206 protein-coding genes, 3 tRNA genes, 4 pseudogenes and 1 riboswitch (1 of these 214 cut by a window edge) are annotated in these 218,331 nt (G+C 50.0%); of the genes and pseudogenes, 143 read left to right on the top strand and 70 right to left on the bottom strand.

The genetic code is table 11. The features are described from left to right. The 10 genes and pseudogenes from DES37_RS15190 to DES37_RS15145 all read left to right on the top strand — a co-directional run. A pseudogene (locus tag DES37_RS15190) lies at positions 1-628 on the top strand (phage tail tape measure protein); the annotation flags it as partial. Between the two features lie 68 nt (positions 629-696). Further along, positions 697-1,149, top strand: a complete 453-nt coding sequence (locus DES37_RS15185) for a hypothetical protein (RefSeq protein WP_110026518.1) — start codon at positions 697-699, stop codon at positions 1,147-1,149. A 54-nt stretch (positions 1,150-1,203) separates the two neighbouring features. Then, a complete protein-coding gene (locus DES37_RS15180) occupies positions 1,204-2,523 on the top strand; it encodes a DNA circularization protein (RefSeq protein ID WP_110026517.1) in 1,320 nt (439 codons plus the stop codon). After that, complete coding sequence (locus tag DES37_RS15175; RefSeq protein WP_110026515.1) at positions 2,520-3,590, top strand: phage baseplate assembly protein; 1,071 nt, start codon at positions 2,520-2,522, stop codon at positions 3,588-3,590. Before DES37_RS15180 ends, DES37_RS15175 begins: the two co-directional genes overlap by 4 nt. Further along, a complete protein-coding gene (locus DES37_RS15170) occupies positions 3,590-4,147 on the top strand; it encodes a phage baseplate assembly protein V (protein WP_110026514.1) in 558 nt (185 codons plus the stop codon). Before DES37_RS15175 ends, DES37_RS15170 begins: the two co-directional genes overlap by 1 nt. Then, positions 4,144-4,557 carry a phage GP46 family protein gene (locus DES37_RS15165; RefSeq protein WP_110026512.1) on the top strand — a complete coding sequence of 138 codons (414 nt, stop codon included), beginning with the start codon at positions 4,144-4,146 and terminating at the stop codon, positions 4,555-4,557. The genes DES37_RS15170 and DES37_RS15165 overlap by 4 nt, the downstream gene beginning before the upstream one ends. Continuing rightward, positions 4,550-5,617 (top strand): baseplate J/gp47 family protein, encoded by a 1,068-nt coding sequence (locus DES37_RS15160; protein WP_110026511.1) that lies wholly within the window; start codon positions 4,550-4,552, stop codon positions 5,615-5,617. Before DES37_RS15165 ends, DES37_RS15160 begins: the two co-directional genes overlap by 8 nt. After that, positions 5,608-6,189: a YmfQ family protein gene (locus tag DES37_RS15155; RefSeq protein ID WP_110026509.1), complete on the top strand. Its 582-nt coding sequence runs from the start codon at positions 5,608-5,610 to the stop codon at positions 6,187-6,189. Before DES37_RS15160 ends, DES37_RS15155 begins: the two co-directional genes overlap by 10 nt. 2 nt (positions 6,190-6,191) lie before the next feature. Continuing rightward, positions 6,192-6,842 (top strand): gp53-like domain-containing protein, encoded by a 651-nt coding sequence (locus tag DES37_RS25750; protein ID WP_211320561.1) that lies wholly within the window; start codon positions 6,192-6,194, stop codon positions 6,840-6,842. Continuing rightward, a complete protein-coding gene (locus DES37_RS15145) occupies positions 6,842-7,291 on the top strand; it encodes a tail fiber assembly protein (protein ID WP_110026508.1) in 450 nt (149 codons plus the stop codon). Before DES37_RS25750 ends, DES37_RS15145 begins: the two co-directional genes overlap by 1 nt. Here DES37_RS15145 and DES37_RS26060 read toward each other — a convergent pair. Together DES37_RS26060 and DES37_RS15135 are read right to left on the bottom strand one after the other, a co-directional pair. After that, a complete protein-coding gene (locus DES37_RS26060; RefSeq protein WP_281271487.1) occupies positions 7,288-7,416 on the bottom strand; it encodes a tail fiber assembly protein in 129 nt (42 codons plus the stop codon). The two genes, DES37_RS15145 and DES37_RS26060, sit on opposite strands and share 4 nt — an antisense overlap. Before the next feature lie 29 nt (positions 7,417-7,445). After that, positions 7,446-8,525 (bottom strand): acyltransferase family protein, encoded by a 1,080-nt coding sequence (locus tag DES37_RS15135; protein WP_281271486.1) that lies wholly within the window; start codon positions 8,523-8,525, stop codon positions 7,446-7,448. Between the two features lie 101 nt (positions 8,526-8,626). On the opposite strand from DES37_RS15135, the pseudogene DES37_RS15130 reads away from it, so the two are divergent. After that, positions 8,627-8,893, top strand: a pseudogene (locus DES37_RS15130) (helix-turn-helix domain-containing protein); the annotation flags it as partial. Between the two features lie 1,001 nt (positions 8,894-9,894). On the opposite strand, the gene DES37_RS15125 reads toward DES37_RS15130, so the two are convergent. Further along, complete coding sequence (locus tag DES37_RS15125) at positions 9,895-10,509, bottom strand: lipopolysaccharide core heptose(II) kinase RfaY (RefSeq protein WP_110026504.1); 615 nt, start codon at positions 10,507-10,509, stop codon at positions 9,895-9,897. 864 nt (positions 10,510-11,373) lie between these two features. Between DES37_RS15125 and DES37_RS15120 the strand changes: the two genes are divergently transcribed. Beyond that, on the top strand, positions 11,374-11,649 hold the full coding sequence (locus tag DES37_RS15120) for a glycine zipper family protein (protein ID WP_110026503.1): 276 nt from the start codon (positions 11,374-11,376) through the stop codon (positions 11,647-11,649). Positions 11,650-11,896: 247 nt separating this feature from the next. Here DES37_RS15120 and ompC read toward each other — a convergent pair whose 3' ends face one another. Both ompC and DES37_RS15110 read right to left on the bottom strand, forming a co-directional pair. Beyond that, complete coding sequence (gene ompC / locus DES37_RS15115) at positions 11,897-12,985, bottom strand: porin OmpC (RefSeq protein ID WP_110026501.1); 1,089 nt, start codon at positions 12,983-12,985, stop codon at positions 11,897-11,899. A 460-nt stretch (positions 12,986-13,445) separates the two neighbouring features. After that, a complete protein-coding gene (locus DES37_RS15110) occupies positions 13,446-14,543 on the bottom strand; it encodes a GGDEF domain-containing protein (RefSeq protein ID WP_110026499.1) in 1,098 nt (365 codons plus the stop codon). 561 nt (positions 14,544-15,104) lie between these two features. Here DES37_RS15110 and DES37_RS15105 point away from each other — a divergent pair. From DES37_RS15105 to DES37_RS15050, 13 genes are all read left to right on the top strand, one after another. Continuing rightward, the gene (locus tag DES37_RS15105) at positions 15,105-15,539 is read left to right on the top strand and encodes a hypothetical protein (RefSeq protein ID WP_110026498.1); all 435 of its coding nucleotides are present in this window, start codon (positions 15,105-15,107) and stop codon (positions 15,537-15,539) included. 192 nt (positions 15,540-15,731) lie between these two features. Further along, a complete protein-coding gene (locus tag DES37_RS15100) occupies positions 15,732-16,178 on the top strand; it encodes a hypothetical protein (protein ID WP_051691431.1) in 447 nt (148 codons plus the stop codon). A gap of 730 nt (positions 16,179-16,908) precedes the next feature. Further along, positions 16,909-25,224 (top strand): Ig-like domain-containing protein, encoded by an 8,316-nt coding sequence (locus DES37_RS15095; RefSeq protein ID WP_170123777.1) that lies wholly within the window; start codon positions 16,909-16,911, stop codon positions 25,222-25,224. Positions 25,225-25,601: 377 nt separating this feature from the next. Continuing rightward, positions 25,602-26,042, top strand: coding sequence for a hypothetical protein (locus DES37_RS15090; RefSeq protein ID WP_110026494.1), 441 nt, complete (start codon positions 25,602-25,604; stop codon positions 26,040-26,042). Positions 26,043-26,533: 491 nt separating this feature from the next. Next, the gene (locus DES37_RS15085; protein WP_342768397.1) at positions 26,534-27,115 is read left to right on the top strand and encodes a YfaZ family outer membrane protein; all 582 of its coding nucleotides are present in this window, start codon (positions 26,534-26,536) and stop codon (positions 27,113-27,115) included. Positions 27,116-27,195: 80 nt separating this feature from the next. Next, the gene (locus DES37_RS15080) at positions 27,196-27,978 is read left to right on the top strand and encodes a helix-turn-helix transcriptional regulator (RefSeq protein WP_170123776.1); all 783 of its coding nucleotides are present in this window, start codon (positions 27,196-27,198) and stop codon (positions 27,976-27,978) included. Between the two features lie 34 nt (positions 27,979-28,012). Beyond that, positions 28,013-28,291, top strand: a complete 279-nt coding sequence (locus DES37_RS15075) for an ANR family transcriptional regulator (protein WP_110026491.1) — start codon at positions 28,013-28,015, stop codon at positions 28,289-28,291. 15 nt (positions 28,292-28,306) lie between these two features. Continuing rightward, positions 28,307-28,435, top strand: a complete 129-nt coding sequence (locus DES37_RS26055) for a hypothetical protein (RefSeq protein ID WP_281271485.1) — start codon at positions 28,307-28,309, stop codon at positions 28,433-28,435. 17 nt (positions 28,436-28,452) lie between these two features. Further along, a complete protein-coding gene (locus tag DES37_RS15070) occupies positions 28,453-28,782 on the top strand; it encodes an RcnB family protein (RefSeq protein ID WP_146211521.1) in 330 nt (109 codons plus the stop codon). Between the two features lie 123 nt (positions 28,783-28,905). Beyond that, entirely contained in the window at positions 28,906-29,208 is a 303-nt protein-coding gene (locus tag DES37_RS15065; RefSeq protein ID WP_146211520.1) for a hypothetical protein, read from the top strand. Between the two features lie 115 nt (positions 29,209-29,323). Further along, a complete protein-coding gene (locus DES37_RS15060) occupies positions 29,324-30,172 on the top strand; it encodes an EAL domain-containing protein (RefSeq protein WP_110026485.1) in 849 nt (282 codons plus the stop codon). A gap of 145 nt (positions 30,173-30,317) precedes the next feature. Further along, on the top strand, positions 30,318-30,908 hold the full coding sequence (locus DES37_RS15055; RefSeq protein ID WP_051691226.1) for a bactofilin family protein: 591 nt from the start codon (positions 30,318-30,320) through the stop codon (positions 30,906-30,908). A gap of 102 nt (positions 30,909-31,010) precedes the next feature. After that, complete coding sequence (locus tag DES37_RS15050; protein ID WP_110026483.1) at positions 31,011-31,595, top strand: lipid-binding SYLF domain-containing protein; 585 nt, start codon at positions 31,011-31,013, stop codon at positions 31,593-31,595. A gap of 12 nt (positions 31,596-31,607) precedes the next feature. Here the strand turns inward: DES37_RS15050 and DES37_RS15045 are convergent, their stop codons facing one another. Next, entirely contained in the window at positions 31,608-31,808 is a 201-nt protein-coding gene (locus tag DES37_RS15045) for a hypothetical protein (protein WP_146211518.1), read from the bottom strand. A 276-nt stretch (positions 31,809-32,084) separates the two neighbouring features. Between DES37_RS15045 and DES37_RS15040 the strand changes: the two genes are divergently transcribed. Genes DES37_RS15040 through DES37_RS15030 form a run of 3 tightly spaced genes read left to right on the top strand, consistent with a single transcriptional unit; the run spans position 32,085 to position 35,280 of the window. After that, positions 32,085-33,047 carry a hypothetical protein gene (locus tag DES37_RS15040; RefSeq protein WP_245930089.1) on the top strand — a complete coding sequence of 321 codons (963 nt, stop codon included), beginning with the start codon at positions 32,085-32,087 and terminating at the stop codon, positions 33,045-33,047. Positions 33,048-33,070: 23 nt separating this feature from the next. After that, positions 33,071-34,168 (top strand): BamA/TamA family outer membrane protein, encoded by a 1,098-nt coding sequence (locus tag DES37_RS15035; RefSeq protein WP_342768396.1) that lies wholly within the window; start codon positions 33,071-33,073, stop codon positions 34,166-34,168. Then, positions 34,168-35,280: a DUF4056 domain-containing protein gene (locus DES37_RS15030; RefSeq protein WP_110026478.1), complete on the top strand. Its 1,113-nt coding sequence runs from the start codon at positions 34,168-34,170 to the stop codon at positions 35,278-35,280. The genes DES37_RS15035 and DES37_RS15030 overlap by 1 nt, the downstream gene beginning before the upstream one ends. Positions 35,281-35,530: 250 nt before the next feature. On the opposite strand, the gene DES37_RS15025 is transcribed toward DES37_RS15030, so the two are convergent. Next, complete coding sequence (locus DES37_RS15025) at positions 35,531-35,803, bottom strand: hypothetical protein (protein ID WP_146211517.1); 273 nt, start codon at positions 35,801-35,803, stop codon at positions 35,531-35,533. 112 nt (positions 35,804-35,915) lie between these two features. After that, on the bottom strand, positions 35,916-36,374 hold the full coding sequence (locus DES37_RS15020; RefSeq protein WP_211320560.1) for an SgcJ/EcaC family oxidoreductase: 459 nt from the start codon (positions 36,372-36,374) through the stop codon (positions 35,916-35,918). Positions 36,375-37,054: 680 nt separating this feature from the next. Here DES37_RS15020 and drpB point away from each other — a divergent pair. From drpB to fdoI, 5 genes are all read left to right on the top strand, one after another. Further along, on the top strand, positions 37,055-37,309 hold the full coding sequence (drpB, locus tag DES37_RS15010) for a cell division protein DrpB (protein WP_110026535.1): 255 nt from the start codon (positions 37,055-37,057) through the stop codon (positions 37,307-37,309). A gap of 64 nt (positions 37,310-37,373) precedes the next feature. Beyond that, positions 37,374-38,063 (top strand): phosphohydrolase, encoded by a 690-nt coding sequence (locus tag DES37_RS15005; protein WP_110026473.1) that lies wholly within the window; start codon positions 37,374-37,376, stop codon positions 38,061-38,063. 231 nt (positions 38,064-38,294) lie between these two features. Further along, positions 38,295-41,345: a formate dehydrogenase-N subunit alpha gene (gene fdnG, locus DES37_RS15000; protein ID WP_110026471.1), complete on the top strand. Its 3,051-nt coding sequence runs from the start codon at positions 38,295-38,297 to the stop codon at positions 41,343-41,345. Between the two features lie 15 nt (positions 41,346-41,360). Then, positions 41,361-42,290, top strand: coding sequence for a formate dehydrogenase subunit beta (fdxH, locus tag DES37_RS14995; protein ID WP_036102201.1), 930 nt, complete (start codon positions 41,361-41,363; stop codon positions 42,288-42,290). After that, positions 42,290-42,922, top strand: a complete 633-nt coding sequence (gene fdoI / locus DES37_RS14990; protein ID WP_036102202.1) for a formate dehydrogenase cytochrome b556 subunit — start codon at positions 42,290-42,292, stop codon at positions 42,920-42,922. The genes fdxH and fdoI overlap by 1 nt, the downstream gene beginning before the upstream one ends. Positions 42,923-42,999: 77 nt before the next feature. On the opposite strand, the gene dcm is transcribed toward fdoI, so the two are convergent. Next, complete coding sequence (gene dcm, locus DES37_RS14985) at positions 43,000-44,382, bottom strand: DNA (cytosine-5-)-methyltransferase (protein WP_051691227.1); 1,383 nt, start codon at positions 44,380-44,382, stop codon at positions 43,000-43,002. Positions 44,383-44,483: 101 nt separating this feature from the next. Here dcm and DES37_RS14980 point away from each other — a divergent pair, with 101 nt between their 5' ends. Then, positions 44,484-44,969, top strand: coding sequence for a very short patch repair endonuclease (locus tag DES37_RS14980; RefSeq protein WP_110026469.1), 486 nt, complete (start codon positions 44,484-44,486; stop codon positions 44,967-44,969). A gap of 10 nt (positions 44,970-44,979) precedes the next feature. Here the strand turns inward: DES37_RS14980 and yedA are convergent, their stop codons facing one another. Continuing rightward, a complete protein-coding gene (gene yedA / locus DES37_RS14975) occupies positions 44,980-45,891 on the bottom strand; it encodes a drug/metabolite exporter YedA (protein ID WP_036102204.1) in 912 nt (303 codons plus the stop codon). 239 nt (positions 45,892-46,130) lie between these two features. On the opposite strand from yedA, the gene DES37_RS14970 reads away from it, so the two are divergent. The 3 genes from DES37_RS14970 (at position 46,131) to dgcQ (ending at position 49,364) form a co-directional block, all read left to right on the top strand. Beyond that, the gene (locus DES37_RS14970) at positions 46,131-47,036 is read left to right on the top strand and encodes a DUF808 family protein (RefSeq protein WP_110026468.1); all 906 of its coding nucleotides are present in this window, start codon (positions 46,131-46,133) and stop codon (positions 47,034-47,036) included. Positions 47,037-47,128: 92 nt separating this feature from the next. Continuing rightward, positions 47,129-47,293, top strand: a complete 165-nt coding sequence (locus DES37_RS14965) for a YodC family protein (protein WP_064594376.1) — start codon at positions 47,129-47,131, stop codon at positions 47,291-47,293. Positions 47,294-47,705: 412 nt separating this feature from the next. Then, on the top strand, positions 47,706-49,364 hold the full coding sequence (gene dgcQ, locus DES37_RS14960; RefSeq protein WP_110026466.1) for a cellulose biosynthesis regulator diguanylate cyclase DgcQ: 1,659 nt from the start codon (positions 47,706-47,708) through the stop codon (positions 49,362-49,364). Positions 49,365-49,371: 7 nt separating this feature from the next. On the opposite strand, the gene DES37_RS14955 is transcribed toward dgcQ, so the two are convergent. From DES37_RS14955 to DES37_RS14945, 3 genes are all read right to left on the bottom strand, one after another. Next, positions 49,372-50,592 carry a glycosyltransferase family protein gene (locus DES37_RS14955; RefSeq protein WP_110026464.1) on the bottom strand — a complete coding sequence of 407 codons (1,221 nt, stop codon included), beginning with the start codon at positions 50,590-50,592 and terminating at the stop codon, positions 49,372-49,374. A 10-nt stretch (positions 50,593-50,602) separates the two neighbouring features. After that, positions 50,603-51,415, bottom strand: a complete 813-nt coding sequence (locus DES37_RS14950; RefSeq protein WP_110026462.1) for a mannosyl-3-phosphoglycerate phosphatase-related protein — start codon at positions 51,413-51,415, stop codon at positions 50,603-50,605. Positions 51,416-51,760: 345 nt separating this feature from the next. Beyond that, the gene (locus DES37_RS14945) at positions 51,761-51,976 is read right to left on the bottom strand and encodes a YodD family protein (RefSeq protein ID WP_036102219.1); all 216 of its coding nucleotides are present in this window, start codon (positions 51,974-51,976) and stop codon (positions 51,761-51,763) included. Between the two features lie 114 nt (positions 51,977-52,090). Here DES37_RS14945 and dsrB point away from each other — a divergent pair, with 114 nt between their 5' ends. Beyond that, positions 52,091-52,279: a protein DsrB gene (gene dsrB, locus DES37_RS14940; RefSeq protein WP_036102221.1), complete on the top strand. Its 189-nt coding sequence runs from the start codon at positions 52,091-52,093 to the stop codon at positions 52,277-52,279. A gap of 254 nt (positions 52,280-52,533) precedes the next feature. Here the strand turns inward: dsrB and rcsA are convergent, their stop codons facing one another. From rcsA to fliF, 14 genes are all read right to left on the bottom strand, one after another. Continuing rightward, positions 52,534-53,160 (bottom strand): transcriptional regulator RcsA, encoded by a 627-nt coding sequence (rcsA, locus tag DES37_RS14935; protein WP_036102225.1) that lies wholly within the window; start codon positions 53,158-53,160, stop codon positions 52,534-52,536. A 525-nt stretch (positions 53,161-53,685) separates the two neighbouring features. Next, positions 53,686-54,483, bottom strand: a complete 798-nt coding sequence (fliR, locus tag DES37_RS14930) for a flagellar biosynthetic protein FliR (RefSeq protein ID WP_036102232.1) — start codon at positions 54,481-54,483, stop codon at positions 53,686-53,688. Between the two features lie 9 nt (positions 54,484-54,492). Next, entirely contained in the window at positions 54,493-54,762 is a 270-nt protein-coding gene (gene fliQ / locus DES37_RS14925) for a flagellar biosynthesis protein FliQ (RefSeq protein ID WP_036102234.1), read from the bottom strand. Positions 54,763-54,777: 15 nt separating this feature from the next. Next, on the bottom strand, positions 54,778-55,515 hold the full coding sequence (gene fliP / locus DES37_RS14920) for a flagellar type III secretion system pore protein FliP (protein ID WP_036102236.1): 738 nt from the start codon (positions 55,513-55,515) through the stop codon (positions 54,778-54,780). Then, complete coding sequence (gene fliO, locus DES37_RS14915) at positions 55,515-55,916, bottom strand: flagellar biosynthetic protein FliO (protein ID WP_036102238.1); 402 nt, start codon at positions 55,914-55,916, stop codon at positions 55,515-55,517. Before fliO ends, fliP begins: the two co-directional genes overlap by 1 nt. After that, positions 55,916-56,386 (bottom strand): flagellar motor switch protein FliN, encoded by a 471-nt coding sequence (gene fliN, locus DES37_RS14910; RefSeq protein ID WP_036102240.1) that lies wholly within the window; start codon positions 56,384-56,386, stop codon positions 55,916-55,918. The genes fliO and fliN overlap by 1 nt, the downstream gene beginning before the upstream one ends. Beyond that, entirely contained in the window at positions 56,383-57,384 is a 1,002-nt protein-coding gene (fliM, locus tag DES37_RS14905; RefSeq protein ID WP_110026460.1) for a flagellar motor switch protein FliM, read from the bottom strand. Before fliM ends, fliN begins: the two co-directional genes overlap by 4 nt. A 4-nt stretch (positions 57,385-57,388) precedes the next feature. Next, a complete protein-coding gene (gene fliL / locus DES37_RS14900; RefSeq protein WP_110026458.1) occupies positions 57,389-57,868 on the bottom strand; it encodes a flagellar basal body-associated protein FliL in 480 nt (159 codons plus the stop codon). A 102-nt stretch (positions 57,869-57,970) separates the two neighbouring features. Next, on the bottom strand, positions 57,971-59,248 hold the full coding sequence (locus DES37_RS14895; RefSeq protein WP_110026457.1) for a flagellar hook-length control protein FliK: 1,278 nt from the start codon (positions 59,246-59,248) through the stop codon (positions 57,971-57,973). After that, positions 59,245-59,688 carry a flagellar export protein FliJ gene (gene fliJ / locus DES37_RS14890; protein WP_036102249.1) on the bottom strand — a complete coding sequence of 148 codons (444 nt, stop codon included), beginning with the start codon at positions 59,686-59,688 and terminating at the stop codon, positions 59,245-59,247. The genes DES37_RS14895 and fliJ overlap by 4 nt, the downstream gene beginning before the upstream one ends. A gap of 20 nt (positions 59,689-59,708) precedes the next feature. After that, a complete protein-coding gene (fliI, locus tag DES37_RS14885) occupies positions 59,709-61,079 on the bottom strand; it encodes a flagellar protein export ATPase FliI (RefSeq protein WP_036102252.1) in 1,371 nt (456 codons plus the stop codon). Then, entirely contained in the window at positions 61,079-61,807 is a 729-nt protein-coding gene (fliH, locus tag DES37_RS14880) for a flagellar assembly protein FliH (protein ID WP_110026455.1), read from the bottom strand. Before fliH ends, fliI begins: the two co-directional genes overlap by 1 nt. Continuing rightward, entirely contained in the window at positions 61,800-62,795 is a 996-nt protein-coding gene (gene fliG, locus DES37_RS14875) for a flagellar motor switch protein FliG (RefSeq protein WP_036102265.1), read from the bottom strand. The genes fliH and fliG overlap by 8 nt, the downstream gene beginning before the upstream one ends. After that, complete coding sequence (gene fliF, locus DES37_RS14870) at positions 62,792-64,501, bottom strand: flagellar basal-body MS-ring/collar protein FliF (RefSeq protein WP_110026453.1); 1,710 nt, start codon at positions 64,499-64,501, stop codon at positions 62,792-62,794. The genes fliG and fliF overlap by 4 nt, the downstream gene beginning before the upstream one ends. A gap of 229 nt (positions 64,502-64,730) precedes the next feature. On the opposite strand from fliF, the gene fliE reads away from it, so the two are divergent. From fliE to DES37_RS14800, 14 genes are all read left to right on the top strand, one after another. Then, on the top strand, positions 64,731-65,051 hold the full coding sequence (gene fliE, locus DES37_RS14865; protein WP_036102270.1) for a flagellar hook-basal body complex protein FliE: 321 nt from the start codon (positions 64,731-64,733) through the stop codon (positions 65,049-65,051). A gap of 395 nt (positions 65,052-65,446) precedes the next feature. Continuing rightward, a complete protein-coding gene (locus tag DES37_RS14860) occupies positions 65,447-66,637 on the top strand; it encodes an OmpP1/FadL family transporter (protein WP_110026451.1) in 1,191 nt (396 codons plus the stop codon). 103 nt (positions 66,638-66,740) lie between these two features. After that, on the top strand, positions 66,741-68,321 hold the full coding sequence (locus DES37_RS14855) for an arylsulfatase (protein WP_110026450.1): 1,581 nt from the start codon (positions 66,741-66,743) through the stop codon (positions 68,319-68,321). Positions 68,322-68,371: 50 nt separating this feature from the next. Continuing rightward, on the top strand, positions 68,372-69,667 hold the full coding sequence (locus DES37_RS14850) for an anaerobic sulfatase maturase (protein WP_110026448.1): 1,296 nt from the start codon (positions 68,372-68,374) through the stop codon (positions 69,665-69,667). Continuing rightward, positions 69,664-70,656: an AAA family ATPase gene (locus tag DES37_RS14845; RefSeq protein ID WP_110026446.1), complete on the top strand. Its 993-nt coding sequence runs from the start codon at positions 69,664-69,666 to the stop codon at positions 70,654-70,656. The genes DES37_RS14850 and DES37_RS14845 overlap by 4 nt, the downstream gene beginning before the upstream one ends. Then, the gene (locus DES37_RS14840; protein WP_110026445.1) at positions 70,656-71,561 is read left to right on the top strand and encodes a DUF58 domain-containing protein; all 906 of its coding nucleotides are present in this window, start codon (positions 70,656-70,658) and stop codon (positions 71,559-71,561) included. Before DES37_RS14845 ends, DES37_RS14840 begins: the two co-directional genes overlap by 1 nt. Then, positions 71,562-72,002, top strand: a complete 441-nt coding sequence (locus DES37_RS14835; protein WP_110026443.1) for a DUF4381 family protein — start codon at positions 71,562-71,564, stop codon at positions 72,000-72,002. After that, positions 71,995-72,975, top strand: coding sequence for a VWA domain-containing protein (locus DES37_RS14830; protein ID WP_110026441.1), 981 nt, complete (start codon positions 71,995-71,997; stop codon positions 72,973-72,975). The genes DES37_RS14835 and DES37_RS14830 overlap by 8 nt, the downstream gene beginning before the upstream one ends. Next, complete coding sequence (locus DES37_RS14825) at positions 72,972-74,510, top strand: vWA domain-containing protein (protein ID WP_110026440.1); 1,539 nt, start codon at positions 72,972-72,974, stop codon at positions 74,508-74,510. The genes DES37_RS14830 and DES37_RS14825 overlap by 4 nt, the downstream gene beginning before the upstream one ends. Next, positions 74,507-75,529 (top strand): BatD family protein, encoded by a 1,023-nt coding sequence (locus DES37_RS14820; RefSeq protein ID WP_110026438.1) that lies wholly within the window; start codon positions 74,507-74,509, stop codon positions 75,527-75,529. The genes DES37_RS14825 and DES37_RS14820 overlap by 4 nt, the downstream gene beginning before the upstream one ends. Continuing rightward, on the top strand, positions 75,526-76,536 hold the full coding sequence (locus DES37_RS14815; protein WP_110026436.1) for an HAD family hydrolase: 1,011 nt from the start codon (positions 75,526-75,528) through the stop codon (positions 76,534-76,536). Before DES37_RS14820 ends, DES37_RS14815 begins: the two co-directional genes overlap by 4 nt. 96 nt (positions 76,537-76,632) lie before the next feature. Further along, on the top strand, positions 76,633-77,205 hold the full coding sequence (locus tag DES37_RS14810) for a cytochrome b/b6 domain-containing protein (protein WP_110026434.1): 573 nt from the start codon (positions 76,633-76,635) through the stop codon (positions 77,203-77,205). A 93-nt stretch (positions 77,206-77,298) separates the two neighbouring features. Further along, positions 77,299-77,754: a lipoprotein YedD gene (gene yedD, locus DES37_RS14805; RefSeq protein ID WP_110026432.1), complete on the top strand. Its 456-nt coding sequence runs from the start codon at positions 77,299-77,301 to the stop codon at positions 77,752-77,754. A 131-nt stretch (positions 77,755-77,885) separates the two neighbouring features. Then, complete coding sequence (locus DES37_RS14800; protein ID WP_110026430.1) at positions 77,886-79,292, top strand: hypothetical protein; 1,407 nt, start codon at positions 77,886-77,888, stop codon at positions 79,290-79,292. Positions 79,293-79,486: 194 nt separating this feature from the next. Here DES37_RS14800 and fliT read toward each other — a convergent pair whose 3' ends face one another. From fliT to fliD, 3 genes are read right to left on the bottom strand one after another with little or no spacing between them, the layout of a single operon-like run. After that, complete coding sequence (fliT, locus tag DES37_RS14795; protein ID WP_110026428.1) at positions 79,487-79,849, bottom strand: flagella biosynthesis regulatory protein FliT; 363 nt, start codon at positions 79,847-79,849, stop codon at positions 79,487-79,489. After that, positions 79,849-80,259 (bottom strand): flagellar export chaperone FliS, encoded by a 411-nt coding sequence (gene fliS / locus DES37_RS14790; RefSeq protein WP_110026426.1) that lies wholly within the window; start codon positions 80,257-80,259, stop codon positions 79,849-79,851. The genes fliT and fliS overlap by 1 nt, the downstream gene beginning before the upstream one ends. 34 nt (positions 80,260-80,293) lie before the next feature. Further along, positions 80,294-81,733 carry a flagellar filament capping protein FliD gene (gene fliD, locus DES37_RS14785; RefSeq protein ID WP_110026425.1) on the bottom strand — a complete coding sequence of 480 codons (1,440 nt, stop codon included), beginning with the start codon at positions 81,731-81,733 and terminating at the stop codon, positions 80,294-80,296. Between the two features lie 411 nt (positions 81,734-82,144). Between fliD and DES37_RS14780 the strand changes: the two genes are divergently transcribed. From DES37_RS14780 to sdiA, 19 genes are all read left to right on the top strand, one after another. After that, positions 82,145-83,044 carry a flagellin N-terminal helical domain-containing protein gene (locus DES37_RS14780; protein WP_036111940.1) on the top strand — a complete coding sequence of 300 codons (900 nt, stop codon included), beginning with the start codon at positions 82,145-82,147 and terminating at the stop codon, positions 83,042-83,044. Between the two features lie 161 nt (positions 83,045-83,205). Then, positions 83,206-86,634, top strand: coding sequence for a bifunctional class I SAM-dependent methyltransferase/glycosyltransferase (locus DES37_RS14775; protein WP_170123775.1), 3,429 nt, complete (start codon positions 83,206-83,208; stop codon positions 86,632-86,634). A 17-nt stretch (positions 86,635-86,651) separates the two neighbouring features. Then, on the top strand, positions 86,652-87,812 hold the full coding sequence (locus tag DES37_RS14770) for a DegT/DnrJ/EryC1/StrS family aminotransferase (RefSeq protein ID WP_110026421.1): 1,161 nt from the start codon (positions 86,652-86,654) through the stop codon (positions 87,810-87,812). Continuing rightward, on the top strand, positions 87,809-88,462 hold the full coding sequence (locus DES37_RS14765; RefSeq protein WP_110026419.1) for a NeuD/PglB/VioB family sugar acetyltransferase: 654 nt from the start codon (positions 87,809-87,811) through the stop codon (positions 88,460-88,462). The genes DES37_RS14770 and DES37_RS14765 overlap by 4 nt, the downstream gene beginning before the upstream one ends. Before the next feature lie 21 nt (positions 88,463-88,483). Further along, the gene (locus DES37_RS14760; protein WP_110026418.1) at positions 88,484-88,723 is read left to right on the top strand and encodes an acyl carrier protein; all 240 of its coding nucleotides are present in this window, start codon (positions 88,484-88,486) and stop codon (positions 88,721-88,723) included. Positions 88,724-88,741: 18 nt separating this feature from the next. Then, the gene (locus DES37_RS14755; protein WP_110026416.1) at positions 88,742-89,485 is read left to right on the top strand and encodes an SDR family NAD(P)-dependent oxidoreductase; all 744 of its coding nucleotides are present in this window, start codon (positions 88,742-88,744) and stop codon (positions 89,483-89,485) included. A 16-nt stretch (positions 89,486-89,501) separates the two neighbouring features. Further along, a complete protein-coding gene (locus DES37_RS14750) occupies positions 89,502-90,245 on the top strand; it encodes an SDR family NAD(P)-dependent oxidoreductase (protein ID WP_110026533.1) in 744 nt (247 codons plus the stop codon). Further along, the gene (locus tag DES37_RS14745; RefSeq protein ID WP_110026415.1) at positions 90,242-91,063 is read left to right on the top strand and encodes a transketolase; all 822 of its coding nucleotides are present in this window, start codon (positions 90,242-90,244) and stop codon (positions 91,061-91,063) included. Before DES37_RS14750 ends, DES37_RS14745 begins: the two co-directional genes overlap by 4 nt. Further along, entirely contained in the window at positions 91,060-92,031 is a 972-nt protein-coding gene (locus DES37_RS14740) for a transketolase family protein (RefSeq protein ID WP_110026413.1), read from the top strand. Before DES37_RS14745 ends, DES37_RS14740 begins: the two co-directional genes overlap by 4 nt. Further along, positions 92,024-93,433, top strand: a complete 1,410-nt coding sequence (locus DES37_RS14735) for an AMP-binding protein (RefSeq protein ID WP_110026412.1) — start codon at positions 92,024-92,026, stop codon at positions 93,431-93,433. The genes DES37_RS14740 and DES37_RS14735 overlap by 8 nt, the downstream gene beginning before the upstream one ends. Continuing rightward, entirely contained in the window at positions 93,430-94,512 is a 1,083-nt protein-coding gene (locus DES37_RS14730; RefSeq protein WP_110026410.1) for a LuxE/PaaK family acyltransferase, read from the top strand. Before DES37_RS14735 ends, DES37_RS14730 begins: the two co-directional genes overlap by 4 nt. Further along, positions 94,496-95,695: an acyl-CoA reductase gene (locus tag DES37_RS14725; RefSeq protein WP_110026408.1), complete on the top strand. Its 1,200-nt coding sequence runs from the start codon at positions 94,496-94,498 to the stop codon at positions 95,693-95,695. Before DES37_RS14730 ends, DES37_RS14725 begins: the two co-directional genes overlap by 17 nt. 133 nt (positions 95,696-95,828) lie before the next feature. Further along, positions 95,829-96,548, top strand: coding sequence for an RNA polymerase sigma factor FliA (locus DES37_RS14720; RefSeq protein WP_036111910.1), 720 nt, complete (start codon positions 95,829-95,831; stop codon positions 96,546-96,548). Between the two features lie 65 nt (positions 96,549-96,613). Continuing rightward, a complete protein-coding gene (gene fliZ, locus DES37_RS14715) occupies positions 96,614-97,165 on the top strand; it encodes a flagella biosynthesis regulatory protein FliZ (RefSeq protein WP_036111907.1) in 552 nt (183 codons plus the stop codon). Between the two features lie 89 nt (positions 97,166-97,254). Further along, positions 97,255-98,055 carry a cystine ABC transporter substrate-binding protein gene (gene tcyJ / locus DES37_RS14710; RefSeq protein WP_036111904.1) on the top strand — a complete coding sequence of 267 codons (801 nt, stop codon included), beginning with the start codon at positions 97,255-97,257 and terminating at the stop codon, positions 98,053-98,055. Positions 98,056-98,210: 155 nt separating this feature from the next. Beyond that, positions 98,211-99,197, top strand: coding sequence for a D-cysteine desulfhydrase (gene dcyD, locus DES37_RS14705; RefSeq protein WP_110026531.1), 987 nt, complete (start codon positions 98,211-98,213; stop codon positions 99,195-99,197). Positions 99,198-99,221: 24 nt separating this feature from the next. Continuing rightward, complete coding sequence (gene tcyL / locus DES37_RS14700) at positions 99,222-99,890, top strand: cystine ABC transporter permease (protein ID WP_036111902.1); 669 nt, start codon at positions 99,222-99,224, stop codon at positions 99,888-99,890. Next, on the top strand, positions 99,887-100,639 hold the full coding sequence (gene tcyN / locus DES37_RS14695) for an L-cystine ABC transporter ATP-binding protein TcyN (protein ID WP_110026406.1): 753 nt from the start codon (positions 99,887-99,889) through the stop codon (positions 100,637-100,639). The genes tcyL and tcyN overlap by 4 nt, the downstream gene beginning before the upstream one ends. 399 nt (positions 100,640-101,038) lie before the next feature. Further along, a complete protein-coding gene (sdiA, locus tag DES37_RS14690) occupies positions 101,039-101,761 on the top strand; it encodes a quorum-sensing transcriptional regulator SdiA (RefSeq protein ID WP_036111895.1) in 723 nt (240 codons plus the stop codon). A gap of 88 nt (positions 101,762-101,849) precedes the next feature. Here sdiA and DES37_RS14685 read toward each other — a convergent pair whose 3' ends face one another. After that, positions 101,850-102,074, bottom strand: a complete 225-nt coding sequence (locus DES37_RS14685) for a DUF2594 family protein (protein ID WP_036111892.1) — start codon at positions 102,072-102,074, stop codon at positions 101,850-101,852. A gap of 538 nt (positions 102,075-102,612) precedes the next feature. Between DES37_RS14685 and uvrY the strand changes: the two genes are divergently transcribed. From uvrY to DES37_RS14655, 6 genes are all read left to right on the top strand, one after another. Continuing rightward, complete coding sequence (gene uvrY / locus DES37_RS14680; RefSeq protein ID WP_110026404.1) at positions 102,613-103,269, top strand: UvrY/SirA/GacA family response regulator transcription factor; 657 nt, start codon at positions 102,613-102,615, stop codon at positions 103,267-103,269. Next, on the top strand, positions 103,266-105,098 hold the full coding sequence (uvrC, locus tag DES37_RS14675) for an excinuclease ABC subunit UvrC (protein WP_110026402.1): 1,833 nt from the start codon (positions 103,266-103,268) through the stop codon (positions 105,096-105,098). The genes uvrY and uvrC overlap by 4 nt, the downstream gene beginning before the upstream one ends. A gap of 56 nt (positions 105,099-105,154) precedes the next feature. Beyond that, the gene (gene pgsA / locus DES37_RS14670; protein WP_036111882.1) at positions 105,155-105,703 is read left to right on the top strand and encodes a CDP-diacylglycerol--glycerol-3-phosphate 3-phosphatidyltransferase; all 549 of its coding nucleotides are present in this window, start codon (positions 105,155-105,157) and stop codon (positions 105,701-105,703) included. 146 nt (positions 105,704-105,849) lie between these two features. Continuing rightward, positions 105,850-105,925 (top strand) — tRNA-Gly (locus DES37_RS14665). 48 nt (positions 105,926-105,973) lie between these two features. Next, a tRNA-Cys gene (locus DES37_RS14660) sits at positions 105,974-106,047 on the top strand. 8 nt (positions 106,048-106,055) lie between these two features. Beyond that, positions 106,056-106,142 (top strand) — tRNA-Leu (locus DES37_RS14655). 190 nt (positions 106,143-106,332) lie between these two features. On the opposite strand, the gene DES37_RS14650 is transcribed toward DES37_RS14655, so the two are convergent. After that, positions 106,333-107,490: an iron-containing alcohol dehydrogenase gene (locus tag DES37_RS14650; protein WP_110026400.1), complete on the bottom strand. Its 1,158-nt coding sequence runs from the start codon at positions 107,488-107,490 to the stop codon at positions 106,333-106,335. 384 nt (positions 107,491-107,874) lie between these two features. Here DES37_RS14650 and yqfB point away from each other — a divergent pair, with 384 nt between their 5' ends. From yqfB to DES37_RS14635, 3 genes are all read left to right on the top strand, one after another. Next, the gene (gene yqfB / locus DES37_RS14645; protein ID WP_110026398.1) at positions 107,875-108,192 is read left to right on the top strand and encodes a N(4)-acetylcytidine aminohydrolase; all 318 of its coding nucleotides are present in this window, start codon (positions 107,875-107,877) and stop codon (positions 108,190-108,192) included. A 19-nt stretch (positions 108,193-108,211) separates the two neighbouring features. Next, on the top strand, positions 108,212-109,087 hold the full coding sequence (locus tag DES37_RS14640) for a dihydrodipicolinate synthase family protein (protein WP_110026396.1): 876 nt from the start codon (positions 108,212-108,214) through the stop codon (positions 109,085-109,087). A gap of 575 nt (positions 109,088-109,662) precedes the next feature. Then, complete coding sequence (locus DES37_RS14635; RefSeq protein ID WP_036111870.1) at positions 109,663-109,902, top strand: YecH family metal-binding protein; 240 nt, start codon at positions 109,663-109,665, stop codon at positions 109,900-109,902. Positions 109,903-109,999: 97 nt separating this feature from the next. Here DES37_RS14635 and ftnA read toward each other — a convergent pair whose 3' ends face one another. After that, positions 110,000-110,497 carry a non-heme ferritin gene (gene ftnA / locus DES37_RS14630; RefSeq protein ID WP_036111866.1) on the bottom strand — a complete coding sequence of 166 codons (498 nt, stop codon included), beginning with the start codon at positions 110,495-110,497 and terminating at the stop codon, positions 110,000-110,002. A gap of 291 nt (positions 110,498-110,788) precedes the next feature. Here ftnA and DES37_RS14625 point away from each other — a divergent pair, with 291 nt between their 5' ends. Together DES37_RS14625 and DES37_RS14620 are read left to right on the top strand one after the other, a co-directional pair. Further along, positions 110,789-111,505 carry a response regulator transcription factor gene (locus tag DES37_RS14625; RefSeq protein ID WP_110026394.1) on the top strand — a complete coding sequence of 239 codons (717 nt, stop codon included), beginning with the start codon at positions 110,789-110,791 and terminating at the stop codon, positions 111,503-111,505. 2 nt (positions 111,506-111,507) lie between these two features. Continuing rightward, the gene (locus DES37_RS14620; protein WP_110026393.1) at positions 111,508-112,989 is read left to right on the top strand and encodes a sensor histidine kinase; all 1,482 of its coding nucleotides are present in this window, start codon (positions 111,508-111,510) and stop codon (positions 112,987-112,989) included. On the opposite strand, the gene DES37_RS14615 is transcribed toward DES37_RS14620, so the two are convergent. The 3 genes from DES37_RS14615 to yecR form a co-directional block, all read right to left on the bottom strand. After that, complete coding sequence (locus DES37_RS14615) at positions 112,986-114,446, bottom strand: TrkH family potassium uptake protein (protein WP_110026391.1); 1,461 nt, start codon at positions 114,444-114,446, stop codon at positions 112,986-112,988. The genes DES37_RS14620 and DES37_RS14615 overlap by 4 nt on opposite strands. Positions 114,447-114,586: 140 nt before the next feature. Then, a complete protein-coding gene (locus DES37_RS14610; RefSeq protein ID WP_110026389.1) occupies positions 114,587-116,575 on the bottom strand; it encodes a putative bifunctional diguanylate cyclase/phosphodiesterase in 1,989 nt (662 codons plus the stop codon). Between the two features lie 218 nt (positions 116,576-116,793). Beyond that, a complete protein-coding gene (gene yecR / locus DES37_RS14605; protein WP_036111853.1) occupies positions 116,794-117,126 on the bottom strand; it encodes a YecR family lipoprotein in 333 nt (110 codons plus the stop codon). A gap of 380 nt (positions 117,127-117,506) precedes the next feature. On the opposite strand from yecR, the gene DES37_RS14600 reads away from it, so the two are divergent. Together DES37_RS14600 and azuC are read left to right on the top strand one after the other, a co-directional pair. Then, positions 117,507-118,142, top strand: coding sequence for an RpiB/LacA/LacB family sugar-phosphate isomerase (locus DES37_RS14600; RefSeq protein ID WP_036111851.1), 636 nt, complete (start codon positions 117,507-117,509; stop codon positions 118,140-118,142). Positions 118,143-118,710: 568 nt separating this feature from the next. Further along, positions 118,711-118,794, top strand: coding sequence for a stress response protein AzuC (gene azuC / locus DES37_RS14595; RefSeq protein WP_110026387.1), 84 nt, complete (start codon positions 118,711-118,713; stop codon positions 118,792-118,794). Between the two features lie 61 nt (positions 118,795-118,855). Here azuC and DES37_RS14590 read toward each other — a convergent pair whose 3' ends face one another. Next, a complete protein-coding gene (locus DES37_RS14590) occupies positions 118,856-120,448 on the bottom strand; it encodes an MFS transporter (RefSeq protein ID WP_484173239.1) in 1,593 nt (530 codons plus the stop codon). Positions 120,449-120,778: 330 nt separating this feature from the next. Here DES37_RS14590 and DES37_RS14585 point away from each other — a divergent pair, with 330 nt between their 5' ends. Continuing rightward, complete coding sequence (locus DES37_RS14585; RefSeq protein WP_036111849.1) at positions 120,779-121,027, top strand: DUF2766 family protein; 249 nt, start codon at positions 120,779-120,781, stop codon at positions 121,025-121,027. 127 nt (positions 121,028-121,154) lie between these two features. Here the strand turns inward: DES37_RS14585 and DES37_RS14580 are convergent, their stop codons facing one another. Then, the gene (locus tag DES37_RS14580; protein ID WP_110026386.1) at positions 121,155-121,652 is read right to left on the bottom strand and encodes a non-heme ferritin-like protein; all 498 of its coding nucleotides are present in this window, start codon (positions 121,650-121,652) and stop codon (positions 121,155-121,157) included. A 1,037-nt stretch (positions 121,653-122,689) separates the two neighbouring features. Between DES37_RS14580 and DES37_RS14575 the strand changes: the two genes are divergently transcribed. From DES37_RS14575 to cheW, 12 genes are all read left to right on the top strand, one after another. Beyond that, on the top strand, positions 122,690-123,679 hold the full coding sequence (locus DES37_RS14575) for an arabinose ABC transporter substrate-binding protein (protein WP_036111842.1): 990 nt from the start codon (positions 122,690-122,692) through the stop codon (positions 123,677-123,679). A gap of 62 nt (positions 123,680-123,741) precedes the next feature. Continuing rightward, complete coding sequence (gene araG / locus DES37_RS14570; RefSeq protein ID WP_110026384.1) at positions 123,742-125,256, top strand: L-arabinose ABC transporter ATP-binding protein AraG; 1,515 nt, start codon at positions 123,742-123,744, stop codon at positions 125,254-125,256. Between the two features lie 15 nt (positions 125,257-125,271). Next, on the top strand, positions 125,272-126,252 hold the full coding sequence (araH, locus tag DES37_RS14565) for an L-arabinose ABC transporter permease AraH (protein ID WP_110026383.1): 981 nt from the start codon (positions 125,272-125,274) through the stop codon (positions 126,250-126,252). Positions 126,253-126,432: 180 nt separating this feature from the next. After that, the gene (locus DES37_RS14560) at positions 126,433-127,698 is read left to right on the top strand and encodes an aromatic amino acid transport family protein (RefSeq protein ID WP_110026381.1); all 1,266 of its coding nucleotides are present in this window, start codon (positions 126,433-126,435) and stop codon (positions 127,696-127,698) included. Between the two features lie 209 nt (positions 127,699-127,907). Continuing rightward, positions 127,908-128,711: a trehalose-phosphatase gene (gene otsB, locus DES37_RS14555; protein WP_110026379.1), complete on the top strand. Its 804-nt coding sequence runs from the start codon at positions 127,908-127,910 to the stop codon at positions 128,709-128,711. Next, positions 128,686-130,110: an alpha,alpha-trehalose-phosphate synthase gene (gene otsA / locus DES37_RS14550; RefSeq protein WP_110026377.1), complete on the top strand. Its 1,425-nt coding sequence runs from the start codon at positions 128,686-128,688 to the stop codon at positions 130,108-130,110. The genes otsB and otsA overlap by 26 nt, the downstream gene beginning before the upstream one ends. A 983-nt stretch (positions 130,111-131,093) precedes the next feature. Further along, on the top strand, positions 131,094-131,441 hold the full coding sequence (gene flhD, locus DES37_RS14545) for a flagellar transcriptional regulator FlhD (RefSeq protein WP_211320559.1): 348 nt from the start codon (positions 131,094-131,096) through the stop codon (positions 131,439-131,441). A gap of 2 nt (positions 131,442-131,443) precedes the next feature. After that, complete coding sequence (flhC, locus tag DES37_RS14540; RefSeq protein WP_036111824.1) at positions 131,444-132,022, top strand: flagellar transcriptional regulator FlhC; 579 nt, start codon at positions 131,444-131,446, stop codon at positions 132,020-132,022. A 116-nt stretch (positions 132,023-132,138) separates the two neighbouring features. Beyond that, positions 132,139-133,026, top strand: a complete 888-nt coding sequence (gene motA, locus DES37_RS14535; protein ID WP_110026372.1) for a flagellar motor stator protein MotA — start codon at positions 132,139-132,141, stop codon at positions 133,024-133,026. Next, on the top strand, positions 133,023-134,147 hold the full coding sequence (gene motB / locus DES37_RS14530) for a flagellar motor protein MotB (RefSeq protein WP_110026371.1): 1,125 nt from the start codon (positions 133,023-133,025) through the stop codon (positions 134,145-134,147). The genes motA and motB overlap by 4 nt, the downstream gene beginning before the upstream one ends. Before the next feature lie 10 nt (positions 134,148-134,157). Continuing rightward, complete coding sequence (cheA, locus tag DES37_RS14525) at positions 134,158-136,182, top strand: chemotaxis protein CheA (protein ID WP_110026369.1); 2,025 nt, start codon at positions 134,158-134,160, stop codon at positions 136,180-136,182. A 29-nt stretch (positions 136,183-136,211) separates the two neighbouring features. Next, a complete protein-coding gene (gene cheW, locus DES37_RS14520; protein ID WP_036111816.1) occupies positions 136,212-136,715 on the top strand; it encodes a chemotaxis protein CheW in 504 nt (167 codons plus the stop codon). Positions 136,716-136,949: 234 nt separating this feature from the next. Here cheW and DES37_RS14515 read toward each other — a convergent pair whose 3' ends face one another. Continuing rightward, complete coding sequence (locus DES37_RS14515; RefSeq protein ID WP_036112002.1) at positions 136,950-138,227, bottom strand: dicarboxylate/amino acid:cation symporter; 1,278 nt, start codon at positions 138,225-138,227, stop codon at positions 136,950-136,952. 324 nt (positions 138,228-138,551) lie between these two features. Between DES37_RS14515 and DES37_RS14510 the strand changes: the two genes are divergently transcribed. The 10 genes from DES37_RS14510 to bglB all read left to right on the top strand — a co-directional run bounded on the left by DES37_RS14510 (position 138,552) and on the right by bglB (position 150,110). Beyond that, positions 138,552-140,234, top strand: a complete 1,683-nt coding sequence (locus DES37_RS14510) for a methyl-accepting chemotaxis protein (RefSeq protein ID WP_110026367.1) — start codon at positions 138,552-138,554, stop codon at positions 140,232-140,234. A gap of 52 nt (positions 140,235-140,286) precedes the next feature. After that, positions 140,287-141,888 (top strand): methyl-accepting chemotaxis protein, encoded by a 1,602-nt coding sequence (locus DES37_RS14505; RefSeq protein ID WP_110026365.1) that lies wholly within the window; start codon positions 140,287-140,289, stop codon positions 141,886-141,888. A gap of 20 nt (positions 141,889-141,908) precedes the next feature. Beyond that, positions 141,909-142,775, top strand: coding sequence for a protein-glutamate O-methyltransferase CheR (cheR, locus tag DES37_RS14500; protein ID WP_036111805.1), 867 nt, complete (start codon positions 141,909-141,911; stop codon positions 142,773-142,775). Then, positions 142,772-143,824 carry a protein-glutamate methylesterase/protein-glutamine glutaminase gene (locus DES37_RS14495; protein ID WP_036111802.1) on the top strand — a complete coding sequence of 351 codons (1,053 nt, stop codon included), beginning with the start codon at positions 142,772-142,774 and terminating at the stop codon, positions 143,822-143,824. The genes cheR and DES37_RS14495 overlap by 4 nt, the downstream gene beginning before the upstream one ends. An 18-nt stretch (positions 143,825-143,842) precedes the next feature. Then, on the top strand, positions 143,843-144,232 hold the full coding sequence (gene cheY, locus DES37_RS14490; protein ID WP_036111798.1) for a chemotaxis response regulator CheY: 390 nt from the start codon (positions 143,843-143,845) through the stop codon (positions 144,230-144,232). A 7-nt stretch (positions 144,233-144,239) separates the two neighbouring features. After that, positions 144,240-144,872: a protein phosphatase CheZ gene (gene cheZ / locus DES37_RS14485; protein ID WP_369792632.1), complete on the top strand. Its 633-nt coding sequence runs from the start codon at positions 144,240-144,242 to the stop codon at positions 144,870-144,872. Positions 144,873-145,092: 220 nt separating this feature from the next. Then, positions 145,093-146,244 carry a flagellar biosynthesis protein FlhB gene (flhB, locus tag DES37_RS14480; protein WP_036111793.1) on the top strand — a complete coding sequence of 384 codons (1,152 nt, stop codon included), beginning with the start codon at positions 145,093-145,095 and terminating at the stop codon, positions 146,242-146,244. After that, on the top strand, positions 146,237-148,315 hold the full coding sequence (gene flhA / locus DES37_RS14475; protein ID WP_036111790.1) for a flagellar biosynthesis protein FlhA: 2,079 nt from the start codon (positions 146,237-146,239) through the stop codon (positions 148,313-148,315). The genes flhB and flhA overlap by 8 nt, the downstream gene beginning before the upstream one ends. Beyond that, complete coding sequence (gene flhE / locus DES37_RS14470) at positions 148,312-148,716, top strand: flagellar protein FlhE (protein ID WP_281271484.1); 405 nt, start codon at positions 148,312-148,314, stop codon at positions 148,714-148,716. The genes flhA and flhE overlap by 4 nt, the downstream gene beginning before the upstream one ends. A gap of 254 nt (positions 148,717-148,970) precedes the next feature. Then, positions 148,971-150,110, top strand: a complete 1,140-nt coding sequence (bglB, locus tag DES37_RS14465) for a beta-galactosidase BglB (RefSeq protein ID WP_110026363.1) — start codon at positions 148,971-148,973, stop codon at positions 150,108-150,110. A 72-nt stretch (positions 150,111-150,182) separates the two neighbouring features. On the opposite strand, the gene argS is transcribed toward bglB, so the two are convergent. After that, positions 150,183-151,913: an arginine--tRNA ligase gene (gene argS / locus DES37_RS14460; protein ID WP_110026527.1), complete on the bottom strand. Its 1,731-nt coding sequence runs from the start codon at positions 151,911-151,913 to the stop codon at positions 150,183-150,185. Positions 151,914-152,133: 220 nt separating this feature from the next. Between argS and DES37_RS14455 the strand changes: the two genes are divergently transcribed. Then, on the top strand, positions 152,134-152,709 hold the full coding sequence (locus DES37_RS14455; protein ID WP_110026362.1) for a VOC family protein: 576 nt from the start codon (positions 152,134-152,136) through the stop codon (positions 152,707-152,709). 12 nt (positions 152,710-152,721) lie between these two features. On the opposite strand, the gene DES37_RS14450 is transcribed toward DES37_RS14455, so the two are convergent. Beyond that, positions 152,722-153,861, bottom strand: a complete 1,140-nt coding sequence (locus DES37_RS14450) for a MalY/PatB family protein (protein ID WP_110026360.1) — start codon at positions 153,859-153,861, stop codon at positions 152,722-152,724. 80 nt (positions 153,862-153,941) lie between these two features. On the opposite strand from DES37_RS14450, the gene cutC reads away from it, so the two are divergent. Both cutC and mqo read left to right on the top strand, forming a co-directional pair. Continuing rightward, a complete protein-coding gene (cutC, locus tag DES37_RS14445; RefSeq protein ID WP_110026358.1) occupies positions 153,942-154,688 on the top strand; it encodes a copper homeostasis protein CutC in 747 nt (248 codons plus the stop codon). Positions 154,689-155,324: 636 nt separating this feature from the next. After that, positions 155,325-156,962, top strand: a complete 1,638-nt coding sequence (gene mqo, locus DES37_RS14440; RefSeq protein WP_110026357.1) for a malate dehydrogenase (quinone) — start codon at positions 155,325-155,327, stop codon at positions 156,960-156,962. 87 nt (positions 156,963-157,049) lie between these two features. On the opposite strand, the gene cmoB is transcribed toward mqo, so the two are convergent. The 4 genes from cmoB to DES37_RS14420 all read right to left on the bottom strand — a co-directional run bounded on the left by cmoB (position 157,050) and on the right by DES37_RS14420 (position 160,093). Next, the gene (gene cmoB, locus DES37_RS14435; RefSeq protein ID WP_036111767.1) at positions 157,050-158,021 is read right to left on the bottom strand and encodes a tRNA 5-methoxyuridine(34)/uridine 5-oxyacetic acid(34) synthase CmoB; all 972 of its coding nucleotides are present in this window, start codon (positions 158,019-158,021) and stop codon (positions 157,050-157,052) included. Then, positions 158,018-158,761 (bottom strand): carboxy-S-adenosyl-L-methionine synthase CmoA, encoded by a 744-nt coding sequence (gene cmoA, locus DES37_RS14430; protein WP_036111764.1) that lies wholly within the window; start codon positions 158,759-158,761, stop codon positions 158,018-158,020. Before cmoA ends, cmoB begins: the two co-directional genes overlap by 4 nt. Before the next feature lie 39 nt (positions 158,762-158,800). After that, on the bottom strand, positions 158,801-159,196 hold the full coding sequence (locus DES37_RS14425; protein ID WP_110026355.1) for an MAPEG family protein: 396 nt from the start codon (positions 159,194-159,196) through the stop codon (positions 158,801-158,803). A gap of 78 nt (positions 159,197-159,274) precedes the next feature. Then, positions 159,275-160,093: a DUF72 domain-containing protein gene (locus DES37_RS14420; RefSeq protein WP_110026353.1), complete on the bottom strand. Its 819-nt coding sequence runs from the start codon at positions 160,091-160,093 to the stop codon at positions 159,275-159,277. Positions 160,094-160,155: 62 nt separating this feature from the next. Here DES37_RS14420 and DES37_RS14415 point away from each other — a divergent pair, with 62 nt between their 5' ends. The 7 genes from DES37_RS14415 to ruvB all read left to right on the top strand — a co-directional run bounded on the left by DES37_RS14415 (position 160,156) and on the right by ruvB (position 165,666). Further along, positions 160,156-160,374: a hypothetical protein gene (locus tag DES37_RS14415; RefSeq protein ID WP_036111757.1), complete on the top strand. Its 219-nt coding sequence runs from the start codon at positions 160,156-160,158 to the stop codon at positions 160,372-160,374. A gap of 37 nt (positions 160,375-160,411) precedes the next feature. Next, on the top strand, positions 160,412-162,190 hold the full coding sequence (gene aspS, locus DES37_RS14410) for an aspartate--tRNA ligase (RefSeq protein ID WP_110026351.1): 1,779 nt from the start codon (positions 160,412-160,414) through the stop codon (positions 162,188-162,190). A gap of 1 nt (position 162,191) precedes the next feature. Further along, positions 162,192-162,635, top strand: coding sequence for a dihydroneopterin triphosphate diphosphatase (nudB, locus tag DES37_RS14405; RefSeq protein ID WP_110026350.1), 444 nt, complete (start codon positions 162,192-162,194; stop codon positions 162,633-162,635). Positions 162,636-162,658: 23 nt separating this feature from the next. After that, a complete protein-coding gene (locus tag DES37_RS14400) occupies positions 162,659-163,399 on the top strand; it encodes a YebC/PmpR family DNA-binding transcriptional regulator (RefSeq protein ID WP_036111749.1) in 741 nt (246 codons plus the stop codon). A gap of 36 nt (positions 163,400-163,435) precedes the next feature. Further along, a complete protein-coding gene (gene ruvC / locus DES37_RS14395; protein WP_110026348.1) occupies positions 163,436-163,957 on the top strand; it encodes a crossover junction endodeoxyribonuclease RuvC in 522 nt (173 codons plus the stop codon). Positions 163,958-164,035: 78 nt separating this feature from the next. Next, entirely contained in the window at positions 164,036-164,647 is a 612-nt protein-coding gene (ruvA, locus tag DES37_RS14390; protein WP_064594186.1) for a Holliday junction branch migration protein RuvA, read from the top strand. An 8-nt stretch (positions 164,648-164,655) separates the two neighbouring features. Continuing rightward, positions 164,656-165,666 (top strand): Holliday junction branch migration DNA helicase RuvB, encoded by a 1,011-nt coding sequence (ruvB, locus tag DES37_RS14385; protein WP_110026346.1) that lies wholly within the window; start codon positions 164,656-164,658, stop codon positions 165,664-165,666. A gap of 103 nt (positions 165,667-165,769) precedes the next feature. Here the strand turns inward: ruvB and znuB are convergent, their stop codons facing one another. Beyond that, on the bottom strand, positions 165,770-166,555 hold the full coding sequence (znuB, locus tag DES37_RS14380; protein ID WP_036111739.1) for a zinc ABC transporter permease subunit ZnuB: 786 nt from the start codon (positions 166,553-166,555) through the stop codon (positions 165,770-165,772). Then, a complete protein-coding gene (gene znuC, locus DES37_RS14375; protein WP_036111736.1) occupies positions 166,552-167,307 on the bottom strand; it encodes a zinc ABC transporter ATP-binding protein ZnuC in 756 nt (251 codons plus the stop codon). Before znuC ends, znuB begins: the two co-directional genes overlap by 4 nt. 76 nt (positions 167,308-167,383) lie before the next feature. Between znuC and znuA the strand changes: the two genes are divergently transcribed. The 3 genes from znuA (at position 167,384) to lpxM (ending at position 170,787) form a co-directional block, all read left to right on the top strand. Continuing rightward, entirely contained in the window at positions 167,384-168,340 is a 957-nt protein-coding gene (znuA, locus tag DES37_RS14370; protein WP_036111734.1) for a zinc ABC transporter substrate-binding protein ZnuA, read from the top strand. Between the two features lie 15 nt (positions 168,341-168,355). Next, positions 168,356-169,699 carry a murein DD-endopeptidase MepM gene (gene mepM, locus DES37_RS14365; protein ID WP_036111732.1) on the top strand — a complete coding sequence of 448 codons (1,344 nt, stop codon included), beginning with the start codon at positions 168,356-168,358 and terminating at the stop codon, positions 169,697-169,699. 110 nt (positions 169,700-169,809) lie between these two features. Then, positions 169,810-170,787, top strand: a complete 978-nt coding sequence (lpxM, locus tag DES37_RS14360) for a lauroyl-Kdo(2)-lipid IV(A) myristoyltransferase (RefSeq protein WP_110026344.1) — start codon at positions 169,810-169,812, stop codon at positions 170,785-170,787. Between the two features lie 110 nt (positions 170,788-170,897). On the opposite strand, the gene pyk is transcribed toward lpxM, so the two are convergent. Continuing rightward, the gene (pyk, locus tag DES37_RS14355) at positions 170,898-172,340 is read right to left on the bottom strand and encodes a pyruvate kinase (RefSeq protein WP_036111729.1); all 1,443 of its coding nucleotides are present in this window, start codon (positions 172,338-172,340) and stop codon (positions 170,898-170,900) included. Positions 172,341-172,464: 124 nt separating this feature from the next. After that, a complete protein-coding gene (locus tag DES37_RS14350; protein ID WP_036111727.1) occupies positions 172,465-173,334 on the bottom strand; it encodes a MurR/RpiR family transcriptional regulator in 870 nt (289 codons plus the stop codon). Positions 173,335-173,702: 368 nt separating this feature from the next. Here DES37_RS14350 and zwf point away from each other — a divergent pair, with 368 nt between their 5' ends. From zwf to DES37_RS14335, 3 genes are all read left to right on the top strand, one after another. Then, entirely contained in the window at positions 173,703-175,178 is a 1,476-nt protein-coding gene (gene zwf, locus DES37_RS14345; protein ID WP_036111725.1) for a glucose-6-phosphate dehydrogenase, read from the top strand. 237 nt (positions 175,179-175,415) lie between these two features. Beyond that, complete coding sequence (gene edd / locus DES37_RS14340) at positions 175,416-177,227, top strand: phosphogluconate dehydratase (RefSeq protein ID WP_036111722.1); 1,812 nt, start codon at positions 175,416-175,418, stop codon at positions 177,225-177,227. A gap of 56 nt (positions 177,228-177,283) precedes the next feature. After that, positions 177,284-177,922, top strand: a complete 639-nt coding sequence (locus tag DES37_RS14335) for a bifunctional 4-hydroxy-2-oxoglutarate aldolase/2-dehydro-3-deoxy-phosphogluconate aldolase (protein WP_036111720.1) — start codon at positions 177,284-177,286, stop codon at positions 177,920-177,922. An 81-nt stretch (positions 177,923-178,003) separates the two neighbouring features. On the opposite strand, the gene purT is transcribed toward DES37_RS14335, so the two are convergent. Next, positions 178,004-179,182, bottom strand: a complete 1,179-nt coding sequence (gene purT / locus DES37_RS14330; RefSeq protein WP_110026343.1) for a formate-dependent phosphoribosylglycinamide formyltransferase — start codon at positions 179,180-179,182, stop codon at positions 178,004-178,006. A gap of 127 nt (positions 179,183-179,309) precedes the next feature. Between purT and DES37_RS14325 the strand changes: the two genes are divergently transcribed. The 3 genes from DES37_RS14325 to DES37_RS14315 all read left to right on the top strand — a co-directional run bounded on the left by DES37_RS14325 (position 179,310) and on the right by DES37_RS14315 (position 182,251). Further along, positions 179,310-179,597: a YebG family protein gene (locus DES37_RS14325; protein WP_036111997.1), complete on the top strand. Its 288-nt coding sequence runs from the start codon at positions 179,310-179,312 to the stop codon at positions 179,595-179,597. 67 nt (positions 179,598-179,664) lie between these two features. After that, positions 179,665-180,018 (top strand): protein YebF, encoded by a 354-nt coding sequence (gene yebF / locus DES37_RS14320; protein ID WP_072006983.1) that lies wholly within the window; start codon positions 179,665-179,667, stop codon positions 180,016-180,018. A gap of 169 nt (positions 180,019-180,187) precedes the next feature. Beyond that, a complete protein-coding gene (locus DES37_RS14315; RefSeq protein ID WP_110026341.1) occupies positions 180,188-182,251 on the top strand; it encodes a S9 family peptidase in 2,064 nt (687 codons plus the stop codon). Between the two features lie 11 nt (positions 182,252-182,262). Here the strand turns inward: DES37_RS14315 and DES37_RS14310 are convergent, their stop codons facing one another. Beyond that, positions 182,263-182,967: a nitrilase-related carbon-nitrogen hydrolase gene (locus tag DES37_RS14310; protein ID WP_110026340.1), complete on the bottom strand. Its 705-nt coding sequence runs from the start codon at positions 182,965-182,967 to the stop codon at positions 182,263-182,265. Positions 182,968-183,086: 119 nt separating this feature from the next. Further along, positions 183,087-183,317: a DNA polymerase III subunit theta gene (locus DES37_RS14305; protein WP_036111705.1), complete on the bottom strand. Its 231-nt coding sequence runs from the start codon at positions 183,315-183,317 to the stop codon at positions 183,087-183,089. Between the two features lie 220 nt (positions 183,318-183,537). On the opposite strand from DES37_RS14305, the gene DES37_RS14300 reads away from it, so the two are divergent. Further along, the gene (locus DES37_RS14300; protein WP_036111699.1) at positions 183,538-183,879 is read left to right on the top strand and encodes a YebY family protein; all 342 of its coding nucleotides are present in this window, start codon (positions 183,538-183,540) and stop codon (positions 183,877-183,879) included. 341 nt (positions 183,880-184,220) lie between these two features. On the opposite strand, the pseudogene DES37_RS14295 reads toward DES37_RS14300, so the two are convergent. The 3 genes and pseudogenes from DES37_RS14295 to DES37_RS14285 all read right to left on the bottom strand — a co-directional run. Continuing rightward, positions 184,221-184,460 (bottom strand): annotated as a pseudogene (locus DES37_RS14295) (tyrosine-type recombinase/integrase); the annotation flags it as partial. After that, positions 184,456-184,575 (bottom strand): annotated as a pseudogene (locus tag DES37_RS14290) (transposase); the annotation flags it as partial. The pseudogenes DES37_RS14290 and DES37_RS14295, both read right to left, overlap by 5 nt. A gap of 140 nt (positions 184,576-184,715) precedes the next feature. Further along, the gene (locus DES37_RS14285; protein ID WP_281271483.1) at positions 184,716-187,337 is read right to left on the bottom strand and encodes a bifunctional diguanylate cyclase/phosphodiesterase; all 2,622 of its coding nucleotides are present in this window, start codon (positions 187,335-187,337) and stop codon (positions 184,716-184,718) included. A 306-nt stretch (positions 187,338-187,643) separates the two neighbouring features. On the opposite strand from DES37_RS14285, the gene DES37_RS14280 reads away from it, so the two are divergent. Next, the gene (locus tag DES37_RS14280) at positions 187,644-187,904 is read left to right on the top strand and encodes a DUF2534 family protein (protein WP_110026335.1); all 261 of its coding nucleotides are present in this window, start codon (positions 187,644-187,646) and stop codon (positions 187,902-187,904) included. A gap of 72 nt (positions 187,905-187,976) precedes the next feature. Here the strand turns inward: DES37_RS14280 and DES37_RS14275 are convergent, their stop codons facing one another. Together DES37_RS14275 and DES37_RS14270 are read right to left on the bottom strand one after the other, a co-directional pair. Continuing rightward, complete coding sequence (locus tag DES37_RS14275; RefSeq protein ID WP_036107226.1) at positions 187,977-188,165, bottom strand: YjfB family protein; 189 nt, start codon at positions 188,163-188,165, stop codon at positions 187,977-187,979. A gap of 212 nt (positions 188,166-188,377) precedes the next feature. Next, positions 188,378-188,887, bottom strand: coding sequence for a hypothetical protein (locus DES37_RS14270; RefSeq protein WP_110026334.1), 510 nt, complete (start codon positions 188,885-188,887; stop codon positions 188,378-188,380). Between the two features lie 462 nt (positions 188,888-189,349). Here DES37_RS14270 and DES37_RS14260 point away from each other — a divergent pair, with 462 nt between their 5' ends. Further along, the gene (locus tag DES37_RS14260) at positions 189,350-191,278 is read left to right on the top strand and encodes a methyl-accepting chemotaxis protein (protein WP_110026330.1); all 1,929 of its coding nucleotides are present in this window, start codon (positions 189,350-189,352) and stop codon (positions 191,276-191,278) included. A 47-nt stretch (positions 191,279-191,325) separates the two neighbouring features. Next, entirely contained in the window at positions 191,326-191,985 is a 660-nt protein-coding gene (locus DES37_RS14255; protein ID WP_110026328.1) for a metallophosphoesterase, read from the top strand. Here the strand turns inward: DES37_RS14255 and DES37_RS14250 are convergent. The 5 genes from DES37_RS14250 to yebS form a co-directional block, all read right to left on the bottom strand. After that, positions 191,968-192,180, bottom strand: a complete 213-nt coding sequence (locus DES37_RS14250; protein WP_110026326.1) for a DUF1482 family protein — start codon at positions 192,178-192,180, stop codon at positions 191,968-191,970. The two genes, DES37_RS14255 and DES37_RS14250, sit on opposite strands and share 18 nt — an antisense overlap. Before the next feature lie 287 nt (positions 192,181-192,467). Next, positions 192,468-192,704, bottom strand: a complete 237-nt coding sequence (locus DES37_RS14245; protein ID WP_036107246.1) for a DUF1480 family protein — start codon at positions 192,702-192,704, stop codon at positions 192,468-192,470. A gap of 118 nt (positions 192,705-192,822) precedes the next feature. Beyond that, positions 192,823-194,268, bottom strand: coding sequence for a 16S rRNA (cytosine(1407)-C(5))-methyltransferase RsmF (rsmF, locus tag DES37_RS14240; RefSeq protein ID WP_281271482.1), 1,446 nt, complete (start codon positions 194,266-194,268; stop codon positions 192,823-192,825). A 92-nt stretch (positions 194,269-194,360) separates the two neighbouring features. Beyond that, positions 194,361-196,985: a PqiB family protein gene (locus tag DES37_RS14235; RefSeq protein ID WP_110026322.1), complete on the bottom strand. Its 2,625-nt coding sequence runs from the start codon at positions 196,983-196,985 to the stop codon at positions 194,361-194,363. Further along, the gene (yebS, locus tag DES37_RS14230; RefSeq protein WP_110026320.1) at positions 196,957-198,237 is read right to left on the bottom strand and encodes a membrane integrity lipid transport subunit YebS; all 1,281 of its coding nucleotides are present in this window, start codon (positions 198,235-198,237) and stop codon (positions 196,957-196,959) included. Before yebS ends, DES37_RS14235 begins: the two co-directional genes overlap by 29 nt. Before the next feature lie 127 nt (positions 198,238-198,364). Here yebS and DES37_RS14225 point away from each other — a divergent pair, with 127 nt between their 5' ends. The 4 genes from DES37_RS14225 (at position 198,365) to htpX (ending at position 202,909) form a co-directional block, all read left to right on the top strand. Beyond that, a complete protein-coding gene (locus DES37_RS14225; RefSeq protein ID WP_110026525.1) occupies positions 198,365-198,859 on the top strand; it encodes a GAF domain-containing protein in 495 nt (164 codons plus the stop codon). Between the two features lie 99 nt (positions 198,860-198,958). Continuing rightward, on the top strand, positions 198,959-199,645 hold the full coding sequence (proQ, locus tag DES37_RS14220; RefSeq protein WP_036107256.1) for an RNA chaperone ProQ: 687 nt from the start codon (positions 198,959-198,961) through the stop codon (positions 199,643-199,645). 19 nt (positions 199,646-199,664) lie between these two features. Beyond that, entirely contained in the window at positions 199,665-201,704 is a 2,040-nt protein-coding gene (prc, locus tag DES37_RS14215; RefSeq protein WP_036107258.1) for a carboxy terminal-processing peptidase, read from the top strand. Between the two features lie 323 nt (positions 201,705-202,027). After that, positions 202,028-202,909: a protease HtpX gene (gene htpX / locus DES37_RS14210; RefSeq protein WP_036107260.1), complete on the top strand. Its 882-nt coding sequence runs from the start codon at positions 202,028-202,030 to the stop codon at positions 202,907-202,909. A gap of 105 nt (positions 202,910-203,014) precedes the next feature. On the opposite strand, the gene DES37_RS14205 is transcribed toward htpX, so the two are convergent. Next, positions 203,015-204,388 (bottom strand): MFS transporter, encoded by a 1,374-nt coding sequence (locus tag DES37_RS14205; protein WP_110026319.1) that lies wholly within the window; start codon positions 204,386-204,388, stop codon positions 203,015-203,017. A 177-nt stretch (positions 204,389-204,565) separates the two neighbouring features. Here DES37_RS14205 and kdgR point away from each other — a divergent pair, with 177 nt between their 5' ends. Beyond that, positions 204,566-205,357 carry a DNA-binding transcriptional regulator KdgR gene (gene kdgR, locus DES37_RS14200; protein WP_036107265.1) on the top strand — a complete coding sequence of 264 codons (792 nt, stop codon included), beginning with the start codon at positions 204,566-204,568 and terminating at the stop codon, positions 205,355-205,357. Between the two features lie 48 nt (positions 205,358-205,405). On the opposite strand, the gene DES37_RS14195 is transcribed toward kdgR, so the two are convergent. After that, positions 205,406-205,648, bottom strand: coding sequence for a YobH family protein (locus tag DES37_RS14195; RefSeq protein WP_036107267.1), 243 nt, complete (start codon positions 205,646-205,648; stop codon positions 205,406-205,408). Between the two features lie 156 nt (positions 205,649-205,804). Between DES37_RS14195 and mgrB the strand changes: the two genes are divergently transcribed. The 7 genes from mgrB (at position 205,805) to rlmA (ending at position 211,066) form a co-directional block, all read left to right on the top strand. Further along, on the top strand, positions 205,805-205,948 hold the full coding sequence (gene mgrB, locus DES37_RS14190; protein WP_036107482.1) for a PhoP/PhoQ regulatory lipoprotein MgrB: 144 nt from the start codon (positions 205,805-205,807) through the stop codon (positions 205,946-205,948). A gap of 65 nt (positions 205,949-206,013) precedes the next feature. Continuing rightward, complete coding sequence (locus DES37_RS14185; RefSeq protein ID WP_110026317.1) at positions 206,014-206,319, top strand: YebO family protein; 306 nt, start codon at positions 206,014-206,016, stop codon at positions 206,317-206,319. Positions 206,320-206,353: 34 nt separating this feature from the next. Then, positions 206,354-207,358, top strand: a complete 1,005-nt coding sequence (locus DES37_RS14180; protein WP_110026315.1) for an MBL fold metallo-hydrolase — start codon at positions 206,354-206,356, stop codon at positions 207,356-207,358. A gap of 488 nt (positions 207,359-207,846) precedes the next feature. After that, positions 207,847-207,978 (top strand): DUF2627 domain-containing protein, encoded by a 132-nt coding sequence (locus DES37_RS14175; protein ID WP_072006922.1) that lies wholly within the window; start codon positions 207,847-207,849, stop codon positions 207,976-207,978. A gap of 23 nt (positions 207,979-208,001) precedes the next feature. After that, positions 208,002-208,211, top strand: coding sequence for a transcription antiterminator/RNA stability regulator CspE (cspE, locus tag DES37_RS14170; RefSeq protein ID WP_036107273.1), 210 nt, complete (start codon positions 208,002-208,004; stop codon positions 208,209-208,211). Between the two features lie 225 nt (positions 208,212-208,436). Further along, on the top strand, positions 208,437-210,182 hold the full coding sequence (ftsI, locus tag DES37_RS14165) for a peptidoglycan glycosyltransferase FtsI (RefSeq protein WP_425451717.1): 1,746 nt from the start codon (positions 208,437-208,439) through the stop codon (positions 210,180-210,182). 62 nt (positions 210,183-210,244) lie between these two features. After that, complete coding sequence (gene rlmA / locus DES37_RS14160; protein ID WP_110026312.1) at positions 210,245-211,066, top strand: 23S rRNA (guanine(745)-N(1))-methyltransferase; 822 nt, start codon at positions 210,245-210,247, stop codon at positions 211,064-211,066. Here the strand turns inward: rlmA and mntP are convergent. The 5 genes from mntP to manX form a co-directional block, all read right to left on the bottom strand. Next, positions 211,063-211,629 (bottom strand): manganese efflux pump MntP, encoded by a 567-nt coding sequence (mntP, locus tag DES37_RS14155; protein ID WP_110026310.1) that lies wholly within the window; start codon positions 211,627-211,629, stop codon positions 211,063-211,065. The two genes, rlmA and mntP, sit on opposite strands and share 4 nt — an antisense overlap. Positions 211,630-211,634: 5 nt before the next feature. Beyond that, positions 211,635-211,813, bottom strand: a riboswitch (yybP-ykoY riboswitch). Positions 211,814-211,999: 186 nt separating this feature from the next. Beyond that, positions 212,000-212,458: a DUF986 family protein gene (locus DES37_RS14150; protein ID WP_036107281.1), complete on the bottom strand. Its 459-nt coding sequence runs from the start codon at positions 212,456-212,458 to the stop codon at positions 212,000-212,002. A gap of 55 nt (positions 212,459-212,513) precedes the next feature. Next, positions 212,514-213,365, bottom strand: coding sequence for a PTS mannose transporter subunit IID (locus DES37_RS14145; protein WP_036107486.1), 852 nt, complete (start codon positions 213,363-213,365; stop codon positions 212,514-212,516). 12 nt (positions 213,366-213,377) lie between these two features. After that, positions 213,378-214,178 carry a PTS mannose/fructose/sorbose transporter subunit IIC gene (locus DES37_RS14140; RefSeq protein WP_110026306.1) on the bottom strand — a complete coding sequence of 267 codons (801 nt, stop codon included), beginning with the start codon at positions 214,176-214,178 and terminating at the stop codon, positions 213,378-213,380. Positions 214,179-214,250: 72 nt separating this feature from the next. After that, a complete protein-coding gene (gene manX, locus DES37_RS14135; protein WP_110026305.1) occupies positions 214,251-215,207 on the bottom strand; it encodes a PTS mannose transporter subunit IIAB in 957 nt (318 codons plus the stop codon). A gap of 437 nt (positions 215,208-215,644) precedes the next feature. Between manX and DES37_RS14130 the strand changes: the two genes are divergently transcribed. Beyond that, positions 215,645-217,198, top strand: coding sequence for a TerC family protein (locus tag DES37_RS14130; RefSeq protein WP_110026303.1), 1,554 nt, complete (start codon positions 215,645-215,647; stop codon positions 217,196-217,198). A 4-nt stretch (positions 217,199-217,202) separates the two neighbouring features. Here the strand turns inward: DES37_RS14130 and DES37_RS14125 are convergent, their stop codons facing one another. Further along, positions 217,203-218,331 carry the 3' portion of an EAL domain-containing protein gene (locus DES37_RS14125; protein WP_110026301.1) on the bottom strand. 443 nt of this gene lie beyond the right edge of the window, so 1,129 of the gene's 1,572 nt are visible here — the last part of the coding sequence; the start codon falls outside the window, past its right edge — the gene reads right to left on this strand; its stop codon occupies positions 217,203-217,205.

The raw sequence follows: 218,331 nt of genomic DNA, 5'->3' as shown, positions 1-218,331 counted from the left end.
GAAGATGTCCACCATGGGTAAAATGGTGTCCCTGCTGGTGATTGGTGCCGGGCTGATTGTCAGTAACTGGGATAAAGTCGGGCCGGTGGTGAAAGAGGTCTGGAATAACATCAATGACGTGGTTCAACTCCTTGGTGGGTGGGAGCCGGTACTGATGGGGATCTCCACCCTTGTTGCGGGTGCCTGGCTGACATCGATGCTGAAAGGGCTATCCGGTGCCAATAGTGCCGCAGGGGGGCTGGCTAAAAACCTGCGCGGCATAGCCAGCATGGGTACCATTACGGTGACCATCAGTGTTCTGTTTGAACTGATGAAAAAGCTGGATTCCATGCACCAGGAAGCGGCGAAAAATAATATGGATATTGGCACGTATATGGCCGAACAGGTGCAGAAATCCGAGAGTGACCGGGGGTATAAAGGCTTTATTCCCCGGCTGAAAGAGTTGCTGAATGTTGACGGCAGCCAGAATTCATCAGTACCGCTGGCAAGCCCGAGGCCACAGCAGAGTGAACTGAAAGTGTCTTTTGATAATGCGCCACCGGGCATGCGTGTAACGCCTGCCACTGGTGCGGCTAACCCATGGAATGTCAGCTACGATGTGGGGTACAGTCGATTTAGTGGACGATAGTACTTTTTATCGCATTGATCGCATGTAGACTAATACTGTCAATAACTAACAACTTTTGGTGATGGAACATGAAAAGAATTGCAGTATCACTGGCTTTACTTCTTACATCAGCATCTTTATTTGCTGCAGATAATCCGGTCACATCTGAATTTGTTGATGCCGTTAAAATTGCTGCCGATGGTAATAGTACTTTAAGTGAGTCTATAAAAATTAAATGCCCGGCACCTTCAGCAAGTGGTGTTTTCATAATATCTAAAGCATCTTATGATCCAAATGAAAGTACAGGTGTATATGTGTTTGATGATGGCGGGGCAAATGCAAACCTTTCATTATTTGGTGCTGAATTTCCGGATGATAATTTGATGGCTGATAAAATTACTGGAATGCAGTTTATATTCAGTATGCCAGGTGGACAGTTTTTCCTTACACTTATGAAGAATGGAGACGTAAAAGCGGGTGTTAATGCAAATGGCACCTCAGGTATTAAGGAAATTCATTGTAAGGCTGTCAAACCGGAATAATCTACATAACAAAAATGACCCGCTTCGGCGGGTTTTTTTATACCCGGAGAAACCATGAGCTGGACAGATAATCTCCAGGATGCCTCACTACGTGGTGTTCCGTTCAAAGTGGACGAGGATGAAGCCACCTTTGGGCGACGGACACAGACACATGAATACCCTGGCCGGGATAAGCCCTGGGTGGAGGATTTAGGCCGGGCTACACGCCGTTTCAGTGTCCAGGCTTATCTGGTTGGTGACAATTACTTTGAGCAGCGTAACCGCCTGATTGAAGCCATCGAGAAACCGGGCTCCTGCACACTGGTCCACCCGTATTATGGTGAAATGACAGTGACTGTCTCTGATGAGGCTCGTGTCAGCCATGCACGGGATGAAGGGCGTATGTGCCGCGTCAGTTTCAGCTTTATCGAAACGGGGGAATTGTCATTTCCTTCAGCGGGTATTGCGACCGGAACCAAACTGGCCGACTCCTGCTCCTTACTGGATGACTGTATTTCTTCGGCATTCTCATCATTTGGCCTGGACGGGCTGTCTGATTTTCTTCAGAGCGGCGTTCTGGACGATGCTTCTGCCATGATGGACACCGTCACCGATGCGTTTAAGTACGTGGATTCCGGTATCAGTGCGGCATCCCGTTTGTTGCAGGGTGACCTGTCGGTGTTGCTGATGCCGCCTTCCAGTGGCATGAACTTTGTTAACCAGCTGCAGACGCTGTGGCGGGCCGGTACCCGTCTCAGTGGAAACACGTCGGATCTTATCGCCATGGTTAAAGGCCTTTCAGGTGTCACGCTGGACAGCGGCCTGGCGCCCCGGGGTGTCTGGAAAACGGACAGCACCACAACGCAGACCCGTACCACCCGGAGCAATATGGTGGCGCAGGCCATACGCACCACGGCACTGAGTGAAGCGGCTTATACCGTTGTCAGTCTGCCAAAAAGCACCACCACCGTGACAACCGGGCAGACGGCTCAGGTCAGCCACCCGGCGGTAACGGATATTTTGCCTGATACCGACGCCGGTAGTGTGGGCGTCACCACTTCTGTCAGCACCGACGAAACCCCGTCATGGGATGATTTAACCGCCGTCCGGGAGGTGCTGAATACCGCAATTGACCAGGAACTGACACGGGTAACGGATGACACACTGTTTCTTGCCCTGCGCCAGATCCGCACGGATGTGAATAACGACATCAGCGCCAGGCTGGAACAGTCGACCCGCCTGGCGGAACGCACACCGGTGCAGGTCCTTCCTGCGCTGGTTCTGGCTGCCGACTGGTATGACGATGCCGGGCGGGAAGGCGACATTACTGCCCGTAACGGCGTCATTCACCCCGGCTTTGTGCCGGTGAAAACCCTGAGGGTCCCGTCAGTATGAACAATACAGTTATTCTGCGGGTAAACGGGCGGGAGTGGGGCGGCTGGGAGTCGGTCAGAATATCAGCCGGCATCGAACGTATTGCCCGTGATTTTAATGTTCAGATAACCCGGCAGTGGCCTGGTGATGAAGAGCAGTCAAAGAAACGGGCGAGGATCCGCAACGGTGACAGGGTCGAAGTGTTGATTGGTGACGACCTGGTGATTACCGGCTGGGTGGAGGCCACGCCTGTTCGTTATGACGCGCGCAGCATCACCATGGGTATTGTCGGTCGCAGTAAAACGGCTGATCTCATTGACTGTTCTGCCACCCCCTCGCAATACAGTGGCCGCTCAATGGTTCAGATAGCCAGTGCTCTGGCGAAGCCATTTGGTATCAGTGTGGTGGATGCCGGGGGAGTCACCGGCGCACTGCAGGGTATTCAGGCAGACCAGGGCGATACGGTGATGGATGTCCTGAACAAGATGCTGGGGTTGCAGCAGGCACTGGCCTATGACAATGCCAGCGGTAACCTGGTGATTGGCAGCCCGGGTGCGGTTAAAGCCACCACCGCCCTGGTCTTTGGCGAAAACATTCTGAGCTGTGACACCGAGCAGAGTATTAAGGATCGTTTTTCTGTCTACGAGGTGGCGGGTAAACGCGCCGGTAACGACAGCGATTTTGGCGAAGCGACCACAACGGCAATCCGCGGGCAAACCGTGGATAACGGCATAGCCCGTTACCGCCCGCTGATTATCCGCCAGACCGGCAATGCCACATCCGCCAGTTGCGGTTCACGCAGTGAGTTTGAAATGCGCCAGCGTGCTGCCAGAACGGATGAGGTGACCTACACGGTACAGGGCTGGCGCCAGGGGGATGGCACCCTGTGGCAGCCTAATATGCAGGTAATTGTCTTCGACCCGGTAGTGGGGTTTGACAACCGGGAAATGGTGATCGCAGAAGTCACCTGGCAGGTGGATGAGGGCGGCACGGTCAGTGAAATTCGTGTCGGCCCGGCTGATGCTTATCTGCCAGAACCCCCGAAGCCCCGCAAGAAGAAGGCCAGCAGTACACAGGAGTACTTCTGATGGCAAATCTGTTTCATTCCCTGCACCAGGCAATCAGTAATCTGCTCGAGCGAGCCGTGATCCGCACCACGACCACCACGGCAAAGTGCCAGGTTCTGCAGATATCCATGCCGGGCGGTGAGGGGAAAAGTGATATTGAACACCTGGAGCCCTACGGCTTTACCTCGGCACCCAAAGCAGGGGCAGAAGCCGTGGCGGCGTATTTTGACGGCGACCGCTCACATGGTGTGGTGCTGGTGGCCAGTGACCGCCGGTACCGCATAAAAGGCCTGACTGCCGGAGAAGTGGCGATTTATGACGACCTTGGGCAGTCAGTCACACTGACCCGTTCAGGGATAGTGATTAACGGTGCGGGGAAGCCTGTAACGGTCACCAATGCCCCGAAAGCCCGGTTTGAGATGGATATTGAAGCCACCGGGAATATTACGGATATGTGTGACAGCACGGGCAGAACAATGGCCGACATGCGACAGGTATTCGACTTACACACGCATAAAGAAAACGGCGATGGCGGCGGAACAACGGATGAACCGAACCAGAAAATGGAGGGCGCATGATCCTGGTTGTGAACGGGGCAGAGCAGAAAGTCTCTGATCCAATGGATGCGTTAACCCGGGCGGTGGTGATCTCCCTGTTCACCTGGCGGCATGCCGAAACCGATGACAGCCCGAAAGAGCCGAATGGCTGGTGGGGCGACACCTACCCAACACAGCAGAATGACCGTATCGGCTCCCGCCTGTATCTCCTTAAGCGCCAGAAACTCACCAATAAAACACCACTCAAAGCCCGGGAGTATGTAACCCAGGCACTGGCGTGGCTGACATTCGATGGTGTGGCGGCACGGGTGGATGTTACCGCCGAACGTACCGGCCTCAGTACGCTTTACCTGGCTGTCATGATTTACCGGAATGACGGCACCACACAGGAAATCCGGTTTAATGACCTATGGAGTGAACTGAATGGCTGACAGCGGTTTTACCCGCCCGACACTCCCCCAGTTAATTACCGCCATCCGCAGCGATATTCTTACCCGGCTTTCCGCCGACACCACACTTGCCGCACTTCGCCGCACTGACGCCGAGGTGTATGCGCGGGTGCAGGCCGCGGCGGTACATACGGTGTATGGCTATATCGATTATCTTGCCCGGAATTTATTACCGGACCGGGCGGATGAGGACTGGCTGTTACGTCACGGGAATATGAAACGGTGCCCCCGCAAAGATGCCACTGCGGCAGCCGGTTATGTGCGCTGGGAGGGTGCTGCATCGGGTATCACGATTGATTCCGGGGTCACCATACAGCGCGATGATCTGGTGTCGTTCACCACCACAGCTGCGGCCACCACGTCAGAAGGCGTTTTACGGGTGCCGGTGACCTGTGATGATACCGGAACAACAGGCAATACCGATGATGGTATCGCCATGCGGCTGACGTCTCCGGTTGAAGGGCTCACCTCTGCCGGTGTGGCTGATACGGTGGAAGGGGGGACCGATACGGAAGACCTGGAAACCTGGCGCGGGCGGATCATTGAGCGCTGGTATTACACACCCCAAAGTGGTGCGGATCAGGATTACATCACCTGGGCTAAAGAGGTTTCCGGTATTACCCGGGCATGGACTTACCGCCACTGGAGTGGCGTGGGAACAGTCGGTGTGATGGTGGCGAACAGCGACCTGATTAACCCGATACCGGATGATGCTGTGGTCGAGGCAGCGCAGACTTATATCGAACCTCTGGCCCCGGTTGCCGGTTCTGATGTGTATGTATTTGCCCCGGCGGCACATACCGTCGATTTTCACATCCGCCTGAATCCGGACACTGAAGAAGTGCGCTATGCCGTGATGGCAGAGGTCAGGGCCATGATGCTGCGTGATGGTGTGCCGGAAGGCGTACTGAAACCGTCACGTATCAGCGAGGCCATTTCCATCGCTACCGGGGAATACAGTCATGAACTGGTCAGCCCGACAGAAGATACCAGTATCGCCAAAGGTGAAATTGGGGTGGTGGGGGACTTTACATGGACCTGACAGCGCAGTACCGGCAGATGCTGGGCGTCCTGCTCCCGCGTGGCCCGGCATGGGATCCGGATGATTTATTACTGACCGGCCTGGCACCGTCACTGTCCCGGGTACACACCCGGGGTAATGACCTGATGGATGAAATCGACCCGCGTACAGTGACGGAACTCATCGACCGCTACGAGACGATTTCTGGCCTGCCGGACAGCTGCACTCCTGATGGTACCCAGACACTTTCAGAACGGCGCCAGCGACTGGATGCAAAACTGAACCTGGCCGGAGGTATTAACGAGGCCTTTTACCAGGCACAGCTTGAAGCGCTGGGTTATCCGGATGCCACGATAACCCGGTATCAGAAAAGCCAGTTCACCTGTAACTCACTCTGCACTGATTCCCTTTTTTCTAACGAGTGGCGCTACTACTGGCAGGTCAATATCCCGGAGTCAGCGCAAATCACGGCAATGACCTGTGTGGATACCTGCACGTCTTCCTTACGCGCCTGGGGCGATACGGTAGCTGAATGTGTTATCAGCAAACTGGCACCGTCTCACACGTATGTCATTTTCCGCTACACGGAGTAACCATGCATCGTATTGATAGCTCAACAGCCCAGGCCGACAAGTTCGGCGAGGGCAAGAACGGCTTTACCGGCGGCAACCCGCAAACGGGTGAACTGCCTACGGCGCTGGACGCAGACTATTTTGATTCCGTCCAGGAAGAAATTTGCGGCGTTATCGAGGCGGCGGGTATTGCCCTTGATAAAACACAACGCAACCAGTTACTGACAGCGCTGCCATTGCTGTTTTTAAGCCGGGCGAATCCGTTTGCTGACATTGCCGCTGATGGTGCTGCAGCGATTGCCACCTCTCTCGCAAACCTTGGTTTGGGAGATATCGTCCTGGCGGGGGTGTGCTCTGGCGTTTTTGGGAATCCCGGGCGCATATTGATCCCGGCAATTATTGGTGGCGCAAAACAAACACTCATTTTTCAGTGGGGAAACATTGGTAATGGGGGATCAGGCTCTGCCGGAACCGCAACATTAGGAACAACCTTTCCTAACGGAGCTTTGGGGGGAGTATTAACGTCATATGATACGACATCAGGTGGTAATTGTGTGACACGCACATCACTATCAAACTCATCAATATCTGCTTTATTCAAGGACCTGACTATTAACTACCCATTTACTCCAGTCCGGTTGTTAACAGCAAATTACTTCGTGTGGGGATACTAATGACAACTTATTTTTCTGCAACGACATGTGGCTTTTATGACGACTACCTTAAAGACAACTATCTGAAAGCAGGGTCATGGCCTTCTGATGCCAGGGAGGTTACAGCAGAGGAACTGGCAATCTACACCACTCCACCGGAAACTGGGAAAAAGCTTGGTTCTGATTCTTCTGGCTCGCCAGCATGGGTTGACGTTCCGCCACCAACAGCAGAAGAGCTAATAGAAAAAGCGAAAGAAAAACAGGCAGTTTTGATGGCTGAAGCAAAAGACACCATATCCATTTGGCAGTCTGAATTGTTGCTGGGGACTATCAGTGATGATGACAAGGCATCACTCACAGCCTGGATAAGCTATATCAACGAACTACAGGCTCTGGATTTCAGCTCAATAACAGATGAGGCCAGCTATGATGCCTTTGTCTGGCCTGATGCTCCTGAGTCTTCAAGTTAACTGGATGAGCCTAGCTCTGTCGGCCTAGTTATATCTGGTACAGTTGAAGTGTCTACGGCATTCAGTGCATCAAGGTAATCCAGCCATTCATTAAAAGTGCTTTGGAGATTGTGCGGTTTTTGAATAATGCGGGCGGGATTATCCCCGCCTCATCTTATTTGGTGTATTTTACCCTGAGTTCTAGGAATGGTTTTTCGATAAATCTGTATGTTATCGATGATATGATGATTGTTAAAGGTATGATGAATAATAATGTGTTTGTTAAGGCACCAACCTTAGTTTGATGAGGTGATAATACTGTCATGTACAGCGCCTTTGCTACAGCAAGGTGGAACAGATACATTGAGAAGCTAAGGCCACCAAGGTATGATAAAATAGTGTCAACTCTTTGATTGATATCAATCTTAAATGTTACATATCCATATATAAGTAAAGACCAGAAAACAGCTTCAGATGTAAACGAAAACGGCATGAACCATTTAAGCATTTGAGAATTAAGATGCATAAATATAGAGATACCAATGATTGATGCCACAATCATCACAAGCGGTATTAAACGTGTGTTTTTGAAGTATCCGTTTATGTAAAAATATCCAGCAATCATCCCTATAAGAAGCTGATCTAATCTACCAATGATTGAATGATAAAGTCTGTAATAAATACCAGTTCCGTTGAAGATGACCAATGATGTTTTAATTAAAATAAAAGCTAAAATTATTCCTGCAATAGCCTTTATTCCGTTCTTTCCCATAAATGCGGCAAGAAAAGGAAAGATTAGGTAGAATTGAAATTCAACAGCGATAGTCCAAATAGGTCCCATAGGATATAACTTGTAACCCCAACCTGTACCAGGTGACCCCGTATTAAGTTGCAACGTAAGGAGCCTAAAAACGTCCATGGGAGTAGATTCATTCTGATTAACGCATATCGCTATGAAAACAAATAACGTAGCAAGCGGAGCTATCCTAAGAATCCTGTTTTTGATGAACTTTCCATACTGTAGATCTTTCCTTCCGGCGTCTGCAATCACACAAAACAGGAATCCAGATAAGACAAGAAATAAGCTAACTCCGGACGACCCCCACCTAATCCATAAGGATGCTAGATCAGATAGACTAGTTATTGAACCACTGTAGTTAATAGAACCCCTGCAATGATGGATTATGACCATGACGGCAGCAAAAAAACGCAGATGGTCAAGTCTTGATAAATAGCTGTGATTTAGAGTTTTCATCCCTAACCTATGATTTGAGCAAAATTCAAGTAAAAAATGAAAAATTAAGCGTTGATCATACCACCATAATCCCATGATAGCTGGAATAAAATTGACGGCATGATACCAGTCCACCTATGGGGCGATTTTTCTTTCATGTCATGGGCGCCCATGCGGAAATGGAACGTGAGCTTATTATCGAACGTACCCGGGCCGGCTTAGCTGCTGCAAGAGAAGAAGGGCGGATCGGTGGCCGCCGCCCAAAGTTGTCACCAGAGCAATGAGCGCAAGCCGGTAGATTGATTGCTGCTGGTGAGTCAAGAAAAAAGGTCGCCCTGATTTTTGATGTTGGCATATCAACGTTGTACAAGAAGTTTCCTGCTTCATGACGTTTGATATTTTGCATTGGATTTATAAGCGCTGTAGGCAGGTTTGGTTGGTGATTTTAATGAGAAAACAAATGAATTGTATAGGCTAACTTATTGAATTTTCACTGTGTGAAAATCAAACATTTTTCTCATTTTTCTAACTAACTGAATGAAAATTAAAGAAATGAGACCGGTCTCGAAAACCGTTGAGGGGGTAACCCCTCCGAGGGTTCAAATCCCTCTCTCTCCGCCAGTATTCAAACACTTACCCTGCTTTTTTTCAGTGACAAATGTCCCGCTAAGACAACCCGTCAGGAAACCGTCATACCGTAATTTACCGGTGTATAAATAAAGTTCACCTTTATCATTCAGTACCCGCCAGACTGGATTTACGTTCACATTCTCTGTTCTTGCCCATTACGGTCGTGTTGCTGTTTTCTTGCCTGATTCCACTGGCGCAGCCCTGAGCCCCGGGTCGTTATCCCCTGATTTGTGGCAAATATCAATCGCTGTGTAGGGGCGATTGTCCGGCCTTTGATCTACTTCACACCTGGTAACTGTATTCACGCGGTTGCTGATGTGTGCTTTGCCAGGCTGGTGATAACACCGGAGCAATGGGTATCACCCGGCTGGTGCTACGCACCTGAGTAACAGATGATAAACCGTTTTCATTGCTTTGCTGGAAGATTCAGGTAACAAATATTTACCGGGAGAATAAAAAAATCCCCCCGGGGATAGTGGGGGGAAGACAGGAATTTCAGAATTGAACAAAAATGATGATTCGCAGTGATATGCAGAACCTGAATAGCGTCTCTGCATGTATGAAGAGTATCCCGCATATAAAATAGTAGCAATGTACCCTTTATCATGACTAAATGTATTGAAAGTAATGTGGTGAAGGAAAATGCTTCTTATTAAACCGGGTGGCAAGGGCTTTATACTTAATTATTAATAAACATTTACTGAGGGGCTTTGAGCAGTTTAACAACTGTTTTATGAACAAAATGTACCTGAGGTGAATTTCACTCATGCAAGCCATAAATTTTCTTCATCAGGGTGAAGTCTTTGGCAATATTTTTAGCATTACAGGCTTTCCCGGACAGATCAATAGCCCTGATGTCACCCTTAGCTGTAATAATAAAATTTCCTTTGTGTGGGTCGCCAGAAATAATTCCTTGTGAATGCATTGTAGTAACCGCAGAAATGATTTTTTGACTGAGCGTTGTGGGCATGTTGTTTGGCTGGCTCGCATTATCGCCTGGAATAAACTCCAGTAACATAATGGAAAGATAGGGGAAGCTTAAGATTTTCTTTTCAGCCAGCAAAAAGAAGTCGTTAGGGATCATGCATCCATTGTCGTGTGCGCTGTCTATTTTCCTGATAAGGTTTTCATTGTAACTGCCCCTGAAGAGCGATTTGATAAATTTTTCCACGCGTTTTCTTTGGGGAGAATAAATTTTGATCACATACAGTTTTTTGTCGATTTCAATGAGTGAAACCCGGGTGTGCCTTGAACATTTATAAGTTTCCACCAGCCTGGCATTGAGTGATAACATACTTTTGAAAATACCACAGTAATCATTTCGTCCTGCTTTGAAATGGAGTTGGTAGCCTTTGTATACCCCTGTTTGTATCATCTTCAGTGTTCATCCGGTCAGGTGTATTTAACAGCGCAGTGAATTAAAACCCGGCAGCGTGAAGGGCAGTAGCATGAACTTAGTTGTCCGGTCACTCTGGTTACTGGAATAAAATGTTCACTAAAAGACCCCTGCCAGCCTGGCAGGGGAAACGGATAATTCTTTATTGTAATACTCAAGACAGCAGACTTGCTTCACACAAACAGTAGAACAAATCGCGCCTGAAATGTTTAATGAAAAATATTCAGAATGAAGTTTATTATTGTTAATAACGTTTTTTGTGAAAAAAATCCCCCATGGATGGGGGAGGTGGTAAGAAATACAATTGAGAAAAATAAATAATGATGATTGCAGGGTGACTATGAGTTCCCCTGCGCATAATAATATGCGTGTTATTGATTATAAGGGAAATTATGATTTATCATGCTTAATCTGATATAAATTCATAACTAATATAGTTATGCACTCGCCAGGAAATGGCGTGTTTACTCTACTCACTCGGATGGTGTGTTTGCGTGAGCGAGATAGCAATATGAATAAAATGAAAGGTTAATATTAAAATTGGTCCATGGAGTATTTATTATCCTCTGGTTATAGTAATAATACTGTGTAGATCGTGTTTAACTTATTTTTTCAATGATTGTATATATTTCCAACCCCGGTTCTCCCGGGTTTTTTTTATGCTATTTTATTAATATGATTTCGCTGCCTCCCATCTGTTTGCCGTAAGTGAATTTAAATAATTATTGCTATGAATAATCATCTGTTGTCGCGGAAGCAATATTCATTAGATTAGCGCGGATTGCCACGCAGGCTTGTTATACCCGAGGCTGGTAAATAAATTTCAAAGGCAGGAATACAATAATGCGAAAAAGCATACTACGCGGTTTAGCTGTTTTGGCCGGTACATTAATAGCAGTAAATGCCGCAGCAATGGATAAAACAACTGGCGGCGCCGTTGCTGGTGCGGCTGTAGGCGCAATGACTGAACATGGTAAAAAAGGGAAAGCAGCACGCACCGGTGGGGCTGTGGGTGCTGCGGTTGGCGCTGGTGCAGCTGTGGCAACTGGCCACGGCGTGCTGCAGGGTGCTGCTGTTGGTGCTGGCGCCGGCGGTATGATAGGGCGCGCAGCACAATAATCCTGGCACTGTTGTTACTCTTTTGCGGTGAATCCCCCTGAGCGGAGGGGCGTTACAGTTTCAATGCAAAGTGTCGTATGCGTATTGCGCGCGAGCCAGGTGGCTGTACTGGCTCACCGGGAGGCACCCGGCACCGCAAATCCTCTTCAGCAACGTTAATTGCGAAAAATATTGTGATAAAAAAGGGAGCCGGTTGGGCTCCCTTTTTTACTAACGTTTATATGCTGCGTGTAGTTGTCAACAATAATTAAAACTCGTAAACCACGCCCAAAGCGACAATGTTATCTGTGGATATATCGCTGTCACGATAGAAATCCCCATCGTCCAGCAGGTTTATTTTGTAGTCTACATAAGTTGAAAAGTTTTTATTCAGGTAATAGGTGGCACCCAGGTCAATATATTTCACCAGATCCTGGTCACCATAGTAACCTAAGTCATCCCCACGTGAAGACAGGTAAGATACTGACGGGCGCAGCCCGAAATCAAACTGGTACTGTGCAGTAATTTCGAAGTTTTTCGTCTTATTTGCCACATTATACTCACTGCTTCCGTAAGGTGTCATATTGCGGGTTTGTGAATACATTGCTGCCAGGTAAAGATTATTGGCATCGTATTTGGCGCCAATAGTCCAGGCTTCGGCTTTATCCCCTTCGGCAGTGGTAGAATGAACCTGATCATTAGTGCGGTCAGAGGCACTGTAGGCTGCCCCCACACTGAACCCCATACCGACATCATAGGTGGATGAAATACCGAAACCATCGCCATTACCATTGGCCATTGAATGCCCCGTGTGTTCACCATCCTGATCTTCATTTTTACCCTGGTACTGCAAAGCAAAGTTCAGGCCGCTTACCAGGCCAAAAAAATCAGTATTACGGTAGGTCAGTACACCGTTTGCACGCTGGGTCATAAAGTTATCTGAGTGAGTGTAGCTATCGCCACCGAACTCAGGCAGAACATCTGTCCAGGCCTCAACGTCATACAGCACGCCATAGTTACGCCCGTAATCGATAGAGCCGAATTCACCCAGTCTCACCCCGGCAAAACCAACACGGGTCCAGAAATCATTATCGCCTTCAGCCTGGTTGGCCTGCACCTGGTATTCCCATTGCCCGTAACCCACTAACTGGTCGGTGATTTGTGTTTCCCCTTTGAAACCAAAACGGATATAAGACTGGTCGCCATCATCCCCTGAATTATCAGAAAAATAGTGCAGGCCATCTACTTTGCCGTACAAGTCCAGCTTGCTGCCATCTTTATTATAAACTTCAGCGGATTGTGCCGCACCAGCTACCAGTAAGGCCGGAACGACAAGTGCCAGTACTTTTCTTTTCATTCTGTATATCCTTTTAACTTTGTATGGATAATCAATTTTTTTTGAAAATATATGCCGTGTTTATATGAAAATAAGAGAACGGCAGTGTGGAGGCTACAAAATTAATTCTATACATTAAAAAATATATGTTAAAAATATTAAATTTAATATTCATTATTAATGTTGTGCATAATAACATCAGCCTGGGTGGCTGATGTTATTATTACATAGGGGTTATGAATGTATGTTGTTTTTAACGGTGAAACGTGGCTGGTATTATAATTACGTTATTACCTAACTGTTTTATGATTGTATTTATCGCACATCCCTGTTTGTGATGGCCCGGCTTCGGCCGGGTTTTTTATTGTGTGTGAAAAGGATAAATGATTAAGTACAGACCAGGTTCCGGGTGATAAGGCGCTATGCGCGGTGGTCACACTTCTTCAAGGTGTCTCTATCCAAAGCATATAACTTATTGATATTAAGGTTTATTACTGGTGATGATTTCAGCTCTGTTTCTGCCGCCTTCCTTGGCCTGATAAAGCGCGATATCTGCTTGCTGAATTAATGTATCAAAACTGAGTTGATCATGCCCTTTGGCACCACCAATGCTTACAGTGACATAGTCGGACACGGCTGAAGAAGGGTGTGGTAATGCCATCAGTTTCAGTGTGGACTGGATACGGCCTGCCAGTTCATAAGGGTCAAAATCTGCATTACCTGTGGCCAGGATTACAAACTCTTCACCACCAAAGCGGAACACGTTATCGGTGTCTTTTCGTACTGCATTCTTGATGCACGAAGCAACCTTTACCAGGCATTTATCACCGGCAATGTGGCCCAGAGTGTCATTGTATTGTTTGAAAAAATCAATATCGATAACAAATGCATAAATGAAGATGTCGGCAGGAATTCTGTTCTTGATGCTTTCAAAGCAACTATGCATGCTGCGCCTGTTCTTCAGGCCGGTAAGGCTGTCGTAATCGGAGGTTTTTTTTAACGTCTTAATCAGTGTTTGATTCTCTCGTTCACTCTTAGTGGCACGCTCGTACCATTCAGCAAGAATGTAGTATGCAGTAGTAACCACAAACAAAATAATCACGCCCCCCGTTAACTGCAAACCGGTGAAAAAATCACGCAAGAAAAACTCAGAAAAAATAAGAATAAAAAAAATCGGAGCCGAAAAAAGGATCAGTGCAATGGGCATGGTATAAAAGGCAATGGTTGCGGGTAACAACGTTATAATGCTTAAATTTAGCGATATAATAGTGTCATTGAAATAATTGAGTAGTATATAGATAATGACTGCCCAAAGCAGACCCATCAAGAAAATCACAGTATGGAATGAATAAAATAACGCAGGGTGCTCTTTTTTATGAGCCAGATAAAATATTGCCAAAATAGAAAAAGACAGCGTGATAATAGTTATATACAACACAGTTAGTCGCTGATAAACGTAGTTGTCGGTTAAATCATAGGAACCACGGATAATAAGCCACACGCAGAAAATAACATTTAGTAGTGAAAACCAGATACTTCCTTTTGATATATCTGTATTTATTGTGTTGCTGGTTTTCATCACCTGACTCCAGCGGATGGCAGTTAATATCAATAATGCAAGTACGGTTATGGAAATGTGTCAAAATTTGCCTTGTAGCTTACATGTTATTAACCAATTGACTTTAATGTATTTTTTAAGGATTTCACTTATGGGTAATGGTGGGCAGAGGTCTTGCTATACTGGCGCTTGTGCCTGTTGTACCTCATAGCCGCTGTTTTAGCCGTCACAGCGGTAAGTGGATTATCAGGATGGTTTTTGCTGGCATGGTGGGGTGAGTATCCAGGGCTATGGCACGTTGCCTGAAGTGAGGGGATGACGGCATTGTTATGGGTATCCATGGAGAAGGAAAGTATATTATTTACCCGTGACCTGGAGAATTAACCCATTTTTTAATAATTATTTATAATGACTTTGCTTATGATTAGAAATCATAATTCGCTTGATTGCTCGTTTCACCCAATGTTTGTGGTGAATTGTGCTGCAACGGGTGTTGCCATTAAGTCATTGATATATTACTTTCTCCCGGCATTCAAATAAGGGTTTAATTGTTATTAACCAATTTATAGGGATCTGTCGGCAATGAGGTTTATTTCACAGCAAAAAATTACTATCCTGGCTTCTGCATTATTTATCTCTGCATGTGCGCCTGGTTCTCAAACCGGGCAAGTTAGTTCAGGAACTAATGCTCAAAAAACAAACTCTGAAAAATATGCTGCAAGGAGAGAATCACTGCTGCAAGGAGTAACTATTGCATCCACGGGAAATGTTTGTGTTGATCACTTTAACTTTATTAAAGATGAGCATGAAAGGAATTATATCAGCTATTCGAAAGTGTACAGTAAAATTGGTGATGGCTACCGTTTCTTGAATACAAATAAAAATATCATGGATAAAGATGCTCGTGATATTTATACCATGACACTGGATATGAAGTTAAACACACTTTGTTCCAAGGTTCGCTACTCAGGATATTCATTGATTAGAGAAAAAATTAAAGATCTGGATATGATTTAATTTCCAGATGGTGATTTACTCATCCCATGGTTTTTTAATAAAGTCATGGGATGTGTTGGTTGTTAAATGAACAATGTTTTACGGTGGCAGTTTTCCGTGGGATGCATCGTACCGCCTGTATGTTTACAGGTGACAGTAGTGCCAGGTTGTTACACACAAGCTCAGTAAAAAATGTTGATAAGGATGCATAAAATGTTTAGCCAGGTATTGAAGCGAATTATTTTTCTGGCAATGTTTTCTTTTCTCAATGCCTGTTCAAACCATGAGCAGAGCAATGTGCAGGCGGTTGATGCAAACGCGTTACAAAATGCGGCAATAGCCGATGCAAATTCAATCCCCCCCGCGGGCAATACCGCACTAACGGATGGTAAGACAACCAACTCTTCAAATAGTTTATGTATTGACTACCTTAATCTAATCAAAAAAAATCATGATAAAGATTACGACCAGTATGCTGATGAATACACCATAATTGGCGACGGATATGATTTTTTCAACCGCAACAAAAATATTATGGATAAAGATGCCCGGGAAATGTATCGCAGAGCACTTGAAATGAAGCTGCATACGCTATGCTCACGGGTTCAGTATTCAGCCTATAAATTGATCCGGAATAAAATTAGCGAACTACCTCAATAGGCAGTGTGCTCCCTGTTTTGGGGGGGGTATCACCATGGAATCGGCAGAACAGTTCTGGTTCTGTATTCAATGGCTACCGGGTTATGGTAATAGCAATACTTGCTGGTATTAATTCCGGCAGGTGCTCATAGGCCTGATATCTATTTGCTGTGACATTTCCTTTGCGAGTGAGGGAAGAGCTTATTGCTGGTTATCTCTGTTGAGCTATTTAGTAAAAGCTAATGGCAAGGTAATGCGAAATATGATTTTATTTAATTTTCCATTTCTGCATAGATCATAATTCGCAACGCCTTGAATATATTTGCTGTGTCACTTCATATGTGGACAGGACATTTTTTTATTTGAAGTGTTGTGTTTACCTGAACTGCTTTTTAAGTAATTGTGCGCAAAGTTTGCAGATAACGTGTTAACAAGAATGTGGGTTAATTTAACCATGCCTTACTTGCGGCAGCACTTCAGGTAAGCCTGGTTTTTTATTAAGGGTACGGGATGAACCATATCGATGGCGTTGGTAAAAATGGCAAAGTAGCAAGTGAGTATTTTATTTGGGTGCAGAATGAAGGGGCGTATCTGCGGCGCCTTTTAATTTGAATTTGCAGGGCTACTGAATATTCAATGAGGAGAATTAATCTGCTGTTGAATGTTACCTGATTTTTTCTCATATCTTTCCTTTTCCTCGCACAGATTTGCCTTGCGCAAGCTGGTGACGGGTTTTCTATGGTTATTTTCTATGAAAAATTATATTCCTCCTAAAGGAATGAGAATAACGGCCTGGGGATTGTTAATATTCCAAATCGTAATGCCGTTGCTATTCACAACGGTATCAGTTGCCCGGGCTGCTGAGTACGAGGCAAATGATGCCTGGATGGATAATACGATTCAGGGGCTTGATTCACTGATAGATGGCCGGGGCAGTCCACAACAACCGCCTACTGAAGCCGAATTATCTGTCCCGGATAATGAAGGTGCCCGTTCCCCCGCAACCCCTGCGGGCAGTGAAACAAATCATGAAGCAGCATCTTTTTGGTCTGCGCCCACCGCTGGTGAAAGTTTCTCTTCACCTCCATCTTTATCTTCTTCTCCTACGGCCTTACCCGCATTAGGCAGTGATACTCAAAATAGCACTGCCGCGCCCGAAAGCGACGCAACTCATTCTGAGCAAACTGAAAACCAGCAGTCGGGTGACGCGCAAAGCAATTTCTGGGCTTCTACCGCCGTACAGGCCGGTGAGATGTTGTCAACTGAAGATGCATCTCAGGCATCCCTTGATTATGCCCGCAGTATGGGGGAGGGGATGATTAACCAGCAGATTAACGACTGGTTAAATCAATGGGGAACCGCGAAGATTTCGCTGGGTTTTGACCAGAAGATCTCTGGCGATTTTCTGTTACCGGTATATGAAGACCAGAACAATTTATTCTTCACCCAGATTGGATTGCACGATAACGATGACCGCCACACATATAATGTGGGGATGGGGTATCGGTGGTATGTCAACGACTGGATGTACGGCGTTAACACATTTTATGATTATGACAACACCGGCCATAACGCCAGGCTTGGGGTTGGTGGTGAAGCCTGGACTGATTACCTGAAATTAGGCATGAACGGTTATTTCAGGCTGACCAACTGGCATCAGTCCGTACTGGACAGCATGCAGGATTATGATGAACGACCGGCAAATGGTTTTGATATCCGTGCGGAAGGCTACTTGCCCGCTTACCCACAACTGGGCGCCAGTATCAAATATGAAAAATATTATGGTGACGGGATAGATTTAGGTACCGGTACCACTCCGGATGACCTGAAAGATGACCCTTCAGCAGTCACATTTGGGGTGAGTTATACCCCGGTACCTTTGCTGACTATCAAAGGTGAACGTGCAACTGGCGATGAACAGGACACCCGCCTCTCTATGGATGTGACCTATCGCCTGGGTACGCCATGGCGCCAGCAAATTGACCCGGCTTATGTTGATATGCAACGGAGTCTGATGGGCAGCCGCTATGACATTGTTGACCGTAATTACGACATCGTTATGCAATACCGCAAGCAGGATTTAATCCGTATTGCGCTGCCAGTGGAGGTGTCCGCAGAAGCAGCAGAAACAGTGCCGCTTTCCCTGACTGTCTCGCGGGCAAAATATGGTGTGAAAGATGTGGAATGGACAGCGTCATCTGACTTTATCGCCAATGGCGGTTCATTCCGCGAAGTGTCGATGACAGATATCGAAGTGACCATGCCTGCTTACGTCTACAACAACCGTAGCGCAGCACCGCAAAGTTACACTATCTCCGCAGTGGCGATTGATAACAACGACAACCGTTCCAATACCGCCAAATCGACCCTTAAGGTAACACCTTCACAAAATATTATTACTTCACTGGATATCTCTCCGTCAGCAAAACAACCGGCGAATAACGCGGATTACTTCACCATTGTTGCGAATGTGCGGAATGAACAGAATGCCCCTCTGGTTGCTCAACCGGTAACGTTTGAGGTGGATGGCCTGGTTATGCTGGATGGCCAGCCTGGCGGTACCTTGTTTACGTCTGGTGGTCAAAGCAATGATCATGCCCTGACCGTGAACACCAACAGTTTGGGGCAGGCTTCAGTACGCCTGCGCAGTAAAGCCGCTAATGATGGCACCGTAACGGCAACACTGGTTAACGGTAACTACAAGTCTGGCAGTGTGTCATTCGAAGCTGACAGCACAACAGCTACCCTGGCCGATGGCGGGCTCGAAGTGGTTCACAATAATGCCATTGCTGATGGCAGTGAGCAGAATATTGTTGCCGCAACGGTAGTTGATACCTTTGAAAACCCGGTACCTGGTGTTGCAGTTACGTTTACAGCAAACCACGGAGCCGTTGTCACCAGCGCTACAGCAGTAACCGATGATACAGGTACGGCAGAAACCGGGCTGACTAACAATGAGTCCGGTGTGGCAACGGTAACAGCGGCAGTGAATGGCAGCAGCGACAGTGCCGACACCACCTTCAAGCCTGATCTTGGTACAGCAGAGATCCTCCCCGGAGCCCTGGTGGTGACGAAGGATAACGCGAAGGCCAATGGTGCCGATACCAATGCGGTGAAAGCCACCGTGACCGATGCCTCCGGTAACCTGGTGCCCGGCGTTACGGTAAATTTCAGTGCCGATAACGGCGCAACCATCGCAGCTACAGCAACCACTAACAATAGTGGTGAAGCCAGCACAACGCTCACCAATACAAAAGCAGGTGCAACATCGGTGAGCGCAAGTATCAATGGCAGCAGCCAGACAGTAAGCACCACTTTCGTACCTGATGAAACCACGGCAGAAATTGCCGATGGTGCGCTGGTTATCACCCGGGACAATGCCGTCGCTGATGGTACGGCAAGTAATGAAGTAAAAGCGACGGTAACGGATGCTTCAGGAAACCCGGTTTCAGGTGTAACGGTGAGTTTCAGCGCCGACCACGGAGCCAGTATTCCGGCAACTGCCGACACTAATGCCAGTGGCGAGGCCTCTGTGACCCTGACTAACACGGCATCTGGTGCCACAGTGGTCACTGCATCTATAAACAGCAGCAGCCAGAATGTCACCACCACTTTTAAAGCGGATGACACTACCGCAGAAATTATCGATGGTGCGCTGGTTGTTACCCGGGATAACGCCGTAGCGAATGGCACCGCCACTAATGAAGTAAAAGCGACGGTAACCGATGCTTCCGGCAACCCGGTGCCGAATGTAACCGTGAATTTTGGTGCGGATAACGGCGCCACAATTCCTGCCAGTGCGGATACCGATGCCAGTGGTGTGGCCACAGTAACGCTGACTAACACGACAGCCGGAGCCACGGTGGTTACCGCAGCGATTAACGGCAGCAGCCAGAATGTCACCACTACCTTTGTACCGGATGACACCACCGCAGAAATCATCGACGGGGCGCTGTCTGTTGCCCGCGATAACGCAAAAGCGGATGGTTCGGCAACCAACGAGGTACAGGCGACGGTAACGGATGCTTCAGGCAACCCGGTTCCGGGTATGACGGTCACCTTCAGTGCCAGTAACGGCGCCACTATCCCGCCCAGTGCGGATACCGATGCCAGCGGTGTTGCCACAGTCACGCTGTCCAACACGCTGTCTGGTGCCACGGTAGTGACTGCCTCTATAAACAGCAGCAGCCAGGATGTCACCACCACCTTTGTGCCCGATGACACCACGGCAGTCATTGTCAGCGGCGCATTAGTCGTGACAAAAGATGGCGCCAAAGCAGACGGTACAGACACCAATGAAGTGAAAGCGACAGTCACTGATGCCTCTGGTAACCTGGTACCCGGTGTTACAGTGAATTTCAGTGCCAATAACGGCGCGGCCATCCCGCCCAGTGCGGATACCGATGCCAGTGGTGTTGCTACAGTGACGCTGACCAATACGGCCGCCGGAACCACAGTGGTTACTGCGACGATTAACGGCAGCAGCCAGAATGTCACCACCACCTTTGTGCCGGATGACACCACTGCAGAAATCATCGATGGTGCACTGGTTGTCACCCGCGATAATGCAGTTGCGAACGGCACAGCCACTAACCAGGTGAAAGCCACAGTAACCGATGCATCAGGTAACCCGGTACCGGGTCTGACGGTTACCTTTGGTGCGGATAACAGTGGCAGTATTCAACCCAGTGCAGACACCGACGCCAGCGGTGTTGCCACGGTCACCCTGACCAACACCAAATCTGGTGCCACGGTAGTGACTGCATCGATAAACAGCAGCAGCCAGAATGTCACCACCACCTTTAAGGCGGATGACACCACGGCCGAAATTATCGACGGTGCACTGGTTGTCACTGACGATAACGCTGTAGCGGATGGTTCTGCCACCAATGCGGTGAAAGCGACGGTAACCGATGCCTCAGGCAACCCGGTGCCGGGTATGACGGTCACCTTCAGTGCCGGTAACGGTGCCACCATTCCGCCCAGTGCGGATACCGACGCCAGCGGTGTTGCCACAGTGACCCTGACCAACACCACCTCCGGTGCCACGGTAGTGACGGCATCGATAAACAGCAGCAGCCAGGATGTCACCACCACCTTTGTGCCCGATGACACCACGGCAACAATTACTGATACCGACTTCACCGTGGCCAGTGGCGCACTGGCGAATAACGCCGACTCCAACGCCCTGAATGCCATAGTGAAAGATGCCAATGGCAACGTTGTGCCTGGTGTTGATGTCACCTTTAGCGTGACGAGCGGCGCAGCGACGCCTGCGACACAAACATTCCCAACCAATAGTTCGGGTGTGGTAAGTGGCGCGTTAGTCAGTACAGTTGCTGGCGATAACCAGGTTACTGCCAGTGTGAACGGTAATACGACAGCCGCCAAAACCTCGTCCTTTGTGCCTGATGGCGGCACGGCTGCCATCGCCGACAGCGATTTCACCGTGACCAGTGGTGCGAAAGCTAACGGGAGCGAGGCGAATACCGCGAGTGCTACCGTAAAAGACGCTTCCGGTAACCCGGTGCCTGGCGCAACGGTCACCTTTACGGTAACTGATGGTGCGGCTGGCCCTACACCACAATCTCAGGACACTAACGCTTCTGGTGTGGCAAGTGTGTCGTTCACCAGTACCGTTGCTGGTGATAACCATGTGACTGCCCGGGTGAACGGGAGTACCACTTCGGCGAAAGTGTCCACCTTTGTACCGGATGACACCACGGCAGAAATTATCAGCGGTGCCCTGGTCGTGACCGACAACGGTGCGAAAGCCGATGGCGTGGACACCAACGCAGTGAAAGCGACGGTAACCGATGCCTCGGGTAACCTGGTACCGAATGTCACAGTCACCTTCAGTGCCGGTAACGGTGCCACCATCCCACCCAGTGCGGACACAGACGCCAGCGGTGTGGCCACTGTCACCCTGACCAACACCAAATCCGGTGCAACGGTAGTGACGGCGACGATCAACGGCAGCAGCCAGGACGTCACCACCACTTTTGTGCCGGATGACACCACGGCCGAAATTATCGACGGCGCACTGGTTGTGACCGACAACGATGCCAAAGCCGATGGCGTGGACACCAATGCGGTGAAAGCGACGGTAACCGATGCCTCCGGCAACCCGGTACCGGGTGTGGCGGTCACCTTCAGCGCCAGTAACGGTGCCACCATCCCGCCCAGTGCGGACACCGATGCCAGCGGTGTGGCCACAGTGACGCTGACCAACACCAAAGCCGGTGCCACGGTAGTGACGGCGGCGATTAACGGCAGCAGCCAGAACGTCACCACCACTTTTGTGCCGGATGACACCACCGCCGAAATTATCGACGGCGCCCTGGTCGTGACCGACAACGATGCGAAAGCCGATGGTGTGGACACCAATGCGGTGAAAGCGACGGTAACCGATGCCTCCGGCAACCCGGTTCCGGGTGTGGCGGTTACCTTCAGTGCCAGTAACGGTGCCACCATCCCGCCCAGTGCGGATACTAATGCCAGTGGTGTGGCCACAGTGACACTGACGAATACCGCAGCCGGATCCACAGTAGTGACGGCGACGATCAACGGCAGCAGCCAGGACGTCACCACCACCTTTGTGCCGGATGACACCACCGCCGAAATTATCGACGGCGCACTGGTCGTGACCGACAACGATGCCAAAGCCGATGGCGTGGACACCAATGCGGTGAAAGCGACGGTAACCGATGCCTCCGGCAACCCGGTACCCGGTGTGGCGGTCACCTTCAGCGCCGGTAACGGTGCCACCATCCCGCCCAGTGCGGACACCGACGCCAGCGGTGTTGCCACTGTCACCCTGACCAACACCAAAGCCGGTGGCACGGTAGTGACGGCGACGATCAACGGCAGCAGCCAGGACGTCACCACCACCTTTGTGCCGGATGACACCACCGCCGAAATTATCGACGGCGCCCTGGTCGTGACCGACAACGATGCCAAAGCCGATGGTGTGGACACCAATGCGGTGAAAGCGACGGTAACCGATGCTTCCGGCAACCCGGTTCCCGGTGTGGCGGTTACTTTCAGTGCCGGTAACGGTGCCACCATCCCGCCCAGTGCGGACACCGACGCCAGCGGTGTTGCCACGGTCACCCTGACCAACACCACCTCCGGTGCCACGGTAGTGACGGCGACGATCAACGGCAGCAGCCAGGATGTCACCACCACTTTTGTGCCGGATGACACCACCGCCGAAATTATCGACGGCGCCCTGGTCGTGACCGACAACGATGCCAAAGCAGACGGTGTGGACACCAATGCGGTGAAAGCGACGGTAACCGATGCCTCTGGCAACCCGGTTCCCGGTGTGGCGGTTACCTTCAGTGCCGGTAACGGTGCCACCATTCCGCCCAGCGCGGACACAGACGCCAGCGGTGTTGCCACTGTCACTCTGACCAACACCACCTCCGGTGCCACGGTAGTGACGGCGACGATCAACGGCAGCAGCCAGGACGTCACCACCACCTTTGTGCCGGATGACACCACTGCTGAAATTATTGATGGTGCACTGGTGGTCACGAAGGATAACGCGAAGGCAAATGGCACTGATCACAACAGAGTGAAAGCCACGGTAACCGATGCCTCCGGCAACCCGGTGCCGGGTGTGACAGTCACCTTCAGCGCGGATAACGGAGCCACTATCCCGCCCAGTGCAGACACCAACGTTCTGGGTGTTGCCGCAGTGACCCTGACCAACACCGCCGCCGGAGCCACGGTGGTTACCGCAACCATTAACGGTAGCAGCCAGGATGTCACCACCACCTTTGTGCCGGATGACACCACCGCCGAAATTATCGACGGCGCACTGGTCGTGACCGATAACGATGCCAAAGCCGATGGCGAGGACACCAACGCGGTGAAAGCGACGGTCACCGATGCCTCTGGCAACCCGGTACCGGGCGTGACGGTAAACTTCAGTGCAGATAACGGCGCTACCATCCCACCAACTGCAGATACCAACGCCAGCGGGGAAGCCTCTGTGACGCTGACCAACACCACCTCCGGCGCCACAGTGGTTACTGCGGCAATTAACGGCAGCAGCCAGAATGCCAGCACCAATTTTATGGCGTTCACACCGGATGATACGAAGTCATCAATCACGGCAACGCCAGAAAGCATTCCGGCAGATAACACAACCACTGCACTGGTGCAGCTAACGCTGAAGGATGAACTGGATAACGCAATAACGGGCAGGGCAGCAGATATTACCTTTGATGTTACAGGGGTAACCGGCACTACCGTTGGGACTGTCGCAGAAAGTGCATCTGAACCAGGTGTTTATGAAGCGACGTTGAAAGGCAGTGAAACCGGTATGGCAACAGTGACACCAAAAGTTGACGGAACCGCACTGTCAATCAGCACTCAGGTGGAACTGGTGGTTAACTGGACATCACTGACTGTCACACCGACCAGTGAATACGTGATACCAGGCGATAACCTGCAATTCACCGCAACAGCCGTGATAGAAGGCACTGATGTTGATGTTTCAGATGAAGTGACATGGAGCAGCAGCAGCGATGCGGTAGCAACAGTCAGCAGTTCTGGTCTGGCGACTGGCGTTAGTGCAGGTTCGGCAAACATTATTGCCACCAACGGAGCCATGTCTTCTCAGGGCAGCCTGACTGTGGTTGACCCGGACTGGTCAGAAGTCTTCGGTGAACGCCGGGCCGGAGATAACTCCAAACTGTATCAGGTTAGTTCAGATAATATGCTGGCATTCCGCTGTGGGTCTATTGTGGATGCCATGGGGACCCCAAGCCAGGGGGTAACAGGCGGAACCGGTGGTACTGCGAGACAAACCAGTACGGAAAATGTGACATCAGTGGATGTGGAATGGGGGAATTTCTCCTATGAACCAGGGGGCGTGACTATCTCCAAACTGACTATCCACTACAGCGATGCTGCTGACTTCGTTTGTGGTAGCTCGGGTTCTACTTCGAGTATCCAGAGAGGGAGCTGGACAGTTCCTGCCGGGATGAGGTTTACCGGGTTTTATGTCTACTCAAAAGCGTATTCTCATGAAATGCAATTTACCGCCACGCCATAAGTAATTCTGGCTGGTCGTAAGATATAACCACTGGCACACTGTCAATTACTTTGGCAGTGTGCTTTTTTTGTGAGTTAAAGTCAGTGAGACTGAAAGTTGCAATTATGCAACATATATGGCGCGAATTCTTAAAACAGGCTGTAAATAATCACGGTGTTTATTCTGTTGATATATATCAATTGCTGCCTGATGCCGTTTGTTTATTTTATTGCCAGTGCAAAATATCTGTATGAGCGGGTATTGCCAGTCAAATTTCAGCAACAAAATATTAGTGGTGATTATTCCATTTGCTAAAGTGGTATGGCGCCATATAGTCTTGCCGGGAGGAAACGAATATTAACTGGAAAAATATAGGCAGCATAGGGGTTATCGCTGCCATGGTAATGGTGCTAAAAGTAACCGCCAATGACAGGCCGGTGCTCAGTGCCGCTGAATTTGGTAACGGCCATCAAAGACTGCACTATGTACAGCATATTCAACGCATGAAAGACCAGGCTATGAGTTTATCTTCCCGTACCAGGGGAGCCCTCGTGGGTAAGCATCTCCAGTTTGAGCGGGTCTATATTGATGAAGGCGCAAAAAGTGTGGTGTATGAATTTATTGCACCAGCACTAACAGGGGAAAATGTTCAGTCAATTTCAGGTGCTGAGTTAAGCCAGCTTGAAAAAGAAGGCGCTGACTATTCTCACCAGAGTGTCAGGAATAGTGATGACATCTGGTTTTTAATTAGTCTGGGGTGGCGAGTTGAAAGCTGTTTGCTCACCCAGGAGGGCATAATTCTGGTAGATGATATCTTTAATAAGCAGGACATTTTGTAACCGGTGCTGTTGAAGCGGATTACTGTTGACCTCCATGCCGGGAAACCTCCACCCGGGCACAGTAAAATATGGTGCGGATTTTATTATTATTGATTTTAATATGCAATGGTACAAAAAATACTAATTCAGAATTCTCGCCGGGCAGCATGAGATTTTATTTTTATTGCTGGTTTTATGTGCGCCTTTTAATTTGAAATGGTAAGCGGTTATTATGGATAATCACCTGGCCCGTATGGTTATCCGGATATTTCCCTGCCTGTGCGGTAGCTGTGGCCTGTTTATGATAAATATTGGGCGGTTTTCCAGGTAAGCCAGTTACCACCAATATAATTGGCTCTGGGAGATTTTAACTGAGTTGGCTACGTATTTATTAGCTTTTACATAATTATATTTTCCTGGCTGGCGTGTGGAACGCCGGGCGTACTGATGCACTGAGATGCACTGAAAGGAAAATCGAAAATTACTGTTAACACCAGGATGGCAACGCAACAATGAAAACACGTTTTACACCCCGCAACCGCGCTCTGATGCATTCTTGTACGCTTGGTTTACTACTGCCCGCGCTACTGGGTATTTCCTTTGCAGCCAGCGCGATAAGCCTTGGCCTGCAGGCTGGGGAACATTACACCGATGTGCGGGTGGATATGGGCAAGGAAACGCCAGGGTTTTATTCCCAACTGACCTGGGCGCATAACGACAATGACGGTGACCGGGGCGGAATGGAACTAGGGTTCGGCCTGCCACTGGGCAGCTTTATGATTTCTGCTGGCGGGAAATTACTTTACCTGCATCCGCGTGGTGAAGACGACGGTTATGCACTGGCAATAGGCAGCCGGCTCGCCTGGAACATCACCCAAAAATTTACCATTTTCGGCGAGGGGTACTATTCACCAGACTCATTATCCAGTGAGGTTGACCACTACCGGGAAATGGATGCAGGTTTACGCTGGGCGATTGTTCGGCCAGTCACGCTGTCTGTTGGTTACCGGTACATTGATCTGGCCGGTAAAGACGGGCGTCGCAGCCGTAAACTTGCCGATGGTATGTATCTGGGAGGGGAAGTGGGGTTCTGAACCCGTTCACGCGGTGAATGACTATTGGGCGAGCCACCGGCCGCCCACCAATTCTGTTGTACAACCTGAGGCTCATTTTTGTGCGACCCACTTTTATTCATGATAACTCACTGGCTGCTGTTGGCTTTACTGAGTTATTGAGCAGCCAGCTTCAGGCGCAGTGGCGCGGGAATTCTTTCGTTCATGTTGTTTCCCGCAGCATGCCATGCAGCAAGCTTCAGTATGACCACATGGTCTCCACTCCGGGTTATTCAGCTGGCGCGTGCGTGGTACTGGAGTCTATGCCAAAAAATTCTTGCCGGGCAAAATTACGAGTAAAAGAAGGGCGAATATTTATTATTAACGCCCGCCTTTCGTTACCGGAAATGCGACTGATTGCCAGATATATCATCAGCTACCTGAGCGATTTTTCAGGCACTCAGCGTAAAAATAACTGGCAGGTTATGTGGGAAATCGTACCTCTGCATGTTTTACGCAGCCGTGCTCCCTCCTGGCTCACTCGCAATGAGCAGCGCACGTTGCGTTACTTACTGGCCGGCTACCCCATGAAAACCATAGCCGCCATTAGCGGGCTGAATGTAAAAACTATCAGCCGTTACAAACATGGGTTGATGCATAAACTGAATGTGTTTTCCCGCGCAGAGCTGCATTTTCGGATATGCATGGAAAAACATATTTTGCAGCCAGAGGTGGGGAAGATCTGCAAAGTAAATGTACCAGTGAAAAAGTTGAGTGAGTGCACTGAAACACACCCCATAAACCTGAAACCGTATTTAACAATACAGGCTGCCTGCATGTTGGAAGCACCCGAAATTCAGGATGGGTGCTGCCTCAACCGGCCAGTCTGCCATCTTTTAACCTGAAATGTAATTTGAAATGAAACAGAGTGGAATCACTATGGGTAATGCCTTAGCGGTATCGGATGCAGCGCCGCAAAACGATAAAGTGACCTATAACCGTATGGCGGATAAAGCGCGGGGGCAGGAGCAGTCTTGTAAATTTAACGCGGCAGCTGAGCTGTGGCTGGAAGCGAAGGTGCTGGCGCGTTTGGATGTTAACCGCAACTGGGCTGAAGGGCGTTATTTGCATTGTGCTCATATGTGCCATTTGCTTGAAATAGCTGATGAATACGGGCGCAGTAGTTTGCCGCAGTGTTGCCGCCAGGACATTTTGTAACTATGAAGCCTGTTTGTGTCTCAAAAGCAGGCCATGGTGATCACATTGCTGTCTGGTTTTTCTTCCCGGGTGCTGGCAATTTATTTGAAGTTGTCGTTACCAGTATTTGACTATAGCCAAAAAGAAGATAACGAACGTCCATAAATACCAGGGAGGTTATTTTGAAATACAGTCACTTTCTGTTGCTGTTGTTAACTATATTACCGGGTAGTGTTTACGCACTGAGCGAAAGAAGCAATAGCCAGAATAGCGAGAAGTACAGAGTTAATGAATTTATGGCTGATTTTACCCGTTACCACCCGGGAGACATGGCGCCTGCGCTTTACCTTACTAAACCCTATATCATCACTGCATGGAAAGTTCGGAATTTACCTGTGCCGGGCGCTGAAAATCACTGGACGTATATGGGGGAAACCTATGTGCTACTGGACAATAAAACAGGGCGCATCATCAAAGCTTATCAACATGATATTTTTTATCCTCAGAGTTAATTGTGGTGAATAACTGCCTGAAAAGATATTGCTCAACCAGGCGTGTAGGGAGGCTTGCCAGATAACCCGTCTTCAACATAACGCCTCTGAGGAAACAGAATGATTATACCCAGGGCCATATTTTTGAATCAGACATATCAGAAGTCATGTATTGAGCACCGCCACCAGGTGATGAAAGAAATACGCCAGTTTAAAAGCGAAATTGTCAGGATGTTGCGGGCAACGGAAAATCATAAGTTGGGGAATATTCGGATTGAAATGCCATGTGCTGATTATCCCGTACTGACCAGTACTGGTGGCCGGGAACATCTGGCAACAATACGTAATGAAATTACCATGGCAGGTTATGATGTTTTTTTTACCTACACAGAAAGCGGCGATGTATCGTTTTCTGTCGACTGGCGAATGGTTGTGAATAACCAATAACAGGAATCAGGGTATAGCACCGTGTATTCCTGCTGTAGTGGTATCCCGGTAGTGTTGCTACTTAACCTGCATCTCAGCTTTATTTATAACCGAGATAAAAGAGAGAGAAGAAGTTATGCGGCCAGAGTATATATTCCCTTTTGTTGGAATGTTCCCCCGGGTGGCAGATGGTCACATGCAGGCGCTGGCTAATGCGTTAAATAGCCAGAGAGAATTGTGTATGCACTGGCAGCCAATCATAAACTTGCAGACTGGTAAAATAACCAGTATGGAGGCGCTGGTGCGTTGGCACCACCCGGTAAAAGGCTGGATAAAGCCAGCAGAATTTGTTCAACAGGCTGAAAAACAGGGGTTGAGCCGTTTGCTGACCCGGCGTGTTATTACTCTGGTCTTAGCACAGCTCACCCAGTGGAAGGGCAAAGGGCTGGTATTGCTACCAGTTTCGGTAAATGTTTTCGCAACCGACCTGTCTTCCCCGGGGTTTGCAGAATACATTATTGGTTGCCTTACTAAGGCGGGTATAGCCGGGAACTTACTGATTATTGAGTGTATTGAAACTGCAAGCCTGCTGCAAAATGAGGCAGTAGTAACATGCCTTAACGTGCTACGCAGTGCTGGTGTACGGATTGCTTTGGATGACTTTGGCGCGGGTTACAGCAATATTGGCTGCCTGGGGGCACTGCCTTTAGATATCATTAAACTGGATCGTTCACTCATAAAAAATATTCGCCATGACGCTGTGGATGTAAAAATATTGCAGCATACGGTACGGTTACTTAGTGCGTTGAACTATGGCATTGTTGCCGAAGGCATTGAGCATCAAGAAGAAATGAATATATTACAACTAACTGGTTGCAATAGTGCTCAAGGGTTTTATTTCTCCCCACCGGTTGCGGGTGAACAGGCTGAGCAATTTATACGCCAGGCCGGTAAGTCTTTTGCTATTGTTAGTAGTGACGGTTGATATTTACCTTAAATGTGCCGGGCGTGGTTACTGAAAATAGTAGCTAAATTTTTTAATACCGGCCTGCATGTGTATTTCATAACGCAGCACTTCTTGTAACTGACTGCCAGGTCACCTGGTCAGGTTTTGTGGGCAGTTAACTGTGATGGATTTCATTTTCATTGATTTGGGGTTGTTGTGCTGGATCAGCGCCCTGACCAGTTGGGTATTCTACCAAATACACACAACCGTACTGTTGGCAGTGTTGTCAGGTACGGCATTTATTCTTCACTATTTGAAAAAGGTAACACCAGGGATGTTTGGTAAAAAGAAATCGCAGCAAGAGGTACATCTTCCGGTATTAGAAAAAAACAGTGGCAGCCCGCATGGTACTGTTATTGCACAGGGCGTATGTTTTGACGGAAACATCACAGCGTCAGGGCAGGTCTATATTTACGGTACTGTAACCGGAAATATTTATGCCCGGGAAGGAAAAATTAGTGTGATGCACAATGGTTCAGTGACAGGGAATGTTGAATCACAGTCACTTATTGTTGATGGCTCAGTACATGGCGAGAGTTGTGCTGAACATGTTGAAATTTGTGAAAATGGGCGTGTAGAAGGGCGGCTACGTTACAGCACACTGTCTATTGTTCAGGGGGGCGTGCTGGCAGGGGACATGGCACACAATTCAGATTGCCCAACAGCAAATATTGTGGATTTTTCGTCTGAGCAAGACATTGCAAAAGAAGTTTAGGTCTGGTGCAGGCAATTGCCCGCAACCCGGGTGGTAATGTTATTCAACAACCATATTACGACAACTATTTTACGACAACCGTGTTACAGGAACCCATGTATTATGAAATGCAAATTACTGCTATTAGTGTCAATACTGGCTATCGCCGGGTGTAGTGCCGAAGGCGATACCGCCAGCCAGCAACGTGCATCAATACAAAAAATGCGTACGGAGACGCTAACGAAGTTATATACACTCCACCCTGAAGCGCGTAGCGAGATAAAACGCGCTCAAGGTTACGCTGTTTTTACCGCGAACAGCAGTAAAATATTCCTTGTTGGTTTTGGTAGTGGTTATGGTGTTGTCAGAGATATGCGTAGCGGAAGAGATACCTACATGAAAATGGCACAAGGCGGCGCAGGTGTAGGGATTGGTGTTAAGCAATTAAGCTCCGTTATGGTTTTTCATGACAGAGATTCTCTGGATAAGTTTATTAGCAATGGTTATGTAGTCGGGGCCGATGCTAATGCTGCGGCACAGTATAAAGACAAAGGGAGTTCCACCGGAGCAACGGCAAAAGGTGTCGCTCCTGATTCCGCTGCATTACCAGCCAAAGTGAGTGTTTACGAAATCACGGAGAAGGGCCTGGCGGTTCAGGCTATGCTGAATGGTTATAAATACTGGCCGGACAGTGATTTGAATAAATAACCGGGTTGTAGTTTAACGTTGCTTGTTTACTTTTTCTGGGTTATTGGCCCTGTATTGTGATACCGAAACATCTTTGTTTTTATCACCTGTTGCGTGGTTACGTTTGTGATACTTGTTTTCCACCCAATTGTAGATAACACAGATGGCTAATAACCCAATAATTGTCCATGTCTGCCACATAGTTTTCTCTTTCCAGTAAATAATATGGGCCACCAGCATACTCCGCTCTATCGGGGTGGGTAATTATTTTTATTCATAATTATAATTATCCATAATGAATTGAACCAAAGTGATAACCTCATTTAGAATCAGTTCCTCAGTCATTTGGTTGGCATATTGGTTTGGCTGGTTGCTTGTGCGGTTCGTGAAAACAAAATGCTATTCTCCGTGTGATAATCCCCCCCATTTATGAAAACAACTGTATATATCAGATATGAATTTTTCTCTGAATAGCTGTATTTGTGCCTGTATGTTAGTAGGTAACTAATAATGAGAACATCCTTTTGGGCTTTGCTCATACTACAATTGCTGGCAGGCAAATTGTGTTATGCAGAAAGTGACAAAACACCGCAGTCCTCGGATACCTCTTTCTTCCCGGTCTGGGGCGAAGAAGCAACAGCTCGTGGCTATGAGTTACCGGAACCTGTTGGCATTAATGTCAGCCATATGAATATCCGCCAGAACGTGGATGTTGATAGCATTACATTTTCCGGGTTAAGTCTGGGCTCTCACCCTATACCCGTGGATATGTTCGCGATTGATGTCGGCAATACTCGTGAGCACAGTACGACAGACAATATCCGCCTTGATCTATGGGTTTTCCCCTTTCTGAATGTATATGGCCTTCTCGGCAATACACAAGGGGCATCCATTTCAACAGTTTCCGTTGATGCAAATCCTGCAAACTTTAGTGGCATTGACCACCTCATTGCTCAGTCTGTCCACCGGATGCACCAGAGTGGTGAATTACAGAATATTGATTTCAAACTTAAGTTTAAAGGTATGACCTGGGGCGGAGGGGTGACGCTTGCTGGTGGCTATAACGACTGGTTTGCTCTGGTTGACACCAATTATACCCGTACAGATTTTGACATTCTGGATGGCAAAATTTCAGCGCTGACTGTGTCGCCACGCGTGGGTTATCGCTTTCATTTTACCGGCATTGCCGGGCCTTCCCATTTAAGCCTGTGGGTTGGCAGCATGTATCAGGATGTGCAGCAGGAGTTTAAAGGCAGCCTGGCTGATTTATCTATGCCAGTCGTTTTGGTGCCTTTAATTAACAGTGTCAACCAAAACGGCCAGGGGCGTTTTGCTGTAAACCAGCACCTGACTTCCCCATGGAATCTTCTGGTGGGGATGCAATATGAAATCACGCAAAATTTCAATATCCTGGCTGAGGTCGGGTTTGATGAGCGAAACAGCTTCTTTATAGCCGGTGAATATCGGTTCTGATGGGCAGGGGGACGCAACTCATTGTGAGCCTGCTAAGCCTTGGGTGTGGCCTCTCACACAGTGCAACGCTCAACCGGGAGTCTGTCGATACGCTGTTGAACCAACTGGGAGCCGACAGAGCGCCTCTGGCGGGTGATAACGTCGCCTGGAGTGTGTTGCCCGGGCCTTTTTATACGCCGGAACTACGCCTTGGCATGGGCGCTGCCATTGCAGGGGTATACCGCGTCACCCCGTCAGATGACACTACAACACAAAATTCCGCCATTTCTTTCACCGGGTTTGTCAGCACCAGTGGTGCTTCGGGGGTAGGTGTTCATAACTACACCTTTTTTGCTGGTGACCGCTGGCGGCTTTTTGTGGACGGTAACATTGCCAATATACCGACAAAATTTTGGGGAGTGGGTTATGACGCCGCACAAGGTACTGCCCAAAATTACTATGATACGTCGTTGCGGATACACCCACAGTTATTACGCCAGCTTGCAGACCACTTCTATCTGGGTATCGGCTGGGACTACTCGGCACAACATGCTCGTTTTGACCATCCGGAAAACGGCAAATCAACTCTACCAAATTCATCCGTCAGTTCTGGCATAACGTTCAGTCTGAATTACGACTCTCGGGACGTGATAACCCGCCCTCAGCAGGGGCAGTTTTTCAATATGGAGTTGCGTTTCTTTGACCCAAAAATGGGGGCGGACACGCGATTTTCCGTCACTGAATTACAGTACGACGTTTTTTTTCCTCTTGATGCCAGGCGGGTGCTGGCACTGGATACGTGGGGGCAATTTGCCCATGGCGATATCCCGTGGAACAGATTGCCTCAGGCCGGAGATGACCACCGGCTGCGAGGTTATTACCCGGGTCGCTACCGGGATAATGATGTAGTGAGCGTCCAGATAGAATACCGGCAAAAAATGTCCTGGCGGCATGGTATTGTTCTGTGGGCCGGTATGGGGGCGATTGGGGATAAAACACAGAATTTATTTCACCATCCTTTACTCCCCACAGTGGGGGCAGGTTACCGGTTCGAAGTGAAACCGGATATGAATGTTCGCCTGGATTTGGGTGTTGGCAGAGATAGCGCCGGGTTTTATTTCCAGGTAGCGGAGGCATTTTGATGTACACCAGGTTAGTGATACTGATTTTTATCCTGTGGTGTAACACAGTGAGTGGGGAACCGGTAATTAACAATGCCCCGGTTGTAACTGCAGAACACCTGGCTGCGCCATCGGCATTACGCCCATGCTGCGCATTTGGCAATGGCCTGAAGGTTAAGATAGGCAGTCTGCCGGTACCGTTTTACCGTGTCGATAATATATTCTCAGCGGATAATCCCGGGCATCACCAATATAATGATTCACATTTTGCGGCGCTGGCGGCTCTCTCAGGGCTTGGCTGTGAACGCAATGGGATTATTTATACGCACCACGGTGGGTTTATTGATATCGCACATGTCAGGGACACTGCTGACAATACGTTCTATTTGTTCACGCAAATTTACCCCAGGTTAGGCCTGGAGTGGCGGCTCTTTCTGAGTGAGGAGTTGGGGGTGCGCCGGATTCAGCTTTATAGTTTCACTCCCCCGGCAATGCGTGCAGAGCGGTACCGTGTTTCGGCCTGGCTTGCCGGGCAACTGGCATTTCAGTTGGCGCAATGGCACGAGATAGCCCAATGGTATGGTTATCAGTCCGTTTCAGGTTTTCCTGAAGCTATATCGGCATTTTCGCCGGAAGATCTTTATTCAAATTTATTGGGAGCCCGCCTTGCAATAGCGGTTATTTTACGCGGAGAGGCGGGTTCCGTAACGCAGTACAACAATTCGATGGATGCCCGCTTGTCGCAGGCGTTATTACGGTTGGGGGCGGTGAGCCGTAAGGAAACGGAGGAAAGGTTCAGTTCTGTGGATGGTGTCTGGTGGAACAGTACGCGCAGGGTGCCGGATAAATACCTTGTGTTGCGGCGTAACTATGATCTCAGGGCGCAGCGCCAGCCTTTAACTGTACCGGGAGAAGACCGGAAACCATACTTACTTCAGCTCCCCGGGCGGGTTAACGGGGCCGTTCTCAGTCAGCTTGGCGAATTGGAAATCTACCCGGGGGAGTCAATGAAGGCATTGCCTTCCCCAGCGGCATTTTATGCGCCAGCTGATTTTGTTCAATTAGCTGAAATAGCAAAAAGAGCAGACAGTCTTGAGCATAAACAAACTGGCAGTAGACAGGTAACCAGGTAACAATGGTTTAAACAGATTAGTTATTATGTGATATAAATTAACACGCATTATGAATCAAAATAATATATTTTGATTGTTAAAGATTATTTTTTGTCTGTGATGTGAACTGGAATTTGAAAACTCTCAATTCAATTCCGTTTTATTATGTTCAACGCTTATTTATGCCAGGATGGCCGCACGTTGTAGATAGTTTCTAAGGAATAAGCTGTGAGTAAAATAGCGATGTTACCCGCTCTGCTGGTGTTTGTGTTCACACCAGTCGTTTATGGAGCACATAACCCGCCACCGCCGCCACATCATAACGAACACCATGATAAGAACCACCATGATAATAATGGCCACCATAATGACAAACACCATCATGATAATGGTCATCACTATGGAAATGAGTCACATCATGATAACGGGCCACATCACGATAACGGACCACATCACGATAACGACTCACATCATGATAACGACTCGCATCATGATAACGGGCCGCACGAAGGAAATCATGATGGCGGCCATACGACTCCGCCACCTCCACCGCCTCACCATTAACTGTGGCGGGGTAATAGCAACGGGCACGACAGTGTGCCCGTCATGTTTTCATCTGGTGGAACGCCGGGCTATGCCAGGCCAGGCCGCATTACTCAGGACTGCCCTTCAGGCATAGCGGATGAGTGGTGAGAGGAAATCAGCCACTGGTTATCAACGTAGTCGTAAGTGAATGTATACCGTGCCTGAATGGTTGTGTTATCGCTAAAGGTAAAAGTATAAATACCGCTGTCAATTGCCGTATTGCAACCGAGGCGCACAGTGCGCTGGTTAATTTCCCCAACCGGCTTTTTTTCTAAAAAATGTTCAAAATAATCTACTCGCTGATCATTGGTGAGGCGAACCTGGTTTGAAACCGTTGGCAGTAAGACGGCATCGCGGGTATATAACGCAGCAACTTGCTGAGCATCACCAGTTTGTAATGCATTATTCCAGACAGTAAACCGTGCTTCTATTTCCGGGATGTCGCTACCCGTACACGTAATTTTTTCTGCTGCAATACTATTCATAGAGGCAATTAAACTAAACAGGGCAATTCCAGTGCGTAAAATCATTTATTCTTCTCTCCACATATAGGCAGGAAAGAGATTAAAGAATAACGTGTGGGGAATATACTGCCTTTACACATGTTTAAATGTGCGTGGTTGTATTTTTTATTGTCAGTTTTTTCGTGGGCTGTTTGCTGCAGGTAAATGTTTTTGCGTAACATTAAAAGAAAATATGCTGAAAAATAAATAATCGGCCTGCCAGTATATGCGCAGGCCCGCCAGTTGGCGTAATCACAATCACCTGACGGTTCAACTTGTCCGGGCAATACTAACCCGAGTAGCTATAAGCCACCTGATGAGCCAGTAAACCTGAAAACGAGTTGAATCGTCAGGAATATACAGTGGAATAAAAAGGCAATAACGAATTGATTATTCCATGAAAAAGCCTGCGTGAATAGCATCTGGATAGCACAAAATGCAAAAATAATCTTTATTCCGTTTAAGAAATCGCATGCAGCATGAAATCACGCACTGAGGGTAACTGGCGAATAAAAATTAAACATTTACCAGTCTTCCCGCTATTTTATGGTGTTGGACAGGGAGGGCAGTGCGCCAGAAACACAGAAAAATCCGGTTTCGTTGCCAGCGAAGAGGAAACTGGCCTCATTGAATATTAAATGTGATATAAATCACATTAGCCTGCAATGGGCAATTAACTGATGATTTTGCATGAGAAACAGACTGTTATGGATAATAAACCGCGCCGCGACCTGGGCGGCAAACTGGCGTTATGTGCTTTCTGGATTTTTTGCCTTTATGCCCTGTGGGCTATTTTGCGTTATTTCTGGGTAGTCAGTGCTGTTCAGCCTGTTCCTGGTAACGTTCATGGTACATTTTCCGGCAAATTGCTGGATGCCCTGGCCGGGGGAATGGTATTGGGTGCCATTGCTCTGGTTTTGGGGGGTGTTGTCTGGTTTACCCGGCCAGCCAGTCACCGCTAGAATGTCACTTTAGTGTCATCATTGGCTGGCAACGTATAGCCACATGTGCAGCTCGGGAGTGAAAATGTTATTACAAGACTGGCAGTTACAGTTTGAACAATGGTTGTCGCAGCACGGGCCTCAGGATGATGCTGCCCATGACTTATCACATTTTCGCCGGGTCTGGTGTACAGCGCAAAAGATGTTGCGCCACCACGAAGGGAACGCACTGGTCGTGTTAACCGCATGTTATTTTCATGATGTGGTTAATTTGCCTAAAAACCACCCGGAACGCCATCTGGCATCCAGAATGGCCGCTGATAAAACCCGGCACATTCTGGCAACTTATTTTCCGGCTTTCCCGGCGGAGAGCTATGATGCCGTCGCTCATGCAATAGCCGCGCACAGTTTCAGTGCCGGGATAGTGCCTGAAACAACAGAAGCCAAAATTGTGCAGGATGCAGACCGGCTGGAGTCCCTGGGGGCAATAGGGCTTGCCCGTGTCTTCTATGTATCTGGTGCGCTGGGCAGGCCGTTATTCGATGCAGAAGACCCGATGGCTGAAGCCCGCGAGCTGGATGATACCCGCTTTGCATTAGACCATTTTCGCAAAAAACTTCTCGCACTCCCGGCTAAAATGCAAACTGAGACCGGGCGCAGCCTGGCGCGCCACAATGCCAATTTCCTGGTGGATTATATGGCAAAGTTATGTGCCGAACTGAATGGGGAATTGCTTGGCTTTGATGAGCACATTCGCCAGCAATTTACCTGTTAACCTCCTGCCCATATCTCGTCCAGGCAGCTCACGGCATAGCAGTGGGCTGCCTTTATTTTGCTGCGCCTTTTGCGTGATTTTTGTTACGGACATAAAATATTGGTTAATCTTCCACCAATGTTGGTAACAGCAGGAATTTTTTTTGCGTAAATTGATTACAATCAATTTACATTTTCTGCTGCCTGATACCGTATACCCACTTTAATCAATAAAAATAATGTGGGCAAAAGGATGCAAGTCAATCGCAGAGGATTTTTTAAAGTCTGTGCAGGGGGAATGGCTGGCACCACCCTTGCCGCACTGGGGTTTACACCCGTTACTGCACATGCCAGCACTCGCGAATATAAACTGATTCGGGCCAAAGAAACCCGCAACAACTGCACTTACTGCTCAGTAGGTTGCGGCATGCTGATTTACAGCCTGGGTGATGGCGCAAAAAATGCCACCTCTTCAATATTCCATGTTGAGGGTGATCCAGACCACCCGGTCAGCCGCGGGTCTTTGTGCCCGAAAGGTGCCGGGGTGGTGGATTATATTCACAGCGACCAACGGCTCAAATACCCAGAATACCGCGCGCCAGGTAGTGACACCTGGCAACGTATTAGCTGGGAAGATGCAATCGATCGCATTGCACGCCTGATGAAAGCAGACCGCGATGCGAATTTCCAGGTAACGAACAGTTCAGGCGTAACAGTCAACCGCTGGCTGACCACCTCAATGTTTTGTTCTTCCGCTGCCAGCAATGAAACCGGGGTCCTGGACCAGAAGTTCTCACGGGCACTGGGAATGCTGGCTGTGGAAAACCAGGCGCGTTTGTGCCACGGGCCTACTGTATCAGCATTGGCGCCCAGCTTTGGTCGTGGGGCTATGACCAATAACTGGAACGATATCAAAAACGCCAATGTGGTATTGGTGATGGGCGGCAACCCGGCAGAAGCGCACCCGGTCGGTTTCAAATGGGTTGTGGAGGCCAAAAATCATAATAAGGCCACGGTGCTGGTGGTTGACCCGCGCTTCAACCGTACCGCGTCGGTTGCCGACCGCTACGCCCCCATACGCGCAGGCTCGGATGCGGCGTTCTTGCTCGGGGTGATTAATTATCTGCTCGGCCATGACGCAATTCACCATGACTATGTGAAAGCCTTTACCAATGCGGCATTGCTGGTGCGCGACGATTACGCCTTCAACGATGGTCTGTTCAGCGGTTTCGACGAAAAACACCACAAATACGACAAAACCAGTTGGGCTTACGCGCTGGATAATGAAGGGATGGCGCAACGTGACGATTCGCTGCAAAACCCGCGGTGTGTGATTAACCTGCTTAAACAACATGTCGCGCGTTATACGCCAGAAATGGTCGAAAACCTGTGTGGTACCTCACAAGCAGATTTCCTGCATGTTTGTGAACAACTGGCTACCACCGCTGTACCAAACAGAACCGCAACTATTCTTTATGCCCTGGGCTGGACTCACCACACCAATGGCGCACAGATCATCCGTGCTTCGGCAATGATTCAGTTATTGCTGGGGAATATCGGTATGCCTGGTGGCGGCATCAACGCATTACGAGGACATTCCAACGTACAGGGTTTTACTGATCTTGGTTTGCTCTCACAAAGCCTGCCGGGTTACCTGAAATTGCCATCAGAAAAACAGAGCACGCTGGAGCAGTACCTTGGGGAAAATACACCTCATGCGCTGTTGCCAGGCCAGGTCAATTATTGGGGCAATACACCGAAATTTTTCGTCAGCTTTATGAAAGCCATGTTTGGCGACGCGGCACAGGCCAGCAACCAGTGGGGATACGACTGGCTGCCGAAGTGGGATAAAAGCTACGACTGCCTCACCCAGGCCGAAATGATGGCGGAAGGGAAATTCACTGGCTGCCTGGTGCAGGGCTTTAACCCACTGGCGGCATTCCCGGATAAAAATAAAGCGCTGCGGGCCTTTTCAAAACTGAAATACATGGTTGTGATTGACCCATTAAGCACTGAAACCGCCAGCTTCTGGCAAAACCAGGGCGAAATGAATGCGGTTGATTCTGCTGCTATTCAGACAGAGGTGTTCCGCCTGCCTTCTTCCTGCTTTGCTGAAGAGAATGGCTCTGTTGCTAACTCATCTCGCTGGCTGCAGTGGCACTGGGCCGCAGCACAACCACCAGGTGAAGCCTGGAACGACGGTAAAATTCTTGGCCATTTATTTATGCGCCTGCGTGAGTTGTACCGGCAGGAAGGCGGCGTTGCGCCAGAACCTGTATTGAACACACGTTGGGAGTACAACGACCCGCATGACCCAATGCCTGAGGAAGTCGCGCAGGAAGCCAGTGGTTATGCAGTGCAGGATGTTCAGGATGCAGCTACACAAACCAGCCTGAAAAAAGGCGAGCAGTTAGCCAGTTTTGCTCAACTGCGAGACGATGGCTCAACAGCCAGTTTCTGCTGGATCTACTGTGGTAGCTGGACTCAGGAAGGTAACCAGATGGCACGGCGCGATAATGCCGACCCAAGCGGCCTTGGCGCTATATCCGGGTGGGCATGGGCCTGGCCGGTCAACCGGCGCATTCTGTATAACCGTGCATCGGCAGATGCACAGGGTAAAGCATGGGACCCGAAACGCGCTCTGATTGAGTGGAATGGCTCGAAGTGGGCAGGGCTGGATGTGCCGGATTACCCGGTGACGGCTGCGCCGGAGAAAAATGTCGGGCCATTTATCATGATGCAGGATGGCATGGGGCATTTATTCGGGCTGGATAAACTCGCCGACGGGCCATTCCCGGAACATTATGAACCAACTGAATCGCCAATTGGCACGAACCCGCTTCATCCGGCAGTAACCTGGAACCCGGTAGCGCGCCTTTACGCCAGCGATAAAGCCATGATGGGCACGGCCAGCGATTTCCCGTATGTCGCCACCAGTTATTCCATTACCGAGCTGTTCCGCCACTGGACCAAGCATGCGTTGCTCAATGCGATTGTTCAGCCAGAGCAGTTTGTGGAAATAGGCAGTGAACTGGCAAAAGAGAAGGGCATTGTTGCGGGCGATGAAGTGAAAGTGAGCTCGAAACGCGGCTATATCAAAGCTAAAGCGGTGGTGACTCAACGTATTCCGCGCCTGAAAATTGATGGCAAAACAGTTGATACCATTGGTGTGCCTTGCCACTGGGGCTTTGAAGGCACTACCCGTAAAGGTTTTCTGGCAAATACCCTGACACCCAGCATTGGGGATGCCAATTCACAAACGCCGGAATATAAGGCGTTTCTCGTGAATGTGGAAAAGGTGTAAGGGAGATAATAAACGATGTCATATCAATCTCAGGATATTTTACGCCGCTCGGCAACCAATGGTTTGACGCCCGCGCCACAGGCCCGGGATCACAAACAGGAAGTGGCGAAGCTAATTGATGTCACCAGTTGCATTGGCTGTAAGGCCTGCCAGGTGGCGTGTTCGGAATGGAACGACATTCGCGACGAAGTGGGGCACAACCATGGGGTGTACGACAACCCGATGGATCTCAGTGCCAAATCATGGACTGTGATGCGTTTTTCCGAAGTGGTGGAAGATGGCCGCCTGCAGTGGCTGATTCGCAAAGATGGCTGCATGCACTGTAGTGACCCGGGCTGCCTGAAAGCCTGCCCGTCAGAAGGGGCCATTATTCAGTATGTGAACGGCATTGTGGATTTTCAGTCTGAGCACTGTATCGGCTGCGGTTACTGCATTGCCGGGTGCCCGTTCAATGTGCCGCGTATCAACAAAGAAGATAACCGCGCGTATAAATGCACACTCTGTGTGGATCGCGTCACGGTGGGCCAGGAGCCGGCATGTGTAAAAACCTGCCCAACCGGGGCTATTCACTTTGGCAGTAAAGAAGAGATGCAGGTGCTGGCGCAAGAGCGTGTGGAAGAACTGAATACCCGTGGTTTCAAAAATGCCGGGCTGTATGACCCGCAGGGCGTGGGTGGTACGCATGTTATGTACGTGCTGCATCATGCCGACCGCCCGGGGCTCTACCATGGTTTGCCAGAAAACCCCGCTATCAGCGAGACGGTTAAATTCTGGAAAGGCATTTGGAAACCACTGGCAGCCATCGGCTTTGCCGCCACTTTCGCCGCCAGCATATTCCATTATGTGGGGGTTGGGCCGAACAGGGCTGAACCGGAAGATGAAGGCGAAGGTGAAACCCAGGGGAAAGAGCACAAAGGACAAAAAGAGAAGGAAGGGGCTGAATAATGAAGAAAGAAGAGAAGATTATTCGCTACACTGCGCCGGAACGTATTAACCACTGGGTAACCGCGTTCTGCTTTTTGTTTGTCGCCATTAGTGGCCTGGGGTTCTTTTTCCCGTCGTTTAACTGGCTGATGAATATTTTTGGTACACCGCAACTGGCACGCATTCTTCACCCCTTTGCCGGGGTGCTGATGTTCTGTTCGTTTATCCTGATGTTCTTCCGCTACTGGCACCATAACCTGGTCACCCGCGACGATATTTTATGGGCAAAAAACATCCATAAAATTGCTCAAAACCAGGAAGTGGGCGACACCGGGCGGTATAACTTTGGGCAGAAATGCGTCTTTTGGGGCGCAATCTTACTGCTGCTTTTGTTACTGGTCAGTGGTGTGGTTATCTGGCGCCCATGGTTTGCGCCATATTTCCCCATCCCGGTGATTCGCCTGGCGCTGTTGGTACACTCTTTCGCTGCGGTGGCGTTGATTGTGGTTATCATGGTGCATATTTACGCGGCACTATGGGTGAAGGGCACAATTACCGCGATGGTAGAAGGCTGGGTGACCGGTACCTGGGCGAAAAAACACCACCCGCGCTGGTACCGTGAGTTGCAGCAGAAACGTTCACAGAACGAATAACGCGTTTATTTTGCAAAGATTGTTTTGTGAAGATAATTTTGTGCATGATAAGAAAAACCCGGGTAACCCGGGTTTTTTTATGGCTTGCGTGTCAGTTCGACGGCTTTATCAATACGTGATGCCAGTAATTTGGCCACCGCAGCAAATACCGGAACCACCACCGAATTACCAAACTGGCGCCAGGCCTGGGTATCAGATACCGGGATACGGAACCGGGCTTCACCTGGTTGTTCAAAGCCCATCAGGCGTGCGCATTCACGGGGTGTCAGCTTACGGGGGCGGTTAGCCTGGTTGCCTTTATCGCCAAAATCCTGTTCGCCTAATGCGCTGTTCCAGCCGCGGTCTACCAGAATCTCGGAGCCATCTTTGTAATAACGCGCCGAGAGCGTGCGTGCCACCGCGTGCGGGTTGTGCGGGTCAACCAGACCGAAGCCAAAGCCATTCCCTTTTTCCCGGTGTTTACGGGCATAGTTATACAGGTACTTCCACAGAATTTCGCTGAGGATGTATTTCGGGTTGACCTCGTTATCCAGCAGGTTGCTGAATGTTGGCCGTTGTTCCGGGTAAAACTGTGCAATATCACGCAAGGTGAAGTTATCAGCCAGGGCTAAATCGCGGCGAAAACCAACCAGAACAATCCGCTCGCGGTGCTGAGGAAGAAAATGTTTCCCGTCGATAATTTTCGGGTCTGAGGCACTGTTATCGCTGCTGTCTGCTACATCGTAACCCAGCTCATCCAGAGTGTTCTGGATAACCCGAAATGTGTTGCCTTTATCATGGCTTTTCAGGTTCTTAACGTTCTCCAGCACAAAAATGGCCGGGCGTTTAACGGCAATAATGCGGGCAACATCGAAAAACAGTGTACCCTGGGTTTCACACTCAAAACCGTGTGCGCGCCCGAGTGCATTTTTCTTACTGACCCCCGCTAAACTGAATGGCTGGCAGGGAAAACCGGCCAGCAATACATGGTGGTCGGGAATGTTATTGTCGATATTCTGCCAGGCAGCCTGCTGGCTGATTTCGGGCTGGTTACTCAGGGTGATATCGCGAATGTCATGGTTAAATTTGTGCGCAGGGCTGCAGTACCAGTTCGCTTTGTAGGTTTTTACCGCATGTTTGTTCCATTCACTGGTAAAAACACACTCGCCACCAATTGCTTCAAACCCACTGCGAATGCCGCCAATACCGGCAAACAGGTCAATAAAGCGAAAACGGTTTTTTGGTGTTGCCGGGGGCGAAGGGAGCATGGCGGCTAACCGGATTATTTCTGCCTCGGTTAATGCCTGCCCGTTGTGCTGGCGGGCCTGTTGTAATTTGGGGCGGTTCCAGCGGCCGGGGCTGACTTCATTCAGCGCCGCAAGAATGGTTTTGGTATCATAAACAGCCAGCACATGCTGCAGGCAGTCGGCATCTGTGCCAGTAAATGCTGTTGGCGTAATCAGTGATTCAGTCGCGTCCATGGTGCAATCTTATCCGCAGAAAGTGCGCGCAGATTACCACACATGGCACGCTTCGCCTATTGGCAGCATGTTGCACATATTTTTACGGGCAGGGAAAAACGATGGCAGATGTTCACAGTAAAGCGGTACGGCGCAAAAATATGCAGGCCATTCACACCCGTGATACAGCAATAGAACAGCGCCTGGCCGGGCTGCTCGACAGCCTGGGGTTTGACTACCGAGTGCAGGATAAAACATTGCCTGGCTGCCCGGATTTTGTTGTTGATGCGCAACAGAGTGTGGTGTTTACCCATGGTTGCTTCTGGCATCGCCATGATTGCCATTTGTTTAAAGTCCCGGCAACGCGTACCGAATTCTGGCTCGAAAAGCTGGGTAACAATGCGCAGCGGGATGTGCGTGACACCCAGCAACTAATTGCCAGTGGCTGGCGGGTATTGTGGGTGTGGGAGTGTGCGTTACGTGGTAAAGAAAAACTGACTGACGAACAACTCTCCACCCGGCTGGAGGAGTGGCTTTTCAGTGGAGGAATACTGGCGGAAATTGACTCGCAGGGTATTCATGACCGGTCAGACAGGGGGCCTGCCTGACCGTCTGGCGTTATTTTTCTGCCGGGCAAGGCTCAGCAGCGGTTTTTACCGGAAACAGTGTCTTTCCAAGCGTTACCAGCACTACGGCGAAAATAATAATCCCCAGTGCCAGCCACTCTTTGCCTGAGAGTGATTCACCGGCAAACCCAGTTCCGAGTAATACAGCCACCACCGGGTTAACATAGGCATAACTGGTCGCAATGGCCGGGGAGACATTACGTATCAGGAACATATAAGCATTAATGGCGATAATTGACCCAAATAAAGCCAGGTAGGCCACGGCAAAGAAGCCGGACGCAGAGGGCAGGGCTGTGAGGCGTTCGCCAGTGAGTGCTGAGGCAAACAGTAAAATAACCCCCGCGGCCAGCATTTCAATAGCGCCCGCCATCATCCCTTGCGGCAGGGTAATACGTGAACCATACACGGAACCAAATGCCCAGCTTAATGACCCAATCAGGATCATCAGCGCGCCCCAGGGGTTACCACTCAGGTTGCCGCCACTGTTCAGCAGCACAATGCCCGCAAGGCCGAACGCGATCCCCATCCATTCTATTTTGCGTGTTTTGATACCGAACAACCGGCTAAAACACAGAGTGAACAGCGGAACTGTCGCCACCATCACCGCCGCAATACCTGACGGGACATTTTGGTGTTCAGCAACAGTAACCAAACCATTACCCACCGCTAATAACAGAAAGCCCAGCAGCACCGCATTAAAAATTTGGCGCACTGGCGGCAGGCGATGGCCGCGTATTAGTAAAAACAGTAATAACAACACTCCCGCACTGAGAAAACGAGTCCCTGCCATCATTAGCGGCGGCCAGCTTTCAACGCCAATACGAATAGCAAAATAGGTTGAACCCCAGATGATATACAGCGCAAACAGCGCACCGACTAACGGCAACAAATTGCCAACACGCATAATCCCTCGCAAAATCTGACAAATAATAAGTACCCTGATAGTTAACCGGAAAAGTATCAGGCTGGCGAGTGATTTACTTGTGTCATTGGTGTTATTTTTGTGTTGACATATGCGTAGTTTCAGCAAGGTAAACCGGCTGAAAATGAGTGAGATAAAGCGACCTGCGTTTGGGGCTGACATATTCCGTCATCTGGCTACCAGACGAGGTGCAAACACAATAATGATGAGGACTGATACCTGTGGCAGGAAGTAGTTTATTAACCTTACTGGATGATATTGCAACATTACTGGATGATATTTCTGTTATGGGGAAACTTGCCGCGAAGAAAACGGCAGGTGTCCTGGGCGATGACTTGTCGCTCAATGCTCAACAAGTTACTGGTGTCAGGGCCAACCGGGAATTGCCCGTGGTGTGGCAGGTAGCAAAAGGGTCTCTGGTCAACAAGGTAATTTTGGTACCTATGGCCTTACTTATCAGTGCTTTTATTCCCTGGGCTATTACACCGCTATTAATGCTGGGTGGTGCGTTTTTGTGTTTTGAAGGCATGGAGAAAGTGCTGCACAGCCTGGCATCACGCCATGAAAATTCAGATGAACAGCGTGAAGCCCGGCTCAGCCAACTGGCAAACCAGGATCCTGTGCAGTACGAACGTGCGAAAGTGAAAGGTGCCATCCGCACCGATTTTATCCTCTCGGCAGAAATTGTCGCGCTGACGTTGGGGATTGTCTCCAGTGCGCCGTTAATCAACCAGATAGTGATACTGGCAGGGATTGCGCTGCTGGTCACCGTTGGGGTGTACGGTATTGTCGGGGTTATCGTCAAGCTTGACGATATGGGCTGGTGGCTGGAAAAACGCCCTTCAGTGTTGGCCCAAACTCTGGGTAAAGGGTTGCTGATACTTGCTCCCTGGCTGATGAAAACATTGTCAGTGGTGGGTACGCTTGCCATGTTTTTAGTAGGCGGTGGTATCCTGGTTCATGGCATACCCTGGCTGCACCATCACATTGAAGCGCTTTCAGCATTGTCTGAAAATTTACCGGGCTGGTTGATAACCCCGGTAGCTACGCTGGTGGTGGGAATGCTGCTCGGTGCCGTGGTTGTTTGCGCTGTGGCTCTGGTGAACCGTATTAGAGCAGGCAAATAAGCGAAAAATAATTGCGCATTTTTTGTGCGCAAACTGCAAAAACTCTTGCTATACATTATCTGTTGGTATTCACCCTGATAATGGAGGCAAAGATGGTCTTTTTCGTCAGTGATGAAGTGCGGCGTAAATCAGGCGGACCCCGGATGATAGTCACGGGTTATGCCAGTGGCATGGTGGAGTGCCGTTGGTACGATGGTTTTTGCGTACAACGTGAAGCCTTCCATGAGGATGAATTAATTGCCGGTGGAATGGATTAGCGGCAGTATTCCGCGTTATCCAGTGCAAAGAAATAAACAGGGTAACCGGCAGTTCGGTATGGGCTGCCGGTTACCCAGGATTAGTCTATGGCGTATTTACCGATAAGTGAGCGGGCTATATTATGTCGCGCAAATCTTCTCCGGTTTTACGCCATTTTCATTTCTGTGGGCGCTAACACCGGTGATTCTTTCCATACCCAACATTTTCAATTGTTATGCATGTCAGTCTGCTATGCAGTAACCGCTTTGCTATATTGCAGAAAATATTGCAGAAAATGGATACTGCCGGAAATCGGAGTAGTTGCCGTTATTGCCGCAATTTGATGCATGAAGGGAATTCCGCAGCATCTGAGTACGCCAGTTGCACCGTATTTTTGCCCGTACGCAGAGCGGATGGAGCCAGTGAGGCCGCATGTTCGCTAAGTTAACTAATATCAAAAACCCCCGAAAACTTGTTACGCTCTGTTTTACCCTTGTGTTTTTTGGGGCTTCGTTACTGGTGTGGCGAGAAGGCGTGATGCTGGAGCAGGCCTATATCAGTGACCAGCGTAATACGCTGGATAACATAGCTTCTTCTCTGGACAAACAACTGCAGCACAGTGTTGATATTTTGTTTTTTTACCAGCAGGCAATGGAGTTTTCGCTGGATACGCCTTTTATTACCAATAGCACGCATCCAAGCCTGAAAGCATTTAACCGCGAGCGCCATAAACCCTGGTGGTCGATTAGTTATGACCAGCGGCGTACCATTCCTGTTTTTGGGGTATCTGAAGAGTTTGTCGAACAGCACAGCGATTTAATGCGTAACAACCATGCACTCGACCGAGAATTGAGTGCCGCACTGGAACTGAGTTACTTGCTGCCGTTATCGCGCTATGCCAGTACGCTACAGTTCCGCACCTGGTATATTTCCCGTGCCGGGATGTTTGTTACCAGTAATGGGCATAAGCTGGATAAGTCAGTTCAGACCACCTTCCGGCGCATGTTGTCCCGGCCATTTTTTGCCCAGCAATCCCCGGCCAATAACCCGGACCGTACAGTGTGCTGGAGTTATTATCAGGATAAAACCAACCCGGAATATCAGGTGGTAACCGCCAGTGTTCCGCTGGATTACGAAGGTTACTGGTATGGCGTAATCGGGATGGATTTTACGCTGGATGTGTTGCATGGCTACCTTAAAGGGATTGCTGAGCAACACTCAACGGATAATGGCTCAGTGTACCTGCTGGACAGCAAACTCACCGCACTGACTTCAAGCCAGGGTCGCCATGGTGAACATTTGGTGATGAGCCCTGTTGACCAGGCTCGCCTGGCGCAGGACATGAGCAGCAATACTGTGGGCGCCCTGCGGATGCAAAACCGTTTCATTACCTGGGCGAAGCTCGACAGTTTTGATGGTGTATTGATTCGGGAACATAATCTCTATCAGGGGCTTGGCGGGGAATTTGGGCATATTATTCTGCTGCTGGTTTTTGTCTGGGTAATGTTCACCGTATTGCTGATTGGAACCTGGTATTTTATCCGCCGCCTGGTGACCAGCATGTCCGTGATGCAAAACACGCTGTCGTGGCGCGCCAATTATGACACGATGACGCGCCTGTTTAACCGTGGCGCGTTTATAGACCAGGCACAACAGTTGTCTGCCCGTTGTCGCCCAAATAGCCAGCCTTTTTCGGTGATTCAGTTAGATCTTGATCATTTCAAAAGCATCAATGACACCTGGGGGCATCAGGCCGGGGATAAAGTGCTGAAACATGCTGCTGCTGTTATCAGTAATACGGTGCGAGGCCAGGATATTGCCGGGCGGGTAGGGGGCGAGGAGTTTTGTATTGTGATGCCCGGGGCCAGTATTACCGATGCAGCTCAGGTAGCTGAGCGTATTCGTGAGAAACTTGCCAGCAAACCTGTGGTGTACAGCGCAGAGGTGGTAATTGCTATCAGCGCGTCTTTTGGTGTCAGCAGCTCAACAGAGAAAGGCGATTATGATTTTGAGCATCTGCAATCCGTTGCAGACAACCGGCTGTACGCCGCCAAAGAAGGCGGGCGAAACCGGGTTTGTGCTGAAGACTAATCAATGTCTACACTTCGCCTTTGTTGTCCAGCTCTACGGCGTCATACAGCCGTGGCAGCAGGTCAGGAAAGGCGGACTGAACCCGGCTCCAACTGGGAATGAAAGGTTTGTCGTTAGGGCGTTCCACAAAGGCCTGTCCCGCCTCAAGAATTACCTGAGTAAACATCTCAACGGCGGCTTCTTCGCTGTGCAAATCGAACGACAGGCCATTCATTACTGCATCATGGCGGTACATTTCAATGACATCCAGCGCATTACGGTAGTAGGTTGCTTTCAGCACCCGGAAGGAATCCCCGGTCACCTGTGCTCCCTGGGTGGCCAGTTTGCGCAGCAATGACTGGACAATGTCATTACACATACGCCGCAAACCCCCACTACCGTCTTCACCAGTCAGGTTCTGGTGCTTATGGTCGTAGTTATCAGCAATTTCGACCTGGCAAGTCTGCCGGGTTGCGTAATTGCGGTAGATTTCAGATAACACGCCAATTTCCAGTCCCCAGTCTCCCGGGATTTTAATGCCTTTTAAAACTTGCGTGCGCATGGCGAACTCACCAGACAACGGGTAACGGAAACTGCTCAGGTATTCCAGGTAGTCACTGTTGCCATAGACCATTCGCAGCGAACGTAGTAACGGGCCGACCAGCAAGCGACCCACGCGGCCATTCAGTTTGTTATTGGCAACCCGGGCGTAAAACCCCTTACTGAAGACATAATCAAACGACGGGTTGGCAACCGGGTAAAATAGCCGTGCCAGCATGCCTTTATCCCAGGTGAGAATGTCACAGTCGTGCAGGGCTACACACTGGGTTTTATCCGAGGCCAGTGTATAGCCGGTGCAAAACCAGACATTGCGCCCTTTACCCATAGCTCCGGGTGCGAGACCTTCTTTTTCCAGTTCGGCATCCAGCGCCTTCAGGCGTGGCCCGTCGTTCCACAAAATCCGGTGGTGCTGGGGGAGTTGAGCAAAAAACTCGCGTGCATAAAGGAATTGTTCGCGAGTGGCATTATCAAGGCCAATCACAATCTCTTCCAGCCAGTCGACAGTGGCCAGTTGGGTAACAATATTCTGCAGTGCCGGGCCTTCCAGCTCAGAAAAAAGGGAAGGGAGTATCAGCCCCATTTTATGTTTACGTGAGAAACCGCGCAGAGCGGTCTCCAGCGATTCTGTTGGCCGCTTAACCAGGTTATGAAAGTTTGTGATGACACCATTTTGATGAAAGTCGGTCATTATTCCCTCCTCAATCGGAAACTGAAATAAAGTGATCCAGGCCTTCTCGCCAGCCCTCCGGGCCGTAGTGCGTGGTACGCAAAATGCGGTCAGGTTGTTGTTGTTCTTGTTGCGGGCAGAGTTTACCCGTGCCGTGGCTGTTAATGACCACGGCGTAATCCATCTCATTCAGCAGGCTGGCGTCATTAGGCGCGTCACCTAACCCTAACGTCAGGCGGCGGATACCATCATGTTGCTGGTAAAAAGTAATGATGGCCTGCGCTCCCCGGCCTTTCCCTGCATCAATATCAGCAACATGCCAAAAGCGCCCACCCTGAGTCAGGCCAAGACCCGCACGGCGTAACGCTGCACGGAACTCGCCGAGGCGTTCAGGTGTGTCCTCCCATATCAAGGGTTCCGATGCCGTGCGTTGCATGGCAAGGGCGGCCTGTTCAGGGTTTAACCCGGTCCAGTTGCAAACCTGGCTGACATCCACATTGAGAAAACCCGTAAACCGGAAATCTCGCCGCAGTGAATGGAGCAACTCACCAATGTTTGCCCGGGTAATGCCATTGTGGGTCAGTGGCTCTGGTTTACTGTCCGGGCCGGGGTACTGAATAGCCGCGCCATTTTCTGCGATAAAAGGGTGGCCGGTTAAGCCCAGTATTTTTTGCCACCGGGTGATTTCGACAGGCGTTTTGCTGCTGCACAGAATCACGGGCACGTCATGTTGCTTAAGGCGCGCCAGCCAGCTGGCGGCAGGTTGCCAGTCATAAGTATGGTGGTCGAGGAGAGTGCCATCGAGGTCACTAAAAATCAGCAATGGCTGACGAAGATGCGGCATGTTGTCCTCCTTTCCTTATCGCCCACTACAGCACAGAAATCATGCTGTATTACGGTTACAGAATTGGGACAGCGTATGTCGCCAGGTTATTCCTAAGAATACGCTGATTCCAGGCCGCTCAAGCAGTCGTTTTTCTTATGGATAAAACAGCCGCAATACACAGTCAGTGGCGTGTTTCACTTTTGCCAGCCTGGAATAATAGAATATATGCTTGTTTTAAGAGGAATCTGTAGTTATGTTTTCCATCGGCACCGGTTTTTCTGGTGTAACGAATTTTTGATGCTACTTGCGCAGGCAAGAGTTCGCCCCGGCCACGGGATAAACCTGTAGCCGGGGCGCTTTATCTTAGCGGTTAATTTCGGCCACGCTGAAATCGCGAATATCCAGTTCGAACGCATCAGCAAGCTCAGGCCAGGTATGAAAGTTGCGCCCGTCAACACTCACACGTTGCGGATGTTCCGCGTTGTCAGCCCGACGCACTTCACTTTCGCTAATTTCATTAATGGCTGCCAGTAAAGCATCCACATCGACAGCGTTACTGCCAGTATTACGGGAAGTCATTTCTGTTACCCCTCTGAACGCCAATTAGCCAGTTAAAGTATAGCTGTATTTTTTGTGGTTACCTGGCCTGGCAAATTCATCTAAACTAAACCCAACAATGATTCGGAGGGTGGTATGAATATTAACGATCATGTGACAGTGAAAACTGATGGTGGCCCGCGACGCCCAGGTGTCGTGCTGGCAGTAGAGCAATTTAGTGAAGGCACCATGTATTTGGTTTCACTGGAAGATTACCCGTTGGGTATTTGGTTCTTTAATGAGAAAGACCACCCGGATGGTATTTTTGTTGAAAAAACCGCCTGATTCACTGCAGGGTACGACTACCGGGCTGAGTATTACACTGCCCGGTTTTTTTTGCCTCTAACGCATGAGTTGACGGCTTTTTGAGGAGATTCCGGGAATGTGACTGGTGTTTTAACTTATTGTTTTTAATTGTTATGTACATTGTAGTGGCTGCTGGTGTACGGCTTGACGGCGATGTGATTAACAAGTCAAACACATGCCGTTGCTGTGCAGATTACATTATTATTTTCATGTAGGGTAAAGAGTTGTGATGGTCAGGACCGCATATTAACAAAAATGCCATTTGTGACGTTATCAGCCAGACGGACAACATGATAAATCACTTGCTTATTGTGCGTTTTAATCTTCTTCTTAATATTCCCTTTGTGGGATGAAACCGTCTTAGCCTTGATATTCATCTGGTCAGAAATCTGGATGGTATCCTGCCCGGACATCCACATTTTTAACATGTGAGATTCAGTACGGCTTAACGATAAAGTAGGAACGGATATCTGTGTAATACACTGATTTTCGGTTGCTAAATAATCACCAACAATGCTGTCAAGTGCTTCAGGCTTAATTGATTTAGAACTAATCAATAAATTTTTCCGAACGCGCAAATATTCGTCGAAATGAATATTCGCAATAGCCATAAACACAATAAATAGTGTGGATGGATATTGGTTGATGATCTGCTTTATCCGCTGACTACTTTCTGCATCATGAATAAAACAGTCTTCGTTTATAAATACCACATTAGGCTGGGCAGACTGGCAAGAGACGGCAAGTTCACCGACATTTTCAACATTCAAAATATGTCGCTTCTTTACCCCCCGACTGGCCAGGTAACCGGTGAGCCCTAGCCGGGTATAGCTACATAAGTCCATGATAATCGTCGACATAGCAAACCCTCACTAAACGTGTTATCCGTAAAAGCACAACGTATGTTAACCATTCGCGTCGTGACGCTAAACAAAAATCCATACCGGATTAGCGTGCCTGAAAGACAAACACGGCTGTTTGCTTGTGCTATTTATGGTTGAGATAAATTCCTGTTAATCCGGTTATCTTATCTCACGCGCACCCATAAATACTGGAACCTCGCCACATCACAATACATTATTTTGCTGAACTGACCCGGTGCCTGAATAGCTGGCCGGATACAGTGCATTCAAATCTGTTTCCTGACGGGCGTGCAGTGCAACATAAATAAACATTCAGCAGACAAGCCATTCACCAGAAGTATCTCTGTATTTCAGGTAAAGTCACTATCCCGTAAAGTTCTGTATAATTTGCCAGGAATCTTCTCAAAGTAAAGAGAATGTTTTGTTATGGGAAAGGGGGGAAATCTTTTAAAGCAGGCCTGCTTTATGCTTAGGGCTGATTGGTGGTTTTGATTTTAAGATTTTCCTTAGGTGGTGAATGTATCAGGAGGGTGTCGTTACTCCAATATTGCTAATGATTTCAGAAAGCAGATTAAACAGATCCGCGAACAGGCGTTCAGCGAAGGGCGCGATAAGCGGCATCAGAACCGCGATGATAATCATGCCTGTAGTCAGCGTAATTGGGAAACCGATCACAAAAACAGATAATTGCGGCGTCATGCGGTTTAGCAGGCCTAATGCCAGGTTAACGGTGAGCAACAGCGTAATCAATGGTAAGGCCAGCATGATACCATTGATAAAGATAAGGCCACCTGCACGGGCAAGTGACATAAAGACATCCGGGTTAATCAGTGACGGGCCAATGGGCAGTGTGTGGAAAGAATCCACCAGCAGGGAAATCATCCATAAATGCCCGTTCCATGTCAGAAACAGTAACAGTGCCAGCATCTCCATAAACCGTGCCAGCACCGGCATGCTCATGTTGCTCGACGGGTCGAGAAACGTTGCGAACGACAACCCCATCTGCAAGCCCACAATTTCACCGGCAGCACGAATAGCAGCAAACGCGATTTGCATGGTAAAGCCCATGGCAATGCCAATCATGGTTTGCTGAAGCGCAGTCCAGATGCCTTCTGGCGAGAAAATGGGGATTACCGGGAAAGGGGGTAATAATGGGGCGACTACTGCAGTAATAATCAGGCCCAGGCCCAGTTTTACCTGGCGGGGAATCGCCCGTTCACTCAAAATGGGAGCAGTCGCAATCAGGGCCATGATGCGCAGCAAAGGCCAGAAATAGAGGTTCAGCCACTCGGCCCACTGTAAACTGGTAACCTCAACCATAAATAATTCTTAACCAATAATATAAGGTAAGTTGGTGAACAGTGTGCGCATATAATCAAGCAGCAGGTTCAGCATCCATGGCCCGGCGAGGATAATCGTCACGAATACGGCCAGAATTTTGGGTATAAAGGCCAGGGTCATTTCGTTTATCTGGGTTGCTGCCTGGAGCATACTGATCAATAAGCCACTGACCAGTGCCACTAACAGCAGCGGGGCTGCCAGCATAATGGCGATACGCATTGCTTCCGTGCCCATCATCATGACCGATTCTGGTGTCATCGCAGGGTCTCCAGGTTAACTGTAAAAACTTTGCGCCAGCGAACTGACCAGCAACTGCCAGCCATCCACCAGAACAAACAGCATAAGTTTAAAAGGCAGTGAGATGGTTGCCGGTGGAACCATCATCATACCCAGCGCCATCAAGACACTGGCAACCACCAGGTCAATAATCAGGAACGGGATAAAAATGGTGAAGCCGATTTGAAACGCCGTCTTTAACTCGCTGGTGACATAAGCAGGCAACAGAATGCGCATGGGAACGGCTTCCGGGCCTTCAATCGGTGGCGATTTGGACAGGCGGGCAAACAGTGCCAGGTCTGCTTCACGAGTCTGGCGCAACATAAACTGCCGCAAAGGTTGCGCACCTTTTTCAATTGCCTGCTCCATAGAGATCTGGTTCTGGCTGAATGGCTGGTAGGCATCGGTATAAATTTTGTCGAACACCGGAGCCATAATAAAAAAGGTCAGAAACAGCGCCAAACCCAGTAACACCTGGTTTGGTGGTGATGAAGCGGTACCCAAAGCATTTCGCAACAGGCCAAACACGATAATGATACGGGTAAAACTGGTCATCATCAGCAGTACAGCTGGCAGGAAGGTCAGCGAGGTGATGAAAACCAGCGTTTGAATGGGTAGTGACCAGCTTTGCCCACCGCCGGACAGCGGCTGGCTGATAATACCGGGTAACTGAGCAAAAGCGGCGGGCATGACAAACCACAAACCCGCTAAAGCGAAAGGCAGCAAACGACGCATCACTGCTTCCCCTGACGTTTAAGAATTGTTTTTAGTGCATCCTGGAAACTCGGCGGCTGGCGTGGTGCTGATGCACCATCCGCAGGCGTTTCTTCTTCATTTGGCACTGCCGGGGGCAGGGTGTGTAAATGGGTTATTTGTGTGGCAGTTACGCCCAAAACCAGCCGGGCATCTTCCACATCAACAATAACCACTTTTTCACGTTGCCCAACAGTAACACTGGCAGTGACTTTCAGCCCCCGGGCACTACCATGCCTGGGGGTAAAACCAAAGCGTTTAGCAAACCAGGCAATGCCCAGAATCAGAATAATGATGACGCATAACGCGGCGCTCACCTGAATAAGAGACGTGGCCGGTGAACTGACATCCTGCGCGACTACCGCGCTGGTCTGGTTTGCCATCAGCGGCTCAGGCGACGCATACGTTCAGAAGGCGTGATAATATCGGTAATACGTACCCCATATTTATCTGCCACTACCACTACTTCACCCTGGGCAATCAGGTAGCCGTTTATCAGAATATCCAGCGGTTCCCCGGCCAGACCTTCCAGCGACACAATAGAGCCTTGTGTCAGTTTTAACAGCTCTTTGATTGTCATGCGGGTACGGCCCAGTTCAACGGTCAGCTTGACCGGGATATCCATAATTAAATCGATATCCTGTAAAGAACCCGTCACGTCTTTATCTTCAAGAGAACGGAAAATACCGTCGCTACTGGCAGCAGGCTTACTTTCCGCTTCTTTTTGTTCGTTCAGTGCTTCTGCCCAGGGATCATCGGCCGATTCTGTACTTTTTTGTTCGTTCAGCGCGTCAGCCCACAGATCGTCCACTGAGCCTTCTTTTCCATCGGACGGTTGGTTGGTATCACTCATTTGGGCTGTTCCTCATTCATCGAATTCAAAATCGGGTTAATCAAATGTTCAACGCGCAGCGCGTACTGGCCATTGAGGGTGCCGTACTGGCTGGTCAGTACCGGTACACCATCCACATGAGCGATAATGCGATCCGGTTTATCAATTGGCAGCACATCGCCAGGCTTTAATTTCAGTACTTCTGATAAGCGTAGCGAAACATCGGCGAAGTTGGCTGTCAGTTCCAGCTCTGAATGCTGAACCTGGCGAACCAGAGTTTCGCGCCACGACTGGTCTTCCTGACGGGAGTTTTCCAGTGGCGGGTTAACCAGTGTTTCACGTAACGGCTCAATCATGCTGAAGGGCAGGCAAATATTGAACTCCCCGGTCAGCGTACCAATTTCCACATGGAAGGGCGTGTTAACCACGATATCGTTCGGCGAAGTGGTGATGTTGGTGAATTTCACCTGCATCTCCGAACGAACATATTCGATATCTAATGGATAAATCGCTTTCCAGGCGTCACTGTAGGCTTCCAGTGCCAGTTTAAGCATACGGTTTATAACGCGCTGCTCGGTATGGGTAAACTCACGGCCTTCTACTTTAGTAGGAAAACGGCCATCGCCACCAAACAGGTTGTCCACCGCAATAAACACCAGGCTTGGTGAAAACACAAACAACCCGGTGCCGCGTAACGGCTTTAAATGAATCAGGTTGAGGTTAGTCGGAACCGGTAAGTTACGTGCAAATTCCAGATATGGCTGGATGCGAATACCACCCACCGTAATGTCCGGGCTGCGACGCAGCAGGTTAAATAACCCCATACGGAACTGGCGCGCAAAACGTTCGTTGATTATCTCCAGTGCCTGGAGACGTTCACGCACCATTCTGCGCTGTGTATTGGGGTCATAGGGGCGAACATCGCCCTCTGCCCCGGATGTTTTTGGCTCATCGCTACTGTCATTGCCACCATTGAGCAATGCATCGATTTCCGCCTGAGAAAGAATACTGTCACCCATCACATCACCGCAAAATAAAGGCAGTGTACAACACGTCAGTGACAACCTGTTGGGGTTGCCCCGGCACCAGAGGAGGAGCAAGCGTTTGTTTGATAGCTTCCATCAATTTTTGCTTGCCTTCATCGGTTGCGAGCACAGTTGCATCCTGGCGTGAAAGCAGCAGCAACAAACGGCTGCGTACTTCCGGCAGATAATCGTTAATACGCTGGCGCGTTTCTTCATCTTTGAGGCGCAGTGTAATGCCGATATACAGCACACGATCCGCATCACCCAGATTAACTGTAAATGTATCCAATGGAAAAAAAACAGGTGCAGGAGGCGGTGGTGGTGGTTCTGCATGAGCAGTTTCACCTGCCGCGGGTGCCTGTTGCATACGCCAGTAGCTGTAACCGGCTACGGCGCAGGCAGCCAGAGTAATCAGGACCAGTAAAGGTATCCAGATTTTACGTTTGCTTCCTTTACCTTTAGTAACTGTATCAGTCATTTGGCGAATTATTCCTGTGTCAGTACTGCGTCATTTTATTATCGCGTCTTCACCGGGGAACAATAGCGGGAAAAGACGCGATTATTCGCGCTACTTTAACGTTTAAGCAAAGATATCAATGGCATTGTTGCCAGAGCCTGTTGCCGTGAGAGTGGCCGGGGCGATAATTGCCTGGTCGTCACTGTTATCGGCCATAAACCCAGTTTGATTACTGTTGCCACCGCTATTTTGTTGACTGAACTGTTGCTGCCCGGCAAAGTTATCGCTGCTAATACTGCTCTGGCCCAGTTGGATGCCACTTTCTGCCAGTTGTGTACGCAGGGTTGGCAATGCGGCTTCCAGTGCGGCACGCACATGGCTGTGGGCTGCGACCATGTGTACCTGAGCCTGGTTATCTTCCAGCTTCAGGCTGATTTGTACGGCACCCAGTTCTTCAGGGTGCAGGCGTAATTCTGCGTTTTGTTGGCCGTTACGGGTGAACAGCGTTATTTGCTGACCAATATTTTGTTGCCATTCAGACGTGCCTAACTGCGCATTGATTTGCGCTGTCGCCGGAGCCACTATCTGAGCGGTAGATTGCGGCTGAAGGACATTGGTGCTGCTGAATACAGACGCGGTGGCAGAATGCTGGCTGGTGGCCTGGCTTATTGCAGAAGCCAGTTTATCGGTTTTACTATCCGCGTTATCCAGAGCGGCCTGTGCGGATGTGTTTACATCGGTCTGTGCAGCCATTGGGTTAAACGCGTTTTGCTGAGCACTGGCCGCAGCTGTGGTATCTGTTACGTGCTTGTCCGCGCTGCCAGCGGTGGTGTGCGCTTTGGTTGCCGTGTTCTGGCCTGTGGTCAGAATACTGGCTAAAGATGTGGAGAGTTTTCCTTCACCCGCGGTTTTATCTGTTGCCACATCGTCGGTGGTTTTTGCCTGCAGAGCTGTTGCCGGCGTTTGCTGGGGCAGCATTGCAAACAATGCACTCAGCGCAGAAACCTGCTGGTCAGAAAGTGCAGTGCCGTCTTCGGCTGTAGTCGCCGTGGTATCAGTAGTTGTTACACCTTCACGAGTGGTTAATGTCGCGGTTTTCGCGCCCAATAATGCCAGCAAACTCTGTGCATCGCCGTCTGTTGCGTTATCCAGCTGTTCCAGCAACGCGCCAAGTGAAGTCGGCGTGTCTGCATCACTGGTTCCGGTATTTTTACCCGCAGCATTTTGCGTCAGTTGTGCCAGAGAGACAGTTTTGCCATTGGCAAGCGTGAGTTGTTGGCCCAGAGTTTCACCCAGCAAGGCGAGAAAATCCGTGCTGAGACCTTTGCCCTTGCTGAAAGCCGAGGTCGCCTGGCCGGAATCTGTGGTTGCTGTAACGGCAATTTTGGGTAACGTCATCATTCGCTTTTCCTCAGTGAGGCCCGTTGGGCAAACTCATCCATTTTTTTCTGATCCTGGCGGTTTTCTGCTTGCAGGGCTGCAGTCGCTTTACGTTCCTGCAGGGTCTCCCAGGCCTGGAGCCGCTGTTTCTTTTCTTTCCAGAAGTTCAGAGCCTGATCCACCTTGTGGTTCCACTGCTCCAACTGCTTGCGGTGCTGTTCTATGGCAATTTCCAGTGTGGCAATAAATTGCTGGTAATTACGCCAGCGCTCGCTTGCGATTCCCTGGCACATATCATTATTCAGATTATTGCGATATTCATTCTGGTAATTAAGCAGCATTTCTAGCTGTTCTTTGGCCTGTTGACAGCCACGGCGCATATCACCAAGGCGGATGGCGGCGTCGTCAACCTCTTTTGCAGCCAGGTCGTGTAATGTGTCTAACGCACTGTGTTGACTCATTTTCACTCCCCCTTATTCACTCAAACTGTCGGGAAAATCAGGTCAAGAGACTGACATGACTCTTCCCACCCTGCGCGTTCGTAAATACCTTGCTGTAAAAACGCCTCCAGATGTGGCCAGAGGGTTATTGCTTTATCCAGCAACGGGTCACTGCCTTTTGCATACGCCCCAACGCTCACCAGATCACGGTTACGCTGGAAGCTGGAAAGCAATTGCTTGAAATGGCGCACTTGCGCGTAGTGCGTCTCAGAAATCAGTGAGGTCATGGCACGGCTGATTGAGGCTTCAATATCAATCGCCGGATAGTGCCCTGATTCAGCCAGCCTGCGGGATAACACAATATGCCCGTCAAGAATGGCGCGGGCTGAGTCCGCAATTGGGTCCTGCTGGTCATCGCCTTCAGTCAGTACAGTATAGAAAGCGGTAATAGATCCCCCGCCATCAATACCGTTGCCCGCGCGTTCAACCAGCGCCGGTAATTTGGCGAACACAGAGGGCGGGTAACCCTTGGTTGCCGGAGGTTCACCAATGGCGAGGGCAATTTCACGCTGCGCCATGGCATAACGGGTCAGTGAGTCCATGATGAGCAATACATGCTGACCACGGTCACGAAAATCTTCTGCAATACGAGTGGCATAGGCAGCACCCTGCATACGCAACAACGGGGAAACATCTGCGGGGGCGGCAATGACCACGGATCTGGCCCGGCCTTCGGCTCCAAGAATGTTTTCAATAAAGTCTTTAACTTCGCGGCCACGTTCGCCAATCAGCCCTACCACAATGACATCGGCCTGGGTGTAACGCGCCATCATACCGAGCAGAACGCTTTTCCCCACCCCGGAACCGGCAAATAAGCCCATGCGCTGCCCACGGCCTACAGTCAGTAATGCATTGATTGCCCGAACGCCAACATCGAGCACATGGTCGATAGCAGTACGTTGTAGTGGGTTAAACGGTTGGGTTATCAGTGCGCCGGTAAAACCGGTTTCCGGCGAGGGCAGGCCATCAAGTGGCCGCCCACTGCCATCCAGCACACGGCCAAGCAGGGCAGGGCCAAGGGGGAGTTGTTTACCGCTGTGTAATCCGTCACCTGTCAGTGTGCGGGCATAGACGCGTGCGCCAGGCAAAATACCTTCCACTTCTTCAAGTGGCATTAAAAATAGCTTGTGGCCGTTAAAACCGACGACCTCGCTCTCTACTTCGGTGGTGCCCAGGTTATCCTGACGCTCAATGATACACGTGGCCCCCAGCGGGAGTTGCAGCCCGGTTGCTTCCAGCACCAGCCCCGTCGCACGGGTTAGCCTGCCGTAGCGGCGTACTTTGGGTAATTGCGCAATCCGTGCTTCCACGTTATCCAGGGTGTTAAGCCAGCGTGTCAGTCGGGCCGTCATTACAATACTCCGGGTGCCGCAAGGCGGCACAATTCTTGCCAGCGAGTCGCGACGCTGGCATCTAAATCGCCTTCGTCCGCAGAGACTTTACAGCCACCCGGGTGAAGACTTGGGTCAGCGCGTAAACGCCAGCCATGCAGATTAAGTGTAGCACCTGCCATCTCTTCAATACGTTGCAGGTCGTCCGGGTGCACCCGCAAAATGGGTTTGCCACTGAACATGGGTTCTTGCTGCAACAAGGCCTGGATTTGCTTAATCAGCGCGCTGTTATCCACCACCGGCATTTGCCCGATAACCTGGCGTGCCGCTTCCAGCGCCAGTTGCATCAGCCGGGATGGAATGACGCTGTCGAGCGCATCCAGCGTGTTTTGAAATTCACTGACCAGTTGCTGCATTTGAGCATGGATCGGTGCCTGTTGTTGCTGTGCCTGCGCCAGGCCTGCTTGTTGCCCCTGGACAAGCCCTTCCTGGCGACCTTGCTCAAAACCCTGTTGCTTGCCTTCAGCATAACCGGCATTGAAACCCTGCTCGCGCGCAGCATCGCGCATCATTGCCATTATCTCTTCAGGAGTGGGCTCCTGAGGTTGAACAGGCTCGCTTACAGGCTCAGTTTCAGCAACCTGCTTCGGCTTGCGTTTCTTTTCCGCCAGCAGGCTTTCAAATACGGCAGCCGGAGGGTTCAGGTCATCCGGCATCCATAATTGCCAACTCGGTTGCGGCTTAGACATAGGCATCGTCTCCGCTGCCTATTACCATCTCGCCAGATTCGGCCAGGCGGCGAACAATAAGCAGGATAGCTTTCTGTTCGTTTTCCACCTGAGAAAGGCGCACCGGGCCACGGTTTGCCAGGTCGTCGCGCAGGATGTCGGCAGCACGCTGCGACATGTTGCGCAGGAATTTTTCCCGCAGTGGCTGCTCGGAGCCTTTCAGTGCAATAAGCAGCGATTCGGATTCCACTTCCTGCAGCAGACGTTGGATACTGCGGTCGTCCACTTCCACCAGGTTTTCGAACAGGAACATTTCGTCGATAATTTTCTGCGCCAGTTCGCCATCGAATTCGCGAACTGCCCCAATGACCGCCTCTTCGTGCTGGGTTTTCATCAGGTTGATAATTTCTGCCGCCGTTCTCACGCCGCCCATTTTGCTGCGTTTGAGGTTCTGGCCATCGAGCAGGCTGTTCAGTACTTCAGTCAGTTCTGCCAGTGCGGCAGGCTGTACACCACCGAAGGTGGCGATACGCAACATGACATCGTGGCGCATACGCTCGTCGAACAGAGCAAGAATGTCGGCTGCCTGGCCGCGTTTGAGGTGTACCAGGATGGTGGCGATAATCTGCGGATGTTCGTCGCGAATCAGGTCGGCTGCACTCTGTGGTTCCATAAAGTTCAGCGTTTCGATGCCAGATGCGGTATCGCGGGTTTCCAGAATATCTTCCAGCAGGCTGCTTGCCCGCTCTTCGCCCAGCGCTTTAACCAGCACTGAACGCAGGTAGTCGTTGGTGTTAATACTCAATGCAGCGAATTGTTCGGCATTGGCTTCAAACTCTTTTAACACTTCAGTTAACTGTGAGTTTGATACCTGATGCATATTTGCCATCGCGGCACTTAAGTGTTGTACCTCCCGCGCGGAGAGGTGTTTGAACACCTCAGCCGCACGGTCTTCACCAATGGTCATCAGCAGGATGGCGCTTTTTTCAGTACCGGTCATATCACTCATAGTTCATTCCCCATCCACTGACGGATAACCAGGGCCACTACACGTGGATCGTTATCGGACATTTCACGAATACGTTGACTCATTACTTCCGCACTCAGGCGCTGGTTATTGCGACGTTGCGATTGTTGCTCATCTTTACTGAGGGTAACCTCAACGGCTTTATCCTCTTCTTGCAACTGACGGGCGCGCTCTTCTGCCGCTTTAACTGCTTCCTGGCGACGCACGAGATGTGGGCGCACCATTTTGCGCCACAGAATCCATGCAACCAGCGCAATCAGCAGCCAACGACCAGCTTCCAGGCATTGGTTGATAAATGCCGGTGTTTTCCAGAACGGAATGTTGTCCGCACTGTTGTCTGGTGCGGTAAATGGCGAGTTCACGACGTTAACGGTATCGCCGCGTTTGTCGGAGAAGCCCATTGCTTCGCGGGTCAGGTCTTCAATTTGCTTCAGTTGCTCGGCAGTGAGTGGCAGTGTTTTGCCATCAGCAGCCGTTTTATAATTCACCACAACAGCGACAGATAACCGTTCAATATCACCAATATTCATTTTGGTGTGCAGAATGGTGCGATCCACTTCGTAGTTAGTGGTTTCATCATGAGTAGTATTACTTGGCACTACCTTATTGGTTGATGCCGTCTGGCCATTTTGCTGATTAGCCCCTTGCTGGCCATTCTGCTGCGCGTTTTGCTGAGTATTTTGCGCGTTGTTTTGGGTTGTTATCGGCGCACTGTTGGCCGGAGCCGGTTGGTTAGACAATGCTCCTGGTACACCGCCAACAGAAGAACCGCCCAACTGTTCACTGTTATTCAACTGGCGAGAACGAATGGCCTGCTGTGCCGGATCTGTGTTCGGGCCATATTGTTCCTGCGTTTGCTCTTTGGCATTGAAATCGATTTGCGCAGAAACCTGAGCATGCACATTACCCGTACCAACAATGGGGCCAAGTATTGCTTCAATACGTTGTTGGATACGGCTTTCAACTTCGCTGGCATATTTCAACTGGGCATCATTCAAACCACGGCCAGAGGTATCTGAACGGGTCAACAAGTGCCCGGCCTGGTCAACGATGGTGACATTACCCGGTGGCATCCCCGCAACGGCGCTGGAAACCATATGGACGATGGCGTCAATTTGACCATCATCCAGCGCACGGCCGGGTTCGAGGTTTAATGTGACAGATGCAGAAGGGGATTTTTGTTCGCGAACAAATAAAGAAGGTTTTGGCATGGCAAGGTGGATACGCGCGCTTTTCACCGGGCCAAGTGTTTCGATAGTACGCGCCAGTTCGCCTTCCAGAGCGCGTTGGTAGTTAATTTGTTCGCTGAACTGGCTGATGCCGAATTTTTCGTTGTCCAGCAATTCAAACCCGACGGCACCGCCTTTGGGTAAGCCTTGTTGAGCCAGACGTAACCGCAAGTCGTAGACTTTGTCGTCTGGTACCAGAATTGCGCTACCGTTATCTGCGAAACGGTATGGGACGTTCATCTGGGTTAACTGGGTAACGATGGCACCGCCGTCCTGACTGGAGACGTTGCTGAACAAGACGCTGTAGTTCGGGGTTTTAGCCCATAAGACCAGGGCAACAACAATCGCGATAGCGGTACTCGCCGCAACAATCAAGGGGATCCTTGGATTGGCACGCAGGCGGTTAAGCCATTCCAGAGGTTTGGCTTGCGGCGATTGAGTGGAGGTTGTGGCATTCATTGCTCGCCTCTCTTCTCAGCGGTGTCAAAGTTATTCGAGTAATAAAACAAAGCAGACTCCCGGGTCGGCAACACGACAAAAGTTCCACAATAATGGCTATGTTATTATTTGCGTTTGTGGGGAATTCGATGCCTCAATAAGCTGAACTTTTTGACGTTATTTAGCGCTTTTATCTTCAGGCGCTCATGCTAGTCTTGCCAACACTCATAAAGGTAATCAGGAGTCAGTCATGGCAATTCAGGGCATCGAAAGCGTACTGCAGCAGCTTCAGGCCACTGCCATCGCCGCAGGAAACAAAGACGTGGACACCACGGCGCAAAATGGCGGTGTCAGTTTTGCTGGTGAATTAAAGTCTGCACTGGACCGTATCAGTGACACACAGAATGCCGCACGCGCTCAGTATCAAAAATTTGAATTGGGTACGCCTGGCGTGGCACTGAATGACGTGATGGTGGATGCGCAAAAAGCCAATATTTCTTTGCAAATGGGCGTTCAGGTGCGTAATAAGCTGGTGGCAGCCTACCAGGATATTATGTCCATGCAGGTGTAGTATTCCGCAATAACGCATAGCATATCGGGCAGGTGTGGCGCACCAATTCAGCGGTTACCTGCCTGCTATTTTTATAAGATTTATCCTAATGCAATTCCTTCACGGCTAACCTGCTCTGCCAGCAATAAAACTTTCTCGCCTCACTGTTCAATTCCACCGAATTACACTTGCGAAAGCTGCGGGTTTATCTACATTTATTACTTATTACCAAATCTTAATTTTATTTAATAAATCTTTTTTGCCGTAAGGTGACGTAACTGTGTGGCAATACTTGCAACACCGCCTTTCTGCGCCCGGGAATAAGGGCGATGGCGGGTTTGTACCTGAAATCAGGCTGTTCCGTACAGGCTGTAACGGCCTGTAATTAACCAATATATGTGATAAACGGGCAATATATGGTCAGACAGGGTGCTGTGCTTCTTGGCCTGATGTTTACTGGTGTGTCTTATGCCAGTGGCCTTTATCTGTATGAGATGGCAACGGAAGATTTGGGGCTGGCTGGCGCCGGGCAGGCGGCCCGCGCAGGCGACGCTTCCACGCTGGTGACCAACCCCGCCGGGCTGACCCGCTTATCTGGCAATATGCTGACCGGTGGTATCCAGGCCTTATATGGTGACACCAACTACCAGCTGGATAATGACGCGGTTTTACAAGGGAAAAGCCCGGGGAATACTATTGGCTGGTTTCCTGCCTCCAGTGTATTTTGGCGCCAGCAAATTAATGACCGGGTTTCTGCGGGTTTAGGCCTGTATGGCAATTACGGACTGGGGCTGGATTTCGGTAACTGGGCAGGGGATGCAGTACTGAAAAAAAGCACCCTGCTGGCAATGACGTTGAGCCCTGCTGTGGGCTGGAAACTGAGCGACAGGGTTTCTGTGGGTGCCGGCATCGGAATTAATTATGGTTTTCTCTCGCTAACACGGGATGTTTCAGGTGAAGATAAAAAACAAACCGACCATGACTGGGCGCTGAATTACCGGCTCGGAATATTGTTCGACCTGACACCACAAACCCGTGTCGGGCTTACTTACACCAGCAAAACTGACTACCACTTCAATATCAATAACCAGGTGCGTATCGCACAACTCAATAATACGCCTTATATCTTGCCCATTGCTGCTGATGTGAGCACGCCCGCGCAACTCATGCTGAGCGCTGTTTACGACATCAACCCTCGCTGGTCAGTGATGGGGGATTTGGGCTGGCAGGACTGGAGCGCCTACAGTAACAGCCAAATCTATGTCGCCGGCAATGAAGTTGAAGGTAACTCGCGCCTGCGGGATACCTGGCATACTGCGCTCGGGCTTCAGTTTCGCCCAACCCCGGACTGGCACCTGAATACAGGGGTTGCTTATGACAGCAGCTTCTACCGTTCCCAGAGCGATGCGTCGATGACTATGCCTACAGGTAACGCGTGGCGTTATGGGGTGGGTGCGCAATACCAATTGTCGGGTACGCAACAAATTGGCGCGGCATTCGAATATGTCGATCTCCAGTCCTCCTCGGTTTCTTCGCCGCTAGTGAAAGGGAGTTACCACAACCCGGCACTCTATTTTTTTAGTATGAATTTCACCCAGACATTCTAAGAAGATAGGACATTCCAGGAAGAGGAACTGAAGGTGGTGTAACTAAATGTTATGGTGAAAAAAATCCAGAACCTGATGTGACCACAATAATCGGAGCACAGAAATGACAAAAGTCCCGTTTTGTAAATCGCTGTTAGCTGCCACGTTATCTGTCGTATGTTGTGCCAGCACGGTGTATGCCGCCCCGGCAAGCACTTCACCAACCGCGCCTGAGCAAAATCCGGCTAAGCCAAACATCGTTGTTATCTTTGGTGATGACGTTGGCTACTGGAACCTTAGTACCTATAACCAGGGGATGATGGGCTATAAAACCCCAAACATTGACAGCATCGCCGCCGAGGGGGCGAAGTTTACCTCTTATTATGCGGAGCAAAGTTCCACTGCCGGGCGCTCGGCTTTTATCACCGGCCAGATGCCGTTTCGTACCGGGCTGAGTAAAGTCGGGATGCCGGGCGCGCCGCAGGGGATCCAAAAAGAGGACCCGACCATTGCCAATGTCCTCAAACAACTGGGCTACGCCACCGGCCAGTTCGGTAAAAACCACCTGGGTGATCGGGATGAGTTCCTGCCCACCGCTCACGGTTTTGATGAATTTGTCGGCAACCTCTATCACCTTAATGCCGAAGAAGAGCCGGAAAACCCGGACTACCCGAAAGACCCTGAATTCCGCAAAATGTTTGGCCCGCGTGGCGTGCTGAAAAGTACGGCAGACGGCAAGGTGGAAGATACCGGCCCGCTGACCGTGAAACGTATGGAAACTGTGGACCAGGAGTTCCTTGCCGCCAACAACGACTTTATGTCGCGTCAGGTGAAAGCCGGGAAGCCGTTCTTTGCCTGGTTCAACACGACCAGGATGCATAACCACACCCACCTGAAACCGGACAGCCAGGGTGTCACCGGCCTGGGCACCTATGCCGACGGGATGGTCGAGCATGACAAAATGATTGGTGAAGTGCTGCAGAAAATTAAAGATCTCGGCATTGAGGATAACACCATTGTTATCTATACCACCGATAACGGGCCCATGATTGCCACCTGGCCGGATGCCGGGATGACACCGTTCCGTGGTGAAAAAAATACCGGCTGGGAAGGCGGCTTCCGGGTGCCTGCCATGATCAAATGGCCGGGGCATATTAAACCAGGCACAGTCATCAACGATATTTTCGCCAGCAACGACTGGTTCCCTACGCTGGTAGCGGCGGCAGGTGACCCGGATATCAAACAGCAACTACTCAAAGGCTATAAAACGCCGACTATCACCTACAAGGTGCACCTTGATGGCTATAACCAGCTCGATTTCCTGACTGGGAAAGGGCCAGACCAGCGTAAAGAGTTCTTCTACTGGAGTGATGACGGTGACTTGCTGGCCATGCGTTATGGCCGCTGGAAAGCGCACTTCATGATTCAGGAACACTCCGGCATTGATGTGTGGCGTTACCCGTTCACCCGCCTGCGCACGCCGATGCTGTTCGACCTGGAAGTGGACCCGCTGGAGCGTGGCGATTCCGGTATGGATTACAACGCCTGGTTCTATAACCGGGCCTTCCTGCTGGGCGGCGCACAGAAATATGTCGCGAATATGCTGGCAAGCTTCAAAGAGTTCCCACCCCGCCAGAAACCGGGCTCTTTCACCGTGGGCGATGTCCAGGCATTGCTGGATGAAGGGATGTCAGTCAGGAACTGATTGGGTTACCCACAACCGGGCAGGGGAGCTGCCCGGTTAACGGAGGTTTTATGAAGCACAGCACCACGCTGCCCGTTACCGCTTTACCCTCAGCTGAAAAATATCAGGGCAAAGGCCCGGCGTACCAGCGGCGCTTCCACGTGATGGCAAAACCCACCGGCTCACGCTGCAATATCGACTGCACCTACTGTTTTTACCTGCACAAAGAACACCTGTTGCACCAGAACCGGCGCGAAGATATGTCCGACGAGGTTCTGGAAAATTTTATCCGCCAGTATATCGACAGCCAGGATGGCGACCAGGTGGTGTTTTCCTGGCAGGGGGGCGAACCCACCCTGATGGGGCTTGCCTGGTTCGACAAAGTGGTGGCATTCCAGAAAAAATACCAGAAACCCGGCCAGCGTATTGAGAATGACCTGCAAACCAACGGCCTGCTGATCAATGATGAATGGGCTGCCTGGCTGAAAGCGCACCATTTTCTGGTGGGGTTATCGATAGACGGCCCGGAACAGTTGCATGACCACCACCGGGTCACCCGGAGCGGCAAGCCCACCTTTGCCCGCGTGATGGAAGGTGTGGCAGCCCTGAAACGCCACCAGGTGCCTTTTAATGCCCTGGTCACTGTCAATAACACCAATGCCCGGTTCCCGCTGGAGGTATACCGTTTTCTCACTCGGGAGTTGGGTGTCACTTATATCCAGTTCAACCCCTGCGTGGAAGCCCGGGAATTTCAGCAAACGGCACCGCAGTTTTGGCAGGATGATTCCATTCCGGTGACTGGTACCCGGCGGGCAAAACCTGGCGATCTGGATTCCATCGTCACCGACTGGTCAGTAGACCCAGAAGAGTGGGGGCGTTTTCTGATTACGGTCTTCGAAGAGTGGGTGAATAACGACCTTGGGCGGGTGCAGGTTAACCTGTTTGAAACGGCTGTGGCCCAGACCATGGGCATGCCGGCGCAAATCTGTGTGACAGCAGAGTTCTGCGGGAAGGGGCTGGCTATTGAAAAAAATGGCGATATTTTTTCCTGTGACCACTATGTATACCCGGAATACCGGCTGGGCAACCTGGCTGATGCACGCCTTGCCCATATGGCAATTTCAGAGCGCCAGAAAGCCTTCGGGTTTGGCAAGCGCGATACCCTGCCGGGCGACTGTAAACGCTGCCCACACCTGAAACTGTGCTGGGGGGAATGCCCCAAAAACCGCCTGGTACGCACCAAAGACGGTGAGGCCGGGCTGAATTATCTCTGCCCGGGCATCAAAGCCTTTTTTGACTATTCGGCCCCCATTCTGGCCGGGATTGCCGTGCTGCTGAAACACCCGGACCAGGAGAAGGTGCTATGACGCCACGTGAAAAAATGCTGGCGCTGGAAGCCGCCATGAACCGGCAGGTGCTGGGGCAGGAAAACCTGGTGCGGATGCTGGTTATTGCCCTGCTGTGCGACGGGCATGTGTTGCTCGAAGGGCTGCCGGGGCTGGCAAAAACCCGTGCAGTGCGGGCGCTGGCAGAACATGTCGAAGGCGAATTCCGCCGCATTCAGTTCACCCCGGATTTACTGCCTTCAGATATTACCGGCAGTGAAATTTACCAGCAGCAGGCCACCAGAGAGGAAGACCAGTTCCGCTTCCGGCCTGGCCCCGTGTTCGGCAACATCATTCTGGCAGATGAAATCAACCGGGCTTCGGCCCGGGTGCAGTCGGCCCTACTGGAGGCCATGGAAGAGCGCCATGTGACGGTGGCCGGGAAAACCTGGCCGCTGCCCGGCGTGTTTATGGTTATGGCAACTCAAAACCCCATCGACCAGGAAGGGACCTGGCCATTGCCGGAAGCCCAACTGGACAGGTTTTTGATGAAAGTGCAGGTGGGTTACCCCAGTAAAGAGCATGAACAGCGGGTGATGCAACTGGTGCGCCAGGAGCAGCAGGCGCGCTACCAGGGTGAAAAGCCACAGACCAGTAACGAACCTGACGTAGTGCTGAGCCAGGCGGATATCAGCACGTGCTGGCGGGACATCGCCAGCCTGTATGTGGCACCTGCCATGGAGGAGTACATAGTCAATTTGGTGGCTATGACCCGCACGCCATCGGTGGTGAGTGAGGTATTCGCCAGTTACCTGGCGCTGGGCGTCAGCCCGCGTGGCACCCTGGCACTGGACCGTTGTGCCAGGGCTCATGCCTGGTTATCTGGCCGCGACGCCGTGTTACCGGAAGATATTCATACCGTGGCACCAGCGGTACTGCGCCACCGGCTGCTGCTCAGTTACCAGGCCAGTGCCGACAACATTACGGCTGATGATGCGGTACAGATGCTGCTGGATGCGGTGGTGGCCTGATGCCTGGTGAAATGACTGTCACCCGTGAACAGCTAATGTTGCTGGCGACCGCGGCACGGCAACTGCGTAACCCCCCGGCGCAGTTACCTCCCGGGGCGCAGGCCGGGGAGAGAGTGGCCCGGCAGACCGGGCGCGGGCTTAACTTCGACAGCCTGCGCCGTTACCAGCCCGGTGATGATGTGCGCCTGATAGACTGGCAGGCCACAGCCCGCCTGCGTACACCCTGGGTGCGGCTGTACAATGAAGAGCGCGAACGCCCGGTACTGGTGTGTACCGACCAGCGGCTGGATATGTTTTTTGCCACCCGCGGGCAAATGAAATCCGTTGCGGCGGCGCAGACCGCCGCTCTGCTGGCCTGGCGGGCCTGGCACGATGGCGACCGGCTGGGCAGCCTGGTATTTGGTGATGACCGGTTACAACCTGTTCCCTGCCGCAGCCCGGCCGCCAGCCTGCCCCCACTGCTGGCTTCACTGGAAAGCTTTAATGCTGCACTACCGGCGCGTTACCAGTCCGGAACTACCGGGCCGGTGACGCTGTTATCTGTTCTTATTCGGCTGGATAAAATGATGCCGCCGGGCGCCTGGCTGGCGTTTATCAGTGATTTTCATGACCTGGACCCTGCCTGTGAAACCCTGCTGGCAAGGTTATGCCGCCGTGGCAGTATCAGTGCCTTTATTATGCTGGATGATTTACACCTGCGGCTGCCCGCCAGTGGCGAACTGGGCGCGTATTACCAGCAGGTGCGCACTACCGTTTCGCTGACACCCTCATTACAACAACGCATTCGCGAACAGACCTGCGCGCGCCTGGCGACCCTGGAAAACCGCCTGGCGCGCACGGGGTGCCGGGTTAACCAGTTGGTGGTGAGCGAGCCGTTATTGCCCCAACTCAGGCCGGGGGTGTAAATGCTGGATAAAGGCTTTACCGTACCAGACCTGGCGTTGCCTCCATTGCCACAACCTGTTTCCTGGCTACCGTTGCCGGATGGCTGGTACTGGCTGGCTGCGGGCCTGGCGCTGGTAGCCGGTGTCTGGGGGCTGTTGCGCGTTGGCCGCTGGCGGCGCAACCGCTGGCGCCGTGAAGCATCAGCCCTGGCCCGCAACCTGCATAATGCAGATGAATGGCTGGTGGTGGTCCGGCGTATTTTGCTGGTGCACCATCCGCGTGCGGAAGTCAGCCGCCTGCAGGGCGTGGAGGAGGTGCTGGCGCAGGTGCCCCTTGATGCGGACCTGGTAACAGCGCTGGCGGAAAAATACTGCCAGCCAGACAATCGGTTACCAGAACCTGTCAATGCACGTATCCGCGGGCAGATAGCGCAATGGCTGGAGGAGATACCGGATGTCTGAACTCCTTTCCCGCCTGAGCTTTGCCTGGCCCTGGGTCTGGTTGTTGTTACCTCTGCCATTTCTTACCGGGCTGTTTACCAGAAAAACGCCGGATGCCGGAGCACAGGTGCGTGTTCCTTTTTTGCCCCAACTGGTGGCAGAGCTGCAATTGTCTGACCCGCCACGAGCCCCCCGGCGCTGGCAGGCTGCCGGGTTCTGGCTTGCCTGGCTGCTGGCAGTTTGTGCGCTTGCCCGCCCGGAATACCTGTTGCCTCCCCAACAAATCATTAAACCGTTGCGTAATGTTGTCCTGGTGCTGGATGTCTCGGGATCAATGGACACCCGTGACGCCACGGGCGGGCAAACCCGCTTGCAGGCAGTACAGCATACCGTGCGGGAATTTATTAACCGGCGTAAAACCGACCGCATGGGGCTGGTTATATTTGCCAACCAGGCATGGCCCTTTGCGCCGCTCAGTGAAGATAAGCAGGCGTTGCTGGAGCGGGTGACCCAGTTGTCTGCGGGAATGGCCGGGCAACAGACTGCCGTGGGCGATGCCCTGGCGGTGGCCGTGAAATTACTGGACACCGGTGTGGATGCCAGAGCCAGCCGGATGGCGATTTTATTAACCGACGGTAACGACACAGCTTCCCGCCTGGCACCGGATATGGCGGTACAACTGGCGGTATCTCTCCATGTGGAAGTGCACACCATTGCCTTTGGCGATGCGCAGGCAACCGGCCCGGATAAAGTGGATACGGCGCTGTTACAGATCATTGCGCAGCAAACCGGGGGGCAGTTCTGGCAGGCAGGCAGCTCGGCTTCACGCCTGGCTCAGGTGTGGCAGGCCATTGATGCCATGACCCCGGCACGGGTGGAAACCCTGGGTTATGCCTGGCGCCAGGCGCTGTTCCCCTGGCCACTGGGTGGTGCGCTGGTTGTGTTGCTGCTGTTCAGCCTGGCCGGATTCGCCATGGCGGGGAGGCGGTTATGACTGGCGCGTTCCACTTTCTGTCGCCCTGGTGGCTGGCCGGGTTACTGCTATGCCCGCTGTTGCTGTGGGCAGGGCGGGCGGGCAGCAGTGCCTGGTACCGTATTATGTCGCCAGCGTTTGCCCGTGTGCTGATCACCGGCGAGCGGTCACGGCGCAATGGCTGGCTTGCAGTAGCCTGGGCGTTGGGTATGGTGGCGCTGGCCGGGCCATCATGGCAGAAAGCGCAGCCATCCGGCCTGAGCCTGCAGTCAAATGTGATGGTTATTCTGCAACAGGACAGCGCTATGCTGGCACAGGATATTCCGCCCAGCCGCCACCAGCAGATGCAGCGCAAACTGCAGCAACTGGTTCAGGCACTGCCTGGCAGCCGCACCGGGCTGGTGGTGTACCGCTCCCGCGCCTTTCTGACTGTCCCGCTTACCGATGACCCGGTTTTCTTTAATTTATTCCTGAATGCCCAGTCGCCCGAACAGTTACCAGAGGGCGACGGCAGCGGGTTACAGGCCGCTGTTCAGCTGGCAAACAACAGCTTTCCACGCAACAGCACAGTGCCACACAGCCTGATACTGGTGGCGGATAACCTCACTGCACAGGATGCCCGGTGGCTGAGTGAGCAGGCGGGATCGTTGCCGCTACAGGTCTGGGTACCCGGTACGGCAGCAGGCGGCCGGTTACCGGAAAAATTCGCGGCTGACACGGGCACTACCCGCCTTAATGTGGCGCGTTTCACCCAACTGAAATCTACCGGGATACCGGTAACGCTTATCAGCCACGACAATGACGATGTGAATGCCGTGGTGCGCCAGGTACAACACAGCGTGACACAGCAGCAGAACAACCGCAGCGATATGCACTGGCTGAACAGCGGTTACTGGCTGGTTATCCCACTTCTGCTGGTGTTACTTGCCGGCAGGCGGCAGTGGTTTCTCGCCGTGCTGCTGTCAGTTTCTTTCAGTGGGTTCAGCCCTCAGGCATCGGCCAGTGGCTGGCTGGATGCCTGGGTAAGCCCGGATATGCAGGGCCAGATGGCGTTTAAGCGCGGTGATTATGCCGGTGCCGCTCAGCACTACCAGGACCCACTGCGCCGTGGCGTTGCGCTCTACATGGCCCAGGACTACAACGCGGCGTTGTCTGCATTTCGTGAAGCGCCTCCCGGCCCGGATATGCTGGTGTGGCAGGGCAACACCTGCGCACAACTGAAACAGTGGCAGCAGGCGCTTAATCGCTATGACGAAGCACTGAGCCTGCGCCCCGGCTGGCACCTGGCGCTGGCTAACCGGGCGAAAATTGCTGCGATTGTGCTGCAGTTACGTAAACAGGAACGCGACCGCCAGGCGGAACAGGATGGCGACCAGGACTTCGACCCGGATGCCATTAAGCATGACCTGGAAAAAGAGCAGGGGGTGGAGCAGCAACTGAATAAACCCACAACCGTTGCGGCACCGCAGCTCAGCCAGTGGTACGACCGGCTGGATATTTCCCCGGCAGGCCTGCTGGAAAATCTTTATCACGCGGCACCAGAGGAGGGGCAATGAAAAAAATACTGCTCTGGTTACTGCTGTGCCTGGCCGGTTGTGCTCAGGCAGCCACTGAAATTACCCGTGAACTGGTGGCTCCAGACCAACTGGTTCCCGGGCAACCGGCCCGGGTGGTAGTGACCTGGTGGACTGACGGCTGGTTTAACCCGCCGCCACAATGGCCCGCGCCGATGCCAGTGGAAAACGGCATGCTGTTGACTGAAACGGAGCCTAACCAGTTGTTGAGCCGCCGCCGGGGGAACACCACCTGGAGCGGTGTGCGCATGTCCCGCCAGGTGGTGGCCTTTGACGGTGGCAACCTGGTGCTGCCTGCCATCAGTATTACTCAGCCTTCACTACAGGAAGGCCCGACGACAGCCGCCCTGCCTGCACTGACACAACCCGTTCACTGGCCCGCCGGTGTAGAACAACCGGACCGCTTCCTGCCCGCATCCCAACTGGCTTTGCAGCAACACTGGCAACTTTACCGGGCAACCGAAGACGGTGAACTGCATGTGGGTGATGTGGTTGAGCGCCAGGTCACACTGCGCGCACAGGGGATTATTCCGGCACAGGTACCGCCGCTGCTATTTGCGGTAGCCGGTACAGACACGCAACGGCTGGCCCCACAAAGCCGGGTACTTACTCAGGGGCGTGGCGACGTAACCGGCATTGAATATGTTGAACGGCTGCGCTACCAGCCGCAACAGTCGGGGAGCCTGACGGCACCCGATGTGGTGCTGCGCTGGTGGGATACCGCCACGCAGCGCTGGCAGGAAGCCCGTTTGCCCGGGAAAACATGGGATTTCTCCCCCGCCCGCGCAGCCGGAGCTGAAACAGCACTCCGGGCGGGTGTGCCACTCCCCTGGGGAATGCTGGCCGCATGGCTGGCGGTGATTCTGGCCGGGGCGTTGGCCGCCTGGAAAGGGCGATTGCTACTTATTCGTTTGGGTAAAGCATTGGGTTACCGCTGGCAGGCATTCTGGGGAGAGGTGCCCCTGCCGGGGAAAATACCCTCACACAGGAGAATAAAATGAAGACACGTTTATTACCGCTGGCTGTGGTGTTGCTCCCGTTTATGGCATGGAGCGCTGAAAACGGGCCGTTATCTGCATGGAACGCATCGCCTGCGAAATCACAAATCCTTAACTGGGTGGCACAAAGTACGCAGCAGGATGGACCGGACTTTATCCCGCCGGACCAGCGTTATGTGGTGTTCGACAATGACGGTACACTGTGGCCGGAAGCGCCCCTGACATTCCAGTTACAGTTCGCGGTGGATGAAGTTAACCGCCTGGCGCCATCTCACCCTGAATGGCAGGATAACCCGGTGGTCATTGCCGCGCAGAAACACGATATGGCAGCCCTTGAAAAAGCTGGGCAGCAGGGGCTGATGACGTTGCTCACCCTGACTCACAGCAATATGCCGGTGGAAGAGTTTGACCAGCGGGTTGACGCCTGGCTGGCTTCTCACCGCCACCCACGGTTTGGCTGCCCGTACAACAAGCTGGGGTATTTACCCATGCGCCAGTTGCTGGATTACCTGCGTGATAAAGGCTTTAAAACCTGGATTATATCCGGTGGCGGGATTGATTTTATGCGCCGGGTGGCGGGGGAGATGTACGGTATTCCCCCTGAGCAGGTGGTGGGGTCATTCTCGTTAACCGAGTTTCGCCTGACCGATGACGGCACACAGTTAGAGAAAACCATGAAAGGCGCGTTTTATAACGACGAAGCCCAAAAACCGGTCTCCATCCACCTGTTTATGGGGCACCGCCCGGTGGCCGCCTTTGGTAACAGCGATGGTGATGTGCCCATGCTGCAGTACACTTCGGCGAATAAACAGGTAAAACCACTGGGTGTGCTGATTCACCATACAGATGCACAACGGGAATATGCCTATGACGCGCACCCGAGCGCCAGCGGCAAATTAATAAACGGGCTGAGCCTGGCACCCCATTATGGCTGGGTGGTGGTGAATATGAAGAGTGACTGGAATCAGGTATTTGACCCGGCGCAGTGCAGTTACCACCCGGCGAAATAAACCTGTGGTGGCGGGTTATTTTCATTGAGTGCTAAGTTTTTTTTAAGTTTATTGCGCCACTCTGAACGCACAATTAAAGCGTTATGAGGCACGACAATGTTACGGACATTCTGGCATTACCTTGGTGAAACGCAGCCCCGCTTATTGCGGGTGGTACATATCCTGATAGCCGCGCTGGTCATTGGGCAAATTATTAACAGTAACGCGACACAGGTAGAAGCGATTACCGACATCAGTGCCGGGGTACTGGTGTTTTTATGTACCTGGCTGCATATCATTGCCGGGTCTGTACTGGTGATTCTGGGTTTCGCATTACTGTTCTATGTCCTGGTTCTGCGTGGTTTTCGCTATTACTTTGCCTGGCTGATGGGGGATTTTTCGGCAATTTTTGCGGATTTACGCACTCTGGCTCGCTTTCGCCTGCCTGAGGCTTCTGCGGGAGGGATCGCCGCTACCGTTCAGGGATTAGGTGTGGGAGCACTATTGTTAGTGGCTTTGTCCGGTGCTATTGGCGTTGCTTTATATTTGATGGGATATGCTGTTGGCTTCAATGTTATTCACTGGCATAAATTTCTGACCGGCCTGATTGAGGTTTATATCTTTGCCCATAGCGCTATGGGGCTACTGCATTTTGCCCTGCGCCAGTTTTTACCAGTGAAGCGTGAATAGCCTGTGGTGGTAACGGTGCTGTATGGCAGGAGGCTGGCATCCGTAGCGGGTTAGTGCCAGAATACACGCACTCTCTTTTTTGTGGGAAATATGATGAAAAAAATCACACTGTTACCCGCTATCGCTGCACTTATGCTGGCCGGTTGCGTTCAGGTTGATGATTACACCCAGGTGGTTAAAGTACCAGCTCCGCAATGGCTGGTGGGCTACTGGCAGTCTGCGGGGCCGCAATCTAAGCTGGTAAGCCCGGAAGCGATAGCGAGCCTGGTGGTCACCAAAGCGGGTGATACCCTGGATTGCCGCCAGTGGCAGCGCGTGATTGCTGAACCCGGTAAGCTGATGCAGCGTGGTGATGCGCTGTATAACGTCACACAGAAACGGGATATTTATACAGTTGAACTGGATGGCGAAACGCTGGACTACGCGGGAATGACGCTTAAACGTGTAGAAAAACCTACAGTCGAATGCCAGGCGGAGATGGGTAAACTGCCGCAGTTTGCATCTGCTGCTGTTGCCGGGGAAATACCCTCTGCGCCTTCTGCACAATAACCCCTGTTAACCCCGTCTATTCTTCCCGTTAATCCTGTTACCCTGTGCTAGCGTAGGCTGGCACAGTCTCTTGTTCATATTTCTGGGAGAACAAAGAGATATCAGGTAACCAGGTTACGAAGGTGAAGCAGATGGACTATTTTCGCGCCAAAAAGATGCACCAGTTCTATCGCGATGTTTTTACACGGGAAATTACTATTACTGAGACTGGCAAACTGCCAGTACTTGAGCTTGAAAAATATACGGTACAGGGGCAACTGGACTTTTTCGGGTTGTGCCGTTCAGTGCTAAGCGCTGATTCCGGGTTGCCAGAAACTCACGATAAAGGGTTAAAGTCATTACTGCTGGCCGTGGTTATGGCGAATCTGTCTTTGGATAAATCCTGGCAAGGTAAACAAGTCATTTTACCTGAAGGGCTGAAAAGCAGCCTCAATCAGGCCCTGACAGATGCGATTACCCGCCATCCTTGTATTGAATACCTGGAAGCTGTGATTCAGTTGCTCTTCCGGGTTGGCGATATTGAAAGTGTTGTTAGTTTGGTTGGTCAGAATAGTGAATATCTCAAATCATCAGCCAAAATCGTTAAAATAATGCTGATGTTGGCGGTGATCGAAGAAAATTTTGACCTGGCTTTGTCATTAGTTAAAACGCTAACCGCAGATTCGCAACTGATGGGCGAGGATGCGATGGCGTTACTGTTGACAGTAACGACTATCTACAAATGCGGTGGGACGCCAGAGTCATTTATTGATTTCAGAAGCCTGCGGCAAAAGATGTCCTTTCCGGCTGACGCTTACAATATAGAGTTTGCCCCGGCATGCAATAATGACCGTACTACTGTGGTGGTTTGTTGTGATCCGGTTTATTACGCAAAACATGCAGTGCCACTGGTGTATTCAATATTTGATACTAACAATGGGTTACTGAACGTTCATCTGCATGTTTACAACATAACTGATGCAGTGCGTACAGATGTCGCACGGCTCAGGCAACAATTCCCTGAACTTAACATTTCCTGTACTTCGGAAATTGTTTCCGTTGCAGAAAATATTGTTACGCACTATGCGTCCAGGCGCTTTATTTTTGCTGAATATGCTCTGAAAGCACTCAAAACCCCGGTCCTGATCGTTGATGCTGATTGCCTGTTCCGTAAATCATGGCAGGATATTATGCCGCGTATCGAAGACATGGATCTGTTGCTTAACAAGCCCGAAATTGCACCTTTCTGGGAAAGCGTATGTGGTGGGTTTGTCTGGCTGGGCGGGGGAAACACGTCGAAAAGTTATATTGGTAAAGTACGTAAGTTCCTGCTTAATAATTTACACCAGAATAATGCGGTATGGTTCCTTGACCAGATGGCTCTGAGTGCTGTTGCCAGTGAGCTGGCTGCGATGCCGGGTGTGGCAACAATCCCGGGGAGTTATGCCATTGATATTGAGCATACAGACCACAGTTTCACCTGGGTGGTGACCACAATTAAACATGCACAAGGGCGCTACAATGATTATAAAACAGCGTTGTGTGCGGAATTTGATTGACTACTTACCCACATGTAAATTATCCCAGCCTGCTACATTAGCAGGCTTTTTTTCAAGCCGGACCAGGCCTTGCAAAGATGGCTGCAGGGTACATCTCAGGTGTGATAAGTAAAAAATAAAGGTGCCCAGGGGGCACCTTTATTTATCTAATTTATTTTATCTAAACCGTGAGAGGGTTCTGTACATATCCAGTGTCACTGGTTGTAATCCAGTGGCATCAATATGTTGTGCGAAAATTTGCCATACGTGGTTGCCAGGGTTTTTTGCTTACCCGTCTGGCCAATGAGTTTGCGTAAATCATCCATTCTGCTTTGCAACAAACCTTTCAATGTCGCTTCATTGGCAAGAATTTCACGTAATAAGTCCCGGGCTTCTTCAACTAAACGTACCTGTTCAGGGGAGACCGGATTTTTGGCAATACTTTCAACTAATTGAACATATTTGACTTCATGTTCAATCAACTCATCCCACTTTCCTTCATGGGCGAGATTGAGCATGGTTTTGCTCAAGGCATGCAGGGCATGCCAGAGAGTAAGGGATGAGTTGACGGTGTTCATTAGCTGGCACCCTGAAGTGGTTGATAGGTTGGTTTTACTTGCTTCCATGCATCGGCAATATTGGTGAGCAAACGCTCAACTTCTTCAACCGCGGCAATATCATTGCGTAAGTTTGCGTGCAGTAATCGGCGAATCATATACTCGTAAAGAGAGATGAGATTGCTGGTCAGCTCATCTTCTTCACTGGTATCCAGGGCCGTTTTGAGCCCTGAATCAATAATGTTAATGGCATGAGAGAGGGCTTTGCCTTTGTCAGCAACAGCTCCTTGCTCCATAAAGAGTTTTGCCCGAACAAGGGCGCTTAATGCGCCATCGAAGAGCATCACAATAAGCTGGTGTGGGCTGGCACTCATCACCGCGCTTTCAAGGCTCACCTTTTGGTAGGCCTTAACACCAGTTCGATTGTACATAACGCATCCTCACGGCCAAACAAATGTATCAGTATTAGCTTGAGCTGGATGACGATGACGATGATGAGCTTGAGAACTGCGATGTCAGGTAGTTAGACGTCGCGGTAAGCTGGCTCATCAGGGTATCCAGCGCAGTAAATTGAGCCTTGTAACGGGCCATAGTGGCATCGATACGGCTCTGCATTGCATCATAACGGTCACTCAATGTGCTGAGGATATTGTTGATGCTGTCTTCAGCATTCTGAATAATGCCAGTGCTGCCAGAGGTAGTGCTTAACATGCTGGTCAGCGTGTTGTTCATTTGGGTGGCGAAACCAGTAGTTGAGCCATCACCCACAAAATAATTGGTTACAGCATCAGGGTCACTGCTTAACGCTGCGGTCAGTTTGTCATCATCAACAACCAACTGGCCGGTTTTGGGATCCTGGGTTATTCCTAACTGCGCCATAATGGCGTAGGTACCACCACTTTGTGCTGTACTCAGTTGGCTACGCAACTGCGACTGGATAGAACGCACGTTGGCATCACCGACCAGGGCCCCATTACTGGTTGACTGGCTGTCAGAGCCCGCATCAACGGCAACATATTTAGTCACGGTTGACAGGGTAGACTGCAGTGAGTTGTAGGCATTTACCCAATTCGTTATCGCAGTTTTGTTACTGTCTGTGGCACGGGCAACAGTCAGTGTCTCGTCTGATGAACTCACTGAGTTCAGTGTCAATGTAACACCTGGCAGTGCATCACTGATGGTGTTGGAATCACGTTGTACGCTGACGCCGTTTACCGTGACGATGGCATCCTGTGCTGCAGTTTGCACAGATAACGCACCGCTGCTGGTGCTTGAATCATAACCAATAACCGATTGCAGTGTATCATCGCCGGTTACTGTCACTGTCATGGCAGAATCTGCCCCAGTTGTTTTTGAAGTCAGCATCAACCGGTAGTCAGTATCGCTGGCTTTTACAATCGTGGCAGTAACGTTGCCGTTGGCGCCATTAATGGCATCAGCAATCCCCTGTAGCGTGGTATCAGAGTCTGATAACGTCACGGTCAGTGGGGTGTCCGTATCTGCCTGCGCAATTGTCAGGGTACGGGTGGTGCCAGTGGTGGCGCCCAACTGCGTGCTGTTGCTGGTAATCGCGCCGCTCATCAGTACCTGGCCTTTAGCCAGTTGCTGAACATTCATGGTGTAACTGCCGACCGTTGCATCACTGGTGCTGGTTGCACTGAATGATGTGGTAGAGCTGGTTACAGAAGTTGAGTTCCAGGTGCTTGACTTCGCCAGTGCCGCAGAGGCGGTCTGTAAGGTGGTCAGTGCACTTTGAATCTTTCCATAAGCACTTAGCTGAGATTGATACTTAGTCTGCTGATCAGTAATTGTGGTCAGCCTGGCCTCTTCCGCCGTTTGCAAATTGTCATACAGGGTTGCGAGGTCTAAGCCTGAGCCAACCCCCAGGTTACTGATAGTGGTCATTGGTCTTTCCCTTTATATCAATGGTCGTCCTGACTCATATCGGCACCGAATGAGAAAAGTTTACAGTACGAAAAAGAAAAATAATGCGCAGAAAAGAAGGCAGGGAAGGTGGCTTATAGAGTGATTGTCAGACCAGTTACTAAATCATAAATCTGTATGAACCTATATTAAAGAAAAAAATAATTTCCCTTATGTTATTTATCAGTCAATTTTCCAGGATTATTCCTAGCAGGAAAATAGTAATGGTTCGGTGATTTAAATTAAATAAATACTTATAAATCAATGTTATGAATTTTTTTGATCTAAATTTCTAAAGTTGCCAGCCAGTGCGCCGATACCCTTGATGACGGTGAGAGACGCCGCAAGTGTTAGGCACCGAACCTAGACCCAATTTCATGAAGGAAAATAATTATGGCAGTCATCAATACTAACCTGATGTCATTGACTACTCAGAACAACCTGAACAAATCACAGGCTGCACTGAGCACCGCTATCGAGCGTCTGTCCTCTGGTCTGCGCATTAACAGCGCTAAAGACGATGCGGCTGGCGAAGCGATTGCAAACCGCTTTACCTCCAACATCAACGGTCTGACCCAGGCCGCTCGTAACGCAAACGACGGTATCTCTATCGCTCAGACAGCTGAAGGCTCTCTGGATGAGATAAACAACAACTTACAACGTATTCGTGAGCTGGCAGTTCAGGCTGCAAACGGCACGAACTCTGCTTCTGACATCGATTCAATTCAGTCTGAAGTTAACCAACGTTTGACTGAAATCAACCGTGTTGCTCAGCAGACTCAGTTCAACGGCATCAAAGTGCTGTCTGGCAACACTACTGACACTGACATCAGTATCCAGGTTGGTGCAAACGACGGTGAAACCATCTCCATCACCATCAATGCTAACTCTAGCTGGAACAAACTGGGTGCAGAAACTGCTGGTTCTGAAACCACTACTGCTGCAACTGGTACTACTGCGACTATCTCTACTGGCGACCGTTCTGTAGCTGTGTACAGCACTGGTTTCGACGTACTGTCTTCAACTGTTCTGGCTGATATCGATAAAGCGATTAAAGCAGTTGATAACCAACGTTCTGACCTCGGTGCTATCCAGAACCGTTTCGACTCTACCATCAGCAACCTGAACGACACTGTGACCAACCTGTCTGCTGCACAGTCCCGTATCCAGGATGCCGACTACGCGACAGAAGTGTCTAACATGAGCCGTGCGCAGATTCTGCAACAGGCTGGTACCAACGTGCTGTCCAAAGCCAACCAGGTACCGCAGACTGCACTGTCACTGCTGCAGTAAGCATCAAAGTACATCAAAAGCCAACCTTCGGGTTGGCTTTTTTTTTGCCTCAGCTAAATGAAATTCCGCGAATTAAAGGAAAATTGCCCGCTTTCTCCCGCCATTAATTTTGCCCTCGCCCTGTATCGTGAACAAAAGATCAATAAATGAAGGAAAACGCTGTGCACAACGCCGTAAACAAGGGGTCAGGCACCTCTCTGCTGGAGTTATCCTGCGCACCCGATTATATCGGCTCTGTAGCATGGCTGTATGGTTTTGATGCCGTAGCTCCGGTGAATGCCCGTGTGCTGGAACTGGGGTGTGGTGACGGCGCCTGGCTTGCAAGCCAGGCAGCGCGCTGGCCTGAGTCATCATGGGTTGGGGTGGAACTGTCTTGTGAGAATCTCAATACATCACAGACGCAGATCCTTACTCGCATGGGTGGGCCTGCAAATTTGTCCATTTGCAGCGCTTCCCTTGAAGAGTTGCTTTCCACATATATTGGCCAGTTTGATTACATCATTATTCATGGCACTTTCAGCCTGCTCAGCAACCAGCGTATTGACCAGGTGCTGGCGTATTGCCAGACGCATCTTGCCAGCCAGGGGTTGATTACTCATGCATGGTCGTGCAACCCGGGGGCGAAAAACCAGGAAGTCATCCGGGATGCGGTACAAATGCATGCCGCGATGGCGACCAATGCCAGCCAGCAACAGGATTGTATGCATGCCATGCTGGCCTGGTTTTCCATGACCAGCAGTTCAACAACGCTTGGGCAGGCTGTTGAGGATGCCTTACAGGCAGCGAAGCATCACTCAGATAAAATGCTGGTTGATCACTACCTGCTCGGGCAGAACGAAGGGCAATATTTTCTGGAATATCATGGGCGCGTAACCCAAATGGGGTTGGGGTATGTGGGCGACCTGGCACCATGGACTGAGTTACCTGAACATTATGGTTCCCAGACAGCGCAAATGCTGTCTGCGATTTGCCCTCAGCCCCATAAGATCCTCAGCCAGCAGTACCTGGATTTTGCCTGCCAGCGCAGTAAGCGGTACAGCGTTCTGGGCCACAGCTCCCAGACTGAAGGCATGGCAGTTTTCCCGGATAAAGCGCGGCTGATGGAGATGCGTTGGGCGGGCAGCTTCCGCCGCATAATGGAAGGTTACGACGTTTGTACTGCGGTTCGTATCCATGATGATACCCCCATTACAATTAATGATGAAAATACGTTGTCTGTACTGGATATCATGGGGGAAGCCTGGCCGCTGAGTATCACCCTTGAGCAAGTATGGCAACAAATTCGCCTGCCAGATGTGCCGGAAGATAATCCGCTCTATATCCATCGTGAAGACCTGGGCCGCTCACTGAATGCTTTATTCGAAAAAGGTGTTCCGGGCCTGCATTTCCGCCGTCCCGGTTTTGAGCCAAAACCACTGACAAAAACGGCTCAACTGGCTGTTGTGCCTGGCTGGCAAAATCCGTTGCCAATAAACATGTGGAATGAACCGGTATCGCTCACGGAAGATGAACGTAGCTGGTTGGCAGAAGGCGATTTGTCGGTAACGGCGCAATCAGCAAGCCTGCACGATGCTTTGCGCTATAAAGGCATATTCAGTGCCCAGCCTTTTGCCTGGCAGCGTTATTTACAGTCACTGCTTGCCGTTTCTGATGACATGCATCGTATCCGTATGGTCAGTGCCATTATTCTGTTCTCCGCAGCACCAGAACAAGGTGGATTTCTGGATGAGGCGCAACAAAAGCTCAGCAGAGAAAATCCGCGCGCGGTACAGCCAGACCTGCAACCTGTCGCACCGGCAACTGAGAAAAAAGCCAAAGCGTTAGTTGACGCCGGGCAGTATGTACAGGCAGAACAACTTTATCTTTCACTGGTTGAAGACAATCCCAATAAAGTTCACGCCTTGTATTTATTGGAAGATTTTTACTTACGCACCTTCAATAAAGAACCGGGTTTTAATGCAGTTTACCGGGCGATTGCTATGCAACCCGCCAGTTGGAAGTTGTATGCAGACTTGGGCATATTTTTGGTCCGCCGTAAAAATTATTGGCTGTGTGGGCGAATCATGCGTGCGGTGCTGCGCAACAACAAGCGCAGCATTTCGGCCTGGGATTTGCTGGGTAAACTCCATTCGCTGGTGAACCGTTCAGACCTTGCCAACTATTGCTATGAACAAGCACTGGCGCTGGATGATAAAAATGAAACTATCTATGTGAATAAAGCTTCTGTGAGTACCTCTGTACTGAAAACAGAAGAAGCGATAGCGTTATTACGCAAAGCGCTGGAGTTGAACAAGTATAATTTCGATACCTGGACGTCATTACTGTTTGAACTGGCACACCGTGCAGAAGTGTCGCCTGGTGAACTCTATAAAACGCACCTGTCCTATGGGCAACACGTCTATGACTGGATGCGTAAGCAAAATATTAAGCCAGAGAGCCACAGTACACATCCGCAGCATGAGCGCTTGCGTGTTGGTTTCGTTTCCGGTGATTTCCGTAAGCACCCAGTGGCATATTTCCTGCTGCCATTCTGGGAAAGCCTGGATCGCAGTAAATTTGATGTTTATGCCTACAACACTTCGCCTCATCAAGATGAGATGACGGATCGCCTGGCAACAGGTACCGTAGCGTTTCGTTCAGTAATCAAAAACAGCCACCGCGAGCTGGCTGAGATAATTAAAAACGATGAAATTGATATCCTGATTGATTTGTCTGGCCATACAGCATTTAACCGCCTGCCTGTGTTCGCCATGCGCCCGGCACCGGTGCAGATGACCTGGATAGGCTACCCGGGCACCAGTGGGCTTAAGGAAATTGATTATCGAATCATCAGCCCGGGTATTGCTCCCGCAGGTTTCCTTGACAGCCAGTTCACTGAAAAATTGCTGTATGTTCCTTTCCCAACACAGTTTACCCCAGAGCTTGACAGCCCTGCGGTGAGTGAACCGCCTTTTGCCAGAAACGGGTTCTTTACCTTTGCCAGTTTTAACCGGCCGATGAAACTCAGCCAGCCGGTTATTGCCTGCTGGGCGGGTATTCTTAAAGCGGCACCGGACAGCAAGATGCTAATTGCGTTTATGTCTGGCCAGTCAATGATTGATGACTTCACTCAGCGTTTTATGCGCGAAGGTGTGAACCCATCGCAGTTAGTTTTCCGCGAAAAAGTGCCAATGAAAGAATTTCTGGCAATGCACAGTGAAGTGGATTTGTTGTTGGATGCGTTCCCTTATACCGGTGGTACAACAACCAACCATGCGGCCTGGATGGGTGTACCGACATTAACACTTGCGGGTGAAACCATGGCTGCTCGCCAGGGTGTGGATATCATGCAAGGCTATAATCTACAGTCTTTTATTGCTGATTCTGTTGATGATTACCAGAAAAAAGCCCTTGAGTGGAAAGGGCGAACAAATGAGCTTGCCAGGCTTCGCCGCGAATTACGTGAGCGTGTATGGGCACTGAGCCAGCAACGCCATGAAACTGGTGTGATGCTGGGCGAGGTGTTGAACCAGGTGTGGCAGTTGTATCGCCAGGGCGTTCCTGCTCATTCTTTTACGTTCAGTGAACTAATAGCGGCCCCGACGTTGTAAGGCTGAGGTAGAACATCATGAATAAGAATATTTTTGTTACCAGCCCGCTGTTACCTCCTTTGGAGGAGTTTACGCCTTACCTGGAAAAAATCTGGGAAAACCGCTACCTCACCAATGGTGGTACTTTTCATCAGCAACTGGAATCGGCACTGGCAGAGTATCTGGGTGTATCGCACCTGTGCCTGTTTTCTAACGGAACGTTAGCTTTGCTGACGGCGCTCCAGGCATTGCGTATCAGTGGTGAGGTTATCACAACGCCTTATTCTTTTGTGGCGACCTCCCATACGTTGCTGTGGAATGGCCTGACCCCGGTCTTTGCAGATATAGACCCCATCACCTGCAATATTGACCCGGCAAAAATTGAAGCATTAATCACACCGCAAACGACTGCCATCTTACCGGTTCATTGCTACGGTATCCCCTGTAATGTGGACAAAATCCAGTCAATTGCTGACGCCTGGGGGCTGAAAGTGATTTACGACGCAGCCCACGCCTTTGGGGTGAAAAAAGATGGCGAAAGTATCCTGCGTTGTGGCGACTTGTCTATTCTCAGCTTTCACGCCACCAAAGTGTTTAACACCTTTGAAGGCGGTGCAATCATCTGCCCTGATGCACGGATGAAAGCACGGATTGATTATTTGAAAAACTTCGGCTTTGCAGATGAGACCACAGTCGTTGCACCTGGCATCAACGCTAAAATGAATGAGGTGCAGGCCGCTTTTGGGTTAGTTCAACTGAACCATATTGACGCCGCGCTAGCGCAGCGTGCAGCCATTCATCAGCGTTATTGTGATGCGCTCGAAACTATTCCCGGCCTGAGTGTTTTTAATGCACCGGCTAACGTTGAATGGAATCATGCTTACTTCCCTGTACTGGTTGCTCCTGATTTCCCTGTAAGCCGCGACGCGCTTTACGATGCGCTCAAGGCGGAAAATATCTATAGTCGTCGCTATTTCTACCCACTGATAAGCTCTTTTTCGATGTACCGGCATTTGCCTTCTGCTCAACCGGGCCGTATGCCAGTTGCGGAAGATATCGCTGCCCGCATTTTGTGCCTGCCCATCTACCCGGATCTCACCCACGAAGATCAGTACCGGGTGGTCGCTGTATTACGTCAGGCTGCTCATATTAGTTGTGCCAGTGACCCGGCAGTGCATTCAACAGGGCACACGTTATGAATCTGGGTATCTATGGCGCCGGTGGTTTGGGGCGAGAAGTGCGGGAACTTGCGTTACAAATCAATGCGCGCACAGGCCGTTGGTCTTCCGTGTTCTTTATTGATGATGTGACCGCAGAGCAACAGGTCAATGGCAGCAAGGTCTTGCGTTTTGGCGATATCCCCACAGAGACAGAAATTATTATCGCGCTGGGTGAGCCGTCTTTGCGTCATCAGTTAGCAGACAAACTCAGTGCTGATTTTCAACTGGCTACATTGATCCACCCGGATGTGTTTGTCCCTCAGACTACGGTGATTGAGGCAGGGTGCATTGTGTGCACCGGCGCTTTTATTTCCTGCAATGTCGTTCTGGGGCGAAATTCATTAGTTCAGCCAAGAGCCTGTGTTGGGCATGACACAAAAATAGGGCAGCACTGTGTGGTATCAAGCCAGGTGATGCTGGCTGGTGGCTGCATTACCGGGGACCGTGTGTTTATTGGCATGAACAGCGCCATCAAAGAGAAAACCGCGATAGGGCATGACGCGATTATCGGAATGGGGTCGGCAGTTTTTAACCCGGTGAGTGAGTCCACGATTGTGCTGGGAAACCCGGCACGCGCCATGCGCAACAATGATCAGGGCAAAGTTTTTAAATCTTCACCACAGCGGTGAGTCATTTTTCAGGAGTTAACCATGAGCAATCTGGCGAAGTACAACAGCATCTTTATTGAAACTTTTGAAGTCACAGAGGAAATGCTACCAGGCTACAAATACCAGGATACGCCAGCCTGGGATTCAGTGGGGCATATGACCATGATTGCCGCGCTGGAAGATGCTTTCGACATCATGATGGATACCGATGACATCATCGATTTCTCCTCCTGGGAGAAAGGGAAAGAAATTCTGCAGAAATACGATGTCGAAATTGCCTGATAAACGGGAGCGTGTCACATGCTACTGGCTGGTAAACATGCAGTAATTACCGGTGCCTTACAAGGTATTGGTAGAGCAACCGTTGAAGCTTTTGCAAAGCAGGGGGCGAATGTATTCGCCTGTTGTCAGCACGAGGATACACAATTTTTTGCAGATATGGCTGCGCTCGCTGAAGTCTGTCACGTCACTATCACACCAGTTATTTTCGATTTACTGGATGATACGGCAATCAAGCAGGCGGCAGGCGTCATTCAGAAAAGTAAAGTTCCCGTAGATATATTGGTTAACATCGCGGGGGCTAATTTTGATGCGTTATTCCCCATGATGACACAGGCGCAGTTACAAAAGACATTTGCGATTAACTTCTTTGGGCAAATTGCTTTTACGCAGTATATGACCCGCCTGATGCTACGGAATAAGCGTGGCAGCATTATCAATATCTCCAGCATTTCGGCGCTGGATGGCAACAGTGGGCAACTGGCCTATGCTGCCTCCAAAGCTGCGTGGCTTGCTGCGACCAAAACACTGTCTATGGAACTCGGCCCGCAGGGGATCCGGGTTAATGCGGTTGCGCCCGGTGTAATCAAAACCGCCATGACTGAAGACTTACCTGAAGAGGCGATGTCCCGGCAGTTAAGCCGTTGTGAACTGAAGCGGTTAGGGTTGCCGGAAGAGGTTGCCAATGTGCTGGTGTGGCTGGCGAGCGATGCCGCCAGTTATGTTACCGGGCAGACAATTCGTATTGATGGCGGCATGGCATAACCCGGAGGATTTATTCATGTTTTTGCAAGGGAAGACGGTAATTATTACAGGCACCCGGCGCGGCATGGGCCGGGCAATGGTTGATGTATTCGCCGCCAATGGCGCCACCATTTATGCCCACGCGCGTGAAGAAGACAGTGAGCATATCGCGTCACTGGCACTGACGGCAGAACGTTACGGTGTGCAAATCATCCCACTGTTCTTTGATATGACCGACACCAGCGCGATGAAACTGGCGGTTAAACAAATTATGGCTGACAAGCGGCCGATTGACGCTCTGGTAAATAATGCGGGTATCACGCTCAACAGCCTGTTTCAGATGACCAGTGAGACACAGTTGCGCCAGCAGTTTGAGGTGAACTTCTTTTCTGTTTACTTATTCAGCCAGTACATCAGCAAACTGATGGTAAGAAATAAGCGCGGCAGTATTGTGAATATTGCTTCAACGGCAGGCGAGGATGGTAACCCCGGGAAGTCAGCCTATGGTGCGTCTAAAGCTGCACTGATAGTGATGACTAAATCGATAGCGGCTGAACTGGGTGAATCAGGTATTCGGGCTAACTGCATCGCGCCTGGCATCACGGATACCGATATGTTGTCTACCATGCCAGAACACATTATTGAGCAGGCGAAAAATGCGGCGGATCTGCGCCGTGCCGGGTTACCTTCAGAAATTGCAGAAACCGCTGTGTTTCTGGCATCAGACCTTGCCAGTTACATCACCGGGCAGGTTATCAGAGTGGATGGTGGTCTACGATGAAAAAAACAGCAGATGTGTTGCAAGCTGCGGCACAACAAATCCGCCAGTCGATTATTCATACCGCCTGGCAGGCTCCCGTTGATGGCGTTCATCTGGGGCCTGCGTTATCCATGGTGGAAATCGCCACGGCACTGTATGGGCAAGTGATGCGTTATCAGGTGTCTGACATGGGTTCGCCGGAGCGTGACCGTCTGCTGTTAAGTAAAGGCCACGCCGCACTGGCGTTGTATTGCACCTTACACCACTACGGTGTTTTGTCTGATGAACAACTTGCCACATTCGACCACAGTGGTTCGTTGTTACCCGCACTGACGCCAATGAATCCGGCATTAGGTATTGATTTTGCAGGCGGTTCGTTAGGCCATGGCATCGGTTACGCCTGTGGGATTGCTCTGGTACAGCGCCAGCGCCAGCAACCCTGGCATAACTATGTGGTACTGGGCGATGGTGAGTGCAATGAAGGCTCTATTTGGGAAAGTGCGCTTTTTGCAGCACACCAAAAATTAAGCAACATTACAGCGATTATTGATTGTAATGGCTTCCAGTCTGACTGGTCTTGCAAAGAAACTGTCGAGATGAATTTCCCGGCACTTTGGCAAGGCTGTGGCTGGCATGTGATTGAATGTGATGGTCATGATCTTGATGCGCTTCTGGGCGCACTGGCTACGCCATCCAACGGGAAACCCAAAGCAATCGTTGCCAGAACAGTCAAAGGAAAGGGGGTTTCTTTTATGGAGCATAACAACGGTTGGCACCGCAATAAAATGTCCCGTGCGCAGTATGACCTGGCACTACAGGAATTAGGAGGCACGCAATGAGCCTGGCTATTTCACCCGCAGATATTCGCGCCTGGTCGATGATGGGCACCCGCGGGACTTTTGGCATGGCCTTGCAGCGTCTGGCGGCGGAAAATCCTGACATTGTAGCCCTGACCGCTGATTTGGCGCTGACCTCCGGTCTCGATCGTTTCAGTACGGCGTACCCGGAACGTTTTTTTAATGTCGGGATCGCAGAGCAGAACCTGATTGGGGTTGCTGCCGGAATGGCATCACAACAAACTATTCCGTTTGCCACTACTTTTGCCAATTTCGCCGCATTGCGGTCATGTGAACAGGTTCGCCACTATCTTGGCTATCTCCAGGAGAATGTAAAAGTAGTGGGGCTGGCTTCCGGGTTTGCGATGGGTATGTTTGGGGTAACGCATTACGGCATTGAAGATATTGCAACACTGCGATCCATATCAGGGTTGGCGATTTTATCACCTGCAGATGCAACAGCGACGGCACAGTTAACCGAAGTCGCCGCTAATCTGAACGGGCCAGTATACCTGCGTTTAACCGGCGGAATGCGGGCACCGGTGGTGTATCGCGAGCCGGCGACATTTATTCCGGGCAAAGCCAATATTCTCCAGCAGGGTGAGCATGTTGCGATTGTCGCTACCGGGAGTATGGTGGCTGTTGCACTGGGTGCTGCAAAAGACCTTGCAGAACAAGGGAAGCATGTCGCAGTGATTGATATGCATACCCTGAAACCCCTTGATACAGAGACACTGGCCGCTTTCCAGCATTTTAACTGGCTGGTAACGGTTGAAGAGCACAGTACAATTGGTGGCCTGGGGAGCGCGGTTGCTGAATGGCGTAGTTTCCAGGCCCATGGGCCAAGAGTGCTTCCTGTCGGTATCGGGCAGTATTATGGGCATGCAGGTGATTACCAATGGATGCTGGAACAACATGGGCTGACACCCAGCCATGTCAGCAGGAAAATACAGGACACCTGCTATGAGTAAGCCCCCATTCTGGCACTGGCCGAGTGAATTTAATCACCGGGCAGCGGTAATAGACGATGACGGCCAACAGGTTTCTTACCTGCAATTATCTGATTTGGTTGACCGGCTGGCAGCCTGCCTGAGCCCGCGGACTTTACTGTTTTGTTTATGTGAGAATACACCCGGTGCGCTGGTTGGGTACCTTGCGAGCCTGCGGGCCGGGGCTGTGCCATTAATGCTGGATAACGCGCTGGATGCCACTCTTGCACGGGACCTGTTCGCGGTCTGGAGGCCAGGTTATGTGTGGCAGCCAGAGAGCCGGGCGGTAGTTGGTGAGGTGGTGCTGCGTCATGCCGGTTATGTTCTGGTAGAAACGGGTGAACAGGCACCAGAAATGCCGGATGAATTAGGGTTACTGATGACCACCTCTGGTTCAACGGGAAGCCCCAAACTTGTCAGGCAGACGTACCGTAATTTACAGGCAAACTGCGACAGCATTGTCGATTACCTGGATATCACCGTGCATGAACGGCCAGTTGCCTATTTACCTATGAATTATGTTTTTGGGTTGTCGATTATCAATAGCCACCTGGCAGTGGGTGCGACGCTGTTGCTGACTAAAGCCAGCCCATTGCAAAGCCCGTTCTGGCAATTTGTTAAAACTCACCAGGCTACATCTCTCTCTGGGGTGCCTTATACCTTCGAAATGCTGAATAAACTGCGTTTTATGCGTATGGCATTACCACACCTGACCACGTTAACTCAGGCAGGCGGAAAGCTGGCGCCTGTTTTACAGGACGCGTTTGCTCACTGGGCACAGCAAGAAAATAAACGCTTCTTTGTCATGTATGGGGCGTGCGAAGCGACCTCACGAATGGGTTTTTTGCCCCCGGATTTGTGTATCGAGAAAAACGGTGCCATGGGGCAGGCCATTCCCGGTGGGTGTTTTGAACTGCTTGATGCGCAGGGCGAGGTTATTACCCAAAACGATGTGGTGGGTGAGTTGGTTTATTATGGCGACAATGTTTCACTGGGCTACGCCATCTGTCGTGAAGATTTAGCCCGGGGTGATGATAACCAGGGGCGTCTTGTCACGGGGGATATGGCAAGCCGGGATACCATGGGTATCTATACCATTGTTGGGCGCAAAAAAAGGTTCTTAAAAGTTTTTGGTAACCGCGTTGGGCTTGATGACATTGAACATCGTCTTAAAGCCAGTTTCGCGGGCATTGAATGTGCGGTTGGCGGAGAAGATGACCATATACGGGTGTGGGTAACCGGGGCGTACTCGCCGGTTGAAATCAAGCAGTTTCTGACCGGCACGTTTCAGTTCCATCATTCAGCTTTCGATGTTCGCCAAATAGACACTATCCCGAAAAATGCCTCAGGCAAGACGCTGTACGCGCAACTGGAGGCTTTATAGTGGATGACCTGCACTGGCTGAACTATGCGCCATTTTCGCTAACGCGCGATGAGAAACGCGCCTGGATAACCAGCAGAATGCAGGCGCTGACCGCACATCATTATACAGCCTGCCAGCCGTACCAGCGGATCCTTGACGGGCTGGGTGTTTCGTCTCAGTCAATTGTTTCGCCAGAGACCGTTCCGTTTATTCCTGTTTCATTATTCAAACAGCTGTCGCTGGCAAGTGTTGCAGAACACGACATTGTCAAAACCATGACATCTTCTGGCACAACAGGCCAGGCCGTATCAAAGATTTATCTTGATAAACTTACCGCGGCGAACCAGCAAAAAGTGTTGGTGAAAATTGTCAGCGCGTTTACCGGGGCAGCCCGCATGCCAATGCTGATTATTGATGCACCCTCGGTAATGAAAGACCGCAATATGTTCTCGGCCCGGGGGGCGGGTATTCTGGGTTTTTCTATCTTTGGTGCTGACCGCACCTGGGCGCTGAATGATGACATGACGTTAAACCTGGAGGCAGTAGAAGCCTTTGCAGAAAAATATCAAGGTAAGCCCGTACTGTTATTCGGCTTCACCTTTATGGTTTGGCAACACTTTTACCAGGCTCTGGCTGGCTCCGGGAATAAAGTTGATTTATCCGCAGGCATATTAATTCATGGTGGTGGTTGGAAAAAGTTACACAACCAGGCTGTTACACCGGATGAGTTTGCCAACCGGCTCCATGCTGTAAGCGGTATTAGCCGTGTGTGCGATTATTACGGAATGGTGGAACAAACAGGCTGTATTTACATGCAGTGTGAGCACGGGCATCTTCATGCCAGTGTGTTCTCCGACATCATCATTCGGGATCCCCGTGATTTTTCTGTGTGCCCGGCGGGTGAACCCGGGATAGTCCAGGTGATGTCTGTTATCCCGGAATCCTACCCCGGGCATTCGTTGCTGACTGAAGATGAAGGCATTTTGCTCGGTGAAGATGACTGCCCGTGCGGGCGTGCAGGGAAGTATTTCCGAATCCTTGGGCGTTTACCCCAGGCTGAATTAAGAGGATGCAGTGATACGTATGCCGCACAATTTTGAAGGTGTTACTTTTCGCATCGGGGGAGAGGACCAGCTCAGCCAGGCACTTGCTGCGCACCCTTGCCGTCCGTTCAGCGAAGAAACGATTGCCTTGCTGTCGCGTTTTTCCGCTTGCCTGCGAGAAGATACCCGGACACGTGAATGGCCAGATGTAATGAGCCTTGCATTTTGGTGCCGCCAGGCATCGTTGAGGCAACAACAAGGGGCATTCACGGGCACACAACACCAAACAGGGCGGGGCCTTGCTTTTCATATCGCCCCGTCAAATGTTGCGGTTAATTTTGCCTATTCACTGGTTGCCGGGTTATTGACGGGCAATGCGAATATCGTACGTCTTCCTTCGAAACCCTTTGTTCAGGTCGAAATAATTTGTGATGCGTGGCGCCGTTGTCTGGCTGAATTCCCCAGCCAGCAGCATCGGGTTATTCTGGTCAATTATGGTCATGAGTCACAAATAACAGACTATTTTTCTGGCTTGTGCCAGGCCAGATTAATTTGGGGAGGGGACCAGACTATTGCGGCTATTCGTCGCTCGCCAATACCACCACGCGCTATTGATATTGCTTTTGCCGACCGTTATTCATTTTCAGTCATTAATGCTGACGCCTGGCTGGAGGCGAAAAATAAAGCACGCGTACTGGAAGATTTCTATAATGATACATTATTGACCGACCAACAGGCTTGTTCAGCGAGCAAGCTGGTTGTGTGGTCAGGTAACCGGGTATCCCAGGCGCGCGCAATGTTCTGGGAGATGTATACCGACTGGTTGCAGGATAAATACACATTGGTTGCGGCTAATGTAGTGAAAAATCTCACCCATTTTTGCCAGGATGCAGCTCTAAGCTCTGGTACTCATCTGGTCAACCCGCACGAAAATATGGTGTTTCGTGTCGAGCTGGACCACCCGGATGCTGAAAAATTGATTACTCATCATCAGGCCGGGTATTTCTATGAATATGTGGCTCAATCGCTGGATGATATTGCACCACTGTGCGGTGAAAAATGCCAGACAGTCACTACATTTGGCATTGCGCCAGAAGATATTTATAGCTTTATGTCTCAAGAACATCCCCGGGGAGTAGACAGATTTGTTCCACTGGGGCAAAGCATGCAATTTTCATTGCTTTGGGACGGATATGATTTAGTCAGTTATTTAACTCGTCATGTTCAGGTAATTAGCTGATTGTGAGGCGAATTTGTTTGCGTCGCCCTGGAAGGCGCAAATAAAACCCCATTTAACCCATTATTCATCGGATTAAATGCCCTCCAGAATCAGATAATGGTGCCGATAACTCATTAACGCAGGGCTGTTTATCGTGAATTCACTCTATACCGCTGATGGTGTAATGGATAAACACTCGCTGTGGCAGCGATATGTACCTCTGGTGCGCCACGAAGCATTGCGCCTCCAGGTGCGATTGCCGGCGAGCGTTGAACTGGATGATTTGCTGCAGGCGGGCGGCATCGGGTTGTTGAGTGCGGTTGAACGCTATGACGCCCTGCAAGGAACGGCTTTTACCACTTACGCAGTGCAACGTATTCGTGGCGCTATGCTGGACGAACTGCGCAGCAGGGACTGGGTCCCACGCAGTGTTCGGCGCAACGCACGAGAAGTCGCGCAGGCGATTGGGCAACTGGAGCAGGAGTTAGGGCGCAACGCAACCGAAATTGAAGTTGCAGAACGCCTGGATATCTCGCTCGAAGAGTATCGTCAGATGCTGCTCGACACAAACAACAGCCAACTCTTTTCTTATGATGAGTGGCGTGAAGAGCATGGCGATAGCATCGAGCTGGTGACCGATGATCACCAGCAAGAGAACCCGCTGCAACAACTGTTGAACAGCGATTTACGGGAGCGTGTGGCTGAGGCCATTGAATCACTTCCGGAACGCGAACAACTGGTGTTGACGCTGTATTACCAGGAAGAGCTCAACCTCAAAGAGATTGGTGCGGTACTGGAAGTCGGCGAATCACGGGTAAGTCAGTTGCACAGTCAGGCGATTAAACGATTACGCACCAAGCTGGGTAAGTTATAGATTCTGACACACCGTCATGATCCTGGTAGAGCCGCCCCACAGACCTTTAATACCAGGGAGTTATCATGACGGTGCACCAGCCCAAAAGACGGCCGCTAAGCCGCTATCTTAAAGATTTCAAACACTCGCAGACCCACTGTGCTCACTGTGGCAAGTTGCTGGACAGGATAACACTGGTCAGGCGTGATGAAATCGTCAACAAAACCGCCATCGCTCAACTGGATACGTTGATTGATGAAGCGACATGGCAAATTATCAAGCAGGACTGGATTGCATTGTGCCGCTTTTGCAGTGATCTGCATTGCAATGAACATAATGACTGGTTCGATATCATTGGCTTCAAGCAGTATCTTTTTGAACAAACTGATATGAGCCACGGCACCATTCGCGAGTATGTTGTGCGCCTGCGCCGCCTGGCAACGCATTTGGCTGAGCAGGGTGTTGCGAAAGAGCTGGCCTGCGACCTCACGCCGGATGAAGCCCTTGAGCAGTGGTTACCGGCAACCAGCCCGAACAATTACCGCATCGCTTTGCGTAAGTATGCGCAGTATTTACGGCAAAAAAACCAACTGCCGGATAACCCGGCTGAAAACAAATCGACTTCCGCTATATATTAAAAAGGCATAAGTTGTAGCAGAGCGTGTTTGATTTATCTGAATCAGGCACTAAACTGCATCACAATTTACACATTGGGAAGAGATTAATAATGAAATTAGCAACCTTTGGCCGACAGGCTTTGATGGGAATGATGGCAGTTGCGCTGGTGGCCGGTATGAGTGTGAAAACTTTTGCCGCTGAAAACCTGCTCAACACCATTAAAGAGCGCGGCACCCTGCGTGTCGGGCTGGAAGGCACTTATCCTCCATTCAGTTTCCAGGATGCAGATGGCAAGCTTGCCGGTTTCGAAGTGGATTTTGCTAAAGCCCTGGCACAGCACCTTGGCGTAAAAGCAGACCTGAAACCGACCAAATGGGATGGCATGCTGGCATCACTGGATGCAAAACGTATTGATGTGGTCATTAACCAGGTTACGATTTCGCCAGAGCGTGAGAAAAAATATGACTTCTCCACTCCTTATACCGTTTCTGGTATTCAGGCACTGGTGAAAAAAGAGAATGCTGGCGAAATTAAAACTGCCGCAGACCTCAAAGGCAAAAAAGTGGGCGTGGGCCTGGGCACTAACTACGAACAGTGGTTACGTGAAAATGTACCGGGTGTTGATATCCGTACCTATGATGATGATCCGACCAAATACCAGGATCTGCGTGTAGGGCGTATTGATGCCATTCTGGTTGACCGCCTGGCAGCACTGGATCTGGTGAAGAAAACTCACGATACTCTGGCCGTGACCGGGCAGCCGTTCTCCCGCCAGGAGTCTGGCGTGGCGTTGCGTAAAGGCAATGAAGATTTGCTCAAAGCAATTAACAGCGCGATTGCCGATATGCAAAAAGACGGCAGCTTGCCGGCGCTGTCAGAAAAATGGTTTGGTGCAGACGTTACGAAGTAAACTTGGCGTTCTGCCTGAATTATTACTGGAAGGTGCCTCTGGCACCTTTTTTTATCGTTTCTGGCTGTGAAACTGTTGGTCAGCTTATCCCTGTAGCATAATCAATAGCATGATTCTTTTACCGGTAACCCGGAGGCACTATGTCCATGCAAAATATGTCCCTGCAAAATCTTACACGCTTTCCTCGCCTTGAACTGATTGGTGCGCCAACTGCACTGGAATACCTGCCACGTTTATCTGACCATCTGGGCCGGGAAATTTTTATCAAACGTGATGACACCACGCCGCTGGCGATGGGGGGTAATAAATTGCGTAAACTGGAGTTTCTGGCAGCAGAAGCTCTGCGCGAAGGTGCCGACACATTAGTGACTGCCGGGGCCATTCAGTCCAACCATGTTCGCCAGACTGCTGCCGTTGCCGCAAAACTGGGGTTGCACTGTGTTGCGTTGCTGGAAAACCCTATTGGTACTCAGGCTGAAAACTACCTGACAAACGGCAACCGGCTGTTGCTGGATCTCTTTAATGTGCAGGTGGAAATGTGTGCCGCTTTGGATGCGCCCGACGCACAGCTGGCGGAAATCGCTGAACGCCTGGAAGCTCAGGGATTTCGCCCTTATGTTGTACCCGTTGGTGGTTCTAATGCATTGGGCGCTCTGGGTTATGTTGAAAGCGCTCTGGAGATCGCCGGGCAGTGTGATGAAGCCGCACGCATTTCTTCAGTGGTGGTTGCCTCGGGGAGTGCCGGCACTCATGCGGGCCTGGCTGTTGGGCTTGAACTGGCAATGCCGGGTACAGAGCTGATTGGTGTGACGGTTTCGCGCACCGTGGAACAACAGAAGCCTAAAGTCGTTAAACTGCAACAAGAAGTGGCCGCGTTGCTGGACGCCCGGGTCAGTGATGATATTTTACTGTGGGATGACTATTTTGCGCCGCAATATGGCATGCCAAACCAGGCAGGCAATGATGCAGTGAAGCTGGTGGCTGAGCTGGAAGGGATTTTGCTTGACCCGGTGTATACCGGCAAGGCAATGGCCGGGTTGATTGACGGCATCAGCCAGAAACGCTTTAAAGATGAAGGCCCGGTACTGTTTATTCACACCGGTGGTGCGCCTGCGCTATTTGCCTACCATCCTCATGTATAACGTTTTTCAGGGTAAACAATAATAATGCAAGAAAGTCTGCAGTTAATACTGGAATCCCTGCCTTATTTACTTAAAGGCGCGGTATTTACACTTCAGCTCAGTATCGGTGGCATGTTCTTTGGCCTGGTTCTGGGGTTTGTTCTGGCACTGATGAGAATGTCGCCAGTATGGCCTGTGTCCTGGCTTGCCCGGGCTTATATTTCCATTTTCCGTGGTACCCCGCTGATTGCACAGCTATTTATGATTTATTACGGTCTCCCTCAGTTTGGCATTGAGCTGGACCCTGTGCCTTCCGCGATGATTGGCCTGTCGCTCAACACGGCAGCCTATGCCGCAGAAACATTGCGCGCTGCTATTGGTTCCATTGATAAAGGGCAGTGGGAAGCTGCGGCCAGTATTGGGATGTCGCGCTGGCAAACCATGCGCCGTGCAATTTTACCCCAGGCGGCAAGGGTTGCTTTGCCTCCTTTGAGTAACAGCTTTATCAGCCTGGTAAAAGATACCTCGCTTGCGGCCACCATTCAGGTACCAGAGCTGTTCCGCCAGGCGCAACTGATTACTTCACGCACTCTGGAAGTATTCACTATGTACCTGGCCGCATCTGTTATTTACTGGGTTATGGCTACGGTACTGTCTTCGCTGCAGAACTATTTTGAAAACCAGTTAAACCGCCAGGAGCGAGACCCTAAATGAGCGCCATTGAAGTGAAAAAACTGGTCAAAACCTTTCATGGTCAGACTGTGTTACATGGTATCGATTTTGATGTCCGCCCCGGGGAAGTCGTGGCTATTATCGGGCCAAGTGGTTCCGGGAAAACGACCTTGTTGCGTAGTATCAACTTACTGGAAACACCAGACAGCGGCACAATCAAAGTCGGCGATATTCTGATTGATGCACAGACCGGCATCAGCCGCCAGCGGGCTAAAATACGCCAGTTGCGCCAGCATGTTGGGTTTGTTTTCCAGAACTTTAATTTGTTTCCTCACCGTACTGTTCTTGAGAACATTATCGAAGGGCCGGTTATTGTGAAAGGGGAGTCCCGGGAGTCCTCAATTGCTGTTGCCCGTGAACTGCTGGCAAAAGTCGGGTTGACGGGTAAAGAAAACCAGTACCCTAAGCGCCTGAGTGGTGGGCAGCAGCAACGGGTAGCAATAGCCCGGGCTCTGGCCATGCAACCCGAGGTGATTCTGTTTGATGAACCGACATCGGCGCTGGACCCGGAGTTAGTAGGGGAAGTATTAACGACTATCCGTGCGCTGGCTGAAGAAAAACGCACCATGGTGATTGTTACCCACGAGATGTCTTTTGCCCGGGATGTCGCAGACAGAGCGATATTTATGGATCAGGGAAACATCGTTGAACAGGGGCCTGCGCACCAGTTGTTTTCCAGTCCGGAACACCCCAGAACCCGTCAGTTTCTTGAGAAGTTTTTAGTCAATTAATCTGTTCTGCCGGCGTACTGGTTGGTGCGCCGGCGTTATCTGCAGTACCGCTTCTGTATCGTTTCCATTGCCGGTTTCCTTCTTATACCGGGCTCCCTGCCAACGGGGTTATTCCCACTAGCTATTCTGAAACTATCGCCACCCATAATGCAAATACCCTGCAGCGCGTAGTGATTATTAAGCAATGGTAAGATAATTCTTAAGTAATTTTATACTGTCGATATGGGTAATTATTAGCGTGATGGGTATAAACGCTGTCAATACAAGCGAGTAGCACAATCATCCAATAATCAATAAGATTTTTCCTGAGAAAATTGCCTTTTACACTAACGTTTTCCTATTTGTATGGTATTTTATCCATGTCGGTCCAGGTGCCAGATTAGGAGATGTAGAAAAATAATGGGAAATACCAACTTCTTTAGTTGGCGATGCGAAGTGAAGTCTCGGTTTAATTCAGTACAACAAACTCAGGAACTGTGGGACTTGTTAACTGAAGAGACTCAATTGATTGGTTATGATTGTTTCGCTTTGTGTATTCGCTATCCGGTTCCTTTTACCAGACCTAAGTTAACTGTTTATTCAACTTACAGTCAGGAATGGCAGAATGAATATATTTCGAATAACTACTTTGAAATAGACCCGGTGTTACGGCCGGAAAACTATAATCTTGGCTATCTGCCGTGGAATGAGTCACTGTTCAGGGATGTCCCTGATTTTTGGGCTTCTGCACAGGCGCATGGTCTGAGATTTGGTGTCACACAATGCCTTATAGCACCGAGCAGGGCTATTGGGTTCTTGTCTGTATCAACGGAATGTAAGCGTAAACAGGCTTTAAGCGATGATGAAACATCGTTACATCTTCAGTTACTGACTGAATTGAGCATGGTTACCCTTAATCGTCTTGATGAACAGGCAGTGCAGTCTGTTGAGTATAAGCTCAGCAAAAGAGAACGGGAAATTTTACTTTGGACAGCAGAAGGTAAAACCTCGGCGGAAATCGCCATGATTTTATCTATCTCTGAGAATACGGTGAATTTCCATCAAAAGAATATGCAAAAGAAGTTTAATGCGCCGAATAAAACTCAAATAGCCTGTTATGCCGCGGCTACAGGGCTTATCTGAAAGGCAAGGTTGTTCTGCGTGCAGACGGAAGTAAAAAGGCCGGTGAGATATCTGAATATCCACCGGCCTTTTCTGTTATTGCAAATGATTACTGGCGGTAAGCCTGTTTAATTTGCTTAACTGTGTTGGTAAATACGGCTGCCTGAGCCGGATCTTCCATTTCTGCAATCTGTTTTTCCATTTTAATAATCACCCGACCAGCATCGGCCTGGCCCAGAGCTTTCAGCATTTGGGTGACCATAGCTTTCAGACAGGTGATTTCCAGGGCAATTTCCTGGAGATTTTCATTAGTGGATAAATCAGGCTGACTCATTGGATACCTCATTAAAATGATACAATGTATCAATCACAATGTGTGACGAAAGGGGCGCATTATAGCATAGCTTATGCGAGTTATATTCCCTCTGTCAGGAAAACTGTATTGCAACGTGTTTAATGCAATAAACGATAATCGTTTTCTTTCATTTTGACGAATAAATGAACGCAGAGGCGAATGCCAACCAGCGAAACATTTACCGGGATGCAGGAAATAAAGAGCAGGGTAAAGCCTGACAGAGCAAATCTGTGTCCGGTGTTACAGACTTACATAATTGTGTTGGTTTTCACCACTATGTTGCATTTTTATCTTTAGCCTCATGATAAAATTTCACAATTGGCGTAAAAAACTGATGTTGTCTCTTTTAGCAATTTCAAGTTGCTGTAAAACCCGGTACTATGAAACAGTAAATGATGTATATACCCGGAATAAATCGAGTTGCTGAGAACCAGCGCCTGTGTGCTGGTGGCACTGACCCGCAGCAACTGGAAATGTGAAGGGCATGAAGCGTTATCCCTTTTCTGGAGATACTCCCTTGATCAACGTGTTTCTTGTTGATGACCATGAACTGGTGCGCGCAGGGATACGACGCATTCTGGAAGATGTCAAAGGCATTCGTATTGCAGGTGAGTCAGCCTGTGGTGAAGATGCTGTGAAGTTCTGCCGCGCAAATCCGGTGGACGTTGTCCTGATGGACATGAACATGCCGGGCATTGGTGGTCTTGAAGCCACCCGCAAAATTGTGCGCGCCACGCCTGAAGTTAAAGTCATCATGTTGACGATCCATACTGAGAATCCACTTCCTGCAAAAGTAATGCAGGCAGGGGCTTCCGGCTATTTGAGCAAAGGTGCCGCGCCGCAAGAAGTGGTGAACGCCATTCGTTTGGTGCACTCAGGGCAGCGCTATATCGCTTCAGATATTGCACAGCAAATGGCGCTGAGCCAGATAGAGCCAGAGAAAACAGAATCACCTTTTGCCTCTTTATCTGAGCGCGAATTGCAAATCATGTTAATGATAACGCGCGGCCAAAAGGTGAATGAAATTTCAGAACAACTCAACCTCAGCCCGAAAACAGTGAACAGCTACCGTTACAGGATGTTCAGTAAGCTTAATATTAGTGGCGATGTCGAGTTGACCCATCTGGCGATTCGTCATGGCCTTTGTAACACGGAGCCTTTGGCAAGTCAGTGAGTGAACATTTCGACGCAAAAGCCTTTTTAAAGACCGTGACCAGCAAGCCTGGTGTCTACAGGATGTATGATGACCAGGCTACTGTCATTTATGTCGGGAAAGCGAAAGACCTGAAAAAACGGTTATCCAGCTATTTCCGTATTAAGGTCTCCAGCCGCAAAACCGAAGCGCTGGTCGCTCAAATAGCCCAAATCGACGTCACCGTCACCCATACAGAAACCGAAGCTCTTCTTCTTGAACACAACTACATTAAGCTTTATCAGCCACGTTACAACGTGCTGTTGCGTGATGATAAATCCTATCCTTTTATCTTTCTGAGCGGCGATCACCACCCAAGGCTTGCGATGCACCGTGGTGCAAAGCATGCTAAAGGCGAGTATTTCGGACCTTTCCCGAATGGTTATGCTGTTCGCGAGACTCTGGCGTTACTGCAAAAAGTATTCCCTGTGCGCCAGTGTGAAAATAATGTTTATCGCAACCGTTCGCGGCCTTGCCTGCAATACCAAATTGGCCGCTGCCTGGGGCCTTGTGTTAAAGGCATTGTCAGCGATGAAGATTACGCTCAGCAAGTTGAGTATGTGCGTTTGTTCCTGTCCGGCAAAGACGACCAGGTTATCCGGATGCTGGTGGCGCGTATGGAGGCTGCCAGCCAGTCACTTGAATTTGAAGAAGCAGCACGGTTAAGAGACCAGATTCAGGCTGTACGCCGGGTAACTGAAAGGCAATTTGTTTCTAATACTGGCGATGATTTAGATGTAATTGGCGTGGCATTCGATGCTGGCATGGCCTGTGTCCATGTACTATTTATTCGCCAGGGCAAGGTACTGGGAAGCCGTAGTTATTTCCCTAAAGTGCCAGGTGGCACAGAACTTAGCGAAGTGGTGGAAACTTTCGTTGGGCAGTTTTATCTACAGGGAAGCCAGTCGCGCACTTTGCCTGGCGAGATACTGCTGGATTTCAATCTGGCCGAACCCGGTTTACTGAGCGATTCACTGTCTGAGCTCGCCGGGCGAAAAATACATGTACAAACGCGCCCACGCGGTGACAGGGCCCGTTATTTGAAACTTGCCCGTACCAATGCCGCGACAGCCCTGGTTACTAAGTTGTCGCAGCAGTCAACCATTCACCAGCGCCTTACTGCACTGGCTGAGGTTCTTAAGCTTCCTAAGATCAGGCGGATGGAATGTTTTGATATCAGCCACACAATGGGTGAACAAACTGTCGCATCCTGTGTGGTTTTTGATACGAATGGACCACTACGGGCTGATTACCGGCGCTACAATATTACCGGAATAACGCCAGGCGATGACTATGCCGCTATGAACCAGGTACTGCGGCGGCGCTATGGTAAGGCGATTGATGACAGCAAAATTCCCGATGTAATTTTTATTGATGGCGGGAAAGGGCAGCTGCGCCAGGCTAAAACGGTGTTTGCTGAACTGGATGTCCCATGGGATAAAACGCACCCATTACTGTTGGGCGTGGCAAAGGGAAGTGATCGTAAAGCGGGCCTGGAAACTTTGTTTTTCGAACCTGAAGGGGAAGGTTTTTCGTTGCCACCGGATTCACCGGCATTGCATGTGATACAGCACATTCGTGATGAGTCACACGATCACGCCATTAGTGGGCATCGTAAAAAAAGGGCGAAAGTAAAAAGTACCAGCAGCCTTGAATCTATTGAAGGGATCGGCCCTAAACGGCGGCAAATGCTGCTCAAATTTATGGGTGGGTTACAGCCTTTGCGTAATGCGTCAGCAGAGGAGATCGCAAAAGTGCCAGGAATTTCAGACGCACTGGCAGAAAAGATTTTCTATGCATTGAAACATTAGGGCCTCTGTAGCAACATAGAGCAAATTCTCACTTACGACAAACAGTTAGCGACGCTATGCGATTTAATATACCAACACTATTGACGCTGTTTCGTGTCATCCTGATCCCGTTCTTTGTTCTGGCGTTCTATTTGCCGTTCCAATGGGCGCCATTTTTGTGTGCATTTATTTTCTGTCTGGCAGCTGTGACCGACTGGTTCGACGGTTTTCTTGCCCGTCGCTGGAACCAAAGCACACGTTTTGGCGCGTTTCTTGACCCTGTCGCAGATAAAGTGATGGTGGCGACAGCACTGGTGCTGGTGGCCGAATATTACCACTGTTGGTGGGTGACACTGCCTGCGGCGACGATGATAGCCAGGGAAATTATTATTTCTGCCCTGCGTGAGTGGATGGCCGAAATTGGCAAACGCAGTAGTGTTGCTGTTTCATGGGTGGGTAAGGTCAAAACTACCGCGCAAATGCTGGCACTGATTGGCATGCTCTGGCGGCCAAATGTCTGGATCGAATACACCGGTATTGGGTTGCTGTTCATTGCCACCATTCTGACTTTCTGGTCAATGTTCCAGTATTTGGACGCAGCACGCGGCGATTTGCTCGAACCGTGATCTATTCGGCGCAAAATTCAGCAAACGATCAGGGAATGAGAAAATTTCGTTGACTCAGTGCGTCAGGTAAGTAGAATGCAACGCATCGAACGGCGGCACGGTTCGCCGGTTAGTAAGAAAATCAAGTGATTAACTTATTTCGATATGCGGGAATAGCTCAGTTGGTAGAGCACGACCTTGCCAAGGTCGGGGTCGCGAGTTCGAGTCTCGTTTCCCGCTCCAGTTATCGGTAATGGCGAAAGCGGTTATCAGCTGTAAAGGCAAAAATTCGGCGCGTTAGCAAAGCGGTTATGTAGCGGATTGCAAATCCGTCTAGTCCGGTTCGACTCCGGAACGCGCCTCCAATTTCCCTGCCCGGATGGTGGAATCGGTAGACACAAGGGATTTAAAATCCCTCGGCGTTCGCGCTGTGCGGGTTCAAGTCCCGCTCCGGGTACCATGGGGAAATATAGAATAATCAAAGCAATAAGCAGTGTCGTGAAACCACCTACGGGTGGTTTTTTTGTGCCTGCAATTCTGTTCGGTATATTACATCCTGGTGCAGGAAGGGGTGTTATATAAGAAAAAGACCTGATGCCAGGCATCAGGTCTTGCGATCATCGGGTTAATAGCCCCGCACAGAACTCTGGTTATTCGCCTTCATATGCCTGGCGGTACAGTTCAATCACCTGTTCTTTGGTGGCTTTACGCGGGTTAGTCAACTGGCAAACATCTTTCTTCGCGTTCTCTGCCATAATGGCGAAATCTTCTGGTTTGACACCCAGGCTCTTAAGTGAATCTGGGATACCAACTTGCTTGCTCAGACGGCGAATTGCTGTGATGGCTTTTGCCGCCGCTTCATCTGTAGAAAGGCCTTCCACGCATTCCCCCATCGCTTCAGCGATATCACGGAACCGGTTCAGGTTACTGATCAAATTGAACGACTCAACATAAGGCAGCAGGATAGCGTTACATACACCGTGTGGCAGGTTGTAAAAACCACCCAGTTGGTGAGCCATAGCATGCACGTATCCCAGAGAGGCATTATTAAAAGCGATACCTGCCAGGTATTGAGCATAGGCCATATTGTCTCTGGCCTTCATATATTCGCCATTGGCGACAGCTTTAGGCAGGTACTGCGTGATCATGGTGATGGCTTTCAGTGCTGCTGCATCTGTCAGCGGATTTGCCATGGTAGAAACATAAGCTTCAATAGCGTGGGTCAGGGCATCCATCCCGGTTGCAGCCGTGAGTGAAGGAGGCATGCCAACCATCAGTACCGGGTCATTAATGGAAATTTGCGGGGTAACACGCCAGTCAACAATCGCCATTTTCACTTTACGTTGTGTATCAGTGATAATACAAAAACGCGTGATTTCTGAAGCGGTACCTGCCGTCGTATTAATGGCCATTAACGGGATCATGTCGTTTTTGGATTTATCAACCCCTTCGTAATCACGAATATTGCCACCATTTGCAGCAAGCAACCCAATACCTTTGGCGCAATCGTGAGAAGAACCACCACCAAGGGAAACAATGGCGTTACACCCATTTTCGCGGTAGCAGGTGATGCCTTCTTCTACATTTTTATCTGTCGGGTTTGGCTCTGCACCACCAAAAATATGCACATCGATTCCGGCTTCCTGGTAGATGGCTGCTACTTTATCTGCCATCCCACTCTTTGCTAAAAAAGCATCAGTAACAATAAGGATCTTTTTAACATTTAGCGTTTTTGCCAGAATTCCGGCTTCCTGAACACTGTCTTCACCAAATACATTACGGGTGGGCAGAAAATAATATGTCGACATTGATCTTCCCCTGTTCATTATTGAGAGTAATAACGTGGTGCACAGACAGCGGTACCTTCCATTGTTAACAAAAATCACAGGCTGGATGCTGCTACAAAAATGAGTCGCGGTTCTTGCTGCACTGTAACAATAGCCCTACAGCTCACTGTTTTAAATGAGAATTTTTGCCTTATAGCAGCAACGCTGGCTGAACATGCCCACGCAATGTAAAGGGATTACGCTGGGATAACCGTGAACACCCTCACAAAAACAATGGTTATTTTAACAATATGGAGCATTGTTATTTACATAATTTGCACGTCGCCCATGGCGAAAATGACGTAACATAGTGTAATTGCGCAATAAAACGTACAGGAATGTACAGAACAGGCTGAAAGGGTAACTATGAAACCGGATATAACATTTTATCGGCGCTTTGCTGCCGATATATTAAGCGATAAGAAAACAATTACTATTCGCAATCAGGCTGAATCACATTTCAACCCAGGCGAGAAATTACGCGTGGGTTATGAAGACAATAATGATATTTTTTGCACTATCGAAGTCATTTCAGTTGTGCCTGTCGCACCCGGTGATTTAACAAATGACCATGCGCGGCAGGAAAATATGTCTTTGGCAGAATTGCAGGCTGTTATCAGCCAGATATATCCGGGAGAGCAGCAATTGTATGTGATTTCCTTTCGCCGTATTGATGAATGCTAACCTTTAATGAGGGGTTACTATGCTGTCAGGTCTGTACGCATTTCCATTAACACCGCTTGATGAACAACAACTTCATTTAGGGGCTTTTACGCAGATAATTGGGCGGCTCGCTGCCGCGAAAATTGATGGCATTTGTGTGGCGGGCTCGACGGGAAGCTATGCCTACCTTAGCCGTGAAGAGCGGGCACTATTGGCGAAGTTAGCTGTTGAAGCCGCACAAGGTATCCCTGTGATGGTGGGAATTGGTGCCAATCGCCAGCGTGATGTTTTACAACACCTTGATGACGCACAGCAGGCTGGGGCTGCGTCTGTTTTACTGGCGCCACTTTCCTACCAGCCTTTATCTGATAGCGAAGTATTCGGGTTGTATCAAGCAGTAAGCCAGGCGTCATCTGTGCCTGTTTGTGTCTATATTAACCCACGAACCACACATTTTGATTTTAGTGATGCGCTGCTCACCCATATTGCCAGTTTGCCCAATATTGCTTCCGTTAAATTTCCGGGTGTCGCGGCAGAGCAACGTGAAGCCGCACGGTTGGCACAATACTGGCGTGGTCAGTTACCTGAACAAGTCTCACTGGGAATTAGTGGCGATGCTTATGCGTGGGCTGCGATAGCCGGCGGGTTTGATATTTGGTATTCCGTACTTGCCGGGTTATATCCTGAGACGTGCAAGGTATTGCTTCGCAGTGCACAGTCAGAAAGTGGGGAAATAAATAAACAACTGGAACCAGTATGGCAGTTGTTCCGCCAGCACGGTAGTTTGAGAGTGGTCGCCGCTATGGCACTTCTTGCCGGGCTTACCCCTTGCGATGGCCTTCCCAGGCCGCTTCAACCTGTGGCAGAAAATGCACTGGCTGAAATCAGGGCAGTGATGGAAAGGCTTCAGTGGTAAAACAACTGATGTCACTCCGTTTACCAGGGTACTTTGGTGCCCTGAATAATTTCAGTCAGGGGTACATTAAGTAACGGTTAAAATGATACCATCTGTGATTACTTGCAGATTAAATATTATTTCATCACTGGTTTCCTGCTAAATAAATCAGTGCTTATAATGGCACGTAAAATATTAGTGTCGCTTAACATACCCCTTATTGATTACATGGTATTACCTATATTGTTTTTTACGTTCAACTCTATGTTTTTTAAGATTAAATTTCTTTAATGAGATTGATTTAACCGTAAGGTGAAAATATTTTGTTGAACTTGAATGGGTGCAACCTGTATAAAGAATTCGACTTAAGGAAGAACCTATTCAAGATCTCTGCTCGTAATTGGCTGGCAGTTTCGATGTCGAACTGCCAGTTTTTTTTATTTAAAATTTCCACCAAATATCTTATCTCGTTTTGTATAACTCCGAAGTGATTTTTCTCATCGACATGCTTTATTCAATTGTTCATTCATTGTTCTGGCTCAACACTGTAGCCGGTGATATTACGTAAGCTTTCTCTTTTAACTGAGGTGTATTAGATGGAATCTGTTCACGGGCATGAAGTGTTGAAGATGATGCTGGAAGCGGAAACCCCATGGACTGCGGCAACGCTTGCAGCAGCAATTAAAGAGAAATTTGGTGAGCAGGCACGTTATCACACTTGTTCAGCCAGTGGCCTTGACGCCGAAGCCCTGGTGGCTTTTCTGGCGCAGAAAGGGAAGTTTATTGATGAAGGGCAGGGGTTTACTACAAGCCCGGATAAAATTTGCCAGCATTAAGCATGCCATTAACGCAAAAAAAAAGTGATGGGCACATTTCCTGGAAAACTACGATGCCTGTAAGTTTAAGCTTACCGGCATCGTGTTGTGTTATAAATCAGGCCTGGGTATCCAGTGTGGCCAGTTCTTTATCTACGAAATACAGCCCTTCACCACTGTTGCCAACAAGGCGCAGTTTATCAATAACAGATTTGAATAACTTCTCTTCTTCGTGCTGCTCGGCAACATACCATTGCAGGAAGTTGAATGTCGGATAATCCTGCGTGGTCATTGCCACATGCACCAGTTCATTAATTTTGCTGCTAATTAATTGTTCATGCTCATAAGTGGCAGTAAACAGCGTATCCAGAGAGGCATAGTCTGCGGTAAGGGCCGGAATAGCGGCGAGCTTAGGTAAATTGCCGGTATCGGTCAGATAGTCAAACAGGCGCTGCATATGGCTCATTTCTTCCTGCGCGTGACGGCGCAGAAAAGCTGCGGCCCCTTCAAAACTGTGGTAGCTGCACCAGGCGCTCATTTGCTGGTAGAGCAAGGAAGAATAAAGTTCCAGATTCATTTGGTCATTCAGGTGGCTAACCATCTCTTCTTTTAACATGTTTTGATCTCCTGCGTACCTGGTAATATGTTTTCAGCAAACTAATATAATTAGTTAAATAGTTGTATGCAATTGTAATTACAGTATTTAATCTTATTCTGTGGGACTGATAATTACTCATAAAATGAAAAGAGAATAAGATGCATTTATTACCCGGCAGCTCAGGGGGAAAAGCGTATTTTTTTCGCCAGATAACGGCATGCGCAGTCTGGCATAAAGTTAAATAAAATGTGATAAATCTGCGGTGATGATTTGTGTAAACTCAGGGAATATCAGTGAGCAGGAGGCCTCATGAGTGAGACCAGGCGCGTATTGGTCATTGAAGATGACCCACATATTGCCCGTTTGTTACAACTACATCTGCGCAACGCAGGCTATGAAACAACGCTCGCAACTGAAGGTGCGCGTGGCGTGCAGTTACTTAACCGCGGCGGGTGGGATGCGCTGATTCTCGATCTGATGCTGCCTGAGGTGGATGGCCTTGAGATTTGCCGCCAGGCCAGGACTCAGGCTCGTTATATGCCCATTATCATCGTCAGTGCCCGCACAGGCGAAACTGAACGTATTCAGGGGCTGAACCTGGGGGCAGATGATTATGTGACCAAGCCGTTTTCGGCACCAGAATTGTTAGCCCGCCTTAATGCGCTGTTTCGCCGCCAGCAAGCCATGAGCGATACGCTCAAACGCGATGCCGGGGTGTTGCATTTCGCGGGCTTGTCCGTTGACCCTCTCAGCCGGCATGCAATCTTGAATGAACAGGTACTGGATCTCACGCCCCGGGAATTCGATTTGCTCTATTTCTTTGCCCGCCACCCAGGCGAAATTTTTTCCCGGCTGGATTTATTGATCCAGGTGTGGGGTTACCAGCATGAAGGCTACGAACACACGGTGAATACGCACATTAACCGCCTGCGTATTAAATTAGAAACTGACCCGTCACAGCCACAGCTCATTGTGACTGTATGGGGGCAGGGATATAAGTTTCTGCCGCCAGGCAGTGAGGGCTGAGAGTGACACGGCTATTTGGCACGTTACCGCGCAGGCTGGCTGCGCTATTTCTTTTGTTGCTGGTGTCTGGCGGCGCATTGCTGGCGGGTATTCAGGTTTCTCTGACGCGTAACTATGGTAATGCGGTTGTCCAGCAGTTGTCTGCTGGCCTGGCTCAGCACCTGGTTCGCCAGTACCCGCGCCTTGCGGATGAAGGTATGGCAGGGGAGCAAACCCGGGCGCTGTTTAATAACCTGATGGCGGTTAACCCGAATGTGGAATTATACCTGATTGACCCTCAGGGGATGATCATTAACGATGCCGCACCTCCCGGGCATCTTAAACGCCAGAAAGTGTCTGTTGAGCCGGTAACCGCTTTTTTGCATGGCGACCCGTTCCCGGTTTATGGCGATGATCCCCGCCAGCTACACGGGCAAAAGGTATTCAGTGCAGCACCGTTTATTTCCCAGGGCAAAGTTCGCGGGTATGTCTATGTGATCCTGCAAGGGGAACATTACAGCGCGCTGCATGCCATGGCCTGGCAGCATAATATTGGTGTCATGGTTGCCGCGTCCCTGGTGTTACTGCTTATCATGTTGCTGATTCTTGGTGGCGCGACTTTTCATTGGGTGGCCAGGCCAGTCAGGGCACTGGAGCGCCGGGTCAGGCAAATTAGCCTGGGGCAACCACGCGTTACTGTTGAGGCAGTGCCTGATACGCGCAGTATGACCCAGGAACTGGTAAGCCTGTCGCAAGGGGTCACCCTGATGGAAGCAAAAATTGCCAGCCAGTGGGCTGAACTTGCCCAGGAAACCCAGGAGCGTCGGGCATTTTTGGCAACGGTCTCTCATGATCTACGCACACCGCTAACCGCCATCCATGGTTATATCGAATCCATTCTGTTGTTGAGTGACAATCTTTCGGATGAAGAAAAACGCCAGTATCTGGAAATCGCGCTGTCCGAAAGCCGCAAGGTGAGCCAAATGGCGCAGTCGTTGTTTGAGCTGGCCCGCCTGGAATACGGCGTGATAACACCTGATAAAACACTGTTCTCTCTGGAAGACCTGGTACAGGATGTAATGCAAAAAATGACGCTGGCAGCGCAAACACGTAACCAGCGTTTGCAGGTTGAGCCACTGGCCGGGTTGCCGGTGGTCAGTGCAGATATGGGCATGATTGAACGCGTGCTGACGAACCTGCTGGATAATGCGATTCGCCATACACCTGAGGGGAGCACCATTGCCGTTCGCGCCTGGCCGGCGTCAGATAATATGATTCTGGAGGTCGCCGACAACGGGCCCGGCATACCGCCAGAGAAGCGCAGCCAGTTGTTTACCCGCCCGGCATTGCTGAAGGGTGAAAGCTTGTCCCGGGGCGGGTTGGGGTTAATGGTGGTTCACCAAATCCTGCAGTTACATGGTAGCCGGATTGAGTTGATATCCTGCCCGGGGGCCTGCTTCCGCTTTACGCTTCCCCTGGCTACTCAGAGCCAGTCGGCAGGTTAACTGCGCCAGAAGGTGCGTGAAAACAAGATAAGAACCGGGTAGATTTCCAGGCGGCCAAGCAGCATTGCCGCGCACATCAAATATTTGGCGCTTTCCGACAGCCCGCCGAACCCGCTGGCTGTTGCCCCAAAACCCAGCCCCATGTTGTTGATACAGGCCGCGACGGTTGCAAATGAAGTGAGCAGGTCGTAACCCATTAAATTCAGTAACCAAATAAACAGACCAGTACAGGCCGCGTAGAGAAAAAAGAAACTCCCCACTGAGCGAACAACCCGGTCACTCATTACCGTTTTCCCCACTTTAATGCTGATTAATGCGCGCGGGTGGGCGAGCTGGTGTACTTCGTGGCGGCTCTGGCGGAGTAAAATCAGCAGGCGCATCATTTTTAACCCGCCGCAGGTAGAGCCAACACATCCGCCAAAAAAGCTGGCACTGAGCAGTAACACGATTGTGTGCGTGGGCCAGTGGGCATAGTCCCCAGTAGCCAGACCGTTATCTGTGAGCATGGAACTGGTAAGGAAAAAGGCATGCACCAGCGATTCGCCAGGTGAGTACATCCCGGCGCGCCACACTTCGAGGGCCACGATGGCAACCAGAATAGCGGCAACAATAAAGTAAAAACGCAGTTCAGGGTTGCGGCGAAAAGGCTGAATGCTGCGGCGTATTATGGCCACAAAATAGAGGGTGAAATTAATCCCTGACAGCAGTGAGAACACACCCGCCACCAGTTCGACAGGCTGGCTGTTAAAAAAACCAATACTTTCTGTTCGGGTGGAAAAACCGCCCAGCGAGACCGTGGACAGCCCGTGGCACAGAGCGTCAAACCACGGCATCCCGGCAAACATATATGCAACGGTGCAGGCCAGCCCGAGCAGTAAATAGGTAAACCACAAGTTACGTGATGTATCCGCCAGCCGCGGTGTCAGCCTTTCTTCTTTAAATGGCCCGGGCATTTCCGACTGGTAAAGTTTCATGCCCCCAATCCCCAGTAACGGAAGTACGGCGACAGCGAGTACGATAACGCCTAAACCGCCAACGAAATTTAACTGGGCGCGGTAGTACAGTATGGATCGGGGTAACAGGCTGACATTATTGAATATTGAAGCACCGGTGGTGGTTATTCCGGAAACACCTTCGAACAGTGCATCGGCAAGGCTGATATGCAGACTGTCGTTAAGCCATAAAGGCATGGCGCTGATAACTGAAAACAGTAACCAGAACAGAACGATAATGATGAAGCCGTCCTGGGTTTTAAGTTGTACATTTTCCTGGCGAGTGGTAACCCAACAAAAGCCACCCAGCACAGAAAAACAGGCAAAGGTGGTTAAAAAAGCAAACAGGCTGCGGTCTTTATCAATCAGGGCCAGCAGCATGGGCGGGATCATGGAAAGACTATAAAGGAGGACTAAAAACCCACATAAATGAACGACAATTTTAGTGCGTGATGAGATTTGCATAGCTGCGTCATGCCATAAAACAGCGCGTCATTCGGAAAGTAAAGCCAATAACGCTGACAATAAAGAGTGTGAAATATAACACAAATCTGCTCCTCAACATGCTATCACGGCGCGTCTGGTCACCAAATCAACAATCTGTATCAGGCGCTGTCTTGTCTTTTATGTGGTAATAGCGCCAGCGCCTGTTCCGGGGGCAGTGGTTTGCTGAAGTAATAACCCTGCATAAAATGGACGCCAAATTTAGCCAATTGTGCAGCCTGTTCCGGCGTTTCCACACCTTCAGCAACGACCTGGAAATGGAGCCCGTGGGCAATGGTCATTACCGCAGCGATTATCGACTGCCCTTTATCAAAAATATTGGCCACAAAGGCACGGTCGATTTTCACGTAATCAATATTGAGGTTCTGAATCACGGACAGGCTTGAATAGCCTGTGCCAAAATCATCAATAGAAATTTTAACACCCAGCAAGCGTAGCCGACTTATGGTTTCTTTCACACCTTGTTGCTCCTGGTGAAAAAAAGTTTCTGTCACTTCCAGGTGTAACCGACCGGGTGCTATCTGATGTTCGCTCAGCACCTGCGCCACATTGGCGACAAACTGTGGGTCCTGCATCTGGATAACCGAAACATTGACCGACAGACTGGCGGTGGTGTGAGGCATCTCTGTCAGTATTTGGCAGGCTTGCTCCAGCACCCAATAACCAACCGGCACAATCAGCCCGCTTTGTTCCGCCAGTGGAATGAATTCCGCAGGAGAAATGTTTTCGCCGTTATGATTCCAACGCAGCAAAACTTCAAAGCCAGCAATACGCTGGCTGTTTGCCGTCACGATAGGTTGCAATGCCAGGCTGAGCGCGCCAGCGGCCAGTGCAGAGCGCAGGGCTTCAAGTAACGTGGTACGGCGTAACAGGCTCTGCTCCAGTGCCTTGTTGTAGAACGCAATACGTTCATGGACCTGGTCTTGCTGTGCATACATTGCAATATCGGCCAGTTGAATAAGTTTACTCATGCTGTCGCCATGCTCAGGGCAGATGGCGATACCAATCGTTGAACGAGGGGTAATCTGCTCTTCGTCAATGCGGTAAGGCATACCAAGCCTCACCAGCATGGCATCGGCCACCCAGTATAATTCACCCGGGTCGGTCAGCGCGGTGGCAAAGATAAACTCGTTGCCGCCCCAGCGGCAAAACCAGGTGTTGTCATCAGAGAATTCACGCAGGCGACCACTGAACTTGCGCAGGAGTGCATCACCGTATGTGTGCCCCAACGTGTCGTTGATCTGTTTAAAGCTATCCAGTTCAATAAAAAAGACGCTGTAGCCATTAATTTGTTGCTGGTGGAACCGCTCAGTTAACTGGTTTGCCTGTTCCAGAAAAGTTGAACGGTTATACAAGCCAGTCAGTGGGTCCATTCGTGAAAGTTTGTATAAATCCTGAGTGCGCTGGCGTACCAGGTCTTCCATATGTTCCAGCATGGTCAGGTTTTTGTACTTGAGAAAAATTGCGTTGCGAATATAACGGGACACCGTGAGTGCTGAAAACACCATTGCCAGTGTGAAGAAGATACCAAGAATACCTAAATGAACCCTGTAACTGTCTGAAAGCATCAACAGTATAAGTGAGCAGGGGAGTAACATAATGCAGGAATACAACGTTGCCAGTAAAGGATGGCCTGAAAGAATGCAGGTCGCTCCCGCCGCCATGGCGGATAAAATAATCACCACACAGGTGAATTCTTCCGGGCTGAAACTGGGGTAAAAAAACAGGCTGTAAGCAGACCAGACGGCTGCCGTGATTAATGCGCCAATAGTAAAGCGCCGGTGGTAGCGGCCTTTGCCCTGCTGTTCACTGGGAAGGTGGCGCCAGATAAAAATATCAACACAGCGTAAACCCAGGATAACCAGCATAACGGTAAGCCAGGTGATTTTCCCGGCCCGGGTTTCCGGTGTAAGAAAGCTGAGCGCAAGGGTTATGGCGGCCAGCCCGCTAATCGCAAGCCCGTTAAAGGCATTGCCATAAAGTAGCTTATTCCCTTCGCGTAAGTAGAGTTTCTGGCGTTCGTTATCTTCATTCATGTCGTCATCCGGGCCGTAATACGGCTTGTAACATAATGATATTTTTAATGTCATCAGACCTGAAAAACGACTAACCTAGACAGGTTTAAGTATAGATGCCGTGCGCAATATTCGTCTGAAGGGCGCACAATAAAGAATAAAAAAATGGCTTTAGCATTGCTGCCATCTCTGCGGGTAAACGCAGACGCCCGGGTGCTCTCTGTAAATGTAGCTAACCAGCGTAATAGTGTCACTTAGCCACAGGAGATTGCCCGTTACCGGGCATTCTCTTCTTAATAGCCTGCTGTATTACTCTGAATCAGTTGCCCCTGGCATAACCAGGAGGTGGTCACTTGCTCGTTCAGGCACTCAGATGCGCTGGTTGTGGTACAGGTAGTAATTGGATCACCAAATGACAGTGCTGTGGCGTAACCCCAGGCCTGGCAAGCCCGGTTTGCATTATTCTGCGCCATGTACTGGTCTACATGAGCATTTTGCAGAGGCGGCAGGTCGTAGGCCAGGCGGACAACACCACTGTTTCGGTCACCACCGACAAATTCAGGTGTCTTCGTTATGGTACAACCCGCTACCAACACACATAAAACCGCTAAAATTATTGTTCTCATGCCCAGTGCCTGTGACAAATAAATCAGATTGTAGGTGACTGGTGACCAGGGCAATCGGCTGAATAAAGGGGAAAAGGGCGCTGCCAGTGCGTTATTACTCAATATGTGAAGTCTGTGCCAGCATACCACCAGGTTGCGACTTGCCAGATAAGCATGATGCCGCGGCTGTGAACTGTAAGTGACCAGGGCTGGCAATCTGGCTTTCTGTTCTGTGTTCATGATGTGCTTTACCGGCAATAAGAAAGTAAATTGTGAACCAGACTGTAATTTTTAAAACAAGTTTTCATTAAATTTGAAAGTATGTTCATAGGATAGTATTGTTAGCGCATCAAGTCGCAAATCTGGTGGGTAAACCACGCTACGATTCAGGAGAGAATAGAATGAAAGTTGCACTGATGATGGAAAACAGTCAGGCAAGTAAGAATGCCGTTGTCCTTAAAGAGCTGAATGCGGTTGCTGATGAAAAAGGCCTGTCAGTTTTCAACGTGGGTATGAGCGATGAGCAGGACCACCACCTGACTTATATCCACTTAGGCATTATGGCAAGCTTGCTGTTGAATTCAAAAGCTGTTGATTTCGTTGTGACGGGGTGTGGCACAGGCCAGGGCGCTTTGATGTCACTGAACATCCACCCGGGTGTAGTGTGTGGTTACTGTATTGACCCGGCAGATGCTTTCCTGTTTGCCCAGATCAACAATGGCAACGCGCTTTCTTTACCTTTTGCTAAAGGCTTTGGTTGGGGCGCAGAACTGAACGTACGCTTTATCTTTGAAAAAGCGTTCACTGGACGTAAAGGGGAAGGTTACCCGCCAGAGCGTAAAGAGCCACAAGTGCGCAACGCTGGTATTCTGAACCAGGTAAAAGGTGCTCTGGTTAAGGATTACCTGGAAGGTTTACGTGCGGTTGACCGCGAGCTGGTTAAAACAGCTGTTTCTGGCGAGCGTTTCCAGAAATGCTTCTTTGAACATTGCCAGGATAAAGAGATTGAAGCATTTGTTCGCGAGCTCCTTGGCTAACTAACAACGCTTAGAATTTCGAAGGCCAGCTTATGCTGGCTTTTTTTATGCGCCAGAATAGGTAGCAGGCACACATACAAGAACATCTGGCAGGTAAGGCTTTTCCCCGGTGGCCCAAACGTTCAGCGCGAAGTTCGACCGGCGTCAACAGCGGTCAATAGAGTGCTCTAAGGGTATTCCCCGAAAAGATGTAACTTCCTCGTCTATGGCCAGACGGATAATTGAGTGACCGACACAACATCTTCACAGATCCTGGCCTGTCTCATCACCCGTGTGACGTAATTGCTACCACATCAACGCGATTGACATGCGCTCATACCTTATCGCCTTTCCCCAGTGCTCCACGTGGTAACAGCTGTATTGTTTCCCTGTGCCAGTGCGGGGGACTCATACGTGGCAAGCAAAAAGCTGCAGAGGAGAGGGTTACAATACGTTGCTTATTAACAAAATTTTAAATTTACCAGGATTATTTTGCGATGCAGCTCACAAAACAGTTGATTTTTGTGATGGTGGTCATATTATATACCCAAGTTGAGCAACACCTGCATAACATACATAAGGTTTGACCATGAAACTGCGTCGCATTCTGAAAAGCATGTTTGAAAACTACTGCAAAACATTCAAAGACGTCCCGCCGGGCGCAATGTTTTGATAAAAAAAACCTGCTCCGTCACGAAGCAGGTTTTTTTATGTCCGGCGTACAGCGTGCGGTACTAATGGCGTGTTGAAGCAGCCGGTGCAGCAACGACTGCAGAATCCGTTGTATTCGCCTTGTCTTTACTGAACAATTTACTGTTACCCCAGCAATTTTCATAAGGGTGACCAACAAGCTCTTCAATTACACGGCGGGCTTCCGGGCTGATATCTTCAAGTTTCCCACCGGCTTTCACGCGGCTTACTTCTTCCAGAACTACCAGATGTGTGCGGCGGTTAAGTTTCATTTGGCTACTGAATATCACGGCTGCCAGAGCCAGAATAATCACACCAACGCAGAAGACAACTGCAATGGCAGTTACTGCACTGTCTGGTTGAGTATGAGCTTTAGACTGAAAACCGTAGTAGCTCAGAATCGCGCCCATCACAAAAACAATTGCCGAACGCAGTATTTTTCCGGCAAATGTCATCGCGCCAGCATAGATCCCTTCACGGCGACGGCCGGTAAATACTTCATCGACATCAGCCAGGAAGGTATACACCGTCCAGGGGATGTAATACACACCACCAGTGCCAAGGCCAAACAGAACGGTAATAGCAAACATCAGAATAGTGGCACTGTGTACCGGTAAGTGGAAAAACCACAGTGCGGTATAAAACAGCACAGCCACCATAACCACGCTCAGCGCCATAATATACGGGCGGCTGAAACCATACTTAACACATACACCAATAAACAGCGCGGTGGAGAAGAGTTGCAGAATTGAGTTGAGGCTATTCAGCCCGGCAACCATTGCTGGATCATGTTGTAATACGAAAATCACAAAGTAAGTAAATATCGATGCAAACAACCATTCTGCACCAAATCCACATAAGTACATGCCGAGGTGTTTACGGAAAACCCGTAAATGGAATGTTGAGGACATATCTTTTGCCAGTGACAGTAATGTACCGGTCACTGTCCGTGGTGCATTATCGTTGTTGTCCTGTTCCGCCGGGGTACTTTTTTCCCAGGTGCTGGTGTAAAGGCAACCAATCGCGACAAACAGAATGACCCCGTAAGTCAGGCCAGTCAGGAAGAACGGCTGAGCAGAGTCTTTACCAAAGATAAGAATGTACTGGCCGGGAATAAAGGCAGCGAGGAAATTTGCCAGCTTCCCGAAAATTGCTTTGTATCCGGTCAGTTTAGAACGCAGTGTGAAATTGTCTGTCATCTCTGTTGCCAGAGTTTCGTAAGGGACCATCACAGAGGTATAGATAAGCTCGAAGGTGACATAAGTTACCAGGTAGTACCAAAAACCAAAACCTTCAACCCAAAGTAAAGGGTAAAACATCATCAGTGGTGCGCCGAGCATTAAGAAAAAGCGGCGGCGCCCAAAGCGTTTACCCAGTTTCGTCCGGGAAAAGTTATCAGTTAAATAGCCCATTAGTGGGTTGCTGATGGCATCAATAATGCTGGCAACAGAGAAGATAAAAGCAGCCTCAATCAGTGTCAGGCCGCAAAAAGTTGTGTAGAAATAGAGCAGCCATGCTCCACTAATTGCCAGCGCGCCACTACCGAGTAAGTTTCCCCCACCGTAGGCCAATTGATGCCGCAAACTGACCTGCCGCTGCCCCGTCATGTTCAGGGGAGACGTTTTACCAGAATTCATTTTGAACCTCTGTTTCATTTTTTTAGATATTACGGTTCTTATAATTTGAATTTGTGTATTGAAATGTGAAGGGTGTCACTAATAGTCATTTTTTACGTAAAGAAGTGATGAATATGAGATGTGTGCTGAATTTTTTTATTTCAAAGATATAGTGGCGATACGTGTTTTTAGTTTTTAAGGGAATAAAAGATACCGACATTCCACACACTTTTTAGCGAACTGCTTCAAACAAATGCCATCGGAAGCCAGCCTTTACATGGATTTCTCCCACCGGGCTACCGTTCCGGGCTGTATCCCGGTACCATATGCGTTTTTGATGAGGAGAGAAAAATGTCCGGATCCTTTAGCAAGGAAGATGAGCTGGTTTCTGATGTGGTTGCATGCCAGTTAGTGATTAAACAAATACTGGATGTCATTGATGTTATCGCTCCGGTGGAAGTTCGCGAGAAAATGGCAACCCAACTCCGTTCTATTGACTTTGCCGGCCACCCTTCAGCTGATCCGGTTACGTTGCGTGCGGTACAAAAGGCCGTTGCATTGATTGAGCTGAAATTTACCCGCCAAAACGACGCTCACTAACGGCCTTTGGTACAGAGGGTTGGTGGGAAGTAACCAGGCCAACCCCAATATTTCAGCGGGGAAGGCCTGCCAGGATTAAGTGAAGGGCTGCTTTACGCTTTGCGGGCAGGTATTTACTGGCCTGGCATCACGCTGTTGCAGCTTTAGCCAGAATATGGTCAGTTTGCATGAGACACATCCCTGATGCATCGGCTTCGCGTACCATTTCCAGCATTTTTACTAATACGGCACCATCTTTGCGCTGGATTTTTTCAATTTGCTGTAAAAATAACAGAGTGGACAAATCATTGATACTGATTGCTTCATCCTGTAATTGAATCAGGCTTTCGGCACGCAAGCGGTAGTCATTCAACATTTTCTCAAACAGCACAGCCAGTGAGTTGCAACCAGGCGTCAGGCCATTCTGTAGTGGTTGCACGACCGGGTTTTCTCCCATTTTTTTCAAATGATCGAAAAAACGCATCATCAGTGTTACTGTCCCCTGGGCCTGCGTTCGCAGGAAGTGCGCGGTATCGTGCAGGTTGTGCTCAATGCACCACGCACTTAATTGCAGGTAGAGGTTAGATGAGTAAAACTCTCGGTTCATTTGTACATTCAACTTCGAAACAATATCAGTTACGGCCATAACAATATCCTTATTTTCTGGAAACCTGTGATTTTGTTAATTCACGAAGAAACTGAATAAATGCTGCAAACTTATCACCAGCCTGTATCTATTTTGTACGGCACTGTTTTAAACACCGTGCCGTGAACCCCATTGTATTAAACAATACTGTTTGGAACGTAACCGTTCTCAATAGCATTGTTTTCAACATAACTGTGCAATGTTTACCCGCAGTTATTCCTTGTTAACTATTTTTAGCATACAACCAGAATAAAAATAAGGATACTCTTAGTGAGAATTTTTACGCTTACTTACTTTATTGATTCAGTGTACTATTTGCTGGCTAATAAATGAACATGAAAAGACTTTGATGAAGGGATTGCTATCTTATTGATATGTGGTTTGCTTTTTTTTGCTTTCTGGTCAAAGTATTCCTGAGCATTTAGTCAGAATATTACTTGTTGTTTATTTATTATTAACATGATTTAGCCATTGTAATTAACGAATTCAGTCTGGTTAACATTATTATTCCGTATGAGACCGGAACCGGGTTGTAGTGTTTTTCTTATAAAATGAAACAGAAAGGCTGTTGATAAGAAATATAATGAATCGAAAATGATTAGGTATGCATCAGAGATGCCTGACTGTGACAGTTTTATTAAATATTTTTGAGATATATCTTTGTACAGATTTTCCACCCGCTGGCGGCCAACTACCTGTAAACCTCATCTTAGACAAGCAGTAGATTACTCCTGGTGTGAGGCGATCACTTAACAAGGATTTGGTTGCTGGTCATATGGATTTTTCTGCTCATCCCGTTCTGATTCATCATACATATTAGCACTTTTTTATGCCTTTATTTGCTGAATCTATGCACAGATTTACTAAAATTCAGCCGTGTGATTTTGCTCTCCTATGGATTTTTAATTTCCCGCTAAAACTATTTTGCGTTCTCAGTATTTTGGGCATAAAAACCCTGGTTTGCTGTTAACGTTTGAAATAAAGAACATTTTCTGTTCACTACCCTGCACACAAGAAAATAAATGCTGGAGTTTACCATGCACAAATTTACTAAAGCGCTGGCAGCAATTGGCCTTGCTGCTGTTATGTCACAATCCGCTATGGCGGAAAATCTGAAACTGGGTTTTCTGGTTAAACAACCTGAAGAACCCTGGTTCCAGACTGAGTGGCGTTTTGCAGACAAGGCGGGCAAGGATCTTGGCTTTGATGTGATTAAAATTGCCGTGCCTGATGGCGAGAAAACACTGAATGCGATTGACAGCCTGGCAGCAAATGGCGCGAAAGGTTTTGTTATTTGTACCCCGGATCCCAAGCTCGGCTCTGCCATTGTTGCTAAAGCACGCGGCTACGGGATGAAAGTGATTGCTGTGGATGACCAGTTTGTTAATGCCAAAGGTAAACCGATGGACTCAGTACCATTGGTAATGATGGCGGCAACCAAAATTGGTGAGCGTCAGGGGCAGGAACTGTACAAAGAGATGCAAAAACGTGGCTGGGATGTCAGTAAAACTGGGGTGATGGCAATCACCGCTAATGAACTGGATACCGCACGCCGCAGAACCTCAGGTTCAATGGAAGCGCTCAAAGCTGCAGGGTTCCCTGCCAAACAAATCTACCAGGTGCCAACAAAATCCAACGATATTCCGGGAGCTTTTGATGCCGGTAACTCATTGTTGGTACAACACCCGGAAGTTAAACACTGGCTGATTGTCGGGATGAACGACAACACAGTACTGGGTGGTGTACGTGCAACTGAAGGCCAGGGTTTCAAAGCGAATGATGTAATTGGTATTGGTATCAATGGGGTTGACGCCGTCAACGAACTGTCAAAAGCAGAAGCAACTGGCTTCTACGGCTCCCTGTTACCCAGCCCGGATGTGCATGGTTATAAATCCAGCGAAATGCTTTACAACTGGGTTACCAAAGGTGTTGAACCACCGAAATTTACCGAAGTCACCGATGTTGTGTTGATTACACGCGACAACTTCAAAGAAGAACTGGCTAAAAAAGGCCTGGGCGGCAAGTAATTGTTCCAGGTAGATAACGGGCGTGCTGCACGCCCGTTTACCGGGGAAGGTTTGGAGGCTATATGCAACAACAAACACCGTATCTCTCGTTCCGTGGTATTGGAAAGACATTTCCGGGCGTTAAAGCGCTACAGGATATCAGCTTTGACTGCTACAGCGGCCAGGTGCATGCGCTGATGGGGGAGAACGGCGCAGGGAAATCCACACTATTAAAAATTCTGAGTGGTAATTACGCGCCAACAACCGGCTCTATTACCTTAAAAGGCCAGGAAGTTACATTTGCCAATACGGTCGCGGCGCTGGACGCAGGCGTTGCCATCATATACCAGGAACTCCATTTAGTGCCGGAAATGAGTGTGGCTGAGAACATTTATCTTGGCCAGCTCCCGCACAAAGGCGGCTTTGTAAACCGGTCGCTCCTTAACTACGAGGCACGTTTACAACTGGAACATCTCGGTCTGGATATCGACCCTGAAACGCCGTTGAAATATTTATCGATAGGCCAGTGGCAAATGGTGGAGATCGCCAAAGCGCTGGCTCGCAATGCCCGGGTTATTGCGTTTGATGAACCAACCAGTTCACTGTCTGCGCGCGAAATCGAAAACCTGTTCCGGGTTATTCGTGAACTGCGTGAAGAAGGCCGGGTCATTTTGTATGTTTCTCACCGCATGGAAGAGATTTTTGCACTGAGTGACGCCATCACGGTGTTTAAAGATGGGCGTTATGTATGCACCTTCGATGATATGGAGAAGGTCAACCATGACGCACTGGTACAGGCGATGGTTGGCCGTGATATTGGCGATATCTATGGCTGGAAACCAAGGCCTTATGGCGAGGTTCGCCTGGCACTTAATAATGTTAAAGCGCCGGGTGTACGCAAACCGGTCGATTTAACGGTGAAAAGTGGCGAAATCGTTGGCTTGTTTGGCCTGGTAGGCGCGGGGCGCAGCGAACTGATGAAAGGGCTGTTTGGCGGTACACGCATTACCGGCGGGGAAGTGCTGATTGACGGCAACCCGGTCACGATTCGCGAGCCTTCAGATGCCATAAAAGCAGGCATGATGTTGTGCCCTGAAGACCGCAAAGCAGACGGCATTATCGCTGTGCACTCGGTGCAGGAGAACATCAATATCAGTGCACGGCGCAAGCATATCAGTATTGGCTGCCTTATCAATAAACTCTGGGAAAGTGAAAACGCAGGTCACCATATTCGAGCGCTCAATATTAAAACCCCTGGTGCTGATCAACTGATCATGAATCTTTCTGGCGGGAATCAGCAAAAGGCCATCCTCGGCCGCTGGTTGTCTGAGGAGATGAAAGTGATCCTGCTTGATGAACCCACCCGCGGGATTGATGTTGGCGCAAAACATGAAATCTACAACGTTATCTATACCCTGGCTGCTCAGGGAGTGGCGGTGTTGTTTGCATCGAGTGACCTGCCTGAAGTTCTGGGCGTTGCAGACCGCATTATCGTGATGTGTGAAGGCGAGATTGCGGGTGAGTTAACACATGATGAGGCGACGGAAAAGCAGGCACTGAGCCTTGCTATGCCGAAAGCCAGCCAGGCCGTTGCCTAATTGAGGAGTTTTTTTATGTCTTCATTAACTACATCAGGAACCGGTCGCACCGGGTTGTCAGTTTCCCGGATTTGGGATCAGTATGGAATGCTGGTGGTATTTGCTGTGCTGTTTCTGGCATGTGCGATTTTTGTGCCTAATTTTGCCTCCTTTATCAATATGAAAGGCCTTGGGCTTGCTGTATCGATGTCGGGTATGGTGGCCTGCGGTATGCTGTTTTGCCTTGCTTCAGGTGATTTTGACTTATCCGTGGCTTCGGTTATTGCCTGCGCCGGTGTAACCACCGCTGTGGTGATTAACCTGACCGAAAGCCTGTGGATCGGGGTTTTTGCGGGTCTGTTGCTGGGTGCTGCCAGTGGGTTTGTGAATGGTTTTGTTATCGCCCGTTTGAAGATCAATGCATTGATCACCACACTTGCCACAATGCAGATAGTCCGCGGCCTTGCCTATATCATTTCTGATGGTAAAGCGGTGGGGATTGAAGATGAGCGTTTCTTCGAACTGGGTTACGCTAACTGGCTTGGGATCCCGGCACCTATCTGGATAACCATTGCCTGCTTTGTGTTGTTTGGTTTCTTACTGAATAAAACCACATTTGGGCGTAACACACTGGCTATTGGTGGCAACGAAGATGCGGCCCGCCTTGCCGGGGTACCTGTAGTTCGCACCAAAATTATCATCTTCGTGTTGTCTGGCCTGGTTTCGGCAGCCGCAGGGATAATTCTGGCATCCCGTATGACCAGTGGGCAGCCAATGACTTCAATTGGTTATGAATTGATCGTAATCTCAGCCTGTGTTCTGGGTGGGGTTTCACTGAAAGGTGGGATTGGTAAAATTTCGTTTGTGGTGGCGGGGGTGTTGATACTGGGTACAGTGGAAAACGCCATGAACCTGCTGAACATTTCTCCTTTCGCACAGTATGTGGTTCGTGGTCTGATTCTGCTTGCGGCGGTTATTTTTGACCGTTACAAACAGAAGTCTCAACGCGCATCCTGAGTAGTGGCACAGTAGTGGTATAGTAGTGGCATAGTTTTGGATTAACGCCAGCTAAACAGCTGGCGTTTTTCATTGATTTAATTCTGCATTTTTGGTGAGAAACCAGTTTTTTATCACGTTATATTTATTTGTTTTGAAATAAATTTCCGCATGCAATATTTTACATGGAGATATATTTCAATGACTCAGGAACTCGAGTATCAAACCCCCCCTTCAACACAACCCCCCCAACACCGTTTTGCACGCACCTGGACGTTAAGTCTGTTCGGCACTGCTGTAGGGGCTGGTGTGCTGTTTCTCCCTATTAATGCCGGTATGGGAGGATTCTGGCCGTTAGTGGTGATAGCGTTGCTGGTTGGGCCAATGACGTGGCTTGCACACCGTGGTCTCGCCCGGTTTGTTTTATCTTCTGAAACCCAGGGCCGTGATATTACACAGGTGGTTGAAGCCCATTTTGGCCAGCGTGCCGGTATTCTAATCACGTTGCTCTATTTCTTTGCTATTTATCCCATTTTGCTTATTTATGGGGTGGGTATTACTAATACCGTTGATTCGCTAATTGTGAACCAGTTAGGAATGGCATCTTTGCCAAGAGCGTTGCTGTCCTTTGTGCTGGTCGGGTTGCTGATGTCAGTGATGCTACTTGATGAGCAGCGGATGTTACGCATTACCACCTGGCTTGTTTACCCACTTGTTGCCATTCTGATATTCCTTTCTCTGTATCTTATCCCTCACTGGAATTTGGCTGCTATTAAAGAGGTGCCTGCGTTACAGGACTTCTCCGTAACTTTGTGGCTGACAATCCCGGTACTGGTGTTTGCGTTTAATCATTCACCGGCTATTTCATCTTTTTCTCTGGCGGTGGGGAAGGAATACCCGGATACAGCAGATGAACAGGCCAGCCGCATATTGCGCAATACATCGGGTATTTTGCTGCTGTTTGTTATGTTATTTGTGTTCAGCTGTGTACTGAGTGTCACTCCCGATGACCTGGCTGCGGCCAAAGCGCAAAATATCTCTATGCTCAGTTATCTGGCGAATAAGTTTGATAACCCGCTAATTTCATTCTTTGGCCCTCTGGTTGCAATCCTTGCCATTTCGAGCTCGTTTTTTGGGCACTATTTGGGGGCGCGTGAGGGGTTGCATGGGGCGGTTGTTAAACTGGCACAACTGCGTGGCGTCGGTATCAATGAAACCATTATCCGGCGCGCGATTGTGCTGTTTTTCTTTGGTTCTGTCTGGCTGGTGGCAACGCTCAATCCAGGGATCTTAAGCATTATTGAATCGTTGGGTGGGCCAGTGATAGCCGCTATTTTATTTATCATGCCTGTCTATGCACTCTACACCGTTCCTGCTATGTCGCGCTGGCGCCAGGGTAAAAGCCACCTGTTTGTTCTGCTGATGGGTTGTATTGCTATTTCCGCGCTGGTTGCGGGTTTTATCTGACCTTGTTTTCACTGTTACCGGGTGAGCCAGGTATTCACCCGGTGGCATTTCTCATCATACTGGCTATACTTACATGGCTAATCATTTATACAGGTGATAAATACGCATAAATATCATACCGCTAATAATCCAGTCTGCATGTGTGGCTGCAAAGCATAAAAAGTAGTCTGGAATATAAAAGGTACTAACAGCTAAAAGGAGGGCAGAGGGTGGAAGCTGCATTAAATAAACCGCCATTACTGACCGGCCAGTATGCATTTTTCTTCGACTTTGATGGCACGCTGGCCAAACTGAAACCTCATCCCAGTCAAGTCTCACTTCCGGATAACGTACAGTATCATTTACGCAAACTGGCTGATCTTAGCCACGGTGCACTGGCATTGATTTCAGGGCGCTCAATCAACGAACTGGATAAGTTCACTCAACCTGAACGCTACCCGCTCGCAGGGGTTCACGGTGCGGAACGTCGTGATATCAATGGTCAGCAATTCACACTTTCACTTCCTGCAAACCAGATGAACGCAATCCGCCGGAAATTGCAGGCCGCATTAGGTGATATTGACGGTGTGCAAATTGAAGAAAAACCGATGGCTTTTGCATTGCATTACCGGCACGCGCCCGGCAGTGAGCCTCTGGTGCATAATTGCGCACAGGCTATTACCGCGCAGTACGCCGATTTGACTCTGCAACAGGGGAAGTGTGTGGTGGAAATTAAACCTGGGGGGGTTAATAAGGGCGAGGCGGTGCACCAGTTTATGGCTGAGCCACCGTTTTCGGGGCGGATACCTGTCTTTCTGGGTGATGACTTAACCGATGAAGCCGGGTTTGACGCAGTCAATCAGTATCATGGTGTCAGCATCAAAGTTGGTCAGGAAGCAACCTGTGCACGCTGGCGGCTGGAAGACGTACCCGCTGTCTGGTCCTGGTTATCAGGTCAGGTCGCTTATTTTGAACAACAACGAGCAATAACGTCGAGGAGGGCTGATTATGAGTCGTTTGGTCGTAGTCTCTAACAGGGTCGCTTTGCCTGATGGGAAGAAAAATGGGGCAGGTGGGCTTGCTGTCGGTATCCTTGGGGCATTGAAGAATTCAGGTGGCGTGTGGTTTGGGTGGAGCGGTGAAACCGGGGAGATTGACGACCCGCTAAAGAAGGTTAGCCAGGGTAACATTCAGTGGGCGACCTTCAACCTCAGTGAAGAGGATTATGAACAGTATTATTGCCAGTTCTCTAACGGGGTTCTTTGGCCAGCCTTTCATTACCGGCTGGATTTGGTGGACTTTACCCGTGAGGCCTGGGAAGGTTACCTGCGAGTGAATGCTGCCATGGCAAAGCAACTGGCACCCCTGATTCAACGCGGTGATATTATCTGGATCCATGATTACCACCTGTTGCCACTGGCCAGTGAACTGCGCCGTTTGGGGGTTAATAACCGTATCGGTTTCTTTTTACATATTCCTTTCCCGACGCCTGAGATATTCACGGCGTTGCCGCCCTGTAAAACCCTGCTGGAACAAATGACTGATTATGATTTGTTAGGGTTTCAGACTGAAGCCGACCGCCAGGCGTTTATCGACAGCCTTGGGTTACAAACCCAGGTGACAACCTATATGGATGGCCACCACATGGCGGATGGTAAATCCTTCCAGACCCATGTTTACCCGATTGGGATTGAAACGGAAGATGTCATCGAGCAGGCCAAAGGGCCGTTACCTGCCAGGCTGGCGCAGCTTAAAGCTGAACTGGGGCGGGTACAGAATATTTTCTCTGTGGAGCGCCTGGATTATTCCAAGGGGCTGCCAGAGCGTTTCCTGGCATTTGAGACTCTGCTCGAAAAATACCCTGAGCATATTGGGAAAATTCGTTATACCCAGATAGCGCCAACATCGCGAGGGGATGTGCAGGCCTATCAGGATATTCGCCACCAACTCGAAACAGAATCAGGCAGAATCAATGGTAAGTTTGGCCAGCTTGGCTGGACACCACTCTATTATCTCAACCAACATTTTGACCGCAAAGTGCTGCTGAAAGTCTTCCGTCACACCAACGTTGGCCTGGTCACTCCGCTGCGTGATGGCATGAACCTGGTTGCTAAAGAATATGTTGCGGCTCAGGATCCGCGTGATCCTGGCGTGCTGGTTTTATCTCAATTTGCCGGTGCGGCTAATGAGCTTTCTGCTGCAGTGCTGGTGAATCCTTATGACCGCGATGACGTCGCCAACGCGTTGCACAGGGCGCTGATTATGCCCAAAGAAGAACGTATTGCGCGGCACAGCGAAATGATGGCTGTGTTACGCCACCAGGACATTAACGCCTGGCAGGAGGCCTTTATTCGGGATCTAAAGCAAGTAAAGACACGTAGTGCGCAGAATGATTCCACACCTGCATCACTGGCTGTTCAACGCCTGAGTTAACTTACTGCGAGCCAGGGAAGGCTCTTCCACGTTGTTTTACTACCCTGTATTCGGTTTCGCCTGTTAATTCTCCTTTATGACGCTGCTTCTGGCTATGTATTGCTTCGCTTTGCGCTTAAGTGCGGGGCATCAACAAGTGGGCATGGACACGCACTGTGCACGCTATGTTGCCTGCGGGGGAGTTATTACCAGCTGGTTTCTGTCTGGGGACTACGCAAACGTTTACGTATGGCATTGGTGAGCAATACTATTTTTCAATTCGAAATTTCAACTGCGCATTTTACGCAAAAAGTGAATTTATGGTGTAAACATTAATGTTTCTTATGAAATGGCTTTTATTGCTCTGCATAAAAAGAGTGACCACAAACCTCCGTTAACCGTTTACATGCCTTCTTGTAATGGATAAATGAAAATGTATATCGTTTGGGAATGGTACTGTTTGTAGTGATTTAACTATCTGATTAAAAATGGATTTACTAATAAAGGAAGTTAATATCCAGGGTAAAAATATGCCTGCTAAGCGTTAACGGCGGATGTTTATTCAATTAATTTTTTATGACGCACTGCACACAGAGGTGAATGGGTATTCGCAGAATTGCGTGAGTTGAAAAATATTTTTGGTTATTTGTTGAGCAACATAAAAGTGATGCTGATTGATTTATTGTAAATATTAAGATAAAAAGTGTGATCTGCGTCACATTTTTTTCAAAAGTAGCCTCAAGTCAGATTGTGTGATTGGAATCTGACGAGTACAGTTTCCTTGGATTAGGAAAATTCTTAGTTCTTTTCGGAGCGAACTAAGATGGCTGAAGTGCACTCTGCAAGGCAGGTGTTTTCAACCTGGGAGTGCGGTGTCAGAGCCTGATTCAATAAATGCATTTTAGCCTTTTATATTTTTTTTATTTTTCCGGGGTTTACCCGGCGACATCACGGGGTGCGGATTTACCGCATAACATAATAATTGGTTATTCGGGATGGGAAAAATGCATACATCCGAGTTGCTGAAACATATCTACGATATCAACTTATCCTATCTGCTGCTTGCTCAGCGTTTGATAGCCCAGGACAAAGCTTCTGCAATGTTCCGTCTCGGTGTAACCGAGGAAATGGCCCAAACTCTGGGAGAGCTGACATTGCCACAAATGGTCAAGCTGGCTGAAACCAACCAACTGGTGTGCCAGTTCCGCTTCAGCGATCACAGCACAATCACGCGTCTTACCCAGGATTCACGTGTCGATGATTTACAACAAGTCCACACTGGAATTTTGCTTTCGAGCCGTTTGCTGAGTGAGGCCTCCGGTGAAGACGGAGCCCGGAAAAAAAGGGCCTGATTATGGGTGATAAAAGTATTGTCCAGGAAGCGCGTGAAATTCAGTTGGCTATGGAGCTTATCACGCTCGGCGCGCGTCTTCAGATGCTGGAAAGCGAAACGACCCTGAGCCGGGGTCGCCTTATCAAGTTGTACAAAGAGTTGCGTGGTAGCCCGCCTCCCAAGGGAATGCTGCCTTTCTCAACCGACTGGTTTATGACCTGGGAGCAAAACATTCATGCGTCTATGTTTTGTAACGCATGGCAGTATTTGCTCAAAACCGGGTTGTGTAATGGTGTTGATGCTGTCATTAAGGCTTATCGTTTGTACCTGGAGCAATGTCCTCAGGATGAAAATGGCCCATTACTTGCATTGACTCGTGCATGGACATTAGTGCGGTTTGTTGAAAGCGGTATGTTAGAGCTATCCCATTGTAATTGCTGCAAAGGGAAATTTATCACCCATGCGCATCAGCCAGTGGGCAGCTTTGTGTGCAGCCTGTGCCAACCGCCTTCCAGAGCAGTAAAAAGGCGTAAACTTTCCGAAAATGCTGCCGATATTATTCCACAACTGCTGGATGAACAGATCGGACAGGCTGTGTAACGGAACAGGCTAGTAAATCCAGCAGCGGACACGAAAGTGCCGCTGCTTTTTTTTACCCTGAATACAGCGCAACCTACTGTTATCCTTGACTTTTAACACAGCGGAAAGGTGATGTCGTGCTAATTATACTCGGTTATATTGTTGTGCTTGCTACCGTCTTTGGAGGTTACGCCATGACGGGTGGGCACCTCGGCGCACTGTACCAGCCCTCTGAGTTTATTATCATTGGTGGGGCAGGGGTCGGCGCATTCATTGTCGGCAACAACGGCAAAGCAATTAAAGGCACTCTAAAGGCACTGCCGCTCCTGTTCAGTCGTTCTAAATACACCAAAAGCATGTATATGGATCTGCTGGCATTGCTGTACCGGCTGATGGCGAAATCACGCCAGCAAGGCATGTTTTCTCTGGAACGCGATATTGAAAACCCCAAAGAGAGTGAGATTTTTGCCAGTTATCCACGGATTCTCGCTGATCACGTCATGTTAGATTTCATTGTCGATTACCTCCGGCTGATTATCAGCGGCAACATGAATACCTTTGAAATTGAGGCATTGATGGATGAGGAAATCGAAACGCATGAGCAGGAAAGTGACGTGCCGGCAGGCAGTATTGCTGCAATGGGTGATTCCTTCCCGGCTTTTGGTATCGTCGCGGCGGTGATGGGGGTGGTGCATGCGCTGGCCTCGGCTGACCGGCCTGCCGCGGAACTGGGGGCTTTGATTGCTCATGCGATGGTAGGGACGTTTCTTGGGATTTTGCTGGCATATGGGTTTATCTCGCCTCTGGCGAGTGTGTTGCGCCAGCGCAGTGCCGAAACAACAAAAATGCTGCAATGCGTAAAAGTGACATTGTTATCCAGCCTCAATGGCTACGCGCCGCCAATCGCGGTGGAATTTGGGCGTAAAACACTCTATTCCACTGAGCGGCCATCCTTTGTTGAGCTGGATGAACATATGCGTGCAGTGCGTTCACCTAACCAACAAAAAGCGACTGAAGACGCATGAAGCATGATAAGCATCCGATTGTTATCGTTAAGAAACGAAAACATAAAGGTCATGAAGGTTCTCACGGCTCCTGGAAGATTGCTTACGCCGACTTCATGACCGCCATGATGGCTTTTTTTCTGGTTATGTGGCTGATATCAATATCCAGCCCTAAAGAGCTGACGCAGATTGCCGAATACTTTAGAACACCGCTGGCGCAGGCAATTACCGGAGGTCAACGTATAGCTGACAGCTCCAGTCCGATTCCCGGTGGTGGTGATGATGTCACTCAAAAACAGGGTGAAGTAAAAAAAGAACCAAACATCGACGAACTGAAAAATAAGATGGAACGCAGCCGTCTTTTGAAGCTGAAAGGCGATTTGGACCAACTGATTGATGCTGATCCAAAACTAAGAGCGATGCGTCCACATTTGAAGATTGACCTCGTGCAGGAAGGGTTACGAATTCAGATTATCGACAGCCAGAACCGGCCGATGTTTAAGCGGGGTAGTGCAGAAGTGGAGCCTTATATGCGGGACATTTTACGTGGTATTGCCCCGGTTCTGAATTCAATCCCGAACAAGATCAGTATTTCCGGACACACCGACGATATTCCATATGCGCAGGGTGAACGGGGATACAGTAACTGGGAGCTTTCTGCCGACCGCGCCAATGCATCCCGGCGTGAATTGGTTGTAGGAGGTCTGGATGAAGGTAAGGTTTTACGTGTGGTGGGTATGGCCGCAACAATGCGTTTGCCTGGCAGCACCGCGGGGGATGCAATGAATCGTCGAATCAGCCTGTTAGTTCTGAATAAACAGACTGAACAGTCGATTCTTCATGAGAACGCTGAGAGCCAGAATGCGCCAGTAAGTGTTCTGAAACAGCAGGAAACGCCGCCACAGGAACAGGCAACACCAGAGGCTGGCACAGCATCACCAAATGCTGCGCCAACAACACCGGTTGAAGCAACACCTGCGGTGCCACCTGGCGCGCAGGGAAGTGCATCACCACAAGGAGCGGCAACGCAACCTGTGGCAGCGGGGCAGGCCCCGACACCGGCAGCACCACCGGCGGCGACTGGACCAACAACGGCGGTTCCTGCAGCGAACTCAATACCACCACAATCAGGTACGAGGTGATAGCGTGAGTATGGATATCAGCGATTTTTATCAAACATTCTTCGATGAAGCCGATGAGTTACTGGCGGATATGGAGCAGCATTTACTGGGATTGTCGCCTGAGGCGCCAGATTCCGAGCAACTGAATGCCATATTCAGGGCAGCACATTCTATTAAGGGGGGCGCGGGAACATTTGGCTTCAAAATCCTGCAGGAAACGACCCACTTAATGGAAAACCTGCTGGACGACGCGAGACGTGGTGAGATGCAACTCTCCACCGATATCATCAACCTGTTTTTGGAAACCAAAGATATTATGCAGGAACAGCTTGACGCTTATAAAAGCTCCCAGGAGCCTGATGCCGCCTCGTTCGAGTATATCTGCCAGGCGTTGCGCCAGTTAGCGCTGGAAGCTAAAGGTTTGTCCGCCCCGGCAGCAAGCCCGGCCGAATCTGTCGAAACTGACTCCGGGCAGCCTGCTGAGAGTACTCCGGCGGCCGCGGGTAAACCGGCAGGTCTTCACATTGTTCTGAGCAAGTTGAAAGAAAAAGAACACGAGTTGTTGCTTGACGAACTGGGCAATCTGGGGACAGTGGTTCACAGCGAACAGCAAGGTGATGTACTGAATGTGGTGCTGGACACCACAGCCAGTGAAGACGACATCGTCGCGGTACTCTGTTTTGTGATTGATACGGACCAGATCAAGGTTGAAGCCTCGTCTGGAACAGAAACTGCCGTGGCAGAAGAAGTTGTTGCCCCGGCTCCGGCTCCCGTTGCTCCTGTGGTTAAGCCAGTGGAAGCAGCAAAAGCGCCAGCCCCCCGTGCGGCGGCGAAAGCAGATTCGGGTGCCAAACCCGCTGCTCGCGGTGAAAATAGCAGTATTCGTGTAGCAGTTGAAAAAGTGGACCAGTTAATTAACCTGGTTGGTGAACTGGTCATCACGCAATCAATGCTGGCACAGCGTTCCACCGAACTTGACCCGGTTATCCATGGTGATTTGATAACCAGTATGAGTCAGTTACAACGCAATGCGCGTGACCTGCAGGAATCGGTTATGTCCATCCGTATGATGCCGATGGAATATGTATTCAGCCGTTTCCCTCGCCTGGTTCGTGATTTGGCCGGTAAGCTCGGTAAACAAGTTGAGTTGACACTTTCTGGTAGTTCTACTGAACTGGATAAGAGCCTGATTGAGCGCATTATCGACCCATTAACGCACCTGGTGCGTAACAGCCTTGACCACGGTATTGAGTCACCTGAAAAACGCGTGGCGGCAGGTAAACCTGTGATGGGTAACTTGCTGTTATCTGCTGAGCATCAGGGCGGAAATATTTGTATTGAAGTGACCGATGATGGTGCGGGCCTGAACCGCGAGCGTATTCTGGCGAAGGCGGCATCTTCCGGGTTACCTGTTCACGATAATATGTCTGATGAAGAAGTCGGTATGCTTATCTTCGCACCCGGTTTCTCCACCGCAGAACAGGTTACTGATGTGTCCGGGCGTGGTGTGGGTATGGATGTCGTGAAGCGAAATATCCAGGAAATGGGCGGCCATGTTGAGATTGCATCAAAACAGGGCTCCGGAACGACAATTCGTATTTTACTGCCGTTGACGCTGGCAATTCTCGATGGCATGTCCGTTAAAGTGAGTGGCGAAGTGTTTATTCTGCCGCTGAATGCGGTTATGGAATCTCTCCAGCCGCGGGAAGAAGACCTTTACCCACTTGCTGGTGGTGAGCGGGTACTGGAAGTACGCGGTGAATATTTGCCGCTGGTTGAACTGTGGAAAATATTTGAAGTTGATGATGCGAAAACGGAAGCAACGGAAGGCATCGTCGTTATTCTGCAAAGCGCAGGTCGCCGCTATGCGTTGTTGGTGGACCAACTGATTGGTCAGCACCAGGTTGTGGTGAAAAACCTTGAAAGTAACTACCGCAAGGTTCCTGGTATTTCCGCAGCCACAATTCTTGGCGATGGTAGCGTAGCGTTGATTGTTGATGTTTCAGCGCTACAAGGGTTAAACCGTGAACAACGTGTGGCGCAAACTGCCGCCTGATTTCCACTGGCTTAGAGAAAGGTACCAACATGGCCGAAACAAATAATGTCACAAACCTGGATGGCGAACCTTCGGGGCAGGAATTCCTGGTCTTCACCTTAGGTGATGAAGAGTACGGCATCGATATTCTGAAGGTGCAGGAAATCCGTGGTTATGACCAGGTGACCCGTATCGCGAATACACCACCGTTCATCAAAGGGGTAACTAACCTGCGCGGTGTGATTGTCCCTATCGTTGACCTGAGGATTAAATTTGCCAAATCCGATGTTGTTTACAACGAAAACACCGTTGTTATTGTTCTGACACTGGGGCAACGCGTGGTAGGTATCGTGGTGGATGGTGTTTCTGATGTGCTGTCACTGACATCAGACCAAATTCGCCCGGCGCCTGAATTCGCTGTGACCTTGTCAACCGAATATCTCACCGGTTTGGGCGCAGTAGGCGAGCGTATGCTGATTCTGGTGAATATCGAGAAACTGCTTAACAGCGAAGAAATGGCGCTGCTGGATAACGCTGCCGCCCGGGTTGCCTGATAACACCTGGTACTGGCTGCCTGCATAGCCCTCCGTGCTTTATGCCCGGGGGGCTTGTTTTTATGGGCAGGCCATTTATGCGCCTCATGTGCGCACGCAACGAGAAGATACCACCCAAAAAACACGGGAAATCAATTCATTGATTTTCGGCTACCAACCCAACGTTTTCCGTCTTTTTTATCAATAAAAAAGGCCGCATTGCGGCCCTTTGTCATCAGTGTTCAGTGTTTACTGTCAGGCTTCAACCTGAGTTTCCTGCTCCGTGGCGGTGTTCGCCGCAGCGGCATCCAGTTCACCTTCATTTTTGGACAGCATTGCAGTGGCAATACCATTCCCTAATACGTTGATGGCGGAACGGCCCATATCAAGAAAATGGTCAATACCCATTAACAGCAAAATCCCCGCTACCGGGATATTAAAGCTGGGGATAGTCGCCGCCAGCACAACCAGTGCAGAACGGGGAACGCCGGCAATGCCTTTGGAGGCCAGCATCAGTGTCAGCATCAGAACCACAATTTCTGAGAAAGTCAGGTGAACATTGTAGGCCTGGGCAATAAACATGGATGCGAACGAGCAGTACACCATAGAACCGACCAGGTTAAATGAATAACCAATGGGCAGAACGAAAGAGGCGATACTGCGTGAGCAACCAAAACGCGTCAGAACATCAAGAGTTTTGGGGTAAGCGGCTTCAGAACTACTGGTAGTGAAGGCAACCAGCACGGGTTCTTTCAGCATGCTCAGCAGCGTGAAGGTGGATTTTTTCAATACCATATAACCGACGCTCAGCAACACCAGGCAAGTCAGCAAGATGGCAACATAATAACCGCCAATAAAAGAAGCGTAGTTCAGCAGGATACCCAGCCCCTGAGTCGCCACCACACTGGAAATAGCGGCAAAAATTGCCAGAGGAGCAACCAGCATTACATAACCTGTGACCTTCAGCATAATGTGGGAAACCACATCCAGCGCGGCAACCAGTGGTGCGTTAAATTTTTCACCTAATGATGCACCGGCAATCCCAAAGAACATTGAGAACACAACAATTTGCAGGATCTCGTTGTGGGACATAGCATCTGCGATACTGGTAGGAATGGAATGCGCAATAAAGTTTTTCAGGCTCATGCCGCTGACCGCAAGGCCTGTTTCTACACTACCCGCGGGTACTGTCAGGTTAAGCCCGCGACCAGGGTGTTCCAGTGAAACCACAAGCAACCCAACCAGAATGGACAGCACAGATGAGGAGATAAACCACACCATTGCTTTGCTTCCCACCCGGCTGATGGTAGAGGTTTCCCCCATACGCATGATGCCCACAGTTAATGTGCTGAACACTAACGGTGCGATCACCATTTTTATCAGCCGCAGAAAAATGTCGGTAAACAGAGTGATATTGGTTGCCCAGGCGGTAATGCTGTCATTTGAAGCGTATTCATGAACTGCCGCACCACACAGGATGCCCGCAATCATAAACAGGACAATAAACATTGTCAGTTTGTTACTACTTGCCACGAAATTTACCCCATCATATTTAACAATAATACAACATGCTGACATTTTGCTGTTTTTATAATCAATCATGCTGCTTCAGTGATATAAATTGAAGTATAAGGCTTACTTATACAACATATTTTTACGTTTTGTTCTTTTTGTAAGCAGGAGGCGAAAATTCTCTGTAACGCAGGGGCTGAGAGGGAGTAATTCCTGGATAAGTAATCTCAACTAAGCCTTTGTCCGTACACACTGAACGCGTATTTTTCCCTGTTCCCTAACGTAAAGTTCCCGCCACCATTGCCGATAACCCCCTTAACAAGAATGTAAAAGGGTGTTTGCTTTATGTTTAACCGGATGCGTATTGTCACTTTGCTGATGGCTGTTCTGGGCGTGTTTGCCTGCCTGCAGTTCATCTCCGGTGGCTTTTTCTTTTCTGCTTTAAAAAATAACCAGGACGATTTCGCAACATATCGGGCATTACGCCAGCAGCAATCTGAACTCAGCCAGGCGTGGGTGTTAATGCTACAAACACGTATTAACCTGAGCCGTTCGTCTGCACGCATGATGATGGACCCCAATAATCAGCAAAGCAGTGCCAAAAACGCCTTGCTGGAAAGTGCCAAACAAGCGTTAACCCAGGTAGAAGCGCACTACGCAGCATTTAAAAATGTTGGCAGCATTGCTCCTGATGTGGATAACGCGGTAGCGGGCGTGGATGAGACATATCGCCAGTATCATCAGGCACTGGCTGAACTGGTGGATGATTTACAGAATGGGCGCATGGATGCCTATTTCGCACAACCCACCCAGGGTTTCCAGAATGCAATGGAAAAAGCATACCACCACTACATTGATGAAAATGACCGCCTGTACCAGAGCGCATGGGAGCAGGGGCAGTCGAGTTACTTATTTGCCAAATGGCAAATGGTGGCCCTGGCGGTATTGCTGATCGCTGTGATTGTCCTTGTGTGGTTCGGTATTCGCCGAATCTTGTTACAACCACTCAGCCAGGTTATCGAACATATCCGCGAAATTGCTCAGGGAAATCTGACCACCAAAATTGTTGTGGCGGGCCGTAATGAGATAACCCAACTGACGGATACAGTCCGGCATATGCAAACAGAACTGATTGGCACAGTCACAACAGTACGCCATGGGTCTGATGCCATTTATGCCGGTACATCTGAAATTGCTGCGGGTAATACAGATTTGTCTTCTCGCACAGAGCAGCAGGCGTCTGCGCTTGAAGAGACTGCAGCCAGTATGGAAGAACTGACAGCGACAGTTAAACAAAACGCGGAGAATGCCCGCCAGGCATCGCAACTGGCTCTCAACGCGTCAGAGACGGCGCAGAAGGGCGGCAAGGTAGTGGCAAATGTTGTGTCGACCATGCAGGACATTTCCACCAGTTCACGCAAGATTGCCGATATCACCAGTGTGATTGATGGCATCGCGTTCCAGACCAATATTCTGGCGCTGAACGCGGCAGTTGAAGCGGCAAGAGCGGGTGAGCAGGGCCGTGGTTTTGCAGTGGTTGCCGGGGAAGTTCGCAATCTGGCACAACGTAGTGCTCAGGCAGCTAAAGAGATTAAGTCGCTGATTGATGACTCTGTTTCACGTGTTGATACCGGTTCGGTACTGGTTGAAAGCGCGGGTGAAACAATGGGCGAAATCGTCAGTGCGGTCACGCGAGTCACTGACATTATGGGCGAAATTGCCTCTGCGTCAGATGAACAAAGCCGTGGCATCGACCAGGTTGCTCTGGCGGTATCAGAGATGGACCGGGTGACGCAACAGAACGCGTCACTGGTACAGGAATCGGCAGCGGCGGCCGGTGCGCTCGAAGAGCAGGCGAGTGTGTTGGCTCAGGCGGTGGCGGCATTTCGCCTCGCAGCCAGCACTATCACCAATAAAAGTGCCCAAAGTATTGCCAGCAAGTCAGTCGTTGCGGCCGGGAAGGCAGCGGCATTATTACCACAAAAGCAAGAACATAGTGTCAACAATGAAAACTGGGAAACTTTTTGATCGATTAATTAGCGTTTAATACCGGCGCTTTTCGCCGGATAAGGGAGAGTGGATGTTAAGTAATATTCGTATATCGACCACGCTTTTTTTGATTTTGATTCTCTGTGGCGTGTTACAGATTGGCAGTAATGGTTTGTCATTTTGGGCGTTTCGTGGGGATTACCAGAATTTTACGACGGTTGAAAATAACAACCGACAACGCGACTCCCTTGCGCAAACCCGGGCAGCATTGCTGCAGGCCAGTTCAGAATTAGGTAAAGCAGGCACACTAACGGCGTTGAGTTATCCGCCAGAAGATATTAAAGGCCTGATGGTGTCAGCTCGTGAACAGTTAAAAAAAGCTGACACCTTGTTTACAGGGTTCCTGGCTGTGAAGTCTGCTGGCGATATCGCCGGTCTGACAAAACAGACCAAAGAGAGCTATGTCACCTGGCGTGATGCTCTGGCACACCAGGCAACCTGGCTTGAGAATAACCAGTTGTCAGATTTTTTGACCGCGCCAGTAGGTGAAGCTCAGGCTTCGTTTGATAAACAATTTAGGGCCTGGCAGCAGGAGATTAACAAAAACCTCTCTGCCACACAGGCTGCAGGATTAAAAAGCTACCACTTGTCTGCACTGGTATTTGGCAGCGTGACATTGTTGGCTGTGTTGTTGGTTGTTGGGGCATTGTACTGGTTGCGCAGCCAGTTAGTGACACCACTGGTTGTATTGCGTGGCCATTTTGATGCTATTGCCAGTGGTAAGTTGTGTGAAGACATTGCAACCGCAGGCCGTAATGAAATTGGGCAAATTTTCTCCAGCCTGGATGCCATGAGGCAGGCGTTGCGTGACACCATGAGCCAGGTGGTTTCTGGCAGCCAGGATATGCGTGGTGCCATTGGTGATATGGCCGCAGGGAATAATGATTTGTCGTCACGTACTGAGCAGCAGGCTTCTGCACTGGCGCAAACGGCTGCGAGCATGGAGCAATTGACTGCGACGGTCGGGCAAAACGCGGACAATGCCCGGCAGGCTTCCGGGCTGGCAAACCAGGCTGCAGAAACGGCGCGCCGTGGTGGAGATCAGGCAACCCATGTTGCCAAAACTATGCAGGATATCGCTGACAGCTCGCGCAAGATTGGCGATATCACCAGTGTGATTGATGGTATTGCGTTTCAGACAAACATTCTGGCGCTGAATGCCGCAGTTGAAGCGGCAAGAGCGGGTGAGCAAGGGCGGGGGTTCGCAGTTGTGGCGGGTGAAGTACGTAATCTGGCGCAACGCAGTGCTCAGGCGGCAAAAGAGATTAAGCTATTAATTGAAGAATCAGTGGCGCGAGTGCAGTACGGCTCCACTCTGGTGGATACAGCGGCGGGCACCATGACCGATATCGTTCACTCTGTGCAACAAGTGAATGACATCATGGGGGAAATAGCTTCTGCATCCGATGAACAACGGCGTGGTATTGAACAGGTGGCGCAGGCAGTCACCGAAATGGATAAAGTGACACAGCAAAACGCCGCGTTAGTGCAGAGCTCCTCATCGCTGACCAGTAGTCTGGGTCAGCAGGCGGAGAGCCTGGATACGCTGATGGCTGTGTTCCAACTGGCGGCTGTAGAACCGGAGCAACCGTCAGCAACCTTAGCACTCACTGTGGTGCCGGTTTCACCCTGATAATAATAGAAGAAGGCCCTATGACCTCACCTGTGCCGAAGGGGCAACCATCGCCCTTGATACAGATGGCTCAACGCCTGACGTTGTCAGATGCGCATTTTCGTCGTATATGCCAGCTTATTTATCAGCGGGCAGGCATCGTGCTGGCGGAACACAAACGTGACATGGTTTATAACCGCCTGGTTCGGCGCCTGCGTGATTTGGGCCTTGATGATTTCGGCCGGTACCTGGGGATGCTTGAGGCAGACCAGAATACCTCCGAATGGCAGGCGTTTATTAACTCGCTCACCACGAACCTGACTGCATTTTTCCGCGAAGGGCATCACTTCCCGATACTGGCGGATCATGCGAAAAAACGCACCGGTGAATACCGAATTTGGTGTGCTGCGGCATCCACAGGTGAGGAACCCTATTCTATTGCCATTACACTTGCTGATGTGCTGGGCCAGACCCCAGGGCGCTGGAAAGTGTTTGCCAGTGATATTGATACCGAAGTGTTGCAAAAAGCGCGTAAAGGCATCTACCGCCTGGACGAACTCAAGACACTGTCACCACAGCAGTTACAGCGCTATTTCATGCGTGGGACTGGCCCACATCAAGGGTTGGTGAGGGTACGCCAGGAACTGGCGAATTATATTGAGTTTAATGTTGTGAACCTGCTGGATAAGCAATACCAGGTTCCGGGGCCATTTGATGCCATATTCTGCCGTAATGTAATGATTTATTTCGATAAAAACACACAGCAGGATATTTTGCATCGCTTTGTACCATTGTTAAAACCACAAGGACTGTTGTTTGCCGGACATTCTGAAAACTTCAGTAACATCAGCCGGGAGTTTTGGCTGCGTGGTCAGACTGTATATGGGCTAAGTAAGGATAAAGTATGACGAAAATCAAAGTACTGTCAGTAGATGATTCTGCGCTTATGCGCCAAATCATGACAGAGATAATCAACCGTCATAGTGATATGGAAATGGTTGCAACGGCGCCCGATCCTTTAGTCGCCCGGGATTTGATTAAAAAATTCAACCCGGACGTACTGACACTGGACGTCGAAATGCCACGCATGGATGGCCTTGATTTCCTGGAGAAATTAATGCGGCTGCGGCCGATGCCGGTGGTGATGGTCTCATCTCTGACCAGCAGAGGCTCTGAGGTGACGTTGCGGGCATTAGAGCTGGGCGCGGTAGATTTTGTCACTAAGCCGCAACTCGGTATTCGTGAAGGCATGCTGGCATACAGTGAAATGATTGCCGACAAAATTCGTACTGCGGCGCGTGCAAAGTTATCTGCCCGTTCGCCAACTGCAGCACCGCCTGCTGTATTGAAATCGGGGCCGTTACTCAGTTCAGAAAAATTACTGGTGATCGGGGCATCTACCGGGGGCACAGAGGCCATTCGCCATGTGCTGCAACCACTGCCACTGACCAGCCCGGCTGTACTGATAACACAGCATATGCCACCCGGTTTTACCCGCTCTTTCGCGGAGCGGCTGAATAAGATTTGCCAGATTAGTGTGAAAGAAGCAGAAGACGGAGAGCGGGTTCTGCCGGGGCATGCGTATATTGCGCCGGGCGACAAGCATATGGAGCTCTCCAGAAGTGGTGCTAACTACCAGATTCGACTTCATGACGGCCCGCCTGTAAACCGTCATCGCCCGTCAGTGGACGTATTATTCCACTCGGTGGCGAAATATGCTGGACGTAATGCTGTGGGAGTTATCCTGACAGGCATGGGGAATGATGGTGCAGCAGGGATGCTGGCAATGAACCAGGCTGGTGCCTGGACCATTGCACAGAATGAAGCAAGTTGTGTGGTGTTCGGCATGCCGCGTGAGGCCATCAATTCCGGTGGTGTCAGCGAAGTGGTCGATTTAAGCCAAATCAGCCAGCAGATGCTGGCAAAAATCAGTGCCGGACAGGCAATACGCATTTAATTGAGGAGTTCAGAGTTTATGGCCGATAAAGATCTTAGATTTCTTGTCGTGGATGACTTTTCCACCATGCGTCGAATTGTGCGCAACTTGCTGAAAGAGCTTGGCTTTAACAACGTTGAAGAAGCTGAAGACGGTGTTGACGCACTGAATAAACTGCAGGCAGGTGGATTTGGTTTTGTCATCTCTGACTGGAACATGCCGAATATGGATGGACTGGAGTTGCTGAAAACTATCCGTGCTGATGCGGGAATGGCAAACATGCCCGTATTGATGGTAACGGCAGAAGCGAAAAAGGAAAATATTATTGCTGCAGCCCAGGCAGGGGCAAGTGGCTATGTTGTGAAACCCTTTACAGCAGCCACTCTGGAAGAAAAACTGAGCAAAATCTTCGAAAAACTGGGTATGTAAGGAGGAGATGATGACATCTTCAAATGACCAACAAGCAACGGACATCATCTCCCGGATAGGTAGCCTGACACGTATGTTGCGTGACAGCCTGCGAGAGCTGGGGCTGGATCAGGCCATTGCTGAGGCTGCAGAAGCTATTCCAGATGCGCGTGATCGCCTCGACTATGTCGTCACTATGACGGCCCAGGCGGCTGAGCGTGCGTTAAACTGTGTTGAAGCATCACAGCCTCACCAAATGCAGATGGAGTCTGAAGCCAAAGATTTGACCAAACGCTGGGATGCATGGTTCGAAAATCCCATTGAACTTGGTGATGCAAAAGAGCTGGTTACCGATACACGTAAGTTTTTGTCTGATGTACCTGAGCATACCGGGTTCACCAATGCGCAATTGCTTGAAATCATGATGGCCCAGGACTTCCAGGACCTGACTGGGCAGGTGATTAAGCGCATGATGGATGTGGTACAGGAGATTGAACGCCAGTTGCTGATGGTATTGCTGGAAAATATGCCAGAACCTGCTGCCCGTAAGAAGCGTGAAAATGAAGGCCTGCTCAATGGTCCTCAGATGGATGCGACAGCGGCAGGTGTGGTTGCCAGCCAGGACCAGGTGGACGATCTGCTGGACAGCTTAGGCTTTTAACAGACCGGTCTCTCTGGTAGCAGAGGGGCCATCTGGCAACACTGGCCCGGCCTGTGCCGGGCGCTATATTCACACTCACCATGCTGAGGCCTTTCTGGCAACAGTGAATCCACCTGTCTGAATCGTCAAAACAAACCCTATTTTAACGCGCTACTTACAGGATTAGCTGCGCGTGCCTCTGTCATGATGCAATGGTCATTATGTTCATAGAGGTTTCCCTGTGGCTGAAGATAGCGACCAGGAAAAAACAGAGGCCCCCACACCCCACCGACTCCAGAAAGCGCGCGAAGAGGGGCAAATCCCCCGTTCCCGTGAACTGACCTCGGTGTTGATGGTGCTCGCTGGCATGAGCATCATTTGGTTAGGTGGTGTCCCTCTGGCGCACCAGTTAGGCGGGATGCTGTCTGACGGGCTGCGTTTTGACCATCGCATGATCAATGACCCCGCAGCACTGGTACGCCAGGTTGGCCGGCTACTCGAAACCGCTATGTGGGCAATTTTGCCATTGATTGGTGGCCTGATTGTGGTGGCGATCGCCGCCCCCATGTTTCTCGGCGGCCTGGTCTTCAGTGGTAAATCTTTGGAATTCAAATTCAGCAAGCTCAATCCGATAAGTGGTTTTGGGCGGATGTTTTCGATGCAGGCGCTGTCAGAACTGGCGAAAGCAATGCTGAAAGTCGGCTGTGTTGCCATCGTTACCGGGGTTTACCTGTGGCACAACTGGCCGGAAATGCTCCATTTAATTAGTGAGTCACCGGTTAATGCCATGGCGACGGCAATGAATATGGTCGCAACCTGCTGCCTGTTGGTTATTCTCGGGCTTATTCCAATGGTTGGGTTCGATATTTTCTTCCAGTTATACAGCTACTTTAAAAAGCTGCGTATGACCCGCCAGGATATTCGTGATGAATTTAAACAGCAGGAAGGTGACCCGCACGTAAAAAGCCGTATTCGCCAGCAACAGCGGGCCATGGCCCGGCGGCGCATGATGGCGGATGTCCCAAAAGCAGACGTTATCGTCACCAACCCGACCCATTATTCAGTTGCGCTGCAATACAACGAATCCACCATGAGTGCGCCCAAAGTGCTCGCCAAAGGCTCTGGCCTGGTTGCACTGCGTATTCGTGAAATCGGGGCTGAAAACCGTATTCCGGTGCTGGAAGCTCCACCACTGGCACGTGCGTTATACCGCCATGCCGAAATTGGGCAACAAATTCCGGGCCAGCTTTATGCTGCAGTGGCAGAAGTGCTGGCCTGGGTATGGCAGCTCCGTCGCTGGCGTCTGGCTGGCGGCGTTGCGCCGAAGAAACCTGACAACCTCCCTGTGCCAGCGTCACTGGACTTTTTGAACGAGAACGACACTGATGGCTAATTTGGTCGCAATGCTGCGTCTGCCCACAAATATGAAAGCCGGGCAATGGCAAATCCTCGCCGGGCCAGTACTTATCATGCTGATTCTGTCCATGATGGTACTGCCGTTGCCTGCGTTTGTGCTGGATTTACTGTTTACTTTTAACATTGCGCTGTCTGTGATGGTGTTGCTGGTGGCGATGTTTACCCAGCGGACTCTGGATTTTGCCGCATTCCCGACCATTCTGTTATTTACCACGTTGTTGCGCCTGGCGCTGAACGTGGCATCAACACGTATTATCCTGATGGAAGGTCACACGGGCGCGGCCGCAGCGGGTAAGGTTGTTGAAGCGTTTGGCCATTTCCTGGTTGGCGGTAATTTCGCGATTGGTATCGTGGTGTTTATCATTTTGGTGATCATCAACTTTATGGTTATCACCAAAGGTGCAGGGCGTATTGCAGAAGTTGGGGCACGCTTTGTTCTGGATGGTATGCCAGGTAAACAAATGGCAATCGATGCTGACCTCAATGCCGGGTTAATTGGTGAAGATGAAGCCAAGCGCCGCCGTTCTGAAGTTACTCAGGAAGCCGACTTTTACGGTTCAATGGATGGTGCCAGTAAATTTGTGCGTGGCGATGCGGTTGCCGGCCTGCTTATCATGGCTATCAACATTATTGGTGGTTTGCTGGTTGGTGTGGTTCAGCATGGCATGCCGGTTGGCAATGCAGCAGAAAGTTATACCCTGTTGACCATCGGTGATGGTCTGGTTGCTCAAATTCCGTCTCTGGTAATCTCAACTGCCGCAGGTGTTATTGTTACCCGGGTAAGCACCGACCAGGATGTTGGCGAACAAATGGTGACCCAACTGTTTGCCAACCCACGCGTTATGCTGTTGTGTGCCGGGGTTCTCGGCTTGCTGGGCATGGTTCCTGGGATGCCTAACTTCGTCTTCCTGTTATTTACCGCAGCTTTGTTAGGGCTTGCCTGGTGGATGCGTGGCCGCCAAATGGCGGAGCCGCAAACACCGCAACCGGTAGTAGTACCAGAAAACCCCCAAGCGGTGGAAGCATCATGGCGTGATGTTCAACTGGAAGACACTCTGGGGATGGAAGTGGGCTACCGCCTGATACCCATGGTGGATTCACAGCAGGATGGCGAATTGCTCGGGCGTATTCGCAGCATCCGTAAAAAATTTGCACAAGAAATGGGCTTTTTGCCACCTGTGGTTCATATCCGTGACAACATGGATTTACCTCCTGCCCGTTACCGTATTTTGCTGAAAGGGGTGGAGATCGGCAACGGCGATGCCTACCCGGGGCGCTGGCTTGCCATTAACCCAGGAACAGCGGCGGGCAACCTGCCTGGTGAGAAAACCATTGACCCGGCATTTGGGCTGGAAGCTGTCTGGATTGAAAGTGCGCTTAAAGAGCAGGCGCAAATTCAGGGCTTTACCGTGGTGGAAGCCAGTACCGTAGTTGCCACCCACCTGAATCACCTGATAAACCTCTATGCGCCAGAATTGTTCGGCCGCCAGGAAGCGCAACAGTTACTTGACCGCGTCAACCAGGAAATGCCGAAGCTGACAGAAGACCTGGTGCCTGGTGTGGTAACGCTGACAACACTGCACAAAGTGTTGCAAAACTTGCTGGCAGAAAAAGTACCTATCCGCGACATGCGTACCATCCTGGAAACACTGGCAGAGCATGCGCCGATTCAAACTGATCCTGCAGAACTGACTACCGTACTGCGTGTGGCTCTGGGGCGCGCAATCACTCAGCAATGGTTCCCGGGAACCGACGAAGTGAAGGTTATAGGTCTTGATGCCGGGCTTGAGCGGTTGTTACTCCAGGCACTACAGGGTGGCGGCGGTCTGGAACCGGGCCTGGCTGACCGGTTGCTGGAGCAATCCAGTGAGGCGCTGCAACGCCAGGAAATGCTCGGCGCACCACCGGTTCTGTTGGTTAACCATGCCTTGCGGCCACTGCTGGCTCGCTTCCTGCGCCGCAGTCTGCCGGACCTGGTTGTGTTGTCGAACCTTGAGTTGTCAGACAACCGCCAGATCCGCATGACCGCAACCATTGGGGGCAAATGATGCAAGTGCGTGGTGCACTGATGGCTGTAGTGTGTCTCCCGCTGCTGGCTCAGGCCGCGGGAGAAAGCACCTGGCAGGCAGAGGCCATGGGGGCGGCATTAAGCCACCGGGGCGTGGTGGCTTCATCAAAACTGCTGGCTCCACCGCACAAAGTCAGTGGTGTGATTACCCAGGTATACTGGCGCTACAGCCTGTTTTCGCTGCCACCAGACCGGCTGGAAGTAAAACTCTGTACCCAGACTCAGTGCGTTATTGTTGACGGGCAGCAAGGGGTGACAAGCGCTTTTGCCGGCCAGCCTGCTAACCAGCCTTTTCACTTTGTGTGGGGCGTTTATGGCCGTGGGAGTCTCTACCCGGTCATGCGTGTGCGCGCCAACCAGGTGATAGTCAACTACCGCTGATTTTCTGCTGTTATCCCTCCGTTTTTGCTGGTGGATCTCATTTTAACCATCCCGGTTTGAATAAAAAGAAACATAATTTTATAAAAAGAGTGATGAAGGTGACGTCACTCTTTTTCTCACTGTCACGGGATTAACTTTGCTGGCAAAAATCGCAAGGTTGGCTCAGGGAATATTCGGTAGCGTTACCTTCAGTAACCGGGTGCCAGGTTTTGTCGGCACAGGTCGATATGGAATTCACACATCTGAGGTCGCATATGAAAGTCTACCCTGTAAAACACAGCCCATTGTTATGCCAGCCAGAACGCTTTATTGATCGCACAACATTGTGCCAGCTCATCAATAAAGTGACGGACAACCTGGTCAATATCCACGATAAAACGGGTGAGTTTTTACTGCGGCTGGATGATGGCCGGGTGATTGACACCAAAGGCTGGGCTGGCTGGGAATGGACGCACGGTGTGGGGCTTTATGGTATCTGGCAGTATTACCAACAGACCGGTGATACCCGGATGCGCGATATCATTGATAACTGGTTTGCTGACCGTTTCAGAGAAGGCGCGACAACGAAAAACGTCAATACCATGGCGCCGTTTCTCACCCTGGCATTGCGTTACCAGGAAAATGGCGACAGCCGTTTGTTACCCTGGCTGGAAACCTGGGGAGAGTGGGCAATGCATGAAATGCCGCGCACCCAAAAAGGGGGCATGCAGCACATTACGCTGGCGGAAGAAAACCATCAGCAAATGTGGGATGACACACTAATGATGACGGTGCTGCCGCTGGCGAAAATTGGCCAGTTGTTGCATAAACCAGAATGGGTGAATGAAGCGGTTTACCAGTTTATGGTTCACACCCAGTATTTACAGGATAAAACGACAGGGCTGTGGTTCCATGGCTGGAGCTTTGAAGGGAACCATAACTTTGCCAATGCGCGTTGGGCACGGGGCAACAGCTGGCTGACCATGGTAATCCCTGATTTTCTTGAGTTGCTCGATTTACCAGAACATGACCCGGTGCGCCGCTGGCTTATCCAGGTACTGGAAAGCCAGGTGAAGGCTCTGGCAGACTGCCAGCATGATTCCGGGTTGTGGCATACCTTACTGGATGACCCACATTCCTACCTGGAAGCATCTGCATCAGCCGGGTTTGCCTACGGCATTTTAAAAGGCGTGCGAAAACGTTATTTAGCTGCTGAATACCTGCCAGTTGCTGAGCGCGCAGTCAAAGCAATTGTCGAAAATATCTCGCCAGAAGGGGAATTGTTGCAGGTGTCTTTTGGTACCGGGATGGGCAGCAGCCTGGATTTTTACCGTGATATTCCTCTCACTTCAATGCCTTATGGACAGGCCATGGCGATTTTGTGCCTGACGGAATACCTGCGCCGTTATTTTTAACAACGGTGTTAAATACAGTGAGCGGGGCTTATGGCCCCGCTCACTGTTTCAGGTAAACGAAAAACTGCAGTATTACATCCGCTCTACAGTTTCAATACCCAGGGTATCCAGGCCGATTTTCAGCACTTTGGCTGTCAGGCGCGCTAACTGCAGGCGGCTGTCACGCACGGGTTGTTCTGCACTGAGAATAGGGCAGTGCTCATAAAATGCGGAGAACAACCCGGCAACATCATATAAGTAGGCGCACATAACATGCGGGGTGCCATCGCGAACCACTACAGCAAGCGTTTCTTCTAACTGCAACAGGCGGGCTGCCAGCACAGATTCGCGCTCGTTACCGATCACGACTGGTGCAGTAATTGACTGCTCATCAATTCCGGCTTTGCGGAAAACAGACAGCACACGAGTGTAGGCATACTGCATATAGGGTGCGGTATTGCCCTCAAACGCCAGCATGTTGTCCCAGTCGAAAACGTAGTCAGTGGTACGGTTTTTAGACAGGTCAGCATATTTTACTGCGCCAATTCCAACCGCATTTGCCAGTGCGTTCAGTTCATCGGCAGGCATGTCCGGGTTTTTCTCACTGACCAGTTTACGGGCGCGCTCCAGTGCTTCGTCCAGCAGGTCGGCAAGTTTAACTGTACCACCCGCACGGGTTTTAAACGGTTTACCATCTTTGCCCAGCATCATGCCGAACATGTGGTGCTCCAGAGGTACCGATTCAGGCACATAACCGGCTTTACGCACTATGGTCCATGCCTGCATAAGGTGCTGGTGCTGGCGGGAATCAATATAGTAGAGCACACGGTCTGCATGCAGTGTTTCATAGCGGTATTTGGCACAGGCAATGTCAGTAGTGGTATACAGATAGCCGCCATCTTTCTTCTGAATAATAACGCCCATCGGTTCGCCTTCCTTGTTCTTGAACTCATCAAGGAACACGACAGTAGCGCCTTCACTTTCTACTGCAAGGCCTTTGGCTTTCAGATCAGCGACAATACCCGGCAGCATGGCGTTGTACAGGCTTTCACCCATCACGTCGTCGCGGGTTAATGTTACGTTCAGTCGGTCATAAGTGATTTGGTTCTGGGTCATGGTAATATCGACCAGCTTACGCCACATTTCCCGGCAGTATTCATCACCGCCTTGCAGCTTAACCACATACCCACGGGCACGTTCAGCGAAGGCTTCATCTTCGTCGTAATGTTTTTTGGCTTCGCGGTAGAACCCTTCCAGGTCGGCAAGTGCCATTTCACCGGCGTTTTCTTGCTGCTGTTTTTCCAGAAATGCAATCAGCATCCCGAACTGAGTACCCCAGTCGCCAACATGGTTGGCACGGATGACTTTGTGCCCAAGGAAGCTCAAAGTACGGGCGGCTGCATCACCAATGATGGTTGAGCGCAGGTGGCCAACGTGCATTTCTTTGGCAACGTTCGGGGCGGAGTAGTCAATGACGATGGTTTCAGGTGTTGCAATGGTGCTGACACCAGCACGCTCAGAAACCACTGCCTGCTCAACCTGGGCTGCCAGAAATACCGGGTCGAGAAAAATATTAATAAAGCCAGGCCCGGCAATTTCAACTTTGCTGGCAATTCCGGTTAAATCCAGGTTTTCGAGCACTTTCTCAGCCAACTGACGGGGAGGCATTCCCAGTTTTTTGGCCTGAGCCATCACACCGTTTGCCTGATAATCACCGAACTGAACTTTGGCAGACTGGCGAACCTGTGGTTCGCAATCTGTGCTTGCGCCTGCTGCAATCAGTGCCTGACTGACTTTATCTGAAAGAAGTGCCTGAATATTCACCTGAATACCTTTTTTAGCTGCGCGATTCCCTGACAGGAAGCGTGTACATACAGAAATAAGGGCGCGATTATACTGCATTTGTCCGAAGGCGTCAGTAAGCGAGCCGCCATTCCCTGGTGTGCCTGCCTCTGGGGGCATTGTTTGCCTAAAAATGCACCTGAGTAGCGTTGGCCTGGAGCGGGGAAACGGGTAGAGTAGCGTTTTTTTACAGGAGTGGGCGATGAACGACTGGCAGATCATTGAAGAACTTGCAGATATTAAAGCCGATTTACCGCGTTTTGAGCAGGCTCTGGCGCAACTGGCGGGCCAACTGGGCCTGGAACTGGGCAAGCGGGAGGCAGACCATATTTCGCTGCGCTGCCACCAGAACACGACAGCTGAACGCTGGAAAACGGGATTCCTGCGTTGTGGAGAATTACTTTCAGAAAAGCTGATTAATGGGCGGCCTGTATGCCTGTTCCGGTTGAAACAGCCTGTGGAAGCCGCGGGCTGGTCCTTCACATTGATTGAATTGCCCTGGCCCGGTGCTAAGCGTTACCCCCACGAGGGCTGGGAACATATTGAAATTGTGCTTCCCGGCGACCCGGCAACGTTAAACGCCCGTGCGGTGGCGCTGCTGTCTGATGCCGGGCTGGCAAAACCTGGCATCAGCATTAAAACCAGCTCCCCGGCAGGTGATGGAGAGCGCTTACCTAACCCCACGCTCGCTGTCACTGATGGCACGGTGACTATTAAATTCCACCCATGGCCACTGGATGCCATTATTAACAGTGAACAGGATGCGGGCACTCAATAATACACATTTACCCTACAGCGCATTAACCGCGCGCTGGATACGCAGGATAGCTTCGTTGAGCGTTTCCTGGGTGCAGCCAAAATTAATGCGCACAAAACTGCTGTTACCAAAATCGCGCCCTGGTGAAAAACCTAACCCGGCGCCCAGGAAGAATTTCGCCGGGTTATCAACAGGCAGCCCTGAACAGTCTACCCAGGCAAGGTAGGTGCCTTCAGGAGGGATGACTGATAAACCGGGCAGGGCGTTTATGGCTGCACAAAGCGTATCGCGGTTGTTACGCAACACCTGCAATTGTGCGTCCAGCCATGGCCCGCCTTCTCGCAATGCTGCCTCTGCAGCCGTAATCGCCAGTATATCCACTTCAGGGACAATACCTGCCCGCGTGGCAACAAAACGCTGGCGCAATACTGGGTTGGCGATAATTGCAAAAGAAGCACCCAGCCCGGCGATGTTCCAGGTTTTGGACGGTGCCATCAGGGTGACTGTACGCTGTGCTGCGTCGTCACTCAGGCTGGCGAAGGGAATATGGCGCGTACCTTCATCCAACAACAAGTCACAATGGATTTCATCAGAGCAGACTATCAGGTTATTGCGTTGCGCAAAGGCCAGTTGTTCTAACAACTCATCACGGCGATACACCGTCCCGCCAGGGTTTTGCGGGTTACATAACATCAGTAACCGCTCGTTACCCAACAACTGAGGTTCGACTTCCTCAAGATTCATCACCCACCGTTCATTCTGCAGATACAACGGTGCATTTAGCTGGGTGTGCCCCGCCAGGCGTGCCGCTTTACGAAATGGTGGATAGATGGGTTCCGGTGCGAGCGTTCCCTGGTCCGGGCCGCAATAAGCGCGCACGGCAAGATTCAACCCGGTTGCCACACCAGGAATAAAGACCAGCCACTCCGGCTCAATATGCCAGTCGTAACGGTTAGCCAGCCAGTTAACTACGGCCTCAGCCAGGCCATCCGGATGTTTACCGTATCCAAACACACCTTGTGCAACACGGGCCTGCAGCGCCTCAATTACGCAAGGCGGGGAGCGAAAATCGGTATCCGCTACCCACATTGGCAGTACGGAGGGCGGCCAGTGATTCCATTTAATGCTGTCGCTGTGATAGCGGTCGGTATGCTCATCGAAATTGAATGTCATGATTGCCCTGCTTGAAAAGATAAATCAGACTAATGACGAAACGGACACCTACCAGGTTAAGTGTAAAAAGGAGAATGTCAATGGCGTTGCTGGAGATCTGTTGTTATAGCCTGGATTGCGCCCTGGTTGCGCAGCAGTCCGGCGCTGACCGAATTGAGTTATGTTCCGCACCTGCCGAAGGCGGCCTGACCCCGTCAGCGGGCCTGTTACAGGCGGTTCGCCGCATGGTTACGCTGCCCGTTCACCCAATTGTTCGCCCACGTGGTGGCGACTTTTGTTACGACGAACACTCCTTTGAAATCATGCTGGATGATATTTCCCGGATGCGTGATACCGGGTTCCCGGGCATTGTAACTGGTGTGCTGGGGGAAGATGGTGAGGTGGATTTGCCGAGAATGTCGCGAGTGATGGCAGCAGCAGGGAGTATGGCAGTGACTTTTCACCGCGCCTTCGATGTATGCCGCTCCCCCCGGGAAGCGCTGTGCCAGTTAGCTGATTTGGGTGTTGCCCGGGTACTGACATCCGGGCAGGCAGCCAGTGCAGAGAAAGGAATTGCATTGTTGAGGGAACTTATTGGGATTGCCGGAACTCCAATTATTATGGCAGGAGCGGGCGTGCGCCCGTCCAACATCCGGTTGTTGGTTGAAAACGGTATTCAGGAACTTCACAGCTCGGCCGGAGAATATGTGCCATCGGTTATGCGTTACCAGCATCAGGGTGTATCCATGTCAGCAGACCCGGATGCAGATGAGTTTCGCCGTTACCGGGTAAGTGCCTCTGCGGTAGCAGAGATGAAAGCGATTCTGTCCGGTCACACGGAAAACTGATTTTTGCCGCACATCATGTCGCCCAATATGATGTTTGCATGTACCAGGCCCCGATCTTTTGTCGGGGCTTTTTTTATGCCTGAATTTCTGTTAACGCGATAAATAACCAAAAATTATAGATACGCCTGCATTCAGCGGGCATTTTTTTATTGCTGGTAATCAGGCTCACTTTCCAGTTCATTGTTATATAAATAATTTTATTTACTGCATAACCATGCGCTGAGGATGAATGCGATTCCACTCACAGATTTATCTGGTTATGGAACAAGAAAGAGAACTCGGTGCCTGTCAGGATCCCGCAATAGCACTGAAAATCAAAGGTTGCAGGGGGTGTTGCGCTAAATGATAAGGTAATGCTATTGTCGATTGCTCGGGAATGGTTGTTTGAAAACTATGCAATCGTCTGTTTATACAGGGATGCTTCGTTTTACAATTAAGAAACATTAATAAAACAAAAAAATTTATAATTTAAAAATTATTTAAAATTTCATTGCCTGGTGTTAACGTATCAGCATAGGTGATGATACGTGAAACGTTTAACCTCTATAAAACCCTGCGCATCATCACTCTCGATGGCATACCGAATCTCTGAAAACGCTTTCAATTGCGATAATAAAGTTATAAGGCTATGAAGTTATGAAAAAAATCGCTGCCGGGCAATATGAGCCGGGGACAGGGAACAACGGATTGGCTTCCTCTGCCACTGCAACAAAAATGCAGGAAATAGATGTTTTGCTTATTGGTGGCGGCATTATGAGCGCCACGCTGGGCACCTATTTGCAGGAGCTTGAGCCAGACTGGTCTATCACTATGGTAGAACGTCTGGATAATGTGGCTCAGGAAAGCTCCAATGGCTGGAATAATGCCGGTACAGGGCACTCCGCGCTAATGGAACTGAACTACACGCCGGTTGATAAAAACGGCGCAGTCAGCACCAAAAAAGCTGTTGATATCAACGAAGCGTTTCAGATTTCACGCCAGTTCTGGGCCTGGCAGGTTCGGCAGGGTGTGTTGCAAAACCCGCGTTCCTTTATTCGCAGTGTCCCTCACGTCAGTTTTGTTTGGGGGCAGGATAACGTTAATTTCCTGCGGGCCCGTTATGCAGCACTGAAGGACCGCGTTCTGTTTCGTGGAATGTCTTATTCAGAAAATCACGAACAAATTAAAACCTGGGCACCGCTGGTCATGGAAGGGCGCGATGCTGCTCAGCCAGTTGCCGCAACCTGTACGGAAGGTGGCACTGATGTCAACTTCGGCGAAATTACCCGCCAACTGGTTGCTTCACTGAAGAAAAAAGCCAATTTCCATTTACGCCTGGGAACTGAAGTGCGGGATTTACACCGTAACCCTGATAATAGCTGGACGGTGACCCTGCTTGATAAAGCCAGCAAAACATCACACCGGGTGAAAGCAAAAGCTGTTTTCATTGGCGCTGGTGGCGCGGCACTCAAACTGCTGCAAAAATCGGGTATTCCTGAAGCGAAAGCATATGCGGGCTTCCCGGTAGGCGGGCAATTTTTAGTGTGCGACAAGCCTGAAGTGGTCAACAAACACCTGGCGAAGGTCTATGGGAAAGCCTCTGTTGGTGCTCCGCCTATGTCTGTTCCGCATATTGATACCCGTGTACTGGATGGTAAACGGGTTCTGTTGTTCGGCCCATTCGCCACTTTCTCCACGCGTTTCCTGAAAAATGGCTCGCTGTGGGATTTGCCGTCATCAACCCGGCCATCCAACCTGATGCCGATGGTGCATGTTGGGCTTGATAATTTCAGTCTTGTGAAATACCTGGTCGGGCAGGTAGTGCAGTCTGATAAAGATCGCCTGGCAGCGTTACGTGAATATTATCCACAAGCACAGAAAGAAGACTGGCGCTTGTGGCAGGCAGGCCAGCGTGTTCAGGTTATTGAGCGGGACACGAAAAAAGGCGGTGTATTACGGCTGGGAACGGAAGTGGTGAGCGACAAACAGGGTACGGTAGCGGCTTTATTGGGCGCTTCTCCCGGTGCTTCAACTTCTGCACCTATTATGCTTGATGTAATGCGTAGCTTGTTTGCCGACAAAATGCTGAGTGCAGACTGGCAGGTAAAACTGAAAGCCATGTTGCCTTCTCTTGGCCACCAACTGGATGAAGACAGTGCGATGGCGGAGCACATTCTGGATTACACCAGTGATGTGCTGGAGCTGGTGCATAACACCACCCCGGTTAACCAGGCTGCTCCATCGCCAGAAGGTGAACTGGTAGAAGATGAACTGGTGGTGGATATCGCTATCTGACTGACCGCTTTGCAATAAAAAAGAAAACGCGCTACGGAGTAAAACCGGGCGCGTTTTTTTATGGACGGATAAAATCGCTGCTGGATGTCAGGGTTTACGGGCAATTAGCACCGCACGTAATGGTGCCGGGTAACCCTCGCAGGTCAGATGCGGGTTTTGCGGGTCGAGAAAGTCAGCCAAAGATTCGGTTTCCATCCAGGCTGTCCGGCGTTGTTCATCTACCGTGGTGTAGTTATGGTCAACAATACGTACATCGACAAAACCGCATTTTTCAAGCCAGTTTTTCAGCGCCAGAGCAGACGGAATAAAGTACACATTGCGCATCTGTGCATAACGCGCACCTGGTACCAGAACATCCTGCTCATCACCTTCAATTACCAGCGTTTCCAGCACCAGTTCCCCGCCACTGACCAACTGGTTCTTCAACTGCCACAGATGGTCGAGCGGCGAGCGGCGGTGGTACAGCACGCCCATTGAGAACACAGTGTCGAACGCTTCGAGCGCCGGTAACTGTTCGATTCCCAGCGGGAGCAAATGCGCGCGCTGGTCATTGCCCAGTAATTTACGTACCGCTTCAAACTGGCAGAGAAATAGCTGAGTGGGGTCAATCCCCACTGCGAGTTTTGCGCCAGCGCCCACCATGCGCCACATGTGGTAACCACTGCCACAGCCGACATCAAGCACCAGCCGGTCTGCCAGTGGTGAAATATGCGGAGCGACACGGTCCCATTTCCAGTCAGAGCGCCACTCAGTATCGATATGGACACCATAAAAATCATAAGGGCCCTTGCGCCACGGCATGAGTTGCTGGAGCAGGCGGGTTAACCCGGTAATTTGCCCTTCACTGAGTGGGGTTGCGCTGCGTGTACTTACGCTGTTGACTAAATCAACATGGTCAGGAGTGCGCTCTGGCAGAAAAGAAACGGCATTTTGCCAGTGTTTGAGCTGGCCATGTTGCCCTTCGCGCTGCCATTGTGCTATTTGCGCGGGTAAAGTCTCCAGCCAGTGTGCCAGTGGGCCGGTTGCAATCTGGCTGTAAAATTGCCCAAAGTCAGTCACGCTGATTCTCCTGATTTAATGGCAACCAGAGAACCAAAGTTAAAACACTGGAACCAGAGTTCGCAATGCGTGAACCCGGCGGCCTGTAACCTTGCTTTATGGGTATCGACGGAGTCAGTCAGCATCACGTTTTCCAGCATGCTGCGTTTCTGGCTGATTTCCAGTTCGCTGTAGCCATTGGCGCGTTTAAAATCCAGGTGCATATCAAACAACAGTTCACCCATTTGCTGATCCGGAAAGCTGAACTTTTCCGATAACACCAGCGCGCCACCCGGGTTCAGGCCCTGGTAAATTTTGCTGAGCAGTGCCAGTCGGTCATCCGGTGCGAGAAACTGCAAGGTGAAATTAAGGATCACCAGTGAAGCATTCTCAATTGGCACATCACGAATATCGGCTTCTAATACATCAACAGGCGTGGCTGCACGGAACGCGTCCAGATGACGGCGGCAACGTTCAACCATTGGCGCTGAGTTATCGACAGCAATAATCCGGCAATCTTCATGCGTGATATTACGCCGCGCCGAAAGTGTGGCTGCGCCCAGCGAGCAACCTAAGTCGTAAACCTGGCTTGCTGGCGTAACGAAGCGCCCGGCCAGCATGCCTATCATAGAGATAATGTTGGAGTAGCCCGGTACCGAGCGTTGGATCATATCCGGGAAAACTTCAGCAACCCGTTCATCAAAGGTCCAGTCGCCAAGGCTGGCGATAGGCGCAGAGAACAGCATGTCGCGGTTAGACATAACGAGGAATCCGAGAATTACAAAGTGCCGTATTGTGCGTTAACGGAACGAGAAAACCAACTCCCATGGCATAAACCACAGATTACCGAGCACCATTAACACTAAAGAGTGCCAGGTACAGGCCATGCCCGCCCTGCGCCAGGGGAAAAGCCGGTGCCGGTAGCCGTAGTAATGCATGATTCGCCCAATAAGCAAAATGCTGCCGCATGCATGCACCATCCAGTAGGCAGCGCCATTCATTTCGAAAAAGAGCAACAAGATAAGCCCGACGGGAATGTACTCTACTGCATTGCCATGTACGCGAATGGCGCTTTGCAGTTCAGAAAAACCCCCGTCACCATAGGCAACATGGTACTGCACGCGAATTCTGACTACATCAACAGACAACTTAAGCAACAATAACGCGCCAAGAACTGCATACAGTGCGCTGACCATAAAAACTCCATTTTTTTGCCCAACCTTACGTGAGCTGAAACAATAATAGCCTGAACGTGCTGGTCTGTCGCCAGGCTATCAAAACAAGGTGGACTGTTCCGGTTGCGCGGGTGGTGGTGTGAAACCGGGCGCCAGGCGCTGGAGTTCGGGTAATAACGTCGTCACAATTTGGTGAACTTCACCAATATCCGGGGTGTGCAAAAACAAGAATGGGTTATGGTCTGCAGACCAGCCAGACAGGCGGTTAATCCAGTTATTGAACAAACCAGCGCTTTGCGGCATATCATCACTGGCGATGAACCGCACAACAGGCATGGTTCCGGTTAGCACCGCATGAACCGGAAGCCGTGGTTTTTTGCGCTGCGCTTCCACCATAGCAGGGGTTGAGGCTGTGGCTGAATGCACTGGTCTACTGTCGAGGATTACCCGGTTTACGCCCCGGGCATGCAGCCCCTGGTTTAATGCCCGTTCTGCATCGCCTTTTTCGAAAAACGCCGGGTGGCGTACTTCAACGCCCCAGTTGAAACCCTGCGGTAAGGCGCCAAGAAACGCCCATAAGGCAGGTAAATCCCGGGGAGAAAAAGCCGCCGGGAGTTGCAGCCAGTATTGAGCGACACGCTCTGCCAGTGGCTCCATTCGTTGCAAAAATTCCTGCGTCAAACTTGCGCAATCGCGTAGTGCCGCCTGGTGGCTGATAGTGGCCGGGAATTTGAAACAAAAGCGGAAGTCATCGTGGCTCATTGCCCGCCAGCGCATAACGGTTTCTGCAGAAGGAACAGCATACAGCGTGGTGTTGCCTTCAACACAGTTGAAATAACGCGCATACTCTTCCAGTGATGTAATACCCCATTGCCGCCACTTAGGGTGTGACCACTGGGGTAAACCAATATACAACATAACTGTTTAGCACCTGCTTAGCCTTGCAATGGGGCGTATGAATTTACGCAGGGTAACCGGTTGTGGCAAAAGTTACAAAGAATGGCACCTTACGTGTTAATGCCGTTACCCGGCTAGTTATTTTTGTTAAATTTAGCCCACAGATGCAAGCCCGCGCACAGCAATCAATCAGCCAGGGTGCGATGGGCTTATCGGCAGGCGGAATTTCCAGTATAATAGCCGCCTTTTTTCATCCAGTTGTGGCTATCAGCCAACGCTGCGGGGCGTTTTTCTCTAACTGAAAAGCAGTACCGGCGCAGCGAAGTTAAGGGATATCTCATGCGTACAGATTATTGTGGGCAGCTCAATCTGTCCCATGTTGGGCAGCAGGTAACACTGTGTGGTTGGGTTAATCGCCGTCGCGATCTCGGTAGTCTTATTTTTATTGATATGCGCGACCGTGAAGGCATCGTGCAGGTTTTCTTCGACCCGGATCGCCAGCAGGCCTTTGGTGCTGCGGCTGAACTGCGTAATGAGTTCTGCATTCAGGTTACGGGTGTTGTTCGCGCGCGTGATGAAAAGAACGTAAACCGTGATATGGCAACTGGCGAAGTGGAAGTATTTGCCACTGACCTCAATATCATCAACCGCTCAGAACCACTTCCGCTGGACTCCAATCAGGTCAATACTGAAGAAGCGCGTCTGAAATACCGCTATCTGGACTTACGCCGTCCGGAAATGGCACAACGCCTGAAAACTCGTGCCAAAATCACCAGTTTTGTGCGCCGGTTTATGGATGAGCACGGGTTTTTGGATATCGAAACGCCAATGCTGACCAAAGCTACCCCGGAAGGTGCGCGTGACTACCTGGTTCCCAGCCGCGTTCATAAAGGGAAGTTTTACGCGTTGCCGCAATCTCCCCAGTTGTTCAAACAGCTGCTGATGATGTCTGGCTTCGATCGCTACTATCAAATTGTTAAATGCTTCCGCGACGAAGACCTGCGTGCTGACCGCCAGCCTGAGTTTACCCAAATTGATGTGGAAACCTCCTTCCTGTCCGCAGAGCAAGTGCGCGAAACTATGGAAGCGATGATCCGTAAGTTATGGCTGGAAATCAAAGGTGTTGACCTGGGTGATTTCCCGGTCATGACATTTGCTGAGGCAGACCGGCGCTACGGCTCTGATAAGCCAGACCTGCGCAATCCAATGGAACTGGTTGATGTTGCGGACCTGGTAAAATCTGTTGAATTTAAAGTGTTCGCAGGCCCGGCCAATGACGCCAAAGGCCGTGTTGCGGCATTGCGTGTTCCAGGCGGCGCACACCTGACCCGTAAACAAATTGATGAATACGGTAAATTTGTTGAGATCTACGGTGCCAAAGGCCTGGCGTATATCAAAGTTAACCAGCGTGATGCCGGTCCTGAAGGCATTAATAGCCCGGTGGCTAAATTCTTAACGGCAGAAATTATTGAAGCCATCCTCACCCGCACTAGGGCGCAGGACGGTGACATGATTTTCTTCGGTGCTGATAAAGCCCGTACCGTTTCTGACGCCATGGGTGCGCTGCGCCTTAAAGTAGGTAAAGACCTGCAAATCACCGACGACAAAGCCTGGGCCCCGCTATGGGTTATCGACTTCCCCATGTTTGAAGAAGATGGCGAAGGTGGTCTGGCTGCCATGCACCATCCGTTTACCTCGCCGCGTGATATGTCTCCGGCTGAACTGAAAACCGCACCAGAAACCGCGATTGCCAATGCTTACGATATGGTTATCAACGGCTATGAAGTGGGTGGTGGTTCAGTGCGTATTCATAATGGTGAAATGCAGCAAACCGTATTTGGAATTTTGGGTATCAATGAGCATGAACAGCGCGAAAAATTTGGCTTCCTGCTGGATGCACTGAAATATGGTACGCCTCCTCATGCTGGCCTGGCATTTGGCCTTGATCGCCTGACCATGTTGCTGACCGGGACGGAAAATATTCGTGATGTAATCGCGTTCCCGAAAACGACAGCCGCAGCATGCCTGATGACTGAGGCACCCAGCTTCGCTAACCCGGCCGCCCTGGAAGAGTTAAGCCTGCAAGTGGTGAAAAAGAACGCTCAGGAGAATAAGTAACATGGCATTTAAACGGCCTGTCTCTGTTCTGGTGGTGATCTATGCCCAGGACACTGGCCGGGTGTTAATGTTACAACGGCGTGATGACCCCACATTCTGGCAGTCTGTGACAGGCAGCCTGGAAGAGGGGGAAAGCGCCGTGGATGCCGCACTTCGCGAAGTAAAGGAAGAGGTCGCCATTGATGTTGCCAGTGAGCAACTGGCCTTGATCGACTGCCAGCGGCGTGTGGAGTTTGAAATATTTACACATTTACGTCATCGCTATGCCCCGGGCATTGTGCGCAATGTAGAGTCATGGTTCTGCCTGGCTCTGCCCCACGAACGGTCTGTTGTGATTTCAGAACATCTTGACTGGAAATGGGTGAGCGCGGCAGATGCAGCGGTACTCACTAAGTCCTGGAGTAACCGGCAGGCGATTGAAGAGTTTGTAATCGATGCCGCCTGAATAAGGCGTTTTTGGAGAAAGTTATGGCAGGTCATAGTAAATGGGCCAACACGAAGCACCGCAAAGCGGCACAGGATGCCAAACGCGGTAAAATTTTTACCAAAATTATTCGCGAGCTGGTTACGGCTGCCCGTTTGGGTGGCGGCGATCCGGGGTCTAACCCGCGTTTGCGTGCTGCTGTTGATAAAGCGCTGGCAAACAACATGACGCGCGACACCTTAAACCGCGCGATTCAGCGTGGCGTGGGTGGCGATGACGACGCAAACATGGAAACCATCATTTATGAAGGTTACGGCCCTGGCGGTACAGCCGTTATGGTTGAATGCCTGAGTGACAACCGTAACCGTACGGTTGCCGAAGTGCGTCATGCTTTCACTAAAACCGGTGGTAACCTGGGTACTGATGGTTCGGTTGCTTACCTGTTCAGCAAAAAAGGGGTTATCTCTTTTGAAGCAGGTGACGAAGACACCATTATGGAAGCAGCGTTGGAAGCAGGTGCGGAAGATGTTGTCGCATACGATGATGGTGCTGTCGATGTTTACACTGCCTGGGAAGAAATGGGCGCTGTGCGTGATGCACTGGAAGCGGCAGGCCTGAAAGCCGATGCTGCTGAAGTTGCAATGATCCCGTCGACCAAAGCGGATATGGATGAAGACACAGCACCGAAATTGCTGCGCCTTATCGATATGCTGGAAGACTGCGATGACGTGCAGGAAGTCTACCACAACGGTGAGATCTCCGACGAAGTCGCGGCGACCCTTTGATTATTGCACCAGCACGCCATATGCCGGAGGCGGGTGATGTCCATTATTCTGGGTATTGATCCTGGCTCCCGCATTACTGGCTATGGCGTAATACGCCAGACGGGGCGGCAACTGAGTTACCTGGGTAGCGGATGCATCCGCACTCAGGTGACAGACCTCCCGTCACGGCTGAAACTGATTTACGCTGGCGTCAGCGAAATTATCACCCAGTTTGCCCCGGATTATTTCGCCATTGAGCAAGTCTTTATGGCAAAAAACGCCGACTCAGCTTTAAAACTGGGGCAGGCACGCGGGGTGGCAATTGTTGCTGCTGTTAACCATGACTTACCGGTGTTTGAATATGCTGCAAGGCAGGTTAAACAAACGGTAACAGGGATTGGTAGTGCCGAGAAAGCGCAGGTTCAGCACATGGTGCGCAGGTTACTCAACCTGCCTTCTAACCCGCAGGCGGATGCCGCGGATGCCCTGGCGATTGCCATTACGCATTGCCATATCAGCCAGAATGCGATTCAGGCTGGTTCAGCGAGGCTAAATTTGGCGCGAGGCAGGTTGCGGTAAATCAGGCTGGATATTTATCCAGCCTTTTTTATATTATAGGTACCGTTAATTCCGTCCAATAAAGATCAGGAGCAAAGTGTGATAGGCCGACTCAGAGGGATTGTGCTGGAAAAGCAACCGCCTCAGGTATTGCTGGAGACAGGTGGCGTGGGTTACGAAATCCACATGCCAATGACCTGCTTCTATGAGCTGCCTGAAGTAGGTAAAGAAGCGGTGGTGTTTACGCACTTTGTGGTACGAGAAGATGCGCAACTACTGTTTGGGTTTAATAATAAGCAGGAACGCACACTGTTTCGTGAGCTAATCAAAGTAAATGGTGTTGGGCCGAAACTGGCGCTGGCTATTTTATCAGGGATGTCGGCACAGCAGTTTGTGAATGCTGTTGAACGGGAAGAACCCGCTTCGTTAGTGAAGCTTCCCGGTATCGGTAAAAAAACAGCAGAACGCCTGGTGGTTGAAATGAAAGACCGCTTTAAAGGCATGCACGGTGACCTGTTTACCCCTGCGGCTGATTTGGTCTTGAGTGCGCCTGCGAGTGCCGCAGCCGATGACGCTGAAGCTGAAGCCGTAGCCGCACTGGTGGCTTTGGGTTATAAACCTCAGGAAGCAAGCCGTATGGTTTCGAAAGTGGCAACATCTGGCGCGAACAGTGAAACACTGATTCGTGAAGCGTTGCGCGCAGTGCTGTGAGGTAAACAATGATTGAAGCCGACCGTCTGGTTTCGCCAGACAACCAGGGCCCGGAAGACAACATCGACAGGGCGATCCGCCCTAAAATGCTGCAGGAATATGTTGGTCAGCCTGAAGTGCGCAAGCAGATGGAGATTTTTATTGAAGCGGCGCGTTTGCGTGGCGATGCGCTCGACCATCTGCTGATTTTTGGCCCGCCGGGGCTTGGGAAAACCACGCTGGCAAATATCGTGGCGAACGAAATGGGCGTGAATTTACGTACTACTTCCGGGCCTGTGCTTGAAAAAGCTGGCGACCTGGCGGCGATGCTGACTAATCTCGAACCCAACGATGTGTTGTTTATCGATGAAATCCACCGCCTTTCTCCGGTGGTGGAAGAAGTACTGTACCCGGCAATGGAAGACTACCAGCTCGATATCATGATAGGTGAAGGGCCGGCTGCTCGTTCAATCAAGATTGATTTGCCACCCTTTACACTGGTGGGGGCAACCACGCGGGCCGGGTCGCTGACTTCGCCTTTACGTGACCGTTTCGGGATAGTGCAGCGCCTGGAATTTTATCAGGTAAATGACCTGCAACATATCGTCGCCCGTAGCGCCGGGTTTATGGGGCTGGATATGGCGGCAGATGCTGCACTGGAGCTGGCACGCAGGGCGCGAGGAACACCCCGTATCGCTAACCGGTTACTACGCCGGGTAAGAGATTACGCAGAAGTGCGCCATAACGGAGTGATCAGCGCTGATGTCGCGAGCCAGGCGCTGGATATGCTGAATGTTGATGTCCATGGTTTTGACTATATGGACCGTAAATTGCTGCTGGCAATTATCGACAAATTTATGGGTGGCCCGGTCGGGCTGGATAACCTGGCCGCAGCGATTGGTGAAGAGCGCGAAACCATCGAAGACGTTCTTGAACCCTATCTGATTCAGCAAGGGTTTATTCAACGTACACCACGCGGGCGTATGGCGACAAACCGTGCCTGGCAGCACTTCGGGATTACTCCACCGGAAAACGGCTGATTATCAGTGGTGCGTATTCACAAACCAGCACCAACTGGCCAGTACAATAAAGCCCCTGCCGGGTAAAACCGTGCAGGGGCTTTATTATTCACTGGAACCGCAATTACACCGCAGTCTTTTTCATCATGCTGAGCATGAACAGGCAGGCAGCGCTTAACACTACTGAAGGCCCGGCCGGGGTGTCATAGAAAGCAGAAAAAGCCAGGCCGCCAGTAACCGCCAGAATGCCCACCAGTACGGCATAACCTGCCATTTGCTCCGGAGTGCGTGCAAAGCGGCGGCCAGTTGCAGCCGGAATAATCAGCAGTGATGTAATAATTAGTGCGCCGACGAACTTCATGGAAACACCTATCGTTAGCGCGGTAACCAGCATCAGCATCAGCTTTACCCGCTGGATACGTACACCATCGACAAATGCCAGTTCAGGGCTGATAGTCATAGCCAGCAAGCTGCGCCATTGCCAGCAAAGTAGTCCAATAACGACACACACGCCAAGTGCAATCGTCACTAAATCTGTTGGGGTGACTGCCAATAAATCACCAAACAGGTAGGCCATTAAATCGACCCGGACATTTGCCATCAGGCTGACCACAACCAGGCCTAACGACAGGGCACTGTGTGCAAGGATGCCGAGTAAAGTATCAACAGCAAGATGCTGGCGTTTCTCAAGCCAGACTAACCCTGCCGCAAGCACCAGTGTTACGGCGATAACTGCATAGAATGGGCTGACATTGAGCAATAAACCGAACGCCACGCCAAGCAAAGATGCGTGAGCCAGTGTGTCACCAAAATAAGACATCCGCCGCCAGACGACAAACGACCCCAGTGGCCCGGCAGCACAGGCCAGTAACACACCCGCAATCCAGCCGGGTAAAAGAATTTCTATCATGAAGCGCCATTCCCTTTGCGTAATACAATGCGGCCACGTAAATCATGGCGGTGATTATGGTGGTGGCGGTAGACAGCGAGTTGTTCCGCTCCTGTGGCGCCAAACATCGCGATAAACTCTGGGTGCATAGACACGCTTTCTGGCGTGCCGGAGCAACAAATATGATGATTAAGGCACAGCACGTCATCGGTTTTCGCCATCACCAAATGCAGGTCATGAGAAACCATCAGCACTGCGCAATCCAGCTCTTTACGCAACTGGTCAATCAGGTTATAGAGTGCCAACTGTCCGTTCACATCCACACCCTGGGTGGGTTCATCCAGCACTAATAACTGCGGTGAATTCATCAAAGCCCTTGCCAGCAGAACCCGCTGGTTTTCCCCACCAGACAGTTTTTGCATAGGCGCTTCAAGCAGATGTGCAGCATTAACCCGTTTGAGGGCAGGGAGTAAATCTGCTTTTTTTACCCCCGGGCGTAAGCGCAAAAACCGGCTCACGGTAAGGGGCAGAGTGGCGTCCAGGTGGAGTTTTTGTGGGACATAGCCAATGCGCAACCCGCGGTCACGGTTGATTTTTCCTTCATCTGGCGCTACCAGGCCCAGTACTACACGCACCAGAGTGGATTTACCGGCGCCATTGGGCCCCAACAGCGTAAGGATGCGCCCGGGCTTAAGGGAGAATGAAATATCTGATAAAACACGCCGTTGCCCGAATGACACCGACACGTTTTCCAGTGAGACAAGATTGTTCATGGATTTAAACGTTGCAGAAGTTAACGAATGTTATAATATCACAAACTTCGCTGAAATGATGATGGAATAACGCATTATGTTACATAAAAAGACATTTCTTTGCGCAAGCTTTACAGTAGCGCTTTGGGCTGGCACTACTGTAGTGGCTCAGGCCGATGTTGTCACCTCAATTAAACCACTGGGTTTTATCGCATCCGCCATTGCTGATGGGGTGACTAAGACAGAAGTATTACTCCCGGATGGCGCATCTGCACACGACTACGCATTGAAACCCGGCGATATAATAAAATTAAAAAACAGTGAGTTAGTAGTGTGGGTTGGCCCAGAAATGGAGGCTTTCATGCAAAAGCCGGTGGCTCAACAGGCGGGTGATAAAAACATCGCTCTGTCCACCCTGGCAGCGGTGAAACCGTTACTCATGAAAGGTGATGACGACGACGATCATGACCATGAGCAGGGACATAGTGAAGAGGCTCATCATGACAAAAATGGTGATGATGATCACCATCATGGTGAGTACAACATGCATATCTGGCTTTCACCTGAAATATCAAGACTGGCAGCGGTTGCAATTCACGATAAATTAGTGGAACTTATGCCGAAAAATAAAGCCAAACTAGACGCAAACCTGCAGCAATTTGAGGCAGAATTAGCCCGCACGGACAAGCAGATTGCAGACGAGCTGTCACCGGTGAAAACGAAGGGGTATTTCGTTTTTCATGATGCGTATGGCTATTTTGAAAAACAGTACGGTCTGACATCTCTCGGGCACTTTACCGTAAACCCTGAAATTCAACCGGGTGCACAGCGTTTACATAACATCAGAACAGAGTTGGTTGAGCAAAAGGCGGTATGTGTCTTTGCTGAACCACAATTCAGACCAGCCGTTGTCGAGGCCGTTGCCCGTGGTACAGGGGTGCGCATTGGGACCCTGGACCCGTTAGGAAGTGGTATCGCGTTGGGTAAAGACAGCTACATGCAGTTTTTAACCCACTTGTCTCATCAGTACACGAGCTGTCTGAAAGGAGATTAACGAGGATTTTTGTACGTGCAACAGATAGCCCGCTCTGTCGCTATGGCTTTTAACAGCCTGCCCAGACCCCATCGCGTTTTGCTGGGGTCCCTGACAGTACTCACTTTATCGGTCGCCGTATGGCGGCCCTATGTTTACCATCCCGATGCCACACCCGTTGTGAAGGCATTGGATCTTCATGATAGCAAGCCCGCTCATACGCTGATGCCAGAGGCCAGTGAGCCCATTGATCAGACATCAGCAGATGATGTAGATGTTGCGTTACCACCTGATGATACAGCGACACAGGATGGCAGCGATGACACGGCATCAACCAATGGTGTCCAGGATTACGTGGTATCTACTGGTGATACACTGAGCAGTATTCTCAATCAATACGGTATTGATATGGGAGAAATCAGCCAGTTAACCAGCACCGATAAAGACCTGGAAAACCTCAAAATCGGCCAGCAACTCTCCTGGACGCTTACGCCTGACGGTAATTTGCAACAACTGTCATGGGACATTTCCCGGCGTGAAACCCGCGTCTATGATCGCACTGATAACGGTTTCAAACGCGATGTTGAAGTACAGCAGGGCGAATGGGTTAACCGGGTTGTTAAGGGCAAGGTTTCCGGGAGTTTTGTTGCCAGTGCCAGAGCCGCAGGGCTTAGCAGCAATGAAGTAAACGACGTGGTGAAAGCACTCCAGTGGCAAATGGATTTCCGCAAACTGAAAGCAGGAGATGAGTTTTCTGCGTTAATTTCTCGCGAACAACTTGATGGCAAACGTGCCCAGAGCCATTTACTTGGTGTGCGTTTGAAAACCGGTGGTAAAGACTACTTCGCTATCCGGGCTGATGATGGCAAATTCTACGACCAGAACGGTAATGGCCTGGCCAAAGGGTTCCTGAGGTTCCCAACCAGCCGCCAGTTCCGCGTGTCATCGAACTTTAATCCTCGCCGTCTGAACCCGGTTACCGGGCGCATTGCCCCTCACCGTGGTGTTGATTTTGCCATGCCCCAGGGGACGCCTGTGTTGTCTGTAGGCGATGGCGAGGTGATTGTAGCCAAACATGATGGCGCTGCGGGTAATTATGTCGCTATTCGCCATGGGCGCACATATACCACACGTTACATGCACCTGAAGAAACTGCTGGTGAAACCGGGTGATAAAGTGAAACGTGGTGAACGTATTGCACTTTCCGGTAATACAGGGCGTTCAACCGGGCCTCATCTGCATTTTGAAGTGTGGATTAACCAGCAGGCAGTTAACCCGCTGACGGCTAAACTGCCACGGACTGAAGGGCTGGCCGGGGCAGATCGCAGAGCTTACCTGGCACAGGTTCGTGAAATCAGACCGCAATTAGTGCTTAATTAAATCGTTTACCCGCCTGCAAGCCGGTACTTAATCAAGTGCCGGCTTTTCTTTTATCTGGTAGATTTAGCCCGCTAAAATAAAAGTAATACTGAGGACTGGCTGATAACGGCATGGAAAAGAGCAAAAAAGCGAATAGTGAATACATCCCTGAGTTTGAGTGCGCATTCCTGCACCCACGTTACTGGGGAGCATGGTTAGGTGTGGGCGCATTTGCCGCTCTGGCGCTGGTGCCGCCTAAATTACGTGATCCTTTACTGGGCTTTATCGGGATCAAAGCAGGCAGGTTAGCGGGTGGGGCACGCCGCCGGGCGCGTATCAATTTGTTCTATTGTTTTCCGGATATGCCGGAAGCAGAGCGTGAAGCTGTCATTGACCGGATGTTTGCCACCGCACCACAATCTATGGTGTTGATGGCTGAATTAGCACTACGTGGCCCTGAGCATGTGAAAAAACGTGTTCAGTGGCACCATGCGGAAATCATCGAAGAACTGCGTGCCAGGCAGGAGAATGTGATTTTTCTGGTGCCTCATGGCTGGGCTGTCGATATACCCGCTATGGTACTTGCGGCTCAGGGTAACAATATGGCTGCAATGTTCCATAACCAGGGTAACCCGGTATTTGATTATGCATGGAACACCGTAAGGCGGCGTTTTGGTGGCCGGTTGCATGCCCGTAATGATGGCATAAAGCCCTTTATCAGTTCTGTTCGGCAGGGCTACTGGGGCTATTACTTGCCCGATGAAGATCACGGCCCGGAACAAAGTGAATTTGTTGATTTCTTTGCTACCTACAAAGCAACCTTGCCTGCCATTGGACGGTTGATGAAGGTTTGCCGTGCGCGCGTAGTTCCTATGTTCCCGGTATACAACGCACAAACCCATAAGCTGGATATTTACCTGCGCCCACCGATGGACGATTTGCGTGAGGCCGACGATGCCACGATTGCACGGCGCATGAACGACGAGGTGGAACAGCTGGTTGGTCCAAATCCGGAACAGTACACCTGGATACTGAAGTTACTGAAAACACGTAAACCCGGCGAAACAGAGCCCTACAGGCGTAAAGAATTGTTCCCGCGGGGCAAGTGATAACTGAGGTTTCTATTGTTGCGCACAGAACAGCCTGGCTGCATTTTAGCCTGGCAGAAATAGTAAAGGGGCCATCAGGCCCCTTTATGCATCAGTTGAGAGTGAAAATATTACTCAACAGTAAGGATGCGCGTGGTATTTGTAGTGCCAACAGTACTCATGACATCACCCTGGGTAACGATAACCAGGTCACCTGACATCAGGTAGCCTTTATCGCGCAGCAGGTTAACGGCATCGTTGGCAGCAGAAACGCCATCGAGCTCGCTGTCGAAGTGCACTGGCGTCACCCCACGATAAAGCGCTGTGAGGTTCAGTGTGCGTTCATGACGTGACATCGCGAAAATCGGTAAACCGGAACTGATACGTGAGGTCATCAGTGCGGTACGGCCTGATTCTGTCATGGTAATAATCGCGGTTACACCTTTAAGGTGGTTTGCTGCATACATAGCAGACATGGCGATGGCTTCTTCAACATTTTCGAACTGAACATCAAGGCGATGTTTGGAAACGTTAATGCTGGGGATTTTTTCCGCGCCGACACACACACGTGCCATTGCTGCCACAGTTTCTGCCGGATACTGCCCGGCAGCAGTTTCTGCTGACAACATAACGGCATCAGTACCATCAAGCACTGCGTTAGCCACGTCCATAACTTCCGCACGTGTTGGCATCGGGTTAGTAATCATCGATTCCATCATCTGCGTGGCAGTAATCACTGCACGGTTGAGCTTACGGGCACGACGAATCAGTGTTTTCTGAATACCGACCAGTTCCGGGTCGCCAATTTCAACACCCAGGTCACCACGTGCAACCATCACTACATCAGACGCCATAATAATGTCGTCCATTGCTTCTTCAGTTGCGACAGCTTCTGCGCGTTCAACTTTGGCACAAATTTTTGCTTCACAGCCTGCGTCACGCGCCAGACGGCGGGCATAGTTCAGGTCTTCACCACAACGAGGGAAGGACACAGCGAGATAATCAACGCCAATTTTCGCGGCAGTAATGATGTCGGCTTTGTCTTTCTCAGTCAGCGCTTCAGCAGATAAACCCCCACCGAGTTTGTTAATCCCTTTATTGTTGGACAACGGGCCACCGACAGTTACTTCGGTAAACACTTTCATCCCCTGAACTTCCAGCACTTTTAGCTGCACACGTCCATCGTCAAGTAACAGGATATCACCGGGAACAACATCAGCAGGCAGGCCTTTATAATCAATGCCTACCTGTTCTTTGTCGCCTTCGCCTTTACCAAGGTTTGCATCCAGCAGGAATTTCTCGCCGATGTTCAGAAAGACTTTGCCTTCTTTGAAGGTGGACACACGAATTTTGGGCCCCTGGAGGTCGCCGAGAATAGCCACATGGCGCCCGAGTTTTGCCGCAATTTCGCGTACTTTATCTGCACGCATTTGGTGATCTTCGGGGGAGCCATGGGAGAAGTTCATGCGCACAACGTTAGCGCCTGCTGCGATAATTTTTTCAAGGTTATTATCGCGGTCAGTTGCCGGGCCTAACGTGGTGACAATTTTGGTTCTACGTAGCCGTCTGGACATTTATTACTCCGTTGACTGAAACAACTTGGTGTTGCGTGAATAAAACCCGGTATTTCTGCACGCCTGGTAACGCAAAGACAACATTAACCGAACGAACCGACTGATACAGCTTTAGTTATAAATTTCAATGCTGATCACCGGGTACCATCAAACCTTTATCAAACCGCGATTCTTTCAGGGCTTCTTTGACTCTCTTCAAGTTATCCCTGAATTTTGCACCACGGCGTAAAATGAAACCGGTTGCCAGAACATCAATCACAGTAAGTTGCGCAAGCCGTGAAACCATGGGCATATAAATATCGGTATCCTCAGGAACATCCAACAGAATTGCAAGTGTTGATTCCCAGGAAAGGGGAGAGCCGCTGGTTGTAATTGACAACACGATGGCATCGTTTTCACGAGCCAGTTGCGCAAGTTCGACCAGGTTTTTGGTGCGGCCAGTATGAGAAATCAGCACAACAACGTCATTTTCGCTACAATTCATGCAACTCATACGCTGAACAACAATATCGTCGGAATAGATGACCGGGACATTAAAACGGAAAAACTTGTTCATGGCATCGTGCGCAACAGCGGCCGATGAGCCCAACCCGAAAAACGCAATACGTTTTGCCTGAGTAAGAAGGTCTACGGCACGGTTAACGGCCTGCATATCAAGTTGCTGGCGCACATGGTCAAGGCTTGCCATGGCAGATTCAAAAATTTTTGCGGTATACCCTTCAACCGTATCGTCTTCGTCGACATTACGGTTGACATAAGGCGTTCCACTGGCAAGGCTTTGAGCCAGGTGTAATTTGAAGTCGGGAAACCCGCGCGTTTCCAGGCGGCGGCAGAAGCGGTTCACGGTCGGTTCACTCACGCCCGCCTCGCTTGCAAGAGTGGCAATACTCGAGTGCATGGCGCCGGAAGGCGAAGCCAGGATCACTTCGGCAACTTTTCGCTCCGACTTGCTAAGATGTTCCAGTTGAGACTGAATTTTGTCCAGCATGTTCATAGATTACAGCACACTCATTGATAAGGACGATTTCGCCATCTGGTGATACCGTGTCAATTTTGTGATGAATATACGCTTTTGCGGCAGATATTGGATACAACCTGTGGCAGGATGTTGTTGTTTTTTTTCATAACATGATCAGAGTCTTGTTTTCATAACACCAAAATCTGCCTCACCATGCCTTGTTTGCCCTCAGAAACAAGCCAGACGAGGCGCAAAACTGACAATTCTTTAAAACTTAGTCAATAAAATGCCTTTTGGCATCTGTACAGTGTTGTTAAAGATGTAAACACAGTACATTAGTATGAAAGAAAATTACAGATAAGGGCCTGGCTGAGTATCAGGCCAGACATAACGAGGAGACAAAGATGGCGGTAACGCAAACAGCTCAGGCGTGTGACCTGGTTATTTTCGGTGCGAAAGGGGACCTGGCGCGCCGGAAACTGTTGCCTTCCCTGTATCAATTGGAGAAAGCAGGCCAGCTCCATGACGACACGCGCATCATTGGTGTCGGGCGTGCTGACTGGGACAAAGCTGAATACACCAAAGTTATTCGTGAAGCGCTTGAAACCTTCATGAAGGAGAAAATCAACGAAGCGTTGTGGGATAAACTCAGCGCGCGGCTGGAATTCTGTAACCTGGATGTCAATGATACCAAAGCATTTACCCGGTTGGGCAAAGTGCTGGATCAGAAAAACCGTACCACCATTAACTACTTCGCTATGCCACCCAGCACTTTTGGCGCTATTTGCAAAGGGTTGGGCGAGGCGAAACTGAATGCCAAACCTGCGCGTGTTGTAATGGAAAAACCGCTGGGTACGTCTTTGGAAACTTCTCAGGAGATTAACAACCAGGTTGGGAAATATTTTGAAGAGTGCCAGGTGTACCGTATTGACCACTATTTAGGGAAAGAAACGGTACTGAACCTGCTGGCACTGCGTTTTGCCAACTCATTGTTTGTTAATAACTGGGACAACCGGACCATTGACCACGTTGAAATTACCGTAGCAGAAGAAGTGGGTATTGAAGGGCGCTGGGGCTATTTTGATAAAGCCGGTCAGATGCGCGATATGATTCAAAACCACCTGTTGCAAATTTTGTGCATGATTGCCATGTCACCACCGTCTGACCTGACGGCAGACAGCATCCGTGATGCCAAAGTTCAGGTACTGAAATCGCTTCGCCGCATTGATCGTTCAAATGTGCGTGAAAAAACAGTGCGTGGTCAATATACCGCCGGTTTTGCACAAGGCAAAAAAGTGCCAGGTTACCTGGAAGAGGAAGGGGCAAACAAAAGCAGTGGTACTGAAACGTTTGTCGCTATCCGGGTTGATATCGATAACTGGCGCTGGGCAGGGGTTCCATTCTACCTGCGTACCGGTAAACGCTTGCCGGCTAAATGCTCTGAGGTAGTGGTTTACTTCAAGAATCCGGAACTGAACTTGTTCAAGGAATCCTGGCAGGAATTGCCCCAGAACAAGCTGACTATTCGCCTGCAACCGGATGAAGGCGTTGATATTCAGATTCTGAACAAAGTGCCTGGTCTTGATCATAAGCACAACCTGCAAACGACCAAACTGGATCTGAGCTACTCTGAAACCTTTAACCAAACCCACCTGGCAGACGCTTATGAGCGCCTGTTACTGGAAACAATGCGCGGCATTCAGGCCTTGTTTGTGCGCCGTGATGAAGTGGAAGAGGCCTGGAAATGGGTTGACTCCATCACCGAAGCCTGGGCCGCTGATAATGAAGCACCAAAACCTTATCAGGCCGGGACGTGGGGGCCTGTAGCCTCCGTCGCCATGATCACCCGTGATGGCCGTTCCTGGAACGAGTTCGAGTAAGTTCTGGCAGGGGATCAGTTAGCTGTAACTTTACCGGTAACATGATCTAACACAGAAAGCAGGTAATTTTTTTTAAATTAAAGCCCTGACTGGATTCACCAGCGGGGCTTTTTTATTTACACTAGCTGAAGCGATTTTGCCCCTGGAGTGCGGTATATCAGGAATAAGAGCCGTTTTAAGTCTCACTGATATGTCCGACAAAACTGCCGATGGCAGACAGAACTATGAGGACCTTTTATGAACTCTGTATTGTTACGCGTAACAAATCGAATTATTGAACGCTCTCGTGAAACCCGTGAAGCGTATCTGGCCCGAGTCGAACAAGCGAAAAGTAAAACAGTGCACCGCGCAGAACTGGCGTGTGGCAATCTGGCTCATGGGTTTGCTGCCTGCCAGGCAGAAGATAAAGCCTCGTTAAAAAATATGTTGCGTAACAACATTGGCATCATCACTGCCTATAACGACATGCTGTCTGCGCATCAACCTTACGAAACGTACCCACAAATTATTCGCGAGGCGCTGCATTCTGTGGGCGCAGTAGGCCAGGTCGCTGGTGGCGTTCCGGCTATGTGCGACGGTGTGACACAAGGCCAGGATGGAATGGAGCTCTCGCTGCTTAGCCGTGAAGTGATTGCTATGTCAGCAGCGGTTGGCCTGTCTCATAATATGTTTGATGGCGCGTTGTTCCTCGGGGTGTGCGACAAAATTGTTCCCGGGCTGGCGATGGCTGCGTTGTCATTCGGGCATTTGCCATCGGTGTTTGTGCCATCGGGCCCAATGGCGAGCGGGCTGGCTAATAAAGAAAAAGTGCGTATTCGCCAGTTGTATGCAGAAGGGAAAGTTGACCGTGCGGCGTTACTGGAATCTGAAGCGGCGTCTTACCATGCGCCGGGTACCTGCACATTTTATGGTACAGCCAACACCAACCAGATGGTGATTGAGTTTATGGGGATGCAGTTACCCGGGTCGTCATTTGTTCATCCGGATGCACCTTTGCGTAAAGAACTGACATGTGCCGCTGCACGCCAGGTAACACGGCTTACGGGTAACGGTAGCGAATGGATGCCACTTGGCAAAATGGTTGATGAGAAAGTGGTGGTCAATGGTATTGTCGCCCTGCTGGCCACCGGTGGTTCCACAAACCACACGATGCATCTGGTCGCAATGGCGCGTGCCGCTGGCATAATCATTAACTGGGATGACTTCTCTGAAATTTCTTCAGTTGTGCCGCTGCTGGCGCGTCTTTACCCCAATGGCCCGGCAGACATCAACCACTTCCAGGCTGCAGGTGGCGTACCTGTTCTGATGCGTGAACTGATTAAAGGCGGTTTGTTGCATGAGGATGTGAACACTGTTGCGGGCTTCGGTTTGCAACATTACACCATGGAACCCTGGCTGAATGAAGGCAAACTCGACTGGCGTGAAGGGGCAACTGAATCACTGGATAGCGATATTATTGCCTCTATTGACAAGCCATTCTCCCAACATGGTGGCACCAAAGTATTGAGCGGTAACCTCGGGCGCGCGGTGATGAAAACTTCTGCAGTGCCTGTGGAAAATCAGATCATTGAAGCTCCAGCCATTGTTTTTGAAAGTCAGCATGATGTTGTTCCGGCATTTGAAGCGGGTTTACTGGATAAAGATTGCGTTGTCGTTGTCCGTCATCAAGGTCCGAAAGCGAATGGGATGCCAGAATTACATAAACTCATGCCGCCACTTGGTGTATTATTGGACCGTCGTTTCAAAATTGCATTGGTAACGGATGGACGTTTGTCTGGTGCCTCAGGTAAAGTACCTTCTGCAATTCACGTGACACCGGAAGCTTATGATGGTGGGCTTTTGGCTAAAGTCCGTAATGGCGACATGATCCGTGTAAACGGGCAGACTGGCGAGCTAACCTTGCTGGTTGACGACGCGGAACTACAAGAACGTGAACCGTTCCACCCGGACCTCAGCGCTCAGCGCGTGGGGACTGGTCGTGAGTTATTTGGCGCATTGCGCGAAAACTTATCCGGGGCGGAACAGGGCGCAACCTGTATTTCATTCTAACACTCGGCGCATTTGCGCCGTAACGCTGACTAAACGTTGTCGGGAGACATTTTCTGATGAAAAACTGGAAAACAAGTGCGGAACAGATCCTGAAAACAGGTCCTGTCGTGCCGGTTATTGTTGTCAATAAACTTGAGCACGCAGTACCGATGGCAAAAGCACTGGTAGCTGGTGGGGTACGTGTACTGGAAGTTACACTGCGTACTGCCTGTGCTATTGATGCTATCCGTCTGATTGCAAAAGAAGTGCCGGATGCTATCGTTGGGGCTGGTACCGTGCTGAATCCACAACAACTGGCAGAAGTTACTGAAGCTGGCGCTCAGTTTGCTATCAGCCCGGGCCTGACCGACTCCCTGCTGAAAGCAGCAACTGAAGGCACCATTCCACTGATCCCGGGGATCAGCACTGTTTCTGAACTGATGCTGGGTATGGATTACGGTTTGCGTGAATTCAAATTCTTCCCGGCAGAAGCTAACGGCGGCACCAAAGCTTTATCCGCCATTGCTGGCCCGTTCTCTCAGGTGCGTTTCTGCCCAACAGGTGGTATCTCTCCGGCAAACTACCGTGACTACCTGGCACTGAAAAGCGTGCTGTGCATTGGTGGTTCCTGGCTGGTTCCGGCCGATGCGCTGGAAGCTGGCGATTATGACCGCATTACCCGCCTGGCTCGTGAAGCTGTTGAAGGCGCGAAATAATCAGGCCAGTTAACTGCCTGAGTCATATGCAAACGGCACCCGCGGGTGCCGTTTTTGCATATGCTACTGGAGCCTGATGGATTAACCGTTAACTTGTATTTCCCCAGCTGCTGATTTTGCCCGGGCGACTGCATCTTCTGTTGTTTCACCCGTTGCCAGCGCAACGCCCATACGGCGGGTACCGTTAATTTCAGGTTTGCCAAACAGGCGGATTTGTATGCCTGCGCTGAGCGCATTTTCCATACCACCAAAACGTACATCTGTGCTGACCAGGTTCGGCAGAATGACTGCTGAAGCACAAGGTCCGTACTGGCGAATACCGCCGACTGGTAACCCCAGAAAAGCGCGGACATGCAGTGCAAATTCTGACAAATCCTGAGAGATCATGGTGACCATACCGGTGTCATGCGGGCGAGGAGATACCTCACTGAACACAACATCATCACCACAAACAAACAGTTCCACACCAAATAAGCCATAACCACCAAGCGCCAGAACAACTTTTTCTGCAATGGCCTGTGCCCGGCTCAGCGCGAGCTCACTCATTGCCTGTGGTTGCCATGACTCGCGGTAATCTCCATCTTCCTGGCGGTGGCCTACCGGGGCACAGAAATGCACACCATCAGCCGCACTTACCGTCAGAAGTGTAATTTCGAAATCAAACGCAACGACTCCTTCAATAATCACTTTGCCCGCACCGGCGCGGCCGCCTTCCTGTGCGTAGCTCCAGGCTTTATCCAGGTAGCTGGCATCACGCACAAAACTTTGCCCCTTTCCTGAAGAACTCATGACCGGTTTAATGATGCACGGGAAACCAATTTCTTCTGCTGCAGAAACAAAGTCTGCTTTCGCATCTGCAAAACGGTATGTGGACGTGGGAAGGGCTAACTCTTCTGCAGCCAGCCGACGGATCCCTTCACGGTTCATTGTCAGGCGTGTTGCTTTGGCACAGGGAACAACTTTTTGCCCCTGGCTTTCCAGCTCAACCAGCATGTCTGTAGCGATCGCCTCAATTTCCGGTACGATGTAATCAGGCTTTTCTTCTGCAACCAGATTTTTCAGTGCCTGTGGGTCGAGCATATTGATTACATGGCTACGGTGAGCAACGTGCATAGCAGGGGCATCGGCATATCTGTCAACGGCGATAACCTCCAGACCCAGCCTCTGACATTCAATCGCCACTTCTTCACCCAGTTCCCCAGCGCCAAGAAGCATTACGCGTGTTGCTGCCGGACGCAGCGCAGTTCCTAAAATAGCCATATCGCAGTACCTGATGTGAAAAAAAACAGCGGCAGTATATACGAAAACGTTTGCGTTGACAGCGGGTTTGCATTGTAACCCTGTTTTCACGTATGCTGGATATAAATACAGTGATTGGAGCAGCATGATGGCAGTCGTAGTTAAATATGTTGTCGTGAGAGACGGTGAGGAAAAAATGTCTTTTGTCAGCAAAAAAGAGGCCGATGCCTATGACAAAATGTTAGATCTGGCGGAATGCCTGACTGACTATCTGGAAAGTTCTCCGGTAGTGATGGAAGGGGGGCTGCGCGAAGAACTTGCCTTATGGCTTGCTGAGCATAAAGATGAACTGAGCGGTATTTTGCGTTCCGGTAAGTTACCAGATGTTACCGAAAATGAGCCTGTTTCCCTTGAAAAGAAAGTGAAAACTGCCTGAATCGACTTGCAGGTTGCCTGTTTTGTACCATGCTTTTCTCACAACTTGAGAAATCACGGAGTGGCATGTGAATAAAACAGGCTTTTTGACAGGGTGTATGGTGGCGTTTGCTCTGATGTCTGTATCCGCTGCGGCTAATGCAGTGACTAAAAGAGTAAGCCTCATCCCCTGTGAGAACATGAAAGCGGAAAATATTGCCGCAACAGTTAAAAATGATTACCTGCAAAACCGGTTACAGCGTTGGTCTGACGACCAGAAAGCGTTGGGGCAAAATGACCCCGTCGCCTGGGTTAACGTCAAGGATATGCACCACAATGGCGATACCTGGGTTGTCCCGCTGGTTGTTCGGGGGCAAAAGCAAGATTTGCACTACCAGGTAACGGTGGATTGCAAAGCAGGTAATGCAGATTACCAGCGTTAAGCTGAATAACCGGGCGTAGAGGCCCGGTTTTACGCAATATTGCAGCTAAGTTATTGTACGGCTGCCTGTGATTCTGGCTGGTATGCCCTCAGAATGACAGGCAAATTCCTTCCCACGCGCACTCAGCGTGATACCCTGTGCGGCAGTTGTGCCATCTTCAGGAGTTATTATGGCCCGTTCGCCGGTTTTCCCTCCCCGGGCAGCAAAGCGCCCACATCTGTTAACTCAGCATGGCGATGTCAGGAATGATGATTATTTCTGGCTGCGTGATGACTCACGCCAGTCACCCGAGGTACTGGGGTACCTTCGTGCTGAAAATGATTATTGCATGCAAACTATGGCTCCGCTGGAGCAGTTTCAGCAGGCCCTTTACGATGAAATGGTTGCCCGGCTGCCCAAAAAAGAAAGCAGTGTGCCCTGGCAGCGCAATGGGTATCGCTACCGCCAGTGTTTCGATGAAAATGCTGAGTATCCGGTTTGGCAACGCCAGCCAGCAGAACTGAATAATGGTGATGAGTGGCGAGTTTTGCTCGATTGCAACAACCGGGCTCAGGGCGGGGCATACTACGACTTAGGTGCACTGAGCATCTCTCCGGATAATCGCCTGATGGCAGTGACGGAAGACCGTGTTTCTCGCCGCCAGTATCAGTTACATGTAAAAGATCTTGCCAATGACATATGGCTGAATGACGCCGTCACTGATCTTTCCGGCAGTGTGGTATGGGCGAATGACTCCGCCACGTTTTACTATGTCAAAAAGCATTCAGTGACTTTGCTGCCTTACCAGGTGTGGCGCCACAGGCTGGGTGACGTGGCAGAAAATGACGAACTGGTCTATCAGGAAGAAGATAATCGTTTTTACGTTGGCATTTATAAGTCACGCTCAACTGAGTTTGTGATTATTGCCCTGCACAGCACATCAACCAGTGAAGCCTGGTTACTGGATGCCAATGATGCATCTGCCGTACCGCAATGTTTTCTTGAGCGTGAAGCACAGCATGAGTATGACCTGGACCATTTTCAGGCGCAGTTTTGGGTGCGCTCCAACCGGGATGGCAAAAATTTTGGTTTGTACTGCAGCCCGGAAACAAACCAGGATAAATGGGCGGTCGTGCAGGCTGCAAGTCATACCGTAATGGTCGAGGATTTTACGCTCTTTACTCACTGGGTGGTGATTGAGGAGCGTGAAAACGGGCTTGCCCAGTTACGCCTGGTTGACAGCAGAAATGGCCGCCAGCAGCGGCTGGTGTTTGATGACCCTGCCTGGGTAGTCTGGACCAGTAATAATCATGAGCCAGACAATGAATGGCTGCGCTACGTGTATACCTCTATGACCCGCCCACAAACCGTATTCGAAATGAATATGCGCACTGGTGAACGGCGATTATTAAAGCAACAGGAAGTGTTCGGGTTTGATTCTCAACACTACCAGAGCGACAGGATCTGGATTGACGCCAGAGACGGGGTCAAGGTACCGGTTTCCCTGGTTTGGCGCAAAGATAAGTTCACAACCGGGCAGAACCCTCTATTAGTATACGGCTACGGTGCTTATGGTGAGAGCATCGATGCTGACTTCAGCACTACACGGCTCAGTTTGCTTGACCGCGGTTTTGTATACGCCATAGCTCATGTCAGGGGCGGTGGTGAACTGGGGCAATCGTGGTATGAACAGGGCAAGTTATCGCACAAACCCAATACATTTAATGATTTTATTGATGTGTGTGAAGCGTTGCTGGCGCGTGGGCTGGGAGCGCCTGACCAGTTGTACGCAATGGGCGGGAGTGCCGGAGGTTTGCTGGTGGGGGCTGTAGCTAACCTGAGGCCTGAACTGTTCCGTGGTGTGCTGGCACAGGTTCCGTTTGTTGATGTTGTGACCACAATGCTTGATGAGTCCCTGCCACTCACGACCGGTGAGTATGAGGAGTGGGGGGATCCACATATTCCCGAAGATTACTGGGCCATCAAGGCATGGAGCCCTTATGACCAGGTCACACCACAAGTGTACCCACATATGATGGTCACTACCGGGTTACACGATTCCCAGGTTCAGTATTGGGAACCTGGGAAATGGGTGGCCCGGTTAAGGGAACTGAAAACAGACGACCACCTGCTGTTATTGTGGACAGACCTGGATACAGGCCATGGCGGTAAATCAGGGCGCTATCAGTATTACGATACCGTTGCTCTGGAGTGTGCTTTCCTTATTGGCCTGGCAGAACAACGGCTGGGCTAGCCTGCTCGTTTTCAGTTAACCAGTGGCAGGATCTCTCCCTGCCACTTTTCAGCATTTCGGCGGCAAATCACCAGCACTTCCTCTTTTTCCGCACGAATAAGTAATTGCCCACGGTCGTCCCAACAGGCACTTTTCCCCGGCGAAGTAGCGCTGGTATTGTTCGCCATTAAAATTGGCAGTTGGTATTTTAGAGCCCAGCGCTGCAGCGCAGAACTGACCCAGTTCCACTGAAGTTCATTTACCGCAGACGCAGTAAGGTATATATCTGCGCCTTCATCCACTGCGCCACGCGGCCAAATTTCTTCTCCTGGCTGGCCGTTTATCCCTAATGCCACTTTACCACCTGATATATTGATTACCGGTGTACCTTCAACCTGGCAAAAAACATCTTCCGCCAGGCATACCAGTGTGGCGCAGGATAAATTTTGCACGCCATTTTCTGGTGTAATTGCCACGCCCCCTTCATTACCCGAACTCAGAATAGTAATCACGCCATACCGGGCCGCGGCATCCTGCAGGCTGGCCAGCCATAGGGTTTGTGCTTCTTGCCCGGAATTGAGGATTTCACTGAGTGGCAATGAGTTATCTGGGAACATGAGCACATCGACATCATTCAGCCCTGCATGGCGAATGAAACGCACGTGATGGGCAACCGTTTCAGGTAAGTTGCTCTGTGGTGAGCAGCATTGTGCTGCGGCGACACTCCATTGGCGCATAACGAATTCCTTATACAGCGCTCACCCCGGGGCTACCGGGGTGAGATATTTCAATCAGGAAAATCTGTATAAGGAAGAGTAACGGACAGAACGTAAATAACTGTCACTGGATGTAATCGTTATTTCGATTTTGGTTCATAAGGCAGGCGAGAAAGATTTACTGACGCCAGGCGATGAGCAACCAGGCGCTCACGGAACCAGGGGCGCAGGGCTTCAGGTTGTTCGCGCTCAACTTGTTCAGCAATAACAGGCATGTTGTAGCGCTCTTTGAATGCAACAGCACCCGCGGCGAGGTCTACGTTGATTTTGTCCATCTCGTCCTGAGGAATATTTGCAAGATTAGTATTCATATCGCCTCCTGATAATGCCGGAAGTGTACCCTGTTATAGGTGAATCATAAACCCTGAAGTAACACGCGAAGCGTTATACATTGTGCAGAAATTCTTTACCGCATGAAGGGTGACGCAGCAGGGGAATAATCGTTATAGTCTGGGGAAAATTTCTGTTGGGTAACAAACCGGGCTTCCTGAATTCCTCAGCTTCCCGGGCTTGAAGAGAGCAGCACGCTAAATGAGAAAGTTAACGATTGGACTGGTGTTATTGGGCTCAGCATTTGCCGCACAGGCGGCTTCTGAAATACAGACAGTAAGCCGGTTTCAGGTGGGCAAGGATAAATGGGCATTCAACCGTGAAGAAGTGATGCTGGTTTGCAGGCCAGGTAATGCACTGTATGTCATTAACCCCAGCACACTGATGCAATACCCTCTGAACCCGGTTGCAGAGCAGCAAGTGGCTGAAGGGAAAGAATCGGGGCAGCCCATTTCGGTCATTCAAATAGATGATCCCAAAAATCCGGGTAAAAAAATGTCACTGCAGCCATTTATCGAACGAGCAAGCCACCTGTGCGGTTAACTGGTTGATTTTTTGATGCCATAAATAAAAGAAAAGCCGTAACAGAGTTGCTTCTGTTACGGCTTTTTCGCGACCAGTACCGGTCAGTTAATGTTTTTTATGCTCCAGTTTTGCCAAACACTGGAAAAGCTGACACGGTAATCTATTCTTAAAAGGCAAGGCAAATAGCCTGCATTAATGCCAACTTTTAGCGCACGGCTCTCTCCCAAGAGCCATTTCCCTGGACCGAATATAGGAATCGTATTCGGTCTTTTTTTTATCACCTTATAAATCAGTAACTTAGAGGTGATTGCACGAAAATGCACGAAAAATGCACGAAATTGCATATCCGGTCTTTCGCCTCAAACCAGAGTAAACACTTTCTCACGCACATCAAGATATTTTTCTGTCATTTTTTCTGAACGATGCCCGAACAGCTTTTGCGCAAAATCTTTGCCGCGTTGTTCTTCGTGAAGTCGGCCAGATAAGCTCCTGATTTCATGAAAACTCGGTGGGTTATCATTAAACATGATTCGGGCTTTAACAAAACCTTTGGTTAGACTGTCTGGATGTACCGAACCATCACTTTGAGCGCTATTTATAAAAACTGGCACTGCTGATGCCATGCTCCCGGTACAGTTCGGGAACAGACGTACCCGCCTCAGCCTGTTTGTGAATGATAATGATCTCACTGTCAGTAAAACGTGATCGCTTTATAGAGGTCTCCCGGTATTCACGTTATGAGAAAATTCTACTTATGCATGCACTAGTTTTCCGGGGGGATTACCCCATTACCCCCGGATTTAGCGGTTACGACTCCGGGGGCTTCTTTGCGGAGTGTCCGTTTCGCCTGCCAGTCAGTCTGCCTGCTCAGGGCAAGTTGGGCTGGTGGTTTGCATGGAAAGGTGCTGTTTTAACTCACCCAGGGGCACTGGTCGGCCAATAAAGTACCCTTGCAGTGCGTCACAGTCTAAAGACTCGAAATAAGTAAGCTGTTCTTCTGTCTCCACGCCTTCAGCCGTGATATGCAATGAAAAAGCTTTACCGAGACCCACAATATTTTCGACCACCCGTCGGGCACTTTCTGATGTATCTGTTGGGATGACAAAAGATTTATCCAGCTTGATCCCATCGAACGGGAAAGCATGGAGATAACTTAGCGAAGCATAACCTGCGCCAAAATCGTCAATCAAAAAGCGGACTCCAATGCTTTTCAGAGACAGTATAATTTCAGTGACTCTGTCCGGGTCACTCAGCGCAGTATTTTCTGATATCTCAATTTCAAGCCGTGAGGGTGAAAGACCCGATGTGGCCAGCACATGGTGAATCCGCGAAACAAACCCGGAGACACGGAATTCGATAGCTGAAATGTTTACTGCGACGGAAAGCGTGCCGAAGTGTTCAACGGCATCCTGGCTGGCGGTAGCCAGCACCCAGTCGCTTAATTGAAAAATAAGGCCGGTATCTTCTGCCAGGGGAATAAACTGGTCCGGCATCAACAGGCCAAGACGGGGGTGCGGCCAGCGAATAAGCGCTTCAATGGTTGCTACTTTTCCACTGTGCACGTCATAGCGAGGCTGGTAAACCAGCTGCAACTGGTTGGCGTGAATGGCATCACGAAGTTCATTCTCCAGTTCGCGGCGTTGAACAATTTGCTCTTTCATTGAAGGATGGTAAAGCCGCCAGCAGTTACGCCCGTCATGCTTTGCCTGGTAGAGAGCTATATCTGAATAGCGCAGTAAGTCATTGGCATCGGTAGCATGAAGAGGGGCAATAGCTATACCAATACTGGCACCAATAAATACATCGGTGTCTTCAAGGTGGAATGCCTGGGTGAGACGGGATAGCAAAGCATCACTCAGGCGTTCTGGTTCGTTCGACCCTTGTGTTGTGGGCAGAATAACGATGAATTCGTCGCCGCCATAGCGGGTTACCAGACCATTTTCAGGGATACAGTCGCGCATGCGTGCGGAAACGTCATGCAAAATTTTGTCTCCCACTGAATGCCCATACAGATCGTTAACTGGCTTGAATTTATCCAGATCAACTGTCAACACAGCAATTTGTTGATCATGAGCAAGCTGTTTCAGGGGTTTTCGGTCCAAAAACTGGCGCATTTGTACCCGGTTGGGTAGCCCGGTTAGCTCATCATGTTCCGACAGGTAACGTACTCTTGCCTGAGTCTGCACTTCCTGTGTAACATCCGTTGCTGTTCCCCTAAAGCCCGGTCGGCCGTCAGATTTTTTGACCTTCTTAATAACCAGGTTGCAATAATGTGGCTGGTTGTCAGGGGAAAAATACAGGCACTGATCGAGAGCCAGATGGCTGCCAACAGAGGCAGAACTGGCCCACTGTGTCAGGCGGTAATTTGGCTGTAAATCCAGAAGGAAGGTGGTGAGTGGCCGGCCAAGCCAGGCTTGTTGCGGGCTGCCTGTTATCACAGGGAAGCGGCCTGAAATCCAGCTAAAACATAATTTATCATCAGTTTCCCAGATCCAGTCACTGGTTGTTTCCGCTACATCGCGAAAGCGCTGTTCACTTGCAGCCAGAGCCAGCCGCCCTTGTTCCAGCAAAAATGTACTTTCATCATTCAGGCGCGCTCTTAGCATGGCATGGCGCATTAAAGCCAGGGCCAGGAACAATGTGGCAAAAAAGAGGAAGACCATGGAAGGCAACACCCAGGTTAACAGCGCGCCACCGGGGTTGCTGCTTGTCCATTCTATGCTGATGCCCCCAGTGCTGGTGCTCAGTGGGAAACCGGCCTCTCGTTTATCAGAATCAACTTGCCTGGCGTGAGTATGGATATGTGTATTAAGTACACCATATTCCTGCCCCATAGCTCTCAACTTTGCCGGAGTCAGGCGGTCAACAAAAATCATAATAGATGGCGGGCCTGGAATGGGTTTTATGGTGTCGTCACTTCCTGTCTGTATCCAGGCTGCGGCCAGCAGAACCAGGGTGTTGTTCACCACGGCAAACTGCGAGACAGACTTACCACCAGATTGTTGAAGGCGCTGGTGCAGCATGGGTAACACGGGCACAGTTAACCAGCTTTGAAAAGGTGTGTGTACCAGCTTCCCGCTAATGACGCTGTAACGGGTGACATCATCCGGGTCAAGCACAAAAACACCTTCGAGCTCAAACGAGGTATAAAGTGAACGCCCGAGGTTTTGTTGATCCCATGCCCAGTTGGTATTCAGGTGTACATGCAGGTTGGTATAGGCTTCACCCCAGTTAGCGTTATCATCAAGGTGGGTTCGAATTGCTTCCTGGCGGGCATGAAGCGCCTTTAACAGTAACAGCTGGTTTTGCTGGTCGGCCTGGGTGTTAAGCGTATTGGCAATAGAAAACAGCGTAACGATAACCGCCACGAAAATGGCGCTGATCATTACTATCATGGCAATGAGAGTTCGCCTGACTATTCCCCGGCTATCGGCCAGAGGAAGAGTACTTGCGGCGTTAAGCACATTTTTATTCATACTGTTTTCATTTCAGTGTGCTCAGAGAGCTTGATTGCGCCAGTCGCGAGTCGTCATTGATATATCGGCAGGGTTGCAGCAAGATTTACCGTAGGGAATCGCCACAGGAAAAATTATTCCCTGTTTGCCAGCCAGGACACAGTTTAGTGAGGTGATAAGGCATATACCCCGGAGCAGAGGCGGTTATCTGTTAACCTGGTGGCAGCTCAGGGAGTGATATCGATTCACCCGAAGGCCTGAATATGGTAGAAATAACAGATTCTTCACACATTCAGCGCATTGAATCAACATTCCTCAGGAGGCGCTATGTTCGAAAAACTTCATACTCGCAATGGTAAAAAATTCTTATTGTGTGTCGCACTGGTCTTCATTGTTGCACTTTCTGTGATTGGCAAGGCAACGTTTGGTGGAGTGGTGGATGAATACAACATGCCAATGTCTGAATGGTCGGTTTCTATGTACTTTATGCAAAGTGCATGGGTGCTTATCTACACGCTGATGTTCACTATTATTGGGTCTTTGCCGTTTGGTTTCTATTTCCTGGGCGAGACAGACACGCATCACTGATATGTAAGGCATTAAATAACTATCCCGGCAGGCCGCCGGGATAGGGAAAAGTACCTGTACAGGTTGCTCGTATCAGGCTGTTGTATTGATATTACGGCCGACTGCCGGGTTAGCCGGGAGTGAAGGCACCGCGTTAATCAACTGTGTAGCAACTGACTCCTGGTTATCCAGCGTTTTTCTCAGCATTAACGTGCTTACCTCATTATTGGTTTGCATGGTGCTGAGGCCGGTAGAAAGTGCAGCAATCTGTGATACATCCATCTTAATATCCTGATTGAGTTGAGAAATATCGGAACGATACAGGACATGAAAAGGGTAAACCCTAATCGGCGAAAATGTAACGTGGGCAAAAAAATACCCACGTTTTGCTGTTATCGGCAGGGTAGCGTAAAACCTGAGGATTAAATGCCAAAAGCCAGCCACACATCGCAAATTGCGAACTCAGGCCCGTATGTTAACGGGCTGTGGGCAGATTACAGGTCGTCTGCGTGCGCATCCTGCAGGGCTTTGGCATCGGGGGATGAGAACAGCAATACCGTGCTGGTGCTGCCCTGGCTGTCGCTGGCGAAGTAGAGTGCGATATTGCCATCGCCAAAGGTAAACATGACCGACTGGCCTGGCGTTGTGCGTACTGCGGTAATTTGATCTTCTCCAGGCGCGCTCACCAGCCCATACTTCTTAGCCAGTGAATTAATTGTTTCTGCCGTGTTGTCTACAGGTACCCGGATACCCAGGCGAATAAACTGGTTGCCGGCAAAGAAAAACTCAGCATGCGTTACGCCACTTTCGAAAGGGAAGTCTGCGCACTGGTACATTTCCCCGATTTCAACTTTTACCGGGCCAGTCATTGTGCAGTGTGCATGCTGTTTAATCACGTCCGGGCTACTACCAAAATCCATGTCGCGAAAACCGCTGGCTGCCTGGGCGCCGTTGCAGGTCAAAATTAGCAGGGCACTCGCCAACAGTGGAAAAGACTTTTTCATTTCCTGTTCCTGAAACTGATGTTGTACACATTAACCTCGCTGCAGGATACGCGCCATGTTGTGTTTCAGCCAGCAGATTTTAGCCAGTACAGTTTGGTTAACTTTAATGTTGTAAACAAACATAAAGGCAGGGTATGTAAATTAAAATGATAACAATTAGTTAGCAGATAATTAGTGAAAAATTCATCAGCAAAGTATTAATGGGGCTTTATGGCTATTTTATTATTACTGAATATGTGGTGGGTGCAGGAATTAATTTTTTAATTGCAATCATTGGGTTGGCTGTAAAAGTGCTATTTAGATCAATAAAGATGCTTGTTTTTACATGCAGTGGTGACTTTACTTTAATACGCTATAAAAGTCTTTTTGATATTGCCGATAGATAAGTCATGGTTAATCACTTCCTGTTTTGAGTGATGTTTTTTCATAGTAAAACCTCTGCGTTATATAAGGAACAGCCGTATGCTTCTGGAACTGTTAGGCCTTAAAAAGCTAAAGATTACTGCGAAATTATATCTGGGTTTTTCTGTTGCTATAGTTATTGTGGTTTTAGTCTCAGCATTTGGTATTAATGCCTTGTTTGATATCAAAAACCACACGACGAAAAATGATTTTGCAAACAACTTGTCTGCAGAGCTTGATAAGCTAAGAAGCGCCCGGCTGACCTATCTTGCTACTAATGACCTCTCCGTGCTGGAGAAAAACCGGCAGGAGCTGGCCCAGACTACCGGCCTGATTGAAAATAATAGCAAGTTGTCCTGGCAGTCAGATGACCTTCCTTTGCTCGAAACCATCAAACAGAAGTTTGTGGTCTACCAGAACAGCTATGAGCAAGTCTATCAAAAAGAAAAAGAACGCCTGTCTATGATTGAAGGAATCAGCCAGGAAATCAGCCAGGAAAAATTAGATAACTATTATCATGCTATTCAAAATACGCCTCTGACAGAATCGCAGGTAAATAAGTTATTTAGTTTTATGTTACTGCTAAGTGATGTGCGTGATATTGCTCACGATGTGCAAATGCATGGTGAACAGGCCTATGTCGACCAGGCATCAGAAAAAATGGCACAGGCAAAAAAAATGTATAGTGATTTCCCCCGTGATACAGGTTTGCCTTTCAATGTCATAGACCCTGTCTGGCAATATTTCGGCCAGTTCATGCAGAATATGCAGAGTTACTACCATACTTACCAGGAAAGTGCACAGGCGACAAATATGCTGAGTGCTTCCGCACAATCTCTGACACAGGCCGTACAGGTATTAAATGATCTTGAAGCTGAAAAAAACCGAACTATTATTTTTCACACCATTAGTGTGATGATTGTCATTTCAATTATTGCCATTTTGTTTGGTTTACTTGCTGCGTGGTATATCACCCGCCTGATAACCAAACCGATTAAAGAAAACCTGCAACTCGCCGAGCATATTGCTGATGGCGACCTTACACAGCATATTAAACCGGCAAGTAACGATGAACTGGGGCAACTGACGTCCGCAATGGCCAAAATGAATGCCCGGCTGCATAAAATGATCAGCGATATTCAGGGCAGCGTTGAGCATGTGGTGGGGGCTACCGGGAAAATTGCTGCCAGCAATGATGACCTGGCTTCACGCACTGAACAGCAATCAGCCGCGGTAGTTGAAACCGCAGCCAGCATGGAAGAGTTAACTTCTGCAGTGAAACGCAATGCAGAAAATGCTCACCAGGCAAGCCAACTGGCCACAGGTGCTACACAGGATGCCGGTAAAGGTGGTGACATTGTGCGCGGTGTAATTAAAACCATGGACAGTATTACCGACAGTTCGAAAAAAATTACTGAAATTATTAATGTCATTAATAGTATCTCGTTCCAGACCAATATTCTGGCACTAAATGCGGCAGTAGAAGCAGCACGTGCTGGTGAACAGGGGCGTGGGTTTGCTGTGGTGGCAGGGGAAGTGCGTATGCTGGCTTCGCGCAGTGCTCAGGCAGCAAAAGAGATTGAAACTCTGATTACTGAGTCTGTATCACGTGTACAAACAGGGTCTTCGCAAGTATATGAAGCCGGGAAAACTATGGAGAACATTTTCACTTCTGTGTCGCATGTGAATGACATCATGAAGGAAATTGCATCGGCATCAGATGAACAAAGCCGGGGTATCGACCAGATAAGCCACGCTATATCTGAGCTGGATACAACGACACAGCAGAATGCGTCGATGGTGGTGGATTCATCGCACAACGCTGGTGCTCTGGAAGAAGAGGCTGCTCGTCTGGCCGGTCTGGTGGACATGTTCCGGATTTCTGCCGCTCCTGCACAACAACACCCGCGTCCGGCACCTGTACGCCCGGCATTAGCCAATAAACCCGCGTTGACTGGCGACAATGGCGGTCAGTGGGAAAGCTTCTGACCTGACAGCCCCCGGTGCCAGCTATACTGAGTGCATTGGGGGGATTTATGTATCAACGCATTGATGGGCGTAACTGGCGGCACATCTATTTGGTTGGTGACTTGCACGGTTGCCTGGCACAATTTGCCGGGCAACTACGCAAGGTTCGCTTTGACCCCTGGCAAGACTTAGTTATTTCTGTGGGGGATTTAATTGACCGGGGTCCGGACAGCCCCGGCTGCCTGGCTCTGATTGGCAAACCCTGGTTTCGTGCCGTTCAGGGTAACCACGAGGTGATGGCGCTGAATTCACTCCAAAATACCCGCCACGATACAGAAAGCGGGTTTTTATGGGAAATGAATGGCGGCCGGTGGTTTCGCCAATTAAATGAAGCGCAAAAAAAGCAAGCAGAAGATCTCTTTCAGCGCTGTAAACACCTCCCTTTTATTATCGAATTACTTACCCAGGATAAACGCATCATCATTGCACATGCTGATTATCCCTTGCCTCATTGGGTATGGCAGGCTGATGTTGACCCAGCGCTTGTGGTCTGGAGCCGTGAGCGTTTACAGCGGAATATTCAGGGGAAAGGCGAACCAATTGAAGGTGCTGATGCCTTTTATTTTGGGCACACACCACTAAAAACACCACTGCATTTTTTTAACCAGCACTACATCGATACCGGGGCAGTATTTGGTAATACCCTGACGTTAGTGGCTGTGCAGTAACCATAAGTCGCTGCGTTGTTTTGCCGGGTGCATACCTTTCATGCGGTGTTTTGCTTCATAGGGGTAACATCCTCCATGGCGAATGCCCTGGTCTTTCATCGCATACAGGCACTGTTCTTCAGTGGTGAAATTTTCTATTGGCAGTGTTTTGCAACCACCATTGAGATAACAAACAAAAAGCACAAGCGTGTACATGCGTCCCTCACGTCCATCGTGGCACTGTGTGTTAAGTGTAGGAGAGGGAAGTAAGCCTGGGAAATACCAGACAAAAAAATAAGCCCGCCATGGGGGCGGGAAAGTGCAGCGATAACAATGTCTCTGGTGCTCCAAAGGCACTGATTATGCAAAAAGGTTGTGGCAACAGATTATCGGTTTATTCCGTAACCCTGAAAAAGGAAGAGAGACATTTCCTGTTTAAGGGGACCGGTTGCAGTCAGTTCCTTATACTATTACTTGTCCTGTTTCTTGCAATATTTACGGTGCTATTCCACCCGCATAACCCATGCATCAGTGGTTTTGTCGTAGTCCTGACGGTAAAGCTCCGATGTGGCGCCATCCATTTGGGCCGGGATTGAGGTTTGTTCATCCCATGCATCAAGTTGCATACATAAATCCGGGTCGGATTTACAGGGGATTGTCAGGGTTGTCCCTTCTTTCCCACTATGCAATTCTGCATCATCAATTTCATAAGCTCCTATACGAACACTGGTTTTGGTCATCGTGCGCTCCATGATTTATTTGCAGGTGGTATGACCAGATAAGGTCATACCTATGAAGCGTAGTGAAGATGACACAAATTGCCAAATCAAAAAATGCGTAAATTTTGGCCAGGTCACATCATTGTGCAGCGCTGAACAGAATGCCATCCCGAACTAACTCGCGTGGAAAACTGTTTTTCAATTTACTGGACACTTTTTTCGCCAGCCCCAAAACCTGCCCCTGGAACACCACCAAAACCTCACCGAACTGTGGTGGGTTGCTAAGGAAAATATCTCTGCCGCGATACCATTCCTGTGCCTGTTCACCATTAATCTCGAAGGCATTAGGCGCACTGGCGTTGCCCAGTGCAATGACCGCTTCATGTTGCCAGCGCACGCCTTTATTGTGGCGTTCTGCCAGTTTGATTCCGCAGCGAGAGAAACGCACTTTATTGAGCAACGGTTCAATGTCTTGTGCAAACAGCCACAACTCGTTATCACGCACCCACAGGTTATGTGATTGCGGCCAGGTTAACCCCACCTCCGCTGCGGCCTGCTGTATTGACTGGCTGTCTTTGCGACTGGCAGGTTTGAACGGAAATGTTCCTAATTTAAATGACGGTTTTTCAGGTGCAGGCAGGCTGGCTTGCTTGCGCAGGCAGGCGATAAAAAAACCTTCACTGTCATAATATTGTGGAAATACATGCAGAAAACCTTCTGCAGTTAGGGCTTTATCTGCTCCAGGGAACAGGTTACCCAGCGGTAAAACAGCCAGTTGTTCAGGAAATGCTTCAAGCAACGCGTGGCAAACTTCCTGATTTTCATGCCGGTTCAGCGTACAAGTGGAATACACCAGCGTTCCGCCGGGGCGCAATGCGTGGAGTGCGCTCTCCAGCAGTTCCCTCTGGGTTGCGGCAATGCTGTGCATACTATCCGTTGACCAGTTTTTCAGGGCATCGGCATCCTTACGGATAACACCTTCACCAGAACAAGGGGCATCAAGCAAGACAGCATCAAACGTTTCCGGTAATGCTGCGCCAAAGACTTTGCCATCGAAATGGGTCAGAGCGGTGTTAATTACGCCACAACGGCTCAGGTTGGCATGCAGGACTTTTACCCGGCTGCTGGAAAACTCATTCGCCAGGATAAAGCCCTGGTTGCCCATGCATGCAGCCAGTTGTGTTGTTTTGGAGCCTGGTGCCGCAGCCATATCCATCATGCTGGCGGGAAGGGCTTCACACTGCGAGAGTAACGCGGTCACCGGCAGCATTGAACTGGCTTCCTGGATATAAAATAACCCGCCCAGATGTTCTGCAGTACTGCCCAGTGGGAGTTCATCTTCATCGTCCCGTTCTATCCAGAAACCTTCGCTGCACCAGGGGACAGGCGTGAGTTGCCACTGGTAGGGGGCCGTCAGGGTAAGAAAGTCAGCAACTGAGATTTTCAGCGTATTCACACGAATACTGCGGCGCAGTGGTTTCGCACAATATTCAAGAAAGGTGTCCAGAGTAGTGCTGCCTGGCAGCGTGTCACTCATCAGTTGCAGAAATTCAGGCGGAAGAAAAAGGCTGTGCGAGGCGGCCACGTTGTGTCCCTGTATTACAAAGTTAATGCGGCAGTTTAACACAAAACCGCGTGCCGACCGACAGACCGGCACGCGCTGGTGGTTTTGACGCATTAACGGGGTATCGCGGTACCCCAGTCACGCCAGTCTTTAGGTTCGTTATCCAGTAACAGGAAGTGCTGGCCTGTTTGCGCTTTGGGCGAAAGCGGGGTGCTGGGTGGGGTGGCAAACGCAATGCCGCCGCGAATAAACTGGTTGAATGTCCCGGTTTTTACTACACCGCCGACCAGGCCGAAGTCCAGCTTGTAGCCGGATGCCAGCCAGAAAACAGTATTGCTGCGAACCAGGTACTGGTAACGTTTCCCAATGCGCAGTGAGACCATCACCCGGTCAGACAGTGTTCCCAGTCCAAGGCCGGTCACTGTGCCTACTTCAATCCCCCGGAACAGAACAGGGGTTCCGACCGATAGCGACCCGGCGTCCGGCACTTCAACAGTAATGCTCAGCCCGTCCAGATACCGGGAGTCAGAAATTGTCGCCAGCTGGATATCAAAGTCACGCTGGCGCCCACCTTTGCCGGGTTCAACATTGATATAGGGTTGAATCAGCGTATCGAGGTTCGCAACACCTGCTGCGGAAATTTGCGGCGTAACAACGGAGAAGCGGGTTCCTTTACGGGCAAAGGTATTGGCGTATTCGGGGTAAAGCACGGCCTGAGCCTGCACTTCATTGCGTTCAGTAATTAGCGATAATGATTCCACCTGGCCGATATCAATTCCCAGGTAACGAATCGGCATGCCCGAGGCCAGCTTGTCTGCACTGTATGCATGAAGGGTAATGCGGCCGCCGATAGCGCGAGCGGCAGTTTCAGAAGGCCATAATTTACGTTTTTCTGCTACAGGTAATGAATCTGCTGAACTTGGCAGGCTGTCGAAACTAATCGCCCCGCGAATGGCCCGGTTAAGCGGAGATGCCTGAACTGTCAGCCCGTGCCCGTTTAACTGAATTTTGGCACCACCTTCAGCCCAGAACACGCTGTCCGGTGTGAGCAACTTGCGGTACTGCGGTTCAATATAGACACCAACATCAAAAGAGCCGGAATGCGGTGTGATACTGATAACTTGCCCTACTGCAAATTTCCGATACAGAACCACAGAACCCTGCTGAATGTCAGGCAGGTTATCAGCCGTTAATGTGAGGGTGGCTGTGAGAACATCGTTTTGCTGGTTGTCTTTCGCCTGCTGTGTATTGGCGAACAGTGGGTAATCTGTTTTGGCATCACCGTGGTTGCCGGACAGCAGGTTAATACCACCATTGATCCATTGCGCTGGCGGTGCTGCAAGGAATTCAACACCGTCAAGGCCCACTTTCATATCCAGCCTGCTGTTGGCAACAAATTTACTGTCAGCACGCACCAGTGAGCGGTAGGTTGGGTCAATCGCAATGGTAAATTTTACCCCTGCTGGTGTGAGTGTACGGGTAACCACCTGGCCAATTTGAATCCCCCGGTTTAATACCGGCTGGCCGGGGCTTACGCCATAGCTGTCTGGAGCTGTTAGTGTAACTGACAGGGCATTCGCCTGGTCAAGCAGGGCTTCACCTTCAGGCACCACATCAAAATGATGCTGTGGTTTGCCTTCCCCCGGGTGCAATTCCAGGGTGCTCCCTGTAAGGAGCGCACTCAGGTTTGGGTTATCCAGCGACACTTTAGGCTGGGCAAGTGTAATGCGTGTCCCTTCGCGCATTAAATTGACTACGCTTGGGTCAACAGTCAGTTCGCCAGTTACCGTGCCGTCGTTATCAAGGGCTATTTTGGTTAAGGTGCCAACCTGTAACCCCTGGTACATAAGGGGCGTGCTGTTGCTTTTTAACCCGCTGCCGCCTGGCAGCGAAAGTGAGACATGCACGCCACGCTGGCTTTGTGCGATATCCGGGTACAGGGTGAATTGCGCATTTTGTGGCGCCTGTTTGTCATCCTGCGGCGAGTCGAAGGCAATCGCGCCATTAACCAGTGCAGCAAGGCTTTCCAGTTGAATGGATGCGCCGCTGAAGCTGAAGTCGGTTTTCAGCCCGGAAACATTCCAAAAACGGCTGTCTTGTTTGACCAGACTGGCAAAGCGCCGGTCGATCAACACATCAATGGAAACGCCTTGTTTGCTCAGCGTGTAATCATAGACGTGGCCCACAGGAACTTTGCGGTAATACACTCTTGAGCCGCTACTGAGTGCACCTAAATCCGGTGCCTGCAGATGAATCATCAGTGCGCCATTGTTTTCCCGGTAGCGGGGTTGTGAATCCTGGGCGGTAAAATGGTCTTCTTCATTGCCGGGGCCTGGCATCATGCCGATGTAATTTCCGCCTACCAGGGCATCAAGGCCGGAAACGCCCGCCAGTGAAGCTTTTGGGGTTACCAGCCAAAATTGAGTGCCAGCCCGAAGGGCATCCTGCATGGAGCGTTTTATACTGGCCGTCACCACTATTTTACTTAAGTCTTTACTGGGCTGAATATCCTGCACTGTACCGACTTCGACACCCTGATAGCGCACAGGGGTTCGCCCCGGGACTATGCCGTCGGCAGAAATAAAATCGATGGTGATTGTGGAGCCATGTTCCTGCCAGGAGTTCCAGACCAGCCAGCCACTAATCAACAGGGCAATAAATGGCAGGAGCCAGAAGGGAGAAATGCGGCGTTTGACTTTCACTGTTGCTTCAGGTGGCGTCATGTTTTCCTGACTCATAAGCATCCCAGAAAAGCCGGCTGTCGAGCCATTCAACAGCCAGCATAGTTAATACTACAGCCACACCAAAATAGAGCGCGGCTGGTCCCATCGTAAAGGCCAAAAGTTGTTCGCGGTTAACCAGTGACATCATGAGCGAAATGACAAACAAATCCAGCATGGACCAACGCCCGACCCAGGTAATAACACGCAACATTTTCATTCGGGCCAGAATACCCTGTTCGCAACGGCAATGAATGCTCACCAGCAAGGTAAACAGCACGATAACTTTGGTAAAGGGCACAAGAATACTGGCAATAAATACAATCGCTGCAACAAAAATATTGCCATGCCCAAGGGAGATAATGCCGGACAGAATAGTATCTTCCTGGCGTGTACCATTCACATAAATAATGGATATAGGCAACAAGTTAGCCGGGATTAAGAACATCAGTGAGGCAACCAGTGCCGCCCAGGATTTTTGTAAACTGTGCCTGCGCCGCAGGCGCAATGGAACATGGCAACGTGAACAACGCCCTCGTTCGTCAGGCTCGCCAGTATGGTGGCAGGCAAGGCAAACACGGGCATGAGGATTGGCAGTTTTCTGAAATGGCTGGGGGTAAAAGCGCTGCCATAATTGCCCTGTATTGAGGTAAATAATGGTCAGAATACTGAGTACCACCAGTGCGATAAAGGCTACCAGGCCTTCGCCCCACTGAATGAATGCATAGTCACGTACTTTTATGGTGGCAACGACGATACCTATCAGGTAAATATCAACCATTATCCACTCTTTCAGGCGGTGGAGCATGAGTAACACTGGCCGGGCGTTCATTCCAATACGCGGGGCAATTCGCAGGTAAAGAATGGAGGCGACCAGTGTCGCAGGGGCACCAACAGCACAGAATGTAACCAGCGAGGCGGTTATCACATCCCCTTGCTTTACCATTTGCCAGATCCCCTGCATCAGGCTGGCGTCAATGCGTGCACCTAATAACCAGACACTGAGTAACGGGGATGTCCAGGCAAAGGGCATCAGAATCAGCATGGTGATAGCAATGATAGTAAGCCGTTTCATCGACCAGTCGCGGCCACTGTCAACATGCGCATTGCAACGAGGGCAATAAGCTGTGTGCCGACGCGTAAGCGAAGGTAACAAAAAAAGCATGTCACATTCGTGACAACGCTGATAATGTGCCTCACTTGTCTTCGGCAAGGCTACACTTCTTGCTGGCAAAGAAAGCAGCCGGGCTATCCGTAGTTTAAGGTGCATCGGGAACTCTGCCTGTAAAATGGATGGAGTAGTTTACCCTGAAAAAGGATTCATCTTGAGCCCCGGGGCATTTATTGCTTATTTTAGTAGTCCGGGCAGTAACGTTATACAACCAAGTGAACTATTAATGAATAAAGAGCTATTTTATCAAGAGTTGAACCGGGATTTTTCAGCACTGATGGCAGGGGAAAACAGTTTCCTCGCTGTGCTGGCGAATACCAGCGCGCTTTTGTTTGAACGTCTTTCGTCAGTCAACTGGGCAGGGTTCTATTTGCTGGAAGGGGATACACTGGTTTTAGGGCCATTTCAGGGCAAAATAGCTTGCGTGCGTATACCGACAGGTAAAGGTGTATGTGGCACGGCGATTGCTTCAGGTAAAGTGCAGCGCGTTGAAGATGTTCATGCTTTTGACGGCCACATTGCTTGTGATGCGTCCAGCAATGCAGAAATTGTCTTTCCGATAACAGTCGCCGGGCGTCAGTTAGGTGTGCTTGATATCGACAGTACCGAGTATGGCCGCTTTGATGAAGAAGACGAACGCGGGCTGGGAACCCTGGTCACAGAGTTGGAAAAGCTTCTCTCTGGCACAGATTTCGAAAAATTCTTTCTAACAGATGCATGATAATCAACGGATAACGTAGCAATTACAAATGGCGTCATTATAATGACGCCTGTTCGTGCCTGTGATGGTTGGCAAAGTCCGTTGTAATCAGGAAATTTCATGGAAAATCAACCTAAGTTGAATAGCAGTAAAGAAGTTATCGCATTTCTTGCTGAGCGTTTCCCGCTCTGTTTCACTGCCGAAGGTGAAGCTCGTCCCCTGAAAGTCGGTATTTTTCAGGATCTTGTCTCACGAGTGGAAGGGGAACAGAACCTCAGCAAAACGCAGTTACGCTCTGCGTTACGCCTGTATACCTCCAGCTGGCGCTACCTGTACGGCATTAAGCCAGGCGCAGTGCGTGTTGACCTGGACGGCAACCCTTGTGGTGAGCTGGAAGAGCAGCATGTAGAGCATGCCCGCAAACAACTGGAAGAAGCAAAAGCGCGTGTCCAGGCGCAGCGTAATGAGCAACAGGCGAAAAAACGCGCTGCTGCCGCTGCCGCAGGGGAAAACGGTGAAGCAACTGCTGCCCGCCGTGAACGTAAGCCTCGTCCTGCTTCTGCACCTCGTCGCAAAGAAAATGCCCCCCGTAAAGCGCCGGTGAACAAAAAACCACGGCCAGCAGAGGAAGCTAACCATAAACCTGTGACTGATATTTCAGTACTGAAACTGGGCCAGGCAATTAAGGTTAAAGCGGGTAATTCGGCAATGGATGCGACTGTACAAGAAATTACCAAAGACGGTGTCCGTGTGGCGCTGACTTCAGGTATGTCAATGTTAGTGCGCGCAGAACATTTGCTGTTCTGAGACGGAGGTCAACCCAGGCATGAACAAAATTTTCAGGCTTTCGGCTTTTGCCGGGCTTTTTCTGTTGGTGGGCAATGCGCTTGCGGTAGAAGACATCACACGTGTTGATCAACTTCCAGTCCTCAAAGAGGAACCGCAGCATCCCACCGTCAGTGAACGAGTAACCTCGCGTTTTACCCGTTCTCACTACCGTCAGTTCGATCTGAACGCTGAGTTTTCTGGCAAAATTTTCGACCGCTACCTCAATCTTCTCGATTACAGCCACAATGTTTTGTTAGCCAGCGACATTGCGCAATTTGAGAGCCGCAAGGGCACCATTGGTGATGAACTGCGTAGCGGCAAACTGGATCTGTTTTATGATTTGTTCAACCTGGCACAGAAACGCCGTTTTGAGCGCTATGAATATGCGCTGAAAGTGTTGCAGCGCCCGATGAACTTCTCCAGCAATGAAACCATTGACCTCGACAGGCGTAAAGCGCCCTGGCCGACTTCCGAGGCTGAGTTAGATAAGCTTTGGGACGCGAAGGTCAAATATGATGAGTTGAGTCTCAAACTCACCGGAAAAAATGACAAAGAGGTTCGCGAAACACTGGCCCGGCGTTATAAATTCGCTATTCGCCGCCTGGCGCAAACCCGTAGTGAAGACGTTTTCTCATTAGCGATGACTGCCTTCGCGCATGAAATCGACCCGCATACTAACTACCTTTCTCCGCGCAATACTGAGCAGTTCAATACTGAGATGAGCCTCTCTCTCGAAGGGATTGGCGCTGTACTGCAAATGGATGATGACTACACCGTGATTAATTCGCTGGTGGCGGGTGGGCCTGCGGCGAAAAGTAAAGCCATCAGTGTTGGCGACCGTATTGTTGGGGTTGGTCAACCAGGTAAAGCCATGGTGGATGTGATTGGCTGGCGTCTGGATGACGTAGTGGCCCTGATTAAAGGCCCGAAAGGCAGCAAGGTTCGCCTTGAAATTTTGCCAGCCGGTAAGGGCAGCAAAACCCGAACAGTTACACTGACACGCGAACGTATTCGCCTTGAAGACCGAGCAGTGAAGATGTCTGTAAAAACTGTTGGCAACGAAAAAGTCGGCGTGCTTGATATCCCGGGCTTTTACGTTGGGCTGACTGATGACGTTAAAGTCCAGTTGCAAAAACTGGAGAAACAGAACGTCAACAGTATTGTCATTGATTTACGCAGCAATGGCGGCGGGGCGCTGACTGAAGCTGTGTCGCTGTCTGGCTTGTTTATTCCTTCTGGCCCGGTTGTTCAGGTACGGGATAATAATGGCAAAGTGCGTGAAGACAGCGATACCGATGGTATTACTTACTATAAAGGCCCGCTGGTAGTGCTGGTTGACCGCTTTAGTGCCTCTGCATCAGAGATTTTTGCCGCTGCCATGCAGGATTATGGCCGGGCACTGATCGTGGGTGAACCAACCTTTGGTAAAGGAACTGTTCAGCAGTATCGTTCGCTCAACCGCATCTATGACCAGATGCTGCGCCCGGAATGGCCTGCACTCGGTTCTGTTCAGTACACTATCCAGAAGTTCTATCGCATTAATGGTGGCAGTACGCAATTAAAAGGCGTGACACCTGATATCATGATGCCGACCGGAACTGAAAATACTGAGACAGGCGAAAAGTATGAAGATAATGCTTTACCCTGGGACAGCATCAAAGCCGCGCACTATACGAAAACCGGGAGCATGACGCCTTTCGAACCGGAGTTACTGAAGTTACATCAGGCTCGTATCGAGAAAGATCCTGAGTTTCAGTATATTATGAAAGACATTGCCCGGTTTAATGCCAACAAGGATCGCAGAAACATTGTGTCACTGAACCTTGCTCAGCGTGAGAAAGAGAATCAGGAAGATGATGCGCTGCGCCTGGCACGGATCAACGATCGCCTGAAACGCGAAGGCAAACCACTGCTCAAAAAACTTGATGATCTGCCGAAAGATTATCAGGAGCCGGATCCTTACCTGGATGAAACTGTTCATATTGCAATCGACCTCGCCAATATGGAAGCTGGTAAGCAACCTGCTGCACAGCAGTAATAACGCTTTAATCCTCCAAAAGGCACACATTCGTGTGCCTTTTATTTTTGTGACACACTCTTCTATTGTTATCTGTCCATGATATACACGGGTTGCGAAGCGCCTGTTGCAAATATGTTGGTCAAAAATGATTTCCACAGAGCCCGCTTTTCCAACGCAAAACTGGTGAGTTTTGTTGTGTATCTCGTCAGTAAATTAAGACAAAATGTAAAGTTATGTTTTTTTAAGCACTTGCCAGCATCTGGCTCTTGAAAATGTACACGATACCCCTACGATGTGATTCATCGCGTAGAGCGTTTTGTTAAAACGAGGTAAACAAATATATGATGCGAATTGCGCTTTTCCTGTTAACCAACCTGGCCGTTATGGTGGTTTTCGGGCTGGTGCTGAGCCTGACCGGAATTCAGTCAAGCAGTGTCCAGGGGTTATTGATTATGGCCCTGCTGTTTGGCTTCGGTGGCTCTTTTGTATCGCTGCTGATGTCCAAATGGATGGCGTTACGTTCTGTCGGTGGGGAAGTGATTGAGCAACCCCGTAACGAGACGGAGCACTGGTTACTTGAAACTGTCCGTCGGCAGTCACAGCAAGTGGGGATTGCTATGCCGCAGGTTGCGGTGTATCACGCTCCGGATATTAATGCTTTTGCAACGGGTGCCCGTCGCGATGCGTCACTGGTCGCGGTCAGTACCGGGTTGCTGCAAAATATGAGCCGTGATGAAGCCGAAGCGGTTATTGCTCATGAGATAAGCCACGTCGCGAATGGCGATATGGTCACCATGACGCTGATTCAGGGGGTGGTGAACACCTTTGTTATCTTTATCTCGCGTATTCTGGCGCAAATTGCAGCCGGGTTCCTGTCAGGAAACCGTGATGATGGTGAAGAGACAAATGGCAACCCGATGATCTATTTCGCGGTTTCAATGGTACTCGAACTGGTGTTTGGTATCCTGGCGAGCATTATCACTATGTGGTTCTCCCGCTACCGTGAGTTCCATGCTGATGCCGGTTCAGCGCGTTTGGTTGGCCGTGAAAAAATGATAGCGGCACTCCAGCGACTGAAAACCAGCTACGAACCGCAGGAAGCGAGCAGCATGATGGCGTTTTGTATTAACGGGAAGTCAAAAACATTAAGCGAGTTGTTTTTGTCTCACCCGCCACTGGATAAACGTATTGAAGCGCTGCGTACCGGCCAGTACCTGAAATAATCCCGCTGTACAGGTTCAACATAAAAGGCGTGCACAGGGCACGCCTTTTTTATATATGAAGTTAGTGAACGGGCACGGCTTTGTTGCCGTGAACTACAGCAACTGTCAGTTCTCGGGCAATGCCTGTGTGACCCGCAAGCTGCTGACAATACAGGCGGCAGTAGCAAAACAACCAGCCATTATCAGTGCGTATTGGGTTCCCTGCGTCGCTGAAAGATTCAGTGTTAACGCAACCAGCGCGGCACCACTACTTTGCCCAAGCAGCCTTGCCGTGCCGAGCATGCCACTGGCACCACCGCTGCGGTTTTTCGGGGCTGAAACAATAATGGTATGGTTATTAGGCGACTGAAATAAGCCGAAACCTGCGCCACACAAGGCCATTCGCCAGATAATATCCACATCGGTTGGTGTGCCAGGCAAGAAGGCCAACGCAAACAACCCTGTCAGCATCAGAAGCATACCCAGCCCACCCAGCAGACCAGCATGGAAACGACCAATCAGCCGCCCGGCAAGCGGCGCCATCACCATGGTTGCCAGCGGCCATGGCGTTAATAATAAACCGGTTTCTACTTCGCTACGCCCAATGGTGGACTGCAAGTAAAAAGGCAATGCGACCAGTGCCAGCATTTGCGCACAGAAGGAACACACAGAAGTACACAGCGATAACGTGAACAGCGGGATGCGCAGCAGGTCAACTGGCAGCAGAGGTACAGTGAGGGTTAGCTGGCGACGAACGAAAAAGAATCCAATAACCAGCGCGGAGACCAATTCTGCGAGTGTAATAATCCCTGCCTGCTGCTGAGCGAAGCCACTTAACGCAGTAATCAGCAAACCAAATGTCAGGGCGTTCATAATGGCGCTGGGTAAGTCGAAGCTTTGTTTTTTGGCTCCTTGTGGGTTGGGTGGCAAAAAGCGCATAGCCAGCAACAGGGCAATAATCCCGGATGGAACGTTGACATAAAACAGCCAGTGCCAGCTGGCGACGGAGAGTATTGCAGCAGCAACAGTTGGCCCTGCTGCTGCAGACACTGCGACAATGAATGAATTAATCCCCATACCGCGGCCTAACTGGTACTGCGGGTAAATCAGCCGAATCAGTGCCGTGTTTACGCTCATCAGTGCTGCGCCGCCAATCCCTTGCAGAACCCGCGCTGCTGTAAGCATTTCAAGGTTTGGGGAAAGGGCACATAAAAACGATGTGGCGGTAAAACAGACCAGACCGGTTTTGTAGACTCGCCGGTAACCAAACATGTCACCCAAAAATGAGAATGTCAGTAAGCTAACGACAATGGCGATTTGATAGGCGTTGACTATCCAGATAGAGGCGGCCTCAGAGGCATTCAGGTCGCGGGCAATGGTGGGCAGGGCAACGTTCGCAATTGCGCCATCCAGAACTGCCATCATGATACCAATGGCTATTGTGGCAATTGCACCATAACGCTGAGGCAGCGGCAGACCATCAGAAAGTGTTTTTTCCATAGAAAAATGTGAGCTGTACCGACATTGTAATGATAGTGCACATTATAACATTTATATATCTGCTATATGTCGCAGATTTGTAACGAATAAGCGATGACTCGTTGCGGGCAAGTTGCCATCCACATATACTAAAAACCGGTTCTGAATTTTATAAAACATGCGCGATAGAGGTGATTAATGTCAGTGGCAGATCTGGATAAACAGCCTGATTCTGTATCTTCAGTGCTGAAGGTGTTTGGGATTCTTCAGGCACTGGGTGAGGAGCGAGAGATTGGTATCACTGAACTGTCGCAACGCGTGATGATGTCCAAAAGCACAGTGTATCGATTTTTACAAACCATGAAATCCCTTGGTTATGTAGCTCAGGAAGGCGAGTCAGAAAAATACTCTCTCACCCTGAAGTTGTTCGAACTGGGGGCTAAAGCGTTACAAAACGTCGATCTTATTCGCAGCGCAGACCTGCAAATGCGGGAAATTTCCCGTTTAACGAAAGAGACTATTCACCTGGGTGCGCTGGATGAAGACAGTATCGTTTACATCCATAAAATCGATTCAATGTACAACCTGCGCATGTATTCGCGTATCGGCCGCCGTAACCCGTTACACAGTACTGCTATTGGGAAGGTGTTGTTAGCCTGGCGTGATCGCGATGAAGTATTGTCGATTCTCGAACATGTTGAGTACACCCGTAGTACTGATCGGACAATTTCCAGTACTGAAGAGTTACTTGAAGTGCTGGAAGTTGTGCGCAAACAGGGCTTTGGGGAAGATAACGAAGAGCAGGAAGAAGGGTTGCGTTGTATCGCCGTGCCGGTCTTTGACCGCTTTGGTGTGGTGATCGCCGGGTTGAGTATTTCTTTCCCAACGTTACGTTTCTCTGAAGATAAACTGCATGAATACGTTAGTATGTTGCACAATGCTGCACGTATTATTTCCCAGCAAATGGGTTACAACGACTACCCATTCTGAGTTGTACTGAGAGGTAATAAACGCACCGGCCAGCCGGTGCGTTGTTGACTATTGCCCGGTATCAATCACTTCGTCAGTTTTACGCAGCAGCGGGCAACTGGTGACACCAAGAAAATTATTGTCCAGGTGCAGGTACTGAGCAGATGTAACATGCCGGGCCGTCAGGTAGTTACACTTAATACCAAGCCCGGCGGCATTCTCATGTGAACCGATTAAAATGCCATAGCCACTCACCAGTAAACCAACCCACAACACTGCAAGAGCAATAACTAAACGAATAATCAGGCGCATAGAACCTCTTTATCATTGATATTATTCCAGTATCATCAATTCTGAAGGGGAAGATGGCAATATGATGAATCCGAAAAGCGTATCCTGTATGCAGAGACACTTGGTTTAACATTAGCATGCTATCTTATTGCCAATGATCGATAACTGGAGAATATGGTGAGAAAATACCGATGGGTACTCCTGGTGGCACTACTGTTGGCCTCGTTGCTGGTGTGGTTACAGGTTTTTAACGTGATGTGCGACCAGGATGTCCAGTTTTTCAGCGGTATTTGTACAATTAATAAGTACATTCCCTGGTAAGCTTTATGTCGCTGGCTTTTCACTGTAGTGCCGGTGGTATAATGGTTTTTTTTTGAGGTGGTAAGATGGACAATGTAATGAACCCGGGCACTGTAACACTTATGCCCCTGGTGATTTCGGCAATAATGGTTATCCTCGGTCTCGTTCTTTGGTTTTTTGCTAACCGCGCAAGCGTTAAAGCTAACCAGCAAATCGCGTTACTCAATACACTGGTAGATCAACAGAAACGCCAAATCGTGTTACTGCGCCGTTTGTGTGATGCCAATGAACAGGCAGAAGTCAGCCATGAAGATTCTGGCTCTGAGCCAGCTCCACAGGTAGCAACACAAGAAGAAGGTGATGATTTTATCCGTCTGGTTGCTGAACGTTAAGTCCTGAGCACTGTGAGCGGTGGCATTTGACAGTATGGCCTGGAAAAACCCCTGGTTTAACGCCCAGAAAGCGCATCACCGTATTGACGGTTTTGTGAATCTTGACCCTGCTGCCGGCCATCGCCCCGGAGACCTCGATAAATGGCGTGCAGAACGCAAACAGGCGAAGTTGCCTCATCCTCCGGCCGCGGGTTACGACGCGTTTATTAGTACCTGGTGGCAGCGCGCCGATTTTTCCGCAGAGGAAGACGGGATTTGGTGGCTGGGACATGCTTCTGTTCTGGCCCGTCTGAACGGTATTAATATCCTTATTGATCCGGTTTTTTCTCAGCGTGCATCACCGGTCTCTTTTGCCGGGCCGTCACGCAAAACGCCTCCCTGTACGTCCGTCGCTGAGTTACCGCCAGTCGGTGCTGTTGTCATTTCTCATAACCATTATGACCACCTCGACAGCACGGCTATCAGTCAGTTAAAGCGTTACCATCCCCAGGCCTGCTATTTCGTTCCACTCGGGTTGGGTAACTGGTTTATGCGGCGTGGCATTCAACAGGTTATAGAACTCGACTGGATGCAGTCATATGTCTGGCAAGGATTGGTATTAACCGCGGTTCCGGCTCAACACTGGAGTATGAGAACACCGTGGAACCGTAACCGTTCCTTATGGTGTGGATGGGTTCTTGAAAGTGACGATTGCCGGTTTTGGTTCAGTGGCGATACGGGTTACTTTCCGCAACTGTCTGATTTTGTGTTGCGCGTTGGCCAACCGGATATGGTTGCCTTGCCTGTTGGGGCCTATGCACCAGAATGGTTCATGCATCCGCATCATATGTCGCCTGAAGAAAGCGTTTCAGTGTGGCAGCAAATTGGCCGGCCGTATGCTATCCCCATCCATTGGGGGGTATTTGAGCTTGCCGATGAATCCATTGATGAACCACCCGATAAACTACTGCAGGCGTTGAAAAATAAAGGAGAAGATTCGAAATATTTTCAATGCTGCAGAATAGGTCAGTACCATGAGTTAATTAAAAATAACATTTAATTATTATCATATTCCTTTGGTTATATATATGCCCGGGTGATTGGAACTGACTCTTTTTATTCATGGGTAAATAAATCTTTGCATTATTTTGATGCAGGTTCATTAAACTGTCATTATTTTGGTGCATGTTCCAGAATGGAATCTGAATCACATTATTGCACCGAAGCGGGCCTTGTTAAGGCAATTGAAACTGCATAGCTATGCGCTGTATTCATCCAGCAGAATTTTCTATATCTCTTTTGCTGAGAGCCGCTGGACGCAGGGAAGTGATTGGTCTATGTTAGAAAAGTTACATCAATATAGCAGCACAGTCACGGAATTAACTGTGGTCATAAGTTTTGTTTAATGAATATTTGCGCATAACTGAGCATTCATGAAAACTAACTTACTGAATTTGTGCGTTAGATCGATGCACGTTTAAAAATGGCTTGCCATTATAAACGTTGTATGTGATAACACTTTGAGTCAAACGAGGTACAGTTCTGTTTATGTGTGGCATTTTCAGTAAAGAAGTTTTGAGTAAACACGTTGTCGTTGAATACCGCTTCTCTGCCGAACCTTTTATTAGTGCCTCAAGCAGTAATGTCTCTGTTTTATCTCAGGTATGCCTGTGGGCGTAGAAACAAACTAAGGAAATTTAGAAATGGCAAAGATCAAAGGTCAAGTTAAGTGGTTCAACGAAGCAAAAGGTTTTGGTTTCATTACTCCTGCTGATGGTAGCAAAGATGTGTTCGTTCACTTCTCTGCAATCCAGGGTAACGGCTTCAAAACTCTGGCTGAAGGCCAGAACGTAGAGTTCGAAATTCAGGATGGTCAGAAAGGCCCGGCAGCGGTTAACGTTGTTGCGCTGTAAGTTGCACGGCGCAAGCCACGCACATACATCACAATTCAAAAGCCTCGCTTATAGCGGGGCTTTTATCTTTCTGGGATTTGGCAATATCTTACAAAATATTTCACATCCCGCTTCTGTTTGTGTCTTGTTGCAATATCGTGAAGGTATTAGCAGAGTTTTCTCCCTTTCTGATAGTGGTTAGGTTCTAATTTCAGCGTCATTTTTATTGTTTCAGAAGGGATGTTTGTGAAGAAAAATCCTGTATTGCCAACGGGTAACTTCATTTCATGGCGTTTCGGGCTGTTGTGCCTTGCTATATTGTTGAGCCTGGTGTTGTTGCTTGTCCGGGTTGGCTGGTTGCAAATTATTTCACCCGGGCCGTTAGTGCAACAGGAGGATATGCGGTCGTTACGCGAGGAGCCGATTGTTATGCCGCGTGGCATGATTGAAGACCGCAATGGCGACCCACTGGCAGTCAGTGTTCCAGTGGAAGCGATTTGGGCAGATCCCAAGACTGTTATAGCAAAAGGTGGTGTTCAGGTTAATGACCGCTGGCAGGCACTGGCCAGTGCGCTTAAAATTTCTCTCAACTCCCTTTCACAGCGAATAAACCGTAACCCGCAAGGGCGCTTTATTTACCTGGCCCGTCAGGTTGACCCTGAACAGGCACGCTGGATAGATAAACTAAACCTTCCTGGAATTAATTTACGCGAAGAGTCTCGCCGTTTTTACCCTTCCGGGCATATTGCTTCAAACCTGCTGGGTTTTACCAATATTGATGGGCAGGGCATTGAGGGTGTGGAAAAAAGCTTCAATAGCCAGTTGCTTGGCAAGGAAGGCAAGCGCCTGGTACGTAAAGACCGTTATGGGCACGTAGTGGAAAATATTACCGAGGTTCCCGGTACGCCAGCCCATAATATTATTCTCAGTATCGATAAACGGTTACAGACAGTAACCGAAGATGCATTAAGTAATGCTGTTCGCTGGAACAAAGCAGACTCGGGTGCGTCTGTGCTGATTAATGTGCGCACAGGGGAAATTCTGGCAATGGCGAGTTACCCCACTTACAACCCAAATAATCGCGATGGCGCAAAACTGGATGATTTCCGTAACCGGGCAATCAGTGACACATTTGAACCAGGCTCGACAGTCAAACCAATGGTGATAATGACAGCGTTAAAAGCGGGTATTGTTAAACCCGATGATGTGATTGATACACACCCCTATGTTGTGGATGGTCACCGTATTCGCGATGTTGGCTGGTACCCGGAGTTATCACTGACCGGTATTCTGCAAAAATCGAGTGATACCGGGGTGTCACACTTGTCACTGGCAATGCCAATACAGGATTTGATAACCACGTATAAGGCATTTGGTTTTGGGCAAAGCACAGGTCTTGGATTGACTGGGGAAAGCTCAGGCTACATGCCAAACCGGCGTTTCTGGAGCCAACTGGATCGCGCGACGTTTTCATTCGGTTACGGCATGATGGTAACGCCTCTGCAGCTTGCCCATGTCTATGCAACGATAGGCAGTTTTGGCATTTCCCGTCCGCTTTCGATAACCCGTGTCGACCCACCGGTTGTCGGAACGCGGGTAATGCCAGAAAAGATCGTTCATGAAGTTGAACACATGATGGAAAGTGTGGCGTTGCCTGGTGGTGGTGGCATTAAGGCCGCAGTCAAAGATTATCGGGTTGCTGTTAAAACCGGGACCGCGAAAAAAATCGGCCCGGATGGTAAATACATCGATAATTATATTGCCTATACCGCCGGAGTTGCGCCTGCCAGTGATCCGCGTTTTGCACTGGTTGTGGTCATTAATAATCCTTCAAATGGCCAGTACTATGGTGGTGCGGTATCAGCTCCAGTCTTCAGCCAGATTATGGGGGATGTGTTGCGCCTTGAGAATGTTGAACCTGATGGCATACCTGCCGGTGATCCTAATCTGATAGTGCTCGGGCACAGCGATGACAGCCATCCCGCCTTGTAAAACCATTTGCTGCGCGCAGACTTGCAGGTAAACTGCGCGCAGTGAGTTTGACAGGAGTGGTTATGTTGTATTTGTGTCCGCTGTGCCACGCAAAACTGCACGGCGAGAATAAAAGCATGGTCTGCAGTGCCGGGCATCGTTTTGACCTGGCGCGCGAAGGGTATATCAATTTATTACCGGTTCATCACAAGCGGTCAAAAGACCCTGGTGATAATGCCGAAATGATACTGGCCCGGCGTGAATTTCTGGACAGCGGGCATTACCAGCCATTGCGTTCGTTTATTACCAGCCAACTGGCACATTGGTTGCCGGAAAACGCGCCCGCTTTGCTGGATATTGGCTGTGGAGAAGGGTATTACACCAGTGAGTTTGCGCTGTGGGTCAACGAACGGCGGGGCAGCTGCTACGGGCTTGATGTATCAAAAGTAGCCATTCGCATGGCTGCCAAACGGTATGCTTCTGTTCATTTCTGTGTTGCCTCCAGCCAGCGCCTGCCATTTGAAGAGAACAGCCTGGACGGGGTGGTGCGCATCTACGCGCCCTGTAACAGTATGGAGTTGCAACGTGTGGTCAAACCCGGTGGTATCGTGATTACCGCCACACCGGGCCCGGAACACTTGTATGAACTGAAGGCGCTGATTTACCCGCAGGTGCGTTTACATCCGGAACACAGCGAGCAGTTGCCGGGGTTCCGGCTGGCAGAATCACTGCCATTACAGGCAAATTTGCAGCTAACTGGCCCGCAAGCCTGGTCGCTGTTGCAGATGACCCCATTTGCCTGGCATGCCAGTGAAGAAACCAAAGCTGAGTTAGCTGCCAGAGCATCGTTTACCTGCAAAGCAGATTTCCTGATTCAGGTATGGCAACGGGAGCTGGCGGTTTAACCCGCAAAATGGGCCCACAAGATTTCACATCCAATACCAATCAGTACCAGACCGCCAAGTATTTCAGCCCGTTTACCCAGTAGCGGGCCTATAAAGCGGCCAACCATCATACCCAGTGTGGACATTACCAGAGTGGCGCAGCCAATCATCAGCGCCATATGGATTATGTTGACATTAAGAAAAGCCAGGCCAACACCTACAGCCATTGCATCCAGGCTGGTTGCTACTGCGGTGGTGGCCAAAAGCCAGAAACTGTGCCGGGCAAGTGGCTCAGCGTCATCATCGGTTTCGCCACGGATCCCTTCAATAAGCATGCGCACACCAAGAAACAACAACAGCAGGAAGGCAATCCAGTGATTCCAGGTGAGGACAAATTGACTGGCGACTAACCCTAACCCCCAACCAATAAGGGGAGTCAGTGTTTCTATAGAACCAAAGATAATACCGGTACGCAGCGCTTCGCTGAATTTGGGTTTATGGAGAGTTGCCCCTTTGCCAATTGCTGCCGCAAATGCGTCCATTGACATACCAAGGGCGAGAAGAATCATTGCTGAAAGATTCATAAAGCATCCTGACCGGGGAATTGACAAAGAACAGCACAGCGCCCCCAGTAAACAGCGCCGATAACTGTCTTTGGTCTCGCCTGACTGTGCTAATCACAGCCCGTACGCGCCACGTTATTTAAACGAGTATGTTGACACGTACATTTCCAATAAAGGAAATCAGCTACTCCCCAATGATGCGCGCACCTTAACATAATTTTAGGGAATAAAACAATATTGATATATATTTGAAAATGATAACTATTTTCAGTTGAGGGTAAATAAAAAGAGCTTATTAATAGAGTTGCCTGAATCGGCAGCAGAATATGAATAAAAAATAAGCCTTGTTATGCATTGCGGTATAATACATAGACAAGGCTATATATCTAACTTATTGATTATTGACCATAAATTTATATATCTTTTCAAGATCGTCTATATTTCTGACGCAGATCAATAATCGACGTTCACCTAACTGAAAAACCAGTACTCCGTCTTCAGATAAATTCATCGCGGTTATTTTTGAGTAGGGAGTCCAAAACCCACTAAAAAAGAAACCTGCTTTTTTGAACCGCACCCGGGGAGTCCTTATCCAGAATATATAGAAACCAACCAGTGCCAGTGCACTTAATAACCACGTAGTAAAGGCCGGGCCCTGAGCATGGATGTTGTTGCCAATAAGAATGGCGACCAGAATGACAAAAATCATTCCGTCAGCCCGGCTACGGCGTAGCAAAGGTATCGAGAGCAGAGTGGGGGATTTGAGGTGGTTAATGATAATTTCGTCGTAAAGAGCAAAGGCGAAAAAGGCAAGCGTTAAAACCAGAATAATGATATCCGTAAACGACATAGGTTATCCCTGTCTGCATGCAGGCCGGGGCGAACCCCGGCCTTGTGTCTTACAGTTACAGGCCCAACAGACCAATAGCGTAACCAACAATACCAATTACAAAGAACCCAATAATGATCCACAGTGGGTTAACTTTACGGCGTAACAGCCACATACAGGCAAATGTGAGCAGTAGTGGCACCAGGCCTGGCATTAACTGGTCAAGAATGTTCTGTACTGTCGTGACCTTTTCAGCACCCGTCTGGTCGGTAATTTTCGACACCACCAGTGGAATGTTTACATGGGTCCACTTATTGACCAGCGCCCCCATGACAAACAGGCCCAAAATGGACGCCCCTTCTGTCATTTTTTGCAGGAAGCCGCCACCCATATCTTTAACGATATCGATACCTTTACGGTAACCATAAGCCACACCGTAATAGCGAGTGAGCAGGCGTACCAGGTTAAACAATACAAAGAACAGAACAGGCCCCAGCAGGCTGCCACTCATGGCAATACCGGCACCGAGTGCAGCAAAGACCGGGCGAACGGTACCCCAGAAAATTGGGTCACCTACACCGGCCAGTGGCCCCATCAGACCGACTTTAATACCGTTGATAGCCGCATCGTCAATTTCCGCACCATTGGCACGTTGTTCTTCCATGGCGAGGGTAACGCCCAGAACCGGGGCGGCGACATAAGGGTGAGTATTAAAGAACTCCAGGTGACGTTTAATTGCCTGGCGACGAGCTTCATTGTTTTCCGGGTAAAGGCGGCGAATTACCGGCACCATCGAAAAACAGAAACCGAGCGCCTGCATACGTTCAAAGTTCCATGAACCCTGGAAGAGATTGGAGCGAATGAATACGCCACGAATATCCCCTGGGGTGAGTTTCTTCTCAGTAGTAGTTTTAGTCATGTCAACCATATCGCTCACCTATTAATCCAGTTCGTTATCGAGGTCATTTGCGCCAGATGCCTGCGCAGGTGCAGCTGCAGAGCGGTTATATTTCGGGCTGAGCTGGATGTAGAGAATTGCCATCACAGCACCAATTACGCCCAGTGCAACCAGGTTGAAATTGGTGAATGCAGCGGTAACAAACCCTAAATAGAAGAACGGCATCAGGTAGCCTGCACGCATCATGTTGATGACCATTGCGTAACCAACCACAACAATCATACCACCAGCAATATTGAGGCCACTGGTGACCACTTCAGGCAATGCATTGAGCATATTCTGAACTTCACTGGTACCAACAGAGATAGCCACGATAACTGCCGGAATAGCGATACGCATTGCCTGGAGCAGTAACGCTGAAACGTGTATCCATGAAAGCGCGCTAAGGTTACCTTTTTCAGCAGCGCTGTCTGCAGCATGCTGGAAGCCCACAGTAATGGTACGCACGATGATAGTCAGTACCTGGCCTGCAGCAGCCAGTGGTATTGCCAGCGCAATACCTGCACCAATGCTTTGGTGACCAGCAATAACCAGGATGGTTGAAATAATAGATGCCAGTGCTGCATCAGGTGCAACTGCCGCACCAATGTTCATCCAGCCAAGGGCGATCATTTCCAGGGTACCACCAATGATAATCCCGGTTTTCATATCACCCAGCACGGCCCCAATGAGCGTACAGGCGATAAGGGGGCGGTGAAACTGGAATTCATCCAGTATGGATTCCATACCAGCAATACAAGCGACAACAAACACCAGCACAATTTGAAGAGTAGTAATCTCCATTGTACTTCTCCTATAACGTAAACAGACTGAATACCGAAACCGTCGTCACAAGGGGGACGGCCCTAAACGTGATTATTCCTTCCCGACTTTGTTGATGAGTTCCATCATCTTGAGTTTCGGGTCATTGGAGACTTTACGTACTTCCAGTTCGATGCCCCGTGCATTCAGTTTGCGGAATGCCTCAATATCCTTCTCATCAACGGAGACGGCGTTGTTTACCTGTGTTTTCCCTTGTCGATAGGCCATACCCCCAATATTGACAGTTGTGATTTTCACCCCTTGTTCAACAATGCGTTCGACATCTGTTGGGTTAGTGAACAGCAACATGACACGTTCACCGGCATATTTCGGGTTGTTGTAGACACGAATCATTTTGGCAACGTCCACAACATGGGCGGTTACCCCTGGCGGGGCCACCTGGGTGAGCAACGTTTTACGGACGGTATCCGCAGCCACTTCATCACTGACTACGATAATGCGGTTGACATTAGTCTCTTTGGTCCAGCGAGTTGCAACCTGCCCGTGAATCAGGCGGTCATCAATACGCGCCAGGCCAATAACCATATAGTCGGCATCAGTCATGGGTTTCGCTGGCGCTGCAGCGGGTTTCGGTTTGGCGGGTTTCGCTACAGGCTGTGCTTTAAGCGCCTTAACGCCTTCACGCCCTGTTTCCACCGCGATATTGACCAGTTCATCAAATGAAGGGTTATCGTCGCGCGCCATCAGAGTTTCGACCAGCATCGGGATGTTAACCCCGGCGACGACCTCGTGGTTTTCTTTGTCGACAACAATACGGCTGGCCGCATTAAATGGGCTCCCACCCCAGGTATCCACAAGAAAAAGGACGCCTTTCCCAGTTTCCAGTTTAGCTAATTGAGCCTGGTATTTTTCGATAATGGTTTCCGCATTTTCACCGGGAACAAAATCGATCCAGCCTACGTTTTCTTGCTCGCCTAGCAGCATTTCGGCAGTTTTGAGCAATTGCTCAGCTGCCCAACCGTGTGTGCCTATGACAATAGCAATGGTCACTTGCTACCTCCTGTTCGCCCTTGTAAACACTATGGGGATGCAAAATATCAACGTTATGAATTGATTAAGTAATGAAATCATCAGCGAGATTTATTTTAGATAGTAAAAAAATAAATTATGTGACTCAGGTCGTTAATTTACTGATAACTTAATTTTCGATTGCAGCGTTAATTATCCTGCAGAAAAATGAGGGTTTTATTGCAAGCTTAGGTAAATATTAACCAAAAGTTATAATTTATTGTTAGGATAACCATCCTTTTTACATTTGGAGTGCAGGGTAAGCCCTACTATATGGATCGTCACCGACGTTTCTTTACCTTTCAAATTGCCCAGTCGGGTGTTTTTTATTCAAACTCACACCAGCCTTGTGGTGAGCCGTTCCCAAAACGTTTCAGCGTTAAACCGCCTTTATCTGCCTCGGGTTACAGGAGTCATTGATGGAAATGTTAATGGATCCGTCTGTTATTGTTGGCTTGCTGACACTGGTGGTACTGGAAATTGTACTGGGCATCGACAATCTGGTGTTTATTGCCATCCTGGCTAATAAATTACCTCCGGCGCAGCGGGATAAGGCCCGTGTTATTGGGCTGTCGCTCGCGCTCGTGATGCGCCTGTTATTGTTGTCGCTTATTTCGTGGGTTGTGACACTTACCACGCCTTTGTTCAGTGTGGCGTCCTGGTCGTTTTCTGGCCGGGATTTGATAATGCTGGTGGGCGGGTTGTTCTTGCTGTTCAAAGCCACTACTGAGCTACACGAAAGGCTGGAGAACCGCCCTCATGATGACAGCCACGGGAAAGGATATGCCAGTTTTAGCGCTGTAGTGCTGCAAATTGTTGTCCTGGATGCGGTGTTCTCCCTTGATGCCGTAATTACTGCCGTGGGTATGGTTAACCACCTGCCAGTGATGATGGCCGCAGTTGTCATTGCAATGGTCATCATGTTACTGGCATCACGCCGTCTGACGCTTTTTGTGAACGCGCATCCAACGGTAGTGGTGTTATGCCTGAGCTTTTTGCTGATGATTGGCCTGAGCCTGGTGGCGGAAGGGTTTGGCTTCCATATCCCTAAAGGTTATCTGTATGCAGCAATTGGTTTCTCTATATTAATAGAGAGCTTCAACCAGATAGCACACCGTAATGCGGTACGCCAGCACGCACATTTACCATTACGCGCCAGAACTGCCCGTGCAATTCTGGGCCTGATGGGTAAACGCCGGCAATCTGGCAATGTGGCGGAACATGAAACACCCGAGCGCCAGGAAGAGCTGTTTGCCGAAGAAGAACGCTACATGATTAACGGTGTACTGAGCCTGTCATCGCGCTCGCTGCGCACTATCATGACCCCCCGTAATGACATTAGTTGGGTGGACGCGTTGCGGGAAGCAAATGAAGTGCGTGACCTGGTGATGTCATCACCTCACAGTCTGTTTCCGGTTTGCCGCGGTGAGCTGGATGAGCTGATTGGTGTGGTAACCGCGAAATCGTTGCTGGCAGCCCTCAACAAAGGCGAAGATATTGCGGCTGTTGCGGCTTCTTCTCCGGGAATAGTGGTACCAGAAACACTCGATCCCATCAGTTTGCTGGGCATATTGCGCCGTGCCCGGGGTAGTTTCGTTATCGTCAGTAATGAGTTCGGCGTTATTCAGGGGCTGGTGACTCCGCTGGATGTGTTAGAAGCTATTGCTGGCGAGTTCCCGGACGCGGATGAAACCCTGGATATTCAGCCAGACCAAAACGGCTGGCTGGTGAAAGGCAGCACGGATTTACATGCGCTGGAAAACTACCTTGGCCTGGAAGAGCGCCTGACTGAGGAGAGTAGTGTGGCGACGGTAGCGGGCCTGGTTATTGCCAACGAAGGCAAAATCCCGCTGGCCGGTGAAAAGCTGTACATCGCAAGCCTGGTGATTACTATTCTGGAAGTGAATGAGTACCGGGTGGAACTGGTGCACATTGCGCGTGACCCTATGCTCACAGGCACCCAGCCCGGTTAAGGCATTACTCCCCGGCGGGTGACGGGCCGGCCTGCTCATAGCGGGCCAGCCACTCACTGAATTCCTCTACTGGCATTGGCTCACCATAAAGAAAACCCTGCAGCGTTGACACACCATGTTCACGCAAGTACCTTGCCTGTTCATGATTTTCGATCCCTTCTGCAATCATATCGATATGCAGGCGATGCCCCAGTGCAACAATCAAATCGATGATAGGCGTATTAACGGCGTCCGAACCAATAGCCGTGACAAAGCTTTTATCAATCTTGAGAATATCCGGTTTGAGCATTTCCAGGCGCTGTAATGAGCTGTGGCCAGTTCCAAAATCGTCAATGGCGAGTTTGACGCCTAACGTTTTCATTGCAGCAATATACTGGATATCGTTATCTTCCAGCCTGTCACGTTCTGTCAGCTCCATCACCAGTTGTTGCACAGGTTTCTGTGTACTCCAGTATTGCTTAATGTCGTCAAGGATTTCGCCGCGTTGAAAATGGTGTGCCGCAACATTAATACCAATATGGAAATCCGCTTCTTCAGGAAAGCAGGCAGTACGAATAGCGGTTTCATACAGCACATAGCGTGTCAGGCTGGCAACCTGGCCAACATCTTCCGCAATAGGGATAAAGGTTTCTGGTGAAACCGGGCCCTGACGTGGATTATCCCAGCGTAAGAGTATCTCAACACCGGTACATTTTAGTGTCGCAGAGTTGAATAATGGCTGGCAGTAAATCACAAACTCTTTACCTGCAATTCCGGTTTGCAACTCACGGATGAAACTCAGCCGCTTAGTGGTCGTTATCAAAATAGCCCAGACTGCAAACAGCGAGCACAATAACGCCAGGGGAAGTTGTGAGGGAAGATCCCGTATGGCAAGACGGGTTATTGAAGGGCCGATCAGTGATATGGAAATACCGGGAATCGATGACTGTACTGTGGATATCGACTCGCCAGGCTGTGGCACCAGGTTCTGGGTAAGCCCCTGACCGTGGATAAACCAGGTATCCCCAACGTCGATGGCAAGCTTAGCGCCAGAATCTGATTGTGTGGCCCAGAGTAAATCAGCAAGGTAGCTAATATTGACCACCTGCAGGCTGCCACTCATTCCATCTGCTGATGTGGGTAACCAAATTGCC

The organism is Mangrovibacter plantisponsor, from assembly GCF_003182475.1.
Classification (GTDB): domain Bacteria; phylum Pseudomonadota; class Gammaproteobacteria; order Enterobacterales; family Enterobacteriaceae; genus Mangrovibacter; species Mangrovibacter plantisponsor.
This window is presented reverse-complemented; position numbering and strand designations above follow the sequence as displayed.

What these genes read in the sequence shown, in the direction of transcription:
- DES37_RS15185 (WP_110026518.1), top strand. Translation starts at nt 697, where the DNA reads ATGAAAAGAATTGCAGTATCACTGGCTTTACTTCTTACATCAGCATCT.
- DES37_RS15180 (WP_110026517.1), top strand. Translation starts at nt 1,204, where the DNA reads ATGAGCTGGACAGATAATCTCCAGGATGCCTCACTACGTGGTGTTCCG.
- DES37_RS15175 (WP_110026515.1), top strand. Translation starts at nt 2,520, where the DNA reads ATGAACAATACAGTTATTCTGCGGGTAAACGGGCGGGAGTGGGGCGGC.
- DES37_RS15170 (WP_110026514.1), top strand. Translation starts at nt 3,590, where the DNA reads ATGGCAAATCTGTTTCATTCCCTGCACCAGGCAATCAGTAATCTGCTC.
- DES37_RS15165 (WP_110026512.1), top strand. Translation starts at nt 4,144, where the DNA reads ATGATCCTGGTTGTGAACGGGGCAGAGCAGAAAGTCTCTGATCCAATG.
- DES37_RS15160 (WP_110026511.1), top strand. Translation starts at nt 4,550, where the DNA reads ATGGCTGACAGCGGTTTTACCCGCCCGACACTCCCCCAGTTAATTACC.
- DES37_RS15155 (WP_110026509.1), top strand. Translation starts at nt 5,608, where the DNA reads ATGGACCTGACAGCGCAGTACCGGCAGATGCTGGGCGTCCTGCTCCCG.
- DES37_RS25750 (WP_211320561.1), top strand. Translation starts at nt 6,192, where the DNA reads ATGCATCGTATTGATAGCTCAACAGCCCAGGCCGACAAGTTCGGCGAG.
- DES37_RS15145 (WP_110026508.1), top strand. Translation starts at nt 6,842, where the DNA reads ATGACAACTTATTTTTCTGCAACGACATGTGGCTTTTATGACGACTAC.
- DES37_RS15135 (WP_281271486.1), bottom strand. Translation starts at nt 8,525, where the DNA reads ATGAAAACTCTAAATCACAGCTATTTATCAAGACTTGACCATCTGCGT.
- DES37_RS15125 (WP_110026504.1), bottom strand. Translation starts at nt 10,509, where the DNA reads ATGATACAAACAGGGGTATACAAAGGCTACCAACTCCATTTCAAAGCA.
- DES37_RS15120 (WP_110026503.1), top strand. Translation starts at nt 11,374, where the DNA reads ATGCGAAAAAGCATACTACGCGGTTTAGCTGTTTTGGCCGGTACATTA.
- ompC (WP_110026501.1), bottom strand. Translation starts at nt 12,985, where the DNA reads ATGAAAAGAAAAGTACTGGCACTTGTCGTTCCGGCCTTACTGGTAGCT.
- DES37_RS15110 (WP_110026499.1), bottom strand. Translation starts at nt 14,543, where the DNA reads ATGAAAACCAGCAACACAATAAATACAGATATATCAAAAGGAAGTATC.
- DES37_RS15105 (WP_110026498.1), top strand. Translation starts at nt 15,105, where the DNA reads ATGAGGTTTATTTCACAGCAAAAAATTACTATCCTGGCTTCTGCATTA.
- DES37_RS15100 (WP_051691431.1), top strand. Translation starts at nt 15,732, where the DNA reads ATGTTTAGCCAGGTATTGAAGCGAATTATTTTTCTGGCAATGTTTTCT.
- DES37_RS15095 (WP_170123777.1), top strand. Translation starts at nt 16,909, where the DNA reads ATGAAAAATTATATTCCTCCTAAAGGAATGAGAATAACGGCCTGGGGA.
- DES37_RS15090 (WP_110026494.1), top strand. Translation starts at nt 25,602, where the DNA reads ATGGTAATGGTGCTAAAAGTAACCGCCAATGACAGGCCGGTGCTCAGT.
- DES37_RS15085 (WP_342768397.1), top strand. Translation starts at nt 26,534, where the DNA reads ATGAAAACACGTTTTACACCCCGCAACCGCGCTCTGATGCATTCTTGT.
- DES37_RS15075 (WP_110026491.1), top strand. Translation starts at nt 28,013, where the DNA reads ATGGGTAATGCCTTAGCGGTATCGGATGCAGCGCCGCAAAACGATAAA.
- DES37_RS15060 (WP_110026485.1), top strand. Translation starts at nt 29,324, where the DNA reads ATGCGGCCAGAGTATATATTCCCTTTTGTTGGAATGTTCCCCCGGGTG.
- DES37_RS15055 (WP_051691226.1), top strand. Translation starts at nt 30,318, where the DNA reads ATGGATTTCATTTTCATTGATTTGGGGTTGTTGTGCTGGATCAGCGCC.
- DES37_RS15050 (WP_110026483.1), top strand. Translation starts at nt 31,011, where the DNA reads ATGAAATGCAAATTACTGCTATTAGTGTCAATACTGGCTATCGCCGGG.
- DES37_RS15040 (WP_245930089.1), top strand. Translation starts at nt 32,085, where the DNA reads ATGAGAACATCCTTTTGGGCTTTGCTCATACTACAATTGCTGGCAGGC.
- DES37_RS15030 (WP_110026478.1), top strand. Translation starts at nt 34,168, where the DNA reads ATGTACACCAGGTTAGTGATACTGATTTTTATCCTGTGGTGTAACACA.
- DES37_RS15020 (WP_211320560.1), bottom strand. Translation starts at nt 36,374, where the DNA reads ATGATTTTACGCACTGGAATTGCCCTGTTTAGTTTAATTGCCTCTATG.
- drpB (WP_110026535.1), top strand. Translation starts at nt 37,055, where the DNA reads ATGGATAATAAACCGCGCCGCGACCTGGGCGGCAAACTGGCGTTATGT.
- DES37_RS15005 (WP_110026473.1), top strand. Translation starts at nt 37,374, where the DNA reads ATGTTATTACAAGACTGGCAGTTACAGTTTGAACAATGGTTGTCGCAG.
- fdnG (WP_110026471.1), top strand. Translation starts at nt 38,295, where the DNA reads ATGCAAGTCAATCGCAGAGGATTTTTTAAAGTCTGTGCAGGGGGAATG.
- fdxH (WP_036102201.1), top strand. Translation starts at nt 41,361, where the DNA reads ATGTCATATCAATCTCAGGATATTTTACGCCGCTCGGCAACCAATGGT.
- fdoI (WP_036102202.1), top strand. Translation starts at nt 42,290, where the DNA reads ATGAAGAAAGAAGAGAAGATTATTCGCTACACTGCGCCGGAACGTATT.
- dcm (WP_051691227.1), bottom strand. Translation starts at nt 44,382, where the DNA reads ATGGACGCGACTGAATCACTGATTACGCCAACAGCATTTACTGGCACA.
- DES37_RS14980 (WP_110026469.1), top strand. Translation starts at nt 44,484, where the DNA reads ATGGCAGATGTTCACAGTAAAGCGGTACGGCGCAAAAATATGCAGGCC.
- yedA (WP_036102204.1), bottom strand. Translation starts at nt 45,891, where the DNA reads ATGCGTGTTGGCAATTTGTTGCCGTTAGTCGGTGCGCTGTTTGCGCTG.
- DES37_RS14965 (WP_064594376.1), top strand. Translation starts at nt 47,129, where the DNA reads ATGGTCTTTTTCGTCAGTGATGAAGTGCGGCGTAAATCAGGCGGACCC.
- dgcQ (WP_110026466.1), top strand. Translation starts at nt 47,706, where the DNA reads ATGTTCGCTAAGTTAACTAATATCAAAAACCCCCGAAAACTTGTTACG.
- DES37_RS14955 (WP_110026464.1), bottom strand. Translation starts at nt 50,592, where the DNA reads ATGACCGACTTTCATCAAAATGGTGTCATCACAAACTTTCATAACCTG.
- DES37_RS14950 (WP_110026462.1), bottom strand. Translation starts at nt 51,415, where the DNA reads ATGCCGCATCTTCGTCAGCCATTGCTGATTTTTAGTGACCTCGATGGC.
- DES37_RS14945 (WP_036102219.1), bottom strand. Translation starts at nt 51,976, where the DNA reads ATGACTTCCCGTAATACTGGCAGTAACGCTGTCGATGTGGATGCTTTA.
- dsrB (WP_036102221.1), top strand. Translation starts at nt 52,091, where the DNA reads ATGAATATTAACGATCATGTGACAGTGAAAACTGATGGTGGCCCGCGA.
- rcsA (WP_036102225.1), bottom strand. Translation starts at nt 53,160, where the DNA reads ATGTCGACGATTATCATGGACTTATGTAGCTATACCCGGCTAGGGCTC.
- fliR (WP_036102232.1), bottom strand. Translation starts at nt 54,483, where the DNA reads ATGGTTGAGGTTACCAGTTTACAGTGGGCCGAGTGGCTGAACCTCTAT.
- fliQ (WP_036102234.1), bottom strand. Translation starts at nt 54,762, where the DNA reads ATGACACCAGAATCGGTCATGATGATGGGCACGGAAGCAATGCGTATC.
- fliP (WP_036102236.1), bottom strand. Translation starts at nt 55,515, where the DNA reads ATGCGTCGTTTGCTGCCTTTCGCTTTAGCGGGTTTGTGGTTTGTCATG.
- fliO (WP_036102238.1), bottom strand. Translation starts at nt 55,916, where the DNA reads ATGGCAAACCAGACCAGCGCGGTAGTCGCGCAGGATGTCAGTTCACCG.
- fliN (WP_036102240.1), bottom strand. Translation starts at nt 56,386, where the DNA reads ATGAGTGATACCAACCAACCGTCCGATGGAAAAGAAGGCTCAGTGGAC.
- fliM (WP_110026460.1), bottom strand. Translation starts at nt 57,384, where the DNA reads ATGGGTGACAGTATTCTTTCTCAGGCGGAAATCGATGCATTGCTCAAT.
- fliL (WP_110026458.1), bottom strand. Translation starts at nt 57,868, where the DNA reads ATGACTGATACAGTTACTAAAGGTAAAGGAAGCAAACGTAAAATCTGG.
- DES37_RS14895 (WP_110026457.1), bottom strand. Translation starts at nt 59,248, where the DNA reads ATGATGACGTTACCCAAAATTGCCGTTACAGCAACCACAGATTCCGGC.
- fliJ (WP_036102249.1), bottom strand. Translation starts at nt 59,688, where the DNA reads ATGAGTCAACACAGTGCGTTAGACACATTACACGACCTGGCTGCAAAA.
- fliI (WP_036102252.1), bottom strand. Translation starts at nt 61,079, where the DNA reads ATGACGGCCCGACTGACACGCTGGCTTAACACCCTGGATAACGTGGAA.
- fliH (WP_110026455.1), bottom strand. Translation starts at nt 61,807, where the DNA reads ATGTCTAAGCCGCAACCGAGTTGGCAATTATGGATGCCGGATGACCTG.
- fliG (WP_036102265.1), bottom strand. Translation starts at nt 62,795, where the DNA reads ATGAGTGATATGACCGGTACTGAAAAAAGCGCCATCCTGCTGATGACC.
- fliF (WP_110026453.1), bottom strand. Translation starts at nt 64,501, where the DNA reads ATGAATGCCACAACCTCCACTCAATCGCCGCAAGCCAAACCTCTGGAA.
- fliE (WP_036102270.1), top strand. Translation starts at nt 64,731, where the DNA reads ATGGCAATTCAGGGCATCGAAAGCGTACTGCAGCAGCTTCAGGCCACT.
- DES37_RS14860 (WP_110026451.1), top strand. Translation starts at nt 65,447, where the DNA reads ATGGTCAGACAGGGTGCTGTGCTTCTTGGCCTGATGTTTACTGGTGTG.
- DES37_RS14855 (WP_110026450.1), top strand. Translation starts at nt 66,741, where the DNA reads ATGACAAAAGTCCCGTTTTGTAAATCGCTGTTAGCTGCCACGTTATCT.
- DES37_RS14850 (WP_110026448.1), top strand. Translation starts at nt 68,372, where the DNA reads ATGAAGCACAGCACCACGCTGCCCGTTACCGCTTTACCCTCAGCTGAA.
- DES37_RS14845 (WP_110026446.1), top strand. Translation starts at nt 69,664, where the DNA reads ATGACGCCACGTGAAAAAATGCTGGCGCTGGAAGCCGCCATGAACCGG.
- DES37_RS14840 (WP_110026445.1), top strand. Translation starts at nt 70,656, where the DNA reads ATGCCTGGTGAAATGACTGTCACCCGTGAACAGCTAATGTTGCTGGCG.
- DES37_RS14835 (WP_110026443.1), top strand. Translation starts at nt 71,562, where the DNA reads ATGCTGGATAAAGGCTTTACCGTACCAGACCTGGCGTTGCCTCCATTG.
- DES37_RS14830 (WP_110026441.1), top strand. Translation starts at nt 71,995, where the DNA reads ATGTCTGAACTCCTTTCCCGCCTGAGCTTTGCCTGGCCCTGGGTCTGG.
- DES37_RS14825 (WP_110026440.1), top strand. Translation starts at nt 72,972, where the DNA reads ATGACTGGCGCGTTCCACTTTCTGTCGCCCTGGTGGCTGGCCGGGTTA.
- DES37_RS14820 (WP_110026438.1), top strand. Translation starts at nt 74,507, where the DNA reads ATGAAAAAAATACTGCTCTGGTTACTGCTGTGCCTGGCCGGTTGTGCT.
- DES37_RS14815 (WP_110026436.1), top strand. Translation starts at nt 75,526, where the DNA reads ATGAAGACACGTTTATTACCGCTGGCTGTGGTGTTGCTCCCGTTTATG.
- DES37_RS14810 (WP_110026434.1), top strand. Translation starts at nt 76,633, where the DNA reads ATGTTACGGACATTCTGGCATTACCTTGGTGAAACGCAGCCCCGCTTA.
- yedD (WP_110026432.1), top strand. Translation starts at nt 77,299, where the DNA reads ATGAAAAAAATCACACTGTTACCCGCTATCGCTGCACTTATGCTGGCC.
- DES37_RS14800 (WP_110026430.1), top strand. Translation starts at nt 77,886, where the DNA reads ATGGACTATTTTCGCGCCAAAAAGATGCACCAGTTCTATCGCGATGTT.
- fliT (WP_110026428.1), bottom strand. Translation starts at nt 79,849, where the DNA reads ATGAACACCGTCAACTCATCCCTTACTCTCTGGCATGCCCTGCATGCC.
- fliS (WP_110026426.1), bottom strand. Translation starts at nt 80,259, where the DNA reads ATGTACAATCGAACTGGTGTTAAGGCCTACCAAAAGGTGAGCCTTGAA.
- fliD (WP_110026425.1), bottom strand. Translation starts at nt 81,733, where the DNA reads ATGACCACTATCAGTAACCTGGGGGTTGGCTCAGGCTTAGACCTCGCA.
- DES37_RS14780 (WP_036111940.1), top strand. Translation starts at nt 82,145, where the DNA reads ATGGCAGTCATCAATACTAACCTGATGTCATTGACTACTCAGAACAAC.
- DES37_RS14770 (WP_110026421.1), top strand. Translation starts at nt 86,652, where the DNA reads ATGAATAAGAATATTTTTGTTACCAGCCCGCTGTTACCTCCTTTGGAG.
- DES37_RS14765 (WP_110026419.1), top strand. Translation starts at nt 87,809, where the DNA reads ATGAATCTGGGTATCTATGGCGCCGGTGGTTTGGGGCGAGAAGTGCGG.
- DES37_RS14760 (WP_110026418.1), top strand. Translation starts at nt 88,484, where the DNA reads ATGAGCAATCTGGCGAAGTACAACAGCATCTTTATTGAAACTTTTGAA.
- DES37_RS14755 (WP_110026416.1), top strand. Translation starts at nt 88,742, where the DNA reads ATGCTACTGGCTGGTAAACATGCAGTAATTACCGGTGCCTTACAAGGT.
- DES37_RS14750 (WP_110026533.1), top strand. Translation starts at nt 89,502, where the DNA reads ATGTTTTTGCAAGGGAAGACGGTAATTATTACAGGCACCCGGCGCGGC.
- DES37_RS14745 (WP_110026415.1), top strand. Translation starts at nt 90,242, where the DNA reads ATGAAAAAAACAGCAGATGTGTTGCAAGCTGCGGCACAACAAATCCGC.
- DES37_RS14740 (WP_110026413.1), top strand. Translation starts at nt 91,060, where the DNA reads ATGAGCCTGGCTATTTCACCCGCAGATATTCGCGCCTGGTCGATGATG.
- DES37_RS14735 (WP_110026412.1), top strand. Translation starts at nt 92,024, where the DNA reads ATGAGTAAGCCCCCATTCTGGCACTGGCCGAGTGAATTTAATCACCGG.
- DES37_RS14725 (WP_110026408.1), top strand. Translation starts at nt 94,496, where the DNA reads ATGCCGCACAATTTTGAAGGTGTTACTTTTCGCATCGGGGGAGAGGAC.
- fliZ (WP_036111907.1), top strand. Translation starts at nt 96,614, where the DNA reads ATGACGGTGCACCAGCCCAAAAGACGGCCGCTAAGCCGCTATCTTAAA.
- tcyJ (WP_036111904.1), top strand. Translation starts at nt 97,255, where the DNA reads ATGAAATTAGCAACCTTTGGCCGACAGGCTTTGATGGGAATGATGGCA.
- dcyD (WP_110026531.1), top strand. Translation starts at nt 98,211, where the DNA reads ATGTCCCTGCAAAATCTTACACGCTTTCCTCGCCTTGAACTGATTGGT.
- tcyL (WP_036111902.1), top strand. Translation starts at nt 99,222, where the DNA reads ATGCAAGAAAGTCTGCAGTTAATACTGGAATCCCTGCCTTATTTACTT.
- tcyN (WP_110026406.1), top strand. Translation starts at nt 99,887, where the DNA reads ATGAGCGCCATTGAAGTGAAAAAACTGGTCAAAACCTTTCATGGTCAG.
- sdiA (WP_036111895.1), top strand. Translation starts at nt 101,039, where the DNA reads ATGGGAAATACCAACTTCTTTAGTTGGCGATGCGAAGTGAAGTCTCGG.
- DES37_RS14685 (WP_036111892.1), bottom strand. Translation starts at nt 102,074, where the DNA reads ATGAGTCAGCCTGATTTATCCACTAATGAAAATCTCCAGGAAATTGCC.
- pgsA (WP_036111882.1), top strand. Translation starts at nt 105,155, where the DNA reads ATGCGATTTAATATACCAACACTATTGACGCTGTTTCGTGTCATCCTG.
- DES37_RS14650 (WP_110026400.1), bottom strand. Translation starts at nt 107,490, where the DNA reads ATGTCGACATATTATTTTCTGCCCACCCGTAATGTATTTGGTGAAGAC.
- yqfB (WP_110026398.1), top strand. Translation starts at nt 107,875, where the DNA reads ATGAAACCGGATATAACATTTTATCGGCGCTTTGCTGCCGATATATTA.
- DES37_RS14640 (WP_110026396.1), top strand. Translation starts at nt 108,212, where the DNA reads ATGCTGTCAGGTCTGTACGCATTTCCATTAACACCGCTTGATGAACAA.
- DES37_RS14635 (WP_036111870.1), top strand. Translation starts at nt 109,663, where the DNA reads ATGGAATCTGTTCACGGGCATGAAGTGTTGAAGATGATGCTGGAAGCG.
- ftnA (WP_036111866.1), bottom strand. Translation starts at nt 110,497, where the DNA reads ATGTTAAAAGAAGAGATGGTTAGCCACCTGAATGACCAAATGAATCTG.
- DES37_RS14625 (WP_110026394.1), top strand. Translation starts at nt 110,789, where the DNA reads ATGAGTGAGACCAGGCGCGTATTGGTCATTGAAGATGACCCACATATT.
- DES37_RS14615 (WP_110026391.1), bottom strand. Translation starts at nt 114,446, where the DNA reads ATGCAAATCTCATCACGCACTAAAATTGTCGTTCATTTATGTGGGTTT.
- DES37_RS14610 (WP_110026389.1), bottom strand. Translation starts at nt 116,575, where the DNA reads ATGACATTAAAAATATCATTATGTTACAAGCCGTATTACGGCCCGGAT.
- yecR (WP_036111853.1), bottom strand. Translation starts at nt 117,126, where the DNA reads ATGAGAACAATAATTTTAGCGGTTTTATGTGTGTTGGTAGCGGGTTGT.
- DES37_RS14600 (WP_036111851.1), top strand. Translation starts at nt 117,507, where the DNA reads ATGAAAGTTGCACTGATGATGGAAAACAGTCAGGCAAGTAAGAATGCC.
- azuC (WP_110026387.1), top strand. Translation starts at nt 118,711, where the DNA reads ATGAAACTGCGTCGCATTCTGAAAAGCATGTTTGAAAACTACTGCAAA.
- DES37_RS14590 (WP_484173239.1), bottom strand. Translation starts at nt 120,448, where the DNA reads ATGAATTCTGGTAAAACGTCTCCCCTGAACATGACGGGGCAGCGGCAG.
- DES37_RS14585 (WP_036111849.1), top strand. Translation starts at nt 120,779, where the DNA reads ATGTCCGGATCCTTTAGCAAGGAAGATGAGCTGGTTTCTGATGTGGTT.
- DES37_RS14580 (WP_110026386.1), bottom strand. Translation starts at nt 121,652, where the DNA reads ATGGCCGTAACTGATATTGTTTCGAAGTTGAATGTACAAATGAACCGA.
- DES37_RS14575 (WP_036111842.1), top strand. Translation starts at nt 122,690, where the DNA reads ATGCACAAATTTACTAAAGCGCTGGCAGCAATTGGCCTTGCTGCTGTT.
- araG (WP_110026384.1), top strand. Translation starts at nt 123,742, where the DNA reads ATGCAACAACAAACACCGTATCTCTCGTTCCGTGGTATTGGAAAGACA.
- araH (WP_110026383.1), top strand. Translation starts at nt 125,272, where the DNA reads ATGTCTTCATTAACTACATCAGGAACCGGTCGCACCGGGTTGTCAGTT.
- DES37_RS14560 (WP_110026381.1), top strand. Translation starts at nt 126,433, where the DNA reads ATGACTCAGGAACTCGAGTATCAAACCCCCCCTTCAACACAACCCCCC.
- otsA (WP_110026377.1), top strand. Translation starts at nt 128,686, where the DNA reads ATGAGTCGTTTGGTCGTAGTCTCTAACAGGGTCGCTTTGCCTGATGGG.
- flhD (WP_211320559.1), top strand. Translation starts at nt 131,094, where the DNA reads ATGCATACATCCGAGTTGCTGAAACATATCTACGATATCAACTTATCC.
- flhC (WP_036111824.1), top strand. Translation starts at nt 131,444, where the DNA reads ATGGGTGATAAAAGTATTGTCCAGGAAGCGCGTGAAATTCAGTTGGCT.
- motB (WP_110026371.1), top strand. Translation starts at nt 133,023, where the DNA reads ATGAAGCATGATAAGCATCCGATTGTTATCGTTAAGAAACGAAAACAT.
- cheA (WP_110026369.1), top strand. Translation starts at nt 134,158, where the DNA reads ATGGATATCAGCGATTTTTATCAAACATTCTTCGATGAAGCCGATGAG.
- cheW (WP_036111816.1), top strand. Translation starts at nt 136,212, where the DNA reads ATGGCCGAAACAAATAATGTCACAAACCTGGATGGCGAACCTTCGGGG.
- DES37_RS14510 (WP_110026367.1), top strand. Translation starts at nt 138,552, where the DNA reads ATGTTTAACCGGATGCGTATTGTCACTTTGCTGATGGCTGTTCTGGGC.
- DES37_RS14505 (WP_110026365.1), top strand. Translation starts at nt 140,287, where the DNA reads ATGTTAAGTAATATTCGTATATCGACCACGCTTTTTTTGATTTTGATT.
- cheR (WP_036111805.1), top strand. Translation starts at nt 141,909, where the DNA reads ATGACCTCACCTGTGCCGAAGGGGCAACCATCGCCCTTGATACAGATG.
- DES37_RS14495 (WP_036111802.1), top strand. Translation starts at nt 142,772, where the DNA reads ATGACGAAAATCAAAGTACTGTCAGTAGATGATTCTGCGCTTATGCGC.
- cheY (WP_036111798.1), top strand. Translation starts at nt 143,843, where the DNA reads ATGGCCGATAAAGATCTTAGATTTCTTGTCGTGGATGACTTTTCCACC.
- cheZ (WP_369792632.1), top strand. Translation starts at nt 144,240, where the DNA reads ATGATGACATCTTCAAATGACCAACAAGCAACGGACATCATCTCCCGG.
- flhA (WP_036111790.1), top strand. Translation starts at nt 146,237, where the DNA reads ATGGCTAATTTGGTCGCAATGCTGCGTCTGCCCACAAATATGAAAGCC.
- flhE (WP_281271484.1), top strand. Translation starts at nt 148,312, where the DNA reads ATGATGCAAGTGCGTGGTGCACTGATGGCTGTAGTGTGTCTCCCGCTG.
- bglB (WP_110026363.1), top strand. Translation starts at nt 148,971, where the DNA reads ATGAAAGTCTACCCTGTAAAACACAGCCCATTGTTATGCCAGCCAGAA.
- DES37_RS14455 (WP_110026362.1), top strand. Translation starts at nt 152,134, where the DNA reads ATGAACGACTGGCAGATCATTGAAGAACTTGCAGATATTAAAGCCGAT.
- DES37_RS14450 (WP_110026360.1), bottom strand. Translation starts at nt 153,861, where the DNA reads ATGACATTCAATTTCGATGAGCATACCGACCGCTATCACAGCGACAGC.
- cutC (WP_110026358.1), top strand. Translation starts at nt 153,942, where the DNA reads ATGGCGTTGCTGGAGATCTGTTGTTATAGCCTGGATTGCGCCCTGGTT.
- mqo (WP_110026357.1), top strand. Translation starts at nt 155,325, where the DNA reads ATGAAAAAAATCGCTGCCGGGCAATATGAGCCGGGGACAGGGAACAAC.
- cmoA (WP_036111764.1), bottom strand. Translation starts at nt 158,761, where the DNA reads ATGTCTAACCGCGACATGCTGTTCTCTGCGCCTATCGCCAGCCTTGGC.
- DES37_RS14425 (WP_110026355.1), bottom strand. Translation starts at nt 159,196, where the DNA reads ATGGTCAGCGCACTGTATGCAGTTCTTGGCGCGTTATTGTTGCTTAAG.
- DES37_RS14420 (WP_110026353.1), bottom strand. Translation starts at nt 160,093, where the DNA reads ATGTTGTATATTGGTTTACCCCAGTGGTCACACCCTAAGTGGCGGCAA.
- aspS (WP_110026351.1), top strand. Translation starts at nt 160,412, where the DNA reads ATGCGTACAGATTATTGTGGGCAGCTCAATCTGTCCCATGTTGGGCAG.
- nudB (WP_110026350.1), top strand. Translation starts at nt 162,192, where the DNA reads ATGGCATTTAAACGGCCTGTCTCTGTTCTGGTGGTGATCTATGCCCAG.
- DES37_RS14400 (WP_036111749.1), top strand. Translation starts at nt 162,659, where the DNA reads ATGGCAGGTCATAGTAAATGGGCCAACACGAAGCACCGCAAAGCGGCA.
- ruvC (WP_110026348.1), top strand. Translation starts at nt 163,436, where the DNA reads ATGTCCATTATTCTGGGTATTGATCCTGGCTCCCGCATTACTGGCTAT.
- ruvB (WP_110026346.1), top strand. Translation starts at nt 164,656, where the DNA reads ATGATTGAAGCCGACCGTCTGGTTTCGCCAGACAACCAGGGCCCGGAA.
- znuB (WP_036111739.1), bottom strand. Translation starts at nt 166,555, where the DNA reads ATGATAGAAATTCTTTTACCCGGCTGGATTGCGGGTGTGTTACTGGCC.
- znuC (WP_036111736.1), bottom strand. Translation starts at nt 167,307, where the DNA reads ATGAACAATCTTGTCTCACTGGAAAACGTGTCGGTGTCATTCGGGCAA.
- znuA (WP_036111734.1), top strand. Translation starts at nt 167,384, where the DNA reads ATGTTACATAAAAAGACATTTCTTTGCGCAAGCTTTACAGTAGCGCTT.
- lpxM (WP_110026344.1), top strand. Translation starts at nt 169,810, where the DNA reads ATGGAAAAGAGCAAAAAAGCGAATAGTGAATACATCCCTGAGTTTGAG.
- pyk (WP_036111729.1), bottom strand. Translation starts at nt 172,340, where the DNA reads ATGTCCAGACGGCTACGTAGAACCAAAATTGTCACCACGTTAGGCCCG.
- DES37_RS14350 (WP_036111727.1), bottom strand. Translation starts at nt 173,334, where the DNA reads ATGAACATGCTGGACAAAATTCAGTCTCAACTGGAACATCTTAGCAAG.
- zwf (WP_036111725.1), top strand. Translation starts at nt 173,703, where the DNA reads ATGGCGGTAACGCAAACAGCTCAGGCGTGTGACCTGGTTATTTTCGGT.
- edd (WP_036111722.1), top strand. Translation starts at nt 175,416, where the DNA reads ATGAACTCTGTATTGTTACGCGTAACAAATCGAATTATTGAACGCTCT.
- DES37_RS14335 (WP_036111720.1), top strand. Translation starts at nt 177,284, where the DNA reads ATGAAAAACTGGAAAACAAGTGCGGAACAGATCCTGAAAACAGGTCCT.
- purT (WP_110026343.1), bottom strand. Translation starts at nt 179,182, where the DNA reads ATGGCTATTTTAGGAACTGCGCTGCGTCCGGCAGCAACACGCGTAATG.
- DES37_RS14325 (WP_036111997.1), top strand. Translation starts at nt 179,310, where the DNA reads ATGGCAGTCGTAGTTAAATATGTTGTCGTGAGAGACGGTGAGGAAAAA.
- DES37_RS14315 (WP_110026341.1), top strand. Translation starts at nt 180,188, where the DNA reads ATGGCCCGTTCGCCGGTTTTCCCTCCCCGGGCAGCAAAGCGCCCACAT.
- DES37_RS14310 (WP_110026340.1), bottom strand. Translation starts at nt 182,967, where the DNA reads ATGCGCCAATGGAGTGTCGCCGCAGCACAATGCTGCTCACCACAGAGC.
- DES37_RS14305 (WP_036111705.1), bottom strand. Translation starts at nt 183,317, where the DNA reads ATGAATACTAATCTTGCAAATATTCCTCAGGACGAGATGGACAAAATC.
- DES37_RS14300 (WP_036111699.1), top strand. Translation starts at nt 183,538, where the DNA reads ATGAGAAAGTTAACGATTGGACTGGTGTTATTGGGCTCAGCATTTGCC.
- DES37_RS14285 (WP_281271483.1), bottom strand. Translation starts at nt 187,337, where the DNA reads ATGAATAAAAATGTGCTTAACGCCGCAAGTACTCTTCCTCTGGCCGAT.
- DES37_RS14280 (WP_110026335.1), top strand. Translation starts at nt 187,644, where the DNA reads ATGTTCGAAAAACTTCATACTCGCAATGGTAAAAAATTCTTATTGTGT.
- DES37_RS14275 (WP_036107226.1), bottom strand. Translation starts at nt 188,165, where the DNA reads ATGGATGTATCACAGATTGCTGCACTTTCTACCGGCCTCAGCACCATG.
- DES37_RS14270 (WP_110026334.1), bottom strand. Translation starts at nt 188,887, where the DNA reads ATGAAAAAGTCTTTTCCACTGTTGGCGAGTGCCCTGCTAATTTTGACC.
- DES37_RS14260 (WP_110026330.1), top strand. Translation starts at nt 189,350, where the DNA reads ATGCTTCTGGAACTGTTAGGCCTTAAAAAGCTAAAGATTACTGCGAAA.
- DES37_RS14255 (WP_110026328.1), top strand. Translation starts at nt 191,326, where the DNA reads ATGTATCAACGCATTGATGGGCGTAACTGGCGGCACATCTATTTGGTT.
- DES37_RS14250 (WP_110026326.1), bottom strand. Translation starts at nt 192,180, where the DNA reads ATGTACACGCTTGTGCTTTTTGTTTGTTATCTCAATGGTGGTTGCAAA.
- DES37_RS14245 (WP_036107246.1), bottom strand. Translation starts at nt 192,704, where the DNA reads ATGACCAAAACCAGTGTTCGTATAGGAGCTTATGAAATTGATGATGCA.
- DES37_RS14235 (WP_110026322.1), bottom strand. Translation starts at nt 196,985, where the DNA reads ATGAGTCAGGAAAACATGACGCCACCTGAAGCAACAGTGAAAGTCAAA.
- yebS (WP_110026320.1), bottom strand. Translation starts at nt 198,237, where the DNA reads ATGCACCTTAAACTACGGATAGCCCGGCTGCTTTCTTTGCCAGCAAGA.
- DES37_RS14225 (WP_110026525.1), top strand. Translation starts at nt 198,365, where the DNA reads ATGAATAAAGAGCTATTTTATCAAGAGTTGAACCGGGATTTTTCAGCA.
- proQ (WP_036107256.1), top strand. Translation starts at nt 198,959, where the DNA reads ATGGAAAATCAACCTAAGTTGAATAGCAGTAAAGAAGTTATCGCATTT.
- prc (WP_036107258.1), top strand. Translation starts at nt 199,665, where the DNA reads ATGAACAAAATTTTCAGGCTTTCGGCTTTTGCCGGGCTTTTTCTGTTG.
- htpX (WP_036107260.1), top strand. Translation starts at nt 202,028, where the DNA reads ATGATGCGAATTGCGCTTTTCCTGTTAACCAACCTGGCCGTTATGGTG.
- DES37_RS14205 (WP_110026319.1), bottom strand. Translation starts at nt 204,388, where the DNA reads ATGGAAAAAACACTTTCTGATGGTCTGCCGCTGCCTCAGCGTTATGGT.
- kdgR (WP_036107265.1), top strand. Translation starts at nt 204,566, where the DNA reads ATGTCAGTGGCAGATCTGGATAAACAGCCTGATTCTGTATCTTCAGTG.
- DES37_RS14195 (WP_036107267.1), bottom strand. Translation starts at nt 205,648, where the DNA reads ATGCGCCTGATTATTCGTTTAGTTATTGCTCTTGCAGTGTTGTGGGTT.
- DES37_RS14185 (WP_110026317.1), top strand. Translation starts at nt 206,014, where the DNA reads ATGGACAATGTAATGAACCCGGGCACTGTAACACTTATGCCCCTGGTG.
- DES37_RS14180 (WP_110026315.1), top strand. Translation starts at nt 206,354, where the DNA reads ATGGCCTGGAAAAACCCCTGGTTTAACGCCCAGAAAGCGCATCACCGT.
- DES37_RS14175 (WP_072006922.1), top strand. Translation starts at nt 207,847, where the DNA reads ATGTGTGGCATTTTCAGTAAAGAAGTTTTGAGTAAACACGTTGTCGTT.
- cspE (WP_036107273.1), top strand. Translation starts at nt 208,002, where the DNA reads ATGGCAAAGATCAAAGGTCAAGTTAAGTGGTTCAACGAAGCAAAAGGT.
- rlmA (WP_110026312.1), top strand. Translation starts at nt 210,245, where the DNA reads ATGTTGTATTTGTGTCCGCTGTGCCACGCAAAACTGCACGGCGAGAAT.
- mntP (WP_110026310.1), bottom strand. Translation starts at nt 211,629, where the DNA reads ATGAATCTTTCAGCAATGATTCTTCTCGCCCTTGGTATGTCAATGGAC.
- DES37_RS14150 (WP_036107281.1), bottom strand. Translation starts at nt 212,458, where the DNA reads ATGTCGTTTACGGATATCATTATTCTGGTTTTAACGCTTGCCTTTTTC.
- DES37_RS14145 (WP_036107486.1), bottom strand. Translation starts at nt 213,365, where the DNA reads ATGGTTGACATGACTAAAACTACTACTGAGAAGAAACTCACCCCAGGG.
- DES37_RS14140 (WP_110026306.1), bottom strand. Translation starts at nt 214,178, where the DNA reads ATGGAGATTACTACTCTTCAAATTGTGCTGGTGTTTGTTGTCGCTTGT.
- DES37_RS14130 (WP_110026303.1), top strand. Translation starts at nt 215,645, where the DNA reads ATGGAAATGTTAATGGATCCGTCTGTTATTGTTGGCTTGCTGACACTG.